We start from the raw sequence: 172043 nt of genomic DNA, 5'->3' as shown, positions 1-172043 counted from the left end.
GGCTTGCCTGCCCGCGTCCGCTTGACTCGCGTGCCCGCGTCCGCTTGACCCGCGTGCCCGCGCCGGCTTGGTTCGCGTGCCCCCGCGCTGGCCCGCGTCGCCGCCGCGGTGCTTGCGTTGCCGCACCGCTTCGCGCTGGCTCCCTCCCATTCCGTCCGTCCTTTGCCGCGTAGGCCAGGCTACGCGCGCCGGGCCGGCCGTTTGAGTTATCCACAATGCGCGTTGTCCACAGGGCGTCTGCGGGATCGTGTGCTCCTGCGTCAGAATGGGAGCGGCGGGGGCCCCCTTGGGAGGGCGGGCGCTGTGGGTGGGGCATGAAGGTGTTCGTGATCGGGGCGGCCGGCCGCATAGGCCGCCGCCTGAGCAAGCTGCTCACCAGCCGCGGCGACCAGGTGACCGGCATGCATCGCGGGCCCGACGAGGCCGATGCCGTCCACTCGACCGGCGCCGTTCCGCTCCTCGGCGACCTTATCCACGACACCGTCGGCGAGCTCGCCCGGCGTATGGCCGGGCAAGACGCGGTTGTCTTCACCGCCGGCGCGCATGGCACCGGCATGGACCAGACCACGCTGATCGACGGCAAGGGTCTCGAGAAGGCCGCCGAGGCCGCCGCCCGGGCCGGGGTCCGCCGCTTCGTGCTCGTCTCCGTCTTTCCCGACGCCGGGCGGGCGCGGCAGCGGACCGAGGGCTTCGAGCACTACATGCGGGTCAAGAAGCGCGCCGACGTGTTCCTCACCCGCACGGATCTCGACTGGGTCATTGTCCGGCCGGGCACTCTCGTCGACAGCCCGGGCGAGGGCCGGGTGACGGCAGGACCAGCGATCTTGTACGGGGACGCGCGGCGCGACGACGTTGCCGCGTTCCTCGCCGCCGTGCTGCGTGAGCCGCGGGTCGTCCGGATGATCGTCGAGGTGACGTCGGGGGACGAGCCGGTGGTGGAGGCCGTCAGGCGGTGGCGCGCGCGGTGATCGCGTGGACGACGGCGGCCATGTCCGTGGCGCCGCGGCCCTGGGCGGCGGTCTCCGCGTAGAGGTCGCGGCAGACGTCGAGCAGCGGCGACGGGAGTTTGGCGGCGCGGGCGGCGGCGACGATCAGCTCGTTGTTCATGAGCACGTCGCGGACGGAGGCTTGCACCGTGTAGTCGCCGTCGAGCAGCTTGGCGGTCTTGGCGCGGGAGACCGTGCTCGCCATCGGGCCGGCGTCGAGCACCGCGCGCAGGGTGGCGAGGTCCAGGCCGTGGCCGCCGGCGAAGTGGAACGCCTCGGCCAGGCCGGTGACCATGCTGATCAGGTACGTGTTGACGGCGAGCTTCATGAGCAGCGCGCCGGGCACCGCGCCGCAGTCGAAGGTGGCCGCGCACATCGGGGCGAGCACCGGGCGTACGCGATCGAGCTCCGCGGGGTCGCCGGCCAGCATCGCGACGAGCGTGCCCGCCTCGGCCGGCCCGCGTGACCCGGAGACCGGCGCCTCGACGTAGTGGCCGCCGGCCGCCTCGATGCGGGCGCCGAGGCTGGCGGAGTACTCGGGCGCTGTGGTTCCCATGTGGACGACGAGCCGGTCGCCGGCCAGCGGCAGCACCGGGGTGAGGACGCTGTCGATGGCCTCCGCGCCGGACAGCATGAGGATCACGATGCCGGCCCGGCGGAACACCTCGGCCGGGTCGGCGGCCCGCACCGCGCCCGGCGGTGCCGGCCGCTCCGGGGTGCGGCTCCAGACGATCAGGTCGGTGCCGGCCTTGGCGAGGTTCGCCGCCATCGGCCCGCCCATCACGCCGAGCCCGAGAAAGCCTACGGTCCCGCCGGTCGCGCCGAGCCCGGAAGAGCCTTCGGCCCCGCCGGTCGCGCCGAGCCTGGGAACGCCCATCGTGCCGGGCTCGGGAAAGCCTGTGGTCATGCGCCGAGACTAGGAGCGGCCGGCCGCCGGGTCCCGATCCAATCGGGCGGCATTGGTTCGCGCCATCCGAAACGGGAGGGTCGGCGGCGGGCCGCCCGTGCCATGCTGCGGACGTCCGGCAGCGACCACGACGGGGGAGCCCCTTCATGGCAGTGACCGCCAACCTCGACGCCCTTCTCGACGAGCCGTTCCGTTCCCTCGACCTGCGTGAGCTGGTCGCCGCGCCGGTGTCCGCCCTCTCCGGCGTCAGCGAGGAGGAGGCGCAGGGCCTGGCGCTCGCCTTCGGCATCAACACGATCGGTGACCTGGCCGAAAACCAGTTCATCCGCGCCGCCGTCGCCATCAACGCCCTCGCCAAGGTCACCGATCCGCCGGCCTAGACAAGCCCGAGCAGCCCGCGCGAAGGGTGGCGGCCGTGAAGATGCCCGGGGTGGTGCTGGCCGCCGTTGCGATGGCGGCCGGCCTGTTGATGGCGGGCTGCCTCGACCAGGCCATCTGCCGCAACGGGGAATATCCGGCCGCGCAGGTCGGCAACACCGGGCGGACCTGTGTGCCCGACGGGCAGGAGCCGCCCGCCGGCTACGTGCGCTATCCGCCGGGGCAGGAGCCGCAGCGCACCGACGACGAGTGGGACGTCTACTGGCGGACCCACGTCATCGACGCGACCGGCGCGGTGGTCGAAGTCCGCAACTAGCGCGCCGTCACGGGGAGAGCGGAGGCCGGAAGCTCCTCCCGCACCCACGCCGCGGCGTCCACCGGCAGCCGACCGTCCGGTGCCGGCGGGGCGCTCGTCAGCAGCACCTCGCCGGGCGGCAGCGGGACCGGCCCTCCGCCCATCGCCATGACCAGGGTGAAACCGCTGACCCGGCGGGCCAGCAGCCGATCGTCCCCGTCGACCGACCAGGTGACGCCGCTGTCGGCCGGCAGGGTGCGGCGCAGGGCCAGGGCGGCGCGGCACAGCGGCAGTGTGGGCGAGTTCAGGTGGTCCTCCCAGCCCGGCGGCACCGGCAGCCACGGTGGTGCGCCCCCGGCGGGGGAGAAGCCGGGAAGCGGCACGCGGCACCCGTCCCGCGAGATACCGGAGCGCACCCACATCGGGTCCTGGCGGGCCGCGGCCGGCACGTCCACCTCCGGCAGGGAGAGCTCCTGCCCCTGGTAGAGGTACGCGTCGCCGGGCAGGAACAGGATCGCCAGCAGGGCCGCGCGGGCGCGGGAGGCGTTGCCGTAGCGGGTGGCCGTGCGTACCACGTCGTGGTTCTCGACCACCCACGTCACCGGGAGATGCCGCAGCAGCGCCTCGCCGGCGCGCGCCCACTCGCGGGCGGACCACGGCGCGTGCACCAGGTCGAAGGCGAACACCTGGTGCAGCTCGTCCGGGCCGACATACCGGGCGGCGCGCTCCGCCGGCAGGTTCACCTCGCCGATCAGGGTCCGCGGCGGGTCGTACGAGTCGGCCAGCGCGCGCCAGCTGCGGTAGACCGCGTGCACCTCGGGCTGGCCGGGAGTGCAGGACCCATTGTGTACCAGCGGTGACGCATTTTGTGGTCAGTTATAGGCGCTACCAGCGCAAACGGCACCGATCGGCAGGGTAGACGGTGGTGTGGCCGTCGGGTTGGACAACTACCACAACCGGTTGACCCTCGGGGATCTCATGCTCGGACCGTTCTGCTGGCGTCGGCATCCGCACAACAGCGGTCGACCCGGGCGGCGGCTTGATTTCGGAGACTTCGGCCGGTTCACGGACGAACACGCCGAGCCCGCGGCGATGCTCGAGCAGTCCCTCAGCGCGCAAAAGCTTCACCGCTCGGCTCACCGTCTGCCGGCCGATGTTGTACTCCTGCGCGAGGCTACGTTCAGACGGTACGACCTGCCCAGGTCGTAACGTGCCGTTGGCGATCTGCTGCCGTAGCCGGGCGGCGACCTGTTCATAGACAGTCGCACCGGGCTGCGGGTTGATCATCCCGGAGACAGTAGAGATGCCCGATTGGTGGTGCAGTGGTGCGGTGGACCGGTGGACCGTACCACTCGGCGCGTGATGCCGTGTGCGCGACGATCGCGGAGGGAGGGTGCTAGCGGTTGTTGCGCTTCGGGGGCACAAGCCCCAGGTGCGTGGGGCGGACCCGAGTCGGCTCCGTGCCGGTCTGCTGCACGAATCCCTCCCTCACTGCGTCGTTGAAACCCTTCCAATTCTGCTGCTGCATCGCCCCGGGCAGGTGCTCGGCGACCGCCCGCATGAAATCGTGGATCTCGCCCACGTCGTTGCGGATGGTCCGCACCGCGGCGTTGGTTCGGCCGAGTTCGTCTCGTACGGCGTCGATGACGTCGTCGCGGGCTTCGCTCATGGCGGTGTGCAGCACGTGTTCGCGCCCGCCGACGCTGACCAGCGCCCCGGCGACGACGAGCATGCCGATGACGGTGAGCATGCCGAACAGCTTCGCCACGGGGCTGTCGTAGGTGGAGTTGTGGGTGATCACGACGACGGCGAGGGTGATGATGATGGCGGCGGCGCCGAGGGCGAGCCCGGCAATGAAGGCGCGGAGCCCGAAGCGGCTGTGCCGGCGCACGGGACTGCTGGTCGGTTTGCGGGCTATGGGGTCTGGCTTGGTGCGGATTTCGGCGGTGGTTTCGCCGTATTCGTAGCTCATCGGTGGCCCCTAGCTGGATGAACGAAATTCACCTAGGTCAACTGGGAATGTTCCAGCCGGGTTACGGCTGCACTGTCATCCGTTCGGGTTGAATCCTGTTAGGACCAGTATCCGATCCGTCGCTACTCGCGTTATCCGTCGCTACTCATTCACCGACACCGTGTCGTCCGGTCAGCATGCCCGTCCAGCTCGGCGCTGTTGCCGGTCGCGGGCCGTCGTGGATTGCCGGCGAGCCTGAATGTCGCACAGCCATGGTCCCAGGGTGGCCAGTCGATGCGGCCAAGAATCATGCGCTCAGGTGGTTAGACAGGCAGAAGTGCGCCATCGGCCGACACGAGACGTCCGACCGATCGTTTACCCGACAGCGGCTTCTACAGCTGTGTAAAAGTCACTGGTCGAGGTCCGCGCCGTCGATGCGCTGACGCGTCGGCACCCACCCCGGCGGGCCGGGCTGCACGTCGCCGGCGTGCTCGTCGGGCCGGTCGCACGGAAACGGATGCGTTCCGGTGTCCCCGCCGGCGCACCAGTGCTCGAGACCTCGGCCGTACCGCCAGTCGTGCACGTGTCCGTCCATGCGGACAGCGAACCACCGGCACACGTGCCCGTCCAGAGCCGCAGCCCCAGCCGGCCCTGTACGGCGACACGACCGGGATCTGCCACCACACCCACGGCATGGTGCCGCGGCGCGTCAGGCGCCGCCTGAGGCTGCGGGCGACGCTCACCCGGCGTCCAGGCCGGCGTTGTGCAGGGCTGCGATGTGCTCGGCGACCGGCCGGGACAGGAAACAGCCGACCTCCGGGTAGCCGGACGACGGCGGCTGATCCACGGGCATCACCGACCAGCCGCCGATCAGGTCGTTTGGGCGCGCATACCAGCAGGCGGCCAGCAGCGCCCGGTTGAGGTCGTCGCCGCGCAGGCTGCGCCAGTGTTCGAGGTCGTTCACCACATCTCCGTCCGCCCGTCGCCGATGCGGGCGTGCGGCCCGCCGGTGTGCGGCTCCCGTTCGCACAATCCGTTCGTGCCCGCCGCGCCACACGCCTCCAGGGGGCTTGGGGCGCGCCGGCCCAGCACCCGCTCGTCGGGGATCGCCTGATCGTCCAAGTAGTCGCCGAGCTCCAGCATGCCGAGCAGCGCGGTGTGCAGGCCGCTCACCCGATGCTCACTTCCACACCCCAGGCGGGCATCTGGATGATCCTGCACTGCCCTTCGGGCACGACTATCTGCTGTTCGGGCATCGGGTCGCCAACTACGGGACGGCTCGGTTCGGTGAGCAGGACGGTCATGCTCCCGGGGCGCAGGATCCGCCGCATGCTGCCATCGCTTGCCAGCAGGATGGCCTCGCTGAGGTGTCCCTTCTCAAGGTCGGCGGGTTCCCAGTTCGGCCGGGCGTCCGGATGGTCCGGGTCGGGCGTCCACCAGTCGGTTGCCTCGCTCACCGCGCTTCCCGCTCCCGCACCACATAGTCGGCCAGCACCTCGCACACCGCGTCCACCCCCGCTGTGGGAACCGCCGCCCGCAGCACGTGCGCCATCCGCAGGCGAGCCTTGGCCGGGTCGGCGTCCAGTTCCGGCACGATCCGGCGGATCTTGTCGCGGATCTCCGCCACACCCTGATCCCGGCTGGCGCCGCGGGCGGACTTGGTGCGCTGATACCAGTCCTCCCACGACTCGCCGGGCTGCTGGTCGGTCATCCGGTCTCCTTCAGGTCAGTGGGCAGTACCCCAGTCTCAACCCACCGTGCATATTGATCCCAGGTCAACCCGAGATAGTCGTGCAGCTTCGGGCCGAACGGGTTCGGGTCGTCATGCCAGCGGTCGATCCAGTCGTCGATGTCCTCGGCAGGGGCGGTGCCGGACCGGTGTCGTCCATGAAGGTGGTCATGTTGCCAGCCTCGCTTCGGCCGCGAATTTCTCGGTCCTGTCCAGATCCTCAGGCCGCAGCCCGCGCTCCGACTCTGGGGCGATCAGCAGCGCCCGCCCTTCCTGCTCGGCGTCGGCCACCGTAGCGGAGAACTGCGGTGCCACGTCGGCTTCCTCGTCGTCGGCCCAGATGAGCCGGCGCCCCGACTTCAGCACTTCAACCGCAGCGGCCAATTTCATGTCGGCCCAGGTGAGGTGCGCCGGTCGGTCCCCGAACGCAGGCTTGAACGGCAAGTCGAGCATCGCGGAGAGCTGGGCGAGCTCGAACGGGTAGCCGCACCAGGTGGTACACCAGCGCACCTCGGCGAGGCCGGACGTGTGGACGGCGCGAATGTGGTCGGCCAGCTCAGGTGCGAAGTAGACGGGAAAGCCGGGCTTGATCCGCTTCGGCGGGCTATCCCAGCCGCACCGGCGCGGGTGGCCGTTGATGACGCCGTCCACGTCGAGGAGCCAGACTGGCGGCTCGGTCACGACTTGGCCGCCGCTTGGTTGGCTTTGAAGACCGAACGCCAACGGTTCATGGCGGCGTCCACCACCTCCCGCGCCTTCGCCTCGTCGATCACCTCATGGGCCGGTAGCCGATTGACGGCGTAGGCAGCCGGCCACTTCGACCGCACGCTCGGCATCGCATCGGGCGGCACCGACATCCGGTAGTACTTGAACTTCGGCTTCGAGATCGGCAGGTTCGACCGGTTCAGCAGCTTGTAGACGACGCCGCGCACGAGAACGATTGCGGGCTGCTCGGTCATCACGCGATCAGCCCTGCCTCGTGCTGTCGCAGCACGATGGCGTCGCATTCATTGCAGTCGTGCACGGCCGGGCACAGCAGTTCGCCCTCGGCGCCGAGCCGGTATTCGGCGTTCTCCACCAGCCACGCCTGGAACGCCTCCGCACCGTCGGGCCAGTGCTGGACACCTTCGTCGTCCTCGTCGTAGCGGTAGCCGCACACGGTGGTCGCCGACGAGCAGAGGTGGTCGAGCCGCTTGACGATCGGCGGCGGATCGTTGGGGTAGGTGATGTCCTTGGCGAACTTGCGGGCTTCGTCTTCGCTGGCGTAGTGGGGTTCGCTGTCCTCGAAGCCGGTCGGGCTGCCGTCGGCCAGGGTGACGATCCAGCAGTGGTGATCGTTCGTAGTGACGCTCATCGGGTCTCCTTGCATCGAGGACAGCGCAGGTCACTGCGGTCGTGTCGCTCCTGCCCGTACTCCTCGACGATCGCCTCCGCGCCGCAACCCCGGCACGGGCCGGTGACGGTGGTGCCTTCGTCGGGCAGGCGGCTCGCCTCGTAGCCATGCTGCGGGCAGGCGTCGTCGCGTTGGGCGTAAAGGAAATCCCACCAGTCGCCGTACCCGCACACCACCAGGCGGGCGCGGTGGTGTGCGTGTCCGTGTCCGGGCAGGAACCGGTCTCGGACGCTCACCACGCCACCTCCCCGAACTTGATGCGCACCCGGTTGCGGTGCGACACCTCCAGCTCGCCGGACTCGAACTCGGCCAGCATCGCCGCGCACTCGGCCTCCGTGTAGGTGCCGTCGCCCCAGCCCTGGCCGACCAGGTTGCACGGACCGCGGACTCCGTTTCTCCAGTCAAGGACGGTGTAGAGCGTCCCGTCTTCCAGGTCGCCGCTGTGAAACTCAGCCCAGTCTTCCCGCCGGTAGTCGTCGCAGTCGTCGGCAACAACCGGACGGGTCAGCGCCGCGAAGTTCTCGCTGATCGCTTTCACCGTCCACGGGTGCGGGTCGCCGGCGAAGGTGAGCTGCTGGCCGACTTCGAGCGGCATCTGGGTTACAGAGGGCAGGTAGTTCACTGGTCGCCCCCCTCGCCGAGCAGCACCTTCCGCGCCTTCGCGTACTTGTACGTGAACCACTCCCGTTCCTCGGCGGTCAGCAGTGCCAGCCGTTCCGGGTCGCCGTTGGTGGTCACATCCGCCAGCTTCACCACCCGACCGATTGGGTCCGCGGCGGCCCGGCGGATCAGGTCCATGTAGCTTTCGCCCTTGCGGCGGGTCACCGAGTCGACAGCCCGTACAACCTCCTCCGGGTAGCCGAGTGCCCGCAGGTCGTCAAGGGTGACATCGGTGTCTTCCACGACGTCGTGCAGCAGCCCGGCCATGACGGCGTTGTCGCCGTAGCCCTTCGCCGCCAGGATCTCCGCGACGGTGCGCGGGTGGTTGATGTAGGGCAGCCCGGCCTTGTCGACCTGGCCGAAGTGGGCGACCTCGGCGAAGGCGTCAGCGTCGGCGACGGTGGGGGTGTGGTACTTCATTGGCGGACCGCCTCTCTCGGGTCTTCGCTGGCCACGTCTTCCATCTGCTGCCACAGGCCACGGCGGCCGGCCCGCCAGCCCTGCACGTAGGCGTCGGAGTCCGCGCCGACCAGCAGCGTCACGGGGCCGCGGGCGCACACGTCGTGCCAGTCGGGGTGTTGCTTGGTGACTCCGGCGGGCATGCGCTGGCGGTCCCAGACCACCCAGAACTCACCGCCCAGCGGGAACCAGGTCCCCACGCTGGCGCCGCTGTTCACCCAGATCTCCTGCCGTCGGTAGTCGCCCCAGTGGACGGCGACGACAGCGCCGGACTCCTGCGGTTCATCGTTGAGGCCGAGCAGGCGGGCGGTCATCAGGCGCTCACCTCGGCCAGCTTCTTGCGGATCTCAGCGGCGTAGTGGTGGCAGGCTCGCTCCCATCCGACGCCGATTGCGTCTCGCTTCTCGCCCCAGTCGCCGGAGCTGTCCTCGGCGAGCTCGTCAGCGAGGTCGGCCAGGAAGGTGCGCAGCTCATCGAGTTTGGCCGCGGCGTCCATCAGGCGTTCACCTCGGTCAGCTCGCACTTGCCCTCACCATGGCCGGTGAGCTCGTCGTCCGGGTCGACATCCTGGTGTTCGCAGCCTTCCTCCTCGCACCAGTACCCGGCGACCGCGTGCTTGCCGCAGTGCGGGCAGCGGCTCATGACGATGGAGGTTTGGTGGGTGCGGTTGGGGCCTTGCTCATCTTCCTTGGCGCACACGAAAGCGAAGCTCATCGGCCGGCCTCCTCGGCCGGGACGAGCTGGGCGGTAGTAATGCGCAGGCAGTCCTCGTAGTCGTCGTCGGTGTCGAAATCGACGATGCTTTCCCCGCTGGTCCAGGACTTCTCGACGTAAGTGCCGAACCTTTTGAGCTGGCGGTGGTAGACGCGCTGGCCCTTGGTGAAGGTGGGCTCGGGCATCAGGCACTCACCTCGGCCGACGCTCGGGTGCTGCCCGTGCCGCACTCGCGGCACGGCTGTACGTCGACGGACGTGCATTTGCCGTCGAGGCAGGCGGCGCAGGCGAAGTCGGTCGCGGAGGTAGCGCTGGTCGGGATCCACTTCGGCTCGGCGCGCCAGGAGCGTCCCTCTACGAAGAGGGCGCCGCATCCGACGACGCTGACGGTCTCAGCGGTGCTGCACTGCCAGAGGCGCGGGTCGGCGCCGAGCAGGCGCACCTTGAGCTGGTGTTCGCAGGTTCCTGTGCTCATCAGGCGTCCACCTCGGCTAGCCGGCTTGCCCGCTGCTTGCGGTAGTAGACGGCGAACGTCGACTCCGGCTCTTCGAGGGTGCGGACGGCATCCATCAGCTCGTTGTGCGCGGCGGTGCTGTCGCAGTCGTAGTAGTACGCCTTTGCCGCTTCGATGACGGCACTCTCGTCTGGGGTCATGGGTGCTCCTAGCTGCGGGAATGATCGCTTCGTGTACACCAGTGTACTCTTATGGACAGCAGATAGCATCCGTGTCATGGGCAAGAGGGACAAGGTGAAGACGACCAGCGACAAGAGCGTCCGGGAGGCTCGGGAGAAATTCGCCGACCTGCTCTACGACGCTGCCGCCGGGAAGGTCACCTACATCACCAGCAGAGGCCGGCGGATCGCCGCCGTGGTCCCGCTCTCTATCGCCGATGACGCGCTTGAGGAGACCCAGGAGTAGTCGTTGCGAGCACATCCACTCGAACATCTGCCAACAGCCGTGTACAGGCTTTACGACAGCGAGGGTGCTTTCCTCTACGTCGGAATCGCTGTTGTCCCAGAAAGCCGCTGGTACGACCATGCACGGGAGAAGCCTTGGTGGCCCGAGGTCGATATGACGCGCACGGTTGTTGACTGGCTTCCCGACCGCGTTATGGCTGCCGAAGAGGAGGACCGAGTGATTAAGACTGGCGAACCTCGCTACAACATCGCAGGGTCACCGAATCGACCGCGCAGGCACCCCCATGGCTCGGTCAAGGCGGCGCGAAGCCTGAACCGGCATCGTCCACGTGCAACAATCGCGGGTGCCGACGACGACGGGCTGTGGACCGAGCTCGGGCAGGTGGTCGGCGACAACAGGCGGTCCGAGGTCACCCGGCAGCTGTGGGCGGCGTTCCTCAAGCGGCCCAAGTCACCGATGCCCCGGCGCCGGGACTACGAACGGAATTCCGAGGACGGTCGCCGTGCCTGACGAGGGGGCGATACGCCTCGGTCAAGCAATCCGCGAAGCCCGCAACCAGCGCGGCTGGACACAAGCCGAACTCGCCGCAGCAGCCGGCACGTCCGTTCCCACCATCAACCGCTGCGAGAACGCCAAGACGGCCACCAAACCGCCAATCGCTCGCGCCCTGTTTGACGCGCTCGGCCTCGACCCGAGGAGTCTGCCCGTATTGCTCGGCTACGTCACCGCCGAGGAAATGGCAGCACCCGTACGGGTGCTTGATCCGATCACCGAGCAGGTCGTCACACTCTTGATTGACCCGGAGGTATCGCCGACATTGGCGGACGAGGTGCTTGCGTTCGCACGGTTCCGTCAGCGTGAAAGCGCGCCGCCTGACTCATCCGCTGAGCGATGACCAGGAGAAGGGGCCGTTCAAGCTGCCGAGGAACCGGGGCCGGCCGCGCAAGAACGGCTAGTGGCGTTGCGGAGAGCAGTGGATTGCATGGTCAGCCAGGGGCAGCTCGCCGGGCCGAAGATTCCACCAGCCGCGCGGGTGCGACTCGGCGGTCTCACGCCTCCCGCATGCAGTGATCGTGACCTGTCCTCCCCGCTCGGTGCCGGCCACCGCATGCGCCAGTATGGGCCGGTCGTCCTCGTCGAGGTCGAGCATCCAGACCTGACGCGGGCCGTCCGGCGCAGGCCACTGCCTGACGGGCGATGGGTGCTGGGGATCGTCGCTCATTGAGTCATCCTTTCATCCGCCACTGCGGTGTGCTCGGCTGCAAAGGCGACCACCGGTCCAGCCACCTCGCCCCGCTCTCGATCTCGTCGACCAGCGCCGAATCAGCCACCGTGTACTCGGTGATCCGGCCCGCCTCGTCGCGCCTGACGGTCATCACCCGCATCTCCTTGTCGGTGCCGTCGTCGAGCTTCACCCGAACGGTAGCGCCAGGCAGTGGCAGCACCCCGGCGGAGAGCTCGTCGTCCCACTGGTCGAAGATCCGCCACACGCCGATCGGGTAGCCGTCGTCCTCGACGACGCGCATGCCCATGGGAAGCTGCCCGCCGGGCGGGACGTCAGCCGGCCGGGGGAGCCGCCTCAGCTCGTCCAGGACGCCCGGACCGGCCCGCAGGGTGGTCGGGCATCGGGTGGGCAGCGTTGCCGCCATATCGCGGATCTCGGCGAGCATGTCAGCGGCGGTCGGTGGTGCGGTCACGGCGCCACTCCTCCACGCTGAGTCAGCAGGCCACCGGCGAACTCGGGCTTCTCCCACCCCTGCGCCCGTCTGTACAGCGGATGCTCCGGCGGCAGCGTCTTCGCCCGGAAGTTGCCGAGCCGGCGCACGTTCTCCCACTTATCCACCCAGCGGTGACCACGCGAGTAGACCAGCACCATGATGCGATCGTTGCCGTTGCCCCGGTTCAGGCGCACCACGAACGCGCGGGCACCCTCGGCGGCGACGTTGGTGGCCTCGACGTAGTTGCATTGGATGACCTTGCGGTCCGGAAGGGCCGGTACAGGCGGCTGGATCGGCTGAAGGGGGGCGCCCATCGACCGCCGCACCGAGTCGACCGTGGCTTGCACCTGTTGCCGCGCCGACTCCTCAGCTGTCATGCCGGCCGCCGTCAGCGCGGCCACGCACTGGTTGTACAGCCGCCGGTGCGCCTCGTCGTCCTCGGTCTCGAGGTGGGCGAGCATGATCGGCTCCCACGCGGGACGGCTCACCGTGATGCGCAGGGAGCCTGCGCCCGGGTCCAGGCATTCGTGGTTGAGCCTCATGCCGACGTCCTCGATCCGGAACGCCGTGTCCGGGTCGGGGCAGGCAGGGCAGTAGGCGTCCTCGCGGGGCAGGTTCATCGTGTCCACTCAGCCGTAGCTTGGGAAGACGAGCCACTTCAGGCCGTCCTGCGTCGGGGTGATCCCGAGGATGCGAATCACGGTAGCGAGTCTCGCGTCCCACTCCGGTCGTGGCTCGCTGATCACAGCGGGGTCGAGCGCCAGCGTGTCGGACCAGTCGACCGATTCCTGAATGTCCGGCACGGTCAGGATGTAGCCCGTGTACTCGTGGCTGCCCGAATGCTGCACGCCGATGCCGTAATGCTCTTCGGCGATCTTCTGCCGCTGGAAGTCGTACTCGGCCGGCGGCGGGTTGTCGATCTGCGCGTACAGGTGGTTGAACATCTGCTCGACGAAGCCCTTCTCGCCCTCGTCGTCGTCTTCGGCTTCGCTGTCGAACCACGGCAGTTCGGGCTGGCCGTACTCGCCCTTCTCCGCGAACTTCGGATCTTCGTCGGTGCCCAGGTCGTAGCCGTAGGCGAGGGTCGCGTCAACATTCATGCCCATGTCGGTCTCCTATCGGTCGATGGTGCACATGAACAGACTGGAAGCGTCGAGCACCGCCATTGGCCGGCCCCGTTTGAAGAACGCCACCAATGTTCCAGTGGCCTCGGCGATCCGCTCCAACTCGTACGCCTTCGGAGTGAGCACGCCGACCTCGAACCAGCAGATCTGCTGCGGGGTGAGCCCGGACGCCACGGACAAGTCCTTGCGGGTCCAGCCATGCATCTGACGGGCCTGAACCAGCCGGTACGGCTCAAAATCGGCGCACACCTCCACCGCTGTGGGTTGGGGCGGCAGCGGGGCGCTGAGGGCGCGTAGGCGGCGGGTCACCGCTCGCTCCACACGGCCAGTTCGCCCTCACGGCCCGCCCGGTAGGCGTACGGCCACACCAGCATGGCAATCTCGGACAGGTCAGAGTTGAACAGAAGGCGGGACACGTCTGGGTCGTTTTCGTCGAACCAGTCCCGGATCCTGTCGCTGATCTCGTTGATCTGCTCGGTAGTCCAGCCGTCAGGGTGGCGCTTGACTACGGTCATGACGCCTCCTCAGGGATGAAGCGCACGTCGGTCACCTCGTGCCAGAAGTAGAACCACGTCGTGCCGGTCGCGTTCTCCACGAACGTGATGCCGTCACCCTCGCGGTTCTGGTAAGCGCGACGGCCAGCGTTCGCCTCGTCGTCGGTGACGCCTTGGATGGTGTGCATGCGACGGACCTCATCCCGGATGAAGTCGGTTTCGATGCGGTAGGTCACGGCGCCACCTCGGCCTTTTCGGCGACGTACCGCTCCCACATGTCCCGGATGACCTGCTCGGGCACAAACCCGGTAGACGAGTCCCGGCGGGCGTTGCGCTCGAGCACCGTCTCCAGCGGCACGCTGCACATGTCGACGATCTCCACCTTGGCACCGATGGCCACGGCGGCGTCGACCAGCCGCTGCCGTCGCTCGACGTCCAGGTTGGTGTCGTCCACGATCACGTCCCGACCGGAACTCAGCAACTCCAGGACCATGGCGTGCTGCGCCTCGGTGATCGCATCTTCGGTGGGTCCGTACAGAGTCTCGTCGCCGTAGAAGCGCTTGCCGTGCATCAGCTTGCCGAGGTCATCACGGTTGCAGCGGGAACGAGTTGCGGGGTTCTCGGCCACCCAGCGGCGGGCGTAGGTGGTCTTACCCGCGCCGGGCAGACCGATCGTCAGATGCAGGGTGCTCACGGCTTCTCCGCGTAGTGCCGCAGCGCCAGCTCGAACGGCACGTCGTCGTCCTCGAAGCTGTGGTCGAAGTCCAGGTCCGGATGGTTGTCCGGCTGCACGGTCACGTCGTCGCCGACCTGTTCGGCCAGCGCGAACGCCATCGTCGAAGGGGACGCCACACGGGCCACGGGCAGGTCGTACACGAACCGGCCGTCGCTGCGATGCGATTCGGTGACCGTTACCAATGCCCAGCCGCGGTCCTCCGTCCAGGCGAGGTTGACTTCCTCGTTGGTCCAGATCGCCTTTGTGCTGGTCTCGCTCAGTAAGTCCACGTTGAGGCCGATGTAGCCGTCACGCGGGTCGTTGGGCTCGGCGGACCAGTCGTCCACCGGGTAGCCGACCGCGGCAACCGCCTTCGCGACTGCGGCGATGTACGGGTCGTGGGCTTGGTGGTAGCCGGCGCCGTCCGGGTAGAGGTCGGTCATTTTGGTCATGCCGGCAACCTGACCACGATATCGACGGACCGGTCACCGTAGACGTAGATCTCGGTGCCGTTGTCGTCGATCGGCGTCCACTTCTCGGGCTCGATGGTCATGCCCTCGCCGAGGTGGGCAGCGCCCGGGTTGCACTCGATGCAGTCGTCGCCGCAGGTGTTCTTGTCGATCATCGGGCTTCCTCTCGTTTGGGTTCCATCAGGAGTTCAAGGGCGAGGTTGAACGCCCAGCCGTCCAGTGCCGGGTTTCCCTGCCGCCCAGGCATGTCCGGCCCGAGGCGCATTCGCTCCAGGATCGGCTGGTCGCACATGCGGCACACGTCGCCTGTTCCGCGGCCAATGCAGCCGGCACAGGTATTCACGCCGCAACCTTGTCGTACCGGTCGGCCAGCTCGTCCAGGTCGTCGGCGAGAGCGGTCAAGTGCAGGGCCTGGTCGCTGTCCTCGGCGAGCTCGCGGTAGTCGCTGGCGAGCCGCCGTACCCAGCCGACCTCCGTGACACCGTCACCGTCGATCTGTGGGAACGACGGGCTGCCGTGGTCGGTGTGGACACGGCGAACCTCGGCGCGGGGGACGAGGATGACCGGGTACGGCCAGACGTCGAGGGTGTCGGGGTGGACGACGGTCTCGGTGGCGTCGTAGTAGCGGATGCGGGCCATGCGGTTGTCGTCGGCGCCGAGGTAGGTGGCGGGCATGCCGTAGGGGCGATAGGTGACGGAGGAGCCGGGGGTGAGGTCGGTCATAGTCGTCCTTTCAAGGTCGAAGGCGCAGCGGGGTCAGCCGAGCTGTCCGCCGACGCGACCGACGAACGCCTCGAACTCCCCTAGCGCGGACGCGGGGATGAACGCCGAGACGGTTCGCATCTCCTGGCGGTCCAGCCAGCGCCGCAACACCGGCAGCGTGTCGTTGGTGTCGAGGTCTCGCCGCGTCAGGTACTCGTTCGTGCGCGGGTCGCTGCTGCCCTGCCATCCGCGTTCGAGCACGGTGAGGGTGAGTGTCGCGCTGTCGGGGCCATTCTCGGCGGTGTGGTCGTCGCCGTCCCACTCGTCGATGAACCAGTCTTTGCCGAGGACGGTGGCCCAGAACTGGTTGAACTCGCCCTTGGTCAGGGTGATTGCTGGAGTGGTCATGTCTTGCTCCGTTCGTTGAAGGTCAGGCGGTCTGCTCGTGCACATGGGCAAGGTGCGCCTTCCTGAGCCAGTCGGCGTTGTAGGTCTGCCAGTTCGGCGTAGGCCGCCATTCGCAGGAGCAGGTCAGGTACCAGGTCGTCTTTTCGCGGGCGCCACGGCCTCGCGTGCCGGAGGTGATTTTGGCCTGGTGGGCGGCGATCAGGTCGCCGTGCTCGGGGCAGCCGTGAGTCTGGATGGCGTCGGTCCAGCCGTCCGGCCGATGCAGCATCCACTTCCCGCCGCTGTTCTTCGGCGCCTGCGCTTCGCAGGTGGGGAAGTCGCAGTTCATGACGGTGATCAGCGTGGTGGTCATAGCGGCTCCTTGTAGTTGCGGTTCGGGGCTCTCGTGTCGGTCAGGCGGTCACGCGTACCAGATCGAGCCGAACAGGCCGATCTGCACGATGTCAGCGGCAAGCTTCGGGTCGAAGTCGGTGATGCGCGCGTCGCCGGCGCCGAGAACGGCATCGACTTGGCCGATGAATTCCGGCGTGCACTTCAGTTCAGCCAGGGTGCGGTTGCCGCGCAGCAGCCGTTCCGCCTCAACAATCGTGGCGTCATGAAGGACCTGCGCGCCGGGGGCATAGCCGCTGGCATCCTCTCGCGGAATAATCACCCAGCCGTGCTCACCGGGAATCTTGCGGTCCACCTGCGCCCACGCGTCGATGCCGCCCGGCTGCATGGCGTGGTCGATGATGCTCTGACGAGCAAGCCGCTGAAGGACCGAATCAAGGTCGTCGTAGCCGCTGCTCACGACTGGCCTCCGAACGCGGCAAGGTAGGCCCGACGCGCGTTCTCCCGAGCCGCATCACCGTCATAGACGTGATGCCGTTTCGCACGGCTTTCTCCGCTTCCTTGGGTTAGGTGCACAGTGATCACGGCTATCTCATCTCAGGCGGCGGCGTAGGCGCCCAGCAGGCGCGTCATGACGTCGAAGATGCCGGCGCGGGTCGGCTGCGGGGTTGCGGCCCGGCGGATCGCCGCGTTGCGCTGCGCCTTGTTGCGGGCGACCTGGAACTCGCGGCTGTAGCCGACGTTGGCGCGGGTGCCGTCGGTGAAGTGGACGACCGCCGAGGAGTAGGCGCGGACCGCGTACACCTTCTCGACCTGCCGGTAGGTGGTCAGGTCGAGGCCGAAGGAGTCCTGGCCGGTGGCGCGGACGACCATGCCGGGCTTGAGGGTCTGCGAGGTGCGGATCTTCGTGCGCATTGAGGGCTCCATTCCTTGTCGTCCTGACTTCCACAAGGTTACTCGGCCGCCTGGCTTGTGTCCACAATTTCTACAAAGTAGCCAGAGTTAGGTATGGGTGATCTTCTCGTGAGGGTTACAAGGTCAAAGGCGCACCGAGAAGAGGGGTGAGCGTGCGCGCTTTCTGGCCCGCGCACCTGAGAGTGCGCGGGTGCGCGGCTTCTTAGAGAGCCGCGCACGCCGCACCCGCCTTGACCTGCGGTTATGCCGAAAGAGTGCGCGGGGGCAACCGCGCACTCTCAAAAGGGACATCTGACCTGTGGAAACGTGGCCCAAATCGGGGTCTGAGAGAGTGCGCGGGTCCGGACCCGCGCACGCCCGCGCACGCTCTGCCCGCGCACCTTGCTCACGCCGCCTGCTCCTGACGGCACAGGCTGCACACCCGGCGCCCGTCAGCCTGTTCGGCCGGCTGAATGTGGTAGCCGCACCCCTCAGTCGGGCAGGGAATGTCTTCAGCGCCCGCAATACCGGACAGGATCTCGTCGTCGGTGGCGGGGGTGTCGGCCATGCCCATGATCTGCATCCGGCCCGACGTGGTGATCGTATGGCCCATCTTCCGGCCGCCCAGATCCCGCTCGACGAGGTAGCCCTTGGACACCGCCGCTTTCAACGCACGGCGTGCCGCCTCCCGGCCCACCGCGAGTTCCTTCATGCGAGCCTCGATCTGCCGCCCGCTGACGTCCGGGTTCTCGCGCACCCACACCAGCAGCTTGCCGATGTTCGTGGTCAGCTCGTCACGTTTCCGGCCGCCCTCCATGTACAGCAGGTGCCGGTTGGCGTCGTTGAACACCAGCCGGCCTTCCCGCACGTCCACATCGCGGCCGTTCGCGGCGAAGTAACGCGGCCCTTCCGGGTCAGGTTCGGCGTTCGGGTTCTTCTCGTCCTTCGGCCGGATCAGCCGCCAGTTCACGTCAGGCCAGCCGACCAGTCGGGACGCGCCCCGGGAGCGTTCGGCGCCGTGGCCCATGTGATGCACCAATAGCACCTCCTGGACGCCCGCGGCGACCGCCACGGTGTTGATGCCATCGAGGATGGCGCCGACAGCGGTGTTGTCGTTCTCCTCGATGCCGCAGGCGGACAGGATGGGGGACAGGCAGTCGATGACCCACACCTTGACATTGGCTTCGTGCAGGCGGGCAACCCACTTCACCCGTACGGCGTCGTTGCGGACGTCGAACTGGGTGGCCCGGCCCCGCTCGGTCCACACCACCACCCGGTCCGGGTTCTCAATGTTCTGCTCCAGCAGCCACTGCCGGACTTTGCGGCGGGGCATCTCGTAGTCGAGGATCGCCACGGTTTCGCCGGGCAGTAGCTTCTCCACGGCGTAGGCGTTGAGGAACCGGTCGCCGTCGGCGAGGCAGCGCACAACGTTGCCGACCGTGGTGGTCTTGCCGGACTTCGCCCCGGCGGCCAGCAGGACGTTGCCGTTCGCCGGCCACAGCCCGTCCATGCGCCACGCCTCGACGTCGTCGTCTTCGACGAGCAGCGCGGACAGCCCGGTCGGTTCGGGGATGGGCGCTTCGTCGACCTTCTCGGCGTCGGTGATGCGTTTCGCCTCGTCGCGGACACGGGTGCGCACCACCGCGTCGGCGACCGCTATGACGAACTCGCGTTTGTGCCGCTGCTCGGTGACGAGTTCGAGCTGCGCCCGGAAGCTTTCGGGGGTCTCGTCCCAGCCGGGCTGCCACAGCTCCTCGTCGTAGAGCTCGCTCACGCGGCGGCCTGCATGCTGTCGTCGTCGCCCCACGTGGCGGCGGGTCCGCCCTTGTGGTCGCCGGGACGGGGGAGTCGGGCGGTGGCGTCGGCCTTGCGGCGCTCAATGGGTTGGTCGAACCATCTGCCCAGCGTGAACACCTTCGGTGGGGGCCAAGTGGCGTTCTCCTCGTCGACGCGCGCCTCGTAGCCCCACTGTCCGGCGAGCGCCATGAGCCAGGCGACTTCGGCGCGATTGAATGTCTGCTGATGGCGCAGAGCATCGGCGGCCGATGTGTACACGGGCTCGTCGTTCTCGTACTCTTGGGGCATCAGTCGTCCTTCGGGATACACGGCGCCGGGGTGGTCGAGACCCCGGCGTTCGTCGTTTCAGGCGGCGTTTCTTCTGCTTCCGTGGTGGGTTCTGTTTGCCGCCATGCGCATCAACCTTGTGGAACTTAATGCTACTGCTATACCTTGTGGAAGTCGAGTCCATCAAAATGAAGTTCCACAAAGATTGCGAGGCGATCATGGGATACGGAACGCCCGTGCCCTACGGTGGTGGCAGCAAGAGCCACACAGTTAGGGGATCGCGGGCATGGGTGGGCAGGAGCTTCCGGTGCTGAACCGCGACGCCGTGGCGCAACTGCTCGGGCTCAAGCCGAAGTCCATCTCCACGTACCTGACCGAATCCCGCGAGGGCGGCCGGTACGAGAAGCACCCCTTCCCGAAGCCCGACGGCACGATCGGGCGCGCCCCGTGGTGGCATCCGAGTCGGCGTGACGAGCTGCTGGCGTGGGCTGCGGCCCGACCTGGTCAGGGTGCCGGCGGCGGCCGTCCGCGCACGTCTTCCTGACCTAAAAAACCTTGTAGAAATCATTGCCTCAGTAGCTCCGTGCGCGTAACCTTGTGGAAGTAAGAGCTACAAGCAAGGCAGTAAGAAGGCCCCGCCTACTGCGTCAACAGCGGAACGGGGCCAAGGCGAACAGGGTGCGTCAACACCCCACCGCCACCAACCGACACCTGACTCAACCAGGAGCCGATCAGTGATTAAGCAGCTTAGCCAGATCGAGGATGAGATCGCCTACCAGGTCGGGAGCGTCATCATCAAGCTCAAGTGGGTCAACCACGACGCCTACGCGGTGACCGTCTACAACGGCACCGACCGCATCGAGGACAACTGCGGCAGCTACCCCACCGAGGCTGAGGCCCGCCTGATCGCCCGCGGCTACGCCGAGATGTACAAGGCCGAGCACGACGCGAAGCCGACCTCCCTGGCCGACTACCGGCAGACCTCCCGCGTGCAGCCCACCCGGTCCCGCGTCCACACCAAGCCGCTCACTGCGGCCGAACTGGCCCGGGTTCGCGCTCACCGCAACGGTGTCGTCACCCTGCTGCCCGGCCAGCCGTGGACCATGCTGCGGGCCATCGTGCGGCGCGGCTACGCCGACCAGCCCGACGGCCACCGGCCCGGCCAGAAATACACCCAGATCCGGCTCAACGCGCGCGGCCTGGCCGCCATCGAGAACGAGGAGGTCGCGGCATGACCAACCTTGGTGGCCCCCGCGAAGGTAACTGCACCGTCAAATCGTTCATCGTCGTCGCCGACACTCGCGACGAGTTCATCACCCGCGACGAGCGGGATCACGGCACGATGCCGTGGGCCGACTTCATCGACAGCATCGCCGTGGCCGGCGGCACCCGCCTCGCCTACGACCTGTTCGACGCGCCTCAGCCCGACGAGACGGTGCGCCGGTACCGGGTCGTGAACGAGGGGTTCCAGCCGTGACCCGCTTCCAGGTGGTCGAGAAGACCCTGACCGGCATCATCCGGCACGAGCCCACCTACGCCACCCGCCGCGAAGCCGAGGAAGCCGCCGCGGAGATGGCGAACCGGCTGACCGACAACGACCCGACCGAGATCTACGCCGAGGAGGTGGCGACATGAGCAACAGCGTCCTCGACGAGCAGGGCGATGTCGGCCTCTACAACGCCCCCGACGGCGAGCGCTGGATCTTCCGCGACAACGTCTGTCACGGCCTGCGTATGGGCGGAGCCGGCGGGATCACCACCCTCTACAAGGAAGGTCAGGGGGTTCCGGCCGTCCGCATCCGCGCGGAGGGCCGGGACTGGGTGGCCCGCTGGGAACAGTCGAAGGCGGTGGCGTTCCGGCATGACACCCGCTACGGGTTGATCGCGAAGGTGGCTCGCAGGCTGCTGCAACCGGCCGCATGCTGTCGAAGGGAGCAGCTGTGAGCCGCTTCGACATGATCCGCGACATGGCCGCCGCCGACCCGGTGAAGGCCGACGAGCTCGCCCGCACCGTCCAGCTTCCTGTCCGCGTCCTGCCGCTGGGCGAGGTGGGCACCTTGACCGGTGTCGCCTCCGACGGGTGGGCGCTGGTTGCCCTGCCCGGCCAGCAGCACCCGCACCACCTGCCGTGGGATGCGCTCGCCGAGGAAGGGCTGTGCCGGGTGGAGATGTGGGAGGTCGTGGACGGCCGGCCCGACGACGCGCCGCGGCTGCTCGGCACCACCACGTGGGAGCGGCTGCACGACGACGTGCGGCGCCGCGGCGGTAGGCGGCGCAACAACCTGTTCGACTTCCCGGCCGGCGACCGCGTGGTGCGGTACCGAGCCACCCCAATCGCCTCCGAGGAGGGGCTGTGACCGCCGCCGACGAGATCCGCGACGCGTACCGCAGCCTGTCCGGCACGCCCGGCGAATACGTGAGCCTGGTGGATGTCCGAGCCGCCCTGATGTACCTGGACCGCGAAGAGGTCGACGCCGGGCTGCGGGAGTTGATGGCAGCTCCTGATGTGCGGCTGGAGCCGGAACCGTTCGGGCACCGGATCGGACCCAACGAGCAGTGGGCGGCGATCCGGGTGGCCGGCGAAGACCTGCACCTGATCGCCATCGGGGACTGACCCTTGCCCGGCCGCCGCGTGCCGGTTCCCGCCCTTGCGGCGCGGCGGCCATCAAAGACACTGAACGGCAACGACGAAGGAGACCCGTGATGCCTATCGATCCGCACCGCGTCACCGCCGACCACATCCGCGGCCTGTCCGTCGATCCGGCGAAGGTTCGCGAGCCGCACGACGTCCTGGTGGATACCACTGAAGGCATCAGGCTCGTAACGCAGGCCGCCGTTGGTGGGGTGTTCAGGGAGGGGTCGACTATCAGGCGGCTGCTGATGTCGCGTACCGATCTGGTGGAGAGCGCTGACTACGCCGGCATGACCCTCGCCGCATACGTGAAGGCGAACGCTGGTCGGATAGCCGCCGACCTCAATTCCTCCCTGGCTGGGGACGATGCCTGATGACATGGCACAACGAGCCGGTCGGCACCGTCACCCAGTGGGCGGTGGAGCACACCTACGGCGACGGGGAGAAGCGCTACTTCGATGACCTGTTCGACGGCGAGGCGGACGGGCTGAAGTACGTGGAGGTGCAGCAGTTGGAGCTGCTGCGACGCGAGAAGGCGCCCTCTGGCGAGGGTTCCGTGGTGGCGTACCGGGCGGTGTCCCGGCAGGTTACTTACGGCGAATGGAAGGAGATCTGATGCTGGAAGCCACGCCGGAGCGAGTCGCCTACGCCCGCCGAGCGCAAGACCGTCAGTGGACGTTCGGGCCTGAAAATGCGGGCGAGATCATGACTGATGACGTGCTCGGCGAGATGGTCGTCGAAGGGCTGATCGCCCCGCACTTCGTCACCCCGACGCAGCAGATCAACGGCCAGGACGACTACTACAGGCTGACCGAGGCGGGCGAGCGGTGGCTCGCTGCAGCAGACGCCGCCTACCGGGAGAAGTTCGACGACACGGAGGGGATCTGATGACCACCTGGACGAAGCCAGAGTCCATCAGCCTGTCTGTCAACGGCGTCAACCATGTCCTCGACGCGCTGCACGATCCGGCGACCCGAGCCGCGGCGTCCGCCTACCTGGACGAGCTCACCGACAAGGGTGTGCTGTACGTGCTGGCCTGCGAGATCGAGTACCGGGCGGGGCGGGTGTGGCCGTCGGTCGAGCTCGGCGCCGACGAGCTGCGGCGCTTCATCCGTGAGCGGGCGGAGGCAGCCTGATGCGCACCAAGCGTTACGACGAGACGGCCGGGGTGTTCGTGCTGTCGGAGCCGGGCCGGGCGGTCACGTTCGAGGTGTCGCCCGCCTGCATCCGCATCCACTCCAGTAAGCGGCTGCGCAACATGCCGCCGCCGGCCGGGTTCTGCCCGGTGATCGATGGTGCATGCCACGAGGATGGCTCCGGCGCCCACGGCACTCAGTTGCGGGACCGCTGGGAGGCGAACGGTCGCGACGAGGCTGTGATGTGGGCTGAGCTGAACGCCTGGTTCGACAGCTACTTCAACCGGAAGGCGGCCTGATGATCCCCGGCATCTTGAAGCACGAACGCATCATGTGGGAGGGCGTCGACTCGTCCACCCCGGACGGCTGCACGATGGTCACCGCCCACGTGCTCGGCGTTGTCGCCACCTACGTCCTGCGTGACGGTCAGGTGCTCGGCCGCATCGAGAACATCGAGGGCAGGAACAGCGGGTACGCCGGCTCCACGCTGAAAGGCGGCTACTTCCTCGGCCAGGCCGACGATGCCACGCTCGCCCGGCGGATCGCCGACTACGCGGACGCGAAGGAGAGCGCCTGATGACCACGGGAATCAAGGCCGCCGACCTGCTGACCGTCCACGTGGTGGCCATCCTGAAGAACTCTGTTGAGGCCGACGCCAGCGACGCGGACCTGCGCGATCATCAGATGGCCCGGCACTTCGGGTCGCTGCTGGCGATCGACACGCACGCTGCCCGTGCCGCCCAGCTGAATCTGGTCGCCGGGCGGTGGCCGGACCTGACTCCCACCACGCTCGGGCGGCGCCTCTACACCGAGGCAGGATTGGCGGACATGCCTGAGGGCCGAGCGAACGCATGGCCGTCCGACCGGCTCGACGAGATCGTGGCCGTGTACGTGCGAATCGCCGAGGAGGCGCAATGAACGACATCAAGGCCGCCGACCTGCCCGACGGCAGCGTGGTCGCCAACAACAAGCACGCGTTCATCAAGACCCATCCGACGCGGACCGCCCAGTGGCGGGGTACGAACGGCGGCTTCTTCGGCGACTGGTACATCGATGAGCTGTTCACCGAGGGCAAGACGACCGTGGTGCGGGAGGGGTACTGATGCCGAAGACGCAGACCGCCTACAGCTTCGCCGAGCCGTCCTTCCAGACCGGCACCCGCTGGCACATCCGTGCGGTCGGCAAGGAGGGTCCGCGCCCGAACGGCGGCATCCCCGACGACCACGCCGCCCTGTGCGGGCTGGACTTGCGTCGCGGCTGGGACGTGAAGGCTGAGATCTCACGTGACACGGTGATGCGGCTGCTGGCCCGTAACGAGCAGGCCCGTAGCGTGTCCGAGCAGGCCGTGTGCGCCGGCTGCGCCAAGGCGTACCTGGAGGCGTTGTGATGTACGACGACGAACGTCGTACCGGTGGTGCCCGCGACGATTGGCAGCGCATCCAGGACGCCAAGGACGAGTCGAGGCTGTGCAGCAGCTGCGACCACCCCGTCTTCCGGCACTACAGCTCGGCTGCCGGCATCGAGCGGCTGTGTGGGCTCTGCGGCTGCACGAATTGGTCGAAGACGCCGGAAGGCACCATGGACTGGCTACGGGGAGCCTGATCGGCCGTTCGGATGAGGTCACCTGACCGTTCAGGGGAACAAGATCGTGGCGCACGGGGTTCGGGTCGGTCGTTCACCCCATAGATGCAGCTCAGCGCGCATGGCACCGTCCTTAGTGATCCACCGATCGCAAGGAGTGCCCGTGAACGCCGTTGACGCCCTCAACCTGACCATCGCCCGCACCGACGCCACCGCCGACCTGTACGGCGTCACCCCCGCCGAGCTCGACGCAGGCGCGAAGACCCTCGCCGGCCTCGACTGGCAGGAGCGCAACGCGTTCGCCGCGTCCAGCGTGCTCGGCACGATCGTGGCGATCGCCGGGGAACATCAGGCCGAATGCCGGCGCCCGGACTGCCGCACCTGCGACGCCGTCCGCTCCGGGCTGGCCACCACCCTCGCCGGGCTGAGGACGCTGAAGCGGGAGACCATCGACCGCGGCCGCGCCCGCTGAGGGGCACCGTGGACGACCTTGAGTTCATGCAGCAGGCCCTCGACACCACGGTCCGCGTGGCCGCCAGCTACGGCATCACGGAGGCGTCGGTCCGCGACTATCAGGCTGGCATGCCCGCACAGTGGGGTTACCGGCAGGGCGCCTACACCGGGATGATGGAGGCCTCGCTGACCCGGGCGGCTCAAGCGCATCGCCGGGACTGCGCCGGCGGCTGCGAGCTGTGTGAGCACCTGCGCCGCGGTCTGACCGCGGCGGTGGCGTCGCTGCGGGAGGCGCAGAATGGGGAGCTCGAGCGGCGGCTGAATCCGCTGCGTGGCCCGGCCCGGTGGGTGCAGGTGCTGTTGGGGTGGCGGCTGCCGGGCAGGACAGGCCGCTGATGGAGGCTTTCTTCTGTGCTTGCGGCACGATCGTTGCGGCAAAACCACCCAGCGGCATCTGGGAATGGTTCTTCGGCTGGGCCGACGTTGCAGGCGGCATCGGAGCCGTCATCGCCATCGGATTCGCCGTTCGTGCCCAGCGCGACGCAACCAAAGCTCGCAAGTCGGTGGCGCGCGAACGCCGGCGCCAGTTCGAGGTGCAGATCCTCCGCGAGATCGTCGACCTCGTTGACGACGACTTCCTTCATGAGATCCAGTTCCACCCAAACCGACTGAGGGCATTCAAGCACCGTTTCGCCTTACTTTCCCCCGGCACGCTGCCGTACTGGCAGAAGCTGTCGGGTATGAACTGGTACCTAGAGGTTCGTGCCGGGACCGAGTTCGAGCAACGCCAGATCGACGTAAATGCCGCGCACTACGCGCACCTCCAGGCGCGGCCAGAGTCCCCCGCCGCGCTAGACGAATGGGACAAGGAACGCGAGCGGCTTGCAGCCAGCCTGGTGTCCGTAGCGGACGATTTCGAGGCGTACGTCAAAAACCGCCTGCTGTCCGAGCTGCTTAAGGCAATCGCGGACCGGGTCGATGCAGTTGACGATTAACTTGAGTCACCTCAACGAAATCCAGGTGGGCGGGACTACGCGGCGCCCTGAACAGGCACCTCAACCAGGTCCGCCATGTCCACGCCCGCCTCGCCGAGGATCCGCTGCACCGACGCGATCGCCAGGTATTCGATCAGCACCCCGTCGTGGCGGATCTGGTATTCGCGTCGGCCGCCACCGCGCGCGACGACCTCAACCCGCCACCGCCCGTCGGGTGTCTCCATCGCACCGATGATCCGCATGCTGCCGACGGTAGGCCGGGATCCGGGCGCCAGGCAGTTGACGGGTGAACTACCACCGTGGGATTTACCGCTGCTCAACCAGCCTGAGAGCGGGCCGGTGGTCGGCTTCAGGGGCGATGTGCACGTACCGGCCCACCACCGGATCGGCGATCGAACCGGCCCACTCGAGCAACCCGCCGCACGTGTCGCAGCGGCTGGAAACCGCCCAGCCGTCGCGGATGCCGGCGGGGTCGTAGCCGCGGGTGCTCAGCGGATCCCGGGTGGCGTCGATGACGTCGTGCATGCGCACACCGAGCTCGCCGTCGGTGTCGTAGTCGTCCATGCAGCCAGCCTCGCATTCCGGTCAAGGGCGGCGCTCACTCGGCGCTCACACCTTCCGCTTGCGCGCTGCCAGTGCCGGTGGTTGCAGATCCGCCCATGCGTCGGCGGGCGGGTTATTGGGTTCGACGGTGCGCCACAGCGGCGACTCGCGGGTGGTCGGCTCGGCATGCTGGCCGGCGGGCGGCGGCGGGATGACCAGCGGCGTGACGGGTACGCCCACGGTGATGGTGGCTTTGCTGCCCCGGGCGGCCTTGCCGCGGCCGGTGGCGGCCAGGTCCAAGGTTTGCCGTTTGAGGCGTCCCCGGCCCCGCTCGAGACCCGCCCACCGTCGCGATGTCACCGACATCGCCACATCGCATCCGGGCCAGGTCGGCTGCGAAGTCGGTGCGAAGCTGAGCAAGACGGCGCCGCGCTGCCGGGCCCGCGCCTGTAGCCCGCGGATGGTTTTCTCGGCGACCGGGCCGGTGTTGCCGACCACGACCAGATCCACCCCGTCGAGCAAGGCGGCGACCACCGTGGGCCAGTCCGGGCCGGGATCGTGGATGAGGGCGAGCCGGTCGACGGGCACGCCGGCCTCCGCCGCGGCGAGCACCCCGAACGTGGGGCAGCCGACCACGGCCGCCCAGCCGCCGTCGCGCATGCCGGCGGCGAGCAGCTGCATGAGCACGCTGGCCGAGCCGGTGACGGCGATGGTGGCGCCGCGGCGCAGGCCGGGCCAGGGGAGCAGCGGGGCCAGGCCGGGTGGGGCGGGCAGCAGCTTGGAGGCGTCCGGCCCGACCTCGGTTTGTTCGGCGGGCCTGATGACTTCGGCAAGGGCTGTCGTGTTCGCGCGGGTGAGCCCGTCGCGGTTGACGGCGTCGAGGACACGGCGCACGTCGTCGGGGGAGCTGATCGCTCCTGCCCAGGGACGGCGTTCGGCCACAGCTTCCTCCCTCGCGGTTCGCGGCCACGGGGGAAGGCGCAGGCCTGGTGCGGTCTCGGCGCCTTCGCGGGGACACCGATTCGAACGGGTGTTCGATAAGGTGACGATAGCAGTCCACGTCGCGAGATGCACAGAACGGCGCGTCTGATCATCGACGGAAGCCGCCCAAAAGACTGATCGACACCGGCCCAAGACGGGCAGACGGTGATCCGGTGACGAAAGACGCACAGGCCGGCAAGCCGAAAGCCACCACCGGCAGCACCATCTTCGCGATCCTCGTGCTCGTCTCATTCCTGTGCTGCGGCGGTGTCGTCATCAACGCCTTCACCAGCGACGACGATCCGAGCCCGACAACGACACCACGAGCCGGCGACGCACGCCCCACCGCAACGGCGACGGCAGCTTCCGCCGTCCCCAATGCCCTCGATGAGCTCGCCTCACCGACCGCGAACGAAGTTCAGCGTCAGGCCAGCCCGACACGCACCAGCGCGTCACCGAAACCGACGACGCAACGGCCCAAGCCTCGACCCACCACCACGAAGTCGAAACCGCGCAAGACCACCAAGGCGCCCACGTCGGTGTACTACAAGAACTGTTCGGCCGTGCGTGCCGCCGGAGCTGACCCGATCTACCGCGGCGACCCTGGTTACGGCCGCCACCTCGACCGCGACGGCGACGGTGTGGCCTGCGAATAGGCCTGGACGCGGCGAAGCCCCAGCCACGCGTGTTGACTGGGGCTTCATGGGTCGTACGCTTACAGCAGCACGTACCAGCCGATCATCACGATCAGCATCAGTGCGATCAGGCGGGCGGTCCGGGTATTGCTTACCAGGGCGTACCGGACCGTCCTGCCAATCTCGCCCCAAGGGCTCAAAGCGTCCATGCGTGCCTCCTTGAACAATTGAGAGCTTCCAGCGGCCGTCTGTGTTAGACGTTACGTGGAGTAACGCCAAGGCGCTACGGGGGGCCAGGCTGGAATCGCGCGGGACGCCGATGACTAGGCAGCTGAGCTGCGGTTTTGGAACTGTATCCACGTGACTGAGCTGCCGTTAGGCGCGCATGTATATTACTGTGGGTACAGTCGCGAGGATGTTAGGTGATTTCGGTCACAGGGAAGATTGCTGGTCAGCATGGGCGCTGAAAGTCAGTCCACTCGGACTCACTCAGTCGACCGCCCGGCACGACATGCGCACGATCTCACCGTCACTGTGCTCGACCCTCGACCGGAAACCGTCCGGCGACTGCATCCGGAATATGCCCTCATGGCCCTGGATCATCACCGGGGCGTCGCGACCGGTCGGCAGCCAGCCGTAGTAGCCGCCCTCGGCGTCCTCGGTGAGCTCCACCGCCACCGGCTCCAGCCCGCAGAACCGGACGGTGCGTTCGTCGCCGAAGCGGTGAAACGGGCGGGACTCGATGCTGCCGCAGCCGGCGAACATGCGCCACGAGCGGGTCACCGCTCGACCACGGTCACGCCGTCAGGAAGGCTCATCACTGCCGCTCCTTCGCGCTCTCGGGGTACAGCTCGTCAGCGGCCCGCCGGTACCAGATGTTCTGCGCCTCCACGCTCAGCCCATCCCAGTCCGGCAGCGGCGGCCAGTCGTGCTGCCGGCGGTGCTGCTCGTACATCTGCTGCGCGCGGGCCTCGCACCGGTCGGTGGTCACCGCGCCCACTCCGGGGTCGCATCACCCTGGTAATGCTCGCGGACCAGCTTCTGCAACTGCTCCGACAACCGCCACGCGCTCTCGGCGGTCAGGTGAATCGCGGCCTGCACCGGCTCCTTACCGGGCATCTCTTCCGTGGCGCGCAGCCAAATGTGCGGCCCTTCGGCTGAACTGGACTCGTGCACCGCTACATGCCCGCCGTATTCGGACGGGATCTTGGGCAGGTAGCCGAACCCTCTGCCGCTGGTGGTGGGAGTTAGGTGGTCGCTCACCGGCTCTCCTCACGGACCTTGTCGGCGACGGCGGTCGCGGCGACGATCCACGCGTCCTTGATTCGCTGCGGAACGTCGTCGAACGCGGGAAGGTCATCGCCGTTGAATGCCTTCCCTCCGACCGCAGTGCAGTAGGCGTCGTAGGCGATCCGAGCCAGTTGGAACGTGTTATGGTTCATCGGGTTTCCTCCAGTTCGGCGACAGACCGGCCGTCGCACTCTTCGGTGTCGTGGTCGTCGATCACGCAGCCGCACGGCAGCTCCAGCACCTGATGGCCGCAGGCATGCTCGAAGGTGTCCGCGTTGTCGGGCAGGTGCGCGAAGATGTTCTGGCAGATCGGCGGGCGGATCAATGCGACTCCTGCCCAACACTCGTCAGCCACCGGTAACCGTGCTCGGTGACGTGGTGATAGCCCCAGCCGCGGGTGTCGCCGCAAGAGAACATGCCGTTGCGGACCAGCGCCTTCGCCGTTTTCCGCTGCCGGATCCGGCACCGTCACCGATGTAGATGACGCCGTTGTTGTCGGCAGCCTCCCGAAGGAGAGTGGCCTGCTGGTCGGTCAGTGTCGCGTCCATGTCACGCCGCCAGCCGTTCTGCGGCCAGGGCGCGGATCTGCTCGGGCGTGTACCCCTTCGACGCCAGGTACTCGGCGGCCTCGGTGTAGTAGGCGCTGGACAGGTAGGGGAGGGTGGCGGCGATCAAGTCGTCCGGATCCTGTGTGGGTTGGGTGGCCGGCGCGGGACACGGGTCGGTGACGGTCATCGGGTGGCCTCGTATCGGTCGGCGAGGGCGTCCAGGTCGTCGGCCAGCTTCGACATCAAGACTCGGCGCGACACCTCCTCGAACCTCGCGCCGAAGGCGTCCTCGGCTTCACTGCGGATGACGGCGGCGGCGCGGACCGTGGTGGAATCCGAGTCGCCGTCGGCTGGCCAGGGCTGGCCGTAGTCGTTCATCACGGCATCGAGTTCGGCGCGGGGGATGGTCACGGTCATGGTCAGCTCTCCTTGTCCAGGTTGAATTCGGCGACGATGAGCTCGGCGAGCTGGCCGGCACCCAGCCGCTTGTCCGGGTTGGTGCGCTCGACGAAGCCGACCACGCCGGTCACGCCGAGGCGGTAGTAAAGCTCTAGGCCCAGTTCGTACGAGCTGAGGCTGTTGTCACCGTCGACGTCGCGGATCAGGTTCACCAGGTCGTGAATTGCTAGGTCGGTAACAGTCGGTTCGTTCGTTTCGTAGGGGGCCGTCATCGGTCCTCCAAGTCGTTGGTGCCCTCGGCGGGCAGGTTCTCGAGCAGGTCGTGGCCGACCGTGTGGAGCCGGCCGTGTTCGTCTTCGCGTAGCCGCCCTTCGGCGATGAGCCGGTCCAAGGCGGACCGCAGGGCGGGGGAGTGCGGCAGGATGTGCAGGTACTCGGCCAGCCGGTGGAAGTTGTTGTGCCCGGCAGCGACGAGTTCGACGATCCGGTCACCTTCGATGTCACGGGCGCTCACAACGTCGGCCCGGTGCAGGTGACGTCGTCGGTGCAGGCGGTCATCCAGTCTCGGCCGATCTGGTCGACGTGCCGCCCGCAGCACGGCACGATGCCGTGCTCGTCGGGCATGCGGTGGAAGGTGCCGGTCGCCGGGCCGTAGTCGACGCCCCAGTGGCTGAAGACGGCCGACAGCATGGCATCCCCGGCGGTGCGCTCCTCAGGGCCGAGCTGCGAGGTCACCGGACGACCGCCTCGGTGTGGTAGTTCGCCCACGACGTCACCCGCGACATGCCTTCGGCGAACGGCCGGTCCCGGACGACGATCAGCTCCACGTCCGAGGCGTGGTACTTCCGCGACCACGCCGAGTCGGGCTTCTCCACGACCGCCCACACAGTGGCAGTGCCCTGGTCGTACGCCTCCGGGTACTGCTCGCCGCGGTGCTTCACCCGGTCGCCGGGCTTGAGGCCCTTGAACTCGGGACGGTCGACGTAGCCGTGTTCGTGGAGCTCGGCCAGCATCCGCTCGGCCGTCGCCTGCTCGCCGGTGGTCGGGGCGGTCACGCCTTCACCACCTGGATCTCGTACACGCCGTCGGCGTTGGGCTTGCTCAGGTCGCCGTAGTAGTTCGTGGCGGGCTTGTAGCCGGCCGCCTCCAGCGCTTCGATGATCCGGCGCGGGGCGAACCGGCCGCCACGCTGCGCCCGGTCGGGGATCTCGTAGGTGACGCCTTCGACGGTGAGGGTGCCGCCGTCCTTCAGGTTGCCGAGGTGGTTGGGGTCGGTGCTGCCGTGCACGTAGGCGGTGATGGTCATTGGTCAGGCTCCGATCTGCTGGATGAGGGCGCGCAAGTCGCCGAAGGTGACACCCACCTGCTGTCCGTCGGCGGACGCGGCCTGGATGACCAGGTCGTCGTCGGGGCGGTGCTTGTACAGGGCGAGGGTGTCGCGCAGCCGCTCGACCGGGTCGAGCGGCCACGTGGCGATGATGTCGCGGGAATCCACAAGTCTCCTTCAGCGGTTGAGAAGGTCGGCGGCGGTCAGGCCGTCCACGTCCACGTGGCGGCTCATCACCTCGGCGACGTCCAGGGCGTCCTGCTCGGTGAACTGTTCGGCATCGCGGGCGTCCGGCGACCAGTCCGCGCCCGAGGTCAGATATTCGGCGCCCCAACGCACTCGCCATTCCTCGGTAGCGTCGATGCGTTCAACACGAATGACCAGGTGCCGCCAGCTCCGATGGTCGGGCGGGAGGGCGCAGACGGCATGCTCAGTGATCACTGGCCGATCCCCGCCTCGCGTCGAACAGTGGCGTACCCGTCGATGTGTCCGCACGGGTTCCGCCAGCCGTGGACGGAAAGGCGGCGCGAGCCGTCGTACGACAGGGTGTCGAATACCTCGCCGCGCGGGCCGCCGCAGGTCGGGCATTCCCAGAGCACCGTGACCTCCACGCTGTGGAAGCCCTCGTGCTGCTCGCACGACGGGATCCGAACGGTTTTGGTGGTGACGGTCATGGCCACTGGCTCTCCTCACTGGATGCACACTTGGTTTGCACACCCATAGTGCCTACCATGTGTGCATGATGTCAACTGAGTGTGCACCATCGGTACGCCAACAGAGTTGTGCGATCATGCAGGTCATGCAGGAGAAGCACGAGCGGGCTCTCGCCGAGGCGGCCGAGCAGTACGAGCAGGCTCAGGAAGCGGCGAAGCAGGCCAGCTACAACCTCGCCGAAGCCATGCGTGCCGCCTACGCCGACGGTGAGCAGCAGTCGGCCATCCTGCGCGCCGCCAAACACGTCTGGTCGCGCGAGTACCTGCGTGTAGTGCTCGGGCTGGCGAAGCGAAGTGGAAAATGACCATCACGACCACCGAGAGGGCAACCGCCCTCTATCGCCTGTTCGGCGTTGATGGCGCTTTGCTTTACGTCGGCGTGACCTTCGATCCTCCCGCTCGATTCCAGCGCCATTCCGAGCGGAAGGAGTGGTGGCCGGAGGTGGATCAGTCGAAGGTGAGCATCGATTGGTACCCCGATCGTGTTTCCGCAGAGGTGGCTGAGCTTCGGGTCATCCGTGATGAGAATCCCCGCTACAACGTCGTGACAGCAGATGCGGATGGCCGACCGACCTTCCGGCCACGCGGCGACGGATTGGCATGGGGTCGTCCGTCTCACGAGCCAGACGACCAGCAGGCGAAGGTGCTGCGCGCGCTCGCCAACCTGGCCGAGCAGCGCCGAATCATCGACGAACAGGCCGACAAACTGATCGCGAGGGCGAAGGAACTCGACGTCCCGATCGAGCACATCGCCGTTGCAGCGGGACGCACGCGGAAGACGGTCTACCGACACCTCGGCAAGCCCATGAAGTGAAGGCCCCACCCGAGTAGGCAGGGCATTCATCAGTGCTGGTCGGCGTGCAGCCCGGACGCCTCGACCGTGTCCTCGAAATGCCCACGATCGGAGATCACCGCGCGGCACGCCCGGCACCGGCCCGTCGTCCAGCCCGTCTCGTCGTCGGTGCTGACCTCCACCACGGTCGCGCCGTCCTCGGAGACCACCAAGGTGCGGGCCATCAGCTCAGGTACCCCTCGCCGGCGCCCGGTGCGAACGCCTCGGCGATTGCCGCCTGGTCTTTCGGCGACTCGACCAGGGCGAGGATCAGATCCGACACGTCGCGGCCCTCGGCGACCGCCCGCTGCCGGATCTCCCGGAACTGCCGCTCCTGCTCGCCGGTCAGGTCTGCCTGCGCCTGCATCAGCCGCCGACCTTCGCCACCGGGCCGAGGCCGGTGCGCTGGGCGGGCGGGTTCGCCTCCTGCCGGACCGCCGCGGCGATCAACCGCATCTCCCGGTCGCTGTACGGCCAGTCCGGGGTGTGCCGGCGGTTGGCCACTGCTACGTTCGTCATGGCTGGAACCTCCTTCGGGTTCGGTCACCGGGCCGCGCAGGCTTCCCAGGGCACGCGCGCGGCCCGTCTTCCTCCCGGTCATCGTTCGCGACCGGGAATTACCGTGTAGTCCGCCGCCGCGATCTCGGGCGGCCAGTTCGGCGACTCCACACACGCCCAGCAGTAGCCGTCACCGGACGCCTTGCAGTAGTCGCAGCCAAGCGTGATGTACACGTTCATTTCCGGGGCGCCGCACCCGCAGCAGCCCCAATCAGCTTGCGGCACCTTGTTCGGGTTGCAGACGACGCCGTGGAAACGCTTAGTCACGTACTCCTTGAGGCTCATTTCACCACCGCCTCGGACGCGACGACCGTGCCCTCCGGGTCGACCAGCTCCACCAGCGTGCCCGGCCCGTGCTCCTCGGCGATCTCGGCCAGGAACTGCGACACCTCGTCGTTCGACCAGGCCATGGCCGACACCGGCTCGGTGAACTGCTCGCGGTATACGCGAACCTGCCAGGGGGAACTCACGGCGCCTCCCCGATCAGCGCGAACCCGCGGCTCGTGGAGCCCTCCACGTTGGCGATCAACGGCTCGCCGGGATGCCGCTCGATCAGGTCCAGCTCGGCGAGGGTCAGGACGATCCGGTCCGGCCAGGTCAGCTTGGGCCGCGCCGGCGACGTGTCGGCCAGCACCAGGACCGGGCTGCCATCATCGGCGGCCACCCGGCGGACGTCACCGGCCCGCAGCCGCACCAGGTCGGCGAAGGTGAGGGTGATGGCGGCGCTCACTGCGGATCCCCGAGCACGTGCGCCAGCGCCGTATCGGCGCAGTGGTAGCAGCCCCAGGTAGTCAGCAGCCTGGTGTGCGAATCGTTGCCGGCGAACACCATCCATCCGTTGATGGTGAAGCCGTCCTGGACGTATTTGACTTCGATCGTGTCGCCGGGGGTGTAGGCCGACCAGTCGAGGTCGCTGTCGGGAGGCTGGGCGGGCACGTACTGCGCGGGCACCGTGTAGGTCACCTCGCGTTCGGTGCTGCCCCACGCGTTGACGTGGACCCGCGGGTCGTTGGTGTAAGCGTTCACTGCGGATCCCCGATCAGCGAGTGGATCGCCTCGTCGGCGGAGCGGAACGGGCCGCGAACGGTTCGCGCGGTGAAAGCCTCCGCCTCTTCGCGGTTCCGGATGTTCGCTTCGCGTCGGGCGTGACTGTTGCGGGCAGGGTCAATGAGCCAGTGCTGCTCGCTCATCCAGGCCGAGACGTCGTAGTTGTCGTCCGGGGCCGTCACGACAAAATGGTGCTCGTTGATCCGATCCACGCGGAGGTCGTTGTCGTAGGCGCTCACTTGATCACCGGATGTTCCGCCGCCAGTACCTTCCTGACCTGATCAGTGGTCATCTGCACACCCGCCTCGGCGAGGAGCTGCGACAGCCTTGCCGGACGAGCCATGAACACCCTTCCTTTACGCTCGACCAGCTGCATCAGCCGCCTGCGGTCAGCCGTAGGCGGCATCTCCGCGGCCTCGATCCGCCTGCTGAAGTCCGCCTCCATATCGACCCACGGGCCGGGCGTCATGTCGTCATCGAGGATCACGACGCCGCCTCCCCCCGCAGCCGCGACACGGCCTCCACCGTCAGCGGGATCTCCGCCTCCGGGTTGCCGGCGCTGCGTGACGCCCGCACGATCCGGTCGAAGAGCTGCTGATCGGACTCGTCCGGATACCTGGCGGCGATCGATGAGACGATCGCCCGTGCGATGCGGTCGCTCACCGGGCACCCGCCGACAGCAGCGCGCCGATCAGCGACTCGGCGGACAAGTGCGGCTTGCACACCTCCGCATTCCCCGCGAGAGGGTCAGCGGTGTCTTCGATGCGCCGGCCGCCCTCCTCCGGACGCTCCGGGTCGGTGTACGCCTTCCACGTCGGCGGCTGGTCACGGTCGTCCTCTTCGGCGAGGTACCACCTGCCGTCGACGAGGACTTCGTGGTCGGTGCCGCGCCGGCCCACCCGCGGGTTGGTCAGGTCGATACTCACGACGCCTCCACTCGGTACGGGTTGAACGGCGTCACGACCAGCTGCGCGCCCGGATGGTCCTGGCACAGTTCGGTCTTCGCCCACTCGACGCACACGTCTTGGCCGCACACCGTCTTGCTGTGGTTGGTGCCCTGCACGGTGATCGTCTGGGTGGCGTCGTCGGTGCAGCGCGGTGGCGCCTGGCACATCAGGAACTCGACGGTCACGACAGCACCGCCTCGATCGCGGCCTCGGCGGACTGGAAGCCGATCGCCGGGCCGGAGCTCGTCATCACCAGGTTCAGCCGGTCGCCGACGTACAGGCCCCAGCCCAGCGCCTCGTTCGGCAGAACCCTGACCGGCCCGGCGTCGGTGGTCACCTCGAAGCCGCCGCCGAACGGCTGCACGCAGGGGTCGTCGAGGATGCTCACGACAAGTCCTCCACCCGGACCACCTGGTCCACGCTGATCGACATGCGCTGGATGCGGATCACGGTCACCGCCCCATCAGGGTGCCGAGGATCTGACCGGCCGGCACGGGTGTGCCCTGCCAGTCGAGGATCCCGACGATCTGCGCGACCGTGGTCGCGTCGATCAGGCTGCGGTCGATGTGCGGATTGTTCTCCAGCACCTCCCGCACCAGGTCACGGGTGCGCTGGTCCGGGGTTTCGGCGGTGGAACCGTCCGGGATGTTGATGGTGCGCTGGGCAGCGCCGGAGCTCCAGTCGGCGGCGCGCACGACGACGGTTTCGCCGTTGCGGGCGGACATGAGGTCGGCGGGGCGCAGGTGGATTTCGCGCACGAATGTCACATCCGCTCGCGGACCTGCGCGACCCGGTCAGCGGTCACGAGGCCGGGGTCGCCGAAATCGGCGGCGATCTGCTCGTCGGACCAGTCCGGGTGGGCACGGATGGTGTCCTCGATCAGAGCGTCGGTCATGTTCGGTGTGGGGGGCAGAATGCCGGGCATAGTGTTCTCCTTCTCGGCTCGGTCAGACGGTCTGAACGGCCGCCACGACGCCCGAACCAGTCGGGCGCCATAGTCGGGCGGTCAGGCGGTCACCTTGAACGCGAGGTAGTCCGGGCCAAGATCGAACACGCGCTCCTCGCCGAAGGTGACCGTCTCGGCGACAACCCGGCCGTTGGGCTCGGCGTCCGCAGTGGCACGGAACAGGACCGCGCGGCCCTCGCTGTCGGTGACGGACTCCCGGAACAGGTCACCGGACCGAAGCGCCGAGAAGAAGACGGTCATCGTCTCTACCGGACCCTGATCGGTGATGGTCTTGCCGTACGGGGAGCCGCTGACCGCGATCGTGCCGACCCGGACGCCGCTCCGGTCGAAGACCGGCGCGTAGAAGCGGAGGTCCGGGTCCGCCTCGGCGACGTTGCGGAAAGTGAAGTCGGTGACGGTGATTGTCCAGTCGGCGCGGTCGTCGGCGGCCCCGGCGAGACATTCGCCGAGCTTGACGTCGACGACGGTGCGATCGCCGGTGAGGACGATCGCGTACTCGCCGTCGCGGTTGCGGGAGCGGACGGTGCGGCCCTGCTCGAGGATGTTGCGGACGATCGGGTCGAGGGAGACGCGGGAGCGGGCCAAAGTCTCGGTCATGTCGGTGGTCATAATTGCCTTTCTCGGCGATCAGGAGGTCTGACCGGCCGCCGGAGCCCCAGCCCAGGGGAAGAACCCCTCAGGGGGACGGGCTGGGACTCGGGGAGCCGGTCAGGCCCTCTCAACCGCGCGGCTGGCGCACTTCGGGCAGCAGCGCATGTCCGGTGAGCGGCGCCCACGCCAAGAACAGTCGCGGCAGCGCCAGCGGACCGTCGGCCGGCGCTTGGCGTGCGTGTACGTCTGCGCTTTCACGCCGGCACCGTCGTGAAAGCGTCAGCGACAGCGGCGATACACCAGCGCATCCGGACCGCCGACCGTTCGGGGTTCTCGCCGTACAGGAACGCCATGCGCTCGGCGCAGCAGCCGACGATCAGTTCGGTGCCGACAGCATCCCTGATCTGGGCGGCAGAAGGCTGCTCCGCCGCGTCGAGGCCGGACACGAACAGTGCTTCAGCGCGGGCAACCTCGACGGGGCAGCGGGCGGCCGAGCCGACCGTGTACGTCCAGCCGCAGTCGAGGCAGCGCACCCCGCTCGGGGACACGGCGAAGTTCCGGCCACCGCACGACGGGCAGGCCATGTCACTGAGGCCGGTCACAACGCCACCCGCTCAGCGTGGGCGATCTCCGCCATGGCCAGCGCCCCGGTGCGGCAGTCGGGACACACCAGTTCGCCGCGCTCCAAGTCGTACGACATGACCGCGCCCGTGCAGTCGGTGAACGGGCAGACAGCGTGCTCGTCCGGGACGAAGCCGCCGACAGGGATGAGTTCGAGGTCGATCGTGCGCTTCATCGGGCAGCCCTCCGCGAACGCCACGCCACACCCATTGCCCGCACGAAACCGCCCAGCGACCGCTCCGACGGCATCACCTCCTCGCCACTCCAACCGCAGCGGTTGCCGTCGTACGGCAAGCGGGCCAGGGTCTCCACCACCGTGTCGTCATCCAGCTGCAAGGCGATCTCGGCGAGCATCGCCGCCCGCGCTGTCAGATCCGCAGTCACTGCCAGCCGGTCCAGGACCGGGCCCAGCGCCGGCTCGAAACGGCTGCTGGTGGCGTGCCGGCGCGACAGTTCCCCGGTGGCGACGAACTCGACGTCGGCGAGCAGGCGCAGCAGGATCGCGGTGTCGGTGTCGCTGGTAGTGCCGTGCGGGGAAGCGGCGAGGTCTTCGAACCGTTCCGCCTGGTCGATCAGCAGCTTCGGGCGGGTGTGGTCGTCGGCGGCTGCCAGCAGATCCCAGCCGCGGCCAAGGTCGCGGTAGTGGTCGTTGAGGCTCATCAGGCGAGCCTTCGCCCGCGGCCAGTCATGAACAGCAGCTGCACGCCCTCCATCGGCGCGCGGACCTCTTCGGCCACGACAACGCGGGTGAACACCTGGCCGGGTTTCCGGTTCCGCTTACGGCGGTCGAGGCGGGTCACGACCGCACCTCCCGCCGCACGGTCGCGTCAGGGGCGCGTTCGGTGTCGTCGCCCGTCCACACGCGGATCTCGTCGGTGGGCTCGTTCTGCGGCAGCTCCGCCAGCTTCTCGGCGAACACCTCAGCGGTCGGCAGGTTGCTGACGAGCCGGCCACGATGCCACTCCCGGTCGAGGAAGCGGTAGGCGAACGTGTAGACGGTCATCACGCCTCCCACGTCAGCTCGATGCGGGTGATGCCCTGGAAAGGTCCGCCCGGCCGTTCACCGTTCGCCAGGTCGCGGAGGGCGTCGGCCACGTCCCGCAGATGCGCCGGGTCGGTGGTGTCGTGCTCGCGGGGCGGCTGGTCGGCGTAGTGGACACGCACGGACAGGTTCATGCCGTCACCACCGCGTCCGGCTCGCGGCTGGCAGGGAACGGCAGGACAGCATCCTGAATCCACACCCGGCACGTCCAGCCCGCGTTGTCGGGGGCGTCGAGCCATTCGCGGGCGAACGCTTCCGGGTCAGTGCCCTCCGGGACCGAGCACATGCTGTCGGCCTTGGAAAGGCGGACGGCGCCGGTCGGGTCGGTCACCTCGAGGTAGCAGACAGCCATTGCTCAGCCCTCCCGTTGCGACTGCTCGATCGCGGCGCGCTTGTCGGCGCCACGGTGCGGGCGGTGGCTGCGGACCGGGCCGAGCTCGTCACGGTCGTAGTCGGCGGCGGCCGGCACCTGCTCCAGGAAGCGGGCCAGGTCGTCGCGGTCGTCGAAACCGGCGGGGGACAGGGTGGCGAGGCTCATCGGGAGGCTCCCATCAGGGACTCGGTGACAGGCAGGAACGTGAAGCGGGCATCGAGCTCCCGGTCGTCGAACTCGACCGCATGCCCGGTGCGGAGCTGGTGGTGGGCGGTCTGCCACAGCCGGACCGCCCCGGACCATGGGGCGTTACTGATGGTGAGCAGCCCGTGGTCGGTGGCGATCCGGACCAGGCGGCCGTTGCCGATCGCGTCGAGCTGGACGCGGGTCAGGGCGATGGTGTGGTGCTTCACCGGATCACCCGCTCGCCGTAGACGGAGATCTCGACCCGGCCGTGCTCGGGAACCAGCAGCAGGCCGTCGCGGGTCAGGTCGGTGAGCAGCCCGGCCGTGTACGCGTCCACCACGACACCGAGGCGGCGGAACGTGCCGACCGAGCGGGACAGTTCACTGGCTGCTGCCGCGTCCAGGCACTCCAGGTGCTCGCCGGTCAGGGTGGGGGTCGTGACGGTCACGACGCACCGTCCAGGCGGACGACGACACAGTCCGAGATCTCCCCGGACCAGTCGGCGGTCAGGCCCTGATCGCGGAACAGCTTCACCGCCGTCACGGCGATGTCGGGCTGCTGGTGCGGGAACGACCAGTACAGGACGTCGACCGGCTTCTGGTGGTAGTGGTGGCGCAGCTGGCCGAACGCGTCGAAGAAGGCACCACCGTGCGCGTGGGCGCCGACGTGCGCCCCCACCCACCGGTCGGTGCCCGCGTCGGCGGCGGCCTGCCGGTAGTCGGTCATGTTGTCGTCGCGGACACCGGTGGTGCCGGCCAGGTTGAAGCTCACGGCGATGCCGTGCGCGTTCAGGGCGGCGAAGGCGTTCCTGAGGCGTTCCCGGTCGCTCATCGGCTGGTCTCCTCGTACGGGTGCTCGCCGTGCGGGCCTTCCGTACCGCAGTCCGCCTCGAACCCGGCGGGCGCGCCAGGGCAAATCTGGGCGGTGGGCGAGAAGTCGTGCTCGCCGTGCGGATCGGCGCTGCCGCAGTCGGCCTGGACGATGCCGGTGGTGCCGTAGCAGTGGTTCACGGCTGCACCTGCCGGGCCGAGGCGCGCATCATGGCGGCGTGGTGAGCGAGGACATCGATCAGCGCATCGATCGCGGCAGCGTCCAGGCCGTCTTCGGGGGCGCTCAGGTAGAGCAGCGGGCGCTGGCTGCCGGCTGCGACGTCGAGCATCACCTTCACCGTCTGGCCGTTCACGGTGGGAACGGTGACGATGGCGGATTCGTGGTCGGGGTGCAGGTCACCGGCGCCGAACACGCACCAGTCGAAGACGCAGGCGGCCGGGGTGAGCGTGGCGGCGGTCATCGGGCCGCCGCCAGCATGTCGCGGATGATCCGCTGGATGTGGGCGGCCTCGTAGACGTAGCAGCGGAACCGGTCGGCGAACGTGTGCGACCCGATGGCGCCCATCCAGTGCAGGGCGTCCGGGTCGGCGGTGAGGGTGCAGATCACCTCGTGCAGCCCGGCCGGGTAGAGGACGGACACGATCTGCGCGGCGTCGTCTGGGGTGAGGCCCGCGGTTACGAGGGCGGTCCGCGCGTGGTCGGCGAGTTCGGTGTTGGTGGGGGCGTGGATGGCCACGGTTCCTCCGAAGGGAATTCCGGCCGGCGCAGGGGGACCTCAGCCGCGCCAGCACCGGCCGGGAGTCGATGGCGGATGCCTACAACCACCCTCACGCCGTGCACGACAATTGTCAAGCAATTGTCGTGCCATATGCTGGGGTTGCCAGGTCACGCAGCAGACGGCTCCGCACACCATCGGGTGACGCGGAGCCGTCTGCTTAGATGGATCAAGCAATTAGCTGGCAATTGCCGCCTCACGAGACTCGCGCTGACCTGGCCAGGTGCGCGACCATCGTGGAAGGCACTGCTTGACACGGAAGACGACGCTTGACAGAGGGGGAGCCGGTGAGCGACACGCGCTCAAGGCGTGACCTGGCGGTACGCCTAGCGCGGAAGGCGGCCAAGTGAGCAACGAATTCGTCCGCGACAACCGGCTCGCCAACACCGTCGGTCGGGCGCTCGACGAGCTGCGGGAAGCAGCCGGGCTGAGCGGTAAAGAACTCGCGGCCGCCACAGGCCTGACCCAGGCGCGAATCTCCAGGGTCCAAGCCGGCCAAGCGCGGCCGCGGCCGGACGAGATCACCAGATGGCTTCAGGCATGCGGCGCAGAGGCCAGGCTCGACGAACTGCTCGGGCTGCTCGCTGACTACGTCACGTGGCGCTCGGAGCTCGACCGGCGGATCCGGTACGGCATCGCAGGCGACGAGATCGAATACACCGCAACCTTCAAGGCCACCAAGCTCATCCGAACCTTCGCAGCCTCGGAGATCCCCGGATACCTCCAAACCGAGGAATACGCTCGCCAAACCATCGCCGCCGCAGCGCCCGAGGCGCCGGACGACGAACGCGAAGAGGCGATCAAGGCTCGTCTGGAACGCGGCGGGTACATCGGTGCCCGAGAGTTCAGGGTCGTTCTGGCCGAGGCGGCACTGCGGTGGCTGCCTGTCGACCCGGACACAATGCGCGGCCAACTGGGTCAGCTTCACACGCTCGCCGGCAAGAAGGATGTCACCCTCGGCATCCTGCCGATGGGCGTCCGCATCCCCGTAGCGCCTCGCCACGGCTTCACCATCCACGACGACCAGTTCGTCGTCGCCGACATCTTCGGCGGCGCCGTGCTGTTCCGGCAGCAGGAGCCAGCCCGCTACGCCGGCGTCATGGACACGCTGATGAAGTACGCGGTGCAGGGCAGAGCAGCCCAGAAGCTGCTCACGGCCACGATGAGCGCCATCCCGGATTGACGTCGGCATCGACTGCGCCCTCAGTGGTGCTGGCCGAACTTCTCGCCGCGGAGGAGGCTGGCCAGCGCGTCCGATGGTGTGAGCCCCGCTGATTCCGCAGCCAACCGGATGATGGCTAGCGCAAGGTCGGTGCTTTCCGGGATCGACAGTTCAACCGTGCCCAGCGCCACGTGTCCCGTCGGCAAGTACTGGACACAGACCCGGACGTCACCCTGTCCGTCCGCATCGTCCTGACGCTGCAAGCTGAGCCGAAGCCGTTCGCCGAGTTCGGACCGGTCGGCGCCCCACGTCTCCGGATAGTCGTGGCAGTGCAGCACCTCGCCGGCGTCTCCGAGGTGGTCCCGGCACCACGCTGGGCAAGGGGCGCTGGGGTGCTGAGTACGGTGCTCGGTCATCGCAGTCGCCGCCCCTCGAGTTGCGCCGGGTGTCGTCTCGTTGCGCACTAGGCTGGAAGTCGCCATGGAACGTCCTCGATGGTTGAGTGGTTCGGCCTCGACGTCGCTGCACCTTCGATCAGACCGCTTGGGCGTGCGATTCTGTAGACGACAGCGATGGACATGAGAGGACATCGGCGATGTCCATAGGTGCGACCAGGGGAGAGAGCGCGCGGCCCAATGTGATGGCCGTGGGGATGCGCCTGGCTAGAGGCTGGAGCCAGCTGGAAGGCATAGACCCAGTCAATCGCCGTGACGAACCTCGATCCATGCAAGCGGGCTGCAACGCACTGCAACCATGCGCCACAGGGAGCAAACGTGGCTGTAGTTGACCGCTGGAACGGCCGCATCGCCTGCCTTCTTCAGAAGGCTGCGGGAATGACCAACGAGCGCTTCGCGGCCTGGCTCGGAGTCGCCCCCCGCACCGTCAGCTACTGGCGCAGCCGGCCACAGGCGACCGTCAGCCCTGCCAACCAGGACATCCTGAACGCCGCGTACGAGCAACTGCCACCGCCGGCACGCAGCCAATTCACTCAGCTCGTCGCCGACTACCTCGCCGCAACCCCGCCGTCGAACGGCTACCCGGCCGCTTCTCTCGTCGCGGTAGCAGGCCACGTCTCGCCGCCGTCCTCTGACGTCGCCGCCATGCAAGCCTTCCGCGCTGCGGACCAGAAGGTCGGCGGCGGACACCTCTACGCCACCGTCGTCAGCTACCTGCACGACGAGGTGGCACCACGCCTGTTCGGCGGAAGCGACGGCGACGGATCAGCCCTGTACACCGCGGCTGCCGGGCTCACCGAGATGGCAGGCTGGATGGCCCACGACGCAGGCCGGGACAAAGTCGCGCAGCAGCACTTCAGCCGCGCCCTAGACCTGGCGAAGACCGGCGGAGATGTCCAGCTCACCGCCCACGTCCATGCCAGCATGAGCCACCTGGCACATCACCTTGGCCAGCCGGGCCAAGCGATCAAGCATGCACGCGAGGGGCGCGCCGCCCTAGACGGTGGCCCGCGACATCCCGAACTTGAGGCGCGCCTGCTCGCAATGCAGGCTCGAGGACTCGCCGGCCTCGGCCACACCGAGGACAGCACAAAAACGCTCCGGCTTGCCGAAGCGACGCTCGGCAAGGAAGCGGAGGAAGCGCCGTCCCAATGGGTCAGCGGGTTCGACGAGGGCGCCCTGGCCAACGAAGCCGCTCGCTGCCTGCGCGTTGTCGGGGACCTGAGTGAGGCCGAACGGCAGGCCCGCCGCATCATTGACCTGCGCCCGGCCGAACGCACGCGAAGCCGCGCGCTCGGGCAGATTCTGTTGGCTGGGGTCCTGGTGTCCCAGCGCAAGCCAGACGAAGCCTGCGCAGCGGTGCACCAAGTGCTGGCAGATACGAAGCCCCTGAGTTCCGGATTCGTCATCACGCAACTGCGCGACCTTCGGCAGATGTTGGAACCTCACCGCGGCAGCCGAGTGGTCGCGGATTTCCTGGAGTGCTTGGATGCTGAACTTAAGGAGCGTATGTGGCTTTACCACTGGTTGAGCAAGGAGAAAGACGGCGTGAGGTCGTGACTGAGGACGTGCCCCTGTATGAGCGCGACCCCGCAGCGTGGGAGGCGCACCTCGCGGAGGGTAACGCTCGGCAGCCGCGCAAGCGCGTCTCTGCCGACCTGCTGATCCGCGATCGGGCCGGCCGGATCCTGCTCGTTGATCCCAGCTACAAACCGGACTGGGACCTGCCCGGCGGAATGGCTGAGGCCAACGAGCCGCCGCACGTCGCAGCGCACCGTGAGGTCGCCGAGGAGTTGGGCCTCGACGTTCGCGCCGGCGACCTGCTGTGCATCGACTGGGTCGCGCCGCACGGGCCATGGGACGACCTGCTGGCCTTCATTTTCGACGGCGGCGAACTCGACGACCAGCGGGCCGCGGCGATCCGGATGGCGGATGGGGAACTGAACGCCGCGGAGTTCTGCACCGAGGCGCAGGCTCGGCAGAGGTTACGGCCGTACGTCTGGACCCGGGTTGCCGCAGCGCTCGATGCCCTCAAGACCGGACGGCCGGCGTACCTTCAGACTTTCCGGGCCGAGAACTGACGCTGCCGGCCGAGGAGAGGGTCCCGGCTCGCCCATTGACTAACAAGACGCAGCAGCCCGCGTTTCTCGTCTCGAGACGCGGGCTGCTATGTCTTCTCGGCTACTTCAGGGGGATGCGCACCCCCGGCGTGAACGTCGACTCGTGCAGCACCAGCGACGTCAACTTCGTGCCCTTCGGCACATCGAAAACGATCTTCCCTTTGACCGTGTTGCCCGGGTTGATCGACTCCAGGAACGTCGAATAGTCCTCGTTCGCCCACGTACCCGCACCCGAATCCGATGCGTACTCGGTGCCGGCCGCGTCGTACGCGTACTGCGACATGTCGCTGAACACCTCCACCGACGAGCCCACATTCTTCACCGACACGTCCACCAGGCAGAACTGGCCCTGCGCCTTCTCCCCGAAATCGGCCGGCCCGACCGACGGGACACCGCACTTCATGCCGGTCACCGTGAACTCGAACTTCCCGTCCTTGATCGGCTTGCCCATCTCCCCAGCGACGGCGTTCTTGCCCTTGGTGTTCTCGTCGAGCTCGTTGAGCGCCGCACCGGTTCCGCCGAGGACCAGGGTGAACAGGCCGACGCAGCCGAGGATGCCGGCCAGCACGATGCCGCCGACGATCCACGGCCACTTCCGCTTCTTCCGCGGCGCCTGCTGCTGCTGCGGCGGCGTCCAGCCGGGCGGGGGAGCGCCGTAGGGCTGGCCCGAGGTGGGCTGCCCGTACTGCGGTGGGGCGCTGTACGGCTGCCCGGACGTGGGCTGGTACGGCTGGGGTGGCTGCTGGCCGTACTGCGGAGGCTGCGGCGGCTGGTAGGTCACGAAGGGCTCCGAGCGGACCGGCGGTGGACTGGTGTGCGGCCGGGCCCCAGTCCGTACAGCCCGGCCGCAACACAACCAACCGTGATCGGGTGCACACCGATATGGGTCGATCGGGTGAGGCAGGCCGGATGATCGGGTACGAAGCCGGTCAGTCGGCGCCGAACACCTCACCCAGATCCAACACTCGGGTCATGCCGGCGCCGGCCTGCTCGAGCGTGCCCGCCGCGTAGGTGGCCAGCGACAGGTTGTCAGCGATCGAGATCAGCATCGCCTGGGCCAGGCCGCGGCTCAGCGGGCTTGCCGCCACGATTGCATCCACGGCGCTGCGCATGTCCGCGTCGGCCAGGCGCATTCCGTGGGCGGTGACGAACGATTCCAGCCGGGTCAGCGCGTCAGTGTCGTCGGCGAGGATCTGCTGCGCTTCCTCCACCGCGAAGAACGGGATGTGCACCGGCCCGCCGGTGTCCTCGCGCAGTTCCCGCAGCAGCTCGTCGATGGCGAACGAGCGCATGTCGTTGTGGGCGTAGGCGACCAGGGCGGACGCGTCGACAACGATGCCCGGGTCGGTCACGCCAGGCCGTAGCGGGCCAGGAACGCCCGGCCTTCCGCTTTCGCCTGCGGCGAGTGCGCGGCAGCACGCTTCTCGCGGATGTAGCCGCGGAACTTCTCACGCTGCGCGTCGGTGATCCCGTACTGGGCGGCTTTGGCGTCCAGGCGGGCGTCCTCGGCGAGCCGGGCGATCACGTCCGGGTGCTGCTCGACGTAGCTGGCAGCCTCATCGGGCAGTTCGATGTCGGGACGCCGCGTCATACCCCCAGGGTAGCGTCGCATGGCGTCGACCCGCAGCATCGGCTTCAAGTGGTACGGGGCGGCAGGCCGAGCCGGCGGCGGAGGTCGTCGTACCTGTCCGGATGCGCTTCCCGGTAGGCCCGGCGCTCGGCCAGCACCTGCCGCCAGCGGGCCACCCCGGAATGCCGCAGCCACTGCTGACACTGCTCGCTGAAGAACCAGTCGTCCGGGCCGAGGTTCGCAGGCTCCCTCATTGCGGCAGGCTACCGCTGAAAGTCGTACTGCCAGTGTCTTCATCCGCAGGCTTGCGGCAGGCAGGCTTTCTGCATGAATGAACCTTTACGAGCGTCGATGTCTCGCCGTAACGTCATATCGCTCGGAGTAGCTGCGTGCATACGAGGGGTGGCCTGATGGCGGCCAAAAAGTGGGGCTGGTGGACCCGGCACAAGCTGCAGATCCTCCAGGACTACCTGACAGAGTTTGTCAAGGCATCCAAGCGGGCAGATGAGCGCATCTACCTTGACCTGTTCGCCGGCTGGCCGGAGAACCAATCCCGCGAAACCAACGAACTGATCCTGGGCTCCGCTCGTCGAGCCATCGAAGTCGAGCCACCGTTCACCCGCATTGGCCTGTTCGAGCTCGAGCCCAAAGCCCGACGCCTCGAGCAGGCGATACGACAGGCATATCCCAACCGCTCCGGCGTCAAGGTCTTCCCCGGCGACTGCAACACCACCGTCCCGGCCGCCCTGCACCAGCTGCAACCGATCTCCTGGGCCCCAACCTTTGCGTTCGTTGACCAGTTCGACTCCGAGATCAAGTGGTCGACCCTGCAGCAGATCGCCTCGTTCCGGCCGGCAAAGTACACCAAGGCCGAAATGTGGATCCTGTTCGCCACCGGCATGTACCCGCGCGGACTCAACCTTCACGGTGAAGGCATGAACGCCCGCTACGGCGACACGATCACCGAAATGCTCGGCAGCGAAGAATGGATCCCGATCGCGCAGGACACTCGCACCGGCGATCTGTCGCCGGCGGAAGCCCGCGACGAGTGGGTCAACCTGTTCCGCTGGCGCCTCGAAAACGACCTCGGCTACCAGCACACGTACGGGTTCACGATGAAGAACACCGGCGGGCAGGAGATCTACGACATGGTGTTCGCCACCGACCATCGAGCCGGAAACAAGATCATGTCGCACCTGTACGGCAAGGCGGCGGGCGAGCACGAGGACATGCGCCGGCACGCCCTTGCCTTACGCCGTGACGAACGAGCTCGTGACAAAGGCATCGCCACCCTGTTCGACGTCGGCCCCCGCATGGTTACCGGGAGCCGAATCGCCAACAGCCGCATCTATCAGCCGGAACCGGCACGGCCGCCTTATGGCGCCCGCTGACTCAGCCCGCGAGTAGCTCCGAGGTGCAGGCGTCGGGCATCTCATCCCAGGTGCGCCCGTCGAGCTCTCGACCGCCGGACTTCGGGTTGCGCCCGCCCCACTGCTTGAAAAAGAACGCCACGCCGGCAGCAGAACATTCGTCGCGCAGCGATCGCGCCCAGTCGCGGTGCATCGGGCGCGCCTTGATGCCGGACTCGCCGCCGACCACCACCCAGTCCAGGTCGGCGGGCGCGACCGTGCCGACTCCGCCGTTCAGCCACGGCATCAGGTGCACTGGGCTGAGAAGCGGCTCGCACGACAACCACCGCACCGCAGCTGGCGTGTTTAAAAGAGCCGGAACGCGCAGCTCGGCGCGCTTCTGATCCTCGACGCTCACCCCCAGCCAGACGTTCGGCAGTGGCCAGCCGCTGCCCCTGTGCGCAAGTTTGTCGCGGAACGACGGCCGGCTGAGCAGCGACCGCATCCGTCCGTGCCTCTTGGTGAGCAGCTGGTAGGTGTGCTGAGGGGTGCGGGCCATCACTGAGAACACCTCGGCGATGAACGCGTCCGGCACTTGGTCGTGGAACAGGTCGCTCATCGAGTTGACGAACACCTTCCGCGGCCGGCGCCACGTGAGCGGCAGGTTGAGCTTGTCTGGGCGGAGCTGGATGTCGAAGCCCTGCTCGAAGTAGTGGCCGGGAGTGCCGCGCCACCGCTCGGCGAACGTCTTGGCGTAGCAGTTGTCGCAGCCGGGCGACACCTCGTCGCAGCCGGTTACAGGATTCCAGGTGGCCTCGGTCCATTCGATGGCGCTTCGGTCAGCCATGGTTGGTCTCCATTCTCGCAGCGTAACGGCAGGTGAACGTTCGTTCGAATCGGCTGTACGGCTTTCGGGTTTGCCGGGTGGTCCTGGTCCTGAAGCGGTCCTGGGTGGTCCTGGCAGGACCGTCAGATTGGTCGTCAACCCGGCCCGAGCAGGTGTCAGAACTTCTGACACCTCTTCTGACACTCTCTGGAGAGTGTCTTTAAGTCAGAAGAGTCAGAAAAAACGTCTGAGAGTGACGGGCGGTTACAGACGGTAGGGTTTTCTGACTCTTCTGACTTTCTGACAGGGAGGTAGGGGTGTCAGTTCAGATGCCACGGCCAGCGATCTTCATTGACTGATAGAAGCCCCGTGACGGCTTGTCGATCTCGCCCTTCTTGACCATGCGCTTCAAGGTCTGGTCGATGTTGGAACGCGTCACATCCACGTCCTCGAACTCCGCGACCAACTCGGAGGCCGCCACCACACCCGTCCTCGAGTCGATGTACTCGCGTAGCGACTTACGGAGATCACCGAAGCCCCTCCCGGCCGCTTGCTCAGCCAGGATGTCGCCGGCTTTGCGGTCGTCAGGTTCACCCCAGGCCACACGAGACGTGAAAATGAACGGCTCATCACCCTCCTCCACATCGGCGGGGTCCAGGTCGAATCGCACTGACGCCAACCGGTAGACGACCGACTGCTGCGCGGGTCCGACGTTGCACTTCTCGTGGGTGAACAGGAACGTCCCGTCCTCAGTCGGGTCGGCTATGCAGAACAGCACCGACCGCGGCAGCGACGTGAACGCCTTGGAGGCCATCACGCTGTTGAGCGCGTCCGTCGAGTTCGACTTGTTCACGTGGATCAGGCCGAGGACCGCCATGGACACCCGGCCGCACATCGCGATCAGTGGCTCGAGGCCCTGCTGCACCTGCTTCTGGTTGTTGGTGTCGATGCGCCCATCGATGATCGACATCAGGGGGTCGATCAGGAGAAGGGCAGGCCGGTACAACTTGATCGCCCGCTCGATGGCCCGGATATCGCCCGGCGCCGTGATGGCGCGCCATCCGCCGTTCTCGTCCTGTACGGCAATGTGAAACACCCGGTCCAGGTCGGCGCCGACCGCCCGCAGCCGGGGAACAATGGTGTGTTCCCAACTGTCCTCAGTGGCGCACAGGATGACGTTCTGCGGGCGGCCAAGGTAGCGGCCCTCGAGAGTGCCCTTGGTGAGTCGGGCGGCGATGTCCAGGGAGACCGTCGACTTCCCGATGCCCTCGCGTCCGGCGAGGATGGTCATCATCCCGGCGGGGATGCGCCCGGCCATTAGCCACCGGGTGCCGCGCATCTTGAACGAGCTCGCCGCTCGTAGCTGCACGCCACCCTGGTTTGGGGAGTCGGCGATGCCGGCGGTCGCTTCCTCGAAGACGCGTCGGACCGTCTCCATGTTGCGGGACTTCAGAGCCTGCTGCGCTCGGTCCACGATGGCTTTCGCGCCGCGCCACTCGGCGGCGGCGCGCACGCGTGCGGCGTGCCAGGCGAAGTCGCCGATTTCCATCGATGCCCTCGTGCGGCAGGCGCTGAGATAACTCGCCGGGTCGACCACTGCCGTCACCTGCCGAATCGGCAGCAGATCGGCCAGTACAGACATCGCGTCCAACTGGCCGGCGTGAGCGTGGTTCTGCATGGCGGCATAGATGTGCTGGTGGGGGATGGTCATGAAGTCTGCTGGGCTCAGCTGGCCGATCAGCTGCTCGCTGTTGCCGGCGATGAGCAGCTTGCCGATGGTTGTCCGTTCCCAGCTCAGAACGACGTCGGGGTCATCGAGGCCGTCGGTGTCGGCAACATGCCCGTCAGTCGCGCTCGTCACCGGTCACCGCCGATTCATGGACGCGAGACCACCACTCGTTTACCTTCAAGGGGTCTCCTACGTAGTTCGGTACGTGGGCTTGACGACAGGCCGTGGCGTGGCAGGCGCCGCGGCCCTCGTCATTTCCGGACCAGGAGCCCGGTGGTGGGCTGCCTTGCGAGGTTGTTGCTGGCGGTAAGGAACTCGCGGAGTTCAGCGATTCGCTGACTCCACGCGACTCGATGGCGAAACTGGGGCTGCCGTTCACGGCGTTCCCAGCGGCGAAGTGTCGCGGCCTGTACGGGGACGCTGGAAGCCAGCTGCTCGACGGAGACGCCGGCGGCTTCGCGGATGCGACGGCACTCTTCCGGCGGGGGCAAGTTGCGGGCTATGCGAAGTTGGTCGCGCAGCGGAATGTCCTGCAAGACGCGGTGTCGGGGTGCGGTCATGGCGAGCATCGTATCTTGTGGCACGACAATTATCTAGCAATTGTCGTGGCCGTATGGCAGACTTCCCCCCATGCCCACGAGGATCTACGCCCTGCCCGACACCCCCGAACCCGCCACCACCCCGGCCGGGTACGAGGGCGACGACGCGTGGGCACAGACCGTCTGGGCGCACCTCACCGCATCCCTCGAAACCATCCCCGCCGCCGCCTGGTACACCCTCGCCGCCGCCGTCATCGCCGCCGGGCTGATCAGCTCCATTCGCCTCGCCCTCGGCAGCCGCGACACCACCCGCCGGGTCAAGAGCGACAAGTTCCTCACCTTCCTCGCCGCCGGCGTCGCCACGGGAGTGGTCGCCACCGGCATGTGGAAGTTCTTCGGCGACGTCCTGCACATCGCCAACCCGTACGCCCGCGTCGCCCTGTTTGCGTTCTTCGAGATCGCCATGCTCGCGTCGGCGTTCCGGTCCCGCCGCTTCCGGCTCGACCGGGCCGCCAAACGCGACACCAACCCCGACTATGTGGAACAGCGCGTCGACGTCGACGGCATCGCCGTGTGGGTGCTCGCCGCCCTGTCCGGCCTGTTCGCCGCCGCCGACGAGCACACCACCGCCGGTAAGGCCGTCCGGGTCGTGGCGCCGCTGCTCGCCGCCTGGATGTGGGAACGCGGCCTCGCGGGTGAGCTCATGCAGTTCACCCGCGGGCAGAAGCGGCTCAACCTGCGGATCACCCCGGAACGGGCCCTGGTATGGCTCGGGATTGCCGAGCCCACCGACAGGGCCATCGGCGATGTGGCCCGCAAGCGGCGCATCGCCCAGTTCGCGCGTACCGCCTACCGGCTCAACCGGCTCGTCGAGGACGGCAAGACCGGCTGGCGGCTGAAGTGGACCCGGTGGCGGCTGCGCCGGCAGACCGAGGCGGCCAACGAGCACCTGAAGCTTGCCACCGACCCGGCGCTGCTCGCCGAGGTCCGCGCCCAGCTCGCCCTGCTGTACGGGGTGGAGGACGGCACCTCCCGGCTGGCGGTCGCAGACCTGACGCCGTTGCGCCCGACCCCGCGCCGCGAGCTCGCCGCCACGCCGTTCACCCCGGCACCGGCACCGCCAACTGGCGACCGTGACGGCGACACAACTCCCGCCGGATACGTCGCCACCGTGCCCGCCACCGCGGCGGATGAGGACGTCGCCACCGCCGACGACACCACTGCCGCCATCGACCACGCCGCTAGGTCGGCCAATGGTGGCGCCTCCGAGACCGCCACTGATGCCGCCAAAAGCGAACGCCCCAAGCCCGCCAGAACGCGCGCCAGCAAGCCCGCCGCCACCGGCGCCCACCCGACCGCCGTCAAGCTCGCCAAGTACCTCGCCAAATATCCGGGCGAAACAAACGCTGAGCTGGCGAAACGCATGCGCGTTGGCGACCGCACGATCAGCCGTTACCGGGCCGACGCGGAAGCGCTCAACGCCCGCCAGCAGGCCGCGATCCCGGCGCCTTTTCCGCTGCCCGAACCGCCCGTCACCGCGGGCGTGAACGGCCACCACCTGACCCCCGAGGAGAACTGACCATGACCGACCAGAAGACCCCCGTGTGGGTCACCATCGCCGTGAACATCGGCGGCGAGACGAAAACGTTCAGCGCCGACGCGTCCACCGAGGGCGACCTGTACGACATTGCCACCGGACTCCTCAGCGGACTCGACAGCGAGGCAAGCCGCTGGCTGTTCAAGGCCGGCAACGAGTCGCGGAGGGGCCTGCGATGACCGACGTCTCCAAGCCGACCGCCCGCCGGCCCTCGCCGCGACCCGCGCCGCCCGCCAAGCCGAACCCGCACACCGCTGGGGTGCGGATCACCGCCGCCACCGTGATCGCCGCCGCGATCGGCGGGGCCAACGGTGTGCAGACCAGCCCGGACATGATTCCCCTGGTCGTCGGTGCGCAGAGCGCCGCGATCGGGCTGTTCATGCTCAACGTCTTCGCGTCCTGGCTGTGGCAAGGCAGGCAGCGATGAAGAGCGCCGCCCCGCTGATCTTCTTGTTCGTGGTGATCCCCCTACTCGGGATCATCGCCTTTCTGCTGGGAGCGGCGTGACCTGGACAAACACCAAACGGGTCAGACGTGAGCTGCGACGCCGCAGCGACTACCACCAGGAACGGATGGCCCAGGCGGCCACCTCCAAACAACGGCTGTCCGCGGCCTGCCAGTGGCTGATCTCCGAAGCTTGGCAGGCCGGAAGGGTGGCCTACGCCGAACAACTCGTCCTCGAAGCAATCAACCGGATCCGGAAGGAGGCGAACCACCATGACGGTCACCAACAGTGAAGTGAGATCAGATCATCCTGAGCGGGTTCCCGAGGCCGACAGCCCGGCCGTGCGCGCGGGCGCGCGCGCGAAGATACAGGTCACCCACAGTGAGATCAAGCTGGGTGATCGCATCCGGGTCGGCCTGTCCTCCTGGTGGCTGCTCACCGCCGAACCGATGACCCTGCGCGCCCTGTGGACCGCCTCCGCCGTCGACGCCAAGCGCATCCCCCTCAACAACGGCCTGCTGCGCGGCCTGTGGCACGTGTCGAACTGGACCGACCGGCTCGCCGTGTTCGCCCTGCTCGCCATCACCCCCACCTTCCTGACTGGGCCGCTGCGCTGGTGCGCGGTGCGGCCCACCCGCCGCTACAGCCTCTACCTCACCCTCGCCGCCCTCACCGGGGCATATCTGTACGGAAGGAAGTACTGACCATGTTCGGTATCGGGGCCCGCTTCGGCCTCCTGCTCATCGCCGGGGCGCTGCTGTTCGCCGCGCACCGCACCCACAAGGCCTCCAAGAAGTCCGCGAAGAACGTCGCCGTCGTCATGGCGTTCCTCGCCGGCCTCGCGTTCCTCGCCACCTTCGTCGGGGACTGGATGCAGTCCGCCGCCTGGCTCGGCGGGGCCGGCGTCGCCGCCCTCATCGTCTGCGCGGCGATCATCGTCGTGGACTGGGCCGTCGACAAGAAGCCCGACAAGCCGGCCTTCTGGGCGGCGTTCGCGCTCGGCTTCGCCGTCGTGCTCGGCGCGTCCAACCTCGACCAGGCCGGCCGGCTCATCCAGGACGGCGGCACCGAGGTCTCCAACCAGCTGTCGCAGATGGGTAAGTAGCCGTGCTCGGTGGCATGGACGTCCTCGTCGTCTGCGTCTTCTCCTACTGGCTGGTCAAGCACCTGCCGGAGATCGCAGGGGAGGCGGCCCAGTCGTTCGCGGCGGGGCTGCGCGGCGAGGAGCCCCCGGCCGCCGCAGCCCGCCGCCAGCGACTGCAAGACGCCGGGATCGACCCGGCGACCGGGGGCGCGTTCCGCCAGTACGCGGGCAACGTGTGGCGCGACTTCTGGCGCGACCAGGACGCCGCCCGCGCCAAGCGCCGCGCCGCCCGCGGCGACAACCCGGCCGAGCCGGGCCTGTTCCAGCGGATCGCCGACGCTTGGGACGCCGAAGTGGGCCGCCGCGCCGGCGCGTGGCGGGCACGCAGAGCTCCGGCGGGAGCCGACGGCGGCCCCGGCCCGGACGCTCCGTCCAGCACTGAGCCCGGCGGCGAAGAACCCGGACCCCAACCGACCTCGCCCGGCGGCAGACCTGGCCGCGGCTGCTACGAGCCCGGCACCAGCAAGCCCCGGTTCGCCTCGTCGACCGTGCACGACAGCGACGAGTACGAGCCCAACACGAACCCGGGCGCAGGTCCTGCCGCACCGGACGCGGGACCTGTACACGTCACCTCGACGCTCGGCGAACCCGCCGCCGGCAGGGGACGCCAAGCCACCGCTGTCCTCGAACCGCCCGAGCAGCTGCCGCCGCCAAAGAACACCGAAGCTGAAGACCCCGACGTGCTCGCCAACCAGATTCCCGACACCGAGGCCGAAGCCATCAAGCACGAACTGTCCGGCAACTGCAGCAAAGACCCGGCGCGCTGCCCACACTGCGCGGCCGAGAAACGGATCCGCGACGCGTCCCGAGAATCCGACGAACGCAACGCCCGATGGCGCGCAGAGATGGCGCAGCAACCCGTCCGGGTTGCCGCCACCGTCGGCGAGCCCACCCGCAGCACACCACCCGCACTGCCCGCCCCAACCGAAGGGAACCCCGACATGACCCAGGCCGTCGCCACCCGAGGTATCGCCGTCACCGGCGTTGTTTCCGGCGCCCAGGAAGCCGAATCGATCCGCCGCGCCCTCGAGGCGGCCACCGCCCAGTACCTGGCGCAGATCCGCTCCGCCCGGGCTCGCATCAACTCCCTCGGCGAGCAGACCCTGTCGATCGTCCAGTTCGCCGGCGCGTCCAGTGTCGTCACCAAGATGGCCCAAGCCGCCGAGGCCGCCGCCGCGGCTGAGGCCGCCGCCGGCCGGTGCGCCAGCGAGGTCGGGCCGCTGCTCGCCCAGACGCGGGCCGAGTTCGACCGGCGGAACAGCTGATGACCATCCCGGTGCACGGCACCGGTTTCGCCAACGTCCGCGACTGACAAGGGAAAGGAACCCAGCGATGGCAGCGCCGACCACGGCGGCCCGCCCGGCGGCGCCGCCCTCCACCCCGAAACCCCCGGCGGGCGCGGCGAAGATGGCCCGCATGTACCTCGACGACAAAGGCATCCCGCAGAAGTCTGTGACGCCGGTGCCGGTCGACGAGAACGACCGCCGCACCCCGCACCAGATCTTCCAGTGCCCGCACCTGCGCATCGTCAACGGCGGCGGGAAGGAACGCTGCTCGACGAAGGAGTGGCTGCTGCCCGACGGCGAACGGCCCTACTGCCCGCAGCACGGCAAGCAGCTCGAGCCGGAACAGGCCGGCCCGTCGAAGCTGGAGCAAACCGTGCGGGAGGCGATCCGGCTGCACGGCCGCTCCGCCGCCCCGTGGCTGCTGCCCGCAGGCGCCGGACTGTTCGACCTGCTCGCCCACACCGCCGACATCGGTGTTGAGGCGGGACTTACCGCACCGGCCCTGGCAGGTGTCACCTACCTGGCCACCAGACGCACCCTCACCGCCCGCGCGATCAAACGCGGCCGCATCGAACGAGGGCAGAAGGCCGGCCGCCGTGTGGCCGCCCTGCGCGGACAGTCCCGCCGGTACGCCTGGTACGCCGGTGAGGCCGGGCTGTGGGCTGCCATGCTCGCCGGCACCGACATCACCCACCTGCCCGGGGTCATCGTGGCGGGGCTCGGCATGGCCCGCTGGGCGTTCGCGTCGCGCACCTGGTGGCAGAACGCCGAGCAGCGCCGCAACCGTGGCGACCTCCAGGTGCACGTACCTGAGCGAGCGGCCGATGTGGCGCCGGCCGCCGCGCCCGACCCGGTGAAGCTGCGCGCGATCACCACCTGGGCGACCCTGATCGGCTGCGCCGGTGGGCCGCTCGCCGGGACCGAACTGGTGGACTTCGAACGGCTTCCCGCATGCCAGGTGAAGGCGTCCGAGCGGACGCTGCTGCCGAACTGGTCCGCGAAAGTGGTCGCCAAGGTCGAAGGGTCCATCAACATGCGGGAGCAGCGGCCCAACCTGCTCGGCCGGATCGCCGCCGCCTACCGGTGCACCTACGCGGACGTGTCGTTCTCCGCCGACGAATCGGACCTGTCTATCGGCTGGCTGCGGGTGCAGCCGGACAACCCGCTCGCCGAAACCCGGCTGTGGACCGGACCGGCCGCGTCGGACTGGAAGCGCGGCACCTCGATGGTGGGCCGCTTCGACGACGGCCAGCAGATCGTCTACCAGTGGTGGACGAAGACCGGCGCCGCACACGACCTGATCTCCGGCTGTACCGGCTCCGGAAAGTCGGAGTTCGTGGTGCAGCTGATCCTGGCGTCGCTGCACTCCAACGGGCTGGTCCTCGACTGGGTGGGTGACCCGCAGGGCGGCCAGTCGTACGGGGCGCTCAAGGACCAGGTGGACTGGTTCGCCCGGGACAAGGCCGAAATCAAGCTGATGTTGCTGGCAGCGGTGAAGGAGATGCAGCGCCGCAACGACGAACTGTCCCGCAACAACATCAAGACATGGGTGGCGACGCTGGCGATGCCGCTACTGGTCATCACCCTCGACGAGGTCCAGTCGTACATCGACGACCCGGACATCCTCGCCCTGGTCGAAATGCTGGTCGGGCAGGCCCGTAAGTGCGGCATCAAAATGCGGCTGATCACGCAGGTGCCGGCCGCCTACAACCTGGGCGGGTCCACCTACATCAAGGAGCAGCTGAAGGCCGGCCAGACGGTGATCTTCCGGGCGATGACCGACATCGCCGGCCGGTCTGCTGTCGACGGGGACGTGCCAGTCGACCCGACGATGCTGCCGCTGGTGTGGGGCAAAAACACTTGCGCGGCCGGTGAGGGCACCGCAGGGCTGATGTTCCTGCAGGGGCTGAACGGCCGGGACGTGTACGGCCGCGCCGACTACACCGGGGAGAAGATGGAGAAGTGGCTGGTCGACCCGAACGGTGACCCGTCGGTGTGCCCGGGAGTGTTCGGCCCAGAGGCGCAGCAGGAGTCGGGAGTTTTGTGGGGTGACCGCAAGGAGCGGGCCATTCGCCTGCTTCAGCAGGGGCGCAGCGACGCCGACATTCTGCCGGGTGGCCGGGCGATTGAGCTGATCGAGATGGCGTCGGTGAGCCCGGCCGCTGCGCCGGCGCAGACGCAGGACGCGGCAGCCCGGCCGAAGCCGGCCGGTACCGCGTTGGACAAGGTGCTAGCCGCATGCCGGGAGCTCGCCGCGGAGGCGGGTGTTGCCGAGAAGAAGGCGGTCGTCGCCCGGCTGAAAGATCAGGTGGCGGCGACGACGGTCACCACGTACCTCACTGACCTGGTGGCCGCCGGGAAGCTGACCCGGCTCGAGAACGGCGTGTACGGGGTGCCGGGAGTGCGCCGTGCTGTGCAGCCGACAGGGGAGGTGCGGGGATGATCCGGTCAGCGGCGGGCGCGCTGCACCCACACGTGCACTTCGGCGCCTTCGGGTTTGTTGTCGCTGAACACGAACCGGCGGCGCCGGACGGTGGCTTCGAGGTAGAACCGGTTGGTGTTGTAGTCCCGCTCCCGCAGGTACAGCTCGTCACCGACCGCGGGCAGCCCGAAGGTGGTGTCGATCGTGTATTTGCCGTCGATCTCACGGTCGGGCTGGTCGACGTCATAGACCTTGACGTTCATGCGCCCATGGTGACCGATTCGTCGCTGGCGGTCCAGTCGTGAACGATCTGGAACGGCTCGCCGTATACCTGTGCCCGGGTGGCCGGCTGTGCGAATGCCAGCACCCGGGCGGCGCCTACGCGTGTCCCCACTGCGATTGCGACTGTTCGACGCCGGACCAGTTCGAGCGGGACATGGACCCGGACGCGTGCCGCTGCTGCGAGCAGGTGTTCTGATGACCGCCACCTCACAGGCCCGCACCGACCGTTCCTACCGCGGTGTCGTCTACGGCTTCGATCTGATCATCCATGAATCATGGATGTCAGGCGGCTACGCGGTAGCCCACGACGACTATGTGGGCAAGACCCGGCAACGGGGCCGGCGGCGTGAGATGCAGCACCGTGATGACAAGCCGTGGTCGGACCTGATCGTCGGCTCATCGCATGTGCTGTGGGAAGGAATCTGCACCGAGGAGGAGCTGGACGACATCGAGCGCAGGTTCATCCGTGAGAAGAAGCCGCGGATGAATGACAAAGACAACCGCTGGAACGCGGGCCGGATCAGCTACGAAACCCAGGTCTCGCAGCGTCATGAACGGGATGCCCGGCGCGGTGACCCACCGTGGCAGCCGCCCGAAAACAGGAACCGCGACAGTTTGCTCGAGTGGGACGAGGCTGCGCCCGGCGTCCCTGCGGTGGCGGTCCGCCGGCCGTGGAAGCCTTGGCAGAAGCAGTTGCTCGGCTGGTCGATCGCCTGGCTCGTGCTGATGATCGCGGGGTGGGTGGGTCTCGAGCGGTGGCGGGACTTCGGTGCGTGGTGGCATCCCGCCGCGGTCGCCGGCGTCGCGCTGCTCGCCCTACTGTCGTGCCTGCGGCTGTGGACGTGGCTGGGCGCCCCGGTCACGAAGGCGCAGTGGCGGCGGAAGTGGCGGGAGAAGACGAAACCGAAGCGGGTCCGGCGGTGACGTCGCCGCAGCGCCGCAACGACCGGCGCAACCACGAACCGTCCTGGTGCACGAAACGCTCCCACGACGAATACCCCGGCCTGCACAAGTCCGCGGCAACAACCGTCGGGTCACGGCGCGCGTTCGTCGGTGAGGGCGAGGTGACCGTCTACCTCAAGCAGGGCATGGACGGCCCGGTGTGGGTGTCAGTCTGCGCGGCGCACATGTCCAGCGCCACCGCGTCGGTGCCGCTCCGGGATGCGGCCGTCCTGCGGGATGCGCTGACTGCGCTGCTGAAAGCGGCCGGGCACGAGTCCTGACACAACAAAAGAGCCCCACCCCGGCAGCCTGGCAGGGCTGCACGAGGTGGGGCTTTCGCCGGCGGGCACGTTGGGGGCAACAGGCCGCCCGGCGAGCTCGGGGGACTGGGTCAGCGCACGTAGTCGCCGTGCCGGTCCTTGACGGGACCGCCGACCAGGGCGGCCCGCTGCGGGGCCGTGTTGCGCAGCAGTCCGACGTAGGCGACCACGGCGAGGACGAACTGCACCACCGTCGAATAGGCGGCGGCCGTGAAGTTGAACGCTTCGTCGTTGTTGACCGCGCCCAGCCACGCTTCCGCGTAGGCCTTGAGGGCGGCGAGGACGAGCAGGACGAGACCCTTGCGGAACGCCGACCACGACGACTTCATGAACAGCGCCGCCACGATCGGCAGCAGCACGGTCACGGCGAGGGACAGCAGCCCGGCCAGGGTGGGTTCACCGACGTACGTCGGCAACTCCGGGAAGATGATCGAATCCACGGCGGTCTCCAAAAGGTATGCGGGTTGCGGGGAAGGGGTCGCGGAACCGCATAGTTATGCGTAACCGCGTCAAGGAAGGGCGAAGTGGACGGCAGGCATGATCCGATCGGCTGGTGCACGGCGTACCGGAAGCAGCGCTAGGTTGGCGCGCATGTCCAGCGCCACCACCATCCGCAACACTCTCGGCCCGCTCGACGCCATCTGGGTTGTTGCCGCGTTCATCGCCGGCAGCCTCGAAGGGAACTTCACCACCGGGCTGCTGTGTGGCATCGGCATCACCGCAGCGATGGGGGTGTGGCGGCTCGTCCGCATCCAGGCACAGCTGCTCGAGCTGAAACAGGCGGAACACTTCGCCGACGACGAAGCCTGATCAGTCCAGGTTGATCGGCGGCGGTTCGGGAAAGTCCGGGTTGGTGGCCCGCAACGCTGCGACGGCGGTGGAGTCCCACATCGAGTGGGCCCCGATCGCCGCCCGCAGCTGCCGTTCCCGGTCCTCGACCCCGGACACCCGTTCGGTGAGGGCTTTGACGTCGCCTTCGTGGCGGACCCGTACCTCGGTCAGCCGGGACTCGTAGTCGGCCCGCTGGTCGGCCATCATCGCTTTGATCTCGGCGATCAGGGAGCGAGCTGTGGCAACCTCCACCGACACCGTCTCCGCTTCCGCTTTCCGAGACTCGGCCACCGTCTTCGCCGTGGTCGCCTCGTCAAGCCGGCGCTTCATCCGGGCCACCACGACCGTCGCCGCAGCACCGATGGCCGCCGCGATGACAGTGCCGAGGACTGCGGGCAGCCACGTCTGCCACGCCGGCGGGGCCGCGGGTGGTTCAGCACCCCACCACATCAGCGGGCCGCCTTCCGCCGGGCAACCCGGATCCGGATCAACGTGACCAGGTGCACGATCATCAACGCGCCCAGGTGCAGGTACACGCCGTGCGTGTACGGCGCCGGTTTCGGCGTGCCGGCAGGGAAACCGCCGGTCAGCCACCACAGCAGCGCCCCGCCGAACGACACCGCGATCGTCACATACCAGCCGAGCAGCATGCATAGGCCGACGATTTCCCACCGCACGGCCCGATGCCACGTGGCAATCCCGAGGATCACCCCACCGGCGAACAGCAGACAGGCGAGGGACACGGGTGCGCCGGGGATGCGCCGGATCAGCAGCCACGCGGGCCCGGCCATACCGTCCCTGCCGAGCAGGGCGAACATCGGCCCGATGTACACGGCGAACGCGGCGTGCAGGTGCAGCAGCCCGATCCGGTTGCGTTCGGAACGTTTGACGGTGGCGTCGGAGGTTTGCAGGTGCTCGTCGAGAGCGTCGAGGGTTTCCACCAGCCGGTCGATGGCGTTACGGCCGGTCATCGCGGCCCCCGCCGGTCACGGCGGCGGCCTTGGGCCTCCTTCAGCATGTGCCGGAAGCCGAGAATGAACCCCCACGTGCACAGCGCCTGCACCACATGCCACACGGTCCAGAACGTGTACCAGCCGCCCGTGGTGTGGGTGGTGCCGAACGCCATCCACGCGTGCGTTCCGGCGCAGCCCGCGAAGAAACCGGCGCCGCACAGCAGCACCGGCCGGGTGAGTGGCAGGTAGGGCAGGACAAGGAACGGGACGGCCAAGTATCCGGCGACGATGACGATGTTGGCGGCGGAGAACAGGGCCTCGAGGACCCCATGGTTGTGGTGCATGGCGGCCCCCGAGCTGGCGCTGTGCGGTGGTGGCTGGTGCTAGGCGATCAGGTCGCGGGCGGCCGCGACGATCGCCTCCTTGAGCTCGTCGGCGGTCACGTCGTCCCGGTCGGCGGGCAGGCTCGCGACCACCGCGTCCGTGAGCGCCGGCACCAGCGCCCCGATCAGCGCCGCCGGGTCGATCTGCTTCGCCGCGAGCTGCGCCACCGCCGTGGTCAGCTTCGGCATCTGGCTGTTGGTGACGTTCCCGGCGCGCACGTTCGCTGTGAACAGGGCACCCCGGGCGGACTGAGACACGTTGCCGGTGGCCTTGCCGATGTCGTACACCCAGAAGTCGGCGATGCACGCCTTGACCTGCTTCTTGATCTCAGCGGACAGCCACGTCTTGTCGTCGGCGTCGAGGGTCGCCACAGCGGGGGCTCCAATCTGCCAGGAAGCCGTAGAGGCTTCGAGCGCGGTGGTGTACGAGGCGGAGAAATGCGCATGATGGTCGTGCGGGTTCGAGCCCTGGTACGGACGCTGCTGCCAGCCGTTGCTGGCCTCCCAGATCCGTCGGTTCCAGATGATGTAGCGCAGCCGCTTCTCCGCGCCGGACCGACAACGCTTCAGGATCCGCTGGACGACGATCTCCATCGTCAGACCGGGCTGCCGCAGATCCGAGTCGACGTCGATCGCGTGGACTTCAGGTGTCGCGTCGGTGTCCTTGTTGCGCAACGCCGCATAGTGCTCGTCGGGCAGGTGGTCGCTGTTGCCGCCCGCGGCGTGTGCGGTGTCGCCGATCGTGCCGTCACTGGCCTTGTCCCGGTTCGGGGCGGCCGTGTTGAACTCGGAGCGCAGCTTCACCAGGCACGGCACCAGGATCCAGTCAGCCATGGCGCCTCCTCACTTGCGCTCGAGGCGGGCGACCCGCCGGGTGGTTTCGATCGCCACCGACGAGATGGCGTCATGCCAGCGTTCGTGGAATTCGATGCCGTTGCGCACGACGACGGCGCAGCAGGTGAGGCACACGTGCAGGTCGGCGCCCGGCTGGAGGCGGGCGAACCCGGACTCGTCGGCGGCGTAGTCGGTGCCGCAGGTCTGGCACACCATGCCGACGGTCTCCCGCGACGGGCCCGAGCAGGTCGGGCAGCTCACGGCGCCTCCCCGTATTCGGTCATCGCCTGCCACAGCTGCTCTTGACCGGCGGTTTCCAGGTCGGGCCGGTCGTGGGTGGCTTGGTGCGCCGCCCCGCCGAGCGGGTTCGCCGGATCCATGTCGGCCGCGGCGGTGTACACGTGCACGAACACGCCGTGCAGCTCGACCAGCCGGCCGCCGGCGTGCAGCAGCAGATGCCGGTCGTCGTTGTCGCGCACCCACCGGCCGTCCCCGGCCGTCTCCCAAGCGGACATGACACCTCCTACAGGGGCCGCAGGTATTCGCACTCGAACAGGCTCGACAAGGACCCGCCGATGTTCGTGTTGAGGCTGCCTGCCGCGGCCTGCAGCTGCTGGCCGAGCAGTTCGAAATAGTCCGAGGTGCCGTTCGCGGCCTGAATGGCGGTCACGTTCGCCGAGCGCGGCAGCGAGCTCGTCGCGGTGGACGGCAGCACAATCTCGTTGCGCGGCGCAAAGATCGACCCGTTCTTGGCGAGCATCGCGAAGTAGGAGATGACGTCGGTGTCGGCGGCGTACCAGACGGTGCCGGTGAACCGGTAGTAGCCCGCCAGCGTCGGCGTGATCCGCGACGTGTTCGAGGCGGTGTCGTGGAAGCCGTGCGTGTCGATCTCCTCGCTGGACGCGCCGAAGGTGATCGCTGTCGCCGTGTTGCTCGCCAGCGACTGCGCGGCCATCTGCTGCAACCGCACGAGGGGCCGCTGTGTGGTGGCCGCCTGCAACGCGAGCAGGTCGGCGACGGTGGGTGGGGTGCCCGCATTGAACGCCATGCCACCCCCTTCACAGAGCCCAGAAGCCGGTGTCGAGCAGGGTGAGCGCTTCGCCGGCGGAATGTGCGGTGACGACGGTGTTCACAGACCTGACGACGGTGAACGTCCACGACGAGCCCGCGCCGGTGATGTTGGTGATGAGGACTTCTTCGCGGCCCACCTGCGCCCGCAGGCTGACCGCGCCGGTGGTCCACGGATCCCCGTTGGAGTCGATCGACCAGGATGTGGCCGTGGTGGTGACGCCCGCCGCGAGTTCGGTGCGGTCCGACGTCCACAGCAGCCCCGGCCCGTCCCACACGCCCGGCTGCCACACCGACGCGGGGCTTGTGTCGAACGTGGCTGTCCACGCCGGGCCGCCCGCCTGCCGGGACACGATCTGCTCGGACATGCCGTCGACCACCTGGTCGATCGTGTCCAGCCCGGCGATGGTGGGCTGGTTGAGCCGCTGCACCCGCGACCCGATCCGGCACAGCAGGTAGTCGTCGATCAAGCCGGGGTTGGCGTGCAACTCGATGCTCATCCCGGGGTAGTTCGGCCCTGTGCCGCCGGCGGTGATATGGGTGCGCCATTGTGCGTGCGGGCCACAGTCGGAGTCCCGCAGCAGATCAAGGGTGACCTTGTCGGGGACGGTGCCTCTGCGGTCCCGCAGCGCCTGGTCGGCGGCGGCGACCGCCTGCGATCCGTCGCGGCGTTCCACCGTCCAGTAGTTGGGTCCTCTGGCGCCGAGCCTGGGCTGCAACACGTCGCCGGGCTCGGTGCTCTGCGACCGGGCGTAGGTGGTCATGTCCACGGTCAAATCCACCGGGGCGTTGAGCCGCGCCGAGCGGGGCAGGAAGACGTAGCCGAACTCTTCTTCGAGCAGCAGCGACCCGGAGTCGGCTTCGGCCGCCGCCTCCACCAGGTCGACGGTGCCGCCCTCTTGCTGGGTGTTGAGCAGCACCAGCGACGACGCGTCCGGGGTGGCCAGCAGGCGGAACGGCAGGTTCTCCTCGACGCCGGCCAGCCGGCCCACCCGCTCGTGCACGGCTTCCCGCGCCCACCCCTGATACGAGGCGACCGCGGCGGCCGTCGCGGTGTAGGCGGGCAGTGCCGGCGAGGCGACGTCCCGGACCGCGAGGTGCCCCACGGTGAACCGCAGGCCCGCCACCGTCGTCGCGAGGGTCGTGTTGCGCATGTCCGGGTTGATCGTCACCCGGGTCGGTTGCGCGCACACCCCGGCGATGGAGCCGGTGGCGAAGACCCCGCCGTTGTATCGCAGCGTGACGTCGATGTTCCCGCCGTTCTGCTGGGCGGTGACGTCGTAAGAGATCGTGACGGCGAAGTTCTCGGCGGCGACCGCCACCTCGGTGACCGTGCCGTCGGTGGCGTACGCCCGCACCGCATGCCCGGTGGCGGTGCAGACGAGCGCCCAGCGGCCGATCGCCGACCCGGGGGTGGTCCACTCGGCGATGCGGATCTCCGTGGTGGACGGCACCAACCTTGCGAACACGTCCGTCGTGATCGAGACACACCACGGGCCGACCGCCCCGGCCAGCGACGTGGGCGCGGTGAGCTTCCCGCCCGTCGCCACGCTGCACAACGCCTTGCTGCCGTAGCGGGACAGCAGCACATCGTCGGTGACACCCAGATCGACTTCGAACTGCACCACACCGGAGACGGTCATCGGGGTGCCACCCGGGTAGGCGTGCGCCGCACTCAGCGACGCCTTCTTGTCCTCCAGCGGCCAGTAGTCGACCGGTGCAGGGTCAAGGAACTTCTCCATCGACCTGCGCTGCGGGGACAGCGGGTCCGCGGTCTTGCGTTCCAGCCGCCCGCCCACCCCGCTAATGTCGATCTCGGCGACCGAATGGGTGGCGCCGTCGGCGGCCGGCACGAACCGGTTGCGCACGTCGGCGATGTAGCCCTCGACGCGCGGATAGCGCGGCTGCTGCACGGTGAGGTTGTCGACGGAGATGACGTACGGCAGCGTGTTGGTGTTCCCGAAACGCAGCCACGAGAAGATCCCGAAATAGGTGTCCCCGCCGGCCTGGTGCGTGACTGTCGTGTCGAGCGCCCACGCGCCCGGCTCCGAACCTGCGGCGAGCCACACCTTCGCCCGCAGCCGCCTGCCGATGTACTCCACCCGCATCCGCAGCAGCGTGCCCCCGGCATAGGTGAGCCCGGTCGCGATCGGCGCGACAGCCTGGGTGACGCTCGACGCCACGTTCGTCCACAGCGCCAGCCGCACCTGCCCGGCCGTGGACAGGTCGAGCAGCGGCCACACGTAGTCGGTGGAGCTCGGCCCGCCGCGCAGCATCGGCCCCACCATCACCGACGCGCCGGCGGCGACGGCGGGAACGGAGAAGGTGACGGTGACGTCGATGTCGCGGTGCGGCCGGTTGACGCGGATCCCGCGGATCGTGTTGACGGCCGAGTGCGTGGCGAGGCCGGTGGTGCCGTTGACGCTGAAACCGGTGCTGCCGATCCACGAGTTGCCGGTGTCGGCGACACCCCAGCCGGAGGCGACGTTGCGGGTGAACGTGTCCCCGATCCACGTGCTGCTGTCGGTGCGGATCGAGACGCGGAGCGGGGTGCCCTGGTCGACGTACGGCCACCACGGCGACACCGGATGGTCGTGGGTGAGCCAGCCGTCGTCGTTGAGCAGCCGAAGGCCGGTACAGGAGGCGGTGCGGCGGTTGCCCTGGCCGACGACCAGACCGCAGGAGATGTTGAGCTGGCTGTCGGCGAGGACCCGATCGGACAGGTCCGTCCACTCCCAGGTGTCGGGGTCGGCGGTGAGGTCGGCGCCGAAGGCTGCGGCGGCCGTGATCTCCAGGTCCTCGTCGGGGTAGGGCACAAGACCCCCCCCGACGGTGACACCATTGCGCTTCCTAAATTAGGAAGCTAGGCTCGGGTTGTCGGTCAGGGAATCAGTCCCAGACCCCACCGGAAGGAACCGGTCATGAACGACTACTACGCCGGCGACGACGAGCAGGCCCGCCCGCGCTACACCACCCGCCAGGACGCCATCGACCAGGCCATCGCGCCCGCGCTCGCCGAAGGCAACTACGACCTCGAAGCCATCTGCCGTGAGACGTTCGACTGGAAGATCGACGTCAACGGCAAGGGGCAGGAACTGCTCAACACCGGCGGTTTCGAGCAGACCGTCTCCGAAGAGGAGTTCTGGGAGATCGCCGCCAAGCACGAGATCATCTGACTGGCTGCCCAACCTCGGCCCCGGTTCACCACCGGGGCTGATGCGTACCTGGAGAGACCATGGAGTACACCGACCCGCCCGGCATGCCCGAGGACGAGCGGATGACCGACGCCGAGTTCCGGACGATCCGCGAATTCCTCGGCCTGACCGGTGATTGGCTTGCCGCTCACCTGAACGTCAGCCCCCGCAGCGTCCGCAACTGGGAGCAGGGCAAGTACCCGATCCCCGACGGGGTGCGGCTCGAGATGGAAGACCTCGAGCAGCGGACCGGCGCGTTCATCGGCGGCGTCATCGAGAAGCTGATGGCGATCCCCGACCCCGGCGTCTACGTGTACCGCAACGACGACGAGTACCACGCCGCCAACCCGGACATCCCGTTCCCTGCTTCCTGGCATCGGGCGGTGGTGGCGCGGGTGGCGTTGGAGGTGCCCGGCCTACGGATCGAGTACCCACCACCGGCAGAATAAGAGCGCACGGTCCGCTTGTACCGCTAAGAAAGCGTCAGCGGATGATGGACCGCCAGCCGGGAAATCGCCGATCAGGGCGACAGTGGCGTTCCGGCCGAGGTGGGGGGACCGCATGCCGACAACCAATCCGATCCGGCGAGGACACCTCGACAAGGACTGGGGCTGGTCGTATGGCGGCGGGAAGGTCCATCCGATCCGTGAGTGGTATGCCGTCTGCCCCGACTGTGGTGATGTCGTCAGGTGCACCGGTCAGCGCGGCACCCGGAAGGCGGCGAAGGATGCGTTGTATCGTCACCGACAGAAGCAACACGCGCCGGGCTCGGTAGGCCGCTGACGCGGCAGGCACCTACGGGCGTGCATAGGCTGCGCACCACTCTCGCGAGTTCGCGCGAAGCGATGACGTGCGCTGACCCCACAAGGGCCGCGGGGTTCGACTCCTCGCCCCGGCACTCAACTCTCTTACGCTGAATGCGTAGGTGAGCCGCCAGCCGTGGCGGCTTCCAGGGCGGGACTCGCTACGGCCGGTCCCGCCCTGTTTCGTCACCGCGCCGGCGTGAGCGCGGCGATCGGGTCGTTGCGGTACTCAAACGCGATCAGGTCCCGCAGCGCGTCGAGGAGCCTGTCACCGCGGGCACCCGGCGCCCACTTCGCCACCAGCTGCCGGTTCTCCGCCACCGACAGGCTGCGGCTCACCGAGGCGTCGAAGTCAGAGCCCAACCCGAACGTGCTGCTCACATCCGGCACGGCGAAGGCGGCGAGCTCGTCCGCCGCCGCCTTCACCCGGGCGCCTTCGTCCTCGATCCCGAGGGCGAGGCCCTGCGCCACGTACTGGCCCATGCCGAACGTCAGCTTCGACGGGCTGAAGATGATCAGCGCGTTTTCGAGAGCCTGCTTCACATAGGTGCGCGCGAAGTTGACGACCCGGTCCCACAGCCAGCCGCCCTTGGACACAATTCCGTTCCATAGGCCGATCACGGCATTGACACCTGCCGACGTGAGCCAGGTGTGCGCGTTCGACAGGGCACCCTGCACCCACGTGCGGATCTGCCCCGCCCACGAACGTAGGGGACCCGCCATCCGGGCGATTCCCGTGCCCACACCGGTGACAGCGTTGCGGCCGACGTTGACGAGCCACGTTCCCGCGTTCGGCAGTGCGTTGATCACGTTGGTGCGGATCTGCCCCGCCGTCGTGCGCAGCTGTGAGAACCGTTCCCGCAGCCCGGTCGCCGCGCCGGTCACCGCGTCGCGGCCCTTCTGCACCAGCCACGACCCCGCGCCGACCACGTTGTTGCGGACAATGCCGGGGATCTCCCGCGCCTTCGCCGCCAACGCCCCCAGCCGCTGCGTCACACCCTCGATCAGCCCCTGGATCAGATCGACGCCGACGGCCATCATCACCGTCGACGGGGACGCGATCCCCAAACCGGACTTGATCCGGCCGATCAGCGAATCCGGGCCGGACCAGAACCAGCCGGCGATCCGGTTCGCTTCCCGCACCAGGGCCTGGCCGATGCCGGCGAACAGGCCGTTGACGAGGTCTTCACCGACGGACGCCAGGCTCTGGTCGAGGCTGACTTCCCCGCCGAGGCCGAGCCAGTCGAGGATGTCGAAGGTCGCGTCGACCGGCGACCTGATGATCGCCGTGATGTCGCTCTTGATCTGCTTGAGCTCGGCGATGACACCCCGGGCTTTGCCGATCGCGTCGGCGATGTCGCCGGCCAGGTCTTTGAGCTTGCGCCCCCATTCGAGGGCTTGCGGGATGAACTCCTTGAACCGTTCGATGATCTCCCGCAGGCGCTGCTGATTCTGGGGGTCCTTCAGCCAGTCCGAGACGGTCGCCAGCGAGGCCTTGAACGACTCCAGGGGCGTCTTGTTCGTGCTGGTGTTCTTGCCGGTGATCACCTCGAACAGCGAGCCGATGATCTCGGCGACCTCGCCGCCGATGTCGAAGATGTCCCGCATCGCCGCGGCGGCCCGGTCGAAGAACCGGGTGAGCCCGCCGGTCTTCTCGCCCTGCAACACCCAGTCGGAGAAACGGGTGACGATCTCCGCCAGTTCGTCGCCCAGCTGCGACAGGAACGGGCCCGCCGCCCGCGACAGCTCACCGAAGACGGGCACCAGCTTCGACGTGAGCGCCGTGCCGATCTTTTCGAGGGCCTGCCGGAACCCTTCCGCCCCGGCGGCAATCCCGGAGATGAACGTGGGTGTGGACACGGCCGAGCCGAGGTTCTTCGCGAACTGGTTGAACGTGTCCGCGAACGAGCCCAGCGTGACGTGCAGCTGCTTCTCCCACGAGTTCCACATGTGGGTGACGGTCTTGTCCAGCCCGGCGAACAGCCGCTGCTGCACATCCAGCCGCAGCGCCTCGAACGCCGGCTTCAACCGCTTGATCGCGTCGACGAACGCCTGCGCCGCGGGCGCGAGCTTGGTGACCTGCTTGGCGACCCCGCCGCCACCGGAGGCCACCTTGGTCTGCGCGGCGGCCAGGGACTCGTTCGCGCTGGCCAGGGCGTCAGCGGCGGCCTTGGCCCCGTCGAGGGCGGACGCCACCCCGTCCTGCGCGCTTTTGACCGCGTCGGCGGCGTCCTTCAGCCCGTCCTGCGCGGCGAGGACACCCTCCTGGGCGTCGGCGACTGCCTGGTACGCCTCCGCCTGGTCGCGCAGCGCGTCCTGAACGAGGTCGCTGCCCTCGACCCCCTTGGCGTTCGCCTCAGCGGTTTCGGCCCGCAGATCCTGGGTGGCGTCGGCGGTTTCCTCCACCTGAAGCTTCGCCCGCTCGTACGCGAGCTCCGCCTCGCGGATCTTTCGCAGGTCACCGGTGGTGCGGGCCTGATCCAGGGCGAGGGCGGCCTCGTCGAGGGCGTTCGCCGCCTCCGCCTCGGACAGGACAGCCCCGCGCAGGGACCGGTTCAGGTCCTCGATGTCCTCGCGGGCCTGCCGGCGGGCCCGTGACACCGCGTCCTGGCTGCGCCGGGCACGCTCCTGCGCCTGCGCCACCTCGTCGAGGGAGTTGCGGTAGGTGCGCTGCGCCGCCACCTGCCCGCGCAAAGCCGCCGCTAGGGCGCGCTCGGAGGCCTGCACCTGGCGGTTCGCGGCGACAATCCCGCGCCGTGCGGCTTCTACCTGCCGGGACGCGGCGGCGATCTGGCGGGCCTGGTTCGCCGCCTGCCCGGCAGCACCACCCCCGCCACCGCCGGTGGACGGCTTGAACGCGTCCGCGATCCCGGAGAACCCGAGTGCGAGGGTGCCCACGGCCGCGCCGACACCAGACAGCGCAGCCGGGATCGCCGCCGCCGCACCTGCAGCCGCAGCCAAAGCCGGGGCCAGCAGGGTTGCGGCGGCACTGATCGCGGCGAGGATCCCCACCACCGGGCCCAGCGACGCCGCCAGGCCGCCGGCCGACGACACCGCCGCCGACAGTGCCCCACCCAGCGCGCCCGCGGCACCCAGGGCGCTCTGCAACGTGGCGCCGATGCGGTTCCCGCCCGACCCGCCACGGTCCACGTCCACGTCGACGCGTACCGTCTGCCGGATCCGGGCCGCCGCCGACGCGACCGCGGCGCGCAGCTTCGGCTCGAACGCGCCCGTGTCCGGCTCGACGTCCACCTCGACGTCCGGGATCGGCGTTGCCGCCACCTCGGCCGGGACCTGCGACGTGTCCGCATCGACGCGCACCGACGCCTTCAGCCGCGCCGACACCTCATCCAGCTGGGCCTGCAGGTCCCGCTGGAACTGCTCCTTGCTCTCCGGCTCGACCGGGATCTCCGCCCGCACAGTCGCGGCGATCGCCTTCAGCTCGTCGCCGAGCTCGTTGCGCAGTTCGCTGGTGTCCGCACCGATCGGCAGCTGCGCGTTGACCTGCTTCGCGAGGGCGTTCGTCTGCCGCTTCACCTCGGCGACGAACGCCTGCATGAGCGGATCCACCGGCACCTTGACCGGCGGGATCTTCGACTTCTTCGTCTGCTCCGGGATGCCGTCCGGGTCCAGATCGGGCGTGACCGGAACCTTGATCGGGTCCTTGCCGACCGAATCGCGGATCTTGTCGCCGAGCTTGGAGTCCTTCAGCGCCTCCTCGGTCCGCTTCCGGATCTCCTTGGCGAGATCCCGCATGTCGCCGACGATCTCGACGCTGACTTCACCAACGGACGCGGGGGAGGTCATATGAACCCCCTGACGTCCTGCTACCTGACCCGCTTGGCGGCGTCGCAGTTGCGCCGACCGTGCCTCGCAGCTTCCTCAAATGACGCCCGGCGGGAAGCCGTCGGGCATCGCTCGACCCGGGCCACCCCCGAAGGCGAGCGCAGCAATGAGCACCAGCACGTCTGTCGACAACACCCGTCCGACGACGCCTCCAGTGGGTAAGACCCGCTGAAGACGACAGGCCCTACGCTTTGCACGAGCGTGGGGCCTGCCCTATGCGCCTGCCGGTATCAGCCCGAGGTTCCGCAACCGTTGAGCGATCTCATCCCCGGATGCCTTCGACGGCGCCGGCTTGCCCGTGCGGGCCTTGTCGGGCAGCTCCACCGGTTTCGGCCGCTGCCCCTTACCACCGGAGCGCTGCCAGTTCGCGCCGGCCAGGTGCAGGTCGATGCGCCGCAGCAGCAGTGACTGCATGTCCCACGCCGCCATCGGCCCGCGCAGTCGGCGGTGCAGCAGGCTGTCCTCGTACGCGGCGAGACCGTTGATCAGGTTGCGGAGTTCGCCGGTTGGGAGCCGGCCAGCGCCTGATGCTTGTCCAGCCACTCCTGGTCGTCGGCGGTCAGCGCCCCCGTCGGCTTCGCTGTCTTGCGCGGTGCCCGCTTCTTCGGCGTCGCCTTCTTTGCCGAAGACCGCGTCGAGGAGCCGGAGCCTGTAGTGGCGCCGGAAGTCCGCCTCGAGCTCGTCCCAGTGCTCTTCGAGGATGTGCTCGAGGCCTGCTCTTCCCCCTGGTCTTCACCCGAGTATTCGAGCCATTCGGCGATCACCATCATCAGGAAGTCGGCGGGTACGTCCACCTGCGCCCACTCGTCGCGCTGGTCCGGGCCGAGCATCCGCTCCACGAGCGCTTCGAGTTCGGCGACGCTCAGCGTGTCGAACCGGGTGATCTGGCCCTGCACGCGGTAGTCCAGCGACTGGATGTGCGGCAGCCGCCACACGCGCCCCGCCCACGGGAACTCGAACGGCGGCTTCGCGACGTCGCGCAGGTAGCGCTCTTCCAGGGTGAGCCGCTTGCCGGTCACGACGGCACCCCCTCACCCACCGCGTGCTCCTGGTCGATCAGCACACGCCGGGCGATCAGGGTCAGCGTCACGCGCACGGTGCTCCGCGAGGACAGGTCGTCGATGACGATCGGCTCGTCGGCAACCAGCACTGACCTGCCGTTGATGCGGACCTCGTTTGGGACGGTGATGCTCGCCCCCAGCGAGTCGTCGCCTGCCTGCCTGCGCCGTTCGACGATCTCGATGTCCACCGCCCGCGCCTCTGCGACGCCTCGCACGACGCTCATGCTTTCGCCCCCGTCGGGCCGCTCGCCGGCTGAAAGCGCAGCGGTTCCTCGCGGTGCGTATGGCGCGCGTTCTCAGCGACCTGCCCGCCCAGCCTCTCCCTTTCGAAGCCGGGAATGTTCGTGCGCGGGTCAGGCGTGCCCTCGGCTCCCCACACTCGGGGCATGTTCGGCGGGGCCAACGCCTGCGCAGGCTGTTGGGTGGCCGACGGTGCACCAACCGACAGGGCGCCGACGGGCAGCACCAGGTTCAGCACGGCTTGGCCGCCGTCGCCGCTGGGCGACAGGGCGAAGTCATGCACCGGGAACGGCTCGCCGTCGTTGACCCGGGCCTGCCAGCCGCCGGCCGAGGTGGTGTTGAGTTCGCCCGCGGTGGCGTCGATGTGGCCGAGGTTGTCGAGGCGCTGCACGGCGTCGGCGCGGTCGGCGAGGGTGGCCAGGTCGGCGGGCGTCTCCACCCGTTCGAGCTGGACGTGGACAAGGTGCATCGGTTCTCCTTCGCGGGTTACGCGGGTAGAAAGACGCGACCGGCCACCCGCGTGGGACCGGTCGCGTCGAATGGGGGTCAGGCAGCCAGAGCGCTGTCCAGGATGTACCGGTATGCGATGTTTCCGCTGGCGTCCAGGAACGCGGTGATCGTCCACGCGTACACGGTCACGTCCGTCGAGGACCACACGACCTCGCCGCGCTCCGTCACCTGACCCAGCGGCACCACCACACGCTGCGCCTTACCGGCGTCCGAGATGCCGTGCAGCACCCACGCCCGCTTGTCCACCGTCGGCGGCTTCTCCGCGATCGACACACCGTAGGCGGTCTGCGTGATCGTCGAACCGGGCAGCTGCACCCCCAGCGTCACCAGCGACGTCTCCATCGCCGCCACCTGGAACGTTTTCGTGTACTCGCCCGGCAGGGCCGCAGCGAGCGCGTTGCCCTGCCACATGAAAATGTTGTTGTACTCCTGCGACGTCGCCTCGGTGATGCCGTCACTGGTGATCGCTCCGACGTCGGAGAACACGGCCGGGTTGAGGCTGGTCGTCGGATCAGTCGGCAGAACGGGATTCGACACCCCATAGCCGGACACGGCGACGAGCCCGTTCGTGTAGGCGCGGATCTTGCTGGTGTCGACCGCCATCGGTCATCTCCTTCGGGGCATGGCGAGGACCCGGCGGCCGGCCGGGTGGGGATAAGGCAGAGGAAGGGGCGGGTGGTCAGCCGGGGAAGCGGATGATCTGGAACCGCACGTCGGTCGACGAGTCCGCCGAGATTTGCAGCGCCGCGCCGTAGTTGCCGACGTCCCACGGGCCGAGCAGGATGCTCGAACTCGTCGGGATCGGGCTCGTACGGGCGGCGGCGGCGAGTCCGTCGACGGTGGCCGTGGGGGTGACGGTCACGTTGCGGACGGTGCTGGCCGAACTGTTGATCGCGATCACCATCACGCGGCCGTTGTTGACGATGCTGTTGCCGTTGGCCGCATCGGCGAGGGTGCCTTGCGGGAAGGCGACACCCGCCCGGGTCGGCTCGATGATGTTGGTCAGTGCGGTGCGCGGCATGAACTACCTCCGGGCATGGTGAAGGCCCGGCGGGGCACGCCGGGTGAAAGAACAGCGGGGGATCAGATGAGGCCGTGCAGGATGACGCGGTAGGCGGCCGACCGGCGGAACACACCTGTCGCCGGCGCCCAGCTGGGGGCGCTGATGGTGAAGACCGCCTTGCAGAGGACCCCGTTGCCGAACGTGTGCAACGGCAGGTTCAGCCGCATCAAGTTCCACGTCCGGTGCGCGTACTCGCGGGCAGGGTCCGCGTCCTCGGCGTACCAATCCACGTCGAGGATCATCGAGTCGACGGTGAGTGCCGTGTCCCCTTCACCGGCGGCACGCTGGACATGCCCGGCGGGCGTGTGGAACGGCATGTGCTTGGCGATGTCCGGGTCGGCGTGCACCTGCGCCCCGAGCTGCGCTTGAAGCCACTCGGCGACCAGGAGCTCCCCGTCGGCGTAGCCCGCCACTACCGGCCCGCCGCGCGCAGTGCCCGCCGCAGAATGTGCAGGGCCGGCGTGCCCGGGTGCTGGACTCGCCGGACGGGATGTTGCCCGCCGGGCCACGCCAGCGCCTTCTTGGCCCGCGGCTCGATCACGTGCGGCGGGCTGCCACGCTCGAGCAGATCCGACTTCCAGTCGGTGGCGACCACCTGCACCGCCGCTTTGCCCCGTACGCGGGTGCGGACCTTCTTCAGGCCGCGGCCGTAGTCGCCCGTCTTGCGGTGCGGGGCGTAAATCTCCAACGCCAGGTCGATGACCCGGTCGGCGCGCCGCTCGAGGTCCCGGTACACGCCCTCCGACCTGCCGGCGGCCCGCATTCCACGGCCGTTGGCGCGGAACGTTGCCTTCGCCCGGATGGCCACAGCGCCTCCTTCACCAGTAGGACGGTGAATCCCAGCGGCAGTCGGCGGGCGGGAAGCTGTAGACGGGCAGGTGCGCCACATCCACGCCGTAGTCGTCGGTGCCGTTGCTGGTGTTCGCCGCGTCGACCAAGTCGGCGAGGAGCGCTTCCATGCGCCGCTCCATGTCGTTGGCCCGCTGCAAGGAGTCTTCGTCGGCTTTGAACTGCCGTTCGATAGCCGCCGCGGCGGCCAGGGCGGTCACGGTGCGGGCAACGTCGTGCATGGCCGCCGGGAGCGGCGCGACCCGCATCGCCACCCAGGAACCCATGTCGGCGATGATCGCGTCGGCCTGGATACCGGTGGGGGTGGTGGTCGAGTCGAACGTCAGCACGTACTGCGCCTGACTGTTGACGATCGCCGCCGGGTTTCTGGCCAAGGTTCGGTGGGTGACGTAGTTCGCCACCCGGCTACGGCCCGGCAGCCACGTCGGCCCGCCTGCTACAGGCGACGGAACGACGTACGTTTCGGCATCCTCCGCACCCTCGCCGATGCCGGTGATCTCCCAGTGGAGAACCCACCGGCCGGGGGCGCTGTAGGTGATCGGGTCGCTGGTCCACCGGCGCCGCTGGTCGCTGCCGCCCGGAACCGTCTCGAGCGGCCCGGCAGTGACGGTCACGGCGAACGGGAGGCCGGCCGGCGGGCGGGCGGTGAGGGTGACCGCGGTGGTGAGGTCGGCGGGTGTCACCTCGAGGAAGGCCCGTTCGATGTCGCCGACGGCCACATCCGACATCAGCCACCACCTGTCGTGTAGGTGGGCCGGGCGAGAGCGCCTGCGGTGTGCCGCGCGCGGAGGGTGCCGGTGGTGTAGGTGCCGGGGCGGCGGGCGGGCGTGTTCTGGTCGGTGGCTGCCGCGGTCAGGGCGGGCAGCACGATCGCGGCGGTTCCCTGCGCGGTGGTGGCTGCGGTGGCCGACGCTTGGAGGGCAGGAAGGGTCCCTGCTGCTTGCCCTGCTGAGCTCACCGACGCGGTTGCCTGTGTCACCGCGGCGGGAAGGGTGACGGCGGCGATACCGGAGACCTGAACGGCGCCGGAAGCTGCCGCGACGGTTGCGGGGAGGGTGGCGGCTGTTGTGCCCGTGACGACGGCAGAGCCGGTAGCGGCTGCAGCGGCTACGGGAAGTACCGCTGCTGCTGCGCCGGTTGCCTGGGCTGTGCCGGTGGCGGCACCGCTCAGGGCGGGCAGGGTCGCGGTGACGGTGCCGGACACGCCGGCGCTCGCGGGCGTGTAGTCGACGTCGACGAAGTAGGAGGCGCTGTTGAACGTGCTGACCGGGTATGTCAGGGCCGGGTCGATGGCGAACGTGCCCTGATTGACGGTGCCGGATCCGGTGGGGTTGTCGCCGTTCGCGATCGCTGTGATGTCCCCGTTGGTCAAGGCGACACCGAAGAACGCGCCGGAGGCAACGTACCGGCCGTCGGAGTTGTGCACACCGACCCGGTACAGGGTGCCAGCGGTGACGGCGACAGGCGTGTCCAGGACGATCAGATTCCAGGTGCCGCCGGCCGGGAGGGTAGGGCGGACCTTCGACGCGAGCAGGGTTCCCGTACCGGGCCCTGGGTTGTCGGTGGTGTCGATCTGCCAGATCGCGCCGGTGTAGGTGCCGCCGACCGTGGCGGTGGCGTAGAACCGGACCGCGTTGATCACGCCGTCGGTGGCGAACCTGAGTGTGGTGGCGGTGGTGATGCCGGGCGCCCCATCGGCGTTGTCGCCGCTGAGCGGGGTTTGGCTGGTGAACAGGTTCGCCATGGCGGCTGCTGTCCGCTACGAGCTCGGCTGCGTGAAAGTCAGCGATGTGATCGTCACGGTGAGCCCGACGCTGATGGTGGTGGTGGCGAGCTGGCATTCCCCGTCATCGCCGGTCGCGGACACGGACCCGTCGAGGATGCCGAGCCCGGTGCCGGCCGCCTCCGTCGAGTCGACGATGCGGAACCAGCCGGCCGTGCCCGCCGCGACACCGGTGCCGGTCAGAGCGGGGGACTGGTTGGCGGTGACCGTCCCGTTGGCGGGGCCACCGAACGCCGGGTCGTTGAGGGTGATCTCGGCGAGCAGGGTGCCGGTGGGGGCGGTTCCCGGCCCGGCGGGCTGGCTGCCGGTGTACAGGCGCAGCCGGCCTGTGCTGCTGCCGCCGTCGACGAGGGCGGCGGCTGCCGTGGCCATGGCGTTGCGGGCGGCGGTGCTGATCCGGATCGCCACGAGTGCCCCCTAGCTGCCGATGACGATGTAGTCGAACGTGTACGTGGTGCTCGCGACCGGCACCCCGGCGCAGCGGATCGAGAACCCGGACGCGGCAGTGGTGACGAACGGCTGCAAAGCGGCGCCGCCCGCGTCCTTCGGGGTGATGACCACCGCGCGTGGGGTGGCCCCGAACGCGGTGGAGAAGGTGACCGCGGCGAGCTGGCCTGCGGCAGCCCCGCTGCTGCCGGTGGTGACGGTGACCATCCCGGCGTGGTCGGTGCCGGAGATGGCCGTGCCGGGGCTGCCGCCGGTGCCGATCTGCGCCCCGTTCGCCACCGTCGGGGTGGCCCCGGCCTTGGAGCGGGGGCGGCCCTTGTAGTCGACGGTGTACATGGCGGTGCCTGCCTGGTCGCGCACGTCGACCAGGTCGCGGGTGTCCGCGGCGGCCGTGCGCAGGATCTTCGACGGGCCGACGATGGCGTTGAGGCATTGGGTGGTGGGCACGAACGTGTTGTCGGCGACGTACAGCTGGATGCTGTTCAGATTCGTGGGGGTGCCGACGAACCCGGCCGTGGCGAGGGTGGGGGTGGTGCCGGTGTAGTAGTAGATGTGGGCGCGCACCCAGTTGTGGTCGCCCATGTAGGTGAAGTCGAACCCGCCACCACCACAGTTCTCCACCTTGGCGTTGATCCACAGCCCGTTGAGGGCGGTGTGGGTAGAGTCCCCGACCTGAATGCCCTTCACGGTGGCGGTGGCGATCCCACCCGGATACAGGTGCGCCGCGTCGAACTGCACCTGGGATGCCTGGATCAGGCACTGGGCAACCTGGGAGCCCTCCACCACGAAGTTCGTGAACTTCGTCCCGGACGTGTTGACGACCAGGCCATAGTTGTAGCCGTTCCCGCCGTACACGTGGAACTTGTCGAAGTTCGACCCGTTCGCCCGGCCCGTCGCATCCGGCAAGTTCACCGGCACCGCGCTCGCGGTCGCCGAGCACTTCACCACGAACAGGTTCTGCACATACGTGTCGTGCGGGCCCTCAAACCGCAGGCCGTCCCCGTCGCACGAGTGGATGTACACGTCGGTGATGAACGACTCGAACCCGTTCGGCGACAGGAACGGGCTTGTGGTCGACCACTTCGTGGCCAGCCCGTGCCCCTTGCCGTTGCGGATCAGCAGCCGGTTCAGGATGTACCGGCGGCCGTAGATAGCGAACACCGGTTTGGTGCCCGACTGGGCGGCCTTGTTGCCGTCCAAATACCCGTTGATGACCGCCCAGTCGCGGGCCCCGCCGGTCGTGTCGCCCGCCGCGAGGGTGTCGTAGTTGACCGTCGACAGCAGATACGCGTCCGTGTTGTCGGCCAGTGTCAGCCCGCCGCCGTTGAGGTCCAGCACCACCCCGGTGTCGATGGTGACCCCAGCGATCTCGTAGTCCCAGCCGGCGGACAGCACCACCCGGCCGGCGCCGCCGGTCGCCGCCGCGTCCAAAGCATCCTGGACGGTCGCCGTGTCCGCGGCGACATTCCCGACCGGCGGCGGCACCGCCACGGTGGCGACTGATTCGGGCAGGAACTGCGACAGGATCCGGTCGCCGCCGTCCAGGGTGGGCAGCCGTTTGGTGGCCATGTGTCTCCTCAGACGGTGACGACGAGGACGTTCCCGTCGAGGGTGGAACCGGTCAGTGCGGTGTCGACGACCAGAATGTTGTTGTCGGCGAGAAGCCCAGCGAAGTCGAGGTCGGCGAGCACCGCCGGCCCGGCAGCGGTGAACGCCGCGGCGGCGCCGGCCGGGGCGGGCAGGCCGGTGCCGAGGCGGAACGCCGACAGCATCAGGTCGCCGGAGCTCGCGTCGAGCAGCAGGGTGGTGCCGTACCAGCCGGGCGGATACGGGCCGGCCAGGATGGTCTGCCCGGCGGGGATGCTGTACACGCGCGGCCCGACCGGCTGCCCGTCCACAGTCACAGCCAGGGGGATCGACAGGGTGCGGGTCACCGCCCCCGCGTTCGTGACGGTCAGGACGGTTTCGCCGTTGTTGTTGACGCTGTTCCCGTCGGTTATGTTCGCCGCGACCGGCGGCAGGACGGGTTCCCCCGCCTTGCTGCTGCCGGTGATCCCGAGCGGGGTGCGTGCCACCAGACGCCGCCTCTCCTCCGTCAGGGCAGCAGAACGCCGTAGAAACGCTGCCCCGTCGCCGCCAGCGACGCGGCGGTGAACGAGGCGGGCAGATCCGCCTGCCCGGCCAGCGACCCGGACAGGCGCGGCGCCACCGACGGCTCCGCCGCCGCCCCCACCCCGGCGATCGAGTTGCCGACCAGCTGCGGGGCGGTCGCGGCGGTCACCACCAAAACGCCCAGCGCGTACCGCTGCCCGGCCACTTTCGCGTACGGCGCCGTCCACGACCGGGTGTAGGCGGTGTTCGTCGCCGCGAACAGGCTGGTGTCGTTGGCGGTGGACGCGACGAGGGTGCCGTCGCCGTTGCCGTCGACCAGGTACAGGCCCATGCGCACGAGAGTGGGGGTGGCCGCCGCAGCAGTGCCCCCACTGATCATCCGCACCTGCGTGGTGGACTCCGACTTGCGGGCCGTGAAGTGAGTCAGCCGCAGCACCTGCGTGTTGGTGATCATCCCGCCGGAGATGGCCATGTCCCGGGCGATCGTCTCCTCACCGACGGTCAGCAGGTTCGTGCCGGTCTGCGACGACGCGCCGCCGAACAGGCTGTAGCCGGCCGGGTAGTCAGGCACAACGCCCCCTCACGTGGCCCTCACACTCACCCGCGGTGTTCCCGCCGAGATCAGCTTGACGACCGACGTCGGACCGGGTGTCCCGTCGTACACCTCCAGCGCGCTCACCACCGCCGGCAGCACGTGGCAGCCGTCCCCGCCGACCGTCGGCGTGGACCCGTCGGTGGTGAAGTACACCTCGGCGGCGCCGCTGAGATTGATCACCCCGACACGTGCCTTCGGCGGTGTCTCAAAGCTGGCGACGTTGCCCACCGGATCAGGCAGATCGAGAGTGAGCGTCGTGACCGTGTTCGCCACAAGGGTGGCGTGCAGTGGACCGGCAGCCATCACATCCCCTTTCAGATGACGGTCAGGGCCGCCCGTCCGAGATCACCCCGGCGAGCTCGCAGGCGGCGATCACATCGTCGCGGGAGGCGTCCTCGTCGTACTCCACCCTCGCCAGGTCCGCCCACGCCTGCCACGCCGGCAGGCCAGAGCCGCGGCCCGAGCGTGGGGGAGGCGGCGGAAGAACTAGGCCGGGTACCGGCTCGTCGTCCGGGTCCGGTTCCTTCACGGGTTCCGGCTTGGCGGGCGCCCTGTCGGGCGCGGGCTCCGACACCGGCACAGCCGTAACGGGCGGAGAGTCGGGCGCCGGCTCGGTTGCCTCCACCGGCGCCTCAACCCCAACCCGTTGCGGCAGCCGCGCGTCGAGCAGATCGTGGATGTCGCCGAGCGCGTCCACGATCGCCTGAAGCCACGGCCCGTCCGTGCCGAACGGGGTGCCCAGCGATGGGCGTTGCCGGGCCAACGTCAGCTGCCCGATCCGTTGCTGGCCACCGCGGCCTTCGGATCCATCAGGGTGCCGCCGATGACGTGGCGGACCCGGTATTGGACGGCGTCGTGTTCGAAGTCGCCCTCCTCCGGGTTGACCGCGCCGCCGCCGACGCGCTGAGCGTTCGGCGACTTCACCCACAGCTCCGGCGACTCGTGCCCGGTCAGGAAACCGATCTCCATCGCCGGGCGGCCCACACCCGGGTTCGCGAACAGATACCAGGCGGTGTTGCCGTTGGTGGTGTTCACGATCGGCAGCCACGGGTTGACGACCACGTTGACCCGGTTACGCATCCAGTTCGTCACCCGAAGCTGGTCGTTGCCGGTGCCGGGGCCACCACCCGCCGCAGCCAGGATCTCGGTGGCGTTGACGATGTTGTTCGCGACGACCTCGAGCGCGGGCGGCACCAGCAGGGTGACACCTTCGACGTAGATGGGGCCGCCGTCGGTGTCCTTCTGCTGGCCCATGACCTGCATGGCCTGCTGCATGGCGCCGATGGTCAGGGGCGGGTTCGCCGTGACCGTCGAGCCGATCACCGTCGTGTTGATGATGTTGCGGTTGCCGGTGGAGAAGAACGTCGAGTTCGGGCCGGCCGTGCCGGAGAACAGCTCCGCGGCGAACTTCTCCTCGGTGCGGCGGGCCGCGTTGCCGAGCCGGGTCGGCAGGTCGGCGAGGGCGTCCAGGTCGTCGTTGACGATGGTCTCCCACGACACCGCGATCTGGTCACCGTACTTACCGACGGCGTACTCGTAGAACCCATCGGTGACCTTGCGGACCTTGTACGGGGCGAGTTCCTTGACCGGGTTGAGGGTCGCCTCGCCGCCGTCGAGGGTGTACCGCCGCACCGACCGGAAGTCGCGGACGCGGCCCCGCTTGGCGTAGGCGGGCCACTGCACGGCCCGGGTCTGGTAGGCGGCGAGCAGCTGCCGGTCGATGATGTCGCCGAACAGGTAGGAGAAGTCGGCGCGCGACATCGCCTCCTGGAAGGCGAGCGCCGCCCGGCGGTCACCCTCCATCGTCTGCTTGTACAGGCGGGCGACGTGGCTGAGCTTGGCCCGGTACTCCCGGGTCGCGGCCCGGCGGGTGCGCCGCGACAGGGACACACCCTCGGTGCCGAGGATTCGTTCGGTCGACGCGGTCTCCGCGCCGGCCTGGTAGGTGCCGAGCTGACCGAGGGCGGTCAGGCCAGCGTCCATCAGTGCGCTAGTCACAGTCGCTCCTCAGTAGCCGATTTCGACGGGGATGGTGCTGGTGGCGCCGGACGCGACAGCGGCCATGGCGTAGCCGAAGCGAACCCCGTTGGTGTTGTCTTTGTTGATCTTGTGCGGGGTTGCGGCGGCGTCGTAGTAGAGAATGTCGCCCACCGCGATCGCCGCATCGGTGGTGGTCTCACCCTTGACGAGCAGATCCGCCGTGCCGTCGAGCGCCACCGTGGTGACACCGTTGGCGTCCTCGGCGGTCAGCGCCACGCCAGGAATCTGACCGCAGACGACCGGGTCGCCGGACTGTGGGGTCGCCGGCTGCGAACAGACCAGCGCCCGGCTCTTGGTCCACATGATGACGAAGTTCTTGGCCATGTCAGCGACCCTTCTGCGCGATGGCGGTGGCGCTCTCGCTCAGCCCGAGCGAGCCGAACAGGTCGCCGAGCGCGTCGTCGAGACCGTCGTCCGGCTCGTCCTGGGCCGGCGTGCCGCCCATGCCGTAGGGCAGGCCCACACCGGCCTCGGCGAGCGCGTTGGCCCGTTCCCGGCGCACGTGGGTGGCCTCGTCGGCGATGACGGTGGTGATGAGCTCACCCAGCGCGGTGAAGTCCACGGCGCCCTCGGCGGTGGTCGGCACGGCGGCGGTGACGCGGGCGTTCACCCGGGCGGTGATCGACGCTGCAACGTCGCGGTGCTCGTCGGCGCGCAGCGCGGCGGTGACCGCCTCGCTCGCCTGCTGCCGGTTGCTGTCGACGCGCCGCTCGGCGTCCCGCTGCGACTCGCGCGCGGACAGAGCGGCGATCTGATCGGTGAGCGGCTTGGTCGCCTCGGCGATCGCGTTAGCGACCAGCGTGGCGAAAGCCTCGGTCGACGGCTGCACGTCCACGGTGACCGTGCCCGCCGTCTCGGTCGTGGGGGTGGCCACGGTGTCGGGGACCGTTGCCGTCCCCGCCTGCTCCGGCGGCGGCGCGCCGGTCTGAGAACCCGACACGGGCTCCTCCTCAGGTTCGATGGAAGGTGTTTCGGGTGCGGAAGGCGGGGCGCCGTCCGTCACGTCATCAGGGGCAGTGCCCGGCTCGTCGGGCGCGGACTCTGCCGCTTCGGCGCCGGCGCCATCGGCTGCGGCGGGCTCCGGATCCGGTGCCTCGGCCCATCTCGAGCGCTTGTACAGGTGCGGCGCGTCCTGCTCGATGCGGGCGGCGTACGCGGTCAGGCCGTCACCGATAGCGGTGGACAGCACGATCCGTTCCTCGCGGGTGAGCCGGCCGTCGCCGTACATTTCGTCGGCGTAGGTAGTCAGCGCCAGGTGCAGCCGCGATTCGAGCCACGCGCCCAGGTTCGCGGCTTCCACGGTGGGTTTTTCACCGACGGCCTCGAGCACGGACACGACCTCACCGCCGGCGGCGGGCACGGTGACGAAGTCGACGGAGCGGCCTTCCACCCAGTCGACGAGGAACCCTTCGCGGCCGTCACGTTCGCCGTGCTGGCCGGTGACCCAGGCGCGGATGGACATGCCGATCGCTTTCGCCTCGGCCATCTCCGACAGGGGCCCTCGCCACGGCTCGAACAGTCGGGCTTCGGCGACCAGCGACTGGGTTTGCTCGTCCCAGCGGGCGTCCTCGGTGAGCACGGCGGCGAGGTTCTTTACCGACCCGGATGGGTGCTGGCGTTCTTCCTCGTCGGAGGCATGGTCGACGTAGCAGCGGGTGCCAGCCGGCCAGGCCTGGTCAGCGGCGGCCTTTTTTAGCACCTCGGCGCCGTAGTGGTTTCCGTTGAGCGACCAGCCCGCGGTGATCAGGCGCAGCAGCATGCGGCCCGGACCGGCCGTCGAGGCGCTGCCGACGGACGCCTCGCGGATCGCGGTGCGTTCGGGTGCCGCGGCGGCCGCGGACTCGGCGACCTGGTGGAAGCGGCGGACGGCGGCGGCCACCTCGCCGCGCAGACGCCGGTCGAACCCCAGCGGCGACGTCCCTGCGTACAGAACAGGCTTCTTCACGGGGTCTCCTGTTCAACGCGCTGGAGCAGGTGGAAGCCGCCCTCGTTGGCGGCGGGATGGTCGGTGGGGTCGAACCCGACCCGCTCGTACGTGACGGTGCAGGGCTGGCCGGCCGCGTCCTGGCCGACAAACGTGAGCTGGTCGTCGCTGTGCCGTAGGAACGAGGATTCGGCGAGCTGGTCCAGTAGCAGCCGGGACATGGCAATGCGGCGGTCTGCCTGGGAGATGACCAGAACCCCGTCAGCCGTCCGCGCCAGGTCGAGCGAGCCCGGGAACGCTGGGAGCTTCCAGCCACCGGGCGGTGGCGGCGGGGCCGGCGGGGTGCTGGCGGTCGGCGTGGGTATCGCAACGACGCCTGCCGGTTCGAGCTGCTGCCAGCGTTCGTCGCGCATCTCTTCACCGCCGATCGGGAGAGGTCGGTTACCGCGCGAGGTCAGCGGCCCGTCTCAGGTCCGCGACAGACGCTGGCGTCCACGAGGTCCGCCAACCCGGGTTGTTGCGTTGCACGGCGAGGTCAGCCCAGCCGATCCGGCCCGACCGGAACAGTTCGAGCCGGGCAGGGCCGAGGATGGCCAGCTGGTCACGGCGCGGCAGCCGCCGGAAACGGGCCTCGGCGGACGGCAGGTTGACGCCGGCGGCCAGCGGAAGCCGGGTGCACCGGCACGCCGGGTGCCCGTCGGGCCCGATCACCTCGAGCGGGAACTGCCGGCCGTGCATCGCCCAGCAGGCGGTACAGGAACGGCGGTCACAGGCGCAATGCCAGGCCCAGGCGTCGAGGACGCCCCGGTTGGCGTCATGCACGAGCGCCGACGCGGCCCGGTAGGTGTCGACCGTCTCGGTCTGCGCGATCGTCGTCGCCCGCACCAAAGCGCTGTCGAAGCCGGCGCGCACCTGGCCGGTGAGGGCGGCTGCGGTCGGTTGCGTTGCCAGCGGCGGGCGCAGCAGCGGCCGGCGGATGGCGCTCGACGCCGCGTCTAGAACAGCCCGGTGCAGGTTCGTGATGCGCCACCGGCGTGCTGAAAGCTCGGAAACGACCGCTTGCCGGTCGGCGGCGCGCACCTTGAGACCGGGCTTTTGGCTGGCGATGATGTCCGGCTCGGCTTGGACGGTGGCGGCGGAAACCTCGGCGACCGCCCGGCGGGTTGCCGTGTCCGCCTTGCCGACCAGCCCGGTCAGGGCACGATCGGTGCGCTGCTGTACGGCGGCGATCGCTTCGATCCGGGCGACCTGCCACGGGCTCGGCCACACCCCGGTCCGCTCGTACTGCTCGAGCAGGGCGTCGATCGCCTGCTGCCAGGCGGGCGACAGATCCTCCCAGGCGGCCAGCCACGACCGGGTCAACGCCTGCACTGTCGCGTCGACGGTGGCGCCGTTCGAGCGGGCCAGCCGGCGCAGCAAGGTGAGGGTGCGCTGCGGAACAGCCACGGCGCACCCTCCGCCCTGGGGCGTGTCAGATCGCGCCGCGCTCGCCGCTGCCCACGGAGCCGTCGTCGCCGGGCGGGAACGGGGTGGGCTCCACGACGGGCGGCTCGAAGCCGTCGTCCAGGCCCTCCGCAGCGGTACGCAGGTTGTCGGCGGTCGCCTTGATCTCGTCGACCTTCGCCTGCGCGTCGGCGTCGAGGTCGCCGTTGCGCAGCTCCTCGATCTGCGTGTTCAGCTTGTCGATCTCGCCGCGCAGGTTCTCACCGGAGGTGGTGATCGCGTCGCGGATCGCCTCCTGGCGGCGCGAGATGTCGGCGAGCTCGTCGGACAGCTTGGCCATGGTCTTCTCCTGTCGTTGCTGGTGCTCGTGGATGTGGTCGAGGCCTAACCGGTCGCGCAGCACGTCCCAGAGGCTGTCCATGCGCCACCTCCGCCCAGGTCACACGGCGATAAGCGCTTCGCCGGCAGCCTCGTCTTCGCCGGCCCCGCCGTCGGGGTCGTCGTCCGGTTGCATCGACGTAGGGTTGCGCAGGTCGCGCGGGTTGTTCGGCGTGGCGGCGGGCGGGCCTTCCGGCCACACGAAGTTGCCGTCGTCGTCCACCATCGCCTCGATGATCGTGTCGACGTGGCGGACACCGATCGCGGTCAGCAGCAGCCGGGCGATCTGCTCCGGCGGGATCGTCCCGGTCGACGCTGCCTGTACGACGGCCTGCACGACCGCGGTCATGCTGGCTTGCAGGTCCGGCCAGTCGATATCGATCGTCGGGTCGGTGGCGCTGCCCAGCTTCACCGTCTGCCGGCCGTACGCGTCCACCGTCACGGTGCCCTTGAGTTTGCCGTCCGGGGCCCGCACCGACTCGGCCACCGCGTACTGCAAGATGCGCCGGTACACGCCCGCCCACAGGTCCCGCCGCTGGCCCATGGCCAGTTCCATCGGCGTGTCCAGGGTTTCCGCCACCGCGCGGGCGCCGGTTTGGCCGGGGTCGGCGAGCAGCATCGTCACCGGCACGTCCAGCGCCGACGCGACCATCGCCGCAAGGGGCTTGCCGGACTCGCTGTCGACGGTGGCGCCGCTCTTCGGGATGGCTTCGAAGGTCTGGTCGGGTGGGGTCATCGCGACCGCGCCCACATCGTTGGGCCGGCCGGACGCGTCCCGCGGTGGGCGTTCGGCGAGCTTGGTGCGGGCCTGCGCCCTCGTAGAGCCTTTCGCCGTCATCCGCCACGCGAACCGCGACAGGCTCTTGACCAACCTCGCCCAGTCCTCGAGGAAGACCTTGTACGCCATCGCCCAGTCGATCGCCGCGTAGGCGTCGGGTATACCGCGCTGCTGACCTTCCAGGTCGTTGACCTTCACGTGCAGCATCGGCGCGTCCCAGGCGACGGGGATCCGGCCGAACGTCTTACGCCGGTCGCGGGGCCGGTAGTCGACGGCCGGGTGGAACTGCTCGCGCTGCTCGTCGACGGTGTGCCCGTCGTCGCGGAGGGTCCGCTGAATCCAAACCCGCCGGTAGAACCACGGTTCGGAGCGGTCCTGCGGGTTGCAGATGATCTCAGTGATTTCGTCGGCGCCGACCACCCGCACCTGCACCTCACCCGTGGTGGGCAAGGTGAACAGGGCCGTGAAGAACTCGCCGTCCGTGCCCAGGCACCGTTCGAGGCGTTCCCGGGCTGCGCCAGAGGTGAACGCCCGCTGGTTGCCGACGTCGGCGAGGAAGGCGTCGATGACGGCCTGCACGTCCTGCTCGCGCTTCTTCTTGCCGTTCGCGCGGGCGGTGATCTCGACACCCTTGCCCCACACGTATGCGCTTCGCAGGCTGAGTGAGCGTCGAATCAGCGGGTTCTTGACGGCGAACAGGCGGCAGATCGCCCGGATCTGCTTCAGGTTCTCGGCGGTGAACTCCTGCTCGAACTGCGCCGACAGCCGGATCCAGCCCGGGTCCTGCAACTGGGCGGCGAGCTCCGCGAAGCTTTCCTGAAGCAGCTGCTCGTTGTCGAGGGCCTGACGCAGCTGCTCCCGCAGCACCTGCCGGTCGTCGGCCGGCGCCTGCTGTTCGGCCAGGGCGACGTTGCCGCGGCGCCGGGTGCGGGAGCGAGTCATGCGCACCCCCACAACAGGTCAGTAGGGGCTGATCTCGTAATCGTCCACCTCAGGGTCTTCAACAACCCGGTCCGGGGGCGGCAGCACCGCGGACGTCAGCATCAGCGCGTCGGCCTTGTCCGGCGACGGCATGCCGCGCTTGCGCATGTCGTCCTTCGACTCGATGACGATCTGGCCACGCGAATTGAACTTGTACTTCATCGAACCCAGCTGCGCGGCGAGCTCATCATCGTCCGGGTCGATGTCAGCGTCGCCGTCCTCGAACCTGAGCTTCAAGCCCCAGAACCATTCGGCTCGCGCGTTGGCGAACATCTCCGTGTCCAGCGCGCCGCCGCCGGCTTGCATGTCCACCACGTCGTGACCGAGCTCGACGAGCTGATCGACGACACCGCCGCCGACTCCGACGCCGTCCACTCGGATCTCGTCGACGTCGTGCTCGCCGATGGCGTTCACAACGCGGCCGGTGGTTTCGGTGGTGGCCTGCTTGGTAAAGTCGCCGGCCACCCGCATCACCGGGCCGCGGCGCAGGCAGAAGATGGTGCGGTCGGAGCCGTAACGGGCGACATCCACGCCGAGGATCGACCACGGGCCGGGCTCGCAGGAGCGTTCCTGGGCGGCTTGGATCAGCGACGGCGGGAACAGGACGTCCTCGCCGATGTCGGGGAAGTCGCCGAGCACCTTGGAAGTGAACCGCGGTGATTCGATACCCCAGCGGCGGATCTTGTCGGCCACCCACTCCGGGTCGAGCATGAGCGGGCGCAGGCCGTCCGGTACTGGCTCTGTCGTCGGCTCAATGCCCAACTTGTCGTAGAGGGCTATCAGCTCGGGATGGGCTCCGATCTGCTCCGGTGTGAAGTTCGGTGTTTCGAGGCCGTTGATCCGGATGACGTTCCATCCGGATCCGGGTTTGCACACCGACGCGAACTCGGTCGACGGGTCGTCCGGGTTCCCGATCGCCAAGATGCGGCAATCCGCGTTTGTGGTGATGGCTTCGACGGCGGTCCACAACTGCTGCGGGATACCGCAGGCCTCATCCAGAATGACCAGAACGTAGCGGCGGTGGATGCCCTGGAAACCGTGCTCGTCGGTGTCGGCCGGCTTGCGGCCCCAGCCGACGATGCTGGTGTCGTCGAGCTTCCACTCGTCGGATTGCAGGACGCGGCCCGGGATGGCGCTGCCGTTCTTTTGCGCCCGCCGTGCGGCCTTACGGATCTCCTCCCAGAGGATCGCGTGGACCTGCGGGTAGCTGGGGGCGGTGGATGCAACGAACGCTTCGCCGGGAGGATGCGCGGCGATCCACCACGCGGCCATCCGTGACGCCAAGAACGACTTGCCCGCGTTGTGGCAGGACTTCACCGCGGTACGCCGATGGTTCCTCACCGACTCGGCGATTTCACGTTGCTTGGACCACAGGTGGTCGCCCAGTTCGTTCTGCACCCAGCCGACCGGGTCGTTAATGTACGGCGAGGTCGGCGGCGGCTCGAACTCGCGGGCGGCCATCTCGAACGCGTTGGCCGACGAGGTGAACACGCTGGCGGTCATGCCACCTCCGTCAGGCGACAGCCCTCAGGTGGCGCGGCACCACCTCAGGCACTCTCGCGGCCTGCTCGGGGGTGAGGTCCAGGTCGCCGAGGATCGCCTTGATGACTCCGGCGAGGAGGGCGCCTTGCTGCTCGGCGACACGCACCTTGCGTTCCTCGATGCCGGCCTGGATGGCGGCTTTGCACACGTCGACGAGGTGTTTGCGTTCGCGGGCGTAGAGCTCAACCCACACGTTCACCGACGCCTTGTGGGTGACGTCGATCCCGGGGAACTCGCCTGCCTGCTTTTCGACTTCTTCGGCTTTGCCCCATACCACCTCGTCGGCGGTGAGCTTTTGGACTTGGTCGCGGAGGAAGTCGACGACGCCGGCGGCCCGGTACACCTCTTCGAGGAGGGCGTCGCGGGGGTCGACCTCGCGAGGGAGGCCGAAGGTGACGACGGCCTGTTCGGCATTCGCGGTCCGGAGTCGGCGCTCGGCGGCGGCTTTCGCCTGAGGTGAGCTGCCTCCGTGGGTGTTGCAGACCCGTTGGCCTTTCATCGGCCATTTGGTGCAGGGCTCTCCGTTGCTGCGCTTGCCGGAGCATTTCGGCTTGGCGGATTCCATGGGTGGGTCACCGCCGATCACGTCCTTGGGTGACGATCTGTAGTGGGTCGCTGAGTGTCGACCCCGCGATTCGTCTCACTGGGTGAGATTAGGTGACTTTGTGTTGCTGGGCGGGCCGCGCCAGCCGGCCACCTCGTACGGCCCACGTCTTCAGCGGCGCAGTGTGGTCTCGTCGGCGGGCTCGGCCGGCACCTTGGGCTCGGTGACCGTCGGCTCCTCAGCGCCCGGCTCCTGCGGGTCCGTTTCGGGCAGTACAACGTCCGGCTGTCCGTCGCCGGACTGCTGCGGCTCGTAGCCGTCGTCGCCGCGCTGGGCGTCGTCGGCGAGGGTGGTCAGCGAGTCCTCGATTTGCGCGACGAGGCGGGCCTGCTCGTCGGTGAGCTCACCCCGCTTGAGTTCGGCGATCGCGTTCTGCAGGTTGGTGAAGCTGGTGGCCTGGGCGGCGGAGACCCGGTTGACCTGCTCGGCGAGGGCGGTGAGGGCTTCGATGACGGTGGCCATGTGCTGCTCCATTCGGGGGAGACGGTCGGTGCCGAAGATGGCGTGAAGGTGATCGCTGAATCGGTCGGCGAGGCGGCGGCGTAGGTTGGCGAGCATGCTTGGCCTTCCGCTCAGATGGCTTCGACGCCGAGGGCGCCACCGGTGACGCGGAGCCGGTATTGGTCGCCGTTGGACCGGTTGGTCAGCACGTCGCCTGCCTGGGGTGGCGCTGTGGGTCAGCGACCATGGCATCTCTGGACGCTGGCATGGTACGTCGTCACCGTGCACGCTGAAGTCATGAATGCAGACGAGCGGGAAGTCGCCCCTGACGAGCCCAACACAGTGCCCCCGTTTCGCGAAGCGCAGGTTCCACTGACCGACGCCGAGCGGTTCCAAGAGAACGTGAAGGCCTTCCAGCGGCAAGGCGACCTAGAGCTGCGTCAGTTGAGCAAGAAGGAGGAATCCGGCGGGAAGGAGGAGGTGAAGTACCGGAACCTGTACAACGACCTCGAAGCGGAGCGGGAGCGTCGGCAACGCAGCCAGGACGCGCCGGAACTTTAGTCGTGTGTCACCGGTCGGCAGATCAGCGAACGCAAGTCGTTGGAGAAGGCGACCGGCGTCCAGTGGGTGTTGCTGCGCACGACCAGGTGCCCGTCGGGGCAGGCGGTGAGTTGCGGCTTGCGGCCGGCGGCTTCGGCGAGCCAGTCGAGGGTGAACGTCATCGTGTCGTCGTCAGTCACCGTCGCCTGCCTGTTCTTCGTGCACTTGGGAGGCGGTGAGCAGCGAGCCGGCTTCGATGATGATCGCCAGCCAGGACAGGGAGAGCACTGCGGCGGGTTCGTCCTTGGCGAAGGTGACCATGGAGATCGGCCAGCCGATGAGTGACGCGAACAGCAGGATCCACGCGGTGATGGTGCGGGCGCGGCGCCAGTTCACGCGGCGGGCATCCCGGCCGAGTTGACGTCGAGCGTCTGCCACGAGTCCGATCCGGCCGCCGGCCGGCGGGTGGTGCCGCGCCGCGAGTTCGGGTCGTTGCGGGTGCGGGTCTCGACTGCGAGGACGTCACCCCAGCGGTATTCGCCGTTGTCGTCGGGGACGAGCTTCCCGGTGGCACGCCAGTTGTTGAACGTCTGTTTGGTGACGCCAAGCCGTTTCACGGCGAACCAGGCGGGCACGCGCACGTCAGGGTTCTGCACGGCGCACCCCCGGACATGCGAAAAGCGCCCCGGGCCGGTGGGCTCGAGGCGCTGGACGTCTGGCTGCGGGCATAGCTCGCGCTGGCACAAAAGTACATGCGGACCTGCGGGTCTGCAACATCGCCAGCCGGGCGTGTCGGTCAGTTGCGGCGCAGCAGGGCGGCGACCTCTTCGGCGGGACGGTTGTTGCGCTGCTTGCCCGCCTGGATGGAGACCAGGTCGGTGTACTCGTCGTCGGTGTAGAGGCTGCCGCAGTTGCCGCATTCGGCCCGGTAGGTGTCGTCAGGGTTGCGGAACAGGGCGCGCTGGTCGCAGCGGTCACAGGTGACCCCGTCGCACGGTTCGGGCCGCGGCTCGGTTTCGCCGGCGGCGGAGCGCAGAGCACCACGCAGGACTCGTAGCCCGTCGGCGAAAACGGCGATGTCAGGGTAACGATCGCAGATGTCCTCATGGCGTGCGCGAAGCCAGCGGACGAGTTCGGGGACGGTGGCGTCTGGTAGCCGGTGACGGGTGAACTGCTGCGCGCGGATGTCGCGAACCCAAAGGTCGAGGACGGTGGCAGCGGACAGGTGACCATCGTCATCGAGGGTCGGGGTCAGAACGAGCTGCCCGTGGCTGTCGCGGACGTACTCGCGGTCGCGGACGTTCTGGGTAATCTTCCGGCCGTCGAAGGTGGCCGTGACGGGGTGGGTGTTCGGGGACATCTTCAGCTGCGGGACGAGATGCTGCTGGTGGGGTGCCCCGTTGGCGCCGCGGGTGAGGTTGGGCTGCCGAGCTGGTGCGGTCAGGTCGAGCCGGTTGACGTTGACGGGGATGGCGCGTTCGCGGCTGCCGGAGACGGCTGGCTGCCCGTTGCGGGCGTTGATGGGTGCGCTCCCGCCGAGGGCGGCGAGCGGGTCGGAGGGGCGCAGGCCGCGGCTGAATACGTGCCGAATGCCACCTTCGAAGTAGACGACGCCGAACCGTTCGTGCCGGCGTTCGTCGATGATGGCCGGTTCAGGGGTGGCGAGCTCGTCGTGCAGCCGGGCAATGTCGCCGAGCCACCGGTCGAGCAGGCGCCGGTCGCCGTCGCAGACGGGCGGGTGGTACGGGGCGCGGGGAGTCGTGTCGGGCCGGACGATCGGGCAGGTAACGCAGGCGCCGCGGGTGGAGCAGCATCCGCCGGGGCTGCCGCAGCCGCCCGGGTAGTCGCAGGCGGCGTAGGTGCTGGTGTGGCAGCGGCATGTGACGCTCACGGTGGATCACCTTCCGGCGCTCGGGTACGGTGGTCGCACCCGCACTGGCCTGCGGTGATAGTGGTTGGTGGACGGCGGCGCCAGGCCGGGGGGATCTGGCGCCGTTCACACCTTTACGTCGAACGCTGGACTTGAGCGTCGCGTGCGGCGAGCAGCCACGTGTCGGTCACGTCAGCCCACGGGTCGTCGAGCCCGTCGGGGGAGCAGCGGTAAGCACCCGCGTACGGGCCGTGGGTGGATGTGTCGGTGTCGCACCGCAGGTGGGTCGGTTCGCAATCGTAGGAGCAGTACGCGGACCCTTCGCGCGGCTCGGCCCCGCACGGGCAGAGGCCGTCGGTGGCCCGGTCGATGGTGTCGAGGACGTTCACCATTGGTCGAACTCTCCGCGCTTGACCGCGGCGGCGAACTCGCGCCACTCGTCGTAGCTGAACGCGCTGGGCGCCTGTCCCGGGTTCTTGCTGTCGCGCAGCAGCACCGTGGTTCCGGTGTCGGCGATTTCGACGCAGTTGCTGGCGGCGCAGCGGCCGGAACGGGTCCAGGTCAGCTCAGAGTCCACGACACCCTTTCTAACAGCTTGGGGCGGCCGTGCGCACCCGTGCACACCCGGAAGGGGTTTTCAGGCCGCCTCCGTGGCGCTGAGCGGGCCGGGCGGGGCTTCGGCTGCGGCGTCGAACAGGTCCGGGCCGTCCTGCGGTGCGGCGCGGACTCGCGGGACCGGGGCAATCAACCCGAGCCGGGCGGCGCAGTCTCGCCCGAAGCCGTGCACGGCGTTGTCGCGGCGGGTCAGCCGCAAGCAGCGGGCGCAGCGGATGCGGGGTGACGAGGCGCGGATCACCGGTCGAGTATCCGCCGGGACCGTACGCTGCCCTGATGATCAACCCTGGGAGTCGTGACCTCGAAGACACGTCACCGTCGGTGGCTGAGGAAAACCTGGCCGCGTTTGTTGACGCCGCCACCGAACTCGGCCTGCGCCTGGCCGACGAACCCCTGCGGGTGGCGGAGGCGGACAGGGGCGGCCGGTACGGCTGGGATCTGCCCCTGGAGGGCGGCACGACGGTGCGGGTGCTGATGCCGGGCCGGCCGATCGCCGAGCTCAAGGATTTGAGCGTCCAGGCGCCGACAATCTTCGTGAACGGGTCGGCGTGGTGGTGGAACGACGCCGTCAACCAGGCGGTTCCGTTGGAGCCGGGACGGTAGTGCCCGGGGTGCCCGGCGGTGGGTGCGGGTGACGATTCAGTTAAGCCGCATGGCTTCCGCCGGCCGAGCATCCCCGGCACGATCAACGATCCCCGTCCGTGCAGCTCAACGGCAAGATGATCGAGCGAAGAACAGCGTTGTAGTTCGCCGAGCGGTGCCCGGTTCATGCCTCAAGCGACCTGACTGGGCGACTGCGTCCGACGCAGCGTCGTCCGCTGACCCACCGGGTCGACGTGCACCACGGGCACGCCGGCCCTGATCAGCTTGCGTACCGCTGACGCCGTCCCGCCCGCGCTCTTACGTGTGTCGAAAACGGCCACCGCCGCCGAACAGGCGCGGATCATCCCCTCGTTGCGGCGGTGCAGCAGCCGCACGTCATAGCCGTCGCCGTAGGTGACCGTCTGGGCGGCCAAACCGAGAAGCCGTGACCACTCGGCCCGGTCCTCGTCCCGCCACTTGTTCGGCTGCTGGGGGAACGGCACATGCGCTTCCAGTCGCAGACCGGCACGAACCACCGCGTCCGCCCACCACAGATCGGCACCGATCGCCATCCCGCAGATGCCGGCGGTCATACCGTGCTCGTCGCGCAGCTTCACCGCCAGACGGGCGAGCTCGGCGCGAACCCACGGGCGCATGTCCGGGGTGAGGTGCTGGATGCGGTGGCCGGTGACCATCACGGCAGGCCATCGGGCCACGGCTTCGCCTTCCCGCGGTTGCGCCACTGCTCGGCGTGCGGGCATTCGCCGAGATGGAACATCGAGTCCAGGCCGTCGTGACCGCAGGTGCAGGTGCCGTCATCCGGGGTGGGCATGTCCACGAGGCTCGGGTCCTCTACCACCACGGCTGAGGTGCGCAGGATCGAACGGGTCACCTCGTCGAGTCGTTCGGCAGGCTGCCGAACGTTCGGGTCGGACGCTTCCAGTTCGGTCAGGTCACGTTCGAGGTTGCTCATGCGTCCTCCCAGGGCATCTCCGGCATGAACGAGTACTTGAAGACGACCTTCGCGGCGATGCCGTACGTGCCGCGGGTGGCGTTCAGCCGTTCGTAGTAGTCGACCTGGTGTTCGGCCTGCTGCCGGTTCGCGCACGGCGTGATCTTCAGGCCATGGCCGGGTGCCGAGTCGAGGACCCAGACGGCGTAGTCGCGGTCGCTCACGACGGCCGCCGTCCAGGCGCCACAGCCTCCGACACCATGGCTGCGAGTTCGTCGTCCGTGGCGTCGTAGAACGCGTCGTACTGCGGGTGATCCTTTGGCAGCGGGTGCGCCTCTGCGGTGTGGCCGAGACGGTGGCACCAGATGCAGCGGTCCTCGGCGGTCATGTCGATCTCCTTCGGTCAGTGGTGCAGGATGAAGGCAGGGGAGCGGAGCGTTACCGGCGTTCCGCTCCCCCGCCTGCGTCAGGCGGCGCGGCAGTTACTGTCGCCGTAGTCCCAGCTCGTGTACCAGGTGTGCCCTGCCGGGCAGAGGTAGTCAGCCACTTCGCCGGAACCCGAATCGTGCGGGCGTATGTGCACCGGCGGGACGATTACGCGCTTACCCACGCACTTCTCGCAGTGGTCGAGGTAGCGCTGACGCTCCGAAGCCATATCTATCCCTCCTGATCAGATGGCTCGCATGTCGGCGAACCGCGAGTAGTGAAGTTGGGCGGCCACGGTGACGGCGTCCTTCGCTGCGTTGCGGGCCTTGCGGACGACCAGGTCGGCTTCCCCGGAGCGGGGTGACTCAGGGTCGTAGTAGTCGGGGCGGTGCACGAAGATGACGATGTTGGAGTCGTTGGCGATCGACCCCGAGCCCCGCAGATCGGTGAGCTGCGGATACTTGTCCGCACGCAGGTCCGGCCCCTTGTTCATCTGTGCTGCAGCGATCACCGGAACGTCCAATGAGCCGGCCATCTTCTTCAGGCTCTTGGAGACGTCACTGATCCCCTCCTGCTCGCTGCTGAACTTGCGCGACGGGGTGACCAGTTGGGTGTAGTCGACGATGACGGCATCTAGCCCGACTCGGCGCTGAAGGATCTGGCAGCGCACCTTGATCTGCTGGACGGTGATGTCGGTCTCGTCGCACATAAACAACGGTGCCGACGCCATCGGCCCGATCACCGTAGACGCCTCAGCCCACTTCTCCTCGCTGACGAGACCGTCCCGGACGAGGTGAGCGGGGATCTCCGCTTCGGCGGACAGGATCCGCTCGAACACTTCCTCGTTGCTCATTTCGAGGCTGAAGTAGGCCACGACGAGGCTGTTCCGCAGGGCGAGGTTGCGGGCGAGGTCAGTCAAGAAGATGCTCTTACCGGCGCCGGTGGGGGCAGCAACCGTGATCAGGTTCTTCTTCCGCAAACCACCGAGAAGCGCGTCCAGGTCGGCGAACCCGGTCGGCAGCCCAGCAGGAACGTGCCGGCGCAGTTTGATGTCGGCTACCGCGGGCTGGATCAGCGCGCCGAGCTGAACCATGTCATTGGACTGACCGCGCGGCTTGACCTCGGTGAGCAACTTCTCGGCGAGAGCGCCGAGGTCACGACCGGCCGGTTGGTTGGCGGCCTGAACGATCTGGACGCCTTTGGCTTCCCAAGCGCGGCGTTCGGCAAGCTCGGCGATGCGGTCGGCGTAGTGTCCGGCTTGCACGGCGACTGGCACTTCGGCGTAGCACTGGTGCAGGAAGTCGATCCCGCCGAGCTGCCCAAGGGTGCCGGCGTCGAGTAGCCGTGCGGTCATGGCGTGCGGTTCGGTGATCTGCCCGTCGGCGTGGGCGTTGCAGATTTCGGTGAAGACGCTGGCGTGCCGGTGGCTGTAGAAGTCCTCCGCGGTGACTTTAGTGGCGACCATGTCGATGACGGCGGGATTGTCCATCATGGCGCCGATGACGATGCGTTCGTAGGCCAGGTCGAACATCGGGGCGCGGTCGAGTCCGGTGCCGGTGTCGCTGCTCATGCGGGGACGCCCTTCAGTCGGGTTGCGGTTTCGAGAAGTTGCGCGCCGTCGTGGCCGGCACGGGTGGCGACGTCGGTGAGTGTGGCGCCGATGACGCCGTGCCGGCGCAAGGTCTCTGCTTCGCCGGTGATCGCCATGAGCAGCGACAGAAGGGGGGCGGCACCGAACGTCTTGCGGTAGGCCGTCCGGTAGGCCGTGAGGGCATCGCGCACGTCGGGGTGGGTGGTTTCGGCGCCCCGTTTGACCGTCGGTGGTGCTCCTTCGCGGCAGAGCGGGCAGAGGGCCAGCCTCGTTGTCGGATGCGGCAGGTTTCCGCCGAGGAAGCCGTGGCCGCAGTCGGGTTGACCGTCGGTGAGCTGCCGGATCTGCTTCGAGATCTCGTCGGCGCGGGCTTCGATGATCGGCTGGTAGTACTGCTGGAAGCCGCCGGCCGAGGCGATGCGGCGAAGGTAGCCGAGCATGTCCTTGACGTCGGCGTGCCGATTGCGGATGGCCTGGTGCACGGCGCGGCAGTCGTCGGCGCTGACGTGGGGGTAGCCGTTGGCCTGAAGCCACGTGCCGATGATCCGGGTCGCCTCGGGCAGTTTCTCGATCTCAGACCGGCGGACGTCGAACAGGCTCGGCTGCCGGGGAACGCGCGGTCCTTCGGTGCGGGGTTGCCGGTTGTCGGCCTCCCAACTTCGCACCGACGGCGAGTGGGCAGCAGCCTCGGGGGTTTGGTCACCCTCCGCGCCTCGCGCGGGTTGGTGGTTTTTGATTTGCCCCTCCCCCGTAGGGGGAGGGGTGGTTAGAGTGTGTCCGCCTCGCGGACTATTAGAGTCCGCCTCGCGGACTGTTGAGTGTCCGCCTCGCGGACTTTTCCCGCCGTCGCTTGCGTCCGCCTCGCGGACTTTTAGCTGTCCGCCTCGCGGACTTTCAGGCTCATTTGAAGCGTCCGCCTCGCGGACTTTGACGTCGCCTTCCGACTGCAAATCGGACGTCGTCTCCGACTTCTTAGGGCGGGGAATTCGCAACGAGCGGTCACGCAGAACAACGTCACCTGAGCCGACCGCCAACGCGTAACCCGTGCGGCGCGTCTTCGAGCCCTTGCCGGCGTGCCGGTCGCGCTGAACCCAGCCTGCAACGTCAAGGGCGTGAAGCCACTCGGCTAGGGAGCCGCGGGCGATGCCGGTCATGGCGGCGAGAGTCGACAAGGCGGGAGTGTGCTCGGGCGGCACTACGGCCGTCTCGTTGTCGCTCTTGATGGCCAGGACCAGAACGATAAGCCGCGCGGGGGAGGGCATCTTCGAGGCGAGAACGGCCTTCTCGATGTCCCAGCGACGCGGCATCAGTTCACCACCGCCAAGGTTACGGTCATGATCACGACAGCGTGACATTCCGACGTAGCTGCGGGTCTGCCATGAAGGCGATAGGATCGGGGCCTAGGCTTTTGCATGGCCTGGCCTCCTTCCGGGTTCGTCGGAAGTGATTGGTTAGGCAAGTGCGGCTGGGGTGTTCCCGCACCCCGGCTGCGCGCCTTATTCATCTTAGTCCGCTCGAACGGATTTTCGAACTTTCCGAGCTCGATTCTGGACGCGAATCCTGTTGCTGTGCAACGGATCCCACTCCGTCGGGTGTTGACGGTGGACAAATCGCAGCCCGCAATCACGAGGCCGGTACGGGGCACAGTAATGATCACGGGATGCTCCTTGTTGAAATGTGCAAAAGTTGACTACAGGCTGCGGCTTTAAGCCCTATTCGGGCGCTTTCCTCAGCCCGCCGCGGCTGGTCACCACCCGGGAGCCGTCGGCGAACTCGATCAGCGCGCTGTTCATCGACCCGCGCACCAGGACCCGGCACCGCCGGCCAACCCGGTCCACGCCGTCGCCGAACCACGGCACGCGGACGGCGGCGCCGGGGAAATCCCAGCGGCACTGACGCCACGTCCAGACGTACGGGAAGTCAGTCAACGGACTGGCCTGTCACGACGAAGTTGGCCTTGATGACGATCACGTCGTCGTCCGAGTCGTAGGAGACGACCTGCTCGGACGGGATCTGGTACGGAGAGCCGCCGTTGTCGTTGTCGCGCAGCTCGGTGCGCTTTGCCCAGATGGCGCGTTCGCCTTCTGGATCGTCGTCGACGAGTACTTCGATACGGATGTCGTTGTTGCGCCGGGCCAGGAGTTCCCGCGCCAGGTCGTGACTGAGCACGTCAGAGCCCTTTCTTCGGCTTCGCTTGGCTGGTCAGATGCCACTCACCGCAGCCGCACTCGTACACCCGGCACGGCACCTTCCGGCCCGGGTTCCAGTCCCGTTCGGCTTCGGCCCGGATCGCGGCGAGCGCTTCCACCGCGGTCTGCTCGTCGGGGTACGAGCCCGACTTGCCGGAGCGGCACAGGCCGGCGAGGCGGTCAGTCATCGGACCGTCGCCACGGGATCGACTGTTCGGCAGGATCGACAACATCCACTGTCTGCGTGGCGGCCAGCGGATCGCCGTACTGCTCGATGAGTTCCTGCACCCACGCGACGGACTGATTGACGTTGCAGGTGAGCCCGTGAATGCGGCCCTTGCGCAGGTTGGCGACGGCGTACACCCGGACCGTCCCCGGCTTAGCCGGCAGCAGGGCTGTGAGCGCTCGCAGGTAGTTCCGGGCCTCCAACTCGCTCACCTTCTGCTCCTGCTCGGTGAGCTCGTCGAACGCCGGGTAGAAGCCCGCGTTGAACGGGCTGCGCCGGGCCAGCTCCTGCCGAGCCTCGGCGAGCATCCGGGGTGTGACCTCGACGCCGTTGATGGTGAAGAACTCGTCGTCGCTCATGACACCTCCTGCTCGGCGCCCGTCATCTCGACGAGCGCTGCCCACAGCCGGTCGGCCTCCTCCTCGTTGCGGCAGTACGCGGCGACGTACACCACCGAGCCGCTCCGTACCGTCACGCAGATGCTTTTGCGTAGAGGGTGACGGGTAACTCCGACGGCCAGGTCGCCGCGTTCAAGCTGGCCCCAGCCGGTCACGACGTCACCGCGCTCACTCGCACGTCAGGCTCCCGCGCGGCCAGATCCCGCTCTCCCTGCTCGGTGAGCCGGTACACGCCCGCCTCGTCCGGCTCGGGGTGCACCCAGCCAGCCTCCCGAGCCCGTTTGAGCGCCTTGTCGCGGCGCCCGGCACGGTGGTCGCCGCGCTGCACGACCCTGCCGTCCGCGGCCCGTTCGATGTGGCCGAGGCGGACAGCACGCAGGAACCGGCGGTCGTCGACAGTCAGGTAGATGCCGGTCACGGCTCCTCCACGGGTTCGAGGCGGTAGGCGCGGAACCGGCTGCTGCGGTGGTCCCGCACGGCGCGCTCGTTCAATGCCGTGGTGAGAGAAACGGCCTCAGCGCGGTCGGCGCAGAGCTGCAGGGAGCCGCCGCGCACGGGTGTGCCGTCGGAGTACACCTGCACGACAACGTGGGGGATCACCGCGCACCCGCCCGGTCGGCGGCCTTGTACCGTTCGACGGTGCGCTTCGAGACGCCCACCTCGCGGGCAGCCTCCGCGGCGGTGTGACCGTGGCTGGTCATCCACACGGCACGGCGCCGGCGGGACGCGACATGGGCCGGGTGCAGGTTCTTGCCGAAGCTGGTCATTGGGTCGCCTCGTCAAGGCCGGGAGCACCGAACAGCGGTACTACCTCGAACAGGGCGTCCTGCATCGGTAGCTCACGGATCCACCCGATGGCATCTTTCGCAGCGTCCCAGGTCGGGTACGGGCCGAAGGCGCCGAGGAGACCGCTGCGGTCGTAGTACTGCATGACCACCATGTGGCCGGTGATCGGGCTGGTCATCGGGTTAGCTCGTCCCACTCGACGTCGCAGCACCATGAGCACTGCCGGTGCGCGGCGATCTGGTCGTCACCCGCGTACGACTTCCAGTGGTGCTCGCACGTCTCGTTCAGGTCGACGACGGGTTGGTCGGTCATCGACTCGCCTCCGCCTCAGTGCAGCCCGCGTGAACCACGCCAACATCGGTGGTGTTGCGGACGTCCTGCCAGGCACGGATGGGCTCGTCGCAGACGTCGCACCAGCCGATCTCGGCGCAGCGGGGGCAGACCAGCTTGTGGTCGCCCACCTCGTCACTGTGCAGGCCGTCAAGGTTGACGATCCAGCCGCTCTCGGAGATCTCGAAGTCGGAAAGCTTGGCCAACTGGTCGGCGTTGAAGCGCACCGGTCCGAACTCGCCCTCGTAGGCGTCGCCGCAGTGGGAGCAGTGGACGGAGCAGACCACCGCCAGGAAGCGGGCGTCGAGACCTTCGGGCGGATGCGGGTAGGTCACCGTCATGGTCATTGCTGCATCCCTCCGTGCGTGCAGTCCTGCGTCATGCGCGGGTAGAAGTCGCGGCTGTAGGTGGCGTGGTCGACGTACTCGACACGGACCCCGGCCGCCCGGGCGCGGCGCTCCTCGGAACGGGTGTCGAACATGCCGTCCCAGGCGTCGTCTTCGGTCTTGTAGAACTTCGAGAGTTCGACGAGGCCGAACGGGCAACCGCAGCGGTACAGGAAGACCCAGTGGCGGCGCTCCGACTGCGGGCGGCGGGGCGGCAGGGTGCGGGCGCTCATCGGTTCGCCTCCTGCGGGAAGCGGACGCGGAAGTGGCAGGCCCGGCGCTCCAGCAGTTCAGCGATCAGCTCACTGATGGTGCCGCCAGGGCAGGCGTCGAACAGTGCGTCGGCCAGCGCCTTGCCGTCCGCCTTGAACATGGCGGCTGTGGCGGTGACGTACTCGGGGCTGCTGTACTCGGGCGTCTGCTGCTCCTGGTCGATGCGGATCACGACCGACTGGACGGCGTCGTCTCTGGTGACACCGTCGGCGCGGTGGACGCGGACCTCGCGGGTGGTCATCAGGCCGCCGCCCGCAGCGCCAGCGCCTGCACGGCCAGAACCTTCGTGTGCGCCGGCACCGCCTCGTACAGCGACTCCCAGGTGCAACGGTTGCAGACCTGACCGTGAATGTGATCGGGGGAGCACGCCATACCTTCGGCATGGGAGGCGGCGGCGTGGATGAGGTCGACCAGCCAGTCCGGCAGGGCCAGGGCCTCGGTGCCGTACTTGGCCCGGTCGTAGGCGCGCACCGCGTACTGGACGATCGAGTCGTCGGGGCAGCGGTAGCCGATCTCATCGCCCCGGTCGCGGCTCGCCTTGTAGGCGGCGTACAGCGGGGCACGCTCTTCCGGCGTGGTTATGCGAGCGGGATCGGGCTTGTCGGTGACGGTCATCAGTCCTCCCAGGTCTTGTCGCAATACAAGTGCCATAGTCACATTACAAGGGCAATGCTCGAGACGCCACGCCTTGCAGGGGTTGTATTGGTGCAAGTAGTCTCAGTTCTATGTTGGCGACCATGGGGAAGTACCTGATGGGGGCAGGTGAGATCGGCGACCGCCTCGGCGGCGTCAGCCGTCAGCGCGTGCAGCAGATCATCGCCAGACCCGACTTCCCCGCGCCATACGACGAGATCGCCATGGGCAAGGTCTGGCGCATCGAAGACGTCGAAGCGTGGATCCGAGAGCACCGGCCTGCCCTCATCGACAGCGAGCCCGTCCCGGCCGTCACGCCCACCCGCAAGGGGCCGCGTAAGGGCCAGACGCGCAAGCCGCGACCGGCGGAAGCCGAGTAACCTCACTGCTCACCCCGCGCCTTCCGCAGCTCCCGCTGCGCCACCTGAAGGTCCCGAGCCAGCACATCTCGTGCCGCCCGCACCGTGGCCAGCTCCGCCGCGAGCCCGTTGCGCTCCCGTGTCATCTCAACCAGAGCCGCCCGCAGCACCTCCACCTCAGGCACGTCCGACGGCTCACGGCAGACCACATCCATCGCGGTCGGACCCGGGTTGCCCATCACGCCTCCTCCGGGGAGTCCACCGTCGGCGTCTCAGGTGCGTCTTTCATCGCCAGGTACAGCCGCACACACTCGGCGTGAGCGTTGGCCTCGTTCGACGGACCCATCGGCGGATGCGCGAACCAGCCCGTCCTTCTGGAGCTTCGAGCGTTGACCAACAGGCCGCACAGGGTCTGCGGCGCACCCGTCTCCCGAATGCACCACCCGCCGCCCTGTCGGGCATAGGTCCAGCCGGTCTCGAACCGCTCGTCGTCGTCCGCGAACTCGATCACGGCTGCCCCGTCGCGGGGTCCAGCACCACCAGCGCCCGCGGCCGGCCCGGCACGCGCCGGATCCAGCCCTTCGCCTGCAACTGCTCCAGCTGATACTGGACGCCCGTCACCGAGAGGCGGACCTTCGCGGACAGCTCACGCACGGTCGGCGGGTAGCCGTTGATGCTGGCGTACTCGCGGATCGCGGCGAGGATCCGCGACTGGGTTGGCGTGAGCAGCGGAACCACGGCGGCGGTCACGACACCTCCCGAGGGGTCGAGCGCACCGAGATGACGTCGCCGGCGCGACCGGTGGTGAACTCCCGCCAGCCCGCGCACACCTGCGCTGTTCGCTGCCAGCGGTGCGAGCAGCACACAATCAGCGCCTCGTTCGCGTACTGGCGCACCACCTGCCAACCGTGCCGGTAGCGGCGATCCGATTGCTCGGTCGGATAGGCGGTCACAGCCACTCCGTCCGGCCGCATCCCGGGCACCGATAACCCGACTCCTCCGCCAGGGCACACAGCGGGCAGATGAGGTGAAACCCCGGACCCTCAAGCACATCGGTCAAGTCCAGGCCACAGAAAGCGACGTTCGGATCGCAGCAGTAGTAGTGGTCCACGTCGTCACCGACCGAAGTGTCCGACGGCGACGGCAGAGTCTCGATGCTCACAGCACCTCCTCGAGGAGAGGCGCGGCCACCAAAGTAGCCGCGACTCGACGGTCAGCAGCTGCCGGAATCCGACGACGACGAGCCGCTGTCGGAGCTCGACGAACCCGACTCGTACGAGGTGCTGCCGTACGACTCGGTGTGCGAGTGGTAGCCGGCGCCGCCGTAGTCCGGCGTCGACGAGTACGACTCGGTGGTGACATCCGTTGAGCTCGACGACTGACGCCGCCGGCGCTCCGCCGCGCAGCGGTCGTACACGCAGTTCCAGTTGCCGTGGGGCTTGCAGCGCATAGTGGTCTCCTTCGGTCAGGACGCGACTTGGTGCCGGTCCGGGAACAGGTGGCGTCGCACGTTGGCGACGGTGGTGTGGTGCACGCCGAGCTCGGCGGCCAGCGCGGAATCGGTGCGAGAGAAGTCCCGGCGCAGGGCCTCGGCGATGCGGGCACGCTTCGCCCGCTGCGGGGTCAGCTCGCCGGTCACCATGCGTTTCGCGCCGACATGGTTGACACCCAGCCGGGCAGCGACAGTCGACAGCTTCTCCCCGCGGGCAGTCCCCGCCTGAAGGGCTGCGATCAGCTCCGCGTCGGTGAGCTCCACCCGCTCGCCCTCAAGAGCACGTTCGACGACGGCCTCGTCCACGAGGTCCGTGCAGACGTCGTCCGGCTCAAGCGGTTCCGGCTCAAGCGGTTCCGGGACGGCTGCCGGGTCGTCGATGTCGGCGCCCCACTGGATCGGCAAGGCGTAGCCGGCGGCTCGAGCCCGGTCCCGCGTGCGCGACGATCGGCCCGGCCGGTTGATCAGCACCTGGTAGGCCGCCGCGATCAGGTCACGACTGACCGGTGTGACGTGATCCTGTCGGCAAAACTTGATCACTACCGGTTCGCTGAACCTGCCACCGGTCTCCTCGATGATGTCTGAGGTCGTATGACCGAGAGCCCACATACCTTGCACACGGCGCCTGGTGCCAGTCGCGTCTACCAACACAGGAGTGAGCAGCCCGTGCTTGGCGCGTTTTTTGTACAGCCGCTTCGCCTCCTTGGCGTGCGGGCAGCGGCATTTCGCGCTTTGGTATGCGGCATGCGTTCCGTGGTACGGGGCCGGACAGTTTGGGTCGAGCCGGCCGAGGTCGACGTTGCGACGACCGCCCGTGGTCAAGGTGGTCATGACGGCATCGCCACCTGCGCCGGTCGGCGACGGATCCCGTAGGTGCGGCGTAGTTTGCGGACCGTCTCCGCCTCGAGCCCGAGCTGCGCACCGATCTGCCGGTCCGTGAGGCCGCGCGCAACGGAACCGGCGATCTGCGCCTCGCGGCTGCCGGCCAGATCGGGGATGGGCACGTTCGGCACCGCGCACCGGTCGCAGGGGCGAACCGCACCGCCCCTGTAGCTGGTGTTCGGGGCATCGCACGACGGGCACGGCGGTAGCGGGCGGCCTGCGTTGCTGTAGGCCACCCCGCGGCGGATCACACCGTGCGGTGACGGATCATCGTCCGGGCAGCTCGTGCAGCGGCGGCAGATCATCGTGGCGAGCCGGTTGCCGTCGTCGCCCGTCCACCACCACTCGGAAGGGCGGCCACGGCACAGTTCGGTCGTCATGCCGGCGCCTCGCAGTGCCCGTGCCGGGCCACGAACAGCTCCCTGTACGGCTCTGGGTCGGCGTCTTCGCCGTGCCGCAATGTCACCGACACCTGGTGCCGGGCCGGGCAGCGGAACGTCCACACCGTCGACGCCGACGTAACCCGCCGCTCCGTCTCGAACCCGCCCGTCGGCTGCCCAGTCAGGTCGACGATCGTTACCACCGCCAGACCCAGCGGGTAGTCCCTGCGGGACACCTTCTCGCCGAGGCTGATGAACGGGCCGTCCAGGTGGGCCGGGGTGTCATCCGGAATCAGGCCGTAGCCCACCTCCACCCGCGGGCCATTCTTGCCGTTCACGACCCGCTGAACGCCCAGCCCGTCAACGACCGGCTTGCCGACATGCGGGTGCCAATTCGCGTCGTCACGGTCCCGGTTGACGGTGTGGTGCAAGACGATGTCGATTCGCACCCGGTCCAAGCCGGTCGGAAGCTTTGCCTGCTGGGCGTAGGTGAAGCTGGCCTCACGCCACGCCTTGCGGATTCGGCCCGCGGTCTGGTGGTGCAGCTTCGCGTTCGCCGACAGCATCTTCGCCGGCGCCGGGATGGTCAACGTCCAGGTGCGCGTCTCGGTTGCGGCCATGACGGTCACCACGGTGCATCCCGGTCGTAGTCTTCATCACCCCACGGGTCCTCCTGTTCGTCCGGGTGCAGGTCGTCGCAGCCCTGCCAGCAGGAATCCAGGTGCTCCTCCCGACGGCGCTCGTCGTCGGTCAGGGGCAGGAAGTAGCGTTCTTCGGCTTCGTAGACGTCCGTCACCCGGCCACCTCCGCCCGCGACGGGCTGCGGAAGTCCGACGCCTCATAGCCGGGGTGGATGTCCGCCGGGTTCACACCCAGCCGGTCCAGGGTTTCGGTCAGCCACTCCTCCCACTCACCGTGCAGGGCGCCGGCCTCCGGGGTGAGTGACCAGATGACACCCGGCGCCATCTGCCGGTTGAAGGTGAGCGCGACCGCAGCCGACGTGGCGGTGGTGCCGACGAGCGACAGCAGGCCCAGGTCGACGCCCGACGCTGTGCGGAACTCGCGCCACGCGGCCAAAGCCAGGGCGGCGTAGTGGCGGATCCAGTCGTCGGCGGTTGCGTGCTGCTCCGGCTCCGGAGCAAGGCGTTCAGCCGCCTCGAAAGCGGGGTAGGCGCTCACCGGGCCGCCTCCTTCGCCTGGTGCGCCGCCAAATGCTTGCTGTAGACGGCCCGGTCGGCTTGCCGGATCGCCTCGACGTATTTGGTGTCGAGCGCCTGCACTTCGGGCGCCAGGAACGGGAACGGGATCAGCGAACGGTGGTCCGGCCGGGTGCGGTTCGTGTGCACAGCCCACGCGTTGTGCACATGCACTTCGTCGACGTGCGTGCCGTACTGAAGGCCTAGCAGCGTGTACAGGTCGATCAGGTGGTCGTCGCAGTTCGGCAACCGGGCGGCGATCTCCGAGCGGAGCTCCTGCACGTAGTTGGATTCGGTCATCGGGCCGCCGCCTCCTCGGCGTCCCAGCCGACCGGTCGGCGCTCGGCCGGCAGCGCCTCCACCGCACGGACCAGATCCCGGGCGGCCAGGGCCAGCTGCTCGTCGGCGTACTGGGCTTCGTCGGAGAAGTGCGCGTGGGTAGGGTTGCTGTAGTGGTGGGCGGTGATCGAACGCAGTGCTGCCGTTTCCAGGCGTTCCTGTGCCTCGAACGTGTACAAGGTCAGCCCTCCTCAGGCTTGGCGGTGGGGGAGTACTTGCTGTCACTGGCCATCTCGAGGAACCGGGTCAGCTCGAACCCGTTCGCCTCGTCCGACGGCTTCTTCAGGAACTCGCACACCTGCCGCTCGACCGATTTCAGATCCCAGCCGCGGTCACCGGCCAGCGCGACGATCTGCTCCCACAGGGCGTCCGCGTCCGGCTCAACCTCGGCGTCCACGACGTCATCGGTGGGTGGGACAGACGGCGAGGCGAGTGCCTGCTCCTTCTCGGCCGGCGGCGGAGTCTTCTCCGGCTGCTTCGGCGCGAACTCTGCGGCCTTGGAGTTCAAGACCGCCTTGACTTCGTCGGTAAGTACGCCGTCGTCTTTGGCGTCGTTCCACAACGCACGCACCTGCTCGACGTTTTTCGCGTCGTCGGCCATGGTGATGTACTGCTCGGCCGTGAACTTGCGCCGACCAGACTCAACCTTCGTGGCTTCGAGGGCATGGCGCTCGTTTGCCGCAGCACCCAGGGCGGCCCGCGCCGCCGAGCCGAGCTCACCACCGAACGCCTGTGCCGGAGTCACCCACTCGAAGTGCAGCACCGGCACCATGAACACCCGCGACTCGATCGCCTCGTCATCCGACTTCGACGGGTCAAACAGCTTCTTCTCCCGCACCTCCACCGCCAGGCGGGCCGGGATCGGCTGGGGTGCCGACTCAATCGACGCCGCCAGCATCGGGAGCTCCGCCGCGGCGTTCCAGCCCCGCGATTCGAGCTTCCAGGTACCCAGCGACGGAATCTCCGCGAGCATCAGCGACATGCGTGTGGTCGGCTTGCAGACGTCTCGCTGACCGAATGGCCTGCCGGCCAGCTGTGCAGCTGCGCAGAGACATGGTTGCTGCCTCATCTGCTCAACCTCGCCGTCGCACATGCGATCACGGAAGCCGTTACCCCAGTGCTCAAGATTGGGGTCGATTCGCTGTGGGGGCACCATGACCGGCACCTCTTTGACTCCGGTGACGACCTCCCACTGCGGCCCACCGTTGTTCTCCCACGGCTTCACTTGGCCGCCGTACGCCGCCGCGACAGCTTCGATGAGCTGCTTGGACGGGGAGGTGAAGCGGAGCGTGTCGAGCTTGGCGGGGAACTTCTTTCCACGCTGGCTGACGCGTTGCTCGCCGAGGCGAATGACGCCCACCTGGGTAAGGCGGGACTGAAGGGTCTTGATTGCCATAGTCAGTCTCCTAGGTGGGACCAGGTCTTGCGGCTACGGATGTGGTAGATCGTCTGAACGGTCACGCTGAACCGGTTGGACAACTCGCTGCACGAAATGCCTGCGGCAATCAGGCGGCGGATCGCGCGTACATCGACCGAGCTGAGCTTGCGGTTGGGATGCTTGTCGACACGATTCGACTTGAGGCCGGTTTGGTAGGCGTGCTGGATGTTGCCTTGACGCGTGAGGAGTTCCAGGTTCGAAATCCTGTTGTCCGCCTTGATCCCGTTCTTGTGATTGACCTCAAGCCCGTCTGGGATCGGCCCGTTGGCCGCCTGCCAGATCAAGCGGTGCGCCGATTGAAGTCCGTACCCTCGGGTCCGCCCGTCGATCTGCACGTAGCCGCGGGTGTCCTTGCTGCCGACCGGCTTGCCTTTAGGCCCGTACACCAGGCCGGCGACAGGATCGATGTCGAAGCCATTGAGGTGAATCAGCGTCGAAGTCATGCCGCAGCCCCTTCGGCGACGGCCTGCTCCTTCGCGGCCTTGCGGGCGCGGGCGGCTACCGTCTCCGGCAGGACGAACGTTCTCGAGGACACCGCGGCGGCGCCGTCCTCGGTGGTCCAGCGGTAGGCGTTCAGGTGCGGCAGGAACCCGTTCTCGTAGGTGGCCCGGTCGCAGACGACAGGCCGGACCGCGTAGTCGTGGGGGAGCAGCTGCACGATCACGCCGGCGTCGACAGGTAGCATCGGCACTTCGGTGTCGGAGTTCTTCACCCGGATCACCGGGAAGTGCCGGTACCCGGCCAACTGGAGGGCGTTCTCCGGGTAGAACTTCGGCTCCTCGGCCTCGCGGGTTTTGATGTCGAACAGCACGTCGAGGGTGAGCTTCTGCTTCTGCGCCTTGCGCCAGTTCGTCTGCGTCAGCCGGGAGACCAGCTTGGCGGCCTTCTCGGTGCGTTCCGCGTGGATGCGCACGATCCCGTCGGTCTGCCCGGCCGCACCGATCTTTCGATGCACTAGCAGCGCCTCGGCCAGCAGCACATCGTCGGGGGTGATGCCGTAGTCGGCGACGTACGACTGGAACGACGTCACATACCCGGCGATGTCCGCGTCGTGGTCTTTGATCTCCCCGTGGTACGACCACCACTCGGCAACATCGTGGACCCGCACACCTTCGTCGGCGCGCCGGCCCCACTCCCGGTTGTGCTGCTCGGCGATCCACCGCTGCACACATGCCCGGCACACCCGGCACGGGCACCGCTCGCAGGACTCGCCGTCCTCGTGCTTGCAACGCGACCAGGTGTTCCCGCACGGCTTACGGCGTGACGCCGACACGATCAGCGGGATCTGGTCGAAGGCGAGCTCGGCGGACAGGCTGGCGGACTTCTCCACCAGGCCACGCTTCGCCGCCGCCTTGAAAGCGGTGGTGACGGACATCAGCCGCTGGCCGTCGATGATGTACCAGCGGCCGTCGTCGGACTCCTCCACGGAGTGGAACGGGAACTCGCGGGTCAGGACGGCTTCGGCGCCGGCAGCGATCGGCATCAGAGATCACAGCTCCTGGCGATGCCGCGGTCCCAGTCGGCGGTGCACGTCCAGCACTCCGGGCCGTCGCCGTACTCACCGCAGATCACGCACCGGTCGGCGGCCTGCTCGTCGAGGCGGGTCTCCATCGCTGCCCACGGGTCCACGCTGTGCCGGCGGAACACGTCGGCGGGCTCGCGGTCGGTGATGCCGTCGTCGATGCGGGCAAGCGCGTCCAAGGTGGCACTCACTGTGTCGCCCCTTCCGTGCGCCCGAGCAGTACGTCGGCCCGCTCCGGGTTGGCGCGCATCCACCGCAGCGCGTACGCGATGGCGTCGGCGTTACCGCCCGGGTACGGCATGCCGCACACGGCAGTCAGCAGATCCGAGTAGGCGTCGCGCAGCTGATCGGTGACGGGCAGTTCGGGCAGGCGCAGAGCCTCGTAGGGCTCGACGGCGGTCATCGGATCGGCTCCACGTGCGTCAGGGCGATGCACCCGGCGTGGCCCTCGACCCAGACGACCGGCGTGTGACCGGACAGGATCTGCGCGCTGCTGCGGGTTGCCGACTCGATGCCCTCGCCCGAACGGACGCCAGGCCAGAATCGGACCGGAGTGCCGACCGGGTCGTCGCGGTTGAAGCGCTCGACGGTCTTGCGCTTGGCGACGGTACTCATGCGGCCACCCACACCGACGAGCCCCGGCGGCGCCTGACCAGTTCCATCCCCCCGGAGCAGGAACTTCGGGCGGCCTGCTCGGAGGTGTACGCGAAGTTCGGCTGCTCGTCCGTGCCAGCCTTCCGAATGGACCAGTCCCACATGGCTGACTCGGTGACTGGCTCGACACGGAAGACCTTCAGCCAGTCCTCGCCCTGCCGGTCGCGCCAGGCAACCGCCTCGTCGAGGGTGCCGAAGAACTCGGCACGGTTCGCTTCCAGTTCCCCGTCACCGGGGTACTGCATGATCACGGCGTAGGTCATTGGTTGCCTCCTTCGGGAGTCGTGGGGTAGGCATTGCGCCAGTACGTCGAGCTCGCGGGGCACAGCGGGCATCGAAGGAGCGAGCCCGGCTCGTCGCACTTCACGGCGGGAGAGCGGGCGGCGTTCTCAGACGCGCACTTCAACGGCACATCGGCCGGGGCGAGCAGGTGGCGGGGGAGCACGGCCGTGGTCACCACGGGATCTCCGCTCGCCACGGCGGCATCTCGCCGTCCTCGTTGTGTTCGTTCCGGACACGCGAGACGACGAACCCGGCCTGCTCTAGCGCCTTGCGGGCGACCTCGGCCGCGTAGCCGCAGTAGCGCAGATCCGACTCGTCGGGGATCTCCGCAACCACGGTGAGGGTGCGGAAGTGGCTGCTCATGACGGCCCGCCTTCAACCGGCGTGAACAGCTCCCGGAACTCGGCGTCCGGGTAGGTGCGGAAGTCACCGTTCGGGGTGCGGTACACCCAGTCGCCGAAGTCGGCCTTGTTCCGCCCGGTCGGCTCGAACACGGTCAGGCCGGTGATCGGCTGCTCGGTGTCGCCCTCACCCTTCGGGCCGTAGAACGGCTTGCTGTCCGCCCACTCGAAGACGTCCCACAGGTTCTCGCGGGTAAGCCGGACCGCCTGGATGTTCTTGAAGAAACCGCGCTCGAAGAGCTGGACGTCGAGGGTCATGCGGCGCTCGCATACGGGTCGATACCGCGCTCGTCGCAGATCCGGGCGGCGACAGTGAGCGAGATTGCCTCCCCGGCGTCGATGCCATGCTCGTCACGGAGCCGGTTGCGCACGGCGGCAAGCCGCCGCTGTCCTTCGAGGCCCGCGGCGTCCAGCCACACCAGCAGGGCCGTGGCGAGCTTGTCCTGGTCGAACCTGGCGGTGCCGCTGTCGAATGGCACCTTCACCATCGTGGTCATCACTTGGCTCCTTCAATGGCTTTGGTGGGCGCGGCTAGCGACCCGTGGGTGGCGATGCGCTTGACCGCGCGATCCCACGCCCAGCCCTCGCCGGCAGGGGTAAGTCGAGGTGAGGTGGAGGACTGCAAGCCGCGCGTCTCGGTCTCGTACTCGGAGGTCTTGACGCGCACGAAGTCCCGATCGGTGGCGAACGCGGTTGGCTGGTTGTTGCGGGCGGTGTTGCCGCGAATCAGCAGGCCGATGTCGCCGAGGAAGTCCCAGACGTCCTTGTGGCGGATCTGCACGCCGTGGTTCTGCTTCGCCCAGGCTTTGAGGTTGTTGGCGAAGTCCCCGATCGGGATCTTTGCGTCGGCGGAGCGGTGGTGGTCAGCCTGCGCGGCGCGGGGCTCCAGCTCAGCGATCGCATTGTTCTGTCGCTCGATCTCACGCGCTTGGTCTGCGGCGAGCTGAAGAGCATCGGCGAAGGACTGAGGGATCGCCGGGTGGTTGGTGTTCTGCTCAGTGATGTCGTACCGGCCGGTCTTGCGGATGGCGGGCAGCACCTCGCCGGTGACCCACCTGCGGAACGGCTTCGCGTTGGGCTTGTCGGAGCGGACGATCAGTGCGTACAGGCCGGATTCGTTGACGACCGCGAGATTCTGCTGGCCGCCGGGGGTGTCAATCCGACTTAGACCCTTCTCGTCCTCGTCGAGTGCGCGCAGCGCCATGGTGGTGTTCTTCAGCCCGAGGACACGGCAGATGTCGGCCGCGACAAACCACGGCTCTTCGTCTACGAGGGTGGTCCGAAGCTCGGCGCCACCGAACCCGAAGACTCTGGCGATGCTGCTCAAGTGCCCTCTCCTTTGACGTGGTTGTGCCGATGCGCGGATGAGGCATTGCCCGTCCTGCAACTTTGAGACTACAGTAAAAGTTACAGAATTAGTAGCAGGGAAAGTGTCAGCATTCGAGAGGGTGACCCCATGACGATCACGACCACGGCACCAAGTGACAGAAGTCCGCACAGAAACCCGTACGATCTCGACATGGCGAAGCGGGTCATGCTGGGAATCCAGGAGCTACGGCTCCACCTCAAGGACGTCATCACCCGGGTTACCGGCACCGCCGAGAAGCCAGCCGAGCACGTCGTCTTCACGAGGCACGGCAAGCCGACAGCTGTGCTCGTGCCGATGGATTGGTACCGCCAGGCTGCCGAGAAGATGGGCGAGCCAACCGATCTCTGACTCACCGCCGCAGCTCCTGCTCACCCGCACGCTGCCGCGGCAGACGCCGCGCAACCTCAGGCTCAGCCGTGCGCTCCCACGCCTGGTGAACCCGCCTGCGCTGACGGCGCCGCTCACGGACGCGCTCCACCACACCCACGACGGCCATGGCGGTCAGCAACAGCACCACCAGGCCGCAGAGGAGAAGCAGCGGGCCGCCGGCCATCACCGCGCCCGCGTCCTCCACCCACGTCACAGCGTGCTCCAACGCCCGTTGCGGCGCATCGGCTTGCGCGCGGCCAGGAACTCTTGCGTGTCCTCACCCACCCGGCTCGGCCGCATCTCTACGACCGCGTCCACCGGCACCGACAGCAGCCCGTGCAGCGCGTCGCCCAGCTCGGCCAGGTACGTCCACAACGCCAGCAGCTCCTGACGGTGCGGATCGGCCGGCTCCAGCTCCTGGTAGCGGAACCGCACCTGATCCCGGTAGGCGCGGAACTCACCCCACAGACGGTGGGCGGCAGCGTTCGCAAGCTCGCGCGTGTCCGTGCTACTCACCGGGATCCCCGCCATCCCAGCCCTCCGTCAGCGCATCGAACTGCGCCCTCACCCGGCGTGCCTCGCGGTCCTGATCCGCCCGCAACCAGCGGTCGATCTCCCCGACGAGCTCCAGCGCCCGCACCTCGTACGGGTCCATGCCGTACCGGTCGCCCGCCGGCATGTTCACCACCTTCCGGCGGCGATGCCCACGCCCGTTCATCGGCGTGAAGTGCTGCGGGTCGTTCAACGCACACCGCCTGGCTCGTCGGAGCGGCCCTCGTCGAGCCACGCCACGTCGTCGCCGTGTCGGCAGCCGTCCAGGTAGCACAGCCGCATCAGCCACGAATCCCAGTCGGCTGTACGAGCGGCCCACAGCAGCCGCCAGTGGCGGCGCCACAACCGCACCCACGCCGTGACGGCGGCGATACGGGACCACCACCCGTAGATCTCGCCGAGGACGGCCACGAGCACCGCGGCGGCGACTGTGACCAACACCCAGTACGCGACCTCGGCCACGCCGCTCACTGCCCACCCCGCTTCGGGCGCAGCAGCGACACCGCGCCGGCGCGGACCCGCAGCAGCGACTCGACCAAGGTGCGCACCAGCAGCCGCGACCCCGACAGTGGACGCGAGCACGGCATGGACGCGGCGGCCATCGCCGCACCCGGAGCCCGGAACGGCAGACCGCCCGCGATGACCGCCGGGTATTCCCCGGGGCGGATCACCTCGGTCTGCTCACCCACAGGCTGGTCACGCATCCACGACGGGTAGGCGGCACCGTCCGTCGGCGGCAGCTGCGGGGTACGCGGCGTCAGCGCGGCAGGCCGGTCGAACACCGCCGTGTCCGCGACCGGCGACGCCTCTGGCGTGACGAACTCCGGCGCCCGGTGGCGGCCCGCCCGCGGCCGGGTGTAGCGGCCGGCGGCCTGGTTCGACGCCGCGGTGGACGGCTTCACCCAGGACGACTTCGGCGCCAGTCGGCGCGTCTCCTGCTCCTCGATACGACCGGTCAAAGACATGGCACACCTCAAGATTTGCGAGACAGAAACAGGAATCGGGGGAGGGGACCGGGGGCCGGTCAGCGGGGCGGGGACACCCGCGGGAACAGCAGCACCGCCTCATCGGACGACTTACGGTCCAGAGGCCACGACCGGCGGCGCACCACGCGGTAAAGGGCCGGGTCCGTACGCCAGCCGTGCTCGAGTTCGGCATCCCGGCGGCCGACCCGATACGCGCGGCGGCGCACCGACTCGGCCAGCAGGAAGTAGAGGGCGAACGCCATGGGCGAGCCGAGCGTCAGGGCGCCGAGGAGGAACCACAGGAAGGCGTTCATGCGGCCACTCCGGCTTCGCTGTGCAGCACGGCCCGCAGACGCTTGCCGATCCACGCGCCCACCGCAGGCGAGACAGCGTTCCCGAAACCGTCGGTCTGATCCCGGGCCGAACCCCAGACCAGGAAGCTGCCTTGGTAGCCGGGGAAGTCCACGTCGAACCCGCAGCCGCGGCCCACCTCGTGCGCGCCCAGCATCCGGAAGTAGCAGTCCTCAAGCGCCAGATCAGCCAGTGCGGCATGCCACTGAGCGGTCAGCAGTGCCGTGGTGTCGCGGGCCGTGAGGGCACCCAGAGGGTCGGTCACCGCATGCGGCGCAGTGGCTGCCGCATCGGTGCCGTTCCGCTTGTACCAGCCGGAGAACAGCAGCCCCTGGTTGGCGGACGACGCCACAAGGGTGCCAAGCGGGTCAGTCACCGGATGCGCCCGATACTGCGCCTCGTCGATCGACCCGTTGTTCTTGATGGTGCCCGCCGCAGTAAGCAGTCCCGGGATCTGCTCGGAAGTGACCGTCGGCATCGCCTCGGCGTGGGTCGTCGGCATGGTGTTCTTCCGAAACGGGACCACGCCGGCCGAGACGAGACTGAGCGTTTCCGAACCGGCTTGAGTCGGCAGCGCCTCATTCAGGCCGCGCGGAGCGCCCTGGAAGTTGTTGACCGCGGCGAGCACCACAGCCTTCTCGTGCGTGGAGGTGACCGTGTCCATGGGGCGGCTGAAATGCTGGCCGTCGCCGTTGTGCCGGTGCGCCGCGATGACGTGACCGGTGAGCGCGACCGGCGGGGTGACCAGGCCGACGCCGTTGGTGGCGTGCTGTGTCCACAACGGCTGGCTCAGGTCACGGGAACGGCACTCCGAACCAGCCCTCTCGTACGTGTTCCCCGCAGCGACCATCACAGCGCCCGTGGACAGCAGCGCCGCCTCCTGCTGGCTCGTCTGCGTCGCCATCGGCTGCCACGGGTGGCGCTCTGACCCGTGCACAGCCTTCGCGGGCATGAGCACGGCGGGAAACTCGGGGAAGCGTTGACGGCACCGGTCGGCGCGGGCCAGAGTGGCTGCCGCTAGCGGGCCGATTGACCCGTCCTTATGCTTCTTGACCGGCTTGTCACCGATCCGGGTGCCGAGGCTGGTCAAGTCGAGCGCGTCGATCGACGGGCTCATCGGCGGGATGACCTCGTTGCGGCACCGAGGGCAGCGGTAGTTGTACTGCTTGCCGTAGCGCACCGACCCGGTCGGCGGGATGCCCGTCTTCCACGACCACACCGCCGGCACGATCTCGCTGCACCGGCCGCACCACGATGCCGGCCGGTGCTCCAGGTCCGGGGCGGGCAGGCCCTTGTCCCAGAACACGCAGTAGTACCGGTCCCGCGACTGCGGCACGCCGAAGAACTGCGAGTTCAGGTACAGCACCTTGTGGCGGTAGCCCAGGTTGGAGATCTGCTTGAGCCACCACCGATACGTTGTGCCATCACCCACCTTGGGGCGGTTCGGCAGGGCCGGGCCCCACGAGGTGAGCTCGGTAGTGCACTCCACGAGAATCATGCGAGGGTGGTGCCGCTCGGCGTATTGCAGGACACACAAGGCGGTGGCCCGGTCCCGTTCCGAACGGGTCACCCGCTCCTCGTACTCCTCGTCACCGGCGATGTCGAACAGCGTCAGGCCCTGCTCGTACGCCTTCTGTGTGTTCGCCTGCGAATGCTGGACACAGCTGATGCCCGCAACGAGGATGTCGGCGGCCGGGAGGTCGCGGGCCGAGTGATAGTCGGAGGAGTCCGGGTCGACGAGGTCGGCGATCCAATGCTCGGCGTGCGGGTGGTTCGCCTCGTGTACCTGGACCTTGTACTCCTTGTGGTTCGCCGCCATGATCGTCGTAAACCCGGCCATCTCGATGCCCTGCGTGAGTCCGCCGAAGCCGGAGAATAGGTCGACAGCAACAAGGTCGTCGTGGCGGAAACGGCGCTTGCGGGTCGCCGGCCTATGCGTAGCGGTGCGGTTCTCGGCCTGCTGCTTCTTCCGGGAGGAGGTGCGGACGCTCACGCGATCACCCCGCGAAGGTCCCAGAAGACGTCCGGCAGTTCGCTGAACAGCCCGTTCTGGTCACACCCGCACTGCTCGCCGAGCAGGACCGCACCGCAGCACATCTTGAGCGGGATCTCGCACGTCGGGGTGAGAGGTGTGCCATCCAGGCGCTGTCGGTTGCGTGGCACGGTGGTCGTGTCCGTAGAATCCAGATACATCAGCGTCACTTCCTTGCCGAGTGATCGTTGAGTAGGGAAAGCCGAAGCCCTGGGCGGTGCAGACGCCCGGGGCTTCAGTGCGTCAGGGGTTCAGCGCGGGGGAGACGGCCAGCACCGCAGGCGCCGGCTGCTCGGCTTCGACCACGCGGTACGGCATCCGGCGAGACACCGCTTCGGCCTCCGCGTCACGCTTCGACGGGAACCAGTGGGTCATCTCCGCGAGCTCGAACAAGGCGCCGCCGGAGAGCAGTGGGCGGATCGTCGCGGTGGTCATGCGGCCTGCTTGCGACGGCGTGGGCGGGCAGGAAGCTCGTGGACTTCGGCGCTCGGCTCGTTGGCGAGTCTGCGGGGTGCACGGCCGGGCTGGTAAAGCGTCGACGAGATGAGTTCGAGCTGGTCGGGTGTCAGCCGCGGCGCGACGTCGGCGAGCTTGATGGCGTAGTCGGGCAGGTCGTCGATGTTCATGCGGCCGGCCAGAGCTCGTCGACGGTGCAGTCGAGCTGCGAGGCGATCCACTGGGCGGTGCTCAGTAGAGGCACGACTTCGTCGTTTTCGTACCGGAAGACGGACCGGCGGGGCATGCCGAACAGCCGGACGCGGTCCTTCTCCGTGGTGGCGCCCTTGGCACGGCAGGCAGCGAAGTAGACGTCCTTGCGGAGTTTGGGTGGCTCGTCGGGGATGACGCGCCGCACAACGGTTGCTGCGTCACTCATGACGTAATCCTGACGCACATATGGCGCACGCGTCAATAGTGACGCAGCCCGCGTCACCTTCGTGTCAGGTATCTATGCTGATCGATCGAGCACAGTACGCTATGTACACGACACTGCCTACAGGGCAACAAACCAGGTTGGAGCTGCGCACATGTCACCCATGCACGCGTCACACCTGGCGCAAAGTCTGTCCGGTCCCGTCACCTACGCTTGCGTCATGGCTGACGCAGTGCAAAGTTTCGCCGACCTCATCGCCGACGGCCGGCGCGCCAAAGGATGGTCGCAAGACGACCTCGAACGGGAATCCGGCGTCAGCCGCAGCACCATCAGCCGATGGGAACGAGGGCTCGCCGACAGGCCCGAACCCGAACACGTCCGGGCCGTATGCGCCGCCCTCGGCGTCGACCCACGTCGGGCAGCGGTAAGCCTCGGCTACCTGACAGAAGACGACCTTAGAGCAGGGCAGGACCAGTTGCCCCAGGAAGTGGAAGAAGTCCTCGACATCCTGCAAAGCGGCAGCATCTCCGCAGAGAGCCGCCGCGAGTGGATCAACTATCTGAAGTATCTTCAGCAGGCTTCCACGTCAGATCGGCAGACCGGGTGAATCGGGATGGGCGCTGCTCACCCTGCGCTTCCCAATGTTCGCCCCAGGTCAGCTCATCGCCGCGCCACCGCGACTCAGCCAGCCGCCACTTCGACCACCGGCCCGCCTTGCCCACGCGCGACAACACCAGATCGGCTAGACCCATCACCACCGCCCGCTTCTCCCCGACGGTGTAGTCGTCGCCGTACCACTTCCTGGCCAGATCCTGCGGGTCGAAACCGTCCAGTGCCGGTGGCATGACAAGCCGCCGGCGCCGTTCCTGGGCGGCGCCGATTTGCTCATTAAGTGCACGTTCCGTCGATGCCACCAGGGCGAAGCTGGGTCCGTCAGGCAAGGCCGCCTCTCGATGGAGTTCCTTCACCCGCTGATTGAGCGCTCGCAGTTCCTCATCGACCGCTCGCACCGCAACATCGTCAACGGCTGCATGAAACGCAGGAGCACTCATGGCGTCCTGCTGAATAAGCCGAGCAACGATCAGCTGGGAAACCTCGGCGTCGGCCAACCGAATCGCACAGCCCACCTGATGGCAGCCCGGAGTGACACACACGTACGCCGGCGGCCGGTTCTTCCATACCTGACCGTTGAGGCCGACACCGCAGACAGGGCAGCGCAGCGCCCCCGACAGTAGATACTTCAGCCGGCCGTCTGAACGGTGCCTCCTGCCGCGCGTCTCGAGCACTGCCTGAACCCGCGCCGCAAGGTTCGGCTCCACCACTGCTGGCCAGGCGTTCCGTCTGGTGATCTCGCCGCGGAGCACCCGGTGCCCCTGCAAGGCGGGACTCAGCAGCGCCCGGCGAAGCACTGCGCCTCTCCACCTACCTGTTCCCGACGCGGTAGGTACCTGCCAGGCGTTGAGAATCCGCGCCATCATCTCCAGCGGAACCCCGTTGATGACCCCCTCGGCTGCGGCGCGGTAGATCGCTGCCCGCGGCTCGTCGACGACCTGCTGAATCACCCGGCGGCGAGATCCGGACAGCGAGACGCTGTCATCGGTGAAAGACCCGTAGACCCGCTTGTATCCGTCGATCAGAGGGCCGCCTGGGCGGCCCTCGTGGGCGGCGTCAGCCGTACCCGCCATCGTGCGTGCGCGTAGCTTCTCCACCTCACCCTCGGCAGCCATGCCTTCCCGCATGAGGAAGTCGCGGTCCTTCTGGCGCCACGGCTGGTAGGTCTGGGCTTCCTCCTCGTCGCCGTTGCCGAAGATGCGGATCAGCACCTTCAGGTCACGACACAGATCGAGAAAGTCGACCCATTCACGCATGCGCCGAGAGCCACGGGTCACCTCGAGTAGCGAAATCATGCGAGCGTTGCCGGCCTCGATGTGAACCAGCAGGGCGGCGTAGTCGGGCCGGTCCTTGCGGGCGTAACGGCTGGCGGACAGGTCAGGGTCGACGAAGACTCGCCCTGCCTCGATGTCATTCGTGGCGCAGTCGGCCCGCCAAGCCCGTTCCTGGCGTGCCACCGATCGGCCCAGGTCAGTAGTGCTCTTCCTTGCGTACAGGTCGGAGCGCATGGAAGCACGCTACGGCAAACACCGTGCATTACAAACCTGTGGCTGGTCGCAGGCGTACACGATCTCGCGCAGGCGGCCCGGCACCGGCCGCACCGAGCCGGGGAGGTCCGGCAGGCCCGGCTTCTTGAAGAGGCCGTGCGCGACGTCGATGCGCAGGCCGTCGACGCCCCGGTCGAACCAGAAGCGCACCACGTCGTCGAAGAACGGCGCCGTGTCCGGGTGACGCCAGTTCCAGTCGGGCTGCTCCGGCGCGTACAGGTGCAGGTACCACTGTCCGCCGGGCGCCCGCGTCCACGCCGGGCCGCCGAAGACGCTCGGCCAGTTGTTGGGCTTGTCGGCGAAGTGGTAGCGCGCCCGGGCGCCGGGCTCGTCGCGCAGCGCCGCCTCGAACAGCGGATGCTCGCGCGAGCTGTGGTTCGGCACGATGTCGGCGAGGACCCGCAGGCCGAGGGCGTGCGCGGCGGCCAGCAGGCGGTCGAAGGCGGCCAGGTCGCCGAAGAGCGGGTCGACGTCGCAGTAGTCGCTCACGTCGTACCCGTGGTCCGCCTGCGGGGAACGCTGGAACGGCGTCAGCCAGATCGCGTCCACGCCCAGCCCGGCGACGTACGGCAGCCGGGCCGTGATGCCGTCCAGGTCGCCGACGCCGTCGCCGTCCGAGTCGGCGAACGAGCGGGGATAGATCTGGTACGTGACCGTCACCGCACCCCGCCCATCAGCCGGCGGATCGCCGGGCTCAGCTCGACCCCGAAGAAGGTGCGCTCGGCCGTCACGTGAACCATTGGCCCCCAGTACCCATCGGGACGACACTGAAGGCGTGGAAACTGAACTCTTCATCGGCGGCAAGTGGGTCCCCTCCTCGACCGGGGACCGTTTCGACGTGCGAGACCCGGCGACCGGTGACGTGATCGCCTCGGTCGCGGACGGGTCCGAGGCGGACGCGATCTCCGCGGTGGACGCGGCGGCGGAGGCGGGCCCGGCCTGGGCGGCGACTCCTCCCCGCGTACGAGGTGAGGCCCTGCGCAGGGCCTGGGAGCTGATGACCGAGCGGGCCGGCGAGCTCGCCAAGCTCATCAGTCTCGAGAACGGCAAGGCTCTCGCCGACGCCAAGGGCGAGGTGACGTACGCGGCCGAGTTCTTCCGCTGGTTCGCCGAGGAGGCCGTGCGCGGCGCCGGCGACCTGGCCACCGCCCCGTCGGGCGCCAACCGGATCCTGGTGACGCGCCAGCCGGTCGGTGTCTGCGTGCTCGTGACGCCGTGGAACTTCCCGGCCGCCATGGCCACCCGCAAGATCGGGCCGGCGCTCGCCGCGGGCTGCACGGTGGTGCTCAAGCCGGCCAGCGACACCCCGCTGACCGCGCTCGCCATGGCCGCGATCCTCGCCGAGGCGGGCGTGCCCTCCGGCGTGGTGAACGTGCTGCCGTCACGCAGCTCCGGCAAGGTCGTCGGCCGGATGCTCAAGGACCCGCGGGTGCGCAAGCTGTCGTTCACCGGCTCCACCGAGGTCGGGCGCATCCTGCTCGCCCAGGCCGCCGACCACGTGATCAACACGTCGATGGAGCTGGGCGGCAACGCGCCGTTCCTGGTCTTCGCCGACGCCGACCTCGACGCGGCCATCGAGGGCGCGATGATCGCCAAGATGCGCAACGGCGGCGAGGCGTGCACGGCGGCGAACCGCTTCTACGTCGAGGCGCCCGTCGCCGAGGCGTTCTCGCGGCGGCTCGCCGAGCGCATGTCCGCGCTGCGCGTCGGCCCCGGCACCGACGAGAGCACCCAGGTCGGCCCGCTGGTCAACGAGGACACCGTCGGCAAGGTCGACAGCCTGGTCAAGGACGCCCTGCGGGGCGGCGCCACGGCGGCGACCGGCGGCTCGCGCCCCGAGGGCCCGGGCTTCTACTACCCGCCGACCGTGCTCACCGGGGTCGCGCCGGACGCGCCGATCCTGCGGGAGGAGATCTTCGGGCCGGTCGCGCCGATCGTCACCTTCACCGACGAGGCCGAGGCCGTGCGGCTGGCCAACGACACCGAGTACGGCCTGGTGGCGTACGTCTACACCGGCGACCTGGCGCGCGGCCTGCGGGTCAGCGAGGCGATCGAGGCCGGCATGGTGGGCCTCAACCGGGGGCTGGTGAGCGACCCGGCCGCGCCGTTCGGCGGCGTGAAGCAGAGCGGCATCGGGCGCGAGGGCGGCCACGAGGGCCTGCTCGAATACCTCGAGTCCAAGTACATCGCGGTCAGCTGGTAACGGCCTTTCTCATCCGGACGAGCGGGACGGGGGCGCCACCGCGGGCGTCCTCGACCCGTTCGACCACGACGAAGCCGTACGCCTCGTAGAGGGGCTGACCGGAGAGCGTTCCCATCAGTTCCAGCGTCGTGAAGCCCTCGGCCGCCGCGGCCTGCTCGCAGAGCGACAGGATCAGCCGGCCGACGCCGCGCCGCGTGTGCGCCGGGTGCGTGTACATCGCCCGTACCTTGGCCGGGTCCTTCGCCGGATCGAGCAGCGCCGCGTCGCGTCCCGCGGAGTGGTCGCCGCCGTAGAGCGTCGCCCGCCGGCTCCACCCGCCGCAGCCCGCGATCTGCCCGTCGTCGAGCACGACGAAGTACGTCTTGTCCTCGATGAGCTGCGTGTCCAGCCCCATGATCGCGTCGCTGCTCGCGATCTGCGACGGCGTCAGGAAGCCCTTCTGGTTCTCCGCGATGGCGGCGGCGATCAGCGGTTTCAGCGCTTCCAGGTCGGCGAGGGAAGCGAGCCGGCTCGTGAGGGTCATGCCCGTCATCTTCCTCCCGGCTGGGTGCACTGCTATTGTGCTAGTCACCTAGTGAAATAGAGGTTAAGGATGATCGAGTTTCACCTGGACGCGCGATCGGGTGTCGCGCCCTACCTGCAGTTGATTCAGCAGGTGCGTCACGCGCTGCGGCTCGGGTTGCTCAAGGAGGGCGACCGGCTGCCCACCGTCAAGGACGTGGTGGCCCGCGTGGCGATCAACCCGAACACGGTGCTCAAGGCCTACCGCGAGCTGGAGTACGAGGGGCTCGTCCAGCCCCGCCCCGGCCTTGGCACCTTCGTCACGCGCACGCTCGCCGGCGGCGACGAGGCGATCGCGGCGCACGAGCCGCTGCGCCGCGAGCTCACCGGCTGGCTCGGCCGCGCCCGGGCCGCGGGTCTCGACGACGAGGACGTCGAGGCGCTCCTGATCAGCACCTTTCGTGAGTTTTCGGAAGAACGAGCAGGGAGACGGGGATGAGTAGCGTCATCACGACGACCGGCCTCACCAAGCGGTACGGGCGGCGTACCGCGCTCAGCGACTGCACCCTGCACGTCCCGGCCGGCCACGTGGTCGGCCTGGTCGGCCCGAACGGCGCCGGCAAGTCGACGCTCCTGCAGCTCACCTGCGGCCTGCTCACGCCGACCGCGGGCACGATCGAGGTGCTCGGCGAGACCCCGCACACCGGTTCCCCGCGCATCGGGTTCGTCGCGCAGGACACCCCGGTCTACGGCAACCTGACCATCGCCGAGCACCTGCGGTTCGGCGCCCACCTCAACCCCGGCTGGGACCAGGCGCTCGCCGAGGGGCGCATCGCCGAGCTCGGCCTCGACCCGGCGCAGCGCGCCGGCAAGCTCTCCGGCGGCCAGCGGGCCCAGCTCGCGCTCACCCTCGCCATCGCGAAGCGGCCCGAGCTGCTGCTCCTCGACGAGCCGGTCGCCGCCCTCGATCCGCTGGCGCGCCGTGAGTTCCTGCAAGGGCTGATGGCGTACGCGGCGGAGCACGGCACCAGCGTCGTGATGTCCTCGCACCTCGTGGCGGACCTGGAGCGGGTCTGTGACCACCTGATCGTGCTCGTGAACTCGCGGGTGCGGGTGGACGGCGACGTCGAGGAGCTGCTCGGCACGCACCACCGGCTGACCGGCCCGCGCCGCGACCCGTCCACGCTCGGCCCGGGGCGGCACGTGGTGCAGGCCAGCCACACCGACGTGCAGTCCACCCTGGTGGTGCGCAGCACCGCCCCGGTCGACGACCCCACCTGGGCGTCCGACCGGCTCGACCTGGAGGACCTCGTCCTCGCCTACATGACCGAGGCCGGTGCCCACGGCCGCGACCGCGTGCTGGAGAAGCGATGATCTGGCTGACCTGGCGGCAGTTCCGCATCCAGGCCTGGGTGGCGGTGGTCTTCGCCGCCGTCGTCGCGGCCGCGCTCGCGGCGACCGGGCCCGCCCTCTACGACCTCTACCGCAGCAGCGGCTTCGCCGACTGCACCGCCGACTGCGGCGAGATCGCCCGCAACTTCACGGCCCAGGCCACCGACGCGCTCAACACCACGCTGTACGTGGTGGGCACCGGAGCGCTGCTCCTGCTGCCCGGGCTGGTCGGCATCTTCTGGGGCGCCCCGATGGTGGCCCGCGAGGTCGAGACCGGCACCCACCGGCTGGTCTGGAACCAGACGGTCAGCCGGCGGCGCTGGCTCGTCGTCAAGCTGGTCACCGTCGGCCTCGCCACCGTCGTCGTCGCCGTGACGATCAGCGCCGTGGTGACGTGGTGGACCGTGCCGCTCGACGAGGCCGGTCCGGGGCGCATGTACCCGGCGGTGTTCTCGGCCCGCGGTGTCGTCCCCATCGGTTACGCGGCGGTGGGGTTCGTCGCCGGCGTCGTGATCGGCATGGTGGTCCGGCGGGCGATCCCGGCCATGGCGGTCACGCTGCTGGCCGTGGCCCTCGTCCAGGCCGTGGTGCCGTTCGTCGTCCGCGAGCACCTGGTCACCCCGGTCAGCGCCACCGCGGCCTTCGACCCCAGCAAGATCGAGCAACTGGGCATCCATCCGGACAATCGCATCGACGTCACCCAGGGGCCACCGGTCCGCGGCGCCTGGGTGCTCTCCAACACGATGGCCGGCCCGGACGGCAAGGAGTACCACGGCCCGTCCGATCCCGTGAAATGCGGCCGGGCGGGCGGTCCGCAGGAGTGCGAGCAGTGGCTCGCCGGCCAGAACCTGCGGCAGGAGGTCACCTACATCCCGCCGGACAAGTTCTGGGCCCTCCAGTGGCGCGAGTTCGGGCTGCTCGCCGTGATCGCGGTACTGCTGTCGGTGTTCTCCCTCTGGTGGATCCAGCGCAGAGTGGCTTAGCGTGAGATCTTCTCCGTCATCGATATGTAACGGGGAGGAAACGGATGAAGATCTCACGGACCCTCGCCGCGGCGGCGGCGGCCACCCTGGCCGCCGCCGCGCTCACGGGCTGCGGCGACGACGACGGCGGCGGTGAGGGCGGGGGCGCCCTCACCGTCTGGAGCCTCGAGAACCAGACCGACCGCGTGCAGGCCACCCAGGCCATCGCGGACAAGTTCACCCAGGCCACCGGCGTCCCGGTCAAGATCGTGGCGACCGACGAGAACCAGTTCTCCAGCCTGATCACCTCGGCCGCGGCGGCCGGCACGCTGCCCGACGTGGTCGGCGCGCTGCCGCTGGCGGCGGTGGCGCAGATGGCCACCAACGACCTGCTCGACACCGACGCGGCCAAGGCGGTCGTCGACGGGCTGGGTGGCGCGACCTTCTCGCCGCGGGCGCTGGAGCTGACCGGGCAGGACGGCAAGCAGCTCGCGGTCCCCTCCGACGGGTGGGCCCAGTTGCTCTTCTACCGCAGCGATCTCTTCAAGGCGGCGGGCCTCGGCGCGCCGGACACCTTCGACAAGATCCGGGCGGCGGCGCAGAAGCTGAACACCGGCGGCGTCGCGGGCGTCACCATGGCGACCGTGCCGAACGACGCCTTCACGGCGCAGAGCTTCGAGAACTTCGCGCTGGGCAACGGCTGTGAGCTGGTCACGGCCGACAAGACGGTCACGCTCGACGCGCCGCCGTGCGTCGAGACCTTCCAGCTGTACGGGGACCTGGTCCAGAAGTACTCGGTGCCGGGCGCCCAGGATGTCGACAGTACGCGCGCCACCTACTTCGCCGGCAAGGCCGCCATGGTGGTCTGGTCGTCGTTCCTGCTCGACGAGCTCGCCGGGCTGCGCAACGACGCCCTGCCGACCTGCTCGCAGTGCAAGTCCGACAAGGAGTTCCTCGCCAAGAACACCGGCGTGGTCACCGCCGTCTCCGGCCCGAGCGGCAAGCCCGCCCAGTTCGGCGAGATCACCAGCTGGACCATCACCAAGGACGGCGCGAACACCGGCAACGCCAAGAAGTTCGTGTCGTACATGATGAACGAGGGCTACTCCGACTGGCTCGGGATCGCCCCGGAGGGCAAGTTCCCCGTCCGCAAGGGCGACTCCGGCTCGCCGGACAAGTTCACCACCGCGTGGAACTCGCTGCCCGCCGGCGTGGACAGCAAGAAGCCGCTGGGCGAGGTCTACCCGGCCGAGGTGATCACGGCGCTCGCCAAGAGCCCGGACACGTTCCAGCGCTGGGGCTTCCCGCAGAAGCAGGGCGCGCTGGTCGGCGCCACGCTCGGCGAACTGCCGGTACCCAAGGCGATCAACGCACTCGCGGGCGGCGAGACCGACGCCGCCGGCGCCGCCAAGCGGGCGGCCGACGACGTCAAGTCCATCCAGAAGACCCTCGAGTGATGGTCGCGACCTCACGGAAGGACCCGCCGGCCCCCACGCCGGCTGCCGCCAGCCGCCGGGTGCTCACCCGGCGGCAGCGGGAGAACCGCGCCGGCCTGGCCTATCTCTCCCCGACCCTGATCGTCGTGCTCGTGGTCGTGGTGCTGCCGGTGCTCTGGACGGTCATGCTGGGCTTCCAGCGCATCCGGCTGATCAACCTGCGCCGCGCGGGCGTCTTCGGCGACTACACCCTGGCCAACCTCGAGCTCGTGCTCACCTCGCCCGGCTTCTGGTCGTCGCTGTGGACCACGCTCGTCTACACGATCGGCGCGACGTTCGGCTCGATCCTGCTCGGGCTGATCGCGGCGCTGGCGCTGCGCGGCCGGTTCCGCGGGCGCACGTTCGTGCGGGCGTCGGTCCTGCTGCCGTACGTGGCTCCGGTGGTGGCCGTAACGTTCGTCTGGGAGAGCCTGCTCAGCCCTCAGTTCGGCCTCGCCAACAACTGGGGCACGCGGTTCCTGGGCTGGGACCGGCCGATCGCCTTCCTCAGCCAGCGGGAGTACGAGGTGTCGCTGTTCGGCTGGCACTTCGACGTCCCGCTGGCGCTGCTCACGGTGATCGTCTTCGAGGCGTGGCGGTACTTCCCGTTCGCGTTCCTGTTCCTGCTCGCGCGCCTGCAGGCCGTACCGCAGGATCTGGAGGAGGCCGCGCGGGTCGACGGCGCCGCACCCACGCAGATCTTCCGGCACGTCCTGCTGCCGCAGCTCGGCGCGGTGATCGCCCTGCTCACGGTCCTGCGGTTCATCATGACCTTCAACAAGTTCGACGACGTCTACCTGCTCACCGGCGGCGGCGCCGGCACCGAGGTGGTCAGCGTGCGGGTCTACAACTTCCTGACCGCGCGCTTCGACATCGGCGCCGCCTCGGCGCAGGCGCTGGTGCTCGCCCTCGGCCTGATCGTCCTGCTGGCGGTCTATCTCAAGTTCCTGGCGCCGCGGGTGGAGGGCGAGAGCTGATGGCCGACCGGGCGATGGTCGAGACCCGCGTGCTGCGGGTGCTGCGCTGGGTGGTGATCGCCGGGCTGGTCCTGGTGACCCTCTTCCCGTTCTATTACATGCTGCTGCTGTCGATCCGGCCGATCGAGGAGGTGCTGCAGAACCCGGGGCGCGTCTGGGCGGGCCCGGCGGACTGGACGATCACCACGTACCGCGAGGTGCTGACCTCCGCCGAGGACGGGGGACAGGGCTTCGTCAAGTTCTTGGCCAACTCGGCGCTGGTCTCGCTGGCCGCGACGGCGGTCACGCTGCTGGTGTCGATCCCCGGGGCGTATGCGGTGAGCCGGTTGCGCTTCGTCGGCCGCAAGCAGGTGCACTTCCTGTTCCTCGCCGTCTACCTGTTCCCGTCGATCCTGCTCGCGATCCCGCTCTTCGTGCTCTTCACGCGGCTGGGGCTGCGCGGCTCGCTCGGCGGGCTGACGATCGTGTACATCGCGCAGACCGTGCCGGTCTCGATCTACATGCTGCGCAACTACCTGACGACGATCCCGGAGAGCCTGGAGGAGGCCGCGGCGGTCGACGGCTACTCCCGGCTCCAGACGCTACGCAAGATCGTACTGCCGCTGGCGGCACCCGCCGTGATGGCGAACGCGCTCTACGTGTTCATGATCGCCTGGAACGAATTTCTCTTCGCTCTTTTGTTCCTGGTGGAGGACCGGGCCGATTGGACCGTTTCGTTGGGGCTTGCCCAGCTTTCCGGGGGCATCGAGGTGAGCAAGACGGTGCTCATGGCGGGCTCCGTGGTGCTGACCGTCCCCATCGTGATCATCTTCTTCGCGGCCGAGCGGCTGCTGACCGAGGGGCTCACGGCCGGCGCGGACAAGGGCTGACCAGGGCATGATCACAGGCATCGATACGGTGTGTAGTGAGAAGGTGATAACTCCGCGGAAATGAACTATTTTTCTCTCCGGCACCGTACCCCTTGTCGAGTGCATTGACGGCTATCCGATACTAGGTCCGCTGTTCGGGCGTCATCCAGGTCGGGTTCCACCGGAGAGGACAACTCACCCATGCGCAAGAAACTGTTGGCTCTCGCCATGGCGGGTGTGATGGCGACAGCCACCATGACTGCGTGTGACGACTCCAGTGACTCGAGCGAAGCCAGTGGTGGCACCAACACGAGCAACGGCGGCAAGGCGCGCGTGGGCGTGATCCTCCCCGACACCAAGAGCTCGCAGCGCTGGGGCAACGACGACCCCAAGTACCTGCAGGCGGCGTTCGACAAGGCCGGCGTCCCCGTCGAGATCCAGAACGCCCAGGGCGACGAGGCGAACTTCATCAAGATCGGCGAATCGATGATCAACAGCGGCGTCAAGGTGCTGATCATCGCGAGCCTCGACGCGGCCAGCGGCAAGGCCGTCCTCGACAAGGCCCGGCAGAACAAGATCCCGACCATCGACTACGACCGGCTCACCCTCAACGGCGGCGCCGACTACTACGTGAGCTTCGACAACGAGGACGTCGGCCGGCAGCAGGCGCGGGCACTGAGCAAGTGCCTGGAGCAGCGCAACGTCGCCAACCCGGTCATCGCCGAGCTGAACGGCTCGAAGTCCGACAACAACGCCACGCTTTTCAAGAACGGCTACGACGAGATCCTTCAGCCGATGTACGACAACGCGCAGGCCAAGAAGGGCCCGGACCAGTGGGTGCCCGGCTGGGAGCCCGAGGAGGCCGAGAAGATCTTCAAGCAGATGATCGGGCAGGCGCCGAACATCGGGGGCGTGCTCGCCGCGAACGACGGCATCGCCGGCGCGGTCATCAAGGTGCTCAAGGCGAAGGGCCTCAACAAGCGGGTGCCGGTCACCGGCCAGGACGCCACCCTCGAGGGCGTGCAGGCGGTCCTCACCGGCGACCAGTGCGTCACCATCTTCAAGCCGCTCGAGCAGGAGGCCGCCGCCGCGGCCAACGTGGCCATCGCGCTGTTCAAGGGCCAGAAGCCGCAGGTCACCGACAAGATCAAGGACCCCGAGTCGGGCGCCTACATCCCGTTCAAGTCGATCCTCGCCCAGTCCATCACCAAGGACAAGATCAACAACGTGATCAACGCGGGCTTCATCGACAAGAACAAGCTCTGCGCCGGCGCCTACGCCAAGCTCTGCACCGCCAACAAGATCGGCGTGCCGGCCAGCGCCGACACCGACGCCGACGCGGAGTAACCCGCGCTCAGGCAGGGGCCAGGCGGATCCGCACCCGGCGGTTCTGCCGGCCCTTGCTCTCCACCTTGACCACCTCGACCCGGCCCACCTGCCGGGTCGAGGCCACGTGCGTCCCGCCGTCGGCCTGCACGTCCAGCCCCACGATGTCGATCACCCGGATCTGCGGCTCGCCGAGCGGCGGCAGGGCATCCTGCGTCCGCACGAGCGTCGGAATCCGCAGCGCCTCCTCCCGCGGCAGCACCCGCGCCACGATCTTCCGATCCGCCGCGATCTCCGCGTTGACCGCGTCCTCCAGCGCCTGCTTGAACCCCGCCGGCACCTCCGGCAGATTGAAGTCCATCCGCGCCTCGCCCGGCTGCATGTTGCCGCCGGTGACCAGCGCCCCGAAGTCGCGGAAGACCGTGCCGCACAAGATGTGCAGCCCCGAGTGCGTCCGCATCAGCGTGCTGCGCCGGGCATCGTCGATCGCCCCGCGAACCTTGGTCCCCGCGACCGGCACCGGATCACCGGCGGCCGGGATCAGATGGAAGTCGTCACCCTTCCTGGTGTCGACGATCCGGGTCTGCACACCCTCCCAGAGCAGCACCCCGTGGTCCGGCGGCTGCCCGCCCCCACCGGGGTAGAAGGCCGACCGGTCGAGCACGATCCCCCGCTCCGGGTCGGCGGGATCGGACCACACCACCGTGCAGTCCCACTCCCGCAGCGTCGGATCGGCCCAGTCCAGACGTTCACCCATGGCCCGACCCTAGGGCATGAGCCGCCGTCAGTGCCGGTACGCAAATCGGAACTGATCTCTCCTGACGGCCTCGCGGAGGCCGCGGAAGCAGCGAGGATCCCGCGCGGCGAGCTCGTCGAGGTAACGGTAGGCCTCCTCGGTGATCTCGACGGAGCGAGCGACGTCGCCTTCGCTCCAGAGCGTGATACGGGCGAGATCCACCAGGTAGACCGCGAGGTTCGGAAGGTGCGCATCCCCCTCCGCGCCGACTGCCGCGCGCAGGAGACTGACCGCTTCCGCGCAGGCCTCGAGCGCCTCATGCGATCGGCCGGCCCGAACCAGCTCGAGCGCATGGCTGTTCAGTGAGTCCGCGAGGCCCGGCACATAGGCTTCGGGATTGCGAGCGGCAAGCTGCCGGTACAGGAAGATTGCTTCCTCGGTGGCACCCAGCGCCTCCGCCGGCTGCCCGTCCACGACGGCTTGAAACGCTGGGTTGAGCAGCGACATGGCCAGGTCGGGCAGATAGGCGTCCGGATTGTCGCCCGCTCCACGAGAGCGCCGGCCACCTGCCGCCCGAGGGGCTTGGCAGCGACCGCGGCAGTCATCCGTGGCGTGAACTGGCGAGGGAACTGGACGGCGATCGTAATGACTGCCTCAGTCATGCGGGGGACGTCCGCGTCGAGTGCGATGGTGATCATCGCATCGGCGTCCGGTTGGTGAGCGCTTGCTCGCCCCAGCGTCGTCAGCGCCTGGGCCGCCTGAGCGGCCGACAAACCCTGAAAGAGGGCGGTGCGCCTGTCGGGCGGCTGCTCGTGTAGTACCTGCACGGCGAGGGACTCGGCGAGGAGGTCAGGATGGACGGCGCCCAGGTCGCCGCCCGCCGCCTCGGCCGGGTACAGACTGGTCAGCCAGCCGGCGTAGCGCCGTGTGAGACGCCGATCGATACCGGCCAACGACGGCGCCCTGCTGACGAGGTCGGCCACTTGGTCGTCGCCGGAAGCGCCCAGCAGCGCCGCCTGGCCGGCGAGCTGCCGCAGCGCGATGTCCGAATCGGGTTCCTCGCCGGCGGGAAGGCCCGCGCGCCGGGCAACGCTTCGCCAATACCGGGCTTCGTGAGCCAACACCTCGGCCAGCACATCGGCCGAGCCGGAGCGGTGGCCGCCGCTCAGGACGGCCACCAGAGCCTCTGCGTGCAGACGAAGAATCGGCGTGTCCGGATCGCCATGGCACTGCGGCAGGGGCGGAACGGGAAGGCGCAGATGCTCGGCGAAGGCGGCCACGGCGCCGGCCACGATCTGGCCGGGTGCCCGTTCCTCGATGCGCGCGCTCAACTCGATCACGTTGCCCGGGACGGTGAGCGCGTCGACAAGGTGGCCCTGCTCGGGGTATGCCGCCGAGAGCGTCCGCCACCACAGGTTGGCGTTGCGGGCGAGCAGCAGCACCTTCGTGCCGTCGGATCGCTGCGCGGCGCTGCAGCCGGACGGGCACGAACGTCCGGCCGGGCACGCGGCGGCAGAAGTGCCACGCGAGACGGGTCTTTCCCACTCCGCCCGCTCCGATCAGCAGCCGAACGGCCGAGGCCGACGGGTCTGCGACCCAGTTCTCCAGCTCTCGAAGAACCCAGCCGCGGCCGAAGAACTCGACCACGTGCCGGCGTGGATGCAGGAGCAGCGCCACCGACTGCGGAAACTCCGCCGACTCGATGTCCCGCATGCGGCGAGCTTGCCGCTCCCGGCGGTCCTGGCGGGCGGCGCGCCGATCGGCGATCGTGGGCCCGAAGGCGCCGGCCACGGCAGCGGCGGAGGCGGACACGGCCGTCCATCCGGCCTTGTTGTCAGCCAGGGCGGCCCATGCGCCCACGCCGGCGACGGCGGCCGGCACTCCCGACCACCACAGGCGCCGCCGAAACCTCATTGATAAGCCGCCACGCACGTCCACACCGTACTGACGCGGGTCCGGGCAGCACAGCGTCCGCCGCGCGAGTGTCGGCCTTGTTCGCTCGCTTTCACGACGCCACCAGGGCGGCCGCCGGAAAGCGGGGTGGTGACGACGGCGAAGGGTGCGCTTGGATGGGCTCGTGCGGGGTCGGGGGCTCTTCCTGGTGTTGGTGGCGGCGGTGATCGCCGCCGCGGCGGCGGGCCTGGCCTCGGTGGCGGCGAACGCGGCGACCGGCAGCGAGGTGAGCTGGTGGCCGGCGTGGCTGCCGTCCATGAAGGAGCAGTCTCTGTGGTGGCTGACCGGGTCGATCGTCGCGGTGGCCGGTTCCGGGGTCCTCGTGTGGTGGGCCCAGCGGCGCTACGAAGCCGGCGCCCGGCCCGGCGGGGCACGGCTCGAGATCGCCGGCGTGCGGTTCGCCGCGTCGACGATGCCCCCGGCCGAGCCGGAGGAGGACGAGCTGCTGCCGTTGCGGCCCTCTCCCGGCGTGCGGGTGGTGACCGTCGACGTCCGCGTCGTCAACAGCGGCACGGTCACGGCCGTGCTGAACGGCATCGACCTCACCATTGCCGAGTCCTTCCGGTACACCCCGCACGAGTTCGTCCTGTCGTACACCGCCGGGGCGGTGCTGAGGTCGTCGGCCACCTACCCTGTCACCCTTCCGCCGCCGCGCGACGGCGAGCAGCGGGTCAGCCGCGCCGTCGCGCTCGCGGTCGAGCCGGCCGGGGCGGACAGGTTCGAGGTCCAGCTGATCGACCCGCCGAGCTGGTCCTGGAGGAGCACGACCTTCTACCGGATCGCCATGTCCTTGTCGTACAACAACGGCGCGGCGGTGGACGTCGGCGACCCGTTCGTGGTGGTGTTCCGCGCGTTGCCGGACATCGAGGACCCGGCGGGCCTCGTATCCCTGATCGGCAAGTTCGCCCAGCGCGTGGTGGTGAACCGGAGCCTCGTGGAGATGCGGTACGGGCGCGAATTCGACTGGCCGGCCTGCACCGCGAAGCACCACCCGCATGACGTCCACGGGATGACCGAGGATTTCTGGGAGCCACGCACCGCCGTCGCCACGTTCCTCGACGAGAGGGCGTCGGACCTGTCGAAGATGCGCGCGATCCTGACGTCGGCCCCGAAGACCGTCCAACTGCTCCCGCCCGACCGAGGGACGGCGGACGGTGACCTCGAGGAGTCCCGCTCGGTGCTGCTGCCCGGCGACGTCGTCCGCGATTTCGTCGCGCGCATCGACGAGGTGCTCGACGCCCTGCCCAAGGTCCGCGCCGAGGCGGAACGGCTGATGGACGCCAAGTGCCTGTGACGCCTCAAGGGCTTGCCACCGAACGGCCCGGCCGGAAGGGTGTCGACATGATCGAGGAATGGGTGCTCGCAGGCGAGGCGCGGCGATGACCGGCCGGGTGCGGCAGATGCGGCTGATCGTCGAGGTCGAGGACTTCGACGCCGCGGTGGCGTTCTTCCGGGACGCGCTCGGGCTGCCCGAGGAGGCGGCCTTCAGCGGCGACGGCGACGAACGGGTGATGATCCTGGAGGCCGGGCGGGCCACCCTGGAGCTGGCGAACCCGGCCCACCACCGCTACGTCGACGACGTCGAGGTGGGCCGGCCGGTCGCGCCCCGCTTCCGCATAGCGTTCGAGGTGGACGACGCGCCCGCCCGCACAGCCGAGGCCACCGCGGCCGGCGCCCGGGTCGTCGCGCCCCCGACCGAGACGCCGTGGCGCTCACTGAACGCCCGTCTCGACGCCCCGGGCGACCTGCACGTCACCCTCTTCGAGGAGCTCGAGCGGTGAACACGTGGGCCTCCACATCATCGAGTCGAGCGGACGCGTCGTGGTGCGGTTCGACATCACCGACCGGCGCCCGCCGAACCGTTACTGGCTCGTCGTTGCCACGACCGGCAACGAGGTCTGCGCCGAGGCGCCCGGATTCACCGAGGACGGCCAGGTCACCACGGACACGGCCACGCTGGTCAGGTGGTACGAGGGCCGCATCAGGGACCGCCGTAGTGACGCGGGCGGAGGTGGCCTTCTTCGCTTCCGCGGCGGTCGAGGGGCGTGCCGGGCGGTTCGCGCTGCCGGTGGGATAAATCGATATCGTTTCGCGAGGTGGGCCGGTACGAAGGTCGGGTGCCCTTTCTCGCGTTGTTCGGTGCTGTTCTCCTGCTCGGGGTCGCGGACTCGATGGCCCACTCGTACATCGTGCTGTTCGCGGCGGATGTGGTGGGGCTGACGCCGCTGCAGATCGGTGTGTGGTCGTCGGTGTTCGCGGTCGGCGGGATCACGATCGGCTGGTGGCTGGGGCGGCTGTTCGACCGGCGGCCGGCGCGGGCGTACGGCATCGCGGTGATCCTGGTGGGTGCGGCGGGCTATGCGCTGCTGCCCCGGGTGTCCAGCTTTCTGGTGCTGCTGCTGATGGCGGGGACGATCCTCGGGGCGATGGGTGCGGCGTTCCCGCAGCTGTTCTCGCTGGCGCGGGCCGTGCTCGGCGAGGGGGCGGCCGGGCAGCGCTCGGTGCCGCTGCTGCGGTCGGCGTGGTCGCTCGCGTGGGCGGTCGGGCCGCTGCTCGGTGCGCTGGTGCTGTCCCGGGCCGGCTACTCGTGGCTGATGTGGACGGCCGCGGCGGTGTTCCTGGTCGCCGGTCTCGCCGTGTTCGCGGTGCCGAAGCCCGGCGTGGTCCAGGCGGCCGGCTCGGCGCCGGGCCGCACGCCCGTGCTGCTGACCGTGAGCGTCACGCTGTTCTTCACGGCGATGTTCGCGGGCGGGCTGGCGCTGCCGCTGTACGTCACGCGCGCGCTGCACCAGCCGGCGGCGTCGGTCGGTGTGCTGCTCAGCGTGTGCGCCGCCGTCGAGGTGGTGGCCACGCTGGGGCTGGCGGTGCTCCCGGCCAGGCTGAGCCAGCGCGCCCTGATCGCCGGCGGCTTCGGGTCGTTCGTCGGCTACTACGCCCTCACGGTGGTGTCCACGGGGATGCCGCTGCTCGTGCTGGGCCAGGCCCTGCGCGGCGTGGGCATCGCCATCGTGGGGGCGGCCGGTATCCGCTACTTCCAGGACCTGCTGGCCCCGGCGACCGGGCGGGCCACCACCCTTTTCGCGAACGCGTCGACGGCCGGCCTGCTGGTCTCGGGCATCGTGTCCGGCGTCGCGATCTCGCACTTCGGCTACCGGGCGACCCTGCTGCTCTGCGCGGTGGCGGCGGGGGTGGGTGGGGTCGCTTTCCTGATAGGTACGCGTCGGCGCGCCGCCGGCCGCCGGGAGCTGGCGGAAGCGCCCGCCTGAGCGCTTCCGCCGCACCGCTCAGGGGCGAACGGCCAGCTCGCCCAGCTCGGCCCAGTCGTCCTGGCCGACGGTCTGGCTGATGATCTTCGGGGTGGCGACGAGGTATTGCGGGAGGTCCTGCTGGGCCTGCTTGAAGTGGGCCGAGCCCACGTGGGCGGCGCCGGCGTCGCCGTCGCGGAAGGCCTCGACCAGGACGTACTCGGTGGGGTCGTCGAGGCTGCGGGACCAGTCGAACCAGAGGCAGCCGGGCTCGGAGCGGGTGGCCTGGGTGAACGGGGCGGAGATCCGCGGCCAGGCGTCGGCGTGCTCGGGCTTGATGCGGAACTTGGCGGTAATGAAGATCATGGCGGTGTCCACCTTTCGCGCGATCAGGAAGCGGGCTTTCCCCATCGTGGCCCGGCACGCAGGCTGGGGACATGAGCGGCAAGGGCACCGGCGTCCTGCAGTCCGTCGAGCGGGCGATGCGAGTACTTGATCATTTTGCCGCCGCGGGCGGGCCGGTGACGGCGAAGGAGCTGGCGACAGCGCTGGGTCTCACCTTGCCGACGACGTATCACCTGCTGACGACCCTGGTGAACGGCGGCTATCTGGTCCACCTGGGTGAGGAGCGGGCGTACGCGCTGGGGCACCGGGTCGACGATCTCGCGCGCGGCCTGCACCGGCAGATCGCGGTGCCGCCGGAGGTGCGCCGGGTCGCGTCGGTGGTCCATCGGGAGGCGCGGGCGGCGGCCTACTACGCGGCGCTGCGCGACCACGAGATGATCGTGGCGCACGTGGCGGAGTGTCCCCGGCATCCGCGCATCAATCCTCTCGGGGTCGGCTTTCATCAGGTGCCGCACGCGACGGCCTTCGGCAAGCTGATGCTCGCCATGCTGCCGCCGGACGAGCTGGAGGCGATCCTGGTGCACGGCCTCCCGTCGGTGACGGCGGGCACGGTCACGGATCTGACCCTGCTGCGCCGGCAGTTGCGCCAGGTGGCGGGCACCGGCCTGGCGGTCGAGGTGGACGAGTTCCAGGCCGGGCTGAGCTGCATGGCCGCGCCGGTGACGGACGCGGCGGGGCGGTTCGTGGGTGCGGTGGCGATCTCGATGCCGACGGGCAGGCTGCGCTCGGACCGGTGGTCGGTGGAGCGGGCGGTGCGGCTGGGCGCGGTGCGCGCCACGCGAGCGGTGTCGCTGGCAAGCGCGACCCGAAACGGGCGCCTTCACTGATCGGTGTCACCGGTAGGCACCGCTCGTGGCCTTCGGCAGGCCGTCTCGGCGCCCGTTCACGCGCGCCCGTCGACGACGAAGGAGCTCTGCCCGTCCGTGCGGTTCATCACGGCACCAGGATGCCGCGGCCCTGGAGCCGGCCGGCCTCGAGATCGTCCATGGCCTCGTTGACCGAAGCCAGCGGATACTGCTTCGTGTGCAGCGTGACGCGGCCCTGCGCGGCGAGCGTCATCAGTTCGTCCAGATCGGTGTACGAGCCGACCAGGTTGCCGATGATGTTGCGCTCGGTGGAGATCAGGTCGATGGTCGGGATGTCGACCTTGCCGCCGTACCCGATCACGAAGTAGCTGCCGGCGCGGCGGGTCATCGCCAGGCCCACCCGCTCGGCGCCCTGTTCGCCGACGAAGTCGAGCACGACGTGGGCGCTGTCGTCCAGGCCGTCGCCGTTCTCGACGACCTCGTGCGCACCCAGCTCGGACGCCAGGTCGCGGGCGCGCGGGTTCGGGTCGACGACGATCACCCGGGCCGCAGTCATCGCCACCAGGCACTGGATGCCGATGTGGCCGAGGCCGCCCGCCCCGATCACCACGCACGTCGAGCCGGGGTGCAGCAGCGGCACGGCCTTGCGGACGGCGTGGTAGGCGGTCAGGCCCGCGTCGGCGAGCGCGGCCACCGCTGCCGGCTCCAGCCCGTCGGCGAGCTTCACCACGGACCGGGCGCTGGTCAGCAGGTATTCGGCCATCCCGCCGTCGGTGTCGATGCCGGGGAACTTCGAGCTCTCGCAGTGCACGTCGTCGCCGCGCCGGCACGCCCGGCACAGCCCGCACGTCACCAGCGGGTGCAGGATGACCGCGTCGCCGGGCGCCACGTTGGTCACGGCGGCGCCGACCTCGCGCACCCAGCCCGCGTTCTCGTGCCCGATCACGTACGGCAGCTGGACGCCGGACTTCTCCGCCCACTGCCCCTCGACGATGTGCAGGTCGGTGCGGCAGAGTCCCGCCGCGCCCACCTGCACCAGCACGTCGAACGGCCCGGTCACCTTCGGCTCCGGCACGTCGTCGACCGACGGCCTCTTCCCGTACGCGTGTACCCGTACAGCCTTCATCCGGCGTCGCCTCCTCAGCTTGTGAGGGGGACTCTGCGACGCGGAGCGGTCAGTGCGTAAGCTCCGGTTCAGATGCTGACAACGGGGTTTCGTCCGGTTTGCGGCGATCGAGCTTCGACGGCCACCACATGTGCCGCCCGACGTCCAGGTTGAGCGCCGTGACCAGGATCGACCGGACGATCATGGTGTCGAGCAGGACGCCGAACGCCACCGCGAAGCCGATCTCGACGAACGCCACCAGCGGCAGGCTGGCCAGCGCCGCGAACGTGCCGGCGAGCACGATGCCCGCCGAGGTGATCACGCCGCCGGTGGCGGCCAGGCCGATCAGCGCGCCCTTGCGGGTGCCGTGCGTCTGCGCCTCCTCGCGCACCCGGGTCATCAGGAAGATGTTGTAGTCGATGCCGAGCGCGACCAGGAACACGAAGACGAACAGCGGGAACGACGTGTCCTCGGCCGGGTAGTCGAAGATGTGGCGGAACACCAGCGCGCTCACCCCGAGCGCGGCCGCGAACGACAGCACCACCGTGGCGATCAGGATCAACGGCGCCACGATGGCCCGCAGCAGCAGCGCCAGGATCACCAGCACGACGGCCAGCACGAGCGGGATGATCAGCCGGTTGTCGTGGTCGTTGGCGTTGTTGATGTCGAGCAGCGCCGCGGACGTGCCGCCGACCTTGGCGTTCGCGCCCGGCACGGCGTGCACGGCGTCGCGCACCCGCTCGACCGTCTGCTGGGCCGCCTTGGTGTCCGGCGCGTCGGTCTGGGTGCCGTCGATGAGCGCCAGGCCGTCCTTGATCACCGGCTCGGCGACCTCGCTGATGCCCGGCACCGCGGCGAAGGCGCTGCGCACCTGGGCCGCCGCGTCGGCGTCGGCGATCACCGTCACCGGCTGGCCGCCGCCGGCCGGGAAGTGCCGCGCCAGCACCTGCTCGGCCACCACCGAGGGTTTCTCGGAGGTGAACTGCTCGGCCGAGGTGAGCCCGGTCGCGTTGAGCTGGAGCAGGCCGAGCGCCATCGCGCCCAGCGCCAGCGCCGTGGCGATCCACACCGTGCGCGGGCGGCGGGAGATGCGCGTGCCGAGCCGCGCCCAGAAGCCGGTGGCGGTCGGCTCCGCCGTACCGAAGCGGGGTTTGACCGGCCAGAACAGCCAGCGGCCGCAGATCACCAGCAGCGCCGGGAGCAGGCTGAGCATCGCGGCGAGACCCACGACGATGCCGATCGCGGCCACCGGGCCGAGACCGCTGGTCGAGTTGAGCTCGGCGAGCGTCAGGATCGACATGCCGATCGCGACCGTGGCCCCGCTCGCGATGATCGCGGGACCGGCGCGGTGCAGGGCGAACTGCATCGCCTCGTGCCGGTCCTCGTGCCGTCTCAGCTCCTCGCGATATCGGGCGACGAGCAGCAGCGCGTAGTCGGTGCTCGCGCCGAAGACCAGGACGGTGAGGATGCCGGAGCTCTGCGCGTTGACCACCAGGTCGGCGTACTTGGCGAGCAGGTAGATGACGGCCTGCGAGACCATCAGGGCCACGCCGGCGCTGACGATCGGCAGCAGCCAGAGCACCGGGCTGCGGTAGGTGACCAGCAGGATGATCGCCACCACGATCAGCGTGGTGTAGAGCAGCGTGCCGTCGATGCCCGCGAAGGCGTCGGCCGAGTCGGCGGCGTTGGCCACCGGGCCGGCGAGGTAGACCGTCGCGCCGCCCTCGGCGACCTGCCTGATCTGCTCGGCGATGTCGGGCAGCGCCTCCCAGCCGTCCTCATCGATCTTGACGGGGACGATGAGCTCGATGGCCTGCTTGTCCTCGGACGGGATCGGGCCGACGATCTCGCCGGTCACGCCCGGGACGCTCTTCATCTCGGCGGCGTCGGCCTGCGCCTTGGCCAGGTCGGCCGGGGTCACCCCGCCGGGACGCTCGTAGATGACGATGGCCGGCGCGATGTCGTCCGGCTGGAACGTGCGGCTCAGCTCGATGACCTGAGTCGACTCGGCCCCGCCGGGCAGCCACGCCGAGTTGTCGTTCTTTTCCACGCTGCTCAGCTGGCCCGCGAGCGGCGCGGTCAGGACCAGAATCACGATCCACAGGCCGAGGACGATCCACTTGGAACGGCGGCCGCAGATAAATCTCCCCATGATGAATTCCCCCCGGCGGGCAGCGTAAGCCCACCGCCGTCAAGGTCTGAAGCCCCCGAACGGCTACCTCAGGGTTATCTCAGGGGAGATCCACAGCAGACGTTGATGGTGAATAATCCGTCGGGTGACGAACTGGGAATACGCGCGCCTCGAATACCGCGCCGCGGGCACGCTCGGCGCCGACCGCTTCATGGACTGGACAGCGACCTTCCACCACCCGGGCGGCGTGCTGCGCTGGGGCACCGACGAGCGCTACGACGACCTGCGGCACCTCAACCGGGCCGGGGCGGCGGGGTGGCAGGCGTACGACCGGGCCGCGATGCACGTGCACAACGAGCCGCACAGGTTGAGCAGCGTCACGTACTCGATGCGCCGCCCCGTGCCGTAGATTCCGGGGGTGGGCAAGGACACCGGGCACAAGCTGATCGCCTCCAACAAGAAGGCCCGGCACGACTACGCGATCCTCAAGACCTACGAGGCGGGCATCGTGCTGGCCGGCACCGAGGTCAAGTCGCTGCGCGAGGGCCGCGCCTCGCTGGTCGACGCGTTCGCGGGCGAGCACGAGGGCGAGATCATGCTGTACGGGCTGCACATCGCGGAGTACGGCTACGGCAGCTGGACCAATCACGCCCCGCGCCGCACCCGCAAGCTCCTGCTGCACAAGGGCGAGATCGCCAAGATCCTGTCCCAGCTGCGCGACGGCAACGGGCTCACCCTGGTGCCGCTCTCGATGTACTTCAGCGAGGGCTGGGCCAAGGTCGAGCTCGCGATGGCGCGCGGCCTCAAGTCGTACGACAAGCGGCAGGTCCTCGCCAAGCGCGACGCCGAGAAGGAGATCGCCCGCGAGATGGGCCGCCGCCTGAAGGGCAACACCCGCCGGTAGGATGATCATGGTGGAATTCGGACTGGACACCTTCGGCGACGTCACCGCCGACAGCCACGGCAAGCGCCTCCCGTACGCGGAGGTGATCCGCAACGTCGTCGAGCAGGCCGTGCTCGCCGAGAAGGTCGGCGTCGACGCCTTCGGCCTGGGCGAGCACCACCGCGACGACTTCGCCGTCTCCGCCCCCGAGATCGTCCTCGCGGCCATCGCCGCGCGCACCTCGACGATCAAGCTGGGCACGGCCGTCACGGTCCTGAGCTCGGACGACCCGGTACGCGTCTTCGAGCGCTTCGCCACCCTGGACGCCGTCTCGCACGGCCGCGCCGAGATCATCCTGGGCCGCGGCTCGTTCACCGAGTCGTTCCCGCTGTTCGGCTTCGACCTGCACGACTACGAGAAGCTCTTCGAGGAGAAGGCCGATCTGATGGCCGAGCTCCTCAAGGAGGGCCCGGTCACCTGGTCCGGCACGGTCCGCCCGCCGCTGACCGACCAGCAGGTCTATCCCAAGACCGCGTCGGGCCGCATCCCCACGTGGATCGGCGTCGGCGGCAGCCCCGAGTCGGTGGTCCGCGCGGCCCGCCTCGGCTTCCCCCTCACCCTGGCCATCATCGGCGGCGAGCCGATCCGCTTCGCCCCGTACGTCGAGCTCTACCACCACGCGCTCAAGGAGTTCGGCCGGCCGGACCAGCCGGTCGCCGTGCACTGCCCCGGCTTCGTCGCCAAGACCGACGAGGAGGCCGTCGAGATCCTCTGGCCGCACGCCCGCACCATGCTCAACCGCATCGGCCGCGAGCGCGGCTGGCCGCCCATGGCCCGCGACCGCTTCGAGCACGACGTCAAGGACGGCGCCTGGCACGCCGGCAGCCCCGAGACCGTCGCCCAGAAGATCGCCCGCACGGTCAAGGAGCTGGGCATCCAGCGCTTCGACCTCAAATACTCGGCCGGCACCCTGCCGCACGAGCAGATGATGCGGTGCATCGAGCTCTACGGCACCCAGGTCATCCCCCGGGTCAAGGAGCTGCTGGCCTGAGCCCCGCTCCGGGCGGGTGACGCCCGGCGCGTCGCCTTCCCGTTCGCGCCCTGCGCCCGGAATGTCCGCTCTACGATCTCGCCGACATGCCGACGCGGCACGGTGAGAGGGCGAGGACATGACTGATGGGGCGCTGACCGTGGAGTCGGACTGGCTTCCGCCGGGGGAGCTGGGCCGGCTGCTCCGGCGTGAGGCCGCCGCCTTCGGGGAGCTGACGGTGGAGAACGCGGGCGGCCCGGCGCACCGCGGGATCGATCCGGGGCTCGCCGTGGCGGTCGTCAGCGGCGTGTTCTCCCTGGCGGTGCCGTTCGCCGCCAAGCTGGCCGAGCGCGTGTTCGCCGAGGAGAAGCGCGCCACCGTCACGGTCGCCGTGCCGGCGGGGACCGAGGTGGTGCTGCGCGCCCCGATGAGCGCGGCCGAGTGCGAGAGCGCGCTGAACGGGGTGGCCGGCGCCGACGGCGTGCGGGTGCGGATCAGCCTCGACGAGGCGGGACGGTAGCCGCCGGTGACCCGACCCGGTGCCATGCGGTCCGCGTTCGAGGCGAACGAGAACGGCATGCGACTGTGGGCTGCCGGCCGCCCGCACGACGCCGAGCGGCACCTGCGGGATGCGCTCGCGATCCTCGACGGGGCATCGGGCGTCTGGCACCGCGAGCGGTCCGCGGTCCTCAACAACCTCTCGCTGGTGGCGATGGACCGGGGAGACCCGGCGCTGGCGAAGCAGTGGCTGCTGCGGTCGCTGGAGGCGGAGCGGTCCCGTCGCCGGCCGGGCCGCCGAGCGCTCGCGATCACCTACGACAACCTGGGCTTCGCCGAACTGGATCTGGCGCGCCGAGCCGGGCCTTACGACCTGGGTGGCGGCTATGTGAACACGGTGGCCTCGGCACACCTCCGCGACGCGGAGCAGCACTTCACCGAGGCGGGCAAGCGGTTCAGGCTTCTGCCGTTCGCCCGGGACGACCGCCTCACCTGGCTCGTGAACCGCGCTGAGTGCGCCGAGCTGCGCGGCGACGCCGAGCTCTTCGACCAGCTCACCCGCCGCGCCCATCGGGTCGCCCGGCGCCGGGGGGTGAGTCCGCTGGGCCGGCTGGCCGCCGCGACGCAACGCGGCCGCTTCCTGCTGGAGTACCGGGACAGGCCGGACGCCGCCATCGCCCTCATGCGGCCTCTCCTGGACGTGGCGGAGGAGGTCGAGCAGGTACCCATCTTCCTGACAGTCCTGCTGCGCGCGGCCGCGAGTGTGGGCGACGCTGATCTTGTGGCGACGCTGATCCGCCGCATCGAGCGCTTCGACTCGGCGGTCCTGCCGCGACGTCTGGCGCGTGCCAGCGAAGAGGAGGCGCGACACCTGTTCCTGGGCTTCGCGCAGCGGCTCGAGTGGATCCTCGGCTGCCACGCCGTGACCACGACGTGCGGCATCCTTCCCGTCGAGCTGATGAACCTGCTGCTCAACCGCAAGGGTGTCCTGGCCGAACGGCAGGGCGCCGCCTGGCTCGCCGCTCAGCAAGCGGGGGAGACAGCCGCGCAGGTGCGCCGCCTGCGGGCGGATCTGGCTCGCGCCGACCTCGACGGCGCCGATCGGGCATCGATCGAGCAGGCGCGCCTGGCGCGGGCGGAGATCGCCCGGCGTGCCGGCGAGGCGGAGGTGCGACTGCACTTCGCCCTCGGCCACCCGTGGGTCCCGCACGTCACCGTGGACGCCGTCCGGGCGGCGCTCGGCGACCAGAGCACCTTGGTCGAGCTGACCACGCTGCGCCGTCCGGGCCGGCCGGCGCACTACGCGATGATCCTGCTACCCGCCGAGGGCGAGATCCGATACCGCGACCTCGGCCCGGTGACGGAGGTGAACGAGCGCATCGTCGAGCTCGTCCGGCTGAGCGGAACGCCACCGAAGGGGGACGAGGACCGCTCGGCGCGCCTGCGGGACGTCGCGGTGGCGTTGCGGATCTTCGACGAGGACGACGAGCTGAGCCCTTGTCTGATGATCGCGCCGACCGGGCGGTGGGGCTCGGTGCCGTTCGGGCTGCTGCCCGGCCCCGACGGCGAGCCACTCATCGAGCGGCACATCGTCGGGCTCGTGCCCAGCGGCCGCTTCGTCGCCCGGCGTCACGGTGCCGTCCGGCCCGCGAGCGGGCCGCCGCTGGTGCTGGGCGATCCCGATTTCGACCTCGGCGAGGACAGCCTGCCCGACTTCCTGTTCCCCACCTACTCCGAGCCGCTGCCGAACACCGGCCGGGAGGCGGCCGCGGTCGCTGCGATGATCGGCGCGGATCCGGTGACGGGTCCGGACGCGACCCGGCACCGCCTGCTCTCCGCGCGATCGCCGCGCATCCTGCACCTGGCGACGCACGGCATGTTCCTGACCGCGATCGGCAGTCACCAGGAACGGGCCGAGCCGCGGCTGTCCGTCATGCGGTCCGTCGGTGGCGTCGTGATCAGCGAACCGGTGCTCGGCGATCCCCGCATGCCGGACGACCGCAGGGCGCTGTATCAACGGCGGAGCGAATGGCTGTTGAAGATCGGGCCGACCGGGCCGTCGTCGCGGTCGGTGCTCTGCCTGGCCGGCTACAACGTGTGGCAGAGCGGCGGCGAGACCCCCGCCGAGATGGGCTCGGGGATGGTCTCGGCGACCGAGTTCGCGCTGCTGGATCTCGCCGGCACGGAGCTTGTCGTGCTGTCCGCCTGCGAGACCGGAGTCGGTGCGGTCGATCACGCCGACGGGAGCCTGCTCGGCCTGCGCACCGCCGCGCTCGCGGCCGGCGCCGCCTGCTGCGTCAGCAGCCTGTGGAAGGTGCCGGACGCCGCGACCGCCGACCTGATGACGGCCTTCTACGGCTGGCTCGCCGAGGGGCGCAACGCGGCGGCGGCGCTGCGCCGGGCGCAGCTCGCCATCCGCGAAACCCACCCCGACCCGTACTACTGGGCGGGCTGGGTGGCCGAGGGGCTGTCCCGAACGGGGTGAGCCGCCGCCGCGGAGATGCCGGCCGAGCAGCGCCGCCGGGTCACGGCGGCGCTGCACGACCTGGCCCGGCTGCATCGCCGGTATCTGCGCGTCACTTACTGATAGCGGTACGCCCGGATGATCGTCTGCTTGGTGGTGTTGCCGGCGGTGTCGGCCGCCGAGGCACGCAGCGAGACGAAGCCGGCACCGCGCGGGTTCTGGATCAGGGCGACCGCCTTCTCGCCCGTGCGGACGGTGGGCACGCGCCGCCAGGTCCTGCCGTCGTCGAAGGACGCCTCGACGCTCAGCGAGCGGGTCGCCGCCGGCGCCGCGCCGACCTGGCGGTCGAGCGAGACGGGCAGGGCCATCGGCCGCCCGGCCCGGGCGGCGTTGTGCAGGTCGAGGCCGGGGGAGTAGCGGATCGCGGTCATCGGCAGGTGCGCCACCTGACCGTCGGGGACGTGCCCGGAGCGGAACGTCCACTCGGCGTCCACCAGCGTGGACCGGGTGAACTCCGGATCGCTGCGGAAGACCGCGTGCACCCGGTAGGAGCCGGCCGCGGCGGGCACCTGGGTGGCCTGCGGGGTCCACGCCGACTGGGCGATCTGCGTGCCGTCGCGGTAGATGCGCACGTCGACGCTGCCGTTGCGCGGGAACCGGAAGCCCTCGTGGCCGCTGCCGTCGCCGTGCAGCGGGCCGGGGCCGCCGAGGGTGTCACCCCAGTAGCGGGCCGCGAACTGCTGGGCGAAGTCGGGCTCCGGGAAGACCGGGCCGACGACGCCGTTCGCCCACTTCACGTCGTACGAGCGGCCGGGCTGCCACGACGTCCACGCGGACTCGTAGTTGGTGTATCCCAGCTGGGCGCTCGACGTCAGCCACTCGGCCTGCTGGTCGCGGTTGAAGTACTCGACGACGGTGCGCGGCCCGTCGTAGCTGAAGCTCAACGGCGACTGACGGCCGTCCGGGCTCTTGAACACGGCCGAGTTGCCGGGCGCCCGGGCCACGGCGAGGCGCGTCACGCGTACCCCCGCGACGTCGATGCCGACCTGGGACCGGACGGTGGCGAAGTCGCCCGCGCGCAGGGCGCTGGTCTTGCCGGCCATCATGCGGCCGCGCTCGTAGAGGTAGACGCGGTAGACGGCCGGGCTGTTGACCGGGGAGCCGTCGGTGAGCCTGGTCCACGAGCCGGTCACGTACGACAGGAAGCCGCTCTTGGCCGCCGACCCCTGTGCGGGTCCGGTCCGCAGGCGGGCGAAGTTGAGGTTCATCAGCACGCCGAACGGGTCGTTGCTGCCCCAGATCTCCGGCGCGGCCGTGCGGATCGTCCAGCCGGCCTCGTTGTAGGTGGGCACGGCCTTCTTGTCGGCCACGGTGACGGCGACCGGCTTCGCGGCGCGGGCGTCCATGGTGATCGTGCGGTCGCCGGTGAGCACCAGCGCCGGATCGGCCAGCGAGGTGATCTCCGGGTCCTCCTCGGAGCCGGTGAGCAGGTAGGACTGCACGACGTAGTGCCCGTCGCGCAGCCGTACCCGGGCGCTGTCGCCGGTGTGCGCGGTCGCGGTCGCCGTCGAGCGGTCGAGGTCGGTGAGCGTGGTGATCCACCGCTGGTCGTCGCCGGTCGCGCCGGGCGTACGGATGGTCAGGGTGTGCCGGGCGATGTCCACGGCGATCGGCGTCTCCACCCGTACCCCCGCGGAAGTCGCCGTCAGCATGCCACCGAGCTGTTCGCCGGGCAGGTCCGCGCTCGGCGGGGCGGTCACCGTGACCGTGGCGGTGCCGTTCGCCGGCACGGTCACAGCCGGCGCGCTCAAGGTGAACAGCGGCGCCACGGTGAGGTTCAGCGTCACCGGCGTGGCGCCGTCGTTCGCGTACGTGACGACGCGCGACTGGGCCGCCGTGGTGCGCTCGAAGCCGACACCGACCGGGTCGGCCGTGACCCGCTGGCCGATGGCACGTGCCACGTCGACCAGGCCCGAGCCCTGCTCGTACGGCTTCAGCTCGGCCGACGGCGAGGCGGCCGCGGTGAGCGTTGCCTTGAGCCGCGCCGCGCGCCACTGCGGGTGCTGCTGCGCGAGCAGGGCGGCGGCACCGGCCACGTGCGGCGTCGCCATCGAGGTGCCGTTCAGCGAGGCGTACGACTCGAAGCCGTCCACCGGAAACAGGTCGCTGGCGGACGACCGCGCGGCCACGATGCCCACGCCCGGCGCGGTGATGTCCGGCTTGACCATGGCGTCGGCCGTGCGCGGGCCCCGCCCGGAGAACTCGGCGTGCGTCTTCGCCTTGGTCACCGCGCCGACGGTGAGCGCGTCCTCGGCGCTGCCCGGCGAGTCGATCGTGAGCTCGCCGCCCTCGCCGCTGTTGCCGGCCGCGATCACGAACAGGGTGCCGTACGCCGCGGTCAGCTCGTGCACGGCCGCCTCGAGCGGGTCGATCTCCGGGGTGTCCGTGCCGCCCAGGCTCATGTTCGCGACAGCGGCGCCCTGCTCGGCGGCCCACGCCATGCCGGCCAGGATCGCCGACTCGGGGCAGCCCTCGGCGACGCAGACCTTGGCGCTGAGCAGCTTCGCCCCCGGCGCCACCCCCGTGAACCGGCCGCCCGAGGCGGCGCCGGTGCCCACGATGGTGGAGGCGACGTGGGTGCCGTGGCCGACCGGGTCGCCGAGGCCGGTGCCGGTGAAGTCGACGGCCTCGGCGACCTGCCCGGCGAGGTCCGGATGCGCGAGGTCGACGCCGCTGTCGATGACGGCCACCTTGACCCCGGCGCCGGTGAGCCCGGCGTCCCAGGCGGCGGGCGCGCCGATCAGCGGGACGCTGACGTCCAGCGTGGGCCGGCGCAGGCCGTCCAGCCACACCTTGGTGACGCCGGAGCGCAGCGTGCCGCCGTCGGTCAGGCTCCGCCACAGCTCGGCGGGGGCGTCGCGGTTCTGCTCGTACGCGGTGAGGCCGACCTCGGGCAGCGCCTTGGTGACGCGGGCCCCGGCCGGCCGGGCGGCGCCCTCGATGAGCAGGGGCAGGCCGCGCCGGGTGTCGTCGTAGCCGAACCGCAGCAGCGTGGCCACGTCGAAGAGCCGCTCGTCGAGCCGCCCGCTCGCGAGCAGCCCCGCCGCGTCGGCGGGGATCACGCGGACGCTGCCGCCCGCGGCGGCGGTGACGAACGGGACCTTCTCGCGGCCGGGCGCCGGGTCGACGTCCACAGTGGTCTGCCCGGCGACGGAGCGGACCCGGACGGTGTCGCCGGTGATGAGGGTGACCGCCGTGGATGTGGCGGCGAAGGCGGGGCCGGCCACCGCGGTGACGGCGGCCGGCCCGGGGGTCTGCGCGGCGGCGAGGCCCTCGCCGGGCAGCGCGGACCAGGCCGCGACACCCGCGAGGGCCAGCACCGACGTGATGCGGACCAAGCGCATGGTTCTCCTTTGTCGACAGCACCGATCGGTGCTTTGGCGGGCAACCTACGGCAGCGACAGGAGTTGATCTATGTAACAAGATTCACAAGCTTCACACTGAACTTCACGCGGGGGAGGGCGTGGCATCCTCCTTCTGTGGAACCGGGACGCTTGTTCTCCGATCCGACGGCCGCGCCGGGCCCGCTCCGGCCCATGGCGCGGCACCTCGATCGGCCGACCCCTGTCGAGGCGCTGGCCCGCCTGCGCGCCGGCAACGCTCGATTCGCCTCGGGCGCCGGCCATCCCGGTGCGGTTCCGCGGGGCGGCGCCCATCGTGGGCCCTTCGCCGTCGTCGTGGGCTGCATCGATGCCCGGGTGCCGGTGGAGACGGTGTTCGGGCAGCGCGCCGGGGCGATCTGTGTCGTCCGCTCGGCCGGCCACGTCCTCGACCGCGCCGTGCTGGGTTCGGTCGAGTTCGCGGTGACCGACCTCCAGGTGTCGCTGGTGGTCGTGCTCGGCCACGACGACTGCCGTGCGGTGGCGGCCGCGCGCGAGGCGGTGCGCACCGGACGCCGGCCTGCCGGCGCTCGCCAGTACCTGATCGACCAGATCGTTCCCGCGGTGCCGGCCGGCGGCAGCCTCGACAGGGCCACCCGCAGCCACACCGTCCGGACCGTGGCCACCCTCCGGCAGGCCGGGCATCTCCAGGAGGCGCTCGCGGCCCGCCGCCTCGACGTCGCCGGCGCGATCTACCGGCTCGAAAGCGGCCACGTCGAGATGCTGTGATCCCCTGGCTACGTGGTGATCACGATCGCTTGGCTACGTGGTGATCACGACCGCGCCCAGGCGCTGCTCGGTCTCGACCCGGCGGTGGGCTTCGGCCGCCTCCGTCATCGGGTAGACCCGGTCCACGATGGACCGGATCTCGCCCGCCTCGGCCATCTCCGTGAGCGTCGCCAGGGCGTCGCTCGTCTCCGGGGCGAAGGCCACGGTGACGGTCTTGTCGGTGAACCGGGTGGTCAGCACCGAGCGGAGCAACACCGACAGGCGCGGGTTGCCGTGGAGATAGCGCCCGCCCGGCCGGAGCATGCCGACGAGACCGCGATACGAACTCCCGGCCACCATGTCGAAGATGACGTCGAACCTCCGGCCGGTCGCCGTCACCGCGCCGGCGGTGTAGTCCACGAAGTCGGTCGCGCCGAGGCGCCGGACGAGCTCCTCCTTGCTCCCGTGGTCGACGGCGGTGACCCGCGCGCCCATCGAACGGGCGATCTGAACGGCGTGCGCGCCGATACTGCCCCCGGCCCCGTTGATCAGCACCTGCTCGCCGGGTTCGATCCCGGCACGCCGCAGGAAGTGCAGGGCGTTGAGCCCGCCCAGCGGGACAGCGGCCGCCTCGGCGAACGTCATGGTGCGGGGCTTGGGCCCGACGGCGGCACCCTCCGGCAGGACGACGTACTCACCGTAGGCGCCCAGGCGGAGACCGGTGCAGCCGTAGACCTGGTCGCCCGGGGCGAAGCGGGTGACCCGCCCGCCCACCGACACCACCTCACCGGCGAAGTACATGCCCAGGACCCGGCGCCGCGGCCGGACGACACCGACAGCGATGCGCAGCGGAAGCCACGTCCACTTCACGGAGGACCGGAAGCTCCGGAACTCGCAGTCGGACTTGGTCGCCTCGGCCGCCCGCACCCTGACCAGGACGTCCCGATCACCCGGCGCCGGCGTGGGCACGTCCGCCACCTGCAGGACGTCCGGCCCTCCGTAGCGGGTGTAGGTGACGGCCTTCACGCAGCCATCGGACCGGGTCGCGCGCGCCCTGTCAACCCGCGAGGGACGCATCCGTACTCTCTCTGGGTGAGCGATAGCAATGACTACGTGCGGCTGCGAGAGACCTTCAACGAGGACGCGGAACGGTATGACCGTGCGCGGCCCCGGTACCCGGCACAGATGTTCGATGATCTCGCTGCGGCCGGAGTGGCGCCCGGTGCAAGGGTGTTGGAGATCGGCTGTGGCACCCGACGTGGTCTTCTCCGCGACGGCGTTCCACTGGATCGATCCGGCCGTGCGGGTGCCGAAGGCTGCCGACGCCTTGCGCCTCTGCCGTTGACCTACTCCGGCCACCGTGCCTTGCCGGACGCGCAGCGAAGCGCCTTGCTGGAGGCCATCGCGCGGCTCATAGACGTTCAACTACGGGGGCCAAGTCGTCAAGCGCTACCTGACCGAGCTGAGGCTCGCCGAACGTGTCCGGTGAATCGCCTCTATCGGTAGCGGTCGTCAGGGAAGGGGTCAGGCGGCGCGCCCCGAGCCCGCCAGCCGCCGGTAATACGCGTTCGTGCGGAGCAGCTCCGCATGACTGCCCGAGTCGGTCACCACGCCGCCGTCGATGACGAGGATGCGGTCCGCCGCCCGGACCGTCGAGAACCTGTGGGCGATCACCACCAGCGCGCACACCGCCGCCACCGAGCGCATCGTCGCGGCCAGGGCTCGTTCGCCGTCCGGGTCCAGGTGGGCCGTCGGCTCGTCGAGCAGGAGGACGTCGGGGCGGGAGAGCAGGCACCGGGCGATCGCCACCCGCTGGCGCTGGCCGCCGGAGAGGTGGCTGCCGCGTTCGCCGACGGGGGTGTCCAGGCCCGCCGGGAGGGCCTCGACCACGGCGGTGAGCCCCGTCATGGCGAGCACCTCGGCGAGGTCCGGCGCGGGGTCCTTGCAGCCGTACAGCAGGTTCTCCCGCAGGGTGCCGGCCAGCAGCGGGCAGTCCTGCTCGACCAGGCCGACGGTGGCGCGATGCCGGGCGTACGGGATGAAGCGGCTGTCCCGGCCCCGCAGCAGGATGGTGCCCCGGTCGGGCTCGTAGAAGCGCTCGGCCAGCGCGAAGATGGTCGACTTCCCCGCCCCGGAGGCGCCGACCAGCGCGAGGTGGCCGCGTTCCGGCACCGAGAAGCTGAGGCCGCGCAGCACGGGCCGGCCGGGACGGTAGCCGAACCACACGTCGCGGAACTCGAGGACGGGCGGGCGCCGCTGCAGGGGCACCACCGCGCGGGCGTGGTCGCGTTCGACCGGCATGGCCAGCACCTCGTTGATGCGGTGCAGCGCGCCGGAGCCCTGCTGCACCGCGCCGACCGCCTGGAAGATCTCGTAGATGGGCGCGGACAGGTAGGTCATGGCCAGCGTGAAGGCGACGAGGCGGCCCAGCGACGTCTCGCCGGACGCCACCCGGGTCGCGCCGACCAGCAGGACGGTCAGGAAGGCCCCGCTGACCGCGAGGTCGTTGGCGGGGCCGCTGAGCGCGACGAGCTCGGCCATGCGCAGGTTCGCCCGGTACGCGCGTGTCGCCGACCCGCCGAGCCGGGACGACTCGACGGGCTCGGCGCGGCAGGCCCGCACGGTGCGCATGCCGCCGAGGGCCCGTTCGAGGTCGGCGGAGAGGGCACCCTCGGCCGTCTGCGCCGTGCGGGAAGCAGCGCGCAGCCGGCTCACCACCGCGAGCAGGCTGCCCACCGAGACGGCGAAGAGAGCCACCACGAGCAGCATCAGTGACAGGTCGAGCCAGGCCAGCAGCGTCACGACCGCCACCAGGGCGATCACGCCGGCGAGGCCGGTGCCGAGGCTCTGCGCCACCAGGGTCTTGACCACGGTGGTGTCGCCGCACGCCCGGGCGATCACGTCACCCGTGCGGACATGGTCCAACAGCGGCATCCGTACGCGGAGCAGCCGGTCGATGACGGCCCGGCGCAGGTCGCGGGTCATGGTCTCGCCCGTGTACGCCTGCACGTAGCGGGCCGTGGCGTGGGCGACCGCCTGCGCGCCGAACAACCCGGCGAGCGCCCCGAACACCGCCCACGGCAGCCGCCCGCCCGCGGCCGCGTCGATCGCCGCCCCGGCGAGCAGCGGCTGCGCCAGCCCCAGCGCCGAGCCGAGCAGGCTGAGCCCGGCCGCCACCGCGATCCACCGGCGATGCCCCCGCGTGAGCCGCCGCAGGTCCTGCACGAGCATGGCACCACCCCTGGCATCGATGCGACGAATCGACGCTAACCAGGAGCAATGACCGGCAACAATCGGACGTCACCCGACCCGACCGGTGGCCTGCGGCTAATCCCCTCCGCCAGGTGACGCGCGCGGGCCGGGCGCTCCTCGATCATCCGATGGCGCGGGCCACCTCCGGGTACCAGCGGTCGGCGATCTTCGCGTTGCCGGCGTCGTTGGGGTGGACGCCGTCGTACGTGTCGGTGGCCGTGTTGAAGCCCGTCCACTGGTCGACCACCGTGATCGGGGAGGCGCTGGTCGACAGGCCCGACGTCCACGCCGGGATCGCGGCGTTCAGGTTGATGACGCGCTGGCCGCAGTCGGCGCAGTTGCTCGCGTTCATCGGGATGATCTGGGCGACCAGGATGCGCATGGCGGGGTTCTGCGCGCGCATCTGCGTCACGAGCTTCGTGAACGCTGCCAGGATGGTCTGCGGTGAGCGGTTGTTCCACACGTCGTTCGTGCCGAAGTGCATGAGCACCACGTCCGGGTCGGTGGCCGCGAGCCATCCCACCAACAGGTTCTGGTCGGCCACGTTGGTGGCGAGGTAGCCGCCGTGCCCCTCGTTCTCGCCGTCGTAGGGGAAGCCGCACCCCTGCCCGGGCAGCGTGCCGACGAAGTCCACCCGCGCGGCCGGCAGCTTCTGCCAGAGCAGCGCCCGCCAGCAGCCGGGAGACCCGGTGATCGAGTCACCGAGCGCCATGATCTTGACCGGGGAGCTGTCCGGCGGCGGAGTGGGGGGCGGCACGACCCCGGTGCAGGACGTGCCGTTGAGGGCGAAGGACGTCGGTGTGGCCGGCGAGCCGGAGCCGTTGAAGCCGAACGACGTCGTGACGTTGGTGCCGAGCGACCCGTTCCAGCCGGCGTTGCGGACCGTCACGTCGGCCCCTGCCTGCGTCACCGAGCCGTTCCACAGCTGGGTGACGGTCTGCCCGGACGGGAACGCGAACGTCAGCGTCCACGAGCTGACCGGGTCGCCGAGGTTGGTGATCGCGACCGAGGCACCGAAGCCGCCCGGCCACTGCGCGGTGGTCTTGTAGTCGACCTTGCACCCGGCGGCGGCCGACGCGGGCTCCTGAGCGAGGGTGACAGCGGTGGCCGTGATCAGCACGCACACCGCCGTTCGGAGCAGTCTCATGGATCCTCCGCTTGACGCAGGCATTGATGGGAGTCAATCTGGGAGCGCTCCCGAAGTTAACGAGAGGAGAGTCCGGTGTCCAGCAGGACAAAGATCGCGGCAGGTCTCGCCGTCCTCGCCGCGGGCGCGGCCGTCCTGGTCGCCACCCGGGCCGACGCCGCCGACGGCCGGCAGCGCGAACGGCTCGACCGCGGCCTGATCAGCGTCCGCTCCGGCACCGGCAACCTGGTGAGCTGGCGCTGGCTCGCCACCGACCCGGCCGGCGTCGGGTTCAACGTCTACCGCGGCGCGACGAAGCTCAACTCCTCGCCGATCACCGCCTCCACGAACTACCTCGACGCGGGTGCGGCCAGTTCCGCCTCGTACACCGTCCGCCCGGTCGTGAACGGCAGTGAGCAGGCGGCGGAGGGGCCGAGCCTGACCCTGGCGAGCGGATACCTCGATGTGCCGATCCAAAACCCGAACAGCGCCCTTTATGCGGCAAATGACGCCAGTGTCGGCGACCTGGACGGCGACGGCCGCCTCGACGTCGTGCTCAAGTGGGAGCCGCTGAACGCCAAGGACAACTCGCAGTCCGGCGTCACCGACCCGGTCTACGTCGACGGCTACCGCCTCGACGGCACCCGCCTGTGGCGGATCAACCTGGGCCGCAACATCCGGGCCGGCGCGCACTACACCCAGTTCCAGGTGTACGACTACGACGGCGACGGTGACGCGGAGGTCGCCATGAAGACCGCCGACGCCACCGTCTCCGGCACCGGCCAGGTGATCGGCAACGGGAGCGCCGACCACCGCAACTCCAGCGGCTACGTCCTCGCCGGCCCCGAGTACCTGACGATGTTCGACGGCCGCAACGGCGCCGCCCTCTCGACCGTCGACTACGTGCCGCCGCGCGGCACCGTGAGCTCCTGGGGCGACTCGTACGGCAACCGGGTCGACCGCTTCCTCGCCGGCACCGCCTACCTCGACGGCACCCGCCCCAGCTTGATCATGGCGCGCGGCTACTACACCCGTACGGTCGTCGTGGCGTGGGACTTCCGCAACGGCACGCTGACCCGCCGCTGGACGTTCGACAGCAACAGCTCGACGAACCCCGGCACGGCGGGACAGGGCAACCACCAGCTCTCCGTCGCCGACGTCGACGCCGACGGGCGGGACGAGATCGTCTACGGCTCGCTCTGCATCGACGACAACGGCGCCCGGCTGTGGAACACGGGTCTCGGCCACGGCGACACCCTGCACGTCGGCGACCTCAACCCGTCCCGGTCCGGCCTGGAGGTCTTCAAGGTCTCCGAGGACGCGAGCAAGCCGTCCTCGTGGTTCGCCGACGCCCGCACCGGCCAGATCCTGTGGAGCACGGCGGCGGGCGGCGACAACGGCCGCGGCGTCTCCGCGGACATCTGGGCGGGCAGCGCCGGCGCCGAGTCGTGGTCCTCGCTGGCCGACGGCGTGCGCAACCCGAACGGCTCGGTGGTCGCGAGCCGCAAGCCCAGCTCCACCAACTTCGTCATCTGGTGGGACGGCGACCCCGTCCGCGAGCTCCTCGACGGCACCCGCATCGACAAGTACGGCACGTCGGCCGACACCCGCCTGCTGACCGCCTCGGGCGTGCACTCGAACAACGGCACCAAGTCCACGCCGTCGCTGTCCGGCGACATCCTCGGCGACTGGCGCGAGGAGGTCATCTGGCCCACCAGCGACAACACGGCGCTGCGGATCTACTCGACCCCGCACGTCACCGACCGGCGGGTGGTCACCCTGCTGCACGACATCCAGTACCGCGAGGCCCTGGCGTGGCAGAACACCGCCTACAACCAGCCGCCGCACCCCAGCTTCGCCATCCAATGAGATCGGCCGGACGGTAGGTTGACGGTCATGATCCTGCGCCACATCACCGTCGACAGCTCGGAGCCGTACGAGCTCGCCCGTTTCTGGAGCGAGGTCACCGGCTGGCCCCTCTCGGACGAGGACCTGCCGGACGACGACGAGGTGCTGCTGGCCGCGCCCGAGCCGGTGCCGAGCCTGCTGTTCATCCGGGTGCCCGAGGCCAAGACCGTCAAGAACCGCCTGCACATCGACTGGATGCCCGACGAGCGCACCCGCGACGAGGAGGTCGAGCGGCTGACCGCCCTGGGCGCCAAGCTGTACGAGGACCACCGCGCCGCCGACGGGCTCGGCTGGGTCACCATGCAGGACCCGGAGGGCAACGAGTTCTGCGTCGAGCGCAGCGCCGCCGAACGGGACGGCTGAGTCAGCGTACGCGTCTGGTCTCGTACGCCCACATGGCAAGCTCGACGCGGTTGCGGGCTACTTCACCGTGCTCGTGCTGATGTGCAGCTCCTCGGCGATCTCGGCGTTCGTGCGGCGCCGCGGTGCCGTGCGCGAGCCGTTCGATGTCGGCGAGCCCGTTGCGCGGCGCCGTGGCCGGGGGCACGTCGCGATTGCGCAGCGGCCGGAGGCGAGCGCGACGGGCCGCCAGACCGGTTCGGCTGGGTTTCTCCTGCTCGTCACCCACCGAAACAAGTAGCCGCGACGAGTGAAGCCGATGGTGCCCGCGCATCCATGCCAGCGTCCTACGTGTCGTATTCGCCGTTCCATGGCTGGTGGAAGCCGAGTCTCTGTGGGTAGAGCTCGGCCCACGGCCCGCCATGGCCCTCGTCTGGGTGGTCAGTGGTCTCATCGATGAGACCGAAGACGATGTTGTCGAAGTCGACCCGGAAGGGTCGAACGAACTGTCCGCCCGCATGCTGTCCGATACGGCCGGTACGGTGGTCGGGCTCGTACTTGATGGGGATGACGTCTGGGAGTCGCATAGCGCGGATCGTAGCCATCGTCGCTCGGCTCGTGCCGCGTCCGAGGGCAATGGTTTCTTGCTGGCGGTGACGCACCGTGAGTTATGACTACTTCTTAAGTTTCCGGTCACCCTGGTGTCGCCGTTTGACGAGGGCACGCTGCGCCGCACGTTCGTCATGACGATGCTGGACGCGGGAGTCAGCCTCCGTGACGTGCAGATCGCGGCCCCGGCACCCCCTGGGGATTGCCCTGGCCGGCTGTTGGCGAGCGATTCGTCGATCCATCCCGCAACGGCTCTGCGGACAGCTTCGGCGTCCCGCCAGTGGGCGACGCCGAACTCCAAGCGGGGAGCGAGCAAGACAACAGCCTCCCGGTCGTGTGGCTCGTATCGGCGGACGCTGACCGCGGCATCAGACATGAGCCGATGACGACGAAGGGAACCCCTCGAATAAACACCGAGGCCACCACCTGGATCTGCCGCGTCGAGGGCGTCGGTGCTCTTGCCGGCGGTGACGCACCTCGGATGTCCGTCGAACGGGGCAGGCCCACGCGAAGGGTGCGCCGGCCCGAAGTGGGCACGCCTTTGTTCGCGACTGCTGCTTCAACAAAATGCTGACCAGCGTAAACAAAGCCATTGTTCAATCTTTCCCAGCGGCTCTTCCACGGGGCGGCGGCGACTGAACATCCTGTCCGCACACAGTTGGCCGAGGAAGGGGGACACACATGCTCCGTGCCAGACGCCGGGCGGCGGCATCGTCGGGTTCAGCGATTGTCCTTGCGTTGTTCGCCATTCCGGTCGGGGGCGGCGCCGCGCAGGCCGCTACGCCGTGCCCGTACTACAACTTCTGTGCCTATATGTACGCCAACTTCGAAGGCCCTGTGGTCTACGCGGAGGACTGCAACGCGATCTCCAGGTTCCGGTGGACCTCGACAAATGGGTCCTGGATCAACAACCAGACCCGGGGCACTCGCGCGAGGATCAACTATATGGACGGCACTCATTGGTACGTGCCCGGCGCGTACTCAGAGCAATCCTCCGGCATGGGGTGGCACCGGGTCGAGTCCATCGACCCCTGTTGATCACGGCGTATTCAGCATCCATTGGGGGCTCACATGCGTAAGAAACTGTCCGCTGTCGCTGCCGCGTTCGTCCTCATCGTCGCGGGAGTTCTCGTGCCGGCGACGCCGGCCCTGGCCGACTCGTCCTGCGGCAGCGGCTTCCACTGCGGGTGGGACATCGGGTTCAGCACCGGCAAGGTGGCGTTCTTCAACAGCGACGCGGACTTCCGCGACAACACCTTCAACACGGGGGTATCCGTCGACAACAACATCAAGTCGGCCAAGAACCGCACAAGCTCGAACTACGTGAGCCTCTATCTCTACGAACCCAATTGGGAAGGGGACGTCGCCTTCTGCGTGAACCCGGGCAGCCAGGTCGAGAACCTGCCCGACATTGGTCAACCAGGCGACGGACTGGGACAGGCCAACGAGGCCAGCTCTCTCCTGCTCATCGCCAGCGGCCCACTTCCGGGCTGTTACTGAAGGGATTTGCGGACATGAGAACAACGCAAGGACCCAAGACGCTTCGCCGCGTCGGTGTCGTCCTCGTCGGCGCACTGGTCAGCGTCGGCGCCGCGATGGCCTTTCCCAGCGCCGCGCAGGCAGACCGCAATCAATGCCGTGACGAGAGCGGACTGCTGTGCTTCTGGCAGCACAGGAATTTCTCGGGGGTCTTCGGCCACGTCGAGTTCTCCAACGGGGACTGGCGATATCTCGATGGTGGATGCCAGGAACCCGACGGCCGGCATTGGAGCAACTGCGCTTCGTCGATCAGGAACGAGGGCCGGAACTGCGAGGCGGTTGTTTATGACCTGCCCAACTACGCCGGCGCGTCCTGGGTCATCAACCGGGACACCGAGGCCGCCGACCTGACCCAGTGGGGCATGCCGGGCAGCGACAACTGGAACGACAAGATCAGTTCGAACAACTGGTGGTGCGGGTAGCGATGGCAAGACTGCGATCGACCGGTATCGCCGTGACGGTCGCGGCCGCCGCCGCCATGGCCGGCTGCGCCGCCGAGGCGCAGCCGGCCACCCTTTCCCCGGCGGCGCTCGACCTGGCCGTCCGGTCCGCGCCCTACCAGCAGGAACAGGTGCTTCTCGCGCGCGCCGAACGCACGCTCACCCGCGAGTGCATGGCCGCGAAGGGCTACTCCTACACGGAGACCGGGACCGGCACCGTGCTCGACGACCCGTGGCGTCCCGACCTCGAGGGTCGCCGCCTGCGCGGATACGGGCTGGCCAAGGGTGACCCGCCGGTCAACGGCCCGAAGAAGACGCCGCCGGGATACCTGCGAGCCCTGACCGGGGACGAGAACCGGCGCGCCACCCTGAGCCTGTCCAGCGGCCCCCGGTTCACCTTTGCCACCACCGGATGCCTCGCCGAGAGCCGAGCCCGCCTCTACGGCGACGTGACCGACGCGGCCCGGGCCGCCTATGTGCCGCAGGAGGCGTACAACGCGCTGCTGCCGTCCATCGTCGGTGACCCGCAGACACGCGAGGCAGTGCAACGCTGGTCGCGGTGCATGCGCGGCCGGGGCCACTCGTACGCGTCGGCGAGCGAGGCCCGCGCGGCCGCCGCCGGGGCCTACCGCGCCGAACGGCCCGGCGCCGAGGCGCACCGCTTCGAGATACGGGTGGCGGTGGCCGATGGCGAGTGCGCTCTCGCCGCCGGTTTCCCCGGCCTGATCGACCGGGTGGGCCGCCTGCATGCCGGTAGGCTCACCGCCCGCCAGCGCGAGGACCTGAACACGGCGGCCGAGCTGCGCGCCGCCGGTCTGCGGCAGGCCCGCCGCATCATTGAACGCTGACAAAACGCGGTGTTTCGACCTCGCCCGAATGTCTCTTGTAGGCCCGCGACCGGTTGCGCACCCTCGCACCATGACGCTCACAAGAACATGGCGAATCCTGGCCGTCGCGTTCGTCGCGATGCTCCTCGCGACCTTCGCCCAACCCCCGCAGGCGGCCCAGGCGGCCGCCCGCTGGCGCATCGAGCACCGCAACTTCGCGTCGATGTGCCTGGACGGCAACAACGCCGGTGGCCAGGCATATCTCTGGCAATGCGTGTCGGCCACCAACCAGTACTACTACTTCGATCTGGTCGAGGGTCTGTATTACCGGCTGCGCAACGCGAAGACCGGCCGATGCATTGGCAGCAACGGCGTGCACGGCGACTCGCCGATCTACAACCTGGCCTGCGACGGCAACTGGGCGACGCACTGGTCGGTTGTCTTCGCGGGCAGGGAGAACGGCCACGACTACTACAAGTTCCAGCCTCGGTACGTGAACGGTTACTGCATCACGCCGTCGGACGAGTACAACGGCTCCGGGATCGTCATGCACGTGTGCCAGAGCAGCTTCGACGACTGGACCTGGTACCAGAGGTAGCACGTTCGCTCACGGGGGAGACAACGGTCGATGACCGGAACGCTGAACGACGCCCGCCGGGGGCGCCGCGAGAACGCGATCGACACCACGCAACCGGCCCATCGTGTCGCGTTCGCCATCCGCCTGCGTGCCCTGCGCCACGAGTGCGGGCATCCGCCGTACCGCAGGCTCAGCGAGCTCGCACATTGCAGCACCGCGTCGCTGTCGGTCGCGGCGGCCGGCCGCCGGCTCCCGACGTGGGAGACCACCAGGGGTTATGTAACCGCGTGCCTGGAGCATGCCGGCCGGGGTGACGACGTCAACCGTGACCTGCGCGGCTGGCGCCGGTTCTGGGAGGACACCCAGGCCCGCGAGAAGGTCAGCCGGATGGCGGCGGCGCCGGTCCGCCGCCGTCATCCATGGCGCGAGATCGTGCCGGCGTGGGTGGTCCTGATCAGTCGCGCTGCTTCTGGCGCTGGCGGCCGCGGTGGCGGCCGGCGCCGGCGTTGAGTCCTCGCCTGTGGACTCGGCAGGCATCGATGCCTGTCGACATATCGACAAGTCGGTATGTTCTTCGCGCGTGAGTCCTCATCGTGGATGCCATGGGGAGCTTGCGCATCCACTTCGGCGTAGCCGACCTCAGCCGAACCCAGGTCTTGGGCGTGCACGACCCGATGTGGGAGATCGTCTGCGCTGTACACCGTCTTCAGACCCCGCTCGGCCGCCACGATTACATGGCTTGGCGCCAGAAATTGCGCGCGAATCTGCATCAGGCCGGCGGCTTGCCGGCGATCCGTGAATTCCTTGTTCCGCTGCTGCCGCGGTCTGCCTACTTCCCTGACTTGCTCACTCCAGCTCCCAGCGCGGACCTCGACGCCACGATCGACCGGATTCAGCACACCGACGTCCGCCGCCTGCGGCGGGAACTGGGCCGCCTCGACCCGCCCGCGTACGCCCGCAATGCCGTCGCCGACGTCGCCGCGGGACGCCCGGCGGCGCTGAATCGGCTCGGCGCCGCGCTGCGCGACTTCTACCGACTCGCCATCCAGCCGCACCTCGCGACTGTCTCAGCAACGCTGGCCGCGGACCGTGCCCGGCGTGCCAATCAGGTGCTCACCGAGGGGCCCGGCACCCTGCTGCACGGTCTCGGGCCGACTGTGCGGTGGGATCCGCCGGTTCTCACCGTCGCCGGCTATCCGGTGGACCGTGACCTTGAGCTCGGGGGTCGCGGCCTCACCTTGGTGCCGTCGTACTTCTGCTGGCGTTACCCGATCGCGCTCGCAGACCCCGAGTTGCCGCCGGTGCTCGTGCACCCGGTGCAGCGCGCCTCCGACGAACTCGTCCGCCCGTCTCGGGGGCTCATAAGGCTGCTCGGCCGTACTCGGTCTGCGGTGCTCCAACTGACCTGGGCCGGCGCCACGACCTCCGAGCTGGCTCGGCTCACCGGCGTTTCCTTGGCGACGGCCAGTGAGCACGCCACCGTGCTGCGTGACGCGGGCCTGATCGCCAGTCACCGCCACGGCAACATGATGATCCACCGGGTGACGGATCTCGGAACATCCCTGCTCCGCCGCCGCTGACCCGTCTTCGGGGTGCACCCGAAAGACCCTCTTCCAGGCGGTGAGCTATTGCCATGCCGGCGAGGGTAGGGGTGATTGCGGACGATCCGCGTCCGGATCCTCGAAACGGGACTCAGGCGGTCTGGCGCAGCAGCGGCTCGGCGCCCAGCCCCCGGATCGAGGCGTCCAGGACCTGGGCCGTGTGGGCCATCGCGATCCGGCCGCCCTGCCGGCGCAGGGCCGAGGCCACCTGCATGAGGCAGCCCGGATTGGCCGTCACCAGCAGGTCCGCGCCGGTGGCCAGGACCGTTGACGCCTTGCGGTCGCCCAGCTCGGCGGCGGGCACCGGGTTGAGCACGTTCCAGATGCCCGCCGAGCCGCAGCAGATCTCCGGGTCCGCGATCTCGCGCACGGTCAGCCCGGGTATGCCGTTGAGCAGAGCGCGCGGCTGGCTGCGTACCCCTTGGGCATGTCCCAGATGACACGCGTCGTGGTAGGCGACCGTGAGCGGCAGCCGGTGGCGCGGCGCCACCGGGCCGAGCTCGACCAGGATCTCCGACAGGTCGCGCACCTTGGCGGTGAAGGCCGCGGCCCGGGAGGCGTATCTCGGGTCGTCGGCGAGCAGGACGTCGTACTCCTTCAGGGACGAGCCGCAGCCGGCCGCGTTCACGACGAAGTAGTCCATGCCCGTGCGCTCGAAGGTGTCGATGAGCTTGCGGGCGAAGCGCTGCGCCTCGGTGCGTCGGCCGTTGTGCACGCTCAGCGCGCCGCAGCAGCCCTGCGACGGCGGGATCAGCACCTCGCAGCCCTCGGCGGCCAGCACCCGGATGGTCGCCGCGTTGACGTCGGGGAAGAACGCGCTCTGCACGCAGCCGGTGAGCATGCCCACCGTCGCGCGGCGGCTGCCGCGGGCGGCGACGCGGCGCGGCGGGGGCGGCACGCGGCGCAGGCGCGGGGCGAGCGACTCGAGCGTGGCCAGCGTGGGGGAGAGGCGCTGGAGCAGCGGGCCGGTGAACCGGGCGAGCCCGGACGCCTGATAGGCACGCAGGGGACCGCGCAACAGCCGCAGGCGCCGGGGGTACGGGAAGACCGCGAAGATCGCCGAGCGCAGGGCCCGGTCCCGGGGGGAGCGGGTGTGGCGGCGCTCGACCTGCGCGCGGGTGTCCTCGATGAGCCGGTCGTACTGGACGCCGGAGGGGCAGGCCGTCACGCACGACATGCAGCCGAGGCAGCGGTCGAAGTGCGCCACCATCGAGTCGCTCATCGGCTCGCCGCCGAGGCCCTCGTTCATCAGGTAGATGCGGCCGCGCGGCGAGTCGGCCTCGGCGCCCCACAGCACGTACGTGGGGCAGGTGGTCAGGCAGAAGCCGCAGTGCACGCAGTCGGCCACCAGTTCCTTGCGCGGCGGGTGGTCGGCGTCGAAGGCGGGGTCGGCGGCCGGCCCGAGCACGTCCCGGGGCGGCTCGCCGGTGCCCCACGTGGCGTCGACCATCTCAGATGCCTCCCACGAAACGGCCGGGCGCGAACCGGCGGCCCGGGTCGAACTGGTCCTTGATCCGCCGCATCAGCGCGAGCCCCGGCACGGGCCCCCACATGTCCAGGATGTCCCGGACGGGCGGCGGGGCGGTCAGCACGACCGCGTGCCCGGCGTTGCGCACGCACAGGGCGCGCAGCCGCTCCACCTCGGTGATGTCGCGCGGCGCCGCGTAGAGCACGCCGGTCCCCGCCGAGCCGCGCACCGGAAAGCCCGATTCGGCGAGCGCCGGCACCCGCGACTTCGGCACCGACAGCTTCATGCCGATCCCGTCCGGGTGCCAGGGCGGCACACCCCACCAGGCCGGCGCCTGCTCGCTGAGCTCCCCGCCGATCAGCTTCTCGACCACAGAGGCTCTGTCCCGTACGCCGGCAGGCGTGCCCTCCAGCAGCACGGCCACCTCGCCGGTCGCCGAGTCGAGCTCGATCGCACTGGGCACCACCTGCGCGCTCAGCACGGCCGCGACGACGCTCGCGGGCGCGGCCGCCCGCACGTACACCCGCGCGGCCGCGACCGGATGCAGCCGGAACGCGCACTCGGTGATCAGGCCGAGGGTGCCGTACGAGCCGGTGAAGAGCTTGCCCAGGTCGTAGCCCGCGACGTTCTTGACCACCTTGCCGCCGGAACGGGCGACCTTGCCGTCCGGCCGCACCACCGTGATGCCGATGAGCAGGTCGCGCACGGTCCCGTAGCGCAGCCGCAGCGGGCCGCTGGTGTTGGCCGCGACCGTGCCGCCGACGGTCGCGCCCGCCGGCCCGTCGAGCACCAGCTGCTGATCGCCGAGCGACAGATCGGCCAGGGGCGTGCCCGCGCGCACCACCGTGATCAGGTCGCCGGCGGCGTGCTCGACGATGCCGGCCAGCCGGCGCGTGTCGATGATCAGGTCGAGCGCGCGCGGCGGCGGGCCCCAGTGGACCTTCGTGCCGGCGCCGCGGATGACGACGGTGAGCTCGCGGGCGGCGGCGATCAGCGCCGCGGCCTCCGCCGTGGACCCGGGCGACGCGACCAGCCGGGCCGGCACGCCCCCGACGTGGTCGCCGTCGGCGGCCGGCCGGGTCAGCTCGTCGAGGGCGCCCACCTCAGAACACCTCCACGCCGGGGAAGCGGTCCTCGTCCTCCGCCGCCCGGTGGCGGCCCGGCCGTTCGCCGCAGAGCCGCGGGGTCGGGAAGATCTTGCCGGGGTTGGCCAGGCCGTCCGGGTCGAAGGCGCAGCGCAGCAGCTGCATGGTGTCGAGGTCGTCGTCGCCGAACATGCGCGGCATGTACTTGGCCTTGTCGGCGCCGACGCCGTGCTCGCCGGTGATCGATCCGCCGTACTCGATGCAGAGGTCGATGATCGCGCCGGAGGTGGTCTCGGCGCGTTCCGCCTCGCCGGGGACGCCGTCGTCGAAGAGCACCAGTGGATGCAGGTTGCCGTCGCCGGCGTGGAAGACGTTCGCCACCCGCACGCCGTTCTCCGCGGCCACCTCGTCGATCTTGCGGAGCACCGACGGCAGGGCGGTCCGCGGGATCACGCCGTCCTGCACGATGTAGTCCGGGCTGATCCGGCCGACCGCCGCGAACGCCGACTTGCGGCCCTTCCAGAACAGCGCCCGCTCGGCGTCGTCGGCCGCGATGCGGATCTCGAACGCGCCGCTCTCCTCGCAGAGCGCGGTGACCTCCTCGAACTGCGCCTCGACCTCGGCCGCCGGCCCGTCCAGCTCGACGATCAGGACCGCCCCGGCGCCGGGCGGATAGCCGCAGGCCACCGCGGCCTCGGCCGCCTCGATGGCGAGCGCGTCCATCATCTCGACCGCCGCCGGCACCACCCCGGCCGCGATGATCGCACTGGTGGCGGCGCCCGCCGCGTCGACGCCGTGGAAGGCCGCGAGCAGCGTGCGCACCGACTCGGGCAGGCGGGTCAGGCGCACGGTCACCTCGGTGGCGATGCCGAGCGTGCCCTCCGAGCCGACGAACGCGCCGAGCAGGTCGTAGCCGGGCGGGTCCTCGGCGCGGCCGCCGACGCGCACCAGCTCGCCGTCGGGGGCGACGAACTGGAGGCCGGTGACGTGGTTGGTGGTGAAGCCGTACTTGAGGCAGTGGGCGCCGCCGGAGTTCTCCGCCACGTTGCCGCCGATCGAGCAGATCTGCTGGCTCGACGGGTCGGGCGCGTAGTAGTAGCCGTGCGGCGACGCGGCCCGGGTGACCTGGAGGTTGATCACGCCGGGCTCGACGACGGCACGCTCGTCCTCGGGGACCACGTCGAGGATGCGGCGCATCTGCGCGGTCACGATCAGCACCCCGTCGGCGTGCGGCAGCGCCCCGCCGGAGAGCCCGGTGCCGGAGCCCCGCGCCACGAAGGGCACCTTGGCGTCGGCGCAGGCCCGCACCACCGTGGCGACCTGCTCGGCGGTGTGCGGCAGGGCCACGATCGCCGGGACGACACGGTAGTGGGCGAGGCCGTCGCACTCGTACGTGCGAAGCTCCTGCCGGTCGGTGATGACCTGGCCGGAGCCGAGACTCTCCCGCAGCCGCCGGGCGAGCGCATCGAGGTCGGTCACCCCGACAACCTAACCCGTTGCGCTCGGATTCGTCACCGTATGTGTTCTGCGAAGATGGCCCGATGTTCGTGACCGGGAGAGTCGCCCGCACCGCCGCCGCCGTGCTCTGCGCCCTGCTCGTGGCCGGCGCGTGCTCGTCCGGCGACGACGATCCGGCGCCGGAGCCGACCGGCCTGATCGCCGCCACCACCATGCGCGGGGCGCTGCTGCAGGCGGCCGACATCGGGCCGACCTGGCAGCCGCCGGCGCAGTCACCCGACCCGAACCAGCTGGTCAGCATCTGCGGCGGCACGTCGACGCCGCCGCCGGTGCCGCCGGGCGGCGAGGTGGTGGCCGCGTCCTTCGTGGACGAGGGCGAGAAGGGCGCGCAGACCCTCGACCAGACCGCGCTGGTCTACGGTGACCCGAGCGCGGCCCAGGCGGCCCAGGCGGCGCTGCGTGCCGTCGCCGACGGCTGCAAGGCCGACGTGTCGGTGCCGGCGACGGTCAACGACGAGAAGTCCGAGCCGGCCTACACCGAGACCGTCGAGATCAAGACGCTGGACGAGAGCGGCTGGTCCGGCTTCGTGGTGATCCGCCACAAGAAGTACGAGCCGAAGCATCCCGGCACCGCGGACACCGCGGTCGCCGTGCTGTCGAGCCGCAACGTCGTGCTGGTCGACGCGTACGCCCTCTATCAGCTGAACAACGCCAGCACGTCGCCGAACTTCGCCACCGACTGGCCGAAGCTCGTGGGCTCGGTCGTGCAAAGAGTCGGATAGAGCTGTGAATGCGCTGGACGGGATGGACAGAGCGCCCCGTCTGGTCTAATGTTCCGAGTGCGCCGTTGTGAGTTCTTCCCCCGTGGAATTCACAGCGGCGCCCTTATTTTCCCTCCCTCGTGGTCACCGGCAGCTTGGTGTAACCCCGCAGGGTGAGGCTGTTGCGGCGCTCGGCGCCGCCGGCGAGTGCCAGGCGCGGCAGCCGGCGCATCAGCTCGGGCAGCGCCACCTGCGCCTCCAGCCGGGCGAGCGGCGCGCCGAGGCAATAGTGGATGCCCCCGCCGAACGACAGCGGCGCGTTGTCGGCGCGGCGCAGGTCGAGCCGGTCCGGCTCGGCGAAGCGCTCCGGGTCCCGGTTGCCCGCCCCGAGGTAGGCCACCAGCCGGTCGCCGGGCTCGATGGCGACACCCGCGATCGTCGTGGGCTCCCAGGCGACCCGGCCGACGATCTGCACCGGCGAGTCGAAGCGCAGCAGCTCCTCCACGGCGGCCACCGGATCCTCCGCGAGCGCGGGCAGCTGGCCCGGGTTCGCGAGGAGCGCGACCAGGCCGTTCGCGAGCAGGTTGGTGGTCGTCTCGAAGCCGGCGGCGAACAGCAGCGCGGCCATCGTGAGCAGCTCGTCCTCGGTGAGGCGGTCGCCCTCCTCCTCGGCGCTGACCAGCGCGCTGAGCAGGTCGTCCTGCGGGTGCCGGCGGCGCTCGGCGGCCAGGCCGGTCAGGTAGTCGCGCATCATCTGGGCGGCCGGGTCCGCCTTCTTGAGGACCTCGGGCGTGATGATGTCGAGCACCTGCGACCAGTCCCGCACGAGCGTCTGGAACTGCGCACGATCCTCTTTCGGTACGCCGAGCAGCTCCCCGATGACGTTGACCGGCAACGGGAACGCGAACGCCCCGACGAAGTCGGCCTCGCGGCTGTCCGCCAGGTCGTCGAGGAGCTCGCCGACCATGTGCTCGATGGCGGGCCGCAGCTCCTGCACGCGGCGGGCGGTGAAACGTGAGCTGACGAGCCGGCGCAGGCGCGTGTGGTCGGGCGGGTTCTGCGCGATCAGGCTGGTGAAGAACTGTTGCAGCGCGGGGTGCTCGGCCCAGTCGGGAAAGCCGACGAACGCGAGCATGTGCGCGGGCATGTGCCCGAGCTTGGGGTCGCGGGTGACCGCCGCGCAGTCCGCGTGCCGGGTCACGACCAGGGCGTTGTCGCCGGCGCGCACGATCGGCGAGATCTCGCGCAGGCGGGCGTACCGGGGATAGGGATCCTCCCGGCCGGTCAGCGTGGTGAGCTCCGTGAGCAGGGTCAGGACCTCGGGGCTCTCGACGACGGTCGTCACGGCGGGCTCCTCTCGGGCTGCATCGACGCGTCTCGAAGCCTACCGGTGAGTATCAACAACGAGAGGGGTTAAGGGGTTGAGTGCCGCCCACCGGCTGGCTTAGGCTCGGTCGGGCCCATCAACCACAGTTTATGGCGTCCTGCATCGGGGGATGTGCATGGACCGCACGGCGCGGTCCCTGCTCATGGACGTCGTTCGCTGTATGGTGGGCACCTCATCTGTCACGGGGGCCGTCTCACGGGGGCCACCCATCACGGGGGAGGGAGGCGTGGGTGGGCGCCTTCTCCATCGCCGAGAAGCTCGATCGGCTGTTCCGCTCGGTCCGGCCGGCGGGGCAGGGCGAGCCGAGCTACATGGCCGTGTCCGAGGCGATCCGCGCCGATCAGGGCGTGCCGATCTCCCACACGTACATCTGGCAGTTGCGCACCGGCCGCCGCGGCAACCCGACGATCCAGCACCTGACCGCCCTGGCCACCTACTTCGGGGTCCCGGTGGCCTACTTCCTCGACGACGAGCAGGCCGCCCGCGTCGACAGTCAGCTCGAGCTGCTGCGCACCATCCGCGACGCAGGGGTCACCGAGATCGCCCTGCGGGCGGCGGACGTGTCGCCGCGCGGCCGCGACACGATCAACGAGCTGATCCGGAAGGTGTGGGAGTCCGAGCGCTCCGCCCGGCCCGGCGATAGGCCCGGCTGACCCGGCTCAGCCACGCCACCTCCTCGGCCAGCGTCGGGCCGACCGGCGCCCACTCCGCGGCGCTCGCCTCGGCGAGCTCGCCCGCGTTGCGGCGCTGCAGCGCCCGTACCAGTTGATGGGCCTCCGCCGTCGCCCGATCGGCCGCCGGGTCGCCGTCCGGCGCGAGATAGGGGCGCAGGGCCAGCATGCCGTCGCGGATCTCGATGACCCGCCGGTAGAGGCGCAGGTGCACGTCGTCGACGCCGGCGAGCTCGACCATCGCCCGGCGCGGGGTGAAGAGGATGACCTCGGGGAACGCGTCGCGCATGGCCTTCCACAGGGGACGCAGAACGATCAGTGAGCGGTACGCGGTGACGGCGCTCCGCGCCCGCGGGCTCGCCGCGATCATGCCGCCGGTGACGGTGAGCAGGACGGCGACGGTCTGCACGCGCTCGGCGGCCGGCTCGACGGCCCGCAGGTCGTGCACGACCAGCGCGGCGATCCGGAAGACGGCGAAGACCGTGATGACCGCCGTGCCGGCCGCCATGAGCCGCAGCGCCAGCCGGGGCAGCCCGGGGGTGGCCTGCCGGCTCGTGGACCAGAACAGCGCCGTCGCGCTGATCAGGATGTAGCCGAGATACGTCTCCAGGATCACCCAGTAGGCGACGTCGCGGGTCGGGATGCGCGGCGCGGGAGGAGTGTCGCCGGCGGCCAGCACCGCGAGCGTCACGAGAACGGCGCCCACCAGGGCGGCCTGCCGCCGCTTGTCGCCCCGGCCGGTGGCCAGCGTGACGAAGCGCAGCAGGAAGAACGCCGCGAGCACGCCGAACAGATGCGGAACGGCGGGCGCGCCCGTCTCGGCGAGGACCGGCGGGAAGGAGAACGTCTTGGCGACGGCGACCGCGGCGACCGACGCCCACAGCGCGCGCTGGCGGTCGTCGCGGAACAGGGTCGGGAAGCGGGCGATCGCCATGCCCCAGAGCAGGGTCAGCAGGACCGCCGAGAGGATCACTCCAGGCCCAGCGCCTTCGCGACCCGGCCCCACGTGGTGCGGGGAGCCCTGGGGGAGCGGCCGCGGATCAGCGACGCCATCATCTCGGCCTCGCGCTCCTGGTCGTCGGAGTAGGCGGCACGGCCCAGCACGCGGGCGACGGTCGCCGGGTCGAGGTCGGGGAAGAGCCGGGCGAGCGGGCCGTCGGCGCCGGAGTGTCCGCTGAGGATGTGGGCCAGCTCGTGCAGCACGATGTGCTCCGCGTGCAGCGGGGACGTGCCGGGGTCGTAGAAGACGTGGTCGGCCTCGGGCGTGCCGATCCACAGGCCACAGGGCGCGTCCGCGCTGAGCCCGGGCACCGGCCGCCGGATCAGCGGACGGCCGCGCCGCTCGGCCACCTCGGCGCAGAAGACGTCCAGATCGAACGGGTCGGGCACCCGGATCCCGCGCAGCCGCGACTCGCATCGCCGGCGCAGGTTCTCCACCGGGGCCACGGTACCCGCCCGGCTCGGTGCGCGGAACTGCGCGGAGAAAGCGCTTACCGAACACCAGGTGATGGTGACCTGTGGAAAACCCCACGGGACTGTTAACTATTCGGCGGATCTTTGCTTAGCCTTACGAATCTCGGGGCAGAAACCAGTTCGGCCGCGGAATCGAAACCGGAGGTGACTGGGCGATGGAGAAGTTCGTCTACGACTTCGCCGAGGGCAACAAGGATCTCAAGGATCTGCTCGGCGGCAAGGGCGCCAATCTCGCGGAGATGACGAACCTCGGCCTGCCCGTCCCGGCCGGGTTCACGATCACCACGGCGGCGTGTCAGCGGTACCTCGCCGAGGGCGCCCAGGTGGAGGGCCTCGACTCGGAGATCGACGAGCATCTCGCCGCGCTGGAGCGGAAGATGGGGCGGTCGCTCGGCGACCCGGCCGATCCGCTGCTGGTCTCGGTGCGCTCCGGTGCCAAGTTCTCGATGCCGGGCATGATGGAGACCGTCCTCAACGTGGGGCTCAACGACGAGTCGGTGGCGGGGCTGTCGCGGCAGGCCGGCGGCAACGACCGGTTCGCCTGGGACTCCTACCGGCGGCTCATCCAGATGTTCGGCAAGACCGTGTGCGACGTGCCGGGTGAGGAGTTCGAGGACGCGCTGCACGACGCCAAGGTGCGCAAGGGCGTCAAGGACGACGTGCAACTCGACGCCGACGATCTCAAAGCGCTCGTCGCGGCGTACAAGAAAGTCTTCTCCAAGCACACCGGCCACGAATTCCCGCAGGACCCCCGGGAACAGCTCGACCTGGCGATCGCGGCGGTGTTCCGCTCGTGGAACGCGGACCGCGCGGTGCTCTACCGCCGCCAGGAGCGCATTCCGGCGGATCTCGGCACGGCGGTCAATGTGGTCGCGATGGTCTTCGGCAATCTCGGCGCCGACTCGGGCACGGGCGTGGCGTTCACCCGCGACCCGGCCACGGGCGAGAGCGGCGTCTACGGCGACTACCTGCAGAACGCACAGGGCGAGGACGTGGTCGCCGGCATCCGCAACACGGTGCCGTTGCAGGACCTCGAAAAGATCGACAAGAAGTCGTACGACGAGCTGCTCGACATCATGGCCCGGCTCGAGGCCCACTACCACGACCTGTGCGACATCGAGTTCACCATCGAGCGGGGCAAGCTGTGGATGCTGCAGACCCGCGTCGGCAAGCGCACCGCGGCGGCGGCGTTCACCATCGCGGCGCAGCTCGTCGAGGAAGGCATGATCGACCTCGACGAGGCGGTCACCCGGGTCTCCGGCGCGCAGCTCGCCCAGTTGATGTTCCCCCGGTTCGACCTGTCGGCCTCGCCGTCGGCCATCACCCGCGGCGTGGGCGCGTCGCCGGGCGCGGCCTCGGGCGAGGTGGTGTTCACCGCGTCCGCGGCGGTGCGGGCGGCGGCCGAGGGCAAGCAGGTCATCCTGGTGCGGCGCGAGACCAACCCGGACGACCTGCCCGGCATGATCGCGGCGGAGGGCATCCTGACGTCGCGCGGTGGCAAGACGTCGCACGCGGCGGTGGTGGCGCGCGGCATGGGCAAGACCTGCGTCTGCGGCGCCGACGAGATGGAGGTCGGCCGCGACCAGTTCACGGTGAACGGGCACGTGGTCCACGAGGGCGACACGGTGTCGATCGACGGCACGACCGGCCGGGTCTACCTGGGCGCGGTGCCGGTGCGGCCGTCCGAGGTGGTGCAGTACTTCGAGGGCGACCTCGACCCGGCGCTGGCGAACGAGCCACTGGTGTCGGCGGTGCACCTGCTGATGACCCACGCGGACTCGCAGGCGGCGCTGGCCGTGCGCACGAACGCGGACACGGGAGCCGACGCGGCCCGGGCCCGCCGCTTCGGGGCGCGGGGGATCGGGCTGTGCCGCACGGAGCACATGTTCCTCGGCGACCGGCGCGAGCTGGTGGAGAAGCTGATCCTGGCCCGCACGGACGCGGACCGCAACGAGGCGCTGGGCGCGCTCCAGCCGTTGCAGCGAGCCGACTTCCTGCAGATCTTCCGCGAGATGAACGGCCTGCCGGTGACGGTGCGGCTGATCGACCCGCCGCTGCACGAGTTCCTGCCGTCGCTGGAGGACCTGGCGGTGCAGGTGGCGGTGGCGAAGGAACGGGGTGAGAAGGCGGAGCACGACGAGCAGCTGCTCGCGGCGGTGCGCCGCATGCACGAGCAGAACCCGATGCTGGGCCTGCGCGGCGTACGCCTGGGCCTGGTGATCCCCGGCCTGTTCGCCATGCAGGTTCGTGCGATCGCCGAGGCCGCGGTCGAGTTGGCCCGCGAGGGCGGCCACCCCAAGCCGGAGATCATGGTCCCGCTGGTGGGCGCGGTCCAGGAACTAGAGACGGTCCGGGCGGAAGCCGAGAAGATCATCGCCGAGGTGGTGGGAGACTCGGGCGTCGAGGTCCTCATCGGCACGATGATCGAGGTGCCGCGAGCCGCCCTGACGGCCGGCCAGATAGCCGAGGCGGCGGAGTTCTTCTCGTTCGGCACGAACGACCTGACCCAGATGGCCTGGGGCTTCTCCCGCGACGACGTCGAGGGCGCCTTCTTCTGGCGCTACCTCGAGCTGGGCATCTTCGGCATCAGCCCCTTCGAGTCCCTCGACCGCGACGGCGTAGGCAGACTGGTGAAGATCGCGTCGGCCGAGGGCCGGGCCACCCGCCCCACCCTCAAACTGGGAGTCTGCGGCGAACACGGCGGCGACCCGGAGTCGGTCCACTTCTTCCACGAGGTGGGCCTCGACTACGTCTCCTGCTCCCCGTTCCGCGTCCCGATCGCCCGCTTGGAGGCAGGCCGGGCGGCCATCACGTCGACCGGC

General features: G+C 69.3%; 294 protein-coding genes and 1 pseudogene. 82 read left to right on the top strand and 213 right to left on the bottom strand.

What is annotated here, in order from left to right; all coding sequences use genetic code 11:
• The first annotated feature begins 314 nt into the window (after nt 1-314).
• Entirely contained in the window at nt 315-968 is a 654-nt protein-coding gene (locus tag Ade02nite_RS10645; protein ID WP_203761411.1) for an NAD(P)H-binding protein, read from the top strand.
• On the opposite strand, the gene Ade02nite_RS10640 is transcribed toward Ade02nite_RS10645, so the two are convergent.
• On the bottom strand, nt 946-1893 hold the full coding sequence (locus Ade02nite_RS10640; RefSeq protein ID WP_239168662.1) for an NAD(P)-dependent oxidoreductase: 948 nt from the start codon (nt 1891-1893) through the stop codon (nt 946-948). The two genes, Ade02nite_RS10645 and Ade02nite_RS10640, sit on opposite strands and share 23 nt — an antisense overlap.
• 146 nt (nt 1894-2039) lie before the next feature.
• Between Ade02nite_RS10640 and Ade02nite_RS10635 the strand changes: the two genes are divergently transcribed.
• Nucleotides 2040-2273 carry a hypothetical protein gene (locus Ade02nite_RS10635; RefSeq protein WP_203761410.1) on the top strand — a complete coding sequence of 78 codons (234 nt, stop codon included), beginning with the start codon at nt 2040-2042 and terminating at the stop codon, nt 2271-2273.
• Between the two features lie 41 nt (nt 2274-2314).
• Entirely contained in the window at nt 2315-2587 is a 273-nt protein-coding gene (locus Ade02nite_RS10630) for an SCO0607 family lipoprotein (RefSeq protein WP_203761418.1), read from the top strand.
• Here Ade02nite_RS10630 and Ade02nite_RS10625 read toward each other — a convergent pair.
• From Ade02nite_RS10625 to Ade02nite_RS10530, 20 genes are all read right to left on the bottom strand, one after another.
• A complete protein-coding gene (locus tag Ade02nite_RS10625; protein WP_203761417.1) occupies nt 2584-3420 on the bottom strand; it encodes an alpha-amylase family glycosyl hydrolase in 837 nt (278 codons plus the stop codon). The two genes, Ade02nite_RS10630 and Ade02nite_RS10625, sit on opposite strands and share 4 nt — an antisense overlap.
• Nucleotides 3421-3451: 31 nt before the next feature.
• On the bottom strand, nt 3452-3853 hold the full coding sequence (locus tag Ade02nite_RS10620) for a winged helix-turn-helix domain-containing protein (RefSeq protein WP_203761409.1): 402 nt from the start codon (nt 3851-3853) through the stop codon (nt 3452-3454).
• Nucleotides 3854-3962: 109 nt separating this feature from the next.
• On the bottom strand, nt 3963-4538 hold the full coding sequence (locus Ade02nite_RS10615) for a hypothetical protein (RefSeq protein ID WP_203761408.1): 576 nt from the start codon (nt 4536-4538) through the stop codon (nt 3963-3965).
• 388 nt (nt 4539-4926) lie between these two features.
• On the bottom strand, nt 4927-5112 hold the full coding sequence (locus Ade02nite_RS10610; RefSeq protein ID WP_203761407.1) for a hypothetical protein: 186 nt from the start codon (nt 5110-5112) through the stop codon (nt 4927-4929).
• Nucleotides 5113-5256: 144 nt separating this feature from the next.
• The gene (locus tag Ade02nite_RS10605; protein ID WP_203761406.1) at nt 5257-5481 is read right to left on the bottom strand and encodes a hypothetical protein; all 225 of its coding nucleotides are present in this window, start codon (nt 5479-5481) and stop codon (nt 5257-5259) included.
• A complete protein-coding gene (locus Ade02nite_RS10600; protein ID WP_203761405.1) occupies nt 5478-5690 on the bottom strand; it encodes a hypothetical protein in 213 nt (70 codons plus the stop codon). The genes Ade02nite_RS10605 and Ade02nite_RS10600 overlap by 4 nt, the downstream gene beginning before the upstream one ends.
• Nucleotides 5687-5974: a hypothetical protein gene (locus tag Ade02nite_RS10595; RefSeq protein ID WP_203761404.1), complete on the bottom strand. Its 288-nt coding sequence runs from the start codon at nt 5972-5974 to the stop codon at nt 5687-5689. The genes Ade02nite_RS10600 and Ade02nite_RS10595 overlap by 4 nt, the downstream gene beginning before the upstream one ends.
• The gene (locus Ade02nite_RS10590; protein WP_203761403.1) at nt 5971-6228 is read right to left on the bottom strand and encodes a hypothetical protein; all 258 of its coding nucleotides are present in this window, start codon (nt 6226-6228) and stop codon (nt 5971-5973) included. The genes Ade02nite_RS10595 and Ade02nite_RS10590 overlap by 4 nt, the downstream gene beginning before the upstream one ends.
• Nucleotides 6229-6414: 186 nt before the next feature.
• On the bottom strand, nt 6415-6897 hold the full coding sequence (locus tag Ade02nite_RS10585) for a hypothetical protein (RefSeq protein ID WP_203761402.1): 483 nt from the start codon (nt 6895-6897) through the stop codon (nt 6415-6417).
• A 26-nt stretch (nt 6898-6923) separates the two neighbouring features.
• Nucleotides 6924-7208 carry a hypothetical protein gene (locus Ade02nite_RS10580; protein ID WP_203761401.1) on the bottom strand — a complete coding sequence of 95 codons (285 nt, stop codon included), beginning with the start codon at nt 7206-7208 and terminating at the stop codon, nt 6924-6926.
• Nucleotides 7205-7600 carry a hypothetical protein gene (locus tag Ade02nite_RS10575; RefSeq protein WP_203761400.1) on the bottom strand — a complete coding sequence of 132 codons (396 nt, stop codon included), beginning with the start codon at nt 7598-7600 and terminating at the stop codon, nt 7205-7207. Before Ade02nite_RS10575 ends, Ade02nite_RS10580 begins: the two co-directional genes overlap by 4 nt.
• Nucleotides 7597-7875: a hypothetical protein gene (locus Ade02nite_RS10570; RefSeq protein ID WP_203761399.1), complete on the bottom strand. Its 279-nt coding sequence runs from the start codon at nt 7873-7875 to the stop codon at nt 7597-7599. The genes Ade02nite_RS10575 and Ade02nite_RS10570 overlap by 4 nt, the downstream gene beginning before the upstream one ends.
• Complete coding sequence (locus tag Ade02nite_RS10565) at nt 7872-8261, bottom strand: hypothetical protein (protein WP_203761398.1); 390 nt, start codon at nt 8259-8261, stop codon at nt 7872-7874. The genes Ade02nite_RS10570 and Ade02nite_RS10565 overlap by 4 nt, the downstream gene beginning before the upstream one ends.
• The gene (locus Ade02nite_RS10560; RefSeq protein ID WP_203761397.1) at nt 8258-8719 is read right to left on the bottom strand and encodes an HD domain-containing protein; all 462 of its coding nucleotides are present in this window, start codon (nt 8717-8719) and stop codon (nt 8258-8260) included. Before Ade02nite_RS10560 ends, Ade02nite_RS10565 begins: the two co-directional genes overlap by 4 nt.
• The gene (locus tag Ade02nite_RS10555; RefSeq protein WP_203761396.1) at nt 8716-9072 is read right to left on the bottom strand and encodes a hypothetical protein; all 357 of its coding nucleotides are present in this window, start codon (nt 9070-9072) and stop codon (nt 8716-8718) included. The genes Ade02nite_RS10560 and Ade02nite_RS10555 overlap by 4 nt, the downstream gene beginning before the upstream one ends.
• A complete protein-coding gene (locus Ade02nite_RS10550; protein WP_203761395.1) occupies nt 9072-9254 on the bottom strand; it encodes a hypothetical protein in 183 nt (60 codons plus the stop codon). The genes Ade02nite_RS10555 and Ade02nite_RS10550 overlap by 1 nt, the downstream gene beginning before the upstream one ends.
• On the bottom strand, nt 9254-9472 hold the full coding sequence (locus Ade02nite_RS10545; RefSeq protein WP_203761394.1) for a hypothetical protein: 219 nt from the start codon (nt 9470-9472) through the stop codon (nt 9254-9256). Before Ade02nite_RS10545 ends, Ade02nite_RS10550 begins: the two co-directional genes overlap by 1 nt.
• On the bottom strand, nt 9469-9657 hold the full coding sequence (locus Ade02nite_RS10540) for a hypothetical protein (protein WP_203761393.1): 189 nt from the start codon (nt 9655-9657) through the stop codon (nt 9469-9471). Before Ade02nite_RS10540 ends, Ade02nite_RS10545 begins: the two co-directional genes overlap by 4 nt.
• On the bottom strand, nt 9657-9947 hold the full coding sequence (locus tag Ade02nite_RS10535) for a hypothetical protein (protein ID WP_203761392.1): 291 nt from the start codon (nt 9945-9947) through the stop codon (nt 9657-9659). Before Ade02nite_RS10535 ends, Ade02nite_RS10540 begins: the two co-directional genes overlap by 1 nt.
• Nucleotides 9947-10126 (bottom strand): hypothetical protein, encoded by a 180-nt coding sequence (locus tag Ade02nite_RS10530; RefSeq protein WP_203761391.1) that lies wholly within the window; start codon nt 10124-10126, stop codon nt 9947-9949. The genes Ade02nite_RS10535 and Ade02nite_RS10530 overlap by 1 nt, the downstream gene beginning before the upstream one ends.
• A 76-nt stretch (nt 10127-10202) precedes the next feature.
• On the opposite strand from Ade02nite_RS10530, the gene Ade02nite_RS10525 reads away from it, so the two are divergent.
• The 3 genes from Ade02nite_RS10525 to Ade02nite_RS10515 are packed head-to-tail and all read left to right on the top strand — an operon-like array spanning nt 10203 to nt 11286.
• Nucleotides 10203-10391, top strand: coding sequence for a type II toxin-antitoxin system Phd/YefM family antitoxin (locus tag Ade02nite_RS10525; RefSeq protein ID WP_203761390.1), 189 nt, complete (start codon nt 10203-10205; stop codon nt 10389-10391).
• Nucleotides 10392-10430: 39 nt separating this feature from the next.
• A complete protein-coding gene (locus tag Ade02nite_RS10520) occupies nt 10431-10901 on the top strand; it encodes a GIY-YIG nuclease family protein (RefSeq protein ID WP_203761389.1) in 471 nt (156 codons plus the stop codon).
• Complete coding sequence (locus Ade02nite_RS10515) at nt 10894-11286, top strand: helix-turn-helix domain-containing protein (protein WP_203761388.1); 393 nt, start codon at nt 10894-10896, stop codon at nt 11284-11286. The genes Ade02nite_RS10520 and Ade02nite_RS10515 overlap by 8 nt, the downstream gene beginning before the upstream one ends.
• 57 nt (nt 11287-11343) lie before the next feature.
• Here Ade02nite_RS10515 and Ade02nite_RS10510 read toward each other — a convergent pair whose 3' ends face one another.
• From Ade02nite_RS10510 to Ade02nite_RS10430, 17 genes are all read right to left on the bottom strand, one after another.
• Nucleotides 11344-11613: a hypothetical protein gene (locus tag Ade02nite_RS10510; protein WP_203761387.1), complete on the bottom strand. Its 270-nt coding sequence runs from the start codon at nt 11611-11613 to the stop codon at nt 11344-11346.
• A gap of 4 nt (nt 11614-11617) precedes the next feature.
• The gene (locus Ade02nite_RS10505; RefSeq protein WP_203761386.1) at nt 11618-12088 is read right to left on the bottom strand and encodes a hypothetical protein; all 471 of its coding nucleotides are present in this window, start codon (nt 12086-12088) and stop codon (nt 11618-11620) included.
• Nucleotides 12085-12738 (bottom strand): hypothetical protein, encoded by a 654-nt coding sequence (locus Ade02nite_RS10500; RefSeq protein WP_203761385.1) that lies wholly within the window; start codon nt 12736-12738, stop codon nt 12085-12087. The genes Ade02nite_RS10505 and Ade02nite_RS10500 overlap by 4 nt, the downstream gene beginning before the upstream one ends.
• A complete protein-coding gene (locus Ade02nite_RS10495; protein ID WP_203761384.1) occupies nt 12739-13215 on the bottom strand; it encodes a hypothetical protein in 477 nt (158 codons plus the stop codon).
• 9 nt (nt 13216-13224) lie between these two features.
• The gene (locus Ade02nite_RS10490; protein ID WP_203761383.1) at nt 13225-13542 is read right to left on the bottom strand and encodes a helix-turn-helix domain-containing protein; all 318 of its coding nucleotides are present in this window, start codon (nt 13540-13542) and stop codon (nt 13225-13227) included.
• Entirely contained in the window at nt 13539-13748 is a 210-nt protein-coding gene (locus tag Ade02nite_RS10485) for a hypothetical protein (RefSeq protein ID WP_203761382.1), read from the bottom strand. The genes Ade02nite_RS10490 and Ade02nite_RS10485 overlap by 4 nt, the downstream gene beginning before the upstream one ends.
• Nucleotides 13745-13963, bottom strand: a complete 219-nt coding sequence (locus Ade02nite_RS10480) for a hypothetical protein (RefSeq protein WP_203761381.1) — start codon at nt 13961-13963, stop codon at nt 13745-13747. The genes Ade02nite_RS10485 and Ade02nite_RS10480 overlap by 4 nt, the downstream gene beginning before the upstream one ends.
• Nucleotides 13960-14421, bottom strand: a complete 462-nt coding sequence (locus Ade02nite_RS10475) for an AAA family ATPase (RefSeq protein ID WP_203761380.1) — start codon at nt 14419-14421, stop codon at nt 13960-13962. Before Ade02nite_RS10475 ends, Ade02nite_RS10480 begins: the two co-directional genes overlap by 4 nt.
• Nucleotides 14418-14894 carry a DUF6292 family protein gene (locus tag Ade02nite_RS10470; protein WP_203761379.1) on the bottom strand — a complete coding sequence of 159 codons (477 nt, stop codon included), beginning with the start codon at nt 14892-14894 and terminating at the stop codon, nt 14418-14420. The genes Ade02nite_RS10475 and Ade02nite_RS10470 overlap by 4 nt, the downstream gene beginning before the upstream one ends.
• The gene (locus Ade02nite_RS10465) at nt 14891-15067 is read right to left on the bottom strand and encodes a hypothetical protein (RefSeq protein ID WP_203761378.1); all 177 of its coding nucleotides are present in this window, start codon (nt 15065-15067) and stop codon (nt 14891-14893) included. The genes Ade02nite_RS10470 and Ade02nite_RS10465 overlap by 4 nt, the downstream gene beginning before the upstream one ends.
• Before the next feature lie 184 nt (nt 15068-15251).
• Nucleotides 15252-15635 (bottom strand): hypothetical protein, encoded by a 384-nt coding sequence (locus Ade02nite_RS10460; RefSeq protein ID WP_203761377.1) that lies wholly within the window; start codon nt 15633-15635, stop codon nt 15252-15254.
• Between the two features lie 33 nt (nt 15636-15668).
• A complete protein-coding gene (locus tag Ade02nite_RS10455; protein ID WP_203761376.1) occupies nt 15669-16022 on the bottom strand; it encodes a hypothetical protein in 354 nt (117 codons plus the stop codon).
• 22 nt (nt 16023-16044) lie between these two features.
• Entirely contained in the window at nt 16045-16374 is a 330-nt protein-coding gene (locus Ade02nite_RS10450) for a hypothetical protein (RefSeq protein WP_203761375.1), read from the bottom strand.
• Between the two features lie 48 nt (nt 16375-16422).
• Nucleotides 16423-16812, bottom strand: a complete 390-nt coding sequence (locus tag Ade02nite_RS10445) for a hypothetical protein (RefSeq protein ID WP_203761374.1) — start codon at nt 16810-16812, stop codon at nt 16423-16425.
• Nucleotides 16813-16949: 137 nt separating this feature from the next.
• The gene (locus Ade02nite_RS10440) at nt 16950-17267 is read right to left on the bottom strand and encodes a hypothetical protein (RefSeq protein ID WP_203761373.1); all 318 of its coding nucleotides are present in this window, start codon (nt 17265-17267) and stop codon (nt 16950-16952) included.
• Between the two features lie 385 nt (nt 17268-17652).
• Nucleotides 17653-19020, bottom strand: a complete 1368-nt coding sequence (locus tag Ade02nite_RS10435) for an AAA family ATPase (protein ID WP_203761372.1) — start codon at nt 19018-19020, stop codon at nt 17653-17655.
• Nucleotides 19017-19331 carry a hypothetical protein gene (locus Ade02nite_RS10430; protein WP_203761371.1) on the bottom strand — a complete coding sequence of 105 codons (315 nt, stop codon included), beginning with the start codon at nt 19329-19331 and terminating at the stop codon, nt 19017-19019. The genes Ade02nite_RS10435 and Ade02nite_RS10430 overlap by 4 nt, the downstream gene beginning before the upstream one ends.
• A 286-nt stretch (nt 19332-19617) precedes the next feature.
• Here Ade02nite_RS10430 and Ade02nite_RS10425 point away from each other — a divergent pair, with 286 nt between their 5' ends.
• The 20 genes from Ade02nite_RS10425 (at nt 19618) to Ade02nite_RS10330 (ending at nt 26106) form a co-directional block, all read left to right on the top strand.
• On the top strand, nt 19618-19854 hold the full coding sequence (locus Ade02nite_RS10425) for a hypothetical protein (RefSeq protein ID WP_203761370.1): 237 nt from the start codon (nt 19618-19620) through the stop codon (nt 19852-19854).
• Nucleotides 19855-20044: 190 nt separating this feature from the next.
• Complete coding sequence (locus Ade02nite_RS10420; protein ID WP_203761369.1) at nt 20045-20545, top strand: hypothetical protein; 501 nt, start codon at nt 20045-20047, stop codon at nt 20543-20545.
• On the top strand, nt 20542-20787 hold the full coding sequence (locus Ade02nite_RS10415; RefSeq protein WP_203761368.1) for a hypothetical protein: 246 nt from the start codon (nt 20542-20544) through the stop codon (nt 20785-20787). Before Ade02nite_RS10420 ends, Ade02nite_RS10415 begins: the two co-directional genes overlap by 4 nt.
• Nucleotides 20784-20945: a hypothetical protein gene (locus Ade02nite_RS10410; RefSeq protein ID WP_203761367.1), complete on the top strand. Its 162-nt coding sequence runs from the start codon at nt 20784-20786 to the stop codon at nt 20943-20945. The genes Ade02nite_RS10415 and Ade02nite_RS10410 overlap by 4 nt, the downstream gene beginning before the upstream one ends.
• Complete coding sequence (locus Ade02nite_RS10405; RefSeq protein ID WP_203761366.1) at nt 20942-21253, top strand: hypothetical protein; 312 nt, start codon at nt 20942-20944, stop codon at nt 21251-21253. Before Ade02nite_RS10410 ends, Ade02nite_RS10405 begins: the two co-directional genes overlap by 4 nt.
• Nucleotides 21250-21666 carry a hypothetical protein gene (locus Ade02nite_RS10400; protein ID WP_203761365.1) on the top strand — a complete coding sequence of 139 codons (417 nt, stop codon included), beginning with the start codon at nt 21250-21252 and terminating at the stop codon, nt 21664-21666. Before Ade02nite_RS10405 ends, Ade02nite_RS10400 begins: the two co-directional genes overlap by 4 nt.
• Nucleotides 21663-21923, top strand: coding sequence for a hypothetical protein (locus Ade02nite_RS10395; RefSeq protein WP_203761364.1), 261 nt, complete (start codon nt 21663-21665; stop codon nt 21921-21923). The genes Ade02nite_RS10400 and Ade02nite_RS10395 overlap by 4 nt, the downstream gene beginning before the upstream one ends.
• Before the next feature lie 89 nt (nt 21924-22012).
• On the top strand, nt 22013-22315 hold the full coding sequence (locus tag Ade02nite_RS10390) for a hypothetical protein (protein WP_203761363.1): 303 nt from the start codon (nt 22013-22015) through the stop codon (nt 22313-22315).
• Complete coding sequence (locus Ade02nite_RS10385) at nt 22315-22557, top strand: hypothetical protein (RefSeq protein ID WP_203761362.1); 243 nt, start codon at nt 22315-22317, stop codon at nt 22555-22557. The genes Ade02nite_RS10390 and Ade02nite_RS10385 overlap by 1 nt, the downstream gene beginning before the upstream one ends.
• The gene (locus Ade02nite_RS10380; protein ID WP_203761361.1) at nt 22557-22829 is read left to right on the top strand and encodes a hypothetical protein; all 273 of its coding nucleotides are present in this window, start codon (nt 22557-22559) and stop codon (nt 22827-22829) included. The genes Ade02nite_RS10385 and Ade02nite_RS10380 overlap by 1 nt, the downstream gene beginning before the upstream one ends.
• Entirely contained in the window at nt 22829-23077 is a 249-nt protein-coding gene (locus Ade02nite_RS10375) for a hypothetical protein (protein WP_203761360.1), read from the top strand. Before Ade02nite_RS10380 ends, Ade02nite_RS10375 begins: the two co-directional genes overlap by 1 nt.
• Entirely contained in the window at nt 23077-23376 is a 300-nt protein-coding gene (locus tag Ade02nite_RS10370; RefSeq protein ID WP_203761359.1) for a hypothetical protein, read from the top strand. Before Ade02nite_RS10375 ends, Ade02nite_RS10370 begins: the two co-directional genes overlap by 1 nt.
• A complete protein-coding gene (locus Ade02nite_RS10365; RefSeq protein ID WP_203761358.1) occupies nt 23376-23654 on the top strand; it encodes a hypothetical protein in 279 nt (92 codons plus the stop codon). Before Ade02nite_RS10370 ends, Ade02nite_RS10365 begins: the two co-directional genes overlap by 1 nt.
• Nucleotides 23654-23995: a hypothetical protein gene (locus Ade02nite_RS10360; protein WP_203761357.1), complete on the top strand. Its 342-nt coding sequence runs from the start codon at nt 23654-23656 to the stop codon at nt 23993-23995. The genes Ade02nite_RS10365 and Ade02nite_RS10360 overlap by 1 nt, the downstream gene beginning before the upstream one ends.
• Nucleotides 23992-24180 (top strand): hypothetical protein, encoded by a 189-nt coding sequence (locus Ade02nite_RS10355; protein WP_203761356.1) that lies wholly within the window; start codon nt 23992-23994, stop codon nt 24178-24180. Before Ade02nite_RS10360 ends, Ade02nite_RS10355 begins: the two co-directional genes overlap by 4 nt.
• Complete coding sequence (locus Ade02nite_RS10350) at nt 24180-24464, top strand: hypothetical protein (RefSeq protein WP_203761355.1); 285 nt, start codon at nt 24180-24182, stop codon at nt 24462-24464. Before Ade02nite_RS10355 ends, Ade02nite_RS10350 begins: the two co-directional genes overlap by 1 nt.
• Nucleotides 24464-24679, top strand: a complete 216-nt coding sequence (locus Ade02nite_RS10345; RefSeq protein ID WP_203761354.1) for a hypothetical protein — start codon at nt 24464-24466, stop codon at nt 24677-24679. Before Ade02nite_RS10350 ends, Ade02nite_RS10345 begins: the two co-directional genes overlap by 1 nt.
• Nucleotides 24680-24821: 142 nt before the next feature.
• The gene (locus Ade02nite_RS10340) at nt 24822-25130 is read left to right on the top strand and encodes a hypothetical protein (protein ID WP_203761353.1); all 309 of its coding nucleotides are present in this window, start codon (nt 24822-24824) and stop codon (nt 25128-25130) included.
• A gap of 8 nt (nt 25131-25138) precedes the next feature.
• Nucleotides 25139-25507: a hypothetical protein gene (locus Ade02nite_RS10335; protein WP_203761352.1), complete on the top strand. Its 369-nt coding sequence runs from the start codon at nt 25139-25141 to the stop codon at nt 25505-25507.
• The gene (locus Ade02nite_RS10330) at nt 25507-26106 is read left to right on the top strand and encodes a hypothetical protein (protein ID WP_203761351.1); all 600 of its coding nucleotides are present in this window, start codon (nt 25507-25509) and stop codon (nt 26104-26106) included. Before Ade02nite_RS10335 ends, Ade02nite_RS10330 begins: the two co-directional genes overlap by 1 nt.
• Nucleotides 26107-26141: 35 nt before the next feature.
• On the opposite strand, the gene Ade02nite_RS10325 is transcribed toward Ade02nite_RS10330, so the two are convergent.
• From Ade02nite_RS10325 to imuA', 3 genes are all read right to left on the bottom strand, one after another.
• Entirely contained in the window at nt 26142-26348 is a 207-nt protein-coding gene (locus Ade02nite_RS10325; RefSeq protein ID WP_203761350.1) for a hypothetical protein, read from the bottom strand.
• A 64-nt stretch (nt 26349-26412) separates the two neighbouring features.
• Nucleotides 26413-26670, bottom strand: a complete 258-nt coding sequence (locus tag Ade02nite_RS10320; protein ID WP_203761349.1) for a hypothetical protein — start codon at nt 26668-26670, stop codon at nt 26413-26415.
• 45 nt (nt 26671-26715) lie between these two features.
• Complete coding sequence (gene imuA' / locus Ade02nite_RS10315; protein WP_203761348.1) at nt 26716-27591, bottom strand: DnaE2-dependent mutagenesis accessory factor ImuA'; 876 nt, start codon at nt 27589-27591, stop codon at nt 26716-26718.
• Between the two features lie 212 nt (nt 27592-27803).
• On the opposite strand from imuA', the gene Ade02nite_RS10310 reads away from it, so the two are divergent.
• Complete coding sequence (locus Ade02nite_RS10310; RefSeq protein ID WP_239168660.1) at nt 27804-28286, top strand: excalibur calcium-binding domain-containing protein; 483 nt, start codon at nt 27804-27806, stop codon at nt 28284-28286.
• 59 nt (nt 28287-28345) lie between these two features.
• On the opposite strand, the gene Ade02nite_RS50250 is transcribed toward Ade02nite_RS10310, so the two are convergent.
• From Ade02nite_RS50250 to Ade02nite_RS10235, 16 genes are all read right to left on the bottom strand, one after another.
• Nucleotides 28346-28474 (bottom strand): hypothetical protein, encoded by a 129-nt coding sequence (locus Ade02nite_RS50250; protein WP_275409898.1) that lies wholly within the window; start codon nt 28472-28474, stop codon nt 28346-28348.
• A gap of 280 nt (nt 28475-28754) precedes the next feature.
• Complete coding sequence (locus tag Ade02nite_RS10305; protein WP_203761347.1) at nt 28755-29048, bottom strand: hypothetical protein; 294 nt, start codon at nt 29046-29048, stop codon at nt 28755-28757.
• 34 nt (nt 29049-29082) lie between these two features.
• Nucleotides 29083-29256 (bottom strand): hypothetical protein, encoded by a 174-nt coding sequence (locus Ade02nite_RS10300; RefSeq protein ID WP_203761346.1) that lies wholly within the window; start codon nt 29254-29256, stop codon nt 29083-29085.
• Nucleotides 29253-29528, bottom strand: a complete 276-nt coding sequence (locus Ade02nite_RS10295; protein WP_203761345.1) for a hypothetical protein — start codon at nt 29526-29528, stop codon at nt 29253-29255. The genes Ade02nite_RS10300 and Ade02nite_RS10295 overlap by 4 nt, the downstream gene beginning before the upstream one ends.
• Nucleotides 29525-29707, bottom strand: coding sequence for a hypothetical protein (locus Ade02nite_RS10290; protein WP_203761344.1), 183 nt, complete (start codon nt 29705-29707; stop codon nt 29525-29527). The genes Ade02nite_RS10295 and Ade02nite_RS10290 overlap by 4 nt, the downstream gene beginning before the upstream one ends.
• Nucleotides 29704-29880, bottom strand: coding sequence for a hypothetical protein (locus tag Ade02nite_RS10285; protein WP_203761343.1), 177 nt, complete (start codon nt 29878-29880; stop codon nt 29704-29706). The genes Ade02nite_RS10290 and Ade02nite_RS10285 overlap by 4 nt, the downstream gene beginning before the upstream one ends.
• Nucleotides 29881-30104: 224 nt before the next feature.
• On the bottom strand, nt 30105-30290 hold the full coding sequence (locus Ade02nite_RS10280) for a hypothetical protein (RefSeq protein ID WP_203761342.1): 186 nt from the start codon (nt 30288-30290) through the stop codon (nt 30105-30107).
• On the bottom strand, nt 30287-30520 hold the full coding sequence (locus Ade02nite_RS10275) for a hypothetical protein (RefSeq protein WP_203761341.1): 234 nt from the start codon (nt 30518-30520) through the stop codon (nt 30287-30289). Before Ade02nite_RS10275 ends, Ade02nite_RS10280 begins: the two co-directional genes overlap by 4 nt.
• Before the next feature lie 2 nt (nt 30521-30522).
• Nucleotides 30523-30774 carry a hypothetical protein gene (locus Ade02nite_RS10270; protein WP_203761340.1) on the bottom strand — a complete coding sequence of 84 codons (252 nt, stop codon included), beginning with the start codon at nt 30772-30774 and terminating at the stop codon, nt 30523-30525.
• Complete coding sequence (locus Ade02nite_RS10265) at nt 30771-31016, bottom strand: hypothetical protein (RefSeq protein ID WP_203761339.1); 246 nt, start codon at nt 31014-31016, stop codon at nt 30771-30773. The genes Ade02nite_RS10270 and Ade02nite_RS10265 overlap by 4 nt, the downstream gene beginning before the upstream one ends.
• Nucleotides 31013-31237: a hypothetical protein gene (locus Ade02nite_RS10260; RefSeq protein WP_203761338.1), complete on the bottom strand. Its 225-nt coding sequence runs from the start codon at nt 31235-31237 to the stop codon at nt 31013-31015. Before Ade02nite_RS10260 ends, Ade02nite_RS10265 begins: the two co-directional genes overlap by 4 nt.
• Complete coding sequence (locus Ade02nite_RS10255; protein WP_203761337.1) at nt 31234-31557, bottom strand: hypothetical protein; 324 nt, start codon at nt 31555-31557, stop codon at nt 31234-31236. Before Ade02nite_RS10255 ends, Ade02nite_RS10260 begins: the two co-directional genes overlap by 4 nt.
• Nucleotides 31554-31808, bottom strand: a complete 255-nt coding sequence (locus Ade02nite_RS10250) for a hypothetical protein (RefSeq protein WP_203761336.1) — start codon at nt 31806-31808, stop codon at nt 31554-31556. The genes Ade02nite_RS10255 and Ade02nite_RS10250 overlap by 4 nt, the downstream gene beginning before the upstream one ends.
• Nucleotides 31809-31811: 3 nt before the next feature.
• The gene (locus Ade02nite_RS10245; protein ID WP_203761335.1) at nt 31812-31997 is read right to left on the bottom strand and encodes a hypothetical protein; all 186 of its coding nucleotides are present in this window, start codon (nt 31995-31997) and stop codon (nt 31812-31814) included.
• A gap of 9 nt (nt 31998-32006) precedes the next feature.
• Nucleotides 32007-32270 (bottom strand): hypothetical protein, encoded by a 264-nt coding sequence (locus tag Ade02nite_RS10240; RefSeq protein WP_203761334.1) that lies wholly within the window; start codon nt 32268-32270, stop codon nt 32007-32009.
• Nucleotides 32267-32503 carry a hypothetical protein gene (locus Ade02nite_RS10235; RefSeq protein WP_203761333.1) on the bottom strand — a complete coding sequence of 79 codons (237 nt, stop codon included), beginning with the start codon at nt 32501-32503 and terminating at the stop codon, nt 32267-32269. The genes Ade02nite_RS10240 and Ade02nite_RS10235 overlap by 4 nt, the downstream gene beginning before the upstream one ends.
• 125 nt (nt 32504-32628) lie before the next feature.
• Here Ade02nite_RS10235 and Ade02nite_RS10230 point away from each other — a divergent pair, with 125 nt between their 5' ends.
• Nucleotides 32629-32847, top strand: a complete 219-nt coding sequence (locus tag Ade02nite_RS10230) for a hypothetical protein (protein ID WP_203761332.1) — start codon at nt 32629-32631, stop codon at nt 32845-32847.
• Nucleotides 32844-33356, top strand: coding sequence for a hypothetical protein (locus Ade02nite_RS10225; protein WP_203761331.1), 513 nt, complete (start codon nt 32844-32846; stop codon nt 33354-33356). Before Ade02nite_RS10230 ends, Ade02nite_RS10225 begins: the two co-directional genes overlap by 4 nt.
• Nucleotides 33357-33385: 29 nt before the next feature.
• On the opposite strand, the gene Ade02nite_RS10220 is transcribed toward Ade02nite_RS10225, so the two are convergent.
• From Ade02nite_RS10220 to Ade02nite_RS10075, 30 genes are all read right to left on the bottom strand, one after another.
• Nucleotides 33386-33559, bottom strand: a complete 174-nt coding sequence (locus Ade02nite_RS10220; RefSeq protein WP_203761330.1) for a hypothetical protein — start codon at nt 33557-33559, stop codon at nt 33386-33388.
• Entirely contained in the window at nt 33559-33741 is a 183-nt protein-coding gene (locus tag Ade02nite_RS10215) for a hypothetical protein (RefSeq protein ID WP_203761329.1), read from the bottom strand. The genes Ade02nite_RS10220 and Ade02nite_RS10215 overlap by 1 nt, the downstream gene beginning before the upstream one ends.
• Nucleotides 33741-33893 carry a hypothetical protein gene (locus Ade02nite_RS10210; RefSeq protein ID WP_203761328.1) on the bottom strand — a complete coding sequence of 51 codons (153 nt, stop codon included), beginning with the start codon at nt 33891-33893 and terminating at the stop codon, nt 33741-33743. The genes Ade02nite_RS10215 and Ade02nite_RS10210 overlap by 1 nt, the downstream gene beginning before the upstream one ends.
• A 78-nt stretch (nt 33894-33971) precedes the next feature.
• The gene (locus Ade02nite_RS10205) at nt 33972-34217 is read right to left on the bottom strand and encodes a hypothetical protein (RefSeq protein ID WP_203761327.1); all 246 of its coding nucleotides are present in this window, start codon (nt 34215-34217) and stop codon (nt 33972-33974) included.
• A complete protein-coding gene (locus Ade02nite_RS10200) occupies nt 34214-34402 on the bottom strand; it encodes a hypothetical protein (protein ID WP_203761326.1) in 189 nt (62 codons plus the stop codon). Before Ade02nite_RS10200 ends, Ade02nite_RS10205 begins: the two co-directional genes overlap by 4 nt.
• Complete coding sequence (locus Ade02nite_RS10195) at nt 34399-34662, bottom strand: hypothetical protein (protein ID WP_203761325.1); 264 nt, start codon at nt 34660-34662, stop codon at nt 34399-34401. The genes Ade02nite_RS10200 and Ade02nite_RS10195 overlap by 4 nt, the downstream gene beginning before the upstream one ends.
• Complete coding sequence (locus Ade02nite_RS10190) at nt 34659-34958, bottom strand: hypothetical protein (RefSeq protein ID WP_203761324.1); 300 nt, start codon at nt 34956-34958, stop codon at nt 34659-34661. The genes Ade02nite_RS10195 and Ade02nite_RS10190 overlap by 4 nt, the downstream gene beginning before the upstream one ends.
• Nucleotides 34955-35218: a hypothetical protein gene (locus tag Ade02nite_RS10185; RefSeq protein WP_203761323.1), complete on the bottom strand. Its 264-nt coding sequence runs from the start codon at nt 35216-35218 to the stop codon at nt 34955-34957. The genes Ade02nite_RS10190 and Ade02nite_RS10185 overlap by 4 nt, the downstream gene beginning before the upstream one ends.
• Nucleotides 35215-35466, bottom strand: coding sequence for a hypothetical protein (locus Ade02nite_RS10180; RefSeq protein WP_203761322.1), 252 nt, complete (start codon nt 35464-35466; stop codon nt 35215-35217). The genes Ade02nite_RS10185 and Ade02nite_RS10180 overlap by 4 nt, the downstream gene beginning before the upstream one ends.
• Nucleotides 35463-35642 carry a hypothetical protein gene (locus Ade02nite_RS10175; RefSeq protein WP_203761321.1) on the bottom strand — a complete coding sequence of 60 codons (180 nt, stop codon included), beginning with the start codon at nt 35640-35642 and terminating at the stop codon, nt 35463-35465. Before Ade02nite_RS10175 ends, Ade02nite_RS10180 begins: the two co-directional genes overlap by 4 nt.
• Nucleotides 35639-35905: a hypothetical protein gene (locus Ade02nite_RS10170; RefSeq protein ID WP_203761320.1), complete on the bottom strand. Its 267-nt coding sequence runs from the start codon at nt 35903-35905 to the stop codon at nt 35639-35641. Before Ade02nite_RS10170 ends, Ade02nite_RS10175 begins: the two co-directional genes overlap by 4 nt.
• The gene (locus tag Ade02nite_RS10165) at nt 35902-36111 is read right to left on the bottom strand and encodes a hypothetical protein (RefSeq protein WP_203761319.1); all 210 of its coding nucleotides are present in this window, start codon (nt 36109-36111) and stop codon (nt 35902-35904) included. The genes Ade02nite_RS10170 and Ade02nite_RS10165 overlap by 4 nt, the downstream gene beginning before the upstream one ends.
• Complete coding sequence (locus Ade02nite_RS10160) at nt 36108-36314, bottom strand: hypothetical protein (protein WP_203761318.1); 207 nt, start codon at nt 36312-36314, stop codon at nt 36108-36110. The genes Ade02nite_RS10165 and Ade02nite_RS10160 overlap by 4 nt, the downstream gene beginning before the upstream one ends.
• Before the next feature lie 64 nt (nt 36315-36378).
• Nucleotides 36379-36684 carry a hypothetical protein gene (locus tag Ade02nite_RS10155; protein ID WP_203761317.1) on the bottom strand — a complete coding sequence of 102 codons (306 nt, stop codon included), beginning with the start codon at nt 36682-36684 and terminating at the stop codon, nt 36379-36381.
• Between the two features lie 5 nt (nt 36685-36689).
• Nucleotides 36690-36851: a hypothetical protein gene (locus tag Ade02nite_RS10150; protein ID WP_203761316.1), complete on the bottom strand. Its 162-nt coding sequence runs from the start codon at nt 36849-36851 to the stop codon at nt 36690-36692.
• Between the two features lie 81 nt (nt 36852-36932).
• Nucleotides 36933-37490: a hypothetical protein gene (locus tag Ade02nite_RS10145; protein ID WP_203761315.1), complete on the bottom strand. Its 558-nt coding sequence runs from the start codon at nt 37488-37490 to the stop codon at nt 36933-36935.
• Between the two features lie 248 nt (nt 37491-37738).
• Nucleotides 37739-38086 carry a hypothetical protein gene (locus tag Ade02nite_RS10140; RefSeq protein ID WP_203761314.1) on the bottom strand — a complete coding sequence of 116 codons (348 nt, stop codon included), beginning with the start codon at nt 38084-38086 and terminating at the stop codon, nt 37739-37741.
• Entirely contained in the window at nt 38083-38280 is a 198-nt protein-coding gene (locus Ade02nite_RS10135) for a hypothetical protein (RefSeq protein ID WP_203761313.1), read from the bottom strand. The genes Ade02nite_RS10140 and Ade02nite_RS10135 overlap by 4 nt, the downstream gene beginning before the upstream one ends.
• The gene (locus Ade02nite_RS10130) at nt 38277-38765 is read right to left on the bottom strand and encodes a hypothetical protein (RefSeq protein ID WP_203761312.1); all 489 of its coding nucleotides are present in this window, start codon (nt 38763-38765) and stop codon (nt 38277-38279) included. Before Ade02nite_RS10130 ends, Ade02nite_RS10135 begins: the two co-directional genes overlap by 4 nt.
• Entirely contained in the window at nt 38765-38905 is a 141-nt protein-coding gene (locus Ade02nite_RS10125; protein WP_203761311.1) for a hypothetical protein, read from the bottom strand. Before Ade02nite_RS10125 ends, Ade02nite_RS10130 begins: the two co-directional genes overlap by 1 nt.
• On the bottom strand, nt 38902-39108 hold the full coding sequence (locus Ade02nite_RS10120; RefSeq protein ID WP_203761310.1) for a hypothetical protein: 207 nt from the start codon (nt 39106-39108) through the stop codon (nt 38902-38904). Before Ade02nite_RS10120 ends, Ade02nite_RS10125 begins: the two co-directional genes overlap by 4 nt.
• Nucleotides 39108-39281: a hypothetical protein gene (locus Ade02nite_RS10115; protein WP_203761309.1), complete on the bottom strand. Its 174-nt coding sequence runs from the start codon at nt 39279-39281 to the stop codon at nt 39108-39110. The genes Ade02nite_RS10120 and Ade02nite_RS10115 overlap by 1 nt, the downstream gene beginning before the upstream one ends.
• Nucleotides 39278-39478: a hypothetical protein gene (locus tag Ade02nite_RS10110; RefSeq protein ID WP_203761308.1), complete on the bottom strand. Its 201-nt coding sequence runs from the start codon at nt 39476-39478 to the stop codon at nt 39278-39280. The genes Ade02nite_RS10115 and Ade02nite_RS10110 overlap by 4 nt, the downstream gene beginning before the upstream one ends.
• 24 nt (nt 39479-39502) lie before the next feature.
• Nucleotides 39503-39685 carry a hypothetical protein gene (locus Ade02nite_RS10105; RefSeq protein WP_203761307.1) on the bottom strand — a complete coding sequence of 61 codons (183 nt, stop codon included), beginning with the start codon at nt 39683-39685 and terminating at the stop codon, nt 39503-39505.
• Complete coding sequence (locus tag Ade02nite_RS10100) at nt 39682-39933, bottom strand: hypothetical protein (protein WP_203761306.1); 252 nt, start codon at nt 39931-39933, stop codon at nt 39682-39684. Before Ade02nite_RS10100 ends, Ade02nite_RS10105 begins: the two co-directional genes overlap by 4 nt.
• The gene (locus tag Ade02nite_RS10095; RefSeq protein WP_203761305.1) at nt 39930-40154 is read right to left on the bottom strand and encodes a hypothetical protein; all 225 of its coding nucleotides are present in this window, start codon (nt 40152-40154) and stop codon (nt 39930-39932) included. Before Ade02nite_RS10095 ends, Ade02nite_RS10100 begins: the two co-directional genes overlap by 4 nt.
• Nucleotides 40151-40537, bottom strand: a complete 387-nt coding sequence (locus tag Ade02nite_RS10090) for a DUF6891 domain-containing protein (protein WP_203761304.1) — start codon at nt 40535-40537, stop codon at nt 40151-40153. The genes Ade02nite_RS10095 and Ade02nite_RS10090 overlap by 4 nt, the downstream gene beginning before the upstream one ends.
• Nucleotides 40534-40716 carry a hypothetical protein gene (locus tag Ade02nite_RS10085; protein ID WP_203761303.1) on the bottom strand — a complete coding sequence of 61 codons (183 nt, stop codon included), beginning with the start codon at nt 40714-40716 and terminating at the stop codon, nt 40534-40536. Before Ade02nite_RS10085 ends, Ade02nite_RS10090 begins: the two co-directional genes overlap by 4 nt.
• A complete protein-coding gene (locus Ade02nite_RS10080; RefSeq protein WP_203761302.1) occupies nt 40713-40997 on the bottom strand; it encodes a hypothetical protein in 285 nt (94 codons plus the stop codon). The genes Ade02nite_RS10085 and Ade02nite_RS10080 overlap by 4 nt, the downstream gene beginning before the upstream one ends.
• Nucleotides 40994-41272: a hypothetical protein gene (locus Ade02nite_RS10075; protein WP_203761301.1), complete on the bottom strand. Its 279-nt coding sequence runs from the start codon at nt 41270-41272 to the stop codon at nt 40994-40996. Before Ade02nite_RS10075 ends, Ade02nite_RS10080 begins: the two co-directional genes overlap by 4 nt.
• A gap of 385 nt (nt 41273-41657) precedes the next feature.
• Between Ade02nite_RS10075 and Ade02nite_RS10070 the strand changes: the two genes are divergently transcribed.
• Entirely contained in the window at nt 41658-42494 is an 837-nt protein-coding gene (locus Ade02nite_RS10070; RefSeq protein ID WP_203761300.1) for a Scr1 family TA system antitoxin-like transcriptional regulator, read from the top strand.
• A 20-nt stretch (nt 42495-42514) separates the two neighbouring features.
• Here Ade02nite_RS10070 and Ade02nite_RS10065 read toward each other — a convergent pair whose 3' ends face one another.
• Nucleotides 42515-42955, bottom strand: a complete 441-nt coding sequence (locus Ade02nite_RS10065; protein WP_203761299.1) for a hypothetical protein — start codon at nt 42953-42955, stop codon at nt 42515-42517.
• 291 nt (nt 42956-43246) lie between these two features.
• On the opposite strand from Ade02nite_RS10065, the gene Ade02nite_RS10060 reads away from it, so the two are divergent.
• Together Ade02nite_RS10060 and Ade02nite_RS10055 are read left to right on the top strand one after the other, a co-directional pair.
• Complete coding sequence (locus Ade02nite_RS10060; RefSeq protein ID WP_203761298.1) at nt 43247-44488, top strand: NsdA family TPR-like regulatory protein; 1242 nt, start codon at nt 43247-43249, stop codon at nt 44486-44488.
• A complete protein-coding gene (locus tag Ade02nite_RS10055; RefSeq protein ID WP_203761297.1) occupies nt 44485-45009 on the top strand; it encodes an NUDIX domain-containing protein in 525 nt (174 codons plus the stop codon). The genes Ade02nite_RS10060 and Ade02nite_RS10055 overlap by 4 nt, the downstream gene beginning before the upstream one ends.
• 100 nt (nt 45010-45109) lie before the next feature.
• Here the strand turns inward: Ade02nite_RS10055 and Ade02nite_RS10050 are convergent, their stop codons facing one another.
• From Ade02nite_RS10050 to Ade02nite_RS10035, 4 genes are all read right to left on the bottom strand, one after another.
• A complete protein-coding gene (locus tag Ade02nite_RS10050; protein ID WP_203761296.1) occupies nt 45110-45829 on the bottom strand; it encodes a DUF4352 domain-containing protein in 720 nt (239 codons plus the stop codon).
• 148 nt (nt 45830-45977) lie between these two features.
• Entirely contained in the window at nt 45978-46400 is a 423-nt protein-coding gene (locus Ade02nite_RS10045) for a hypothetical protein (protein ID WP_203761295.1), read from the bottom strand.
• On the bottom strand, nt 46397-46639 hold the full coding sequence (locus tag Ade02nite_RS10040; protein WP_203761294.1) for a hypothetical protein: 243 nt from the start codon (nt 46637-46639) through the stop codon (nt 46397-46399). The genes Ade02nite_RS10045 and Ade02nite_RS10040 overlap by 4 nt, the downstream gene beginning before the upstream one ends.
• A 44-nt stretch (nt 46640-46683) precedes the next feature.
• Nucleotides 46684-46872 carry a hypothetical protein gene (locus Ade02nite_RS10035; protein WP_203761293.1) on the bottom strand — a complete coding sequence of 63 codons (189 nt, stop codon included), beginning with the start codon at nt 46870-46872 and terminating at the stop codon, nt 46684-46686.
• 156 nt (nt 46873-47028) lie between these two features.
• Between Ade02nite_RS10035 and tcmP the strand changes: the two genes are divergently transcribed.
• Entirely contained in the window at nt 47029-48009 is a 981-nt protein-coding gene (tcmP, locus tag Ade02nite_RS10030) for a three-Cys-motif partner protein TcmP (RefSeq protein WP_203761292.1), read from the top strand.
• A 1-nt stretch (nt 48010) separates the two neighbouring features.
• Here the strand turns inward: tcmP and Ade02nite_RS10025 are convergent, their stop codons facing one another.
• The 3 genes from Ade02nite_RS10025 to Ade02nite_RS10015 form a co-directional block, all read right to left on the bottom strand.
• Entirely contained in the window at nt 48011-48814 is an 804-nt protein-coding gene (locus Ade02nite_RS10025) for a DUF5131 family protein (RefSeq protein ID WP_203761291.1), read from the bottom strand.
• A gap of 304 nt (nt 48815-49118) precedes the next feature.
• Complete coding sequence (locus Ade02nite_RS10020; RefSeq protein ID WP_203761290.1) at nt 49119-50654, bottom strand: AAA family ATPase; 1536 nt, start codon at nt 50652-50654, stop codon at nt 49119-49121.
• Nucleotides 50655-50773: 119 nt separating this feature from the next.
• Nucleotides 50774-51082 (bottom strand): helix-turn-helix domain-containing protein, encoded by a 309-nt coding sequence (locus tag Ade02nite_RS10015; protein ID WP_203761289.1) that lies wholly within the window; start codon nt 51080-51082, stop codon nt 50774-50776.
• A 70-nt stretch (nt 51083-51152) separates the two neighbouring features.
• On the opposite strand from Ade02nite_RS10015, the gene Ade02nite_RS10010 reads away from it, so the two are divergent.
• The 8 genes from Ade02nite_RS10010 to Ade02nite_RS09975 all read left to right on the top strand — a co-directional run bounded on the left by Ade02nite_RS10010 (nt 51153) and on the right by Ade02nite_RS09975 (nt 57976).
• Complete coding sequence (locus Ade02nite_RS10010; RefSeq protein ID WP_203761288.1) at nt 51153-52640, top strand: hypothetical protein; 1488 nt, start codon at nt 51153-51155, stop codon at nt 52638-52640.
• Between the two features lie 2 nt (nt 52641-52642).
• Nucleotides 52643-52837, top strand: coding sequence for a hypothetical protein (locus tag Ade02nite_RS10005; protein WP_203761287.1), 195 nt, complete (start codon nt 52643-52645; stop codon nt 52835-52837).
• Nucleotides 52834-53085 carry a hypothetical protein gene (locus tag Ade02nite_RS10000; RefSeq protein WP_203761286.1) on the top strand — a complete coding sequence of 84 codons (252 nt, stop codon included), beginning with the start codon at nt 52834-52836 and terminating at the stop codon, nt 53083-53085. Before Ade02nite_RS10005 ends, Ade02nite_RS10000 begins: the two co-directional genes overlap by 4 nt.
• A 76-nt stretch (nt 53086-53161) precedes the next feature.
• Entirely contained in the window at nt 53162-53395 is a 234-nt protein-coding gene (locus Ade02nite_RS09995; protein WP_203761285.1) for a hypothetical protein, read from the top strand.
• The gene (locus Ade02nite_RS09990; RefSeq protein WP_203761284.1) at nt 53376-53807 is read left to right on the top strand and encodes a hypothetical protein; all 432 of its coding nucleotides are present in this window, start codon (nt 53376-53378) and stop codon (nt 53805-53807) included. Before Ade02nite_RS09995 ends, Ade02nite_RS09990 begins: the two co-directional genes overlap by 20 nt.
• Nucleotides 53808-53809: 2 nt before the next feature.
• On the top strand, nt 53810-54208 hold the full coding sequence (locus Ade02nite_RS09985; protein ID WP_203761283.1) for a hypothetical protein: 399 nt from the start codon (nt 53810-53812) through the stop codon (nt 54206-54208).
• 14 nt (nt 54209-54222) lie between these two features.
• Nucleotides 54223-55512, top strand: a complete 1290-nt coding sequence (locus Ade02nite_RS09980) for a hypothetical protein (RefSeq protein ID WP_203761282.1) — start codon at nt 54223-54225, stop codon at nt 55510-55512.
• A gap of 67 nt (nt 55513-55579) precedes the next feature.
• Nucleotides 55580-57976, top strand: coding sequence for a P-loop NTPase family protein (locus Ade02nite_RS09975; protein ID WP_239168659.1), 2397 nt, complete (start codon nt 55580-55582; stop codon nt 57974-57976).
• A gap of 5 nt (nt 57977-57981) precedes the next feature.
• Here Ade02nite_RS09975 and Ade02nite_RS09970 read toward each other — a convergent pair whose 3' ends face one another.
• On the bottom strand, nt 57982-58218 hold the full coding sequence (locus Ade02nite_RS09970; RefSeq protein ID WP_203761281.1) for a hypothetical protein: 237 nt from the start codon (nt 58216-58218) through the stop codon (nt 57982-57984).
• Between the two features lie 214 nt (nt 58219-58432).
• Between Ade02nite_RS09970 and Ade02nite_RS09965 the strand changes: the two genes are divergently transcribed.
• The gene (locus Ade02nite_RS09965) at nt 58433-59161 is read left to right on the top strand and encodes a GIY-YIG nuclease family protein (RefSeq protein WP_203761280.1); all 729 of its coding nucleotides are present in this window, start codon (nt 58433-58435) and stop codon (nt 59159-59161) included.
• Nucleotides 59158-59460: a hypothetical protein gene (locus Ade02nite_RS09960; protein WP_203761279.1), complete on the top strand. Its 303-nt coding sequence runs from the start codon at nt 59158-59160 to the stop codon at nt 59458-59460. Before Ade02nite_RS09965 ends, Ade02nite_RS09960 begins: the two co-directional genes overlap by 4 nt.
• Before the next feature lie 110 nt (nt 59461-59570).
• On the opposite strand, the gene Ade02nite_RS09955 is transcribed toward Ade02nite_RS09960, so the two are convergent.
• Nucleotides 59571-59939 (bottom strand): hypothetical protein, encoded by a 369-nt coding sequence (locus Ade02nite_RS09955; RefSeq protein ID WP_203761278.1) that lies wholly within the window; start codon nt 59937-59939, stop codon nt 59571-59573.
• A gap of 151 nt (nt 59940-60090) precedes the next feature.
• Between Ade02nite_RS09955 and Ade02nite_RS09950 the strand changes: the two genes are divergently transcribed.
• The gene (locus Ade02nite_RS09950; protein ID WP_203761277.1) at nt 60091-60309 is read left to right on the top strand and encodes a hypothetical protein; all 219 of its coding nucleotides are present in this window, start codon (nt 60091-60093) and stop codon (nt 60307-60309) included.
• Here Ade02nite_RS09950 and Ade02nite_RS09945 read toward each other — a convergent pair whose 3' ends face one another.
• The 8 genes from Ade02nite_RS09945 to Ade02nite_RS09910 are packed head-to-tail and all read right to left on the bottom strand — an operon-like array spanning nt 60310 to nt 66384.
• The gene (locus Ade02nite_RS09945; protein ID WP_203761276.1) at nt 60310-60780 is read right to left on the bottom strand and encodes a hypothetical protein; all 471 of its coding nucleotides are present in this window, start codon (nt 60778-60780) and stop codon (nt 60310-60312) included. It lies immediately after the preceding gene.
• Entirely contained in the window at nt 60780-61301 is a 522-nt protein-coding gene (locus Ade02nite_RS09940) for a hypothetical protein (RefSeq protein WP_203761275.1), read from the bottom strand. The genes Ade02nite_RS09945 and Ade02nite_RS09940 overlap by 1 nt, the downstream gene beginning before the upstream one ends.
• Nucleotides 61298-61627, bottom strand: a complete 330-nt coding sequence (locus tag Ade02nite_RS09935) for a hypothetical protein (RefSeq protein ID WP_203761274.1) — start codon at nt 61625-61627, stop codon at nt 61298-61300. Before Ade02nite_RS09935 ends, Ade02nite_RS09940 begins: the two co-directional genes overlap by 4 nt.
• A 39-nt stretch (nt 61628-61666) precedes the next feature.
• Nucleotides 61667-62500, bottom strand: coding sequence for a hypothetical protein (locus Ade02nite_RS09930; protein ID WP_203761273.1), 834 nt, complete (start codon nt 62498-62500; stop codon nt 61667-61669).
• 9 nt (nt 62501-62509) lie between these two features.
• A complete protein-coding gene (locus tag Ade02nite_RS09925; RefSeq protein ID WP_203761272.1) occupies nt 62510-62761 on the bottom strand; it encodes a hypothetical protein in 252 nt (83 codons plus the stop codon).
• Entirely contained in the window at nt 62758-63015 is a 258-nt protein-coding gene (locus Ade02nite_RS09920) for a hypothetical protein (RefSeq protein ID WP_203761271.1), read from the bottom strand. The genes Ade02nite_RS09925 and Ade02nite_RS09920 overlap by 4 nt, the downstream gene beginning before the upstream one ends.
• An 8-nt stretch (nt 63016-63023) precedes the next feature.
• Nucleotides 63024-63548, bottom strand: coding sequence for a hypothetical protein (locus Ade02nite_RS09915; RefSeq protein ID WP_203761270.1), 525 nt, complete (start codon nt 63546-63548; stop codon nt 63024-63026).
• 10 nt (nt 63549-63558) lie between these two features.
• The gene (locus Ade02nite_RS09910; protein ID WP_203761269.1) at nt 63559-66384 is read right to left on the bottom strand and encodes a hypothetical protein; all 2826 of its coding nucleotides are present in this window, start codon (nt 66382-66384) and stop codon (nt 63559-63561) included.
• Between the two features lie 105 nt (nt 66385-66489).
• Between Ade02nite_RS09910 and Ade02nite_RS09905 the strand changes: the two genes are divergently transcribed.
• Nucleotides 66490-66744 carry a hypothetical protein gene (locus tag Ade02nite_RS09905; RefSeq protein ID WP_203761268.1) on the top strand — a complete coding sequence of 85 codons (255 nt, stop codon included), beginning with the start codon at nt 66490-66492 and terminating at the stop codon, nt 66742-66744.
• A gap of 59 nt (nt 66745-66803) precedes the next feature.
• On the top strand, nt 66804-67211 hold the full coding sequence (locus tag Ade02nite_RS09900; protein ID WP_203761267.1) for a helix-turn-helix domain-containing protein: 408 nt from the start codon (nt 66804-66806) through the stop codon (nt 67209-67211).
• A gap of 540 nt (nt 67212-67751) precedes the next feature.
• Here the strand turns inward: Ade02nite_RS09900 and Ade02nite_RS50245 are convergent.
• From Ade02nite_RS50245 to Ade02nite_RS09765, 27 genes are all read right to left on the bottom strand, one after another.
• Entirely contained in the window at nt 67752-71372 is a 3621-nt protein-coding gene (locus Ade02nite_RS50245; RefSeq protein WP_203761266.1) for a hypothetical protein, read from the bottom strand.
• A gap of 252 nt (nt 71373-71624) precedes the next feature.
• Complete coding sequence (locus Ade02nite_RS09890; protein WP_203761265.1) at nt 71625-71825, bottom strand: hypothetical protein; 201 nt, start codon at nt 71823-71825, stop codon at nt 71625-71627.
• Between the two features lie 71 nt (nt 71826-71896).
• Entirely contained in the window at nt 71897-72430 is a 534-nt protein-coding gene (locus tag Ade02nite_RS09885) for a hypothetical protein (protein ID WP_203761264.1), read from the bottom strand.
• Entirely contained in the window at nt 72427-72687 is a 261-nt protein-coding gene (locus tag Ade02nite_RS09880; protein WP_203761263.1) for a hypothetical protein, read from the bottom strand. The genes Ade02nite_RS09885 and Ade02nite_RS09880 overlap by 4 nt, the downstream gene beginning before the upstream one ends.
• Before the next feature lie 5 nt (nt 72688-72692).
• Nucleotides 72693-73181, bottom strand: coding sequence for a hypothetical protein (locus tag Ade02nite_RS09875; RefSeq protein WP_203761262.1), 489 nt, complete (start codon nt 73179-73181; stop codon nt 72693-72695).
• Between the two features lie 77 nt (nt 73182-73258).
• Nucleotides 73259-73825 carry a phage tail tube protein gene (locus Ade02nite_RS09870; RefSeq protein ID WP_203761261.1) on the bottom strand — a complete coding sequence of 189 codons (567 nt, stop codon included), beginning with the start codon at nt 73823-73825 and terminating at the stop codon, nt 73259-73261.
• 76 nt (nt 73826-73901) lie between these two features.
• The gene (locus tag Ade02nite_RS09865) at nt 73902-74243 is read right to left on the bottom strand and encodes a hypothetical protein (RefSeq protein ID WP_203761260.1); all 342 of its coding nucleotides are present in this window, start codon (nt 74241-74243) and stop codon (nt 73902-73904) included.
• Between the two features lie 62 nt (nt 74244-74305).
• Nucleotides 74306-74698 carry a hypothetical protein gene (locus tag Ade02nite_RS09860; protein WP_203761259.1) on the bottom strand — a complete coding sequence of 131 codons (393 nt, stop codon included), beginning with the start codon at nt 74696-74698 and terminating at the stop codon, nt 74306-74308.
• Complete coding sequence (locus tag Ade02nite_RS09855; protein WP_203761258.1) at nt 74698-75093, bottom strand: hypothetical protein; 396 nt, start codon at nt 75091-75093, stop codon at nt 74698-74700. Before Ade02nite_RS09855 ends, Ade02nite_RS09860 begins: the two co-directional genes overlap by 1 nt.
• 10 nt (nt 75094-75103) lie before the next feature.
• Complete coding sequence (locus Ade02nite_RS09850; protein WP_203761257.1) at nt 75104-75862, bottom strand: hypothetical protein; 759 nt, start codon at nt 75860-75862, stop codon at nt 75104-75106.
• Nucleotides 75862-76878 (bottom strand): DUF4082 domain-containing protein, encoded by a 1017-nt coding sequence (locus Ade02nite_RS09845; RefSeq protein WP_203761256.1) that lies wholly within the window; start codon nt 76876-76878, stop codon nt 75862-75864. Before Ade02nite_RS09845 ends, Ade02nite_RS09850 begins: the two co-directional genes overlap by 1 nt.
• Nucleotides 76879-76893: 15 nt before the next feature.
• Nucleotides 76894-77325 (bottom strand): hypothetical protein, encoded by a 432-nt coding sequence (locus Ade02nite_RS09840; RefSeq protein WP_203761255.1) that lies wholly within the window; start codon nt 77323-77325, stop codon nt 76894-76896.
• 9 nt (nt 77326-77334) lie between these two features.
• Nucleotides 77335-78933, bottom strand: coding sequence for a hypothetical protein (locus tag Ade02nite_RS09835; RefSeq protein WP_203761254.1), 1599 nt, complete (start codon nt 78931-78933; stop codon nt 77335-77337).
• A gap of 8 nt (nt 78934-78941) precedes the next feature.
• Nucleotides 78942-79439: a hypothetical protein gene (locus Ade02nite_RS09830; protein ID WP_203761253.1), complete on the bottom strand. Its 498-nt coding sequence runs from the start codon at nt 79437-79439 to the stop codon at nt 78942-78944.
• Nucleotides 79440-79459: 20 nt separating this feature from the next.
• Complete coding sequence (locus Ade02nite_RS09825) at nt 79460-80047, bottom strand: hypothetical protein (RefSeq protein ID WP_203761252.1); 588 nt, start codon at nt 80045-80047, stop codon at nt 79460-79462.
• A 9-nt stretch (nt 80048-80056) separates the two neighbouring features.
• Nucleotides 80057-80344 (bottom strand): hypothetical protein, encoded by a 288-nt coding sequence (locus tag Ade02nite_RS09820; protein ID WP_203761251.1) that lies wholly within the window; start codon nt 80342-80344, stop codon nt 80057-80059.
• A 52-nt stretch (nt 80345-80396) separates the two neighbouring features.
• A complete protein-coding gene (locus tag Ade02nite_RS09815) occupies nt 80397-80834 on the bottom strand; it encodes a hypothetical protein (protein WP_203761250.1) in 438 nt (145 codons plus the stop codon).
• 2 nt (nt 80835-80836) lie between these two features.
• Nucleotides 80837-82069 carry a phage major capsid protein gene (locus tag Ade02nite_RS09810; RefSeq protein ID WP_203761249.1) on the bottom strand — a complete coding sequence of 411 codons (1233 nt, stop codon included), beginning with the start codon at nt 82067-82069 and terminating at the stop codon, nt 80837-80839.
• A 9-nt stretch (nt 82070-82078) separates the two neighbouring features.
• Nucleotides 82079-82435, bottom strand: a complete 357-nt coding sequence (locus tag Ade02nite_RS09805; RefSeq protein ID WP_203761248.1) for a DUF2190 family protein — start codon at nt 82433-82435, stop codon at nt 82079-82081.
• Between the two features lies 1 nt (nt 82436).
• On the bottom strand, nt 82437-84056 hold the full coding sequence (locus Ade02nite_RS09800) for a hypothetical protein (protein WP_203761247.1): 1620 nt from the start codon (nt 84054-84056) through the stop codon (nt 82437-82439).
• Nucleotides 84053-84448: a hypothetical protein gene (locus tag Ade02nite_RS09795; RefSeq protein WP_203761246.1), complete on the bottom strand. Its 396-nt coding sequence runs from the start codon at nt 84446-84448 to the stop codon at nt 84053-84055. Before Ade02nite_RS09795 ends, Ade02nite_RS09800 begins: the two co-directional genes overlap by 4 nt.
• A gap of 28 nt (nt 84449-84476) precedes the next feature.
• Nucleotides 84477-85481 carry a phage minor head protein gene (locus tag Ade02nite_RS09790; RefSeq protein ID WP_203761245.1) on the bottom strand — a complete coding sequence of 335 codons (1005 nt, stop codon included), beginning with the start codon at nt 85479-85481 and terminating at the stop codon, nt 84477-84479.
• A 25-nt stretch (nt 85482-85506) separates the two neighbouring features.
• Complete coding sequence (locus tag Ade02nite_RS09785; RefSeq protein ID WP_203761244.1) at nt 85507-85899, bottom strand: hypothetical protein; 393 nt, start codon at nt 85897-85899, stop codon at nt 85507-85509.
• 18 nt (nt 85900-85917) lie between these two features.
• On the bottom strand, nt 85918-87576 hold the full coding sequence (locus Ade02nite_RS09780; RefSeq protein ID WP_203761243.1) for a hypothetical protein: 1659 nt from the start codon (nt 87574-87576) through the stop codon (nt 85918-85920).
• A gap of 18 nt (nt 87577-87594) precedes the next feature.
• Nucleotides 87595-89118, bottom strand: a complete 1524-nt coding sequence (locus Ade02nite_RS09775) for a hypothetical protein (RefSeq protein ID WP_203761242.1) — start codon at nt 89116-89118, stop codon at nt 87595-87597.
• A gap of 10 nt (nt 89119-89128) precedes the next feature.
• Complete coding sequence (locus Ade02nite_RS09770; protein ID WP_203761241.1) at nt 89129-89722, bottom strand: hypothetical protein; 594 nt, start codon at nt 89720-89722, stop codon at nt 89129-89131.
• A gap of 150 nt (nt 89723-89872) precedes the next feature.
• Nucleotides 89873-90223 (bottom strand): hypothetical protein, encoded by a 351-nt coding sequence (locus Ade02nite_RS09765; RefSeq protein ID WP_203761240.1) that lies wholly within the window; start codon nt 90221-90223, stop codon nt 89873-89875.
• A gap of 276 nt (nt 90224-90499) precedes the next feature.
• Here Ade02nite_RS09765 and Ade02nite_RS09760 point away from each other — a divergent pair, with 276 nt between their 5' ends.
• Nucleotides 90500-90763 carry a hypothetical protein gene (locus Ade02nite_RS09760; RefSeq protein WP_203761239.1) on the top strand — a complete coding sequence of 88 codons (264 nt, stop codon included), beginning with the start codon at nt 90500-90502 and terminating at the stop codon, nt 90761-90763.
• Here the strand turns inward: Ade02nite_RS09760 and Ade02nite_RS09755 are convergent.
• The 7 genes from Ade02nite_RS09755 to Ade02nite_RS09725 form a co-directional block, all read right to left on the bottom strand.
• On the bottom strand, nt 90760-90942 hold the full coding sequence (locus Ade02nite_RS09755; protein WP_203761238.1) for a hypothetical protein: 183 nt from the start codon (nt 90940-90942) through the stop codon (nt 90760-90762). The genes Ade02nite_RS09760 and Ade02nite_RS09755 overlap by 4 nt on opposite strands.
• Nucleotides 90935-91138, bottom strand: coding sequence for a hypothetical protein (locus tag Ade02nite_RS09750; protein ID WP_203761237.1), 204 nt, complete (start codon nt 91136-91138; stop codon nt 90935-90937). Before Ade02nite_RS09750 ends, Ade02nite_RS09755 begins: the two co-directional genes overlap by 8 nt.
• On the bottom strand, nt 91135-91398 hold the full coding sequence (locus tag Ade02nite_RS09745; protein WP_203761236.1) for a hypothetical protein: 264 nt from the start codon (nt 91396-91398) through the stop codon (nt 91135-91137). Before Ade02nite_RS09745 ends, Ade02nite_RS09750 begins: the two co-directional genes overlap by 4 nt.
• A 140-nt stretch (nt 91399-91538) precedes the next feature.
• Nucleotides 91539-92633, bottom strand: a complete 1095-nt coding sequence (locus Ade02nite_RS09740) for a hypothetical protein (RefSeq protein ID WP_203761235.1) — start codon at nt 92631-92633, stop codon at nt 91539-91541.
• 113 nt (nt 92634-92746) lie between these two features.
• Nucleotides 92747-93004, bottom strand: a complete 258-nt coding sequence (locus Ade02nite_RS09735) for a hypothetical protein (RefSeq protein WP_203761234.1) — start codon at nt 93002-93004, stop codon at nt 92747-92749.
• Nucleotides 92998-93189 (bottom strand): DUF397 domain-containing protein, encoded by a 192-nt coding sequence (locus tag Ade02nite_RS09730; protein WP_203761233.1) that lies wholly within the window; start codon nt 93187-93189, stop codon nt 92998-93000. Before Ade02nite_RS09730 ends, Ade02nite_RS09735 begins: the two co-directional genes overlap by 7 nt.
• Nucleotides 93190-93249: 60 nt before the next feature.
• Nucleotides 93250-93468: a hypothetical protein gene (locus Ade02nite_RS09725; protein WP_203761232.1), complete on the bottom strand. Its 219-nt coding sequence runs from the start codon at nt 93466-93468 to the stop codon at nt 93250-93252.
• A gap of 35 nt (nt 93469-93503) precedes the next feature.
• Between Ade02nite_RS09725 and Ade02nite_RS09720 the strand changes: the two genes are divergently transcribed.
• Nucleotides 93504-93830 carry a hypothetical protein gene (locus Ade02nite_RS09720; protein ID WP_203761231.1) on the top strand — a complete coding sequence of 109 codons (327 nt, stop codon included), beginning with the start codon at nt 93504-93506 and terminating at the stop codon, nt 93828-93830.
• A 170-nt stretch (nt 93831-94000) separates the two neighbouring features.
• On the opposite strand, the gene Ade02nite_RS09715 is transcribed toward Ade02nite_RS09720, so the two are convergent.
• The 19 genes from Ade02nite_RS09715 to Ade02nite_RS09625 form a co-directional block, all read right to left on the bottom strand.
• Nucleotides 94001-94507: an SLOG family protein gene (locus tag Ade02nite_RS09715; protein WP_203761230.1), complete on the bottom strand. Its 507-nt coding sequence runs from the start codon at nt 94505-94507 to the stop codon at nt 94001-94003.
• Nucleotides 94504-94782, bottom strand: a complete 279-nt coding sequence (locus tag Ade02nite_RS09710; RefSeq protein ID WP_203761229.1) for a hypothetical protein — start codon at nt 94780-94782, stop codon at nt 94504-94506. The genes Ade02nite_RS09715 and Ade02nite_RS09710 overlap by 4 nt, the downstream gene beginning before the upstream one ends.
• Nucleotides 94779-94985 (bottom strand): hypothetical protein, encoded by a 207-nt coding sequence (locus Ade02nite_RS09705; RefSeq protein WP_203761228.1) that lies wholly within the window; start codon nt 94983-94985, stop codon nt 94779-94781. The genes Ade02nite_RS09710 and Ade02nite_RS09705 overlap by 4 nt, the downstream gene beginning before the upstream one ends.
• On the bottom strand, nt 94982-95149 hold the full coding sequence (locus tag Ade02nite_RS09700) for a hypothetical protein (protein ID WP_203761227.1): 168 nt from the start codon (nt 95147-95149) through the stop codon (nt 94982-94984). The genes Ade02nite_RS09705 and Ade02nite_RS09700 overlap by 4 nt, the downstream gene beginning before the upstream one ends.
• 282 nt (nt 95150-95431) lie before the next feature.
• Nucleotides 95432-96757 (bottom strand): replicative DNA helicase, encoded by a 1326-nt coding sequence (locus Ade02nite_RS09695; RefSeq protein ID WP_203761226.1) that lies wholly within the window; start codon nt 96755-96757, stop codon nt 95432-95434.
• The gene (locus Ade02nite_RS09690; protein ID WP_203761225.1) at nt 96754-98085 is read right to left on the bottom strand and encodes a hypothetical protein; all 1332 of its coding nucleotides are present in this window, start codon (nt 98083-98085) and stop codon (nt 96754-96756) included. The genes Ade02nite_RS09695 and Ade02nite_RS09690 overlap by 4 nt, the downstream gene beginning before the upstream one ends.
• 405 nt (nt 98086-98490) lie before the next feature.
• Nucleotides 98491-98706: a hypothetical protein gene (locus Ade02nite_RS09685; protein WP_203761224.1), complete on the bottom strand. Its 216-nt coding sequence runs from the start codon at nt 98704-98706 to the stop codon at nt 98491-98493.
• A complete protein-coding gene (locus tag Ade02nite_RS09680) occupies nt 98699-98947 on the bottom strand; it encodes a hypothetical protein (RefSeq protein WP_203761223.1) in 249 nt (82 codons plus the stop codon). The genes Ade02nite_RS09685 and Ade02nite_RS09680 overlap by 8 nt, the downstream gene beginning before the upstream one ends.
• A gap of 1 nt (nt 98948) precedes the next feature.
• Nucleotides 98949-99155 carry a hypothetical protein gene (locus Ade02nite_RS09675; RefSeq protein WP_203761222.1) on the bottom strand — a complete coding sequence of 69 codons (207 nt, stop codon included), beginning with the start codon at nt 99153-99155 and terminating at the stop codon, nt 98949-98951.
• Entirely contained in the window at nt 99148-99552 is a 405-nt protein-coding gene (locus tag Ade02nite_RS09670; protein ID WP_203761221.1) for a hypothetical protein, read from the bottom strand. Before Ade02nite_RS09670 ends, Ade02nite_RS09675 begins: the two co-directional genes overlap by 8 nt.
• 190 nt (nt 99553-99742) lie before the next feature.
• Entirely contained in the window at nt 99743-100009 is a 267-nt protein-coding gene (locus Ade02nite_RS09665; protein ID WP_203761220.1) for a hypothetical protein, read from the bottom strand.
• A complete protein-coding gene (locus tag Ade02nite_RS09660; protein ID WP_203761219.1) occupies nt 100006-100191 on the bottom strand; it encodes a hypothetical protein in 186 nt (61 codons plus the stop codon). Before Ade02nite_RS09660 ends, Ade02nite_RS09665 begins: the two co-directional genes overlap by 4 nt.
• Entirely contained in the window at nt 100188-100358 is a 171-nt protein-coding gene (locus Ade02nite_RS09655) for a helix-turn-helix domain-containing protein (protein WP_203761218.1), read from the bottom strand. Before Ade02nite_RS09655 ends, Ade02nite_RS09660 begins: the two co-directional genes overlap by 4 nt.
• The gene (locus Ade02nite_RS09650; protein WP_203761217.1) at nt 100355-100555 is read right to left on the bottom strand and encodes a hypothetical protein; all 201 of its coding nucleotides are present in this window, start codon (nt 100553-100555) and stop codon (nt 100355-100357) included. The genes Ade02nite_RS09655 and Ade02nite_RS09650 overlap by 4 nt, the downstream gene beginning before the upstream one ends.
• Nucleotides 100552-100689: a hypothetical protein gene (locus Ade02nite_RS09645; RefSeq protein ID WP_203761216.1), complete on the bottom strand. Its 138-nt coding sequence runs from the start codon at nt 100687-100689 to the stop codon at nt 100552-100554. The genes Ade02nite_RS09650 and Ade02nite_RS09645 overlap by 4 nt, the downstream gene beginning before the upstream one ends.
• Nucleotides 100686-101054 carry a hypothetical protein gene (locus Ade02nite_RS09640; protein ID WP_203761215.1) on the bottom strand — a complete coding sequence of 123 codons (369 nt, stop codon included), beginning with the start codon at nt 101052-101054 and terminating at the stop codon, nt 100686-100688. The genes Ade02nite_RS09645 and Ade02nite_RS09640 overlap by 4 nt, the downstream gene beginning before the upstream one ends.
• A complete protein-coding gene (locus Ade02nite_RS09635) occupies nt 101051-101326 on the bottom strand; it encodes a hypothetical protein (RefSeq protein WP_203761214.1) in 276 nt (91 codons plus the stop codon). Before Ade02nite_RS09635 ends, Ade02nite_RS09640 begins: the two co-directional genes overlap by 4 nt.
• Complete coding sequence (locus tag Ade02nite_RS09630) at nt 101323-101607, bottom strand: hypothetical protein (RefSeq protein WP_203761213.1); 285 nt, start codon at nt 101605-101607, stop codon at nt 101323-101325. The genes Ade02nite_RS09635 and Ade02nite_RS09630 overlap by 4 nt, the downstream gene beginning before the upstream one ends.
• Nucleotides 101607-101981: a hypothetical protein gene (locus tag Ade02nite_RS09625; RefSeq protein WP_203761212.1), complete on the bottom strand. Its 375-nt coding sequence runs from the start codon at nt 101979-101981 to the stop codon at nt 101607-101609. The genes Ade02nite_RS09630 and Ade02nite_RS09625 overlap by 1 nt, the downstream gene beginning before the upstream one ends.
• 122 nt (nt 101982-102103) lie before the next feature.
• Between Ade02nite_RS09625 and Ade02nite_RS49175 the strand changes: the two genes are divergently transcribed.
• A complete protein-coding gene (locus Ade02nite_RS49175) occupies nt 102104-102379 on the top strand; it encodes a hypothetical protein (RefSeq protein ID WP_239168658.1) in 276 nt (91 codons plus the stop codon).
• Between the two features lie 2 nt (nt 102380-102381).
• Here the strand turns inward: Ade02nite_RS49175 and Ade02nite_RS09615 are convergent, their stop codons facing one another.
• The 24 genes from Ade02nite_RS09615 to Ade02nite_RS09500 all read right to left on the bottom strand — a co-directional run bounded on the left by Ade02nite_RS09615 (nt 102382) and on the right by Ade02nite_RS09500 (nt 112271).
• Nucleotides 102382-102597: a hypothetical protein gene (locus tag Ade02nite_RS09615; RefSeq protein WP_203761211.1), complete on the bottom strand. Its 216-nt coding sequence runs from the start codon at nt 102595-102597 to the stop codon at nt 102382-102384.
• Nucleotides 102597-102869 (bottom strand): hypothetical protein, encoded by a 273-nt coding sequence (locus Ade02nite_RS09610; protein WP_203761210.1) that lies wholly within the window; start codon nt 102867-102869, stop codon nt 102597-102599. The genes Ade02nite_RS09615 and Ade02nite_RS09610 overlap by 1 nt, the downstream gene beginning before the upstream one ends.
• Nucleotides 102866-103108, bottom strand: coding sequence for a LexA family protein (locus tag Ade02nite_RS09605; RefSeq protein WP_203761209.1), 243 nt, complete (start codon nt 103106-103108; stop codon nt 102866-102868). Before Ade02nite_RS09605 ends, Ade02nite_RS09610 begins: the two co-directional genes overlap by 4 nt.
• Entirely contained in the window at nt 103105-103311 is a 207-nt protein-coding gene (locus tag Ade02nite_RS09600; RefSeq protein WP_203761208.1) for a hypothetical protein, read from the bottom strand. Before Ade02nite_RS09600 ends, Ade02nite_RS09605 begins: the two co-directional genes overlap by 4 nt.
• Nucleotides 103308-103520: a hypothetical protein gene (locus tag Ade02nite_RS09595; RefSeq protein ID WP_203761207.1), complete on the bottom strand. Its 213-nt coding sequence runs from the start codon at nt 103518-103520 to the stop codon at nt 103308-103310. Before Ade02nite_RS09595 ends, Ade02nite_RS09600 begins: the two co-directional genes overlap by 4 nt.
• Before the next feature lie 51 nt (nt 103521-103571).
• Complete coding sequence (locus Ade02nite_RS09590; RefSeq protein WP_203761206.1) at nt 103572-103808, bottom strand: hypothetical protein; 237 nt, start codon at nt 103806-103808, stop codon at nt 103572-103574.
• 15 nt (nt 103809-103823) lie between these two features.
• On the bottom strand, nt 103824-104681 hold the full coding sequence (locus Ade02nite_RS09585; RefSeq protein ID WP_203761205.1) for a hypothetical protein: 858 nt from the start codon (nt 104679-104681) through the stop codon (nt 103824-103826).
• A complete protein-coding gene (locus Ade02nite_RS09580) occupies nt 104678-105112 on the bottom strand; it encodes a helix-turn-helix domain-containing protein (protein ID WP_203761204.1) in 435 nt (144 codons plus the stop codon). Before Ade02nite_RS09580 ends, Ade02nite_RS09585 begins: the two co-directional genes overlap by 4 nt.
• A complete protein-coding gene (locus Ade02nite_RS09575) occupies nt 105109-105744 on the bottom strand; it encodes a hypothetical protein (protein WP_203761203.1) in 636 nt (211 codons plus the stop codon). The genes Ade02nite_RS09580 and Ade02nite_RS09575 overlap by 4 nt, the downstream gene beginning before the upstream one ends.
• Nucleotides 105738-105908, bottom strand: coding sequence for a hypothetical protein (locus Ade02nite_RS09570; RefSeq protein ID WP_203761202.1), 171 nt, complete (start codon nt 105906-105908; stop codon nt 105738-105740). Before Ade02nite_RS09570 ends, Ade02nite_RS09575 begins: the two co-directional genes overlap by 7 nt.
• Entirely contained in the window at nt 105905-106291 is a 387-nt protein-coding gene (locus Ade02nite_RS09565; RefSeq protein ID WP_203761201.1) for a hypothetical protein, read from the bottom strand. Before Ade02nite_RS09565 ends, Ade02nite_RS09570 begins: the two co-directional genes overlap by 4 nt.
• On the bottom strand, nt 106288-106608 hold the full coding sequence (locus tag Ade02nite_RS09560; RefSeq protein ID WP_203761200.1) for a DUF7701 domain-containing protein: 321 nt from the start codon (nt 106606-106608) through the stop codon (nt 106288-106290). Before Ade02nite_RS09560 ends, Ade02nite_RS09565 begins: the two co-directional genes overlap by 4 nt.
• The gene (locus Ade02nite_RS09555) at nt 106605-106826 is read right to left on the bottom strand and encodes a hypothetical protein (protein WP_203761199.1); all 222 of its coding nucleotides are present in this window, start codon (nt 106824-106826) and stop codon (nt 106605-106607) included. The genes Ade02nite_RS09560 and Ade02nite_RS09555 overlap by 4 nt, the downstream gene beginning before the upstream one ends.
• A 2-nt stretch (nt 106827-106828) precedes the next feature.
• Nucleotides 106829-108043 (bottom strand): recombination directionality factor, encoded by a 1215-nt coding sequence (locus tag Ade02nite_RS09550; protein ID WP_203761198.1) that lies wholly within the window; start codon nt 108041-108043, stop codon nt 106829-106831.
• 2 nt (nt 108044-108045) lie between these two features.
• Nucleotides 108046-108528 (bottom strand): HNH endonuclease, encoded by a 483-nt coding sequence (locus Ade02nite_RS09545; RefSeq protein ID WP_203761197.1) that lies wholly within the window; start codon nt 108526-108528, stop codon nt 108046-108048.
• Nucleotides 108525-109568, bottom strand: a complete 1044-nt coding sequence (locus Ade02nite_RS09540; RefSeq protein WP_203761196.1) for a hypothetical protein — start codon at nt 109566-109568, stop codon at nt 108525-108527. The genes Ade02nite_RS09545 and Ade02nite_RS09540 overlap by 4 nt, the downstream gene beginning before the upstream one ends.
• Complete coding sequence (locus tag Ade02nite_RS09535) at nt 109568-109798, bottom strand: hypothetical protein (protein ID WP_203761195.1); 231 nt, start codon at nt 109796-109798, stop codon at nt 109568-109570. Before Ade02nite_RS09535 ends, Ade02nite_RS09540 begins: the two co-directional genes overlap by 1 nt.
• A complete protein-coding gene (locus Ade02nite_RS09530; protein ID WP_203761194.1) occupies nt 109795-110010 on the bottom strand; it encodes a hypothetical protein in 216 nt (71 codons plus the stop codon). The genes Ade02nite_RS09535 and Ade02nite_RS09530 overlap by 4 nt, the downstream gene beginning before the upstream one ends.
• Entirely contained in the window at nt 110007-110222 is a 216-nt protein-coding gene (locus tag Ade02nite_RS09525; protein WP_203761193.1) for a hypothetical protein, read from the bottom strand. The genes Ade02nite_RS09530 and Ade02nite_RS09525 overlap by 4 nt, the downstream gene beginning before the upstream one ends.
• Entirely contained in the window at nt 110219-110524 is a 306-nt protein-coding gene (locus Ade02nite_RS09520; RefSeq protein WP_203761192.1) for a hypothetical protein, read from the bottom strand. Before Ade02nite_RS09520 ends, Ade02nite_RS09525 begins: the two co-directional genes overlap by 4 nt.
• Nucleotides 110525-110714: 190 nt before the next feature.
• Nucleotides 110715-110906, bottom strand: coding sequence for a PASTA domain-containing protein (locus Ade02nite_RS09515; RefSeq protein WP_203761191.1), 192 nt, complete (start codon nt 110904-110906; stop codon nt 110715-110717).
• Nucleotides 110903-111202 carry a hypothetical protein gene (locus Ade02nite_RS09510; RefSeq protein WP_203761190.1) on the bottom strand — a complete coding sequence of 100 codons (300 nt, stop codon included), beginning with the start codon at nt 111200-111202 and terminating at the stop codon, nt 110903-110905. Before Ade02nite_RS09510 ends, Ade02nite_RS09515 begins: the two co-directional genes overlap by 4 nt.
• Entirely contained in the window at nt 111199-111441 is a 243-nt protein-coding gene (locus Ade02nite_RS09505; RefSeq protein ID WP_203761189.1) for a hypothetical protein, read from the bottom strand. The genes Ade02nite_RS09510 and Ade02nite_RS09505 overlap by 4 nt, the downstream gene beginning before the upstream one ends.
• Nucleotides 111441-112271: a BRO family protein gene (locus Ade02nite_RS09500; RefSeq protein WP_203761188.1), complete on the bottom strand. Its 831-nt coding sequence runs from the start codon at nt 112269-112271 to the stop codon at nt 111441-111443. Before Ade02nite_RS09500 ends, Ade02nite_RS09505 begins: the two co-directional genes overlap by 1 nt.
• 129 nt (nt 112272-112400) lie before the next feature.
• On the opposite strand from Ade02nite_RS09500, the gene Ade02nite_RS09495 reads away from it, so the two are divergent.
• Nucleotides 112401-112661, top strand: coding sequence for a type II toxin-antitoxin system Phd/YefM family antitoxin (locus Ade02nite_RS09495; protein ID WP_203761187.1), 261 nt, complete (start codon nt 112401-112403; stop codon nt 112659-112661).
• A gap of 1 nt (nt 112662) precedes the next feature.
• On the opposite strand, the gene Ade02nite_RS09490 is transcribed toward Ade02nite_RS09495, so the two are convergent.
• The 11 genes from Ade02nite_RS09490 to Ade02nite_RS09440 all read right to left on the bottom strand — a co-directional run bounded on the left by Ade02nite_RS09490 (nt 112663) and on the right by Ade02nite_RS09440 (nt 117456).
• Entirely contained in the window at nt 112663-112896 is a 234-nt protein-coding gene (locus tag Ade02nite_RS09490) for a hypothetical protein (protein WP_203761186.1), read from the bottom strand.
• A complete protein-coding gene (locus Ade02nite_RS09485; protein WP_203761185.1) occupies nt 112893-113198 on the bottom strand; it encodes a hypothetical protein in 306 nt (101 codons plus the stop codon). The genes Ade02nite_RS09490 and Ade02nite_RS09485 overlap by 4 nt, the downstream gene beginning before the upstream one ends.
• On the bottom strand, nt 113191-113427 hold the full coding sequence (locus Ade02nite_RS09480; RefSeq protein ID WP_203761184.1) for a hypothetical protein: 237 nt from the start codon (nt 113425-113427) through the stop codon (nt 113191-113193). Before Ade02nite_RS09480 ends, Ade02nite_RS09485 begins: the two co-directional genes overlap by 8 nt.
• Nucleotides 113424-113705, bottom strand: coding sequence for a hypothetical protein (locus Ade02nite_RS09475; RefSeq protein WP_203761183.1), 282 nt, complete (start codon nt 113703-113705; stop codon nt 113424-113426). The genes Ade02nite_RS09480 and Ade02nite_RS09475 overlap by 4 nt, the downstream gene beginning before the upstream one ends.
• Nucleotides 113702-114199, bottom strand: a complete 498-nt coding sequence (locus Ade02nite_RS09470; RefSeq protein ID WP_203761182.1) for a hypothetical protein — start codon at nt 114197-114199, stop codon at nt 113702-113704. The genes Ade02nite_RS09475 and Ade02nite_RS09470 overlap by 4 nt, the downstream gene beginning before the upstream one ends.
• Before the next feature lie 59 nt (nt 114200-114258).
• Nucleotides 114259-114513 (bottom strand): hypothetical protein, encoded by a 255-nt coding sequence (locus tag Ade02nite_RS09465; protein WP_203761181.1) that lies wholly within the window; start codon nt 114511-114513, stop codon nt 114259-114261.
• Nucleotides 114510-116543, bottom strand: coding sequence for a DNA cytosine methyltransferase (locus Ade02nite_RS09460; RefSeq protein ID WP_203761180.1), 2034 nt, complete (start codon nt 116541-116543; stop codon nt 114510-114512). The genes Ade02nite_RS09465 and Ade02nite_RS09460 overlap by 4 nt, the downstream gene beginning before the upstream one ends.
• Nucleotides 116540-116743, bottom strand: coding sequence for a hypothetical protein (locus Ade02nite_RS09455; RefSeq protein WP_203761179.1), 204 nt, complete (start codon nt 116741-116743; stop codon nt 116540-116542). Before Ade02nite_RS09455 ends, Ade02nite_RS09460 begins: the two co-directional genes overlap by 4 nt.
• Before the next feature lie 82 nt (nt 116744-116825).
• A complete protein-coding gene (locus tag Ade02nite_RS09450) occupies nt 116826-117017 on the bottom strand; it encodes a hypothetical protein (RefSeq protein ID WP_203761178.1) in 192 nt (63 codons plus the stop codon).
• Nucleotides 117014-117208, bottom strand: coding sequence for a hypothetical protein (locus Ade02nite_RS09445; RefSeq protein ID WP_203761177.1), 195 nt, complete (start codon nt 117206-117208; stop codon nt 117014-117016). The genes Ade02nite_RS09450 and Ade02nite_RS09445 overlap by 4 nt, the downstream gene beginning before the upstream one ends.
• Nucleotides 117205-117456: a helix-turn-helix domain-containing protein gene (locus Ade02nite_RS09440; RefSeq protein ID WP_203761176.1), complete on the bottom strand. Its 252-nt coding sequence runs from the start codon at nt 117454-117456 to the stop codon at nt 117205-117207. The genes Ade02nite_RS09445 and Ade02nite_RS09440 overlap by 4 nt, the downstream gene beginning before the upstream one ends.
• A gap of 217 nt (nt 117457-117673) precedes the next feature.
• On the opposite strand from Ade02nite_RS09440, the gene Ade02nite_RS09435 reads away from it, so the two are divergent.
• Nucleotides 117674-118060, top strand: coding sequence for a helix-turn-helix domain-containing protein (locus Ade02nite_RS09435; protein WP_203761175.1), 387 nt, complete (start codon nt 117674-117676; stop codon nt 118058-118060).
• Here the strand turns inward: Ade02nite_RS09435 and Ade02nite_RS09430 are convergent.
• On the bottom strand, nt 118005-119573 hold the full coding sequence (locus Ade02nite_RS09430) for a recombinase family protein (protein ID WP_203761174.1): 1569 nt from the start codon (nt 119571-119573) through the stop codon (nt 118005-118007). The genes Ade02nite_RS09435 and Ade02nite_RS09430 overlap by 56 nt on opposite strands.
• Nucleotides 119574-119675: 102 nt before the next feature.
• Nucleotides 119676-120272 (bottom strand): annotated as a pseudogene (locus tag Ade02nite_RS09425) (alpha-amylase family glycosyl hydrolase); the annotation flags it as partial.
• A 115-nt stretch (nt 120273-120387) separates the two neighbouring features.
• Here Ade02nite_RS09425 and Ade02nite_RS09420 point away from each other — a divergent pair.
• The gene (locus Ade02nite_RS09420) at nt 120388-121815 is read left to right on the top strand and encodes an NAD-dependent succinate-semialdehyde dehydrogenase (protein ID WP_203761172.1); all 1428 of its coding nucleotides are present in this window, start codon (nt 120388-120390) and stop codon (nt 121813-121815) included.
• On the opposite strand, the gene Ade02nite_RS09415 is transcribed toward Ade02nite_RS09420, so the two are convergent.
• On the bottom strand, nt 121805-122338 hold the full coding sequence (locus tag Ade02nite_RS09415; protein WP_203761171.1) for a GNAT family N-acetyltransferase: 534 nt from the start codon (nt 122336-122338) through the stop codon (nt 121805-121807). The genes Ade02nite_RS09420 and Ade02nite_RS09415 overlap by 11 nt on opposite strands.
• A 69-nt stretch (nt 122339-122407) precedes the next feature.
• Here Ade02nite_RS09415 and Ade02nite_RS09410 point away from each other — a divergent pair, with 69 nt between their 5' ends.
• The 7 genes from Ade02nite_RS09410 (at nt 122408) to Ade02nite_RS09380 (ending at nt 129317) form a co-directional block, all read left to right on the top strand.
• A complete protein-coding gene (locus tag Ade02nite_RS09410) occupies nt 122408-122815 on the top strand; it encodes a GntR family transcriptional regulator (RefSeq protein ID WP_203761170.1) in 408 nt (135 codons plus the stop codon).
• On the top strand, nt 122812-123690 hold the full coding sequence (locus Ade02nite_RS09405) for an ABC transporter ATP-binding protein (protein ID WP_203761169.1): 879 nt from the start codon (nt 122812-122814) through the stop codon (nt 123688-123690). The genes Ade02nite_RS09410 and Ade02nite_RS09405 overlap by 4 nt, the downstream gene beginning before the upstream one ends.
• On the top strand, nt 123687-124691 hold the full coding sequence (locus Ade02nite_RS09400) for an ABC-2 membrane transporter-related protein (RefSeq protein WP_203761168.1): 1005 nt from the start codon (nt 123687-123689) through the stop codon (nt 124689-124691). The genes Ade02nite_RS09405 and Ade02nite_RS09400 overlap by 4 nt, the downstream gene beginning before the upstream one ends.
• A 44-nt stretch (nt 124692-124735) precedes the next feature.
• Nucleotides 124736-126127, top strand: a complete 1392-nt coding sequence (locus tag Ade02nite_RS09395) for an ABC transporter substrate-binding protein (protein ID WP_203761167.1) — start codon at nt 124736-124738, stop codon at nt 126125-126127.
• Nucleotides 126127-127122 carry a carbohydrate ABC transporter permease gene (locus Ade02nite_RS09390; protein ID WP_203761166.1) on the top strand — a complete coding sequence of 332 codons (996 nt, stop codon included), beginning with the start codon at nt 126127-126129 and terminating at the stop codon, nt 127120-127122. Before Ade02nite_RS09395 ends, Ade02nite_RS09390 begins: the two co-directional genes overlap by 1 nt.
• Nucleotides 127122-127991 carry a carbohydrate ABC transporter permease gene (locus Ade02nite_RS09385; RefSeq protein ID WP_203761165.1) on the top strand — a complete coding sequence of 290 codons (870 nt, stop codon included), beginning with the start codon at nt 127122-127124 and terminating at the stop codon, nt 127989-127991. The genes Ade02nite_RS09390 and Ade02nite_RS09385 overlap by 1 nt, the downstream gene beginning before the upstream one ends.
• A gap of 180 nt (nt 127992-128171) precedes the next feature.
• On the top strand, nt 128172-129317 hold the full coding sequence (locus Ade02nite_RS09380; protein WP_203761164.1) for a sugar ABC transporter substrate-binding protein: 1146 nt from the start codon (nt 128172-128174) through the stop codon (nt 129315-129317).
• Nucleotides 129318-129324: 7 nt separating this feature from the next.
• Here Ade02nite_RS09380 and Ade02nite_RS09375 read toward each other — a convergent pair whose 3' ends face one another.
• From Ade02nite_RS09375 to Ade02nite_RS09365, 3 genes are read right to left on the bottom strand one after another with little or no spacing between them, the layout of a single operon-like run.
• Nucleotides 129325-130053 carry an alanyl-tRNA editing protein gene (locus tag Ade02nite_RS09375; RefSeq protein ID WP_203761163.1) on the bottom strand — a complete coding sequence of 243 codons (729 nt, stop codon included), beginning with the start codon at nt 130051-130053 and terminating at the stop codon, nt 129325-129327.
• Nucleotides 130054-130080: 27 nt separating this feature from the next.
• Nucleotides 130081-130416, bottom strand: a complete 336-nt coding sequence (locus tag Ade02nite_RS09370) for a hypothetical protein (RefSeq protein ID WP_203761162.1) — start codon at nt 130414-130416, stop codon at nt 130081-130083.
• Nucleotides 130392-131474, bottom strand: coding sequence for a hypothetical protein (locus tag Ade02nite_RS09365; protein ID WP_203761161.1), 1083 nt, complete (start codon nt 131472-131474; stop codon nt 130392-130394). Before Ade02nite_RS09365 ends, Ade02nite_RS09370 begins: the two co-directional genes overlap by 25 nt.
• Before the next feature lie 635 nt (nt 131475-132109).
• Here Ade02nite_RS09365 and Ade02nite_RS09360 point away from each other — a divergent pair.
• From Ade02nite_RS09360 to Ade02nite_RS09350, 3 genes are all read left to right on the top strand, one after another.
• Nucleotides 132110-133279: a hypothetical protein gene (locus tag Ade02nite_RS09360; RefSeq protein WP_203761160.1), complete on the top strand. Its 1170-nt coding sequence runs from the start codon at nt 132110-132112 to the stop codon at nt 133277-133279.
• A gap of 58 nt (nt 133280-133337) precedes the next feature.
• Nucleotides 133338-133766, top strand: a complete 429-nt coding sequence (locus Ade02nite_RS09355; RefSeq protein WP_239168657.1) for a VOC family protein — start codon at nt 133338-133340, stop codon at nt 133764-133766.
• Nucleotides 133767-134102: 336 nt separating this feature from the next.
• Entirely contained in the window at nt 134103-135251 is a 1149-nt protein-coding gene (locus tag Ade02nite_RS09350) for an MFS transporter (RefSeq protein WP_203761159.1), read from the top strand.
• 18 nt (nt 135252-135269) lie between these two features.
• Here Ade02nite_RS09350 and Ade02nite_RS09345 read toward each other — a convergent pair whose 3' ends face one another.
• On the bottom strand, nt 135270-135596 hold the full coding sequence (locus tag Ade02nite_RS09345) for a putative quinol monooxygenase (RefSeq protein ID WP_203761158.1): 327 nt from the start codon (nt 135594-135596) through the stop codon (nt 135270-135272).
• 71 nt (nt 135597-135667) lie between these two features.
• Here Ade02nite_RS09345 and Ade02nite_RS09340 point away from each other — a divergent pair, with 71 nt between their 5' ends.
• Nucleotides 135668-136462, top strand: coding sequence for an IclR family transcriptional regulator (locus tag Ade02nite_RS09340; RefSeq protein WP_203761157.1), 795 nt, complete (start codon nt 135668-135670; stop codon nt 136460-136462).
• 106 nt (nt 136463-136568) lie between these two features.
• Here Ade02nite_RS09340 and Ade02nite_RS09335 read toward each other — a convergent pair whose 3' ends face one another.
• Together Ade02nite_RS09335 and Ade02nite_RS09330 are read right to left on the bottom strand one after the other, a co-directional pair.
• The gene (locus Ade02nite_RS09335) at nt 136569-137567 is read right to left on the bottom strand and encodes an NAD(P)-dependent alcohol dehydrogenase (protein ID WP_203761156.1); all 999 of its coding nucleotides are present in this window, start codon (nt 137565-137567) and stop codon (nt 136569-136571) included.
• Nucleotides 137568-137616: 49 nt separating this feature from the next.
• Nucleotides 137617-139698, bottom strand: coding sequence for an MMPL family transporter (locus Ade02nite_RS09330; protein ID WP_203761155.1), 2082 nt, complete (start codon nt 139696-139698; stop codon nt 137617-137619).
• Nucleotides 139699-139822: 124 nt separating this feature from the next.
• Here Ade02nite_RS09330 and Ade02nite_RS09325 point away from each other — a divergent pair, with 124 nt between their 5' ends.
• The 5 genes from Ade02nite_RS09325 (at nt 139823) to Ade02nite_RS09305 (ending at nt 144573) form a co-directional block, all read left to right on the top strand.
• Nucleotides 139823-140086 carry a hypothetical protein gene (locus Ade02nite_RS09325; protein ID WP_203761154.1) on the top strand — a complete coding sequence of 88 codons (264 nt, stop codon included), beginning with the start codon at nt 139823-139825 and terminating at the stop codon, nt 140084-140086.
• 9 nt (nt 140087-140095) lie between these two features.
• A complete protein-coding gene (gene smpB, locus Ade02nite_RS09320) occupies nt 140096-140581 on the top strand; it encodes an SsrA-binding protein SmpB (RefSeq protein ID WP_203761153.1) in 486 nt (161 codons plus the stop codon).
• Nucleotide 140582: 1 nt separating this feature from the next.
• On the top strand, nt 140583-141611 hold the full coding sequence (locus tag Ade02nite_RS09315) for an LLM class flavin-dependent oxidoreductase (RefSeq protein WP_203761152.1): 1029 nt from the start codon (nt 140583-140585) through the stop codon (nt 141609-141611).
• A gap of 118 nt (nt 141612-141729) precedes the next feature.
• Entirely contained in the window at nt 141730-142110 is a 381-nt protein-coding gene (locus Ade02nite_RS09310) for a hypothetical protein (RefSeq protein WP_203761151.1), read from the top strand.
• Nucleotides 142111-142167: 57 nt separating this feature from the next.
• Nucleotides 142168-144573: a CHAT domain-containing protein gene (locus tag Ade02nite_RS09305; protein ID WP_203761150.1), complete on the top strand. Its 2406-nt coding sequence runs from the start codon at nt 142168-142170 to the stop codon at nt 144571-144573.
• Between the two features lie 95 nt (nt 144574-144668).
• On the opposite strand, the gene Ade02nite_RS09300 is transcribed toward Ade02nite_RS09305, so the two are convergent.
• Complete coding sequence (locus tag Ade02nite_RS09300; protein ID WP_203761149.1) at nt 144669-147956, bottom strand: S8 family serine peptidase; 3288 nt, start codon at nt 147954-147956, stop codon at nt 144669-144671.
• Nucleotides 147957-148148: 192 nt separating this feature from the next.
• Here Ade02nite_RS09300 and Ade02nite_RS09295 point away from each other — a divergent pair, with 192 nt between their 5' ends.
• Nucleotides 148149-148721 carry a carbonic anhydrase gene (locus tag Ade02nite_RS09295; protein ID WP_203761148.1) on the top strand — a complete coding sequence of 191 codons (573 nt, stop codon included), beginning with the start codon at nt 148149-148151 and terminating at the stop codon, nt 148719-148721.
• A 33-nt stretch (nt 148722-148754) separates the two neighbouring features.
• On the opposite strand, the gene Ade02nite_RS09290 is transcribed toward Ade02nite_RS09295, so the two are convergent.
• The 3 genes from Ade02nite_RS09290 to Ade02nite_RS09280 form a co-directional block, all read right to left on the bottom strand.
• Nucleotides 148755-149726 carry an NAD(P)-dependent alcohol dehydrogenase gene (locus Ade02nite_RS09290; protein ID WP_203761147.1) on the bottom strand — a complete coding sequence of 324 codons (972 nt, stop codon included), beginning with the start codon at nt 149724-149726 and terminating at the stop codon, nt 148755-148757.
• Nucleotides 149727-150224: 498 nt separating this feature from the next.
• Nucleotides 150225-151931 (bottom strand): ABC transporter ATP-binding protein, encoded by a 1707-nt coding sequence (locus Ade02nite_RS09285; protein ID WP_203761146.1) that lies wholly within the window; start codon nt 151929-151931, stop codon nt 150225-150227.
• Nucleotides 151932-152073: 142 nt separating this feature from the next.
• Complete coding sequence (locus Ade02nite_RS09280) at nt 152074-153099, bottom strand: cellulose binding domain-containing protein (protein WP_203761145.1); 1026 nt, start codon at nt 153097-153099, stop codon at nt 152074-152076.
• A 75-nt stretch (nt 153100-153174) separates the two neighbouring features.
• Here Ade02nite_RS09280 and Ade02nite_RS09275 point away from each other — a divergent pair, with 75 nt between their 5' ends.
• The 3 genes from Ade02nite_RS09275 to Ade02nite_RS09265 all read left to right on the top strand — a co-directional run bounded on the left by Ade02nite_RS09275 (nt 153175) and on the right by Ade02nite_RS09265 (nt 155626).
• Nucleotides 153175-154947 (top strand): rhamnogalacturonan lyase, encoded by a 1773-nt coding sequence (locus Ade02nite_RS09275; RefSeq protein WP_239168656.1) that lies wholly within the window; start codon nt 153175-153177, stop codon nt 154945-154947.
• A 27-nt stretch (nt 154948-154974) separates the two neighbouring features.
• Entirely contained in the window at nt 154975-155349 is a 375-nt protein-coding gene (locus Ade02nite_RS09270; protein WP_203761144.1) for a VOC family protein, read from the top strand.
• Between the two features lie 67 nt (nt 155350-155416).
• Nucleotides 155417-155626, top strand: coding sequence for a hypothetical protein (locus Ade02nite_RS09265; RefSeq protein ID WP_203761143.1), 210 nt, complete (start codon nt 155417-155419; stop codon nt 155624-155626).
• A gap of 46 nt (nt 155627-155672) precedes the next feature.
• Here the strand turns inward: Ade02nite_RS09265 and Ade02nite_RS09260 are convergent, their stop codons facing one another.
• Nucleotides 155673-155912: a hypothetical protein gene (locus Ade02nite_RS09260; RefSeq protein WP_203761142.1), complete on the bottom strand. Its 240-nt coding sequence runs from the start codon at nt 155910-155912 to the stop codon at nt 155673-155675.
• A 703-nt stretch (nt 155913-156615) separates the two neighbouring features.
• Here Ade02nite_RS09260 and Ade02nite_RS50710 point away from each other — a divergent pair.
• The 7 genes from Ade02nite_RS50710 to Ade02nite_RS09225 all read left to right on the top strand — a co-directional run bounded on the left by Ade02nite_RS50710 (nt 156616) and on the right by Ade02nite_RS09225 (nt 160897).
• On the top strand, nt 156616-156972 hold the full coding sequence (locus tag Ade02nite_RS50710) for a peptidase inhibitor family I36 protein (protein ID WP_369076656.1): 357 nt from the start codon (nt 156616-156618) through the stop codon (nt 156970-156972).
• Nucleotides 156973-157005: 33 nt separating this feature from the next.
• Nucleotides 157006-157434 (top strand): peptidase inhibitor family I36 protein, encoded by a 429-nt coding sequence (locus tag Ade02nite_RS09250; RefSeq protein ID WP_203761140.1) that lies wholly within the window; start codon nt 157006-157008, stop codon nt 157432-157434.
• A 14-nt stretch (nt 157435-157448) separates the two neighbouring features.
• Entirely contained in the window at nt 157449-157895 is a 447-nt protein-coding gene (locus Ade02nite_RS09245) for a peptidase inhibitor family I36 protein (protein WP_203761139.1), read from the top strand.
• A gap of 2 nt (nt 157896-157897) precedes the next feature.
• Nucleotides 157898-158761: a hypothetical protein gene (locus tag Ade02nite_RS09240; RefSeq protein ID WP_203761138.1), complete on the top strand. Its 864-nt coding sequence runs from the start codon at nt 157898-157900 to the stop codon at nt 158759-158761.
• Between the two features lie 70 nt (nt 158762-158831).
• Nucleotides 158832-159338 carry an RICIN domain-containing protein gene (locus tag Ade02nite_RS09235; RefSeq protein ID WP_203761137.1) on the top strand — a complete coding sequence of 169 codons (507 nt, stop codon included), beginning with the start codon at nt 158832-158834 and terminating at the stop codon, nt 159336-159338.
• A 30-nt stretch (nt 159339-159368) separates the two neighbouring features.
• Nucleotides 159369-159827: a hypothetical protein gene (locus Ade02nite_RS09230; protein ID WP_203761136.1), complete on the top strand. Its 459-nt coding sequence runs from the start codon at nt 159369-159371 to the stop codon at nt 159825-159827.
• Nucleotides 159828-159919: 92 nt separating this feature from the next.
• Nucleotides 159920-160897: an ArsR/SmtB family transcription factor gene (locus Ade02nite_RS09225; protein ID WP_203761135.1), complete on the top strand. Its 978-nt coding sequence runs from the start codon at nt 159920-159922 to the stop codon at nt 160895-160897.
• A 112-nt stretch (nt 160898-161009) separates the two neighbouring features.
• On the opposite strand, the gene Ade02nite_RS09220 is transcribed toward Ade02nite_RS09225, so the two are convergent.
• The 3 genes from Ade02nite_RS09220 to Ade02nite_RS09210 are packed head-to-tail and all read right to left on the bottom strand — an operon-like array spanning nt 161010 to nt 164950.
• Nucleotides 161010-162368, bottom strand: coding sequence for a (Fe-S)-binding protein (locus Ade02nite_RS09220; protein ID WP_203761134.1), 1359 nt, complete (start codon nt 162366-162368; stop codon nt 161010-161012).
• Nucleotide 162369: 1 nt separating this feature from the next.
• On the bottom strand, nt 162370-163488 hold the full coding sequence (locus Ade02nite_RS09215) for an FAD-binding oxidoreductase (RefSeq protein WP_203761133.1): 1119 nt from the start codon (nt 163486-163488) through the stop codon (nt 162370-162372).
• A 1-nt stretch (nt 163489) separates the two neighbouring features.
• Nucleotides 163490-164950 (bottom strand): FAD-linked oxidase C-terminal domain-containing protein, encoded by a 1461-nt coding sequence (locus Ade02nite_RS09210; RefSeq protein ID WP_203761132.1) that lies wholly within the window; start codon nt 164948-164950, stop codon nt 163490-163492.
• 62 nt (nt 164951-165012) lie between these two features.
• Between Ade02nite_RS09210 and Ade02nite_RS09205 the strand changes: the two genes are divergently transcribed.
• Nucleotides 165013-165711 (top strand): hypothetical protein, encoded by a 699-nt coding sequence (locus Ade02nite_RS09205; protein WP_203761131.1) that lies wholly within the window; start codon nt 165013-165015, stop codon nt 165709-165711.
• A gap of 103 nt (nt 165712-165814) precedes the next feature.
• Here Ade02nite_RS09205 and Ade02nite_RS09200 read toward each other — a convergent pair whose 3' ends face one another.
• Complete coding sequence (locus tag Ade02nite_RS09200; protein ID WP_203761130.1) at nt 165815-167035, bottom strand: cytochrome P450; 1221 nt, start codon at nt 167033-167035, stop codon at nt 165815-165817.
• Nucleotides 167036-167307: 272 nt separating this feature from the next.
• Between Ade02nite_RS09200 and Ade02nite_RS09195 the strand changes: the two genes are divergently transcribed.
• The gene (locus Ade02nite_RS09195; RefSeq protein ID WP_203761129.1) at nt 167308-167730 is read left to right on the top strand and encodes a helix-turn-helix domain-containing protein; all 423 of its coding nucleotides are present in this window, start codon (nt 167308-167310) and stop codon (nt 167728-167730) included.
• Here the strand turns inward: Ade02nite_RS09195 and Ade02nite_RS09190 are convergent.
• Both Ade02nite_RS09190 and Ade02nite_RS09185 read right to left on the bottom strand, forming a co-directional pair.
• Complete coding sequence (locus Ade02nite_RS09190) at nt 167663-168721, bottom strand: MAB_1171c family putative transporter (RefSeq protein WP_203761128.1); 1059 nt, start codon at nt 168719-168721, stop codon at nt 167663-167665. The two genes, Ade02nite_RS09195 and Ade02nite_RS09190, sit on opposite strands and share 68 nt — an antisense overlap.
• On the bottom strand, nt 168718-169185 hold the full coding sequence (locus Ade02nite_RS09185) for a hypothetical protein (protein ID WP_239168655.1): 468 nt from the start codon (nt 169183-169185) through the stop codon (nt 168718-168720). Before Ade02nite_RS09185 ends, Ade02nite_RS09190 begins: the two co-directional genes overlap by 4 nt.
• 191 nt (nt 169186-169376) lie before the next feature.
• On the opposite strand from Ade02nite_RS09185, the gene ppdK reads away from it, so the two are divergent.
• Nucleotides 169377-172043, top strand: a 2667-nt coding sequence (gene ppdK, locus Ade02nite_RS09180) for a pyruvate, phosphate dikinase (RefSeq protein WP_203761127.1), incomplete at its 3' end; no start/stop codon positions are given.

The organism is Paractinoplanes deccanensis (assembly GCF_016862115.1).
Classification (GTDB): Bacteria; Actinomycetota; Actinomycetes; order Mycobacteriales; family Micromonosporaceae; genus Actinoplanes; species Actinoplanes deccanensis.
Note: the sequence above shows the minus strand (reverse complement) of the source record. Positions and strands in the feature narration are given on the sequence as shown.

Excerpts from the sequence above, each read along its gene's own strand:
- Ade02nite_RS09310 (WP_203761151.1), top strand. The coding sequence starts at position 141,730 with ATGACTGATGGGGCGCTGACCGTGGAGTCGGACTGGCTTCCGCCGGGG.
- Ade02nite_RS09935 (WP_203761274.1), bottom strand. The coding sequence starts at position 61,627 with ATGCACCACAACCATGGGGTCCTCGAGGCCCTGTTCTCCGCCGCCAAC.
- Ade02nite_RS10280 (WP_203761342.1), bottom strand. The coding sequence starts at position 30,290 with ATGACCGTCACCGACCCGTGTCCCGCGCCGGCCACCCAACCCACACAG.
- Ade02nite_RS09785 (WP_203761244.1), bottom strand. The coding sequence starts at position 85,899 with ATGGACAGCCTCTGGGACGTGCTGCGCGACCGGTTAGGCCTCGACCAC.
- Ade02nite_RS09505 (WP_203761189.1), bottom strand. The coding sequence starts at position 111,441 with ATGACCACGATGGTGAAGGTGCCATTCGACAGCGGCACCGCCAGGTTC.
- Ade02nite_RS09625 (WP_203761212.1), bottom strand. The coding sequence starts at position 101,981 with ATGACCGTCACCGACAAGCCCGATCCCGCTCGCATAACCACGCCGGAA.
- Ade02nite_RS09900 (WP_203761267.1), top strand. The coding sequence starts at position 66,804 with ATGGAGTACACCGACCCGCCCGGCATGCCCGAGGACGAGCGGATGACC.
- Ade02nite_RS09235 (WP_203761137.1), top strand. The coding sequence starts at position 158,832 with ATGACGCTCACAAGAACATGGCGAATCCTGGCCGTCGCGTTCGTCGCG.
- Ade02nite_RS09560 (WP_203761200.1), bottom strand. The coding sequence starts at position 106,608 with ATGACCGAATCCAACTACGTGCAGGAGCTCCGCTCGGAGATCGCCGCC.
- Ade02nite_RS09285 (WP_203761146.1), bottom strand. The coding sequence starts at position 151,931 with ATGCTCGTGCAGGACCTGCGGCGGCTCACGCGGGGGCATCGCCGGTGG.
- Ade02nite_RS09585 (WP_203761205.1), bottom strand. The coding sequence starts at position 104,681 with ATGACCACCTTGACCACGGGCGGTCGTCGCAACGTCGACCTCGGCCGG.
- Ade02nite_RS09550 (WP_203761198.1), bottom strand. The coding sequence starts at position 108,043 with ATGGCAATCAAGACCCTTCAGTCCCGCCTTACCCAGGTGGGCGTCATT.
- Ade02nite_RS10360 (WP_203761357.1), top strand. The coding sequence starts at position 23,654 with ATGACCACGGGAATCAAGGCCGCCGACCTGCTGACCGTCCACGTGGTG.
- Ade02nite_RS09220 (WP_203761134.1), bottom strand. The coding sequence starts at position 162,368 with ATGGTCGACGCCACGTGGGGCACCGGCGAGCCGCCCCGGGACGTGCTC.
- Ade02nite_RS09440 (WP_203761176.1), bottom strand. The coding sequence starts at position 117,456 with ATGAGTGACGCAGCAACCGTTGTGCGGCGCGTCATCCCCGACGAGCCA.
- Ade02nite_RS09345 (WP_203761158.1), bottom strand. The coding sequence starts at position 135,596 with ATGATCTTCATTACCGCCAAGTTCCGCATCAAGCCCGAGCACGCCGAC.
- Ade02nite_RS10430 (WP_203761371.1), bottom strand. The coding sequence starts at position 19,331 with ATGCCCCAAGAGTACGAGAACGACGAGCCCGTGTACACATCGGCCGCC.
- Ade02nite_RS10225 (WP_203761331.1), top strand. The coding sequence starts at position 32,844 with ATGACCATCACGACCACCGAGAGGGCAACCGCCCTCTATCGCCTGTTC.
- Ade02nite_RS09735 (WP_203761234.1), bottom strand. The coding sequence starts at position 93,004 with ATGGTGAACGTCCTCGACACCATCGACCGGGCCACCGACGGCCTCTGC.
- Ade02nite_RS10495 (WP_203761384.1), bottom strand. The coding sequence starts at position 13,215 with ATGGGCATGAATGTTGACGCGACCCTCGCCTACGGCTACGACCTGGGC.
- Ade02nite_RS10275 (WP_203761341.1), bottom strand. The coding sequence starts at position 30,520 with ATGACCGTGACCATCCCCCGCGCCGAACTCGATGCCGTGATGAACGAC.
- Ade02nite_RS09545 (WP_203761197.1), bottom strand. The coding sequence starts at position 108,528 with ATGACTTCGACGCTGATTCACCTCAATGGCTTCGACATCGATCCTGTC.
- Ade02nite_RS10025 (WP_203761291.1), bottom strand. The coding sequence starts at position 48,814 with ATGGCTGACCGAAGCGCCATCGAATGGACCGAGGCCACCTGGAATCCT.
- Ade02nite_RS10330 (WP_203761351.1), top strand. The coding sequence starts at position 25,507 with ATGGAGGCTTTCTTCTGTGCTTGCGGCACGATCGTTGCGGCAAAACCA.
- Ade02nite_RS09980 (WP_203761282.1), top strand. The coding sequence starts at position 54,223 with ATGGACGTCCTCGTCGTCTGCGTCTTCTCCTACTGGCTGGTCAAGCAC.
- Ade02nite_RS10545 (WP_203761394.1), bottom strand. The coding sequence starts at position 9,472 with ATGAGCTTCGCTTTCGTGTGCGCCAAGGAAGATGAGCAAGGCCCCAAC.
- Ade02nite_RS10350 (WP_203761355.1), top strand. The coding sequence starts at position 24,180 with ATGCCGAAGACGCAGACCGCCTACAGCTTCGCCGAGCCGTCCTTCCAG.
- Ade02nite_RS10470 (WP_203761379.1), bottom strand. The coding sequence starts at position 14,894 with ATGACCAAAATGACCGACCTCTACCCGGACGGCGCCGGCTACCACCAA.
- Ade02nite_RS09700 (WP_203761227.1), bottom strand. The coding sequence starts at position 95,149 with ATGACCGCCGAGGACCGCTGCATCTGGTGCCACCGTCTCGGCCACACC.
- Ade02nite_RS50710 (WP_369076656.1), top strand. The coding sequence starts at position 156,616 with ATGCTCCGTGCCAGACGCCGGGCGGCGGCATCGTCGGGTTCAGCGATT.
- Ade02nite_RS09375 (WP_203761163.1), bottom strand. The coding sequence starts at position 130,053 with ATGGGTGAACGTCTGGACTGGGCCGATCCGACGCTGCGGGAGTGGGAC.
- Ade02nite_RS10615 (WP_203761408.1), bottom strand. The coding sequence starts at position 4,538 with ATGAGCTACGAATACGGCGAAACCACCGCCGAAATCCGCACCAAGCCA.
- Ade02nite_RS10065 (WP_203761299.1), bottom strand. The coding sequence starts at position 42,955 with ATGGCGACTTCCAGCCTAGTGCGCAACGAGACGACACCCGGCGCAACT.
- Ade02nite_RS09530 (WP_203761194.1), bottom strand. The coding sequence starts at position 110,010 with ATGACCGCCGTCGAGCCCTACGAGGCTCTGCGCCTGCCCGAACTGCCC.
- Ade02nite_RS10270 (WP_203761340.1), bottom strand. The coding sequence starts at position 30,774 with ATGACGGCCCCCTACGAAACGAACGAACCGACTGTTACCGACCTAGCA.
- Ade02nite_RS10235 (WP_203761333.1), bottom strand. The coding sequence starts at position 32,503 with ATGACCGTCACCACCAAAACCGTTCGGATCCCGTCGTGCGAGCAGCAC.
- Ade02nite_RS09340 (WP_203761157.1), top strand. The coding sequence starts at position 135,668 with ATGAGCGGCAAGGGCACCGGCGTCCTGCAGTCCGTCGAGCGGGCGATG.
- Ade02nite_RS10535 (WP_203761392.1), bottom strand. The coding sequence starts at position 9,947 with ATGAGCACAGGAACCTGCGAACACCAGCTCAAGGTGCGCCTGCTCGGC.
- Ade02nite_RS09430 (WP_203761174.1), bottom strand. The coding sequence starts at position 119,573 with ATGCGCTCCGACCTGTACGCAAGGAAGAGCACTACTGACCTGGGCCGA.
- Ade02nite_RS49175 (WP_239168658.1), top strand. The coding sequence starts at position 102,104 with ATGGGGAAGTACCTGATGGGGGCAGGTGAGATCGGCGACCGCCTCGGC.
- Ade02nite_RS09280 (WP_203761145.1), bottom strand. The coding sequence starts at position 153,099 with ATGAGACTGCTCCGAACGGCGGTGTGCGTGCTGATCACGGCCACCGCT.
- Ade02nite_RS09465 (WP_203761181.1), bottom strand. The coding sequence starts at position 114,513 with ATGAACGCCTTCCTGTGGTTCCTCCTCGGCGCCCTGACGCTCGGCTCG.
- Ade02nite_RS09675 (WP_203761222.1), bottom strand. The coding sequence starts at position 99,155 with ATGACTGACCGCCTCGCCGGCCTGTGCCGCTCCGGCAAGTCGGGCTCG.
- Ade02nite_RS10015 (WP_203761289.1), bottom strand. The coding sequence starts at position 51,082 with ATGACCGCACCCCGACACCGCGTCTTGCAGGACATTCCGCTGCGCGAC.
- Ade02nite_RS09835 (WP_203761254.1), bottom strand. The coding sequence starts at position 78,933 with ATGGCCACCAAACGGCTGCCCACCCTGGACGGCGGCGACCGGATCCTG.
- Ade02nite_RS09635 (WP_203761214.1), bottom strand. The coding sequence starts at position 101,326 with ATGAGCGCCCGCACCCTGCCGCCCCGCCGCCCGCAGTCGGAGCGCCGC.
- Ade02nite_RS09795 (WP_203761246.1), bottom strand. The coding sequence starts at position 84,448 with ATGCGCGACGAACGCTGGCAGCAGCTCGAACCGGCAGGCGTCGTTGCG.
- Ade02nite_RS09985 (WP_203761283.1), top strand. The coding sequence starts at position 53,810 with ATGTTCGGTATCGGGGCCCGCTTCGGCCTCCTGCTCATCGCCGGGGCG.
- Ade02nite_RS10010 (WP_203761288.1), top strand. The coding sequence starts at position 51,153 with ATGCCCACGAGGATCTACGCCCTGCCCGACACCCCCGAACCCGCCACC.
- Ade02nite_RS10455 (WP_203761376.1), bottom strand. The coding sequence starts at position 16,022 with ATGACCACTCCAGCAATCACCCTGACCAAGGGCGAGTTCAACCAGTTC.
- Ade02nite_RS09390 (WP_203761166.1), top strand. The coding sequence starts at position 126,127 with ATGGTCGCGACCTCACGGAAGGACCCGCCGGCCCCCACGCCGGCTGCC.
- Ade02nite_RS09445 (WP_203761177.1), bottom strand. The coding sequence starts at position 117,208 with ATGAACATCGACGACCTGCCCGACTACGCCATCAAGCTCGCCGACGTC.
- Ade02nite_RS09695 (WP_203761226.1), bottom strand. The coding sequence starts at position 96,757 with ATGAGCAGCGACACCGGCACCGGACTCGACCGCGCCCCGATGTTCGAC.
- Ade02nite_RS10635 (WP_203761410.1), top strand. The coding sequence starts at position 2,040 with ATGGCAGTGACCGCCAACCTCGACGCCCTTCTCGACGAGCCGTTCCGT.
- Ade02nite_RS09805 (WP_203761248.1), bottom strand. The coding sequence starts at position 82,435 with ATGGCCAAGAACTTCGTCATCATGTGGACCAAGAGCCGGGCGCTGGTC.
- Ade02nite_RS09435 (WP_203761175.1), top strand. The coding sequence starts at position 117,674 with ATGGCTGACGCAGTGCAAAGTTTCGCCGACCTCATCGCCGACGGCCGG.
- Ade02nite_RS50250 (WP_275409898.1), bottom strand. The coding sequence starts at position 28,474 with ATGGACGCTTTGAGCCCTTGGGGCGAGATTGGCAGGACGGTCCGGTAC.
- Ade02nite_RS10215 (WP_203761329.1), bottom strand. The coding sequence starts at position 33,741 with ATGCAGGCGCAGGCAGACCTGACCGGCGAGCAGGAGCGGCAGTTCCGG.
- Ade02nite_RS09335 (WP_203761156.1), bottom strand. The coding sequence starts at position 137,567 with ATGAAGGCTGTACGGGTACACGCGTACGGGAAGAGGCCGTCGGTCGAC.
- Ade02nite_RS09615 (WP_203761211.1), bottom strand. The coding sequence starts at position 102,597 with ATGGGCAACCCGGGTCCGACCGCGATGGATGTGGTCTGCCGTGAGCCG.
- Ade02nite_RS10145 (WP_203761315.1), bottom strand. The coding sequence starts at position 37,490 with ATGACCGAGACTTTGGCCCGCTCCCGCGTCTCCCTCGACCCGATCGTC.
- Ade02nite_RS09295 (WP_203761148.1), top strand. The coding sequence starts at position 148,149 with ATGGCGCGGCACCTCGATCGGCCGACCCCTGTCGAGGCGCTGGCCCGC.
- Ade02nite_RS10380 (WP_203761361.1), top strand. The coding sequence starts at position 22,557 with ATGCTGGAAGCCACGCCGGAGCGAGTCGCCTACGCCCGCCGAGCGCAA.
- Ade02nite_RS09395 (WP_203761167.1), top strand. The coding sequence starts at position 124,736 with ATGAAGATCTCACGGACCCTCGCCGCGGCGGCGGCGGCCACCCTGGCC.
- Ade02nite_RS09455 (WP_203761179.1), bottom strand. The coding sequence starts at position 116,743 with ATGTATCTGGATTCTACGGACACGACCACCGTGCCACGCAACCGACAG.
- Ade02nite_RS09400 (WP_203761168.1), top strand. The coding sequence starts at position 123,687 with ATGATCTGGCTGACCTGGCGGCAGTTCCGCATCCAGGCCTGGGTGGCG.
- Ade02nite_RS09845 (WP_203761256.1), bottom strand. The coding sequence starts at position 76,878 with ATGGCGAACCTGTTCACCAGCCAAACCCCGCTCAGCGGCGACAACGCC.
- Ade02nite_RS10555 (WP_203761396.1), bottom strand. The coding sequence starts at position 9,072 with ATGACCGCCCGCCTGCTCGGCCTCAACGATGAACCGCAGGAGTCCGGC.
- Ade02nite_RS10590 (WP_203761403.1), bottom strand. The coding sequence starts at position 6,228 with ATGACCGACCAGCAGCCCGGCGAGTCGTGGGAGGACTGGTATCAGCGC.
- Ade02nite_RS10630 (WP_203761418.1), top strand. The coding sequence starts at position 2,315 with ATGCCCGGGGTGGTGCTGGCCGCCGTTGCGATGGCGGCCGGCCTGTTG.
- Ade02nite_RS09590 (WP_203761206.1), bottom strand. The coding sequence starts at position 103,808 with ATGCGCTGCAAGCCCCACGGCAACTGGAACTGCGTGTACGACCGCTGC.
- Ade02nite_RS09710 (WP_203761229.1), bottom strand. The coding sequence starts at position 94,782 with ATGAGCAACCTCGAACGTGACCTGACCGAACTGGAAGCGTCCGACCCG.
- Ade02nite_RS10130 (WP_203761312.1), bottom strand. The coding sequence starts at position 38,765 with ATGAGCCTCAACGACCACTACCGCGACCTTGGCCGCGGCTGGGATCTG.
- Ade02nite_RS09870 (WP_203761261.1), bottom strand. The coding sequence starts at position 73,825 with ATGGCGGTCGACACCAGCAAGATCCGCGCCTACACGAACGGGCTCGTC.
- Ade02nite_RS10365 (WP_203761358.1), top strand. The coding sequence starts at position 23,376 with ATGATCCCCGGCATCTTGAAGCACGAACGCATCATGTGGGAGGGCGTC.
- Ade02nite_RS09945 (WP_203761276.1), bottom strand. The coding sequence starts at position 60,780 with ATGTGGTGGGGTGCTGAACCACCCGCGGCCCCGCCGGCGTGGCAGACG.
- Ade02nite_RS10405 (WP_203761366.1), top strand. The coding sequence starts at position 20,942 with ATGAGCAACAGCGTCCTCGACGAGCAGGGCGATGTCGGCCTCTACAAC.
- Ade02nite_RS09915 (WP_203761270.1), bottom strand. The coding sequence starts at position 63,548 with ATGGCGTTCAATGCGGGCACCCCACCCACCGTCGCCGACCTGCTCGCG.
- Ade02nite_RS10560 (WP_203761397.1), bottom strand. The coding sequence starts at position 8,719 with ATGAAGTACCACACCCCCACCGTCGCCGACGCTGACGCCTTCGCCGAG.
- Ade02nite_RS09690 (WP_203761225.1), bottom strand. The coding sequence starts at position 98,085 with ATGCCGCGTCGCTGGGACATCGAGAAGGCCGTTCTCGCCTCGAAGATG.
- Ade02nite_RS10550 (WP_203761395.1), bottom strand. The coding sequence starts at position 9,254 with ATGGACGCCGCGGCCAAACTCGATGAGCTGCGCACCTTCCTGGCCGAC.
- Ade02nite_RS09720 (WP_203761231.1), top strand. The coding sequence starts at position 93,504 with ATGATCAACCCTGGGAGTCGTGACCTCGAAGACACGTCACCGTCGGTG.
- Ade02nite_RS09520 (WP_203761192.1), bottom strand. The coding sequence starts at position 110,524 with ATGACCTACGCCGTGATCATGCAGTACCCCGGTGACGGGGAACTGGAA.
- Ade02nite_RS10290 (WP_203761344.1), bottom strand. The coding sequence starts at position 29,707 with ATGAACCATAACACGTTCCAACTGGCTCGGATCGCCTACGACGCCTAC.
- Ade02nite_RS10610 (WP_203761407.1), bottom strand. The coding sequence starts at position 5,112 with ATGGACGGACACGTGCACGACTGGCGGTACGGCCGAGGTCTCGAGCAC.
- Ade02nite_RS09315 (WP_203761152.1), top strand. The coding sequence starts at position 140,583 with ATGATCATGGTGGAATTCGGACTGGACACCTTCGGCGACGTCACCGCC.
- Ade02nite_RS10525 (WP_203761390.1), top strand. The coding sequence starts at position 10,203 with ATGGGCAAGAGGGACAAGGTGAAGACGACCAGCGACAAGAGCGTCCGG.
- Ade02nite_RS10115 (WP_203761309.1), bottom strand. The coding sequence starts at position 39,281 with ATGAACCTGTCCGTGCGTGTCCACTACGCCGACCAGCCGCCCCGCGAG.
- Ade02nite_RS09240 (WP_203761138.1), top strand. The coding sequence starts at position 157,898 with ATGGCAAGACTGCGATCGACCGGTATCGCCGTGACGGTCGCGGCCGCC.
- Ade02nite_RS10205 (WP_203761327.1), bottom strand. The coding sequence starts at position 34,217 with ATGAGCCTCAAGGAGTACGTGACTAAGCGTTTCCACGGCGTCGTCTGC.
- Ade02nite_RS09380 (WP_203761164.1), top strand. The coding sequence starts at position 128,172 with ATGCGCAAGAAACTGTTGGCTCTCGCCATGGCGGGTGTGATGGCGACA.
- Ade02nite_RS09305 (WP_203761150.1), top strand. The coding sequence starts at position 142,168 with ATGCGACTGTGGGCTGCCGGCCGCCCGCACGACGCCGAGCGGCACCTG.
- Ade02nite_RS09645 (WP_203761216.1), bottom strand. The coding sequence starts at position 100,689 with ATGACCGACCAACCCGTCGTCGACCTGAACGAGACGTGCGAGCACCAC.
- Ade02nite_RS10220 (WP_203761330.1), bottom strand. The coding sequence starts at position 33,559 with ATGGCCCGCACCTTGGTGGTCTCCGAGGACGGCGCGACCGTGGTGGAG.
- Ade02nite_RS09650 (WP_203761217.1), bottom strand. The coding sequence starts at position 100,555 with ATGACCAGCCCGATCACCGGCCACATGGTGGTCATGCAGTACTACGAC.
- Ade02nite_RS10005 (WP_203761287.1), top strand. The coding sequence starts at position 52,643 with ATGACCGACCAGAAGACCCCCGTGTGGGTCACCATCGCCGTGAACATC.
- Ade02nite_RS09250 (WP_203761140.1), top strand. The coding sequence starts at position 157,006 with ATGCGTAAGAAACTGTCCGCTGTCGCTGCCGCGTTCGTCCTCATCGTC.
- Ade02nite_RS09270 (WP_203761144.1), top strand. The coding sequence starts at position 154,975 with ATGATCCTGCGCCACATCACCGTCGACAGCTCGGAGCCGTACGAGCTC.
- Ade02nite_RS10640 (WP_239168662.1), bottom strand. The coding sequence starts at position 1,893 with ATGACCACAGGCTTTCCCGAGCCCGGCACGATGGGCGTTCCCAGGCTC.
- Ade02nite_RS10345 (WP_203761354.1), top strand. The coding sequence starts at position 24,464 with ATGTACGACGACGAACGTCGTACCGGTGGTGCCCGCGACGATTGGCAG.
- Ade02nite_RS10370 (WP_203761359.1), top strand. The coding sequence starts at position 23,077 with ATGCGCACCAAGCGTTACGACGAGACGGCCGGGGTGTTCGTGCTGTCG.
- Ade02nite_RS10390 (WP_203761363.1), top strand. The coding sequence starts at position 22,013 with ATGCCTATCGATCCGCACCGCGTCACCGCCGACCACATCCGCGGCCTG.
- Ade02nite_RS09580 (WP_203761204.1), bottom strand. The coding sequence starts at position 105,112 with ATGACGACCGAACTGTGCCGTGGCCGCCCTTCCGAGTGGTGGTGGACG.
- Ade02nite_RS10460 (WP_203761377.1), bottom strand. The coding sequence starts at position 15,635 with ATGACCGACCTCACCCCCGGCTCCTCCGTCACCTATCGCCCCTACGGC.
- Ade02nite_RS10450 (WP_203761375.1), bottom strand. The coding sequence starts at position 16,374 with ATGACCACCACGCTGATCACCGTCATGAACTGCGACTTCCCCACCTGC.
- Ade02nite_RS09415 (WP_203761171.1), bottom strand. The coding sequence starts at position 122,338 with ATGACCCTCACGAGCCGGCTCGCTTCCCTCGCCGACCTGGAAGCGCTG.
- Ade02nite_RS09205 (WP_203761131.1), top strand. The coding sequence starts at position 165,013 with ATGTTCGTGACCGGGAGAGTCGCCCGCACCGCCGCCGCCGTGCTCTGC.
- Ade02nite_RS09850 (WP_203761257.1), bottom strand. The coding sequence starts at position 75,862 with ATGTCGGATGTGGCCGTCGGCGACATCGAACGGGCCTTCCTCGAGGTG.
- Ade02nite_RS10485 (WP_203761382.1), bottom strand. The coding sequence starts at position 13,748 with ATGACCGTAGTCAAGCGCCACCCTGACGGCTGGACTACCGAGCAGATC.
- Ade02nite_RS09330 (WP_203761155.1), bottom strand. The coding sequence starts at position 139,698 with ATGGGGAGATTTATCTGCGGCCGCCGTTCCAAGTGGATCGTCCTCGGC.
- Ade02nite_RS09450 (WP_203761178.1), bottom strand. The coding sequence starts at position 117,017 with ATGACCACCGCGACGATCCGCCCACTGCTCTCCGGCGGCGCCTTGTTC.
- Ade02nite_RS50245 (WP_203761266.1), bottom strand. The coding sequence starts at position 71,372 with ATGACCTCCCCCGCGTCCGTTGGTGAAGTCAGCGTCGAGATCGTCGGC.
- Ade02nite_RS09765 (WP_203761240.1), bottom strand. The coding sequence starts at position 90,223 with ATGGCCACCGTCATCGAAGCCCTCACCGCCCTCGCCGAGCAGGTCAAC.
- Ade02nite_RS09470 (WP_203761182.1), bottom strand. The coding sequence starts at position 114,199 with ATGTCTTTGACCGGTCGTATCGAGGAGCAGGAGACGCGCCGACTGGCG.
- Ade02nite_RS09410 (WP_203761170.1), top strand. The coding sequence starts at position 122,408 with ATGATCGAGTTTCACCTGGACGCGCGATCGGGTGTCGCGCCCTACCTG.
- Ade02nite_RS09875 (WP_203761262.1), bottom strand. The coding sequence starts at position 73,181 with ATGCACCTTGTCCACGTCCAGCTCGAACGGGTGGAGACGCCCGCCGAC.
- Ade02nite_RS09355 (WP_239168657.1), top strand. The coding sequence starts at position 133,338 with ATGGGTGCTCGCAGGCGAGGCGCGGCGATGACCGGCCGGGTGCGGCAG.
- Ade02nite_RS10385 (WP_203761362.1), top strand. The coding sequence starts at position 22,315 with ATGACATGGCACAACGAGCCGGTCGGCACCGTCACCCAGTGGGCGGTG.
- Ade02nite_RS09630 (WP_203761213.1), bottom strand. The coding sequence starts at position 101,607 with ATGACCACCCGCGAGGTCCGCGTCCACCGCGCCGACGGTGTCACCAGA.
- Ade02nite_RS09640 (WP_203761215.1), bottom strand. The coding sequence starts at position 101,054 with ATGACCATGACGGTGACCTACCCGCATCCGCCCGAAGGTCTCGACGCC.
- Ade02nite_RS10210 (WP_203761328.1), bottom strand. The coding sequence starts at position 33,893 with ATGACGAACGTAGCAGTGGCCAACCGCCGGCACACCCCGGACTGGCCG.
- Ade02nite_RS10355 (WP_203761356.1), top strand. The coding sequence starts at position 23,992 with ATGAACGACATCAAGGCCGCCGACCTGCCCGACGGCAGCGTGGTCGCC.
- Ade02nite_RS10135 (WP_203761313.1), bottom strand. The coding sequence starts at position 38,280 with ATGAAGCGCACGATCGACCTCGAACTCATCCCTGTCGGCGGCTTCGTC.
- Ade02nite_RS09760 (WP_203761239.1), top strand. The coding sequence starts at position 90,500 with ATGAATGCAGACGAGCGGGAAGTCGCCCCTGACGAGCCCAACACAGTG.
- Ade02nite_RS10040 (WP_203761294.1), bottom strand. The coding sequence starts at position 46,639 with ATGACGCGGCGTCCCGACATCGAACTGCCCGATGAGGCTGCCAGCTAC.
- Ade02nite_RS10540 (WP_203761393.1), bottom strand. The coding sequence starts at position 9,657 with ATGCCCGAGCCCACCTTCACCAAGGGCCAGCGCGTCTACCACCGCCAG.
- Ade02nite_RS10230 (WP_203761332.1), top strand. The coding sequence starts at position 32,629 with ATGCAGGAGAAGCACGAGCGGGCTCTCGCCGAGGCGGCCGAGCAGTAC.
- tcmP (WP_203761292.1), top strand. The coding sequence starts at position 47,029 with ATGGCGGCCAAAAAGTGGGGCTGGTGGACCCGGCACAAGCTGCAGATC.
- Ade02nite_RS09230 (WP_203761136.1), top strand. The coding sequence starts at position 159,369 with ATGACCGGAACGCTGAACGACGCCCGCCGGGGGCGCCGCGAGAACGCG.
- Ade02nite_RS09515 (WP_203761191.1), bottom strand. The coding sequence starts at position 110,906 with ATGAGCAGCCACTTCCGCACCCTCACCGTGGTTGCGGAGATCCCCGAC.
- Ade02nite_RS10375 (WP_203761360.1), top strand. The coding sequence starts at position 22,829 with ATGACCACCTGGACGAAGCCAGAGTCCATCAGCCTGTCTGTCAACGGC.
- Ade02nite_RS09510 (WP_203761190.1), bottom strand. The coding sequence starts at position 111,202 with ATGACCCTCGACGTCCAGCTCTTCGAGCGCGGTTTCTTCAAGAACATC.
- Ade02nite_RS10000 (WP_203761286.1), top strand. The coding sequence starts at position 52,834 with ATGACCGACGTCTCCAAGCCGACCGCCCGCCGGCCCTCGCCGCGACCC.
- Ade02nite_RS09525 (WP_203761193.1), bottom strand. The coding sequence starts at position 110,222 with ATGAGTACCGTCGCCAAGCGCAAGACCGTCGAGCGCTTCAACCGCGAC.
- Ade02nite_RS09540 (WP_203761196.1), bottom strand. The coding sequence starts at position 109,568 with ATGCCGATCGCTGCCGGCGCCGAAGCCGTCCTGACCCGCGAGTTCCCG.
- Ade02nite_RS10090 (WP_203761304.1), bottom strand. The coding sequence starts at position 40,537 with ATGAGCGACCGGGAACGCCTCAGGAACGCCTTCGCCGCCCTGAACGCG.
- Ade02nite_RS09970 (WP_203761281.1), bottom strand. The coding sequence starts at position 58,218 with ATGAACGTCAAGGTCTATGACGTCGACCAGCCCGACCGTGAGATCGAC.
- Ade02nite_RS10620 (WP_203761409.1), bottom strand. The coding sequence starts at position 3,853 with ATGATCAACCCGCAGCCCGGTGCGACTGTCTATGAACAGGTCGCCGCC.
- Ade02nite_RS10120 (WP_203761310.1), bottom strand. The coding sequence starts at position 39,108 with ATGACCGTCTACACGTTCGCCTACCGCTTCCTCGACCGGGAGTGGCAT.
- Ade02nite_RS10320 (WP_203761349.1), bottom strand. The coding sequence starts at position 26,670 with ATGGACGACTACGACACCGACGGCGAGCTCGGTGTGCGCATGCACGAC.
- Ade02nite_RS10105 (WP_203761307.1), bottom strand. The coding sequence starts at position 39,685 with ATGAGCCTCGCCACCCTGTCCCCCGCCGGTTTCGACGACCGCGACGAC.
- Ade02nite_RS09245 (WP_203761139.1), top strand. The coding sequence starts at position 157,449 with ATGAGAACAACGCAAGGACCCAAGACGCTTCGCCGCGTCGGTGTCGTC.
- Ade02nite_RS09930 (WP_203761273.1), bottom strand. The coding sequence starts at position 62,500 with ATGGCTGACTGGATCCTGGTGCCGTGCCTGGTGAAGCTGCGCTCCGAG.
- Ade02nite_RS09975 (WP_239168659.1), top strand. The coding sequence starts at position 55,580 with ATGGCAGCGCCGACCACGGCGGCCCGCCCGGCGGCGCCGCCCTCCACC.
- Ade02nite_RS09865 (WP_203761260.1), bottom strand. The coding sequence starts at position 74,243 with ATGCCGCGCACCGCACTGACCAACATCATCGAGCCGACCCGGGCGGGT.
- Ade02nite_RS10440 (WP_203761373.1), bottom strand. The coding sequence starts at position 17,267 with ATGCGCACGAAGATCCGCACCTCGCAGACCCTCAAGCCCGGCATGGTC.
- Ade02nite_RS09385 (WP_203761165.1), top strand. The coding sequence starts at position 127,122 with ATGGCCGACCGGGCGATGGTCGAGACCCGCGTGCTGCGGGTGCTGCGC.
- Ade02nite_RS10325 (WP_203761350.1), bottom strand. The coding sequence starts at position 26,348 with ATGCGGATCATCGGTGCGATGGAGACACCCGACGGGCGGTGGCGGGTT.
- Ade02nite_RS09655 (WP_203761218.1), bottom strand. The coding sequence starts at position 100,358 with ATGACCAGCTTCGGCAAGAACCTGCACCCGGCCCATGTCGCGTCCCGC.
- Ade02nite_RS10250 (WP_203761336.1), bottom strand. The coding sequence starts at position 31,808 with ATGACCATCACCGCCTACGTGCACGGCAGCACCGACCCCAACCACCTC.
- Ade02nite_RS09780 (WP_203761243.1), bottom strand. The coding sequence starts at position 87,576 with ATGACTCGCTCCCGCACCCGGCGCCGCGGCAACGTCGCCCTGGCCGAA.
- Ade02nite_RS09990 (WP_203761284.1), top strand. The coding sequence starts at position 53,376 with ATGACGGTCACCAACAGTGAAGTGAGATCAGATCATCCTGAGCGGGTT.
- Ade02nite_RS10465 (WP_203761378.1), bottom strand. The coding sequence starts at position 15,067 with ATGATCGACAAGAACACCTGCGGCGACGACTGCATCGAGTGCAACCCG.
- Ade02nite_RS09300 (WP_203761149.1), bottom strand. The coding sequence starts at position 147,956 with ATGCGCTTGGTCCGCATCACGTCGGTGCTGGCCCTCGCGGGTGTCGCG.
- Ade02nite_RS09950 (WP_203761277.1), top strand. The coding sequence starts at position 60,091 with ATGTCCAGCGCCACCACCATCCGCAACACTCTCGGCCCGCTCGACGCC.
- Ade02nite_RS09670 (WP_203761221.1), bottom strand. The coding sequence starts at position 99,552 with ATGAGCGACGACGAGTTCTTCACCATCAACGGCGTCGAGGTCACACCC.
- Ade02nite_RS10035 (WP_203761293.1), bottom strand. The coding sequence starts at position 46,872 with ATGAGGGAGCCTGCGAACCTCGGCCCGGACGACTGGTTCTTCAGCGAG.
- Ade02nite_RS09920 (WP_203761271.1), bottom strand. The coding sequence starts at position 63,015 with ATGTCCGCTTGGGAGACGGCCGGGGACGGCCGGTGGGTGCGCGACAAC.
- Ade02nite_RS10080 (WP_203761302.1), bottom strand. The coding sequence starts at position 40,997 with ATGACCGCCGCCACGCTCACCCCGGCCGCCTGCGTCTTCGACTGGTGC.
- Ade02nite_RS09770 (WP_203761241.1), bottom strand. The coding sequence starts at position 89,722 with ATGGAATCCGCCAAGCCGAAATGCTCCGGCAAGCGCAGCAACGGAGAG.
- Ade02nite_RS09775 (WP_203761242.1), bottom strand. The coding sequence starts at position 89,118 with ATGACCGCCAGCGTGTTCACCTCGTCGGCCAACGCGTTCGAGATGGCC.
- Ade02nite_RS10530 (WP_203761391.1), bottom strand. The coding sequence starts at position 10,126 with ATGACCCCAGACGAGAGTGCCGTCATCGAAGCGGCAAAGGCGTACTAC.
- Ade02nite_RS10575 (WP_203761400.1), bottom strand. The coding sequence starts at position 7,600 with ATGAGCGTCACTACGAACGATCACCACTGCTGGATCGTCACCCTGGCC.
- Ade02nite_RS09940 (WP_203761275.1), bottom strand. The coding sequence starts at position 61,301 with ATGACCGGCCGTAACGCCATCGACCGGCTGGTGGAAACCCTCGACGCT.
- Ade02nite_RS10645 (WP_203761411.1), top strand. The coding sequence starts at position 315 with ATGAAGGTGTTCGTGATCGGGGCGGCCGGCCGCATAGGCCGCCGCCTG.
- Ade02nite_RS09225 (WP_203761135.1), top strand. The coding sequence starts at position 159,920 with ATGGGGAGCTTGCGCATCCACTTCGGCGTAGCCGACCTCAGCCGAACC.
- Ade02nite_RS10415 (WP_203761368.1), top strand. The coding sequence starts at position 20,542 with ATGACCAACCTTGGTGGCCCCCGCGAAGGTAACTGCACCGTCAAATCG.
- Ade02nite_RS09495 (WP_203761187.1), top strand. The coding sequence starts at position 112,401 with ATGACGATCACGACCACGGCACCAAGTGACAGAAGTCCGCACAGAAAC.
- Ade02nite_RS09405 (WP_203761169.1), top strand. The coding sequence starts at position 122,812 with ATGAGTAGCGTCATCACGACGACCGGCCTCACCAAGCGGTACGGGCGG.
- Ade02nite_RS09260 (WP_203761142.1), bottom strand. The coding sequence starts at position 155,912 with ATGCGACTCCCAGACGTCATCCCCATCAAGTACGAGCCCGACCACCGT.
- Ade02nite_RS10510 (WP_203761387.1), bottom strand. The coding sequence starts at position 11,613 with ATGAGCGACGATCCCCAGCACCCATCGCCCGTCAGGCAGTGGCCTGCG.
- Ade02nite_RS10150 (WP_203761316.1), bottom strand. The coding sequence starts at position 36,851 with ATGCCCGGCATTCTGCCCCCCACACCGAACATGACCGACGCTCTGATC.
- Ade02nite_RS09965 (WP_203761280.1), top strand. The coding sequence starts at position 58,433 with ATGACCGCCACCTCACAGGCCCGCACCGACCGTTCCTACCGCGGTGTC.
- Ade02nite_RS09905 (WP_203761268.1), top strand. The coding sequence starts at position 66,490 with ATGAACGACTACTACGCCGGCGACGACGAGCAGGCCCGCCCGCGCTAC.
- Ade02nite_RS09890 (WP_203761265.1), bottom strand. The coding sequence starts at position 71,825 with ATGCAGTCACTGCTGCTGCGGCGCATCGACCTGCACCTGGCCGGCGCG.